Origin of the sequence: Acetobacter malorum (assembly GCF_002153605.1) — a bacterium.
GTDB classification, from domain to species: domain Bacteria; phylum Pseudomonadota; class Alphaproteobacteria; order Acetobacterales; family Acetobacteraceae; genus Acetobacter; species Acetobacter malorum_A.
In genome coordinates this window covers 54717-252721 of sequence record NZ_JOPG01000001.1, presented here as the reverse complement: position 1 = coordinate 252721, position 198005 = coordinate 54717, and the positions used below count along the sequence as shown (strand labels likewise).

At 58.7% G+C, this 198005-nt stretch carries 170 protein-coding genes, 1 tRNA gene and 2 riboswitches (1 of these 173 only partly in view); of the genes, 100 read left to right on the top strand and 71 right to left on the bottom strand.

Features of this window, described 5'->3' with window-relative positions; all coding sequences use genetic code 11:
- The 15 genes from HK23_RS14170 to HK23_RS01060 all read left to right on the top strand — a co-directional run.
- A partial coding sequence (locus HK23_RS14170) for a hypothetical protein (protein WP_218777683.1) occupies positions 1–1724 on the top strand: 1724 nt, incomplete at its 5' end.
- 151 nt (positions 1725–1875) lie between these two features.
- Positions 1876–3006 carry a DUF2213 domain-containing protein gene (locus HK23_RS01125; RefSeq protein WP_256940002.1) on the top strand — a complete coding sequence of 377 codons (1131 nt, stop codon included), beginning with the start codon at positions 1876–1878 and terminating at the stop codon, positions 3004–3006.
- Positions 3007–3009: 3 nt separating this feature from the next.
- A complete protein-coding gene (locus HK23_RS01120; RefSeq protein WP_086652552.1) occupies positions 3010–3513 on the top strand; it encodes a structural cement protein Gp24 in 504 nt (167 codons plus the stop codon).
- Positions 3510–4547, top strand: coding sequence for a major capsid family protein (locus HK23_RS01115; RefSeq protein WP_086652551.1), 1038 nt, complete (start codon positions 3510–3512; stop codon positions 4545–4547). Before HK23_RS01120 ends, HK23_RS01115 begins: the two co-directional genes overlap by 4 nt.
- A gap of 43 nt (positions 4548–4590) precedes the next feature.
- Positions 4591–4911: a hypothetical protein gene (locus tag HK23_RS01110; protein WP_086652550.1), complete on the top strand. Its 321-nt coding sequence runs from the start codon at positions 4591–4593 to the stop codon at positions 4909–4911.
- A gap of 70 nt (positions 4912–4981) precedes the next feature.
- On the top strand, positions 4982–5416 hold the full coding sequence (locus HK23_RS01105) for a DUF4054 domain-containing protein (RefSeq protein ID WP_086652549.1): 435 nt from the start codon (positions 4982–4984) through the stop codon (positions 5414–5416).
- Positions 5417–5459: 43 nt separating this feature from the next.
- On the top strand, positions 5460–5972 hold the full coding sequence (locus HK23_RS01100) for a hypothetical protein (protein ID WP_086652548.1): 513 nt from the start codon (positions 5460–5462) through the stop codon (positions 5970–5972).
- Entirely contained in the window at positions 5969–6358 is a 390-nt protein-coding gene (locus HK23_RS01095) for a hypothetical protein (protein WP_086652547.1), read from the top strand. Before HK23_RS01100 ends, HK23_RS01095 begins: the two co-directional genes overlap by 4 nt.
- Complete coding sequence (locus HK23_RS01090; RefSeq protein WP_143217458.1) at positions 6307–6894, top strand: phage neck terminator protein; 588 nt, start codon at positions 6307–6309, stop codon at positions 6892–6894. Before HK23_RS01095 ends, HK23_RS01090 begins: the two co-directional genes overlap by 52 nt.
- Positions 6891–8051, top strand: a complete 1161-nt coding sequence (locus HK23_RS01085) for a DUF3383 family protein (protein ID WP_086652545.1) — start codon at positions 6891–6893, stop codon at positions 8049–8051. The genes HK23_RS01090 and HK23_RS01085 overlap by 4 nt, the downstream gene beginning before the upstream one ends.
- Positions 8052–8077: 26 nt before the next feature.
- On the top strand, positions 8078–8515 hold the full coding sequence (locus tag HK23_RS01080) for a phage tail fiber protein (RefSeq protein ID WP_063907811.1): 438 nt from the start codon (positions 8078–8080) through the stop codon (positions 8513–8515).
- Positions 8516–8535: 20 nt separating this feature from the next.
- A complete protein-coding gene (locus tag HK23_RS01075; RefSeq protein ID WP_086652544.1) occupies positions 8536–9003 on the top strand; it encodes a hypothetical protein in 468 nt (155 codons plus the stop codon).
- Positions 9004–9135: 132 nt separating this feature from the next.
- Positions 9136–10599 carry a hypothetical protein gene (locus tag HK23_RS01070; protein WP_143217457.1) on the top strand — a complete coding sequence of 488 codons (1464 nt, stop codon included), beginning with the start codon at positions 9136–9138 and terminating at the stop codon, positions 10597–10599.
- Between the two features lie 41 nt (positions 10600–10640).
- The gene (locus tag HK23_RS01065) at positions 10641–11417 is read left to right on the top strand and encodes a phage baseplate protein (protein WP_086652542.1); all 777 of its coding nucleotides are present in this window, start codon (positions 10641–10643) and stop codon (positions 11415–11417) included.
- A 199-nt stretch (positions 11418–11616) separates the two neighbouring features.
- Positions 11617–11997, top strand: coding sequence for a hypothetical protein (locus HK23_RS01060; RefSeq protein ID WP_256940001.1), 381 nt, complete (start codon positions 11617–11619; stop codon positions 11995–11997).
- A gap of 86 nt (positions 11998–12083) precedes the next feature.
- Here HK23_RS01060 and HK23_RS01055 read toward each other — a convergent pair whose 3' ends face one another.
- Positions 12084–12575 carry a hypothetical protein gene (locus HK23_RS01055; protein WP_086652541.1) on the bottom strand — a complete coding sequence of 164 codons (492 nt, stop codon included), beginning with the start codon at positions 12573–12575 and terminating at the stop codon, positions 12084–12086.
- 430 nt (positions 12576–13005) lie between these two features.
- On the opposite strand from HK23_RS01055, the gene HK23_RS01050 reads away from it, so the two are divergent.
- The 4 genes from HK23_RS01050 to HK23_RS01035 all read left to right on the top strand — a co-directional run bounded on the left by HK23_RS01050 (position 13006) and on the right by HK23_RS01035 (position 15908).
- Positions 13006–13551 (top strand): DUF4142 domain-containing protein, encoded by a 546-nt coding sequence (locus HK23_RS01050; RefSeq protein ID WP_086652540.1) that lies wholly within the window; start codon positions 13006–13008, stop codon positions 13549–13551.
- 361 nt (positions 13552–13912) lie between these two features.
- On the top strand, positions 13913–14263 hold the full coding sequence (locus tag HK23_RS01045; protein WP_086652539.1) for a phage baseplate plug family protein: 351 nt from the start codon (positions 13913–13915) through the stop codon (positions 14261–14263).
- Between the two features lie 59 nt (positions 14264–14322).
- Positions 14323–15225: a baseplate hub protein gene (locus tag HK23_RS01040; RefSeq protein ID WP_086652538.1), complete on the top strand. Its 903-nt coding sequence runs from the start codon at positions 14323–14325 to the stop codon at positions 15223–15225.
- The gene (locus tag HK23_RS01035) at positions 15222–15908 is read left to right on the top strand and encodes a Gp138 family membrane-puncturing spike protein (protein ID WP_086652537.1); all 687 of its coding nucleotides are present in this window, start codon (positions 15222–15224) and stop codon (positions 15906–15908) included. The genes HK23_RS01040 and HK23_RS01035 overlap by 4 nt, the downstream gene beginning before the upstream one ends.
- A gap of 113 nt (positions 15909–16021) precedes the next feature.
- Here HK23_RS01035 and HK23_RS01030 read toward each other — a convergent pair whose 3' ends face one another.
- Positions 16022–18145 carry a catalase gene (locus HK23_RS01030; RefSeq protein ID WP_086652536.1) on the bottom strand — a complete coding sequence of 708 codons (2124 nt, stop codon included), beginning with the start codon at positions 18143–18145 and terminating at the stop codon, positions 16022–16024.
- 335 nt (positions 18146–18480) lie between these two features.
- On the opposite strand from HK23_RS01030, the gene HK23_RS01025 reads away from it, so the two are divergent.
- From HK23_RS01025 to HK23_RS00940, 18 genes are all read left to right on the top strand, one after another.
- Entirely contained in the window at positions 18481–18834 is a 354-nt protein-coding gene (locus HK23_RS01025) for a hypothetical protein (protein ID WP_086652535.1), read from the top strand.
- A complete protein-coding gene (locus HK23_RS01020) occupies positions 18806–20050 on the top strand; it encodes a baseplate J/gp47 family protein (protein ID WP_086652534.1) in 1245 nt (414 codons plus the stop codon). The genes HK23_RS01025 and HK23_RS01020 overlap by 29 nt, the downstream gene beginning before the upstream one ends.
- On the top strand, positions 20050–20625 hold the full coding sequence (locus HK23_RS01015; protein ID WP_086652533.1) for a DUF2612 domain-containing protein: 576 nt from the start codon (positions 20050–20052) through the stop codon (positions 20623–20625). Before HK23_RS01020 ends, HK23_RS01015 begins: the two co-directional genes overlap by 1 nt.
- Positions 20622–21665: a hypothetical protein gene (locus HK23_RS01010; protein WP_086652532.1), complete on the top strand. Its 1044-nt coding sequence runs from the start codon at positions 20622–20624 to the stop codon at positions 21663–21665. The genes HK23_RS01015 and HK23_RS01010 overlap by 4 nt, the downstream gene beginning before the upstream one ends.
- Positions 21665–22093, top strand: coding sequence for a hypothetical protein (locus HK23_RS01005; RefSeq protein ID WP_256939998.1), 429 nt, complete (start codon positions 21665–21667; stop codon positions 22091–22093). Before HK23_RS01010 ends, HK23_RS01005 begins: the two co-directional genes overlap by 1 nt.
- On the top strand, positions 22090–22617 hold the full coding sequence (locus HK23_RS01000) for a phage fiber-tail adaptor protein (RefSeq protein WP_086652531.1): 528 nt from the start codon (positions 22090–22092) through the stop codon (positions 22615–22617). The genes HK23_RS01005 and HK23_RS01000 overlap by 4 nt, the downstream gene beginning before the upstream one ends.
- Positions 22618–22628: 11 nt before the next feature.
- The gene (locus HK23_RS00995) at positions 22629–23195 is read left to right on the top strand and encodes a hypothetical protein (RefSeq protein WP_063907822.1); all 567 of its coding nucleotides are present in this window, start codon (positions 22629–22631) and stop codon (positions 23193–23195) included.
- Positions 23192–25654 carry a hypothetical protein gene (locus tag HK23_RS00990; RefSeq protein WP_086652530.1) on the top strand — a complete coding sequence of 821 codons (2463 nt, stop codon included), beginning with the start codon at positions 23192–23194 and terminating at the stop codon, positions 25652–25654. The genes HK23_RS00995 and HK23_RS00990 overlap by 4 nt, the downstream gene beginning before the upstream one ends.
- Positions 25655–25753: 99 nt before the next feature.
- Positions 25754–26176 (top strand): hypothetical protein, encoded by a 423-nt coding sequence (locus HK23_RS00985; protein ID WP_086652529.1) that lies wholly within the window; start codon positions 25754–25756, stop codon positions 26174–26176.
- Positions 26177–26381: 205 nt separating this feature from the next.
- Complete coding sequence (locus HK23_RS00980) at positions 26382–26822, top strand: hypothetical protein (RefSeq protein WP_086652575.1); 441 nt, start codon at positions 26382–26384, stop codon at positions 26820–26822.
- Between the two features lie 30 nt (positions 26823–26852).
- Positions 26853–28115: a cation:proton antiporter gene (locus HK23_RS00975; protein WP_063909058.1), complete on the top strand. Its 1263-nt coding sequence runs from the start codon at positions 26853–26855 to the stop codon at positions 28113–28115.
- Between the two features lie 5 nt (positions 28116–28120).
- On the top strand, positions 28121–30619 hold the full coding sequence (locus HK23_RS00970) for a TonB-dependent receptor (RefSeq protein WP_086652528.1): 2499 nt from the start codon (positions 28121–28123) through the stop codon (positions 30617–30619).
- 2 nt (positions 30620–30621) lie between these two features.
- Positions 30622–31836 carry a phosphotransferase enzyme family protein gene (locus HK23_RS00965; protein WP_086652527.1) on the top strand — a complete coding sequence of 405 codons (1215 nt, stop codon included), beginning with the start codon at positions 30622–30624 and terminating at the stop codon, positions 31834–31836.
- Positions 31833–32417 (top strand): nicotinamide riboside transporter PnuC, encoded by a 585-nt coding sequence (pnuC, locus tag HK23_RS00960; protein ID WP_086652526.1) that lies wholly within the window; start codon positions 31833–31835, stop codon positions 32415–32417. The genes HK23_RS00965 and pnuC overlap by 4 nt, the downstream gene beginning before the upstream one ends.
- Positions 32418–32538: 121 nt before the next feature.
- Positions 32539–34785 carry a TonB-dependent siderophore receptor gene (locus tag HK23_RS00955; protein WP_231888409.1) on the top strand — a complete coding sequence of 749 codons (2247 nt, stop codon included), beginning with the start codon at positions 32539–32541 and terminating at the stop codon, positions 34783–34785.
- Entirely contained in the window at positions 34782–35075 is a 294-nt protein-coding gene (locus HK23_RS00950; protein ID WP_086652525.1) for a hypothetical protein, read from the top strand. The genes HK23_RS00955 and HK23_RS00950 overlap by 4 nt, the downstream gene beginning before the upstream one ends.
- Positions 35072–35374, top strand: a complete 303-nt coding sequence (locus HK23_RS00945) for a hypothetical protein (protein WP_086652524.1) — start codon at positions 35072–35074, stop codon at positions 35372–35374. Before HK23_RS00950 ends, HK23_RS00945 begins: the two co-directional genes overlap by 4 nt.
- Positions 35371–36993: a PepSY-associated TM helix domain-containing protein gene (locus tag HK23_RS00940; protein WP_086652523.1), complete on the top strand. Its 1623-nt coding sequence runs from the start codon at positions 35371–35373 to the stop codon at positions 36991–36993. Before HK23_RS00945 ends, HK23_RS00940 begins: the two co-directional genes overlap by 4 nt.
- A gap of 86 nt (positions 36994–37079) precedes the next feature.
- On the opposite strand, the gene HK23_RS00935 is transcribed toward HK23_RS00940, so the two are convergent.
- The 4 genes from HK23_RS00935 to hmpA all read right to left on the bottom strand — a co-directional run bounded on the left by HK23_RS00935 (position 37080) and on the right by hmpA (position 40568).
- On the bottom strand, positions 37080–37658 hold the full coding sequence (locus tag HK23_RS00935; protein WP_086652522.1) for a CPBP family glutamic-type intramembrane protease: 579 nt from the start codon (positions 37656–37658) through the stop codon (positions 37080–37082).
- Between the two features lie 17 nt (positions 37659–37675).
- Complete coding sequence (gene purU / locus HK23_RS00930; protein ID WP_086652521.1) at positions 37676–38515, bottom strand: formyltetrahydrofolate deformylase; 840 nt, start codon at positions 38513–38515, stop codon at positions 37676–37678.
- A 356-nt stretch (positions 38516–38871) separates the two neighbouring features.
- The gene (locus HK23_RS00925; protein ID WP_086652520.1) at positions 38872–39300 is read right to left on the bottom strand and encodes a DUF488 domain-containing protein; all 429 of its coding nucleotides are present in this window, start codon (positions 39298–39300) and stop codon (positions 38872–38874) included.
- A gap of 20 nt (positions 39301–39320) precedes the next feature.
- The gene (gene hmpA, locus HK23_RS00920; RefSeq protein WP_086652519.1) at positions 39321–40568 is read right to left on the bottom strand and encodes an NO-inducible flavohemoprotein; all 1248 of its coding nucleotides are present in this window, start codon (positions 40566–40568) and stop codon (positions 39321–39323) included.
- A gap of 90 nt (positions 40569–40658) precedes the next feature.
- Between hmpA and HK23_RS00915 the strand changes: the two genes are divergently transcribed.
- The 3 genes from HK23_RS00915 (at position 40659) to HK23_RS00905 (ending at position 43518) form a co-directional block, all read left to right on the top strand.
- Positions 40659–41168 (top strand): RrF2 family transcriptional regulator, encoded by a 510-nt coding sequence (locus HK23_RS00915; RefSeq protein WP_086652518.1) that lies wholly within the window; start codon positions 40659–40661, stop codon positions 41166–41168.
- 129 nt (positions 41169–41297) lie between these two features.
- On the top strand, positions 41298–42689 hold the full coding sequence (locus HK23_RS00910) for an inorganic phosphate transporter (RefSeq protein ID WP_086652517.1): 1392 nt from the start codon (positions 41298–41300) through the stop codon (positions 42687–42689).
- A gap of 61 nt (positions 42690–42750) precedes the next feature.
- Positions 42751–43518, top strand: coding sequence for an SDR family NAD(P)-dependent oxidoreductase (locus HK23_RS00905; RefSeq protein WP_086652516.1), 768 nt, complete (start codon positions 42751–42753; stop codon positions 43516–43518).
- Between the two features lie 95 nt (positions 43519–43613).
- Here HK23_RS00905 and HK23_RS00900 read toward each other — a convergent pair whose 3' ends face one another.
- The gene (locus HK23_RS00900; protein ID WP_179193752.1) at positions 43614–44627 is read right to left on the bottom strand and encodes a DMT family transporter; all 1014 of its coding nucleotides are present in this window, start codon (positions 44625–44627) and stop codon (positions 43614–43616) included.
- A 264-nt stretch (positions 44628–44891) separates the two neighbouring features.
- Positions 44892–44957: riboswitch (Fluoride riboswitch) on the top strand.
- Between the two features lie 82 nt (positions 44958–45039).
- On the opposite strand from HK23_RS00900, the gene crcB reads away from it, so the two are divergent.
- The 3 genes from crcB to HK23_RS00885 all read left to right on the top strand — a co-directional run bounded on the left by crcB (position 45040) and on the right by HK23_RS00885 (position 46639).
- Positions 45040–45492, top strand: coding sequence for a fluoride efflux transporter CrcB (crcB, locus tag HK23_RS00895; RefSeq protein ID WP_086652515.1), 453 nt, complete (start codon positions 45040–45042; stop codon positions 45490–45492).
- A gap of 70 nt (positions 45493–45562) precedes the next feature.
- Complete coding sequence (locus tag HK23_RS00890) at positions 45563–46255, top strand: M23 family metallopeptidase (protein ID WP_086652573.1); 693 nt, start codon at positions 45563–45565, stop codon at positions 46253–46255.
- A 177-nt stretch (positions 46256–46432) separates the two neighbouring features.
- On the top strand, positions 46433–46639 hold the full coding sequence (locus HK23_RS00885; RefSeq protein WP_043551757.1) for a cold-shock protein: 207 nt from the start codon (positions 46433–46435) through the stop codon (positions 46637–46639).
- Between the two features lie 61 nt (positions 46640–46700).
- Here the strand turns inward: HK23_RS00885 and HK23_RS00880 are convergent, their stop codons facing one another.
- The 3 genes from HK23_RS00880 to HK23_RS00870 form a co-directional block, all read right to left on the bottom strand.
- A complete protein-coding gene (locus HK23_RS00880; RefSeq protein WP_086652514.1) occupies positions 46701–47642 on the bottom strand; it encodes a metallophosphoesterase family protein in 942 nt (313 codons plus the stop codon).
- 214 nt (positions 47643–47856) lie between these two features.
- Positions 47857–48243, bottom strand: coding sequence for a VOC family protein (locus HK23_RS00875; RefSeq protein WP_086652513.1), 387 nt, complete (start codon positions 48241–48243; stop codon positions 47857–47859).
- An 80-nt stretch (positions 48244–48323) separates the two neighbouring features.
- Positions 48324–49349, bottom strand: a complete 1026-nt coding sequence (locus HK23_RS00870) for an SDR family oxidoreductase (protein WP_063908327.1) — start codon at positions 49347–49349, stop codon at positions 48324–48326.
- A gap of 289 nt (positions 49350–49638) precedes the next feature.
- Between HK23_RS00870 and HK23_RS00865 the strand changes: the two genes are divergently transcribed.
- Positions 49639–50169, top strand: coding sequence for a GNAT family N-acetyltransferase (locus HK23_RS00865; RefSeq protein WP_086652512.1), 531 nt, complete (start codon positions 49639–49641; stop codon positions 50167–50169).
- Here HK23_RS00865 and HK23_RS00860 read toward each other — a convergent pair.
- The 4 genes from HK23_RS00860 to HK23_RS00845 form a co-directional block, all read right to left on the bottom strand.
- The gene (locus HK23_RS00860; protein ID WP_086652511.1) at positions 50159–51337 is read right to left on the bottom strand and encodes an acyltransferase family protein; all 1179 of its coding nucleotides are present in this window, start codon (positions 51335–51337) and stop codon (positions 50159–50161) included. The two genes, HK23_RS00865 and HK23_RS00860, sit on opposite strands and share 11 nt — an antisense overlap.
- 97 nt (positions 51338–51434) lie before the next feature.
- Positions 51435–52259 carry a ferritin-like domain-containing protein gene (locus HK23_RS00855; RefSeq protein WP_063907841.1) on the bottom strand — a complete coding sequence of 275 codons (825 nt, stop codon included), beginning with the start codon at positions 52257–52259 and terminating at the stop codon, positions 51435–51437.
- Between the two features lie 164 nt (positions 52260–52423).
- Positions 52424–52855 (bottom strand): acyl-CoA thioesterase, encoded by a 432-nt coding sequence (locus HK23_RS00850; protein ID WP_063907842.1) that lies wholly within the window; start codon positions 52853–52855, stop codon positions 52424–52426.
- A gap of 48 nt (positions 52856–52903) precedes the next feature.
- A complete protein-coding gene (locus tag HK23_RS00845) occupies positions 52904–54364 on the bottom strand; it encodes an AMP nucleosidase (protein WP_231888411.1) in 1461 nt (486 codons plus the stop codon).
- Between the two features lie 73 nt (positions 54365–54437).
- On the opposite strand from HK23_RS00845, the gene HK23_RS00840 reads away from it, so the two are divergent.
- The 3 genes from HK23_RS00840 to HK23_RS00830 all read left to right on the top strand — a co-directional run bounded on the left by HK23_RS00840 (position 54438) and on the right by HK23_RS00830 (position 57558).
- Positions 54438–56057: a UvrD-helicase domain-containing protein gene (locus HK23_RS00840; protein ID WP_086652510.1), complete on the top strand. Its 1620-nt coding sequence runs from the start codon at positions 54438–54440 to the stop codon at positions 56055–56057.
- Positions 56058–56176: 119 nt separating this feature from the next.
- Entirely contained in the window at positions 56177–57172 is a 996-nt protein-coding gene (locus HK23_RS00835) for a hypothetical protein (protein WP_086652509.1), read from the top strand.
- A gap of 113 nt (positions 57173–57285) precedes the next feature.
- On the top strand, positions 57286–57558 hold the full coding sequence (locus HK23_RS00830) for a hypothetical protein (protein ID WP_086652508.1): 273 nt from the start codon (positions 57286–57288) through the stop codon (positions 57556–57558).
- Positions 57559–57811: 253 nt separating this feature from the next.
- Here HK23_RS00830 and HK23_RS00825 read toward each other — a convergent pair whose 3' ends face one another.
- From HK23_RS00825 to HK23_RS00795, 7 genes are all read right to left on the bottom strand, one after another.
- Positions 57812–59257: a toll/interleukin-1 receptor domain-containing protein gene (locus tag HK23_RS00825; protein WP_086652507.1), complete on the bottom strand. Its 1446-nt coding sequence runs from the start codon at positions 59255–59257 to the stop codon at positions 57812–57814.
- A 359-nt stretch (positions 59258–59616) separates the two neighbouring features.
- Positions 59617–60771 (bottom strand): energy transducer TonB, encoded by a 1155-nt coding sequence (locus tag HK23_RS00820; RefSeq protein ID WP_063907847.1) that lies wholly within the window; start codon positions 60769–60771, stop codon positions 59617–59619.
- A gap of 97 nt (positions 60772–60868) precedes the next feature.
- Positions 60869–62341, bottom strand: coding sequence for a c-type cytochrome (locus HK23_RS00815; protein ID WP_086652506.1), 1473 nt, complete (start codon positions 62339–62341; stop codon positions 60869–60871).
- Positions 62338–64119, bottom strand: a complete 1782-nt coding sequence (locus tag HK23_RS00810) for a GMC family oxidoreductase (protein WP_086652505.1) — start codon at positions 64117–64119, stop codon at positions 62338–62340. Before HK23_RS00810 ends, HK23_RS00815 begins: the two co-directional genes overlap by 4 nt.
- Complete coding sequence (locus HK23_RS00805) at positions 64112–64960, bottom strand: gluconate 2-dehydrogenase subunit 3 family protein (protein WP_179193751.1); 849 nt, start codon at positions 64958–64960, stop codon at positions 64112–64114. The genes HK23_RS00810 and HK23_RS00805 overlap by 8 nt, the downstream gene beginning before the upstream one ends.
- 223 nt (positions 64961–65183) lie before the next feature.
- Entirely contained in the window at positions 65184–67286 is a 2103-nt protein-coding gene (locus HK23_RS00800; RefSeq protein ID WP_086652504.1) for a M13 family metallopeptidase, read from the bottom strand.
- Between the two features lie 546 nt (positions 67287–67832).
- Positions 67833–68771: a transporter gene (locus tag HK23_RS00795; RefSeq protein ID WP_086652503.1), complete on the bottom strand. Its 939-nt coding sequence runs from the start codon at positions 68769–68771 to the stop codon at positions 67833–67835.
- A 296-nt stretch (positions 68772–69067) separates the two neighbouring features.
- On the opposite strand from HK23_RS00795, the gene HK23_RS00790 reads away from it, so the two are divergent.
- Positions 69068–71515, top strand: coding sequence for a membrane-bound PQQ-dependent dehydrogenase, glucose/quinate/shikimate family (locus HK23_RS00790; RefSeq protein ID WP_086652502.1), 2448 nt, complete (start codon positions 69068–69070; stop codon positions 71513–71515).
- Between the two features lie 76 nt (positions 71516–71591).
- On the opposite strand, the gene HK23_RS00785 is transcribed toward HK23_RS00790, so the two are convergent.
- Together HK23_RS00785 and HK23_RS00780 are read right to left on the bottom strand one after the other, a co-directional pair.
- Complete coding sequence (locus HK23_RS00785; RefSeq protein WP_086652501.1) at positions 71592–72302, bottom strand: GntR family transcriptional regulator; 711 nt, start codon at positions 72300–72302, stop codon at positions 71592–71594.
- A gap of 82 nt (positions 72303–72384) precedes the next feature.
- On the bottom strand, positions 72385–73680 hold the full coding sequence (locus HK23_RS00780) for an NAD(P)/FAD-dependent oxidoreductase (protein ID WP_086652500.1): 1296 nt from the start codon (positions 73678–73680) through the stop codon (positions 72385–72387).
- A gap of 675 nt (positions 73681–74355) precedes the next feature.
- On the opposite strand from HK23_RS00780, the gene HK23_RS00775 reads away from it, so the two are divergent.
- The 4 genes from HK23_RS00775 to HK23_RS00760 all read left to right on the top strand — a co-directional run bounded on the left by HK23_RS00775 (position 74356) and on the right by HK23_RS00760 (position 81571).
- Positions 74356–76782, top strand: a complete 2427-nt coding sequence (locus tag HK23_RS00775) for a TonB-dependent receptor (RefSeq protein ID WP_256939997.1) — start codon at positions 74356–74358, stop codon at positions 76780–76782.
- Positions 76783–78075, top strand: a complete 1293-nt coding sequence (locus HK23_RS00770) for an MFS transporter (RefSeq protein WP_086652498.1) — start codon at positions 76783–76785, stop codon at positions 78073–78075.
- Positions 78076–78077: 2 nt separating this feature from the next.
- Positions 78078–79022: a 2-hydroxyacid dehydrogenase gene (locus HK23_RS00765; RefSeq protein ID WP_086652497.1), complete on the top strand. Its 945-nt coding sequence runs from the start codon at positions 78078–78080 to the stop codon at positions 79020–79022.
- A 260-nt stretch (positions 79023–79282) separates the two neighbouring features.
- Positions 79283–81571, top strand: coding sequence for a TonB-dependent receptor (locus tag HK23_RS00760; RefSeq protein WP_179193750.1), 2289 nt, complete (start codon positions 79283–79285; stop codon positions 81569–81571).
- 305 nt (positions 81572–81876) lie between these two features.
- Here HK23_RS00760 and HK23_RS00755 read toward each other — a convergent pair whose 3' ends face one another.
- Positions 81877–85179 (bottom strand): TonB-dependent receptor domain-containing protein, encoded by a 3303-nt coding sequence (locus HK23_RS00755; RefSeq protein ID WP_086652496.1) that lies wholly within the window; start codon positions 85177–85179, stop codon positions 81877–81879.
- A gap of 199 nt (positions 85180–85378) precedes the next feature.
- Here HK23_RS00755 and proP point away from each other — a divergent pair, with 199 nt between their 5' ends.
- Both proP and HK23_RS00745 read left to right on the top strand, forming a co-directional pair.
- Positions 85379–86854, top strand: a complete 1476-nt coding sequence (gene proP, locus HK23_RS00750; protein ID WP_086652495.1) for a glycine betaine/L-proline transporter ProP — start codon at positions 85379–85381, stop codon at positions 86852–86854.
- Positions 86855–86889: 35 nt separating this feature from the next.
- Positions 86890–88257, top strand: coding sequence for an L-serine ammonia-lyase (locus HK23_RS00745; protein ID WP_086652494.1), 1368 nt, complete (start codon positions 86890–86892; stop codon positions 88255–88257).
- On the opposite strand, the gene HK23_RS00740 is transcribed toward HK23_RS00745, so the two are convergent.
- Entirely contained in the window at positions 88219–89115 is an 897-nt protein-coding gene (locus tag HK23_RS00740) for a TIGR03915 family putative DNA repair protein (protein WP_086652571.1), read from the bottom strand. The two genes, HK23_RS00745 and HK23_RS00740, sit on opposite strands and share 39 nt — an antisense overlap.
- Before the next feature lie 16 nt (positions 89116–89131).
- Positions 89132–90361 (bottom strand): putative DNA modification/repair radical SAM protein, encoded by a 1230-nt coding sequence (locus HK23_RS00735; RefSeq protein WP_086652493.1) that lies wholly within the window; start codon positions 90359–90361, stop codon positions 89132–89134.
- Positions 90362–90793: 432 nt separating this feature from the next.
- On the opposite strand from HK23_RS00735, the gene HK23_RS00730 reads away from it, so the two are divergent.
- The 3 genes from HK23_RS00730 to HK23_RS00720 all read left to right on the top strand — a co-directional run bounded on the left by HK23_RS00730 (position 90794) and on the right by HK23_RS00720 (position 94043).
- Entirely contained in the window at positions 90794–91759 is a 966-nt protein-coding gene (locus HK23_RS00730) for a thiamine pyrophosphate-dependent dehydrogenase E1 component subunit alpha (RefSeq protein ID WP_063907859.1), read from the top strand.
- Positions 91760–91871: 112 nt separating this feature from the next.
- A complete protein-coding gene (locus HK23_RS00725) occupies positions 91872–92900 on the top strand; it encodes an alpha-ketoacid dehydrogenase subunit beta (protein WP_086652492.1) in 1029 nt (342 codons plus the stop codon).
- 3 nt (positions 92901–92903) lie between these two features.
- Positions 92904–94043, top strand: coding sequence for an acetoin dehydrogenase dihydrolipoyllysine-residue acetyltransferase subunit (locus HK23_RS00720; protein WP_086652491.1), 1140 nt, complete (start codon positions 92904–92906; stop codon positions 94041–94043).
- Here HK23_RS00720 and HK23_RS00715 read toward each other — a convergent pair.
- Both HK23_RS00715 and zigA read right to left on the bottom strand, forming a co-directional pair.
- A complete protein-coding gene (locus tag HK23_RS00715) occupies positions 94028–94375 on the bottom strand; it encodes a DUF6525 family protein (RefSeq protein ID WP_063907861.1) in 348 nt (115 codons plus the stop codon). The two genes, HK23_RS00720 and HK23_RS00715, sit on opposite strands and share 16 nt — an antisense overlap.
- Complete coding sequence (gene zigA / locus HK23_RS00710) at positions 94368–95597, bottom strand: zinc metallochaperone GTPase ZigA (protein ID WP_086652490.1); 1230 nt, start codon at positions 95595–95597, stop codon at positions 94368–94370. The genes HK23_RS00715 and zigA overlap by 8 nt, the downstream gene beginning before the upstream one ends.
- Before the next feature lie 79 nt (positions 95598–95676).
- Between zigA and HK23_RS00705 the strand changes: the two genes are divergently transcribed.
- Both HK23_RS00705 and HK23_RS00700 read left to right on the top strand, forming a co-directional pair.
- The gene (locus HK23_RS00705; RefSeq protein ID WP_086652489.1) at positions 95677–96321 is read left to right on the top strand and encodes a DUF1826 domain-containing protein; all 645 of its coding nucleotides are present in this window, start codon (positions 95677–95679) and stop codon (positions 96319–96321) included.
- A 78-nt stretch (positions 96322–96399) separates the two neighbouring features.
- On the top strand, positions 96400–97134 hold the full coding sequence (locus tag HK23_RS00700) for a M15 family metallopeptidase (protein WP_256939996.1): 735 nt from the start codon (positions 96400–96402) through the stop codon (positions 97132–97134).
- A gap of 18 nt (positions 97135–97152) precedes the next feature.
- On the opposite strand, the gene HK23_RS00695 is transcribed toward HK23_RS00700, so the two are convergent.
- From HK23_RS00695 to HK23_RS00685, 3 genes are all read right to left on the bottom strand, one after another.
- A complete protein-coding gene (locus HK23_RS00695) occupies positions 97153–99078 on the bottom strand; it encodes a CocE/NonD family hydrolase (RefSeq protein ID WP_086652488.1) in 1926 nt (641 codons plus the stop codon).
- A gap of 62 nt (positions 99079–99140) precedes the next feature.
- A complete protein-coding gene (locus HK23_RS00690) occupies positions 99141–101669 on the bottom strand; it encodes a TonB-dependent receptor domain-containing protein (RefSeq protein ID WP_179193749.1) in 2529 nt (842 codons plus the stop codon).
- Positions 101670–101848: 179 nt separating this feature from the next.
- On the bottom strand, positions 101849–102646 hold the full coding sequence (locus tag HK23_RS00685; protein WP_086652487.1) for a hypothetical protein: 798 nt from the start codon (positions 102644–102646) through the stop codon (positions 101849–101851).
- Positions 102647–102777: 131 nt separating this feature from the next.
- Here HK23_RS00685 and HK23_RS14875 point away from each other — a divergent pair, with 131 nt between their 5' ends.
- The 3 genes from HK23_RS14875 to HK23_RS14465 all read left to right on the top strand — a co-directional run bounded on the left by HK23_RS14875 (position 102778) and on the right by HK23_RS14465 (position 103904).
- On the top strand, positions 102778–102963 hold the full coding sequence (locus HK23_RS14875; RefSeq protein WP_086652486.1) for a cysteine-rich CWC family protein: 186 nt from the start codon (positions 102778–102780) through the stop codon (positions 102961–102963).
- Positions 102964–103205: 242 nt separating this feature from the next.
- Positions 103206–103688 (top strand): Hsp20/alpha crystallin family protein, encoded by a 483-nt coding sequence (locus HK23_RS00675; RefSeq protein WP_063908897.1) that lies wholly within the window; start codon positions 103206–103208, stop codon positions 103686–103688.
- 39 nt (positions 103689–103727) lie between these two features.
- Positions 103728–103904, top strand: coding sequence for a hypothetical protein (locus HK23_RS14465; RefSeq protein WP_167347350.1), 177 nt, complete (start codon positions 103728–103730; stop codon positions 103902–103904).
- Positions 103905–104191: 287 nt separating this feature from the next.
- Here the strand turns inward: HK23_RS14465 and HK23_RS00670 are convergent, their stop codons facing one another.
- The 3 genes from HK23_RS00670 to HK23_RS00660 form a co-directional block, all read right to left on the bottom strand.
- Positions 104192–105478, bottom strand: coding sequence for an NAD(P)/FAD-dependent oxidoreductase (locus HK23_RS00670; RefSeq protein WP_086652485.1), 1287 nt, complete (start codon positions 105476–105478; stop codon positions 104192–104194).
- A 108-nt stretch (positions 105479–105586) separates the two neighbouring features.
- Entirely contained in the window at positions 105587–106639 is a 1053-nt protein-coding gene (locus HK23_RS00665; RefSeq protein WP_063907867.1) for a WD40 repeat domain-containing protein, read from the bottom strand.
- Positions 106636–107628 (bottom strand): CobW family GTP-binding protein, encoded by a 993-nt coding sequence (locus HK23_RS00660; protein ID WP_086652484.1) that lies wholly within the window; start codon positions 107626–107628, stop codon positions 106636–106638. The genes HK23_RS00665 and HK23_RS00660 overlap by 4 nt, the downstream gene beginning before the upstream one ends.
- A gap of 495 nt (positions 107629–108123) precedes the next feature.
- On the opposite strand from HK23_RS00660, the gene HK23_RS00655 reads away from it, so the two are divergent.
- From HK23_RS00655 to HK23_RS14460, 3 genes are all read left to right on the top strand, one after another.
- Positions 108124–110043 carry a Hint domain-containing protein gene (locus HK23_RS00655; protein WP_086652483.1) on the top strand — a complete coding sequence of 640 codons (1920 nt, stop codon included), beginning with the start codon at positions 108124–108126 and terminating at the stop codon, positions 110041–110043.
- Positions 110044–110199: 156 nt separating this feature from the next.
- Positions 110200–112050, top strand: a complete 1851-nt coding sequence (locus tag HK23_RS00650) for a Hint domain-containing protein (RefSeq protein WP_086652482.1) — start codon at positions 110200–110202, stop codon at positions 112048–112050.
- Positions 112051–112131: 81 nt separating this feature from the next.
- Positions 112132–112272 (top strand): hypothetical protein, encoded by a 141-nt coding sequence (locus HK23_RS14460; protein WP_179193748.1) that lies wholly within the window; start codon positions 112132–112134, stop codon positions 112270–112272.
- 25 nt (positions 112273–112297) lie between these two features.
- On the opposite strand, the gene HK23_RS00645 is transcribed toward HK23_RS14460, so the two are convergent.
- The 3 genes from HK23_RS00645 to HK23_RS00635 all read right to left on the bottom strand — a co-directional run bounded on the left by HK23_RS00645 (position 112298) and on the right by HK23_RS00635 (position 115972).
- Complete coding sequence (locus HK23_RS00645) at positions 112298–113677, bottom strand: chloride channel protein (RefSeq protein ID WP_086652481.1); 1380 nt, start codon at positions 113675–113677, stop codon at positions 112298–112300.
- 185 nt (positions 113678–113862) lie between these two features.
- Positions 113863–114807 (bottom strand): cation diffusion facilitator family transporter, encoded by a 945-nt coding sequence (locus HK23_RS00640; RefSeq protein ID WP_086652480.1) that lies wholly within the window; start codon positions 114805–114807, stop codon positions 113863–113865.
- A 40-nt stretch (positions 114808–114847) separates the two neighbouring features.
- Positions 114848–115972 carry a cation diffusion facilitator family transporter gene (locus HK23_RS00635; RefSeq protein WP_086652479.1) on the bottom strand — a complete coding sequence of 375 codons (1125 nt, stop codon included), beginning with the start codon at positions 115970–115972 and terminating at the stop codon, positions 114848–114850.
- 103 nt (positions 115973–116075) lie between these two features.
- Here HK23_RS00635 and HK23_RS00630 point away from each other — a divergent pair, with 103 nt between their 5' ends.
- The 5 genes from HK23_RS00630 to HK23_RS00610 all read left to right on the top strand — a co-directional run bounded on the left by HK23_RS00630 (position 116076) and on the right by HK23_RS00610 (position 122517).
- Positions 116076–117734: an NAD(P)/FAD-dependent oxidoreductase gene (locus tag HK23_RS00630; RefSeq protein ID WP_086652478.1), complete on the top strand. Its 1659-nt coding sequence runs from the start codon at positions 116076–116078 to the stop codon at positions 117732–117734.
- A 146-nt stretch (positions 117735–117880) separates the two neighbouring features.
- On the top strand, positions 117881–120082 hold the full coding sequence (locus HK23_RS00625) for a TonB-dependent siderophore receptor (protein ID WP_256939995.1): 2202 nt from the start codon (positions 117881–117883) through the stop codon (positions 120080–120082).
- Positions 120079–121695, top strand: coding sequence for a PepSY-associated TM helix domain-containing protein (locus HK23_RS00620; protein WP_256939994.1), 1617 nt, complete (start codon positions 120079–120081; stop codon positions 121693–121695). The genes HK23_RS00625 and HK23_RS00620 overlap by 4 nt, the downstream gene beginning before the upstream one ends.
- Before the next feature lie 37 nt (positions 121696–121732).
- A complete protein-coding gene (locus tag HK23_RS00615) occupies positions 121733–121939 on the top strand; it encodes a hypothetical protein (protein ID WP_143217456.1) in 207 nt (68 codons plus the stop codon).
- A gap of 179 nt (positions 121940–122118) precedes the next feature.
- A complete protein-coding gene (locus HK23_RS00610) occupies positions 122119–122517 on the top strand; it encodes a lysozyme inhibitor LprI family protein (RefSeq protein ID WP_086652475.1) in 399 nt (132 codons plus the stop codon).
- A gap of 162 nt (positions 122518–122679) precedes the next feature.
- On the opposite strand, the gene HK23_RS00605 is transcribed toward HK23_RS00610, so the two are convergent.
- A complete protein-coding gene (locus HK23_RS00605; RefSeq protein ID WP_086652474.1) occupies positions 122680–123465 on the bottom strand; it encodes an alpha/beta fold hydrolase in 786 nt (261 codons plus the stop codon).
- 260 nt (positions 123466–123725) lie between these two features.
- On the opposite strand from HK23_RS00605, the gene HK23_RS00600 reads away from it, so the two are divergent.
- The 3 genes from HK23_RS00600 (at position 123726) to HK23_RS00590 (ending at position 129606) form a co-directional block, all read left to right on the top strand.
- On the top strand, positions 123726–124541 hold the full coding sequence (locus HK23_RS00600) for a universal stress protein (RefSeq protein WP_086652473.1): 816 nt from the start codon (positions 123726–123728) through the stop codon (positions 124539–124541).
- Positions 124542–124591: 50 nt separating this feature from the next.
- Positions 124592–126937, top strand: a complete 2346-nt coding sequence (locus HK23_RS00595; RefSeq protein WP_086652472.1) for a glycosyltransferase family protein — start codon at positions 124592–124594, stop codon at positions 126935–126937.
- A 269-nt stretch (positions 126938–127206) separates the two neighbouring features.
- Positions 127207–129606 (top strand): TonB-dependent receptor, encoded by a 2400-nt coding sequence (locus HK23_RS00590; protein ID WP_143217455.1) that lies wholly within the window; start codon positions 127207–127209, stop codon positions 129604–129606.
- 21 nt (positions 129607–129627) lie between these two features.
- Here HK23_RS00590 and HK23_RS00585 read toward each other — a convergent pair whose 3' ends face one another.
- The 5 genes from HK23_RS00585 to HK23_RS00565 all read right to left on the bottom strand — a co-directional run bounded on the left by HK23_RS00585 (position 129628) and on the right by HK23_RS00565 (position 135694).
- Positions 129628–131085 (bottom strand): hypothetical protein, encoded by a 1458-nt coding sequence (locus HK23_RS00585; protein WP_143217454.1) that lies wholly within the window; start codon positions 131083–131085, stop codon positions 129628–129630.
- Positions 131086–131120: 35 nt separating this feature from the next.
- Positions 131121–132110, bottom strand: coding sequence for a glycosyltransferase family 2 protein (locus HK23_RS00580; protein WP_086652469.1), 990 nt, complete (start codon positions 132108–132110; stop codon positions 131121–131123).
- A gap of 171 nt (positions 132111–132281) precedes the next feature.
- Entirely contained in the window at positions 132282–134282 is a 2001-nt protein-coding gene (locus tag HK23_RS00575; protein ID WP_086652468.1) for an OPT family oligopeptide transporter, read from the bottom strand.
- Positions 134283–134417: 135 nt separating this feature from the next.
- Positions 134418–135173: an anti-sigma factor family protein gene (locus HK23_RS00570; RefSeq protein ID WP_086652467.1), complete on the bottom strand. Its 756-nt coding sequence runs from the start codon at positions 135171–135173 to the stop codon at positions 134418–134420.
- A complete protein-coding gene (locus HK23_RS00565; RefSeq protein WP_179193747.1) occupies positions 135170–135694 on the bottom strand; it encodes an RNA polymerase sigma factor in 525 nt (174 codons plus the stop codon). The genes HK23_RS00570 and HK23_RS00565 overlap by 4 nt, the downstream gene beginning before the upstream one ends.
- Positions 135695–135850: 156 nt before the next feature.
- On the opposite strand from HK23_RS00565, the gene HK23_RS00560 reads away from it, so the two are divergent.
- A complete protein-coding gene (locus tag HK23_RS00560) occupies positions 135851–136945 on the top strand; it encodes a catalase family peroxidase (RefSeq protein ID WP_086652466.1) in 1095 nt (364 codons plus the stop codon).
- On the top strand, positions 136942–137487 hold the full coding sequence (locus HK23_RS00555; protein WP_086652465.1) for a cytochrome b: 546 nt from the start codon (positions 136942–136944) through the stop codon (positions 137485–137487). Before HK23_RS00560 ends, HK23_RS00555 begins: the two co-directional genes overlap by 4 nt.
- Positions 137488–137603: 116 nt before the next feature.
- Here HK23_RS00555 and HK23_RS00550 read toward each other — a convergent pair whose 3' ends face one another.
- Both HK23_RS00550 and HK23_RS00545 read right to left on the bottom strand, forming a co-directional pair.
- Entirely contained in the window at positions 137604–139481 is a 1878-nt protein-coding gene (locus tag HK23_RS00550) for an alginate export family protein (RefSeq protein ID WP_256939993.1), read from the bottom strand.
- Between the two features lie 389 nt (positions 139482–139870).
- On the bottom strand, positions 139871–140596 hold the full coding sequence (locus tag HK23_RS00545; protein WP_143217453.1) for a hypothetical protein: 726 nt from the start codon (positions 140594–140596) through the stop codon (positions 139871–139873).
- Positions 140597–140816: 220 nt separating this feature from the next.
- On the opposite strand from HK23_RS00545, the gene HK23_RS00540 reads away from it, so the two are divergent.
- Positions 140817–141050 carry a DUF3126 family protein gene (locus HK23_RS00540; RefSeq protein ID WP_062142587.1) on the top strand — a complete coding sequence of 78 codons (234 nt, stop codon included), beginning with the start codon at positions 140817–140819 and terminating at the stop codon, positions 141048–141050.
- A 66-nt stretch (positions 141051–141116) separates the two neighbouring features.
- Here the strand turns inward: HK23_RS00540 and HK23_RS00535 are convergent, their stop codons facing one another.
- The gene (locus HK23_RS00535; RefSeq protein WP_086652463.1) at positions 141117–141728 is read right to left on the bottom strand and encodes a DUF2939 domain-containing protein; all 612 of its coding nucleotides are present in this window, start codon (positions 141726–141728) and stop codon (positions 141117–141119) included.
- A gap of 216 nt (positions 141729–141944) precedes the next feature.
- Here HK23_RS00535 and HK23_RS00530 point away from each other — a divergent pair, with 216 nt between their 5' ends.
- From HK23_RS00530 to HK23_RS00510, 5 genes are all read left to right on the top strand, one after another.
- Positions 141945–142727, top strand: a complete 783-nt coding sequence (locus HK23_RS00530; RefSeq protein WP_086652462.1) for a HesA/MoeB/ThiF family protein — start codon at positions 141945–141947, stop codon at positions 142725–142727.
- Positions 142720–143211 (top strand): DsrE family protein, encoded by a 492-nt coding sequence (locus HK23_RS00525; protein WP_086652461.1) that lies wholly within the window; start codon positions 142720–142722, stop codon positions 143209–143211. Before HK23_RS00530 ends, HK23_RS00525 begins: the two co-directional genes overlap by 8 nt.
- Positions 143212–143254: 43 nt before the next feature.
- On the top strand, positions 143255–144229 hold the full coding sequence (locus tag HK23_RS00520; RefSeq protein ID WP_086652460.1) for an SH3 domain-containing protein: 975 nt from the start codon (positions 143255–143257) through the stop codon (positions 144227–144229).
- 36 nt (positions 144230–144265) lie between these two features.
- Complete coding sequence (gene pyk, locus HK23_RS00515; protein ID WP_063907884.1) at positions 144266–145699, top strand: pyruvate kinase; 1434 nt, start codon at positions 144266–144268, stop codon at positions 145697–145699.
- Positions 145700–145817: 118 nt separating this feature from the next.
- Positions 145818–147047, top strand: coding sequence for an SMP-30/gluconolactonase/LRE family protein (locus HK23_RS00510; RefSeq protein ID WP_063907885.1), 1230 nt, complete (start codon positions 145818–145820; stop codon positions 147045–147047).
- A 12-nt stretch (positions 147048–147059) separates the two neighbouring features.
- On the opposite strand, the gene HK23_RS00505 is transcribed toward HK23_RS00510, so the two are convergent.
- Positions 147060–148232, bottom strand: coding sequence for an MFS transporter (locus HK23_RS00505; protein WP_256939992.1), 1173 nt, complete (start codon positions 148230–148232; stop codon positions 147060–147062).
- A gap of 244 nt (positions 148233–148476) precedes the next feature.
- Between HK23_RS00505 and HK23_RS00500 the strand changes: the two genes are divergently transcribed.
- Complete coding sequence (locus tag HK23_RS00500) at positions 148477–150861, top strand: TonB-dependent receptor (RefSeq protein ID WP_256939991.1); 2385 nt, start codon at positions 148477–148479, stop codon at positions 150859–150861.
- A 112-nt stretch (positions 150862–150973) separates the two neighbouring features.
- Here the strand turns inward: HK23_RS00500 and HK23_RS00495 are convergent, their stop codons facing one another.
- The 3 genes from HK23_RS00495 to HK23_RS00485 are packed head-to-tail and all read right to left on the bottom strand — an operon-like array spanning position 150974 to position 153381.
- Positions 150974–151213, bottom strand: coding sequence for a DUF6587 family protein (locus HK23_RS00495; protein WP_086652459.1), 240 nt, complete (start codon positions 151211–151213; stop codon positions 150974–150976).
- Positions 151214–151243: 30 nt separating this feature from the next.
- Positions 151244–153082 carry a ferrous iron transport protein B gene (gene feoB / locus HK23_RS00490; RefSeq protein WP_063907887.1) on the bottom strand — a complete coding sequence of 613 codons (1839 nt, stop codon included), beginning with the start codon at positions 153080–153082 and terminating at the stop codon, positions 151244–151246.
- Positions 153079–153381: a FeoA family protein gene (locus HK23_RS00485; protein WP_086652458.1), complete on the bottom strand. Its 303-nt coding sequence runs from the start codon at positions 153379–153381 to the stop codon at positions 153079–153081. The genes feoB and HK23_RS00485 overlap by 4 nt, the downstream gene beginning before the upstream one ends.
- 295 nt (positions 153382–153676) lie before the next feature.
- On the opposite strand from HK23_RS00485, the gene typA reads away from it, so the two are divergent.
- From typA to HK23_RS00465, 4 genes are all read left to right on the top strand, one after another.
- Positions 153677–155500: a translational GTPase TypA gene (gene typA / locus HK23_RS00480; RefSeq protein ID WP_063907889.1), complete on the top strand. Its 1824-nt coding sequence runs from the start codon at positions 153677–153679 to the stop codon at positions 155498–155500.
- Between the two features lie 370 nt (positions 155501–155870).
- Positions 155871–156176, top strand: coding sequence for a hypothetical protein (locus HK23_RS00475; protein WP_086652563.1), 306 nt, complete (start codon positions 155871–155873; stop codon positions 156174–156176).
- A gap of 254 nt (positions 156177–156430) precedes the next feature.
- On the top strand, positions 156431–157438 hold the full coding sequence (locus HK23_RS00470) for an aldo/keto reductase (protein WP_086652457.1): 1008 nt from the start codon (positions 156431–156433) through the stop codon (positions 157436–157438).
- 515 nt (positions 157439–157953) lie between these two features.
- Positions 157954–158343 (top strand): tautomerase family protein, encoded by a 390-nt coding sequence (locus HK23_RS00465; protein ID WP_061470243.1) that lies wholly within the window; start codon positions 157954–157956, stop codon positions 158341–158343.
- A 90-nt stretch (positions 158344–158433) separates the two neighbouring features.
- Here the strand turns inward: HK23_RS00465 and HK23_RS00460 are convergent, their stop codons facing one another.
- Complete coding sequence (locus HK23_RS00460; RefSeq protein WP_179193745.1) at positions 158434–158808, bottom strand: aminoglycoside phosphotransferase family protein; 375 nt, start codon at positions 158806–158808, stop codon at positions 158434–158436.
- 378 nt (positions 158809–159186) lie between these two features.
- On the opposite strand from HK23_RS00460, the gene HK23_RS00455 reads away from it, so the two are divergent.
- A complete protein-coding gene (locus tag HK23_RS00455; protein WP_086652455.1) occupies positions 159187–159918 on the top strand; it encodes a hypothetical protein in 732 nt (243 codons plus the stop codon).
- Between the two features lie 454 nt (positions 159919–160372).
- On the opposite strand, the gene HK23_RS00450 is transcribed toward HK23_RS00455, so the two are convergent.
- The 6 genes from HK23_RS00450 to HK23_RS00425 form a co-directional block, all read right to left on the bottom strand.
- Positions 160373–161587 (bottom strand): S41 family peptidase, encoded by a 1215-nt coding sequence (locus HK23_RS00450; RefSeq protein WP_218777682.1) that lies wholly within the window; start codon positions 161585–161587, stop codon positions 160373–160375.
- A 171-nt stretch (positions 161588–161758) separates the two neighbouring features.
- Positions 161759–162499 (bottom strand): MlrC C-terminal domain-containing protein, encoded by a 741-nt coding sequence (locus HK23_RS00445; protein ID WP_086652453.1) that lies wholly within the window; start codon positions 162497–162499, stop codon positions 161759–161761.
- Positions 162493–163311 carry a M81 family metallopeptidase gene (locus HK23_RS00440; RefSeq protein WP_218777681.1) on the bottom strand — a complete coding sequence of 273 codons (819 nt, stop codon included), beginning with the start codon at positions 163309–163311 and terminating at the stop codon, positions 162493–162495. Before HK23_RS00440 ends, HK23_RS00445 begins: the two co-directional genes overlap by 7 nt.
- Positions 163312–163419: 108 nt before the next feature.
- The gene (locus HK23_RS00435) at positions 163420–164673 is read right to left on the bottom strand and encodes a D-amino acid dehydrogenase (protein ID WP_086652451.1); all 1254 of its coding nucleotides are present in this window, start codon (positions 164671–164673) and stop codon (positions 163420–163422) included.
- Between the two features lie 4 nt (positions 164674–164677).
- On the bottom strand, positions 164678–165808 hold the full coding sequence (gene alr, locus HK23_RS00430) for an alanine racemase (RefSeq protein ID WP_086652450.1): 1131 nt from the start codon (positions 165806–165808) through the stop codon (positions 164678–164680).
- 89 nt (positions 165809–165897) lie between these two features.
- On the bottom strand, positions 165898–166338 hold the full coding sequence (locus HK23_RS00425; RefSeq protein WP_086652449.1) for a hypothetical protein: 441 nt from the start codon (positions 166336–166338) through the stop codon (positions 165898–165900).
- 205 nt (positions 166339–166543) lie between these two features.
- Here HK23_RS00425 and HK23_RS00420 point away from each other — a divergent pair, with 205 nt between their 5' ends.
- On the top strand, positions 166544–167257 hold the full coding sequence (locus HK23_RS00420) for a hypothetical protein (RefSeq protein ID WP_086652448.1): 714 nt from the start codon (positions 166544–166546) through the stop codon (positions 167255–167257).
- 83 nt (positions 167258–167340) lie between these two features.
- On the opposite strand, the gene ppk2 is transcribed toward HK23_RS00420, so the two are convergent.
- From ppk2 to HK23_RS00395, 5 genes are all read right to left on the bottom strand, one after another.
- The gene (gene ppk2 / locus HK23_RS00415) at positions 167341–168255 is read right to left on the bottom strand and encodes a polyphosphate kinase 2 (protein ID WP_086652447.1); all 915 of its coding nucleotides are present in this window, start codon (positions 168253–168255) and stop codon (positions 167341–167343) included.
- Positions 168256–168353: 98 nt separating this feature from the next.
- A complete protein-coding gene (locus tag HK23_RS00410) occupies positions 168354–169805 on the bottom strand; it encodes a carbohydrate porin (RefSeq protein ID WP_086652446.1) in 1452 nt (483 codons plus the stop codon).
- Positions 169806–170012: 207 nt separating this feature from the next.
- Positions 170013–171074, bottom strand: a complete 1062-nt coding sequence (locus HK23_RS00405; protein ID WP_086652445.1) for a DUF5700 domain-containing putative Zn-dependent protease — start codon at positions 171072–171074, stop codon at positions 170013–170015.
- 84 nt (positions 171075–171158) lie between these two features.
- Positions 171159–172178 (bottom strand): NAD(P)/FAD-dependent oxidoreductase, encoded by a 1020-nt coding sequence (locus HK23_RS00400; RefSeq protein WP_063908339.1) that lies wholly within the window; start codon positions 172176–172178, stop codon positions 171159–171161.
- A 154-nt stretch (positions 172179–172332) separates the two neighbouring features.
- On the bottom strand, positions 172333–173550 hold the full coding sequence (locus HK23_RS00395) for an NADP-dependent isocitrate dehydrogenase (protein WP_086652562.1): 1218 nt from the start codon (positions 173548–173550) through the stop codon (positions 172333–172335).
- Positions 173551–173797: 247 nt separating this feature from the next.
- Here HK23_RS00395 and HK23_RS00390 point away from each other — a divergent pair, with 247 nt between their 5' ends.
- Positions 173798–175294 carry a peptide MFS transporter gene (locus HK23_RS00390; RefSeq protein WP_086652444.1) on the top strand — a complete coding sequence of 499 codons (1497 nt, stop codon included), beginning with the start codon at positions 173798–173800 and terminating at the stop codon, positions 175292–175294.
- Positions 175295–175547: 253 nt separating this feature from the next.
- On the opposite strand, the gene HK23_RS00385 is transcribed toward HK23_RS00390, so the two are convergent.
- The 3 genes from HK23_RS00385 to HK23_RS00375 form a co-directional block, all read right to left on the bottom strand.
- The gene (locus HK23_RS00385) at positions 175548–176354 is read right to left on the bottom strand and encodes an SDR family NAD(P)-dependent oxidoreductase (protein ID WP_086652443.1); all 807 of its coding nucleotides are present in this window, start codon (positions 176352–176354) and stop codon (positions 175548–175550) included.
- A 31-nt stretch (positions 176355–176385) separates the two neighbouring features.
- Positions 176386–177021, bottom strand: coding sequence for a glutaredoxin 2 (gene grxB, locus HK23_RS00380; RefSeq protein WP_086652442.1), 636 nt, complete (start codon positions 177019–177021; stop codon positions 176386–176388).
- Positions 177022–177227: 206 nt separating this feature from the next.
- Positions 177228–179621 carry a TonB-dependent siderophore receptor gene (locus HK23_RS00375; protein ID WP_086652441.1) on the bottom strand — a complete coding sequence of 798 codons (2394 nt, stop codon included), beginning with the start codon at positions 179619–179621 and terminating at the stop codon, positions 177228–177230.
- A gap of 275 nt (positions 179622–179896) precedes the next feature.
- On the opposite strand from HK23_RS00375, the gene HK23_RS14165 reads away from it, so the two are divergent.
- On the top strand, positions 179897–180196 hold the full coding sequence (locus tag HK23_RS14165) for a hypothetical protein (RefSeq protein WP_143217451.1): 300 nt from the start codon (positions 179897–179899) through the stop codon (positions 180194–180196).
- Between the two features lie 81 nt (positions 180197–180277).
- Here the strand turns inward: HK23_RS14165 and HK23_RS00370 are convergent.
- Both HK23_RS00370 and HK23_RS00365 read right to left on the bottom strand, forming a co-directional pair.
- Positions 180278–180353: transfer RNA gene (locus HK23_RS00370), tRNA-His, on the bottom strand.
- Positions 180354–180457: 104 nt separating this feature from the next.
- The gene (locus tag HK23_RS00365; protein WP_086652440.1) at positions 180458–181633 is read right to left on the bottom strand and encodes an aminotransferase; all 1176 of its coding nucleotides are present in this window, start codon (positions 181631–181633) and stop codon (positions 180458–180460) included.
- A gap of 263 nt (positions 181634–181896) precedes the next feature.
- Here HK23_RS00365 and HK23_RS00360 point away from each other — a divergent pair, with 263 nt between their 5' ends.
- The 4 genes from HK23_RS00360 (at position 181897) to HK23_RS00345 (ending at position 187909) form a co-directional block, all read left to right on the top strand.
- Positions 181897–182235 (top strand): P-II family nitrogen regulator, encoded by a 339-nt coding sequence (locus tag HK23_RS00360; protein ID WP_043551886.1) that lies wholly within the window; start codon positions 181897–181899, stop codon positions 182233–182235.
- A 98-nt stretch (positions 182236–182333) separates the two neighbouring features.
- Positions 182334–183779 carry a type I glutamate--ammonia ligase gene (glnA, locus tag HK23_RS00355; protein ID WP_043551888.1) on the top strand — a complete coding sequence of 482 codons (1446 nt, stop codon included), beginning with the start codon at positions 182334–182336 and terminating at the stop codon, positions 183777–183779.
- 151 nt (positions 183780–183930) lie between these two features.
- Positions 183931–184153, top strand: a riboswitch (cobalamin riboswitch).
- Between the two features lie 435 nt (positions 184154–184588).
- On the top strand, positions 184589–186595 hold the full coding sequence (locus tag HK23_RS00350) for a TonB-dependent receptor plug domain-containing protein (RefSeq protein WP_086652561.1): 2007 nt from the start codon (positions 184589–184591) through the stop codon (positions 186593–186595).
- 207 nt (positions 186596–186802) lie between these two features.
- Entirely contained in the window at positions 186803–187909 is a 1107-nt protein-coding gene (locus HK23_RS00345) for an L-dopachrome tautomerase-related protein (RefSeq protein WP_086652560.1), read from the top strand.
- A 104-nt stretch (positions 187910–188013) separates the two neighbouring features.
- Here HK23_RS00345 and HK23_RS00340 read toward each other — a convergent pair whose 3' ends face one another.
- Positions 188014–188874 (bottom strand): hypothetical protein, encoded by an 861-nt coding sequence (locus HK23_RS00340; RefSeq protein WP_086652439.1) that lies wholly within the window; start codon positions 188872–188874, stop codon positions 188014–188016.
- 77 nt (positions 188875–188951) lie between these two features.
- On the bottom strand, positions 188952–189776 hold the full coding sequence (locus HK23_RS00335) for a hypothetical protein (RefSeq protein ID WP_143217450.1): 825 nt from the start codon (positions 189774–189776) through the stop codon (positions 188952–188954).
- 177 nt (positions 189777–189953) lie between these two features.
- On the opposite strand from HK23_RS00335, the gene HK23_RS00330 reads away from it, so the two are divergent.
- Positions 189954–190976: an adenosine deaminase gene (locus tag HK23_RS00330; protein WP_063907900.1), complete on the top strand. Its 1023-nt coding sequence runs from the start codon at positions 189954–189956 to the stop codon at positions 190974–190976.
- A gap of 20 nt (positions 190977–190996) precedes the next feature.
- Here the strand turns inward: HK23_RS00330 and HK23_RS00325 are convergent, their stop codons facing one another.
- Positions 190997–192205 carry an aldose epimerase family protein gene (locus tag HK23_RS00325; protein WP_086652437.1) on the bottom strand — a complete coding sequence of 403 codons (1209 nt, stop codon included), beginning with the start codon at positions 192203–192205 and terminating at the stop codon, positions 190997–190999.
- Positions 192206–192623: 418 nt separating this feature from the next.
- Here HK23_RS00325 and HK23_RS00320 point away from each other — a divergent pair, with 418 nt between their 5' ends.
- From HK23_RS00320 to HK23_RS00300, 5 genes are all read left to right on the top strand, one after another.
- Complete coding sequence (locus tag HK23_RS00320; protein WP_086652436.1) at positions 192624–195029, top strand: glucose/quinate/shikimate family membrane-bound PQQ-dependent dehydrogenase; 2406 nt, start codon at positions 192624–192626, stop codon at positions 195027–195029.
- 228 nt (positions 195030–195257) lie between these two features.
- On the top strand, positions 195258–196115 hold the full coding sequence (locus HK23_RS00315; protein WP_086652435.1) for an NmrA family NAD(P)-binding protein: 858 nt from the start codon (positions 195258–195260) through the stop codon (positions 196113–196115).
- 97 nt (positions 196116–196212) lie between these two features.
- Positions 196213–196872, top strand: a complete 660-nt coding sequence (locus HK23_RS00310; protein ID WP_086652434.1) for a GIY-YIG nuclease family protein — start codon at positions 196213–196215, stop codon at positions 196870–196872.
- A gap of 71 nt (positions 196873–196943) precedes the next feature.
- Positions 196944–197192, top strand: a complete 249-nt coding sequence (locus HK23_RS00305) for a hypothetical protein (protein ID WP_086652559.1) — start codon at positions 196944–196946, stop codon at positions 197190–197192.
- Positions 197189–197860 (top strand): helix-turn-helix transcriptional regulator, encoded by a 672-nt coding sequence (locus HK23_RS00300; RefSeq protein ID WP_086652433.1) that lies wholly within the window; start codon positions 197189–197191, stop codon positions 197858–197860. The genes HK23_RS00305 and HK23_RS00300 overlap by 4 nt, the downstream gene beginning before the upstream one ends.
- A 90-nt stretch (positions 197861–197950) precedes the next feature.
- Here the strand turns inward: HK23_RS00300 and HK23_RS00295 are convergent, their stop codons facing one another.
- Positions 197951–198005 carry the end of a Hint domain-containing protein gene (locus HK23_RS00295; protein WP_086652432.1) on the bottom strand. It continues 1397 nt past the right edge of the window, so only the last 55 of its 1452 coding nucleotides appear in the window; its start codon lies off the right edge, out of view; the stop codon is at positions 197951–197953.

Sequence of the window (198005 nt, the reverse complement as noted above, 5' to 3'; positions counted from 1 at the left end):
ATCCACATCGCCATGGGATGCCTCATGCTACGCCGAAACGCTCATCCGTGAATTTCCAAAAGGGCTCTCAGAAGGAGGGGGGGAGAAATGGTACCGCCGGAAACCAGAACTCTCTCATTTCCAGAATGTTTACGACATCTAAATCTCAGGGCACTATAGGAAATTTTAATGCAGAATTTTATTCAGGCGGCCTGAATTATTATGGCGGAATGGATGTAAATAAGTGGTCACATACAGTTTCTGATGGGACAAACTGGATTTGGGATAACATACAAGAATTATATGAAGGTCACCCGTATTATTGTAATCCTCAGGAATCAAATGTTTGTTCTGTAAAATACATGAACGAAGAAGATATATATGGCGTGGGGCCCGGTAATCCTCAGGCACAATATGATCCTACTTCTGGTAATAGAATGATGTTTTGGTTGACTACCAACCATAACATTAATTATAATTCTTCAGAGTTTTTAAGATGGTCTCCAAATGAAACCGTTTTCAGATATAGAATTATGACAAAAAAGGATGCATCTGGAAAAGAATGGATGTTCTATGGGCTAAACCAAAATTATAAGCCAAACGTAGGAACAGTTTCCGTAACGGGAAATATCTCTGGATCAACGCTGACGGTTACGCATACGACAGGCGTAATATCAGGCGATATGCGTATATGGAATGCTGATCTTCAGAAAGAAGTGGAAATTGTATCTCAAAAGACCGGTGAATCAGGAGGCGTTGGCACGTATGAGATTTCGGATCTCTCTTCAGAAACAACTAACATAAATATAAAATTATCTGATTTTATTATCGGTTATTCACCAGTTTTTGGAACTACAGGAAAAACTGAGCCTACGTATGTTTTTCAAAACGGTAAAACATTTACAGATGGAACAGTTCTTTGGACGTGTATTGGTACATGGCAATATGATCTGGAAAGTGTAATCAAAGTCGGTGGAAGTAATGATCCAGAGAACGGTTATGTTGAAAGGATCGGTACTCTCATGACAGAAGAAACAGACTATATTTATAATGCAATATTTGATTTTTCTAAAGCAGCATTTGATCCAGGAGTGACTCATGTATTCGCTAGAATGCAGAAAGACATGTACATTGATCTTACGGCAGATGGAACACAGGAGGGACAAAATAATCATCTTCTTGGCTATAATTCGAAAAATTCCTCTTTAGAATATGATGTCGGAAAAGAACCGATTTTTACACTTAGTGATGCAAATGGTATTAATACTCATGCATTGAGCCTTGATAGTAACGTTAATTTCTCTAGGAAAAAATATACAGATTTTAATAGCAAGCCATCTCTATGGATTATGGGCACAACAGATGAGCCTTCCACGGATGGTTCGAATACTGCAGGAGACTTTTTTATAAATAGATATGGAGATTCATCTACTTTGTCTGGAGTGGACTATTTGGATCAGCCGTTTTCTATAACGCGAGTGGACGGTAAAGTGCATATTAATAACGGCCTTTCTATATCGAACGGCACAGATGTGGTCGGAGGTATTAAAACCGATGCACTCTCTGTTTCTGGGTCATTTTACCTTGGTGTGATGACGAAGGATAATATTCTTGCATTGAATTCTCCTATTGAAGGGCAAAAAGTTTTTGATATTACTGATCATGAGGAGCTAACCTTCCGCTGTCCGGCTGGGACAACGTGTGGATGGTTTCCTGTTGTCTATGGGGAGCCGATCCGTCAGTAAATAGTCCTTGTTTGGGAAGTAATTACTCTCAAACGCGCTCAGAGTGTTCAAAAAATTGTCTCTCTATTACTCTACATCATCTTGCCAAATTTTCCCGGTTCAAGCTCTCACCCAGGGCCGGGACGCCGTCGTTCTGGCGCTTGACCGCTCCGTGCGCCGCACTGATGTTGATGGTCACCTGCACATCGCCCGCTGCATCCTCTCCGCCGCTACGGTCTGCCCCTATTACGGGCATGAAATTCCGGGTGCCAAAGCTCTGGGGCTAGACCCGAACACCCTCTATCAGGTCTATCGGGACCCACAGGCTCTGGCCCGCGCCGCCGCCAGTATGGCGGGCAAGCCCATCCTCATGCAGCACCAGCCCGTTTCGGCGCAGGACCACCCGAAGGAGATCACCGTCGGGGCCGTCGGCAGCGATGTCCGGTTTGACGCCCCCAACCTCATCGGCAGCCTGACAGTGTGGGACCAGTCCGCCATCGCCGCGATCGAAAGCGGCCAGCAGCGCGCCGTCTCCGCAGGCTACCGCTACCGCGCCATCCCGCAGGGCGGTGTGCAGGACGGCATGCCTTACAGCCTGACCATGACGGACATCACCTTCAACCACCTCGCCCTTGTCACCCAGCCGCGTGTGAAAACCGCCATCATTGGCGATGCCGCACCCGCGCCCCACAGGGATCATGCCTCTATGACGCACCCCACGCCTCCGCACCCCGGCCAGCCCCAGCCGGTCACTCCGCACACCACCTCCCACCCCGGCGCACCCAGTACGCCCCTGGCCAACACCACTCCAGCCCGCTCCAGCACCCAGCCCACCACACCCGGCACGGCCACTCTTGCCGGCACACCGGTCCCGGCCTCTGTGCCGACCGCGTCCGCAGGTACCGCCACGCCGCAGCCCACTCCCCCGGCTGGCGTGCCCTCCACAAGCGCCACCACACCCACCAGCGGCACACCGCCCACCACCATGGACGCCGCTCTGACACAGGCCGTGCAGCAGGCAGAAGCGGAGGTCATCCGCCGGATGGAAGCCCTCCACGCCGCGCGGGATGCAGTGCGCCCGTTTGTGGGGGATGTGGCTATGGATAGCGCCACGGCCGTCTACGGCTTCGCGCTGCGGGAGCAGGGCGTAGACCTCACAGACCTGCCGGAAGCCGCTTACAAACCGCTGTTCCAGCAGGTCGCGCGCCTGAAAACACAAACCAGCCCTCTCGGAATGGATGCAGAACAGACCGTCTCTTTTCGGGACACGTTCGGTCTTGGTCGCATTACGGTGAAAGCATAATCCATGGCATTTCAGACACAGGTTAACACCCAGCCCGTCCCCGGCCTGCCGGGTGATTTCGCCTCCCTCAATCCCACGGCCACTTTTCCGGCAGGGGAGGGCGCACTGGTCGCCGCAGCCGGAGGGTGCATCCTTGGTGCCTTCGGCTGGGTGCAGACCGATGGCCGCAGCGTCGCCAACGCGCCCGCCAGCGGCACCACCACCGCGCCGGACGGCTTCGTGCACCGGGATCTCACCGGCCAGATCGCCAGCCTGTTTGATGAAAGCAGCCTGACAATCCCGCAGGGTTTCCCGGTCAGCCTGTTCACAGCGGGGGATTTCTGGGCCACCAGCACCACCGCCGCCACACCCGGTCAGGCCGTGTTTGCGTCCACTACAAACGGCAGCATCGCCACCGCAGCAGCCGGGGCCACCGTGGCCGGCGCCGTGCAAACCCGCTTTTACGCCGCCTCAGCCTGCGCTGCGGGTGAACTTATTAAAATCTCAAGCTGGAGCCACGCTGTATGAGCGATTTCACAACACAACTGGCTGAACTGAACCGCCTCGGCTTCATCATGCCGGAAGCCCGCGGCATGATCGCCAACAGCCTGCTGGCCTCGGATGCTCTGGCGCAGGACGCCCAGCCCACGCTCTCCACCACGGCCAGCGGCGGCATCCCGGCCTTCATGAGCGCATGGGTGGACCCGGCGCTTATCAAGGTCGCCTTCGCCCCCATGCGCGCGGCCGAACTGCTGGGTGAAGTCCGCAAGGGCGACTGGGTAACCCGCACCGCCATTTTCCCGATGATTGAGACCACAGGCGAAGTGTCCAGCTATGGTGACTGGAACAGCAACGGCCAGGTCAGCCTGAACCCCACCTACCCGGACCGCCAGTCCTACCATTATCAGGTGTTCGTCTCGTGGGGGGAAATGGAGCTGGCCCTCGCCGGTCAGGGCCGCCTCCAGTGGGCCGCCAGCCTGCGGGAAGCCGCTGCGCTGAAACTGAACAAATTCCAGAACCAGACCTACTTTTTCGGCATCAACGGCCTGCGTCTGTATGGGTATCTGAACGACCCGCGCCTGCCTGCCGCCATTACCCCCGCCGTCAAAGCCGCAGGTGGCACGGGCTGGGCCGCCGCCACGCCGGAAGAACGGCAGGATGACGTCATCGCCCTCATCAACCAGCTCCGCAGCCAGACGGCCGGGCTGGTGGATACGGAAACCCCGATGGTCCTCGGCCTGTCTCCCACGCGCATGGGCCTGCTCACCCGCCGTAACAGCTTCGGCCTGTCTGCCGCCTCCCTGCTGAAAGACACATACCCTAACCTGCGTTTTGTGCAGGCCGTCGAGTATGGGGACGCCGCAGGCAGCACGGTCCAGACCATGCAGATCATGGCGGAGCATGTCGGCGCGCAGAAAACGGCGGAAACAGCCTTCACGGAAAAACTCCGCACCCACGCCGTGGTGACCGACGCTTCCGCATGGAAGCAGAAGCTCTCTCAGGGCACATGGGGCGCCATCATTTACGTCCCCGCAGGCATTGCCACCATGGCGGGCCTGTAAAACAGCGTTCTCCTCACAGTCTAGTTTTAAGGGATGCCCCGGCATGGCCACACCTTCCACCGTCACCATCGGCTGCAAACTGCCCAACGGCCTCGTTCTCTCGCTGGGGGATGCCCGGCATGAGCTGGCCGGCACCCGCGCCTCAGCCGTTATCGGCGGCTATGGCCTCACCCCCGTTCCGGCAGATTTCTGGGCTGCATGGTCCCGCAAATATGCGGAATTCCCGCCGCTGAAAAACCGCCTGATCTTCGCGCAGAGCACGCTGGATAAAGCCACCGGGCAGGCGCGGGAGCAGGCCGCCCTGCGCACCGGCGTGGAGCCTCTCAACCCCGCAACGCCAGCCCCCGGCATCACCCCGGTCTGATCCGCCAGCGGCGTTTTGGTCCCTCACGCAGTGGGCATGGTTTGCCCGCCTGTTCCTCAAGGAGCGTCCCATGCCCTCTGTGCCGTTTGATGCGCAGGCCTGGCAAACCCGCTACCCCGCGCTGTTCGCCACGGTCGGGGCAGAGGGCGCACAGGCCTGTTTCGATCAGGCCACCCTGTTCCTCGCCAACGATGATACGTCGCCCGTCAAAAACCTCCCCCGCCGCGCTGCCCTGCTGGGGCTGATTGCCGCCCATCTGGCGCAACTGGGCCTCGGCGGAGCAGCAACCCAAACCCCCGGCGCAGACCAGCCCGCACTGGTGGGTCGCATCACGTCCGCCCGCATGGGCAGCGTGGCGCTTGAGGCCGATCTGGGGCCGGTCAGCGCCGCACAGGCATGGTGGGCGCAAACCCCCTATGGCGCAGCCTACTGGGCCGCCACAGCCTTCCTGCGCACCGCCCGCTACGTGCCCGGTTTCCCGCAAACCCCTCTCTCGTGGCCCTGAGCGTACCCCGCATCATCCCGCTCCAGAATAAGGCATCGCCCTCATGCCTCGTCCTTCCGCCCCCGCCAGCCCGAACACCAGCCCGCCGTCCGCCGGAAATGCAAGTGTTAAAGCCGGATTTTTCAAAACGGCGACGGAAGCAGACGGCACACCCATCGCCGCCATAGCCGCCGTGCAGGAATTTGGTGCGGTGGTGCGGGGCAGGGAGGGGCATACCACCGTCATCCCACCCCGGCCGTTCCTGCGCCAGACCGTTGCATATCACCGCACCGCATGGGTCCGCCTGCTGGCAAACGCGCTAAAGGCCAGCCTGCGCACACCCGGCAGGGCAGGGGACACGCAACACGCTCAGCAAACCCTCGTCCAACGCCTCAGCACGCCCACACAGGCGCTCACCACAGTCGGGAAGGCCATGCAAACCGACATCACGCAAACCATCCACCAGACCCACACCCCGCCCAATGCCCCGGCTACCATCCGGCATAAAGGGTTTGATAAACCTCTGGTGGAAACAGGAACCCTGCAAAACAGTGTCAGCTTTCAGGTGGATGTATGAGCAGCCTGTTCCGCCTCGTCGCCGCACAGGTCAGCAGGTTAACGCCGCCCATCCTCGCCACCCTGCGTGCGCAGGAGGGCACCACCACACAGCCCGATGGCACGGTCATCCCGCATTATGTGGATATCCTGCTGCGCATCATGGTGCAGGCCGCGTCCAGCGCGGACCTCACACAGGTCGCGGGGCTTAACCAAAGCACAGATACCCGCGTGGTCTATCTGCCAGCAGACCTCAAAGGCATTGACCGCGCCCACCAGTTTGGCGGGGATGTTCTGGTGTTTGAAGGCTCGGAATGGCTGGTCACAGGCCAGCCCGAAACATGGGGAGGCGGCCAATGGTCGAAACTTCTGGTTACCCGACAGCGTCCGTCAGCCTGCCCCCCGTAACGGCAGCAACCACCACGGCGCTCCGGGCTTTTTTACAAACCATCCTGCCGCCAGACCTGCCCGTGCTTCTGGCCAGACAAAACCGTATGGCCGCCCCCAACGGGCCTTTTGCCCTCATGGCGCTGCTCCTGCACCAGCAGATTGCCACCAGCGCTACCCGCTACACCGCCAACACCCGGATCATCCTGCAACAGCAGGACATTGCAGTGCAGGTCAGCCTGTTCGGGGTTGGGGCTGCGGATAACGTCCAGCGCATTAGCACCGTCTTTCAAAACGGATGGGCTGCCGAATTTTTCATGGCTTTTCACCAGAACACACTGGGGCAAACGCCCCCGCCGCCGCGCATCGCCCCCCTCTACGCCGGGCCAGCCCGCCAGATCCCCTTCGTCAACGGTGAGCGGCAATATGAAGAGCACTGGCAGATCGACCTGCATCTTCAGGCCAGCTTCGCCCTCTCATTCCCGCAACCAATGGCCTCTGCCGCCCGGCTTGCGCTGGCAGATGTCACCAGTCCACAGGGTTCCCCTTCCGCATGACGCTCCCCATCAGTTCCCTTGTTACCGTCACACCGGGCGTTCTCTCTCCGGGTGGCACCGTCAGCCTGCTGAACGGCATGGTCTTTTCCACAAACACATCGCTTGCATCAGGTGTTTCCACATTCACCTCAGCGGAGGATGTTGCCACAACCTGTGGTGCTACATCCGTGGAAGCCAGCATCGCCAGCATTTATTTCTCGGCATACACCAACGCGCAGGATACGCCGGAAAAGCTCTATATTTTCCAGCTTCCCGCCACCCCGACAACGGCAGATTACGGCACCTACCTCTCCACTGCGGCCGATCAGGCAACAGACTGGGCGCCCTTCCTGTTCGCGCAGGAGCCGGAGCCCGCCGCCAAAACCCAGATCGCCACATGGCTGGCCGCTCACCCCAACCGCTACTGGGGCCTTGTGCAGGATAGTGATGCCTCCATCCTGAGCACCAATGCTGCCACCAGCTTTGGGGCGACGGTCAAAGCGGCGAATACGTCCGGCCTCACCTGCCTGTGCAATACGGATAATAATGGCGGCACACTGGCCGCAGCCCTGTGCCTTGGCTGGGCCGCGAGCGTGAATCCCAACCGCGCCAGTGGCCGCACCACCCTGATGTTCCGCAACAATGGCGGCGTCCCCCCGGCCAGCCTCACCGCCTCACAGGCACAGGCTCTGCTGGGGAACGGCTACAGCTTTTACGGGTCTTACAAAAGCACGGATTCCACATTCAGTTTTCTGAATAATGGTGCGGTCTCCGGCCCGTTTTCCTGGGCGGATAGCTACATCAACCAGATCTGGATGAACGCCAGCTTCCAGAATGACCTCATCACCCTGTTCTCCAATGCCGGGCAAATTCCCTATAACGCGGTAGGGGATTCCCTGATCGCCACATCCGTGCAGGGCACGATTGATACCGCCCTGTCCTTCGGGGCCATTCAGCCCAACGTCACCCTGTCGGACGCACAGAAGCAGGCCGTCAATGCGGATGCCGGGCGCAGTATTGATACCGTCCTCTCCACCCGCGGCTGGTATCTGCAGCCCGGTGCGTCCACCGCGTCTGCTGCCGTCCGGGCTGCACGCGGCACGGTGCAGGGGCGGTTTTTCTATATGGATGGTCAGTCCGTCCAGTCCATCGCCCTGGCCTCTGTCGAAGCCCAGTAAGAAACCCCGCAAGGAGGCCAGACCCCATGTCCGATTATGACATTACAGCCGCAAATTCCGTCTACACCATCACCGTGCCCGGGCTGTATAACGCCCCCATCACGCTGGAAAACTATGCTGCCGACCGTGCGTTTGAAACCGAAGCGCGTGAACTGGCCGAAACCGCCATGAGCATTGACGGCTACCTGAACGCCGGCTGGATCCCCAACCCCGTCACCCAGACCATCGCACTGGCCGCGAGTAGTGAAAGTGCGTTGATTTTTGAGGCCATTGTCATGGCGCAGGACGCCCGGCGCGGCCTGTATCGCATGGGTGCGGAAATTCAGATCCCGGCCATCGGGCGCAAATATACCATGGTGCGTGGCCTGCTGCGCTCCATTGTCGGCGTGCCGACTGCGGGCCGGGTGCTGGAAGCCCGTCATTTTGAAATCACGTGGGAGCGGGTCCTCCCCGCCGCCATCTGACCCGCTTCAGGACGCCTCGCATGAAAACTCTTGACTATACGCACAGCAAAGCTGGAGCCGATCACGGCAAACGGTTTGTCTTAACGCGCATGGATGCCTTTTCGGCTGATAAATGGGCGCGGCACATCCTTCAGGCCGCCATTCGGGGCGGGGCGCGGATCGGGGCGGATCTGGCAGAAGCCGGTGTTGCGGGGCTGGCCGGTCTGGGCATCGAAATCTTCGGTTTTATGGAAGAAAGCGAGCTGGACCGTGCGCTGGACCGCCTGATGCAGTGCGTCGCCCTGCGGCCAGACCCGGCCCACCCGGATACAACACGCGCCGTCATCGCCACAGACTTTGAGGAACCGGACACCCTCGGCCTCGTCCGTGCAGAAGCCTTCCGTCTGCATGTGGGTTTTTTGCTGGCCGCCGTACACCAGCTTTTCCCCGTGGTGGCGGCCTTGCTGGGAGACGCCGCGCAGGAGAGACCCAGCCAGCCCGCTGCGTAAATGTCTCGCCGGCTCTGGCGGCGGTCATCACCGCAGGTCTCGCCACCCTGCACGAGCTAAAAACGCTTTATGACAGTGAAGATCTTTACGATCTTCTGGAAATCCTGTCCGTCAGAAACTGGAACGCCGCGCATGTCGGAAATGCTGATTGATGAACTGGTCGTCCGGCTGGGGCTGGACACCACCTCTCTGCAAAACGAGGCAAAGCAGACCACCCAGCTTCTGGACAAACTCCGCCAGAGCGCGGAGCAGACAGCCGCCAGCACCCGGCAGGCCAGCACGCAGGCCACGTCCGCTCTCGCACGGATGCGCGGGGAGGCGGTGAGCCTGCTGGCTATCCTCAGCGGTGGCCGCGGCCTCAACCGCCTGCTGGCAGACCTTTCTACCTCCGCCGGACAAACCGCGCCCCGTCCGGTCCGCAAAGCCTTAGCCTCAGCCCCGCCATCCTCCAATCAGGCCACCCAAGCAACCCGTGTCCTCCCTGCGGACAGAAACCCCCTTGCACAGACAACTGTTTCTCCAATCTTGAAGCAGAGCGCCTCCACGCATGCCTCCCGCTTCAGTCAATTCGTGACATCCACCAGCAGGCCCACCAACGCATCCTTTGGCCCGTCCAGCTTCTCTGGTCTGGACGCCCTGCGCACGGATGTCTCTTCAGGGTTCAGCGCTTCATCTCGCGCACAGGCTGCGGCCTTCCCGCCATCATCAACCAATCTGCGCACCACAAAGATTTTTTCCAACACACCCTTTTTGTTGCGCAGGGAACCAGCGCAGGACAGGCTCTCTCACCGCACTCGCCTGAGCACCTCGACCGCCACCCAACGCGCGCCGTACGCCCCCGTCCAGCCCGCGTCAACGCTCCGCAATAGTGCCCCGGAAAACCCACTCCTGCGACCGTTCTCCCGTTCATCTACAGAACAGAAGACCCGCGCAAAACCACGCCATACACAGTCCTTTTCTGCACCAGAAACAAACAACGTATCGCCCGTCGGCTCATCGCCTTCCGGCTCCCGCACACAGACAGAACACACAGTCTCCACAGCCCTAACCCGGCTCATCACCCAAACCGCCCACCGTGTTGCAAAAAGCCCGACGCCCCATCGGACCCCGTTGCGCGACAGCCGTCACGCGCTCCCTCCACCCGCAGGTCCACGCGCTTCCCGCAGCAGTCTCAAATCGCCTCAGACCGGACCCACCGTCGGATATCCTCCCACGAGCAGCCTCAACCGCCGCACATCCGGGCTTGCATCCAACTCCGTCCCCACAGGGCACGCCCCGTTCCGGGCCTCTCACACGGACGCACTCACGGTCCAGACCCGCACGCTCTCCCGCGCCCTCGCCACGCTGCATGCTCATGCAGGCCGGGCACTGGCGGTGCAGCCCTATCTGCCCGGCTCTCCGTTGTTGCATGCCGCAGGGGGGCAGAGCGCACCACATCTGGCGAGTGCATCCCGTCCCACAACCACCACCCATATCGGCCCGGTTACCATCACCGTCCCGTCCGGAAATCCGCAGGCCATCGCGCAGGCTTTGCAGGGGCTGGGGGGAGGGGACAGTCATACCCTCACCAGCCTCGCCACCATCGGCACGGTCTGAAAACACCCTGAAAACAGAACAGTTTTAAAAGGAGCGTTCCCATGCCCATGGTGCCCGTCACCCTGCCTTCGGTGTGGGATATTCCCGTTGCCGCCGGCGTGCCTGCTCTGTTGGGCCAGTCTGTTTCAGCCGGTGTGCGGGCCGCAGCGTCCGTCAGTCTCGGCACAGTGCTGGATGATCTGATGATCAGTCAGGCCGCAGGTCAGTGGGGCATTTTCACCTCCACCGGCACCTGCGTGCTGTCCGCTGCCCGTGTCATGTCAGTCTCTGCAGAAAGTAGCAGCCCGATTGCCACCGCCCCATTGGAAGACGGCGCGTTTCTCTCCTACAGCAAAGTGCAGACACCCCGGCAGCATCGCGTGCTGATGGTGTGCGATGGCTCGGAAACCGGCCTGTCCGGCACGGAAGCGACCCTCTTTTCCGGTCTGGACCTCACACGCCTTGCAGGTATAGAAGCCCTTTATGTGCGCAAGACATTTTTCAATACGCTTGCCGCGCTGGAAGCAGATCTGTCTCTGTACGCCGTCATCACGCCGGAACGTAAATACAGCAATGTCAGCATTACCGGCCACCGCTGGGTGCGAGACGCCCGCCACGGCATCACCATGCCTGTGGTGGAAATCACCTTGCAGGAAGTGCGGCTGACCGGCACGCAAAGTTTCACTCAGACGCAGGCCCCGCAGGGCAGCCGAACAGTCTGCACCGGGCTGGTCTCCGCTCAGTCCCTGCAAACATCCGCCTCCTCCCTCACCCCAGCATCGGGCACAAGCCAGACCAGCACACTGGATGCTACCAGCCTCCTCAGCAACGCCCTTTAAACGCCTGCTCACCACGCAGCAGCCTGCGCGGGCAGGGACACCGACGGGTCAGGTTCTCTCTGGTCTTTCGGAGCTATCCTCTTTATCTCTTAAGGTTCCGTATTCCTTTTTTGATTTACCCATCCAGATCATGAAACATTTTCCAAAAACCACCCGGCCAGCGCATCCTAAAAAAACCACGCACATAAAAGGCCTGCGTGTGCCACTCTGGACACAGTGTCTGGCCGCCGTCTCTGTCTGCCTTCTGGCATCAGGATGTGTGGATGATCATGGCAGAGGGGACATGCACGCCGCTGTTTCCGAGTGTTTTTTTAAATACCCCTTTGCAAAAGGGACAGCCTATCAGCGGTTCAACTGCATCTATCAGGCCCATGCCCATTATGGGCCGGAGGCCATGGGCGCGCAGTACAGCCTGCGTTTGCAAGTCGACCTGGCGTCACTGAAGGTTGGGCAGGACGTGGATTCCGGCACGTTAACGCCGGAAGAGGGCAAGACAACCCTGCGGTGGGTGACGGATAAAGCCTATGCGCAGGCCTCCCAGTTGCAGGCATGGCTTGCGGCACACCCACAAAGAAACTGATAACCCCTATAAAGAAAAAGAGGGAATGTCGCCTGAGCAACAGTCCCCCTCCCACGGCATAAGCCAGAAATTTTTAAATCTGTGTTTTACTGGGCCCGCGGCACAATGGCGGGCTGTGCGGAGTTTTTGTCTGTATTCAGCACAGCATTCCCGGACTGTTTGGAGTAGGTCGCAGATGTAGACTGCTGCGGCGTACGGGGCGGATGGAAAGCGGAAACCCCAAGAATACCACCGGCAGAACGCTGCATCGTGCCTTCCGGCTGGCGCGCACATCCACGGGTAATAATGGAACAGACGCCGTCCGTGCCAATCATTTCATCATCATTGCCGGTATAATGCACGTCGGACACGCGGTCATTATCCAGACGGATCACAGCAGTACAGCCCGTGCCGCCACCCCCGCCCAGCACGTTGATGAGGGTGGAAATATCTCCAACCGGAATAAGGGTAGACCCGCCATAGCTTGGCGCGGGCTGCGTGCCGGAATAGACGAAGATCTGCGTCGTATCATTAATCTGTTTGGTGGAGGCGGGGAGGCCAGCACAGGCCTGCAGATCGTAGGAGGTCATCCCGATCATCGTGACTTGTGCTTTATGAGCAGCGCGTGAATCAAAATAACCACAACCGCTTAAGCTGACAGAGAGTGAGGCGACCGCAAACAAACCCAAAAGACGACACTTCATTTTTTCGACTATCCTCACACCACGTCCAAAATACTTATACCAAACCGTAGAGAGCTATTACTATACTGTGTTCTTTCTCTGCAATGCAAGAGATCTGAAAATTCGTAAAATATTTCTTTTCTGACAAATATCTTTCTATCGCCTTAATATCCTGATTGCATTGTCAATTCTATATCATTTCGATTATGATGAAAAGTGTTTCTCTCTAGTCTTGCCTTTTCCTCCCCATCATACGCTATTATCATGGGGTTGTTTAATTGTACTGTCTGAGACCCTCGGTCATCCTGCAAAACGGTCCCTGCGGTCAAAGGAGAATTTGCTGATCATGTTGCTTCCGTCCCGTCATCAGGTGCTGGCCTGCTCCTCTCTCGTCGTCTCGCTTTTCGCGCTGAGCGCCTGCATGAACCCCGGTCAGCCGCCCGCACCGCCGTTGCCTGCGCTGGCAAAACCCACTCCCTTTACGGCGGCGGATACAAGCTTTGCCACAAAGCTCAATGATGTAGAGCTGACCCACATTGCGCTGGCAAACCTTGCCAAAACCCATGCGGCCCGCAGCGATATCGCGCAGCTCAGCCCGACAATCGTCAAAGACCTGACAGACAACCATGATAAGCTGACAGCGCTGGCCACCACCGGCACGGCAACGCTGGCTGCAAAACCTTCTGCACAGAGCCAGAAGATTATTGATCAGATGCAGCGCCTGCACGGTGCAGCGTTTGACAGAAGCTACGCACGCTATCTGGCAAGCAACACAAAAACGACCAGCCTGTTTATTGATGCCAGCAACGCCACTTCTACAAACGCGGATCTGGTAAAGCTCGCAACCGACCTCAAAACCAAACTCCTCGGTTACGAAGCTCAGGTTAAATAAAGCCGCTTTAAAAGACCGTCTCCCCCAACCCGGATGAGATGTCTTTTCTGACCCTGTGGCTCCCGGCCGACCACGCCCGGAGCCACAGACCGTCTGCACACCCCCTAAATTCTCCCCTCATTGCGCATAATCTCTCCTCTGTTGTTTCAACAGGGGTGCCTGTGGAGATGATTGCAAAAGAGTAGAAAAGAGCAGCTTTCTTTCAGAAGTTGGAAGCTCTCAGCTCGCGCCTGTGCGTCATCATACACATCCGCTCTAACTCTCCCTGAAATCACCAGAAGTCAGATATCGGCTTACAAAAATCTGATTTTCCAAAAACAAAAATCTCCCTCCACGCCCGCACAACCGGAGTGGCTTCCTTATGTCCACAGCCCTACTGCAATCGTCGCTTTCCCCCACCACCACAGCCTCTCTGCTCACGGTGCCGCTAACCGCCGTCCCGGCGCAGACGCTGAAAGTCTCGTTGTCCGGAACCCTGATCCAGATCACCCTGCGCCAGCGCAGCACTGGCCTGTATGCGGATTTTGACGCCAACAGCACGCGTTTTCTTTCCGGCGTGCTGTGTCAGGACCGCACATGGCTGGTGCGGGATGCCGCCATCGGCCTGCCCGGAGACTTTCTGTTTGCTGATACACAAGGTCAGCAAAACCCGGACACCACCGCCCTTGGCTCCCGCTTCCTCCTCCTCTACCGCCCCGGCTGGCCTTCCTGACGAGGCCCATCCCCCAGCCCTGATCCTCCGCTGTCCTTCATTCCGGAAACTCCCGCACCATGTCGCAAACAACGCTCCAGAACCGCGCCGTGGATGTGACATTCCGGCTGCTCTCACAGGCGTTCGGCCCTAATGGGGAGGACACAGTCACGCTTTCCGGCCTGCGCGTGCATGCCGAGGTGACACAGGCCCGCTTCCCCACGGCAGAAAGTGCGACGGTGCGGATTGAAGGCATGACCCCGGATGTCATGAACCGCCTGAGCATGGCCGCCCCGGACCCCACACGCCAGAGTGCGAGTGAACTCATCCTCACAACGCAGGACGGGGCAGGGGGCAGCGCCCTTATTTTTCAGGGCGGTGTGACGCTGGCCTATGTGGATTATACCAACGCTCCCAATGTCGCCTTTGTAGCACAAGCATTTTCTACAGTTTTGCCAAACGCCATGACGGCCACCCCCACCGGCTACCGCGGCGCAGTCTCCACCGGGCAGGTGCTCGCCACCATTGCCAGCAAGGCCGGGCTGACCCTGCATAATCAGGGCGTCACTACCTTGCTGCATGACCCGTACTTCCACGGCAGCCCCGGCCAGCAACTCAGCCAGTGTCTGGAAACCGTGCCCCTGTGCGCCGGTCTGGGGCGCGGCCAGCTTTCGGTCTGGCCAGCGACGGTTTCCGCCACACAAGCCCTGTCGGTCTCCGCAGAAACCGGGCTGATCGGCTACCCGGCCTGGTCCGCTGGTGGGCTGGCTTTGCGGATGCTGTTCAATCCCCTTGTCAGCTTTAACAGCCTGATCGCCCTGCACAGCCGCTACCAGCCCGCCGGATGGGGGCAGCAGAACGGCCCGGTGCCTGTCGGGTTGTGGGGCGCCTCTCAGGTGCGCCACACCCTGCAAACAGAAACACCCCACGGCGCATGGTTTACGGACATCGTGGCGCAGGCCTATCGGGAACCCACAGCATGACCCAGCCCAACACCGACGCACAAAGCGCACCGCAGGCTCCCGCCAGCGGCTACCCCATTTTCAACCGGGCCGATGCCGCAGCATCAGACTTCAATGCTCTGAGCACTGTCATCGCCCGTCTGCTGTCCGGCCGCCGCACCATTGTGCCTGTGCAGGTCAAGGCTGTTTCCGGGGCCGGGCTCAACCCGGTTGGCACGGTGGATGTGCAGCCTATGGTGCATCAGCAGGACGCCTCTGGTAGCGTCATGCCGCACGGCGTGTTGTATAATGTGCCGTATTTCAGGCTACAGGGCGGAAGCCGCGCCGTTATTCTGGACCCAATGGAAGGGGATATCGGCCTCGCCCTTATAGCGGACCGCGATATCTTCAACGTCAAAACCGCCCGCGCCAGCGCTGCCCCCGGCTCGTTCAGGCAGCAGAACATGGCGGACGCCCTCTATATCGGCGGCTTCCTCAACGGCACGCCACAGGAGTATCTCTGGTTCAGTGAAAACGGCATTACGCTGAAAACGTCTGGCACCTTCAGTATTGACGCCCAGACGACCCACATTACCGGCCCCGTCTCCATAGAGGGCAGCCTCACCGTTTCGCAGGACGCCACCGCCAATGGCATCTCTCTTACCCAACACACCCACCCCGGCGTGCAACCTGGTGCCGGGACCACCGGCACCCCGCAGGGTTAACCGCAGCACGCACCGCATAAAAAAACGCGACCACAGGCAAAACCATGGTCGCGTTTCTTATCGTGTTTACTGCGCAGTCTCAGTGTTCAGACGTCACTGCCGCGTGTGGCACCTTACACCGCATGCACAGAGGCTTCACGCGGCCAGAAGCGCAGGTCGCGGCAGGTTTTGATGAACCCTTCCGCATCCTTACCGGCTTTTAGCGCAATCACGCCATCATCGACGGCGTCATCCACCACACCGGCGCGCTTTAGCAGCGGCAGGGCTGCGGGAGCGTAGCCAATAAACTTGGCGTGGGCATAAGCATCCGTCACAAAATCCCGTGCATCGGAATCCTGCGCAAGCTGCTTCGCGCCCTCTTCGGACGGCAGCAGAACCACCGCATCAAACAGCACGGACGGACCACCCGGCACGCGCTGGGCCGCAGGCACATGCTTGCCGTCAGAGGTTGTAATCCCGCCAATCTGCGGGGCGACAATCTCGACCTCAGCCCTTTCGGCCTTGGCTGCTTTCTGCAGAGCTTCCAGCACGGCTCCGTCGGCACCATTGGTGGCCAGCACGCCAATCTTGCGACCCGCAAAGCTCTTGGGCCCATTTTTCAGAATGCTCAGAGCCGGTGAGGGCGGCAGATCCACCACAGCCCGTGCAGGCGGTGCGGCATCCGGCAGTTTTTCCAGACCCAGACCTTCCGCCACAGCTTTGGCCAGACCCGTATCAATGTTCAGCAAGTGCGAGACAACGCGGCTGCGAATAGCCGGGGTTTCCACCTTGCTGAGTTCAAAGGTGATGGCCATCTGGATATGCGTCTGCTCGACTTCGGTCTGGCTTTTGTAAAACTGACGCGCCTGACTGTAATGGTCCGCAAACTTCTCCGAACGCACCCGTTCCTTCAGGCCGCTGACCTCAGAGGGGAATGTCTTAAACCCCGTCTGCGGGTTTTCACGCGGGCCACCGGCTTCACCACCCCAGGAGTTCGGCTCGTAATTTGCACGCCCCTTCGGGTTGTGCATGGCCATGTGCCCATCCTGCTGGAGGGTATGGAAGGGGCATTTGGGCGCATTGATGGGGATATGCGTAAAGTTCGGCCCACCCAGACGCTTCAGCTGCGTGTCCAGATAGGAGAAGTTACGGCCCTGTAGCAGCGGATCATTAGTAAAATCAATGCCCGGCACAATATTCTGGGTGCAGAACGCCACCTGCTCGGTTTCCGCAAAGAAGTTGTCCACCATGCGGTCCAGCACCAGACGTCCCACCGGCTGCACCGGTAGCAGTTCTTCGGGGATCAGCTTGGTCGCGTCGAGAATGTCAAAGTCGAACTTGTCGGCAAATTCATCGTCAAACAGCTGAACACCCAGCTCCCATTCCGGGAAATCCCCGGCCTGAATGGCGTTCCACAAATCCCGACGATGAAAATCCGGGTCCGCCCCGCTGATTTTCAGCGCCTCGTTCCACACGACGGACTGCACGCCCATTTTCGGCTTCCAGTGGAATTTGGCGTAGGTGGACTGGCCCGCTTTATTCACAAAGCGGAAAGTATGCACACCAAACCCTTCCATAAAGCGGAAGGAGCGGGGGATGCCACGGTCGGACATCACCCACATGATCATGTTCATGCTTTCCGGGGTGAGGGAGATAAAGTCCCAGAAGTTATCGTGCGCGGACTGCGCCTGCGGAAAGGCCCGGTCCGGCTCTTCCTTCACCGCATGCACCATGTCCGGAAACTTGATGGCATCCTGAATGAAGAACACCGGGATATTATTGCCCACAATGTCCCAGTTGCCTTCCTTGGTGTAAAGCTTGACGGCAAAGCCGCGCGCATCACGCGCAAGGTCGGTAGAGCCCTTGCTGCCCGCCACGGTGGAGAACCGCACAAAAGCCGGAACCCGCTCACCCTCACGCTGCAACACGTCGGCGCTGGTGATGTTGGAAAGGGAATGTGTCAGTTCAAAAAAACCATGTGCCCCGTAGCCACGGGCATGGACTACGCGCTCGGGGATGCGCTCATGGTCGAAGTGGAAAATCTTTTCGCGGAAGTGGAAATCTTCCATCAGGCTCGGGCCGCGCGCACCTGCTTTTAATGTGTTCTGGTCGTCAGAGACCGGAACGCCCTGCTGGGTTGTCAGGGTGGGAACATCACCGCCTGCGGTCTGGTGGGTTTCCCCGCCTGTGCCGCGCTGTACGGTTTCTTCCCCCAGTTTTACGGTGGTCTTGTCTGTATGGGCTGATTTGGCGCTCATGATGGTGTGCCTTTGCCTGCTGAAATAAAAAACGATGGCGCGATTAAGAAAGTCTTAAGAAAAACTGATCACTGACCTTGTCTGCATACCCTTGCAGACATGCAGGATTCAGGCCCGTGCAGACCTCCTCCAAAAACCGATCCATCGCGTATCTGCCATAACAACGCTGTGCCGACGGTAAAGTTGCCAGACCATCCCAGCCGCCTTGCGGATAAAACCTATTCACTTTTGTAAGAAACCCGTCCGATTGCGCCCCCGCGTGGTCACTTCTAGCGTCCGCGCATACTGGGTCCGCCCCCATATCCACACATCCAAACATGCAGAGAATACGCCAGATGCAAACCCTGCTTCTCGACCGATCAACCTGGGATCTGGTGGTCGATGCCAGTGGCAGTCTTGCCGTGGCGTCCGCACCCTATGCCGTTGCGCAGAACGTCGCCTGTGCGGTGCGCGTGTTTCTGGGGGAGTGCTGGTACAACACGGCTCTCGGCCTGCCGTATCTCACCAACATTCTCGGCCGCACCCAGTCCGCTGCCCTGTTCCGGGCCGATGTGGAGCAAACCGCCCTGAGTGTGGATGGCGTTGCACAGGCCGTGTGCGTACTCACCGGCCTCAGCCCGGCCCGCCGCCTGTCCGGCATCATCCAGTTAACCCTTACTGATGGGAGCCAGACCGTTGTCAGCCTCTAACACCGCCACAGGCACCACATCCGTCCCGGCTCCGGTGCTGGACGCCACGGGCTTCATGATGCCGGAAGAATCCGACATACTGGCCAGCGTTCTTGCCGATATTAACGCGGCTTTTGGCAATACCCTCAATACCGATCTCTCCACCCCGCAAGGGCAACTGGCGATGTCGCTCACGGCTATTCTGGGCGATGCGTATGACCAGTTTCTCGCCCTCGCCAACGGCGTAGACCCGGCCCGGGCTGAAGGCCGTATGCAGGATGCCATCGGGCGCATTTACTTCATGTCCCGCCTGCCGGCCACGCCCACAACCGTCACCTGTGTCTGCACCGGCGCGGCGGGCACGGTTATCCCGCAAGGCGCGCTCATCAAGGATCAGTCCGGCAACAGCTATACGGCAGATAATGCCCTCACGCTGGATGCCACGGGCACCGCGCAAGGCAGTTTTACCTGCACCAGTGCGGGGGAGGTGGTCTGTCCGGCAGGGAGTGTCACCATCAGCCAGTCCGTGGCGGGATGGAGTGCGGTCAGTAATCCCGCTGCCGGTGTCACAGGCCGCGCTGTGGAAAGTCGCGCCGCCTTTGAGGCCCGGCGCAAAACGTCAGTCGCGGTCAACGCCATTGGTCCGCTGGACGCTATTTCTGCCGCCGTGCAGGCCGTCTCCGGTGTGACAGATGCTTATGTGACGGATAACAGCACGGCTGAAAATGTCACCGTCAACGGCGTGACGCTTGCGCCGCACAGCCTGTATGTTTGCGCTCATGGCGGGGCAGATGCGGATATTGCTCTGGCCATTCTGCGCAAAAAGCCACCGGGCTGCGCCTATAACGGCAATACCACCGTCACTGTGGCGGACCCATCCAGCACCTACGCAACACTGCCCAGCTATACAGTCAGTTTTCAAAGGCCAGCGCCCACGCCGGTTTATGTTACGGTGCGTCTCGCGTCTTCCGCTGCCGTACCCGCTACAGTGACCACAGAGGCTCAGGCCGCCGTGCAATCCGCCTTTCTGGGGGATGACGGGGGCACCCGCGCCCGCATTGGCTGCACTCTTTATGCCAGCCGGTTTTATGCAGCGGTGGCGGGCCTTGGCTCATGGGTGCAGATTACGGAAATCACGGTTGGCACCAGCCCAAACCCCACCGGCTTTACCGTGCAGATGCAGGCCGACCAGATCCCGACGCTGGATGCCAGCACCATCAGTGTGGAACTGGTGTAATGCAGGACGTGCAGAAAACGGTCCTGTCACAATATGCCTGCGCCCCCAGCCTGAACGCCCTTATCACCGCCTGGAATCAGGCGTTTGACCCCGCAACGCTCATTGACCAGTGGTATGACCAGATCTGGAACATCGCCACGGCACAGGGCTACGGGCTGGATGTGTGGGGGCGGATTGTGGGCGTGCAACGCGTCCTCACTATTTCCTCTGAAAATTTCGTAGGCTTTGCAGAAGCGTCGGATCTGACCGAACAAGGCTTTAACATAGCCCCCTGGTATAAAGGCACCGCCACCAGCAGCAATGTCAGCCTGTCGGATGAGGGCTTTCGTCAGCTCATTTACGCCAAAGCGATGGCGAACATCACGGATGGGTCCGTCCTGAGCCTGAACCGTCTTCTCATGGCGCTGTTTGCCGGGCAGGGCGATGCGTGGGTGGAAGACCACGGTGACATGAGCATGACCTACGTTTTCAATTTTATCCCGACAGATGTGCAGGTTTCCATCATTCAAAGTAGCGGCGTCCTGCCGCGCCCGGCCGGAGTGGCCGTCTCTTACGCCATCAGGGGGCATGCATGAAGCAGTCTGATTTCCCCACACGCCTTGCAACACCCATTGCAGACAGCGCTGCGGCCAGTGATATTGCAACCATTCCCACAACACAGGCGCACTCGGGGGATGGCACGGCCTCGCTGGCGCTGGGTTTCCCACCAGAAACCTTCATTGCCCGCTCCGCAGGGGGGGTGCCCCCGCGCGGGCAGGACATGAACGGCCTGCTCAACCTGATTTCCAAAATCCTGCGTGCCTATCAGGCCGGATGCTGGGGAACGTTTGACGCAGGGTTTGCGCAGGCCATTGGTGGCTATCCGGCCGGTGCGGTTGTGTCCGGCACAACACCCGGTACATTCTGGGTTTCCACTGCGGATGATAACGTTACCATGCCCGGTGCGCAGGGTGCCGCATGGCAGAACCTGTTTACCGGCTATCTGCCGTTATCCGGGGGCACGGTCTCCTGGCTGAGCGTCAACGGTCCGGTGGTGGTGGAAGGGTTTGGCGGCCTGACCGCGCAGGCCATCCCCACCAACCCGCAGGTGGGGGATTATATCAACTATCCCAGCTTTGCCTCCAAAGCAGAAGGGCGGGGTGGCCAGTTTCTTGTCGGCTTGCAGGAAGAAGTGGGCACGACTTTCCGGGCCCTTCTGTCCCTGCAATTTACAGATGGTTCATGGCGTTATGTCCAGTGGGGCCAGAACCGGCGGATCAATGACAGCCAGTACGGAGACATTGCTTACACGTCAGACCTGAACTCATACGTTTCCGCTGGTCTTTATAACAGTGATTTCGGCACAGCAGATGGCCGGGTGATCAATCTGGCCTATGGCCACCGCATACAAGCGTTTCAGGCGAGTGTCGGGAACGGCACAACGGCTGGAACATGGGTAACATTCCCCGTCGCCTTTTCAGGAACCCCCGTTTTCTATCAGGCCAATTCCTGCGGCAATAGCGATGATGTGACGGACACCGATTACTGGTGTTACGGCGCAACAGCGACCGGCCTGTTTGTCCGCCCCCGCAACCATCAGGGGCCAGCCAATATCATCGTGATAGGGCCAAAATAATGACAGATGTGAAAACAGAGTATCCAGACCGTTATTATGCGGCCTATGACACTACGGCCCCGCAGCCCACACCGGTTACGGGTTGGTATGATACAGGGAGCATGAGCAGCCTTGCCGCTGTGCCGCCTGCTGCCAGTCTGATCCCCATCAGTGTGGAAGACTGGGCCAACACCACCAGCTTCCGCCTGCCCGGCGGACGCGGGGTGCTGAATGGAAAAGTTATTGATTATACGGCTCCCGTTCAGCCGGTGCCGCTTGTAACACAGGCTCAGAACGCACTTGTGGCCGCCCGCCAGACCATGTGGGCGGAGTATGGGGTAATGAATGAGCCGACCCCGGACGTATGGGTCACTTACCTCAAAGCACTGCGCGCCATTGCGGAGGGGCAGGATACTGCCAGCACAACACTCCCGCAGGCCCCGGCATGACGGCCCCTCTGCCATCCCCCAACTGGCGGCCCGCCCCGGCGCGTATGCTGCCGCTCATCCTTCCGCCGGGTCTGCGCCTGCGTGGTCTGGTCGCGCAGGAAGTCTGTCTGGCATGGGCGCCCAAAGCCAGTGGTGATAATCTGGATTTCACCCTCAACCCCAAAAACTGGCTGCACGGAACAGGGGATTACCTGGCCTCCGTCACCGCCAGTGTTCTGACAGCCACCGGTGCATCAACGGACCTGACTGTTCTCTGGGCTACCGTGCTGCACGGCATGGCCTGCATTTTTCTGGGGGGTGGGCCACCAGGCACGGTGCAGCAGGTTCAGGTGTCCGTCACCACGCAGCAGGGGCGTAGCCTTGTGCAGCCGGTGGCCGTAGCCATTCTGGCAGATACACCCGCCACAGCGCCTCAGCCTGTCCCGTGTCTGGCAGATGGCACCCCGGTTCCGCCTAACGCTATGGCGCTGCCGGGGGGCGGAATCCTCACCGGCCCGTCCGGAACCCCTTATCTTATCGCATAGCGGGAGAACCCATGTCCGGGTCAAGCAGTTTCACGGCATCCACACCCAGTGGCATGCCGCTTTCGGCGTTGCCGGTGCAACCTCAGCCCGCACCGGCTGATCTTGTTTTTGGCATCTTTAACGGGCAGGGGCAGTTTGTGCCTCAGTCTGCCATCTGGACCGGCGCTGTCTCTAAAACGGGTGACACCCTCACAGGATTGCTGAGCTGCGCCCTTGCCCCGACAGATGCCGCGCATCTGGTCAACAAGGCCTATGTGGATGCACAGAGCGGGCAGGTGAGCGGCACCGTTTCCACCCTCGTCACACAGGCGCAGGACGCCGCAACACAGGCGCAAACAGCCGTCGCCCACGCATCGGACGCCGCAGCAACCGTGGTGGCTGATCAGAAGGGTATTCCCAATGGTCTCGCCACGCTCTCATCCAATGGCAATCTGGTGCTGGGCGGGCTGGACTGTCTGGGCGTGCAGGATGGGCATGTGCTGATGGCTATGGACCTCCCCACCACGGACCCCGGCCTGCGCGGCGTCTGGTGGAATAACGGCGGCTATCTTTGTATTTCTCAAGGCACGTCTTCATGAGCCCTCTTCTCAAAACACGTTTTCTTCTCAGCCTGTGTTCCGGGGCAGCCGTTCTGGCGGGAGCAGAGGGTGCAGCATCTGCCCGGCCCAACCACCTGCTGCCGCAATATCAGGCGGCATGGCAGGCCACGGCGTCTGCGTCCGCCAGTCAGCTTTCCACGCTCTCTGCAACTGCGGCGGAGATCGCTACCCCGTCCACACCGTCCGGTTCCGGCACGGTAGCATCTGCGCAAACACCCACGCTCCTGCGCAGCGCGCTTATGGCCAAATCTCTGGCAAGCAGCGTAGCTTCTTACGTGCCTACGCGGCCACCGGGCGGGCTGGATGCCGCAACAGGTGTGCCCGCTTTGTGGCAGAACGCCACCATCGGGCAGATTGGCGCTATGGCCGATGGCAGCGTGCAGCAGTCCGATAAAGGCGCGCCCAACGGTGTGGCGGCGCTGGACGCCAATGGTGCGATGACGGCCCCTGTCTCGGGTGACCTCTCCACCGCGACGGCAAAAATTGGCGCAAACGGAGCCGTGGGCAGGCCGCTGGCGGAACGGTTTGCGGACCAGTTAAACGCAAAGGATTTCGGTCTGGCGCTGGACGGCAGAACGGATGACACCGCTGCCCTTCAGGCCGCCAAAAACGCCGCAGCCGCCGGGGCGGTCATTCAGCTTCCCGCAGGTAAGCTGACGCTCACGGCTCTGCCCACCGGCAGCACGCCCAACCTGTGGCAGGCTAACGGCACCTTGCAGGCTGATGGCGGTCCGCTGACCACTCTGGGCACGGACGTTCTGGAAAGCACGCTGGAAGGCGGTAAATATTTTGCCCGTGGCCAGACCTCAGCGGACATGGCCCCCGTGCTGCGGAAGGATCTGGATATCACCCATTCCGGCGGCACAACCGGATTTGTGATGAATCTGGAAAAGGGCAACTGCACCATCCCCTCCGTGGGGGCCGCACTGAATGACTATGTCTGGTGCCATTCCACGGTGCTGAACAGCGCAGCCTTTGGGGGCGGGCAGCATGTGGCGCAGGCCAGTCTGGCGCAGCGGCCCGCCAATGCGCTGGCGGATGGCAAAGGGTCACGCTCCCAGATCTGGGCCGGGTATGATGAAACCCGTGATGACACCGGCCAGCCGTCCAATATTGCCGGCAGTCTGGTGGGGCGGGAAATTGATGTCTATGCCAACGCGGATGACCCCAATAACTGGCGCATCGGCCTCCAGCTTCAGATTGCCGGAGCCGACAGCAGCGGAACGCCGGGCCGGGTGGGAAAGGGCATTGCGCTGGGGAATAATGACAGCACCAGCGCCTATGGCATCATGATTGACGCCGCAGGCCGGTTTGATACGGCGGGCATTGATCTCTCCCGCAGCACACCGGTCAATAACGCCCCGGTTCTGAATATCGGCGCAAACCGCAACCTTGCGTTTAGTGATGACCACAAGCCGCATTTTCAGTTTGATTCCGCCGCCTATACCCTGCGCTACTGGTATGACACCACGCCACTTTTTTCCGTTGGGATGAACGGGGATGTGACGACCGCCATTGCCAACCCCGGGAGCGGTATTGCGTGGACACTGGGTGGTCAGGCGCTCATTGGCCTCAATCTGACGAGCCTGAGCACGCCGGAAGCCGTGCGGCTGGGCACAGGGCAGGCGTTCTCCTGGGAACCGACGGCTATTGTGCAAACACGTTTTGCAGACGGTAAACTCACTGATCAGGTTGCCGCAGGGGTTGCCCGCACGCTGGATACACAGGGCAATGAGACCATTACCGGTGCGGCCCATAACAGCCAGACAGTCGTCAGCCTCAGCCAGCCCACCGCCGCCGCATTTGTGGCGGAGGGGACAGCCGCTATCGGGGTAGACACGACCGGTCTTGCCGCATCTGATGCGTTACGCATGGCGGAAGGGCAGCATGTATCATGGGAGCAGACAGCAACCGTGCAAACCCGTTTCACCAGCGGGCAGTTGCAGGATACGTGGGGCGGAACACCGCTGCGCTCACTGGACCAGAGCGGGAATGAAACGCTGACCGGCAGCAGCCTGAACAGCGGCATGACCACCACCATGAACAATGCCTCAGCCAGCGCCGTTACGTTGAACGGCACGGCAGGTATCGGCATCAATCTGTCCGGGCTGACCACGCCGCAGGCGGTGCGATTTGGCAGCGGGCAGGCTGTGGCGTGGGAGCCAACGGGGGTGATCACCACGGGCTACACCACAACGGGCCTGCGGGATGCCAACGGCAGCACCACCCTGCGCCTGCTGGACACGGCAGGGAATGAAACTCTGAGCGGCGCGCTAACCCCCGCTGGCGGCATCCGTCTGCCTACTTTCTCCCGCGCGGCCATCAAAGGCATGAGCAACCTGCCCATTGGCACCACGCTTTATGATGCGGATGATGACGCCCCGGCCATTTACACCTCCGCGGGCTGGAAACTGGCGGCGTTGAACGCCATGCCGTGACGGTTTTATGGCATGCCCGGTTCTTCTTGATGCGCCCGCACGCTCTCCTGTAATCTGGTGCCGACCTTTGCGCACAAGACATGAAGGCAGAGAGGCAGCATGAGAAGAAAAACAAGATTTGCCCTGCTTGCAGGAGGCATCCTTCTGGGGAGCGCTGCTCTGCAGGCACCGACGCCCGTTTTGGCCCGATCCGTGCATCTGGCCCCCAATGTGCCCAGCACAGTCGTGTCCGGCACGCTGGAAGGCGCTGGCACTGTTCCGTTTCATGTGCCCGTCAAGGAAGGGCAGAAGCTGAATATCCAGTGCCATTCCCGCAAAAGCGGCATTTACTTTTTTGTAAAAGACCCGTCTGGCAGCGTGGTTTATGATAGTGCGGGGAGCCCGCAGCCCGACAGGTGGACCGGTGAGGCCTCTTCTGCGGGCCTTTACACGGTCGGGGTTTATCAGAAGCGCTCTCCCATTCACCCCCATAAAGGGCAGACGGCATTTTTCCGCCTGCATGTAGCCGTTAATAACGACTGAGGTTTCAGCCGTGCGCCTTTGCCCGTAACGCCGCCCCTGCCGCAACGGTGGCAGGGGTAAGCGTGCGGGCAGGGCTTCCTGCGGGAACCCGTCCGGACCACCCTGCGGACTTTTGGAAAACAGTGTGGTACACCCCACCCCCTGCCTGCACAGGCAGAGCGGCCTGAAACTCTGGCCGGATGAGACAAAAGGGCAGGGGGCAGAGATGTCAGTGGAAAAAAGTTTCAAGGCCGTTCTGGACCGGGCGAATGAGAGCATCGCCGTCAAGATGACCATGCTGTTTGGCAGCATCTGGTGCGTTTACGTGTTTTTTGTGTTCTCGCTCATCCCGGTGCTGATGCCGCAATGGCAGAATACCCTGCTTTATATTAGCAACTGTATCCAGCTTGTGGCGTTACCGGCGCTGATGGTGGGCAATGCGGTGCTCAGCCGCGGGGCGGACAGGCGGGCGTCGGAAGACCATCAGGCTCTTCTGGAAATCCTCTCCGACGTGCGGGAAGAACTGGCGGACCTGAAGGACCGCACGGCAGGCCTCGCCCAAAGTGCCTCGGAAGCCCTGCAACGGCCAGAGCTGGAAAATGTGTCCATTTCCGACCAGACCTTTGTGGATGTGGAAGGTCAGAACGGCAAGCCGTCCGGCGGATAGCGCGCCTTAAGATAAGAAGGAGGCTGTCTCATGACACCACTTGCCCTGTTTGCTCTGGTGATGACGCTGGCTGCCGTCTTCGCCCTGCTGAATGACAGGCTACTCCGCCTGCCCATGAGCATTGGTATTCTGATCATCTCCCTGCTGGCCTCCGGCGGCCTGATGCTGGCGGAAGCCATGATGCCCGGGGCCGGGCTTGAGCGGGCGCGGGCCGTGCTGGCACAGATTGATCTGCCCCACACCCTGCTGGATGGCCTGCTGGTATTCCTGTTGTTTGCCGGGGCACAGGCCGTCGATACGCGGGATTTGTGGGGGCGGCGCTTTTCCGTTCTGGCACTCGCTGTGCTGGGCACGCTGCTGGCGGTCGTGCTTTTTGCCGTTGCCATGTGGGGTGTTTTTGGCCTGCTGGGCCTGCCGGTCTCCTTTGCATGGTGTCTGGTGCTGGGGGCTATTCTGGCCCCAACGGACCCGGTCTCCGTAGTGGGGATGTTGCGGCGGCTCGGGTTGCCCGGCCCGCTTCAGGCCCTGTTTGCGGGGGAAAGCCTGTTTAATGATGGCGTGGGTGTGGTGATTTTTACCGTCGCCCTCGGCATTGCAACACAGGGCGGCTCCGTCCATCTGGCCGGCCTTGCTGAGCCGTTTGGCTGGGAAGTGGGTGGCGGGCTGCTGCTGGGTCTGGTGGGCGGCGGCGTGTCTCTGCTGGGCCTGCGGGCCGCGCGGGACCACCATGTAGAATTGCTGATTTCTCTCGCTCTGGCCACGAGTGTTTATAGTCTGGCCGCAGCCTTTGGCATGTCCGGCCCCATTGCCGCCGTCACCGCAGGGCTGGCTATGGGCACGCCTACCGCACAGGCCGCCCTCACGCCGGAGGGCCGCTCCGAAATTCCGGCCTTCTGGGGGCTGGTGGATGAAGTGCTGAATGCGCTGCTGTTTGTGGTCATTGGCTTTCAGGTGCTCGCGCTGTCTTTCCACTGGCCGTTTGTGTGGGCTGCGGCGGTGGCCATCCCGCTCTCCGTTCTGGTGCGCGGGGCGAGCGTGCTGCTGGCTACCCTGCCGCTGTATCTGGTGGGGCGGGAAGCTCTGGGTGTGCTGGCCGTGCTGACATGGGGCGGCCTGCGTGGCGGCATTTCTCTTGCGCTGGTCCTCAGCTTGCCAGCCGGCCCTGAGCATGACCTGCTGCTGTGCGTCTGTTATACTGTAATAACATTTACCATTCTTGTTCAGGGGCTGAGCATGCAGCCTCTGGTGCGGGCATTTTATCCAGTCAGCCAGACCGGATCAAAGGAAGGATAACCCCCATGCGGGTGCGCGCTCATGCACGGCCAATCTTGCTGGCCACTGTTGTTTTTTCCGGTGCGCTGCCCGGTACAGTTCTGGCGCAGACCGCAACGGATGCCGTGGGGGCAGCCGGGAGCGTGCGGGCGGAAGAACCGGAGGCTACCAAACAGCGCGTTCCGCAGGCCCGAGGCAAAAGTGCCTCTGCTGGCAAGGTCACCCGTTCCGCCCATGCGCAGGGTGCGTCTGGGGCGAAGGCATTCGGCCCGGTGCAGGCGCAGGGGGCGGAGCAGATTGACGTGCATGCGGACCCGGTGGCGCTGCATGCGGGCGGCGGATTGCTGCGGCCGCAGGATGCGCCAAAGGCCATGAGTGTTGTGGGGGCGGACTTTATTGCCCGGCAGGCCCCCTCCGCCACGGCGTTTGATCTGGTGGCCCTGCTGCCGGGGGCCAATGTCGCGTCCTCCGACCCGCTGGGCTTTTCCCCACAGACCAATATTTCCGTGCGCGGCCTGAACGGGGATGCCATTGGCTACGTGCTGGAAGGCGCACCGCTAAACGATATTGCCTATTACACCGGCTACCCCAGCCAGTTTGCCGATAGCGAGAACTATGACAGCATTGCCCTCCAGCAAGGTGCGGCGGATCTGGACAGCCCGGTTCTGAACGCAGCGGGTGGGCTGATGAGCCTGCGCTTCCGCACCCCGGCGGAAAAAGCCGGAGGGATGGTGAACATCTCCTATGGCTCCTATGACACCAATCGGGAATTTATCCGGCTGGATAGCGGTGAGATCGGCAAGACCGGCCTGCGCGGCTTTGTGTCCTATTCTCATGGGGCCACCGATAACTGGCGCGGGCCGGGGCGGGATGTGCGCCAGCATGTGGACTTCAAGCTGCAAAAGGACTGGGGGCGCGGCAATACGGCGTCTCTGCTCGGCTCATGGAATCAGGCGATCGACAGCTATTATCCGCAGGTTTCCAAAGAGAGCTGGGCGCAGGACGGCATCCACGGCGCAAACAATCTGGCCAGACAGTATGATGTGAATAATGAAGCCGCAGGCACGGATTACTGGCGGCTTTATCGCCAGCCCGAGCGCACTTTGTATCTGGCCGCCCCGGTGGAACTGCACCTTACACGCGGGCTGACGCTCAAGGCCACGCCCTACGCGCAGGGTGCGTACGGGAACGCCCCCGGTGGCACGCAAATTCCGACTTCCGGCCTGTATAACGGCACGCAACCTCTGGCGGATGAACTCACGCTCCCCAGCACGCAGGAGGGCTGGGCCACCGTGCGGGCGGATTACACGCAGCGCAGCTATCGCTCCGGCTTTACCACCGCAATGGAGTGGAAGCGCGGCGTGAATGATCTCGTTCTGGGCTACTGGTACGACTATTCCGACGATAACGAGAAGCAGCAATTCACCGCTATTTCGGACGGAGGCTATGCGTCCAACATCTGGGGTAATGGCGGGGGGAGCGGGATTCACCTCTCCGATGGGTCTTTGCTGCTCGGCACCAATAACCACACCATCACGCAGACTAACGCGCTGTTTCTGGGGGATCGACTTTCCCTGCTGCATGACCGGCTTTTGCTGACGGCAGGCTTTAAGGAAGTGATGATGACCCGCACCGGCACCAACGCCATGCCGGGGGCGGCCTACCACGCCAATACCAACAGTGCGGTGCCGCTGCCGCGTCTGGCTGCGCGTTTCCAGATTACGCCGCATCATCAGGTCTTTTTCAGCGCGACCACCAATTTCCGCACTCCGGCGGAAACCGCGCTGTATGATGTGTTTGACCCCACCTCCGGCCAGACGGAAAACAAGGGCACCACGAACGTCAAGAACGAATATTCCATCTCGGAAGAGCTGGGCTATCGGTATGCGGATGATCGGTTTGTCGGCAGCGTGACGCTGTTTAACTACAATTTTACAAACCGGCAGGTGGAAACGCTGACGTCACAAAACGGCTCCTTCGTGCAGTCCACCATGAACGCAGGTGGCCAGACCAGCCGGGGCGTGGATGTGGAATTTGGCCTGCGGCCCTGGCATCACCTCAGCCCGTATGTCTCGGGTGAGTATCTGCACGCCACCATTGATAATGACATTGCCGCCAACGGTGACCTCCTGCCCACACGCGGCAAGACCGCCGTGCGCAGCCCCACGCTTCAGGCCGCTGCGGGGCTGACCTATGATGACGGGCACTTCTTCGGCACCGCGACCGTCAAATATACGGGCCACCAATATGCCACGTTCATGAATGATGAACGGATGTCCGACCACGTGACGGGCAATCTGGCCGTGGGCTACCGGCTTTCTGATGTGGCCATGCTGCACAAACCGGAGTTCCGCATGAACTTTATCAATATCAGCAACCAGCATTACCTGTCCGGCGTGGCAGACCCGACGCTGAACGCGAAGGACACCACGGGCCGCTACGGCACCACCATTGCAGGCAGCGCGCCGGATTACTACGTGGGCGGCGGGTTTGCAGCCCTGTTTACCGCCTCCACCGGCTTCTGAGGATGACGGGTATTCTCTCCCGCCTTTTTTCCGGGCAGCCCCCCAGACAGCCTCCGGCCACCACGCCGGGCCAGTTTGGTGTGCATGGCGTGCAGGACAAGCGCGACTGGCCACCGCTGACGGAGGCGGAAGTGGCGGCTGTTCTGGCGCAGTATGCCTCTTTGCCGTCCGTGACGGCCATTCTCTGGCACAGCATGCGGCCTTTTTCCGCTGCGGGTATTGTGTTGCTGAAAGGCGACGGCCCGAAAACGGTTGTGGTCAAACGGCATCATGCGCAGTTGCGCAGCGTGGCGGCGCTGGAGGTGGAACATGCCTTCATGCAGCATCTGCGGGAGCGGGGGATTCCGGTCAGCACCGTGCTGAGCACGGCGGAGGGCGCCACAGCAGTCACGCAGGATATCTGGACTTACGAGGTCTTTCTGCCCGCGCAGGGGGAAGACCTGTATCGGGACACCATGTCCTGGCTGCCCTACCAGTCCACCGACCATGCGCGTATCGCGGGGGCAGAACTGGCGCGGCTGCATAAGGCGTCGAAGGGGTTTGATGCCCCCGCCCGCGGCGAGACCTGTCCGCTGGTGTCCGGCATGGTGGCGGTGGGGCAGGCGGAGCTTCTGCCTGCACTACGGGCATGGATCACCCGGCAACCGGGGCTGGCCCAGCAACTGGCAGGCCGCCCGTGGGAGCAGGATGTGCAAACGGTGCTGGAACCGTTCCATGCAAAACTTCGCCCGCTACTGGCCGATGTTACGCCCTGCTGGGGGCATGGGGACTGGCACGGGTCCAACCTGCTCTGGGCAACGGGGCCGGAGGCTGGCGTGACCAGTGTTCTGGATTTTGGCATGGCGGACCGCACCTGCGCGGTGTTTGATCTGGCCGTAGCGCTGGAACGCAGCGGCGTGAAGTGGCTCGATCTGCCATCACCCGGCGTTGTGGTGTATCCGCAGATGCAGGCTTTGCTGCAAGGCTACCAGAGCGTGCGCCCGCTGAGCGAGGCAGAGCGCGCCTTGCTGGTGGCCTTCATGCCGCTGGTGCATGTGGAATTTGCGTTCTCGGAAGTGGCGTATTTCGGCACGTTGCTGAAGGACGCGGCATCGGCCGAGGTGGCTTATACAGAGTATCTGCTGGACCACGCCCGCTGGTTTGCCTCCAGAGAAGGGCGCGCTCTGCTGGGCTGGCTGCCGACTGAACTGGCGCGCGTCCCGGCTGCCCGACGGTGAGCCTGCTGGAACTCCTTGCCGTGCTGTTCAGCGCGGCGGGTGTGTGGCTCACGGGCCGGAGAACGGTTCTGTGCTGGCCGGTCATGCTGGTGGCTTCCGTGCTGTATGGCGCGGTGTTCTGGCGGGCGCATCTTTATGCGGATACGGCGTTGCAGGGCGTGTTTGCCGCCCTCTCGCTTTACGGCTGGTGGGGCTGGTTGCGCGGCGTGCAGGATGACGGCGCGGTGCAGGTGGTCCAGCCCCCGCGTGGCATCATGGTGCGCGGCGTGGTGCTGAGTGTGGCCGCCGGTGTGCTGCTGGGTGGCGTGCTGCAAACCTGGACGGATGACCCCAACCCCCTGATGGATGCGCTGCTCAGCACCTTCAGTATTTTAGGGCAGGTGTGGATGGCCCGGCGCTATCTGGCCTGCTGGCTGATCTGGCTTGGCGTGGACGTGCTCTATACCGGCCTGTTTGTGGTGCGGGAGCTGTATCTGACAGCGGGACTCTATGCCGCCTTTGTCGGGCTGGCCGTTGCAGGCTGGGTCCAGTGGCGGGCTGTTTGCGTTATAACAGAACCCGGAAAACCGCCATTTGAGTAAGTGGACTCTTCTCCACTTGACAATAATTCTCATTATCACGTAAGCGCCGCATATCGGTAACATATGTGTGGGTGACAAGGTAGCTATGAGAATTTCGCGCTCTGTGAAGGGTGTGCTCCCGGTGCTTCTACTGGCGGGCGCGGCCACATCGTCGGGCGCAGTGGCGGAAACGCTGCCTGTGCCGGAGAGCCAGTCCGACACGGAAAAATCGGCAGAGAAGAGCAAGACGCGCAAGGCCAGCGCAAACGCAGAGGTGGTGATTGTGACCGCCACAGGCCGCTCCAGCGCCTCTGCCTCTACCAAAACCCGCACACCCATTATTGAATCCCCTCAGACAATTTCCATTGTCAGCCGGGAAGAAATCGAATTGCGGGCGTCCCCCACCGTGGCCGATGCACTGTCCTATACCGCTGGCGTGCAGGCGGAACCCTCCGGCATTGATAGCCGCGTGGATGAAGTCTCGGTGCGTGGCTTTGGCGCAGGCGGGTTCTCCTCCAACAACAACTTTGTGGATGGCCTGCGCCTGCCGTCTGGCGGGCAGTGGACCCGGACCTCGTTCGATCCGTTCGCGCTGGAACAGATTGAAGTGCTCAAAGGCCCATCCGGCGCGCTATATGGACAGACGGCACCGGGCGGGGTGGTCAACCTTGTTACCAAACGCCCCACGGCCAAAAGTGAGGGCGAGTTCTTCCTGCAAGGCTCCGGCTTTACCAACCTCAATAACGGGCAGGGGCAGGCCTCGGGCGATCTGTCCGGCAAACTGAACAGGAGCGGCACCGTTACGGGCCGGGTTGTTGCACTGGCGCGGTATGGTGGCACGCAGGTCAACAGCGTGAACAATGGCCGCTACTACATTTCCCCCAGCCTGACATGGCAGCCCACGGTCAACACCAAATGGACGTTGCTGGCGCAGTATCAGCGTGATCAGGGTGGCTCCACCTTCCAGTTTCTGCCCGCCACGGGCACGCTGTATCCGTCTCATGGCCGGTATATCAAGAACGATGCCAATATCGGTGAGCCAAAGTGGGATACGTTTGACCGTAATCAGGCGCTGATCGGCTCCTTTCTGGAACACAAATTCAGCAAGTATCTGACGGTGCGTAACAACACGCGTTACACGTATCTGGACACACTCTATCGCGCTACCGTGCTCTCTGGTGACACGCTGAGCAAATGCCCCACCACCGTAGCGGGCTGCGTTGCAGGTGAGACCGTTAACCGCCGTGCCGTGGAAGGGCGCGGACGCTCGCAGGGTGTGGCGACGGATACGCAGATTGAAGGCCATGTGATGACCGGCCCGGTGCGGCATCTGCTTCTTGCTGGCACGGACTACTTCTATACCGACTGGAACCATGACCGGGATCTGGTTCAGTCCTCGCTGGTCCTGCCGGTGCTGAATATTTTTGATCCGCAGTCTCGTGGTTCTGCCGGGTATGGTGCAGCTCTTTCTCCGCAGGTTTATACCTCCACGGAAAGCCGCCAGAATGGCATCTATTTTCAGGATCAGCTCAAGTTTGACCGCCTGCGCGTCACCATCGGCGGGCGGCAGGACTGGGCGCGGGATGATACGCTGAACATCCTGACCCACAAACGCTACATCACAAAGTCCAATGCGTTCACCTGGCGGGCCGGGGCGGTGTATCTGTTTGATAACGGGCTGGCCCCGTATTTCAGCTACGCGCAGTCCTTCCAGCCGCAGGTGTCGGACCCGTCCACCTCGCGCGATGGTACGCCGTTTAAACCCACCAAGGGTGACCAGTATGAGGCCGGGCTGCGCTACCAGTACGGCAAGAGCATCTACATCACCTTTGGTGGTTACCAGATTACCCAGACCAACATGACCACGCCGGACCCGGACGGCACCATGTGCGGCACTTCCACCTGCCTTGTGCAGACAGGCAAGGGCCGCGTGCGCGGGCTGGAGCTGGAAGGGCGGGCAAACCTTGTGTGGGATACATCCGTTATCTTCACCGGCACGCGGAGTGATGCCAAAATCACCCGTTCCAACTATGGCGCACAGGTAGGCAATTATCTGCCGCAGGCTCCCAAATGGATGGCCTCCCTGTTTGTGGACAAACGCTTTCGCACCGGCATGTTGCAGGGGGTAGGGGCTGGCGGCGGTGTGCGCTATACCGGGCATAGCTATGGCGATACGGCCAATACCCTTTCCATCCCCGGCTATACGGTGTTTGACATGTTCCTGCGGTATGATTTCGGGGCGGCGCGGCCCCAGTGGAAGGGTCTGACCTTCTCCGTCAATATGCGCAACATTGCCAATAAACGGTTTGTGGCGACCTGCACCGCCATTTCCGCCTGCTATTACGGGCAGGGGCGCAGTGTGATTGGCCGTCTGGAATATCGTTGGTGAGTTCTGTGCTTTTCGGGTCTGCTGTGTGCGCTCTGGCTGTGGTGTGCAGTATGGCGGCGGGGGTGAGTGCCTATCTGGCCGCCCCGCGCCAGTTGCTGTTGCGTAAGGCGTTGCCGGTTGGGGCCGCGCTGGGTTTTGCGTCTGCTCTGGCCGGGGTGGCGCTGGGGCTGTTCTGCCAGGTGGTGGGGGTGTTTACCGCCGTGTTTGCACTGGGCGTGGTGCTGATGAGCGTGTGGTCCATCCTGCCGCTCTGTGTGGCGCTGGCGCGCCGGGGGCAGGATGTGTCATGAGCCGGACGGCGCAGAAATTGAGCAGCAAGAACTGGTTTTTCAAAGTGCTGGCGGCAGTGTTTGCGGGCGGCGTGCTGGTGTGCGGGCTGATGGGGCTTGTAGGCGTGCTGTGCCATACGGACGGTAGCCCGCGCTCAGCCTCCGGCCAGTATCTGATGTGGATGGCCGCCCTTTTGTGGAGCGCACTGCTCAGCGTGTGTTTCCTGTTCCGTTCCGGGCTTCAGGCATGGGGCGTGCTGATTGTGGCCAATGGTGTGGTCTGGGGCCTGTTTGTTGTGCTGCGGAGTGTCCTTTTATGAAACTGCGTGCGGACCTCGTGCAGCTTTACCGTGATGTTCATAGCTGGGTGGGCATTGTCGCCGGGCTTTTCCTGTTTGTGGCGTTTTACGCCGGGGCTGTCACCATGTTTGAGGAACCGCTGCAAAGCTGGGCCTCAGCCCCCATAGCTCTGCCGCCGCCGGTCAGCCTTGAGCAGACGCCCGCACTTTTGGAAAAGGCACTGGCCGCCTACCCGGAAGCACGGGATGATTACACCATTGCCGTGACCCCGGAAGATGCACAACGCGGCCGCCTGACATGGGATGGCAGCGGCGGGCAGGTGCATCATGGCCCCACGCAAAGCATGGCGGCGGGGCTGGATGCACAGGGTAACCTTGTTGTGGTGCCCAAAACACCCTCCGAGGCCGCGCATTTTGTGGATGTACTGCATCAGCAGGTTGGTCTGCCGTTGCCGCATACGCCAGCCATGGTGCTGATGGGCGCTGTGGCATTGCTCTATGCTGTCGCGCTTGTTTCTGGGGTGATTGCGTATCTGCCCGCGCTGGTCAAAACGCTGTTTGCGGTGCGTCTGGGCCAGAGTGTGCGTAAACGCTGGCTGGATGTGCATAATCTGCTGGGGCTGTTCTCACTGCCGTTCCATCTGGTCATGGCGATTTCCTCCGTGGTGTTTGCTTTCCACGGGCAGATTTTTGCTGTGGAACACATGCTGTTTCCCGGTTCTGCTGCTGGTCAGCATGGTGGCATGCATGGCGGAGGGCGCGGCGGTGAGCATGGCGGGCATGGGGGCGGTCCGGGGCACGGGCATGGGCCGGCTCAGGCGGCCAGCGGTGCGGCAGACACGGCCCCTGCACCAGCTCCGGCCCCCCAGCGCGTGCTGGCCCCCACCGAAATTCTTGCGCTCATGGCGCGGCAGGCTCCGGGGTTTGTGCCGGAAGTGCTGAACTACATGCAGCTTGGCCACGGCAAGGATGTGGTGCGGGTGTTTGGGCATGATGCGCGCTACCCCACACGCGGCCCGACGGGTGGCTTTGTGGTGCTGAACTCCCACACGGGCGCGGTGCAGTCCGGCGAGTATATGCCGGGGCATCAGCCTGCAAAATTTGCAGTTTTAACGACGTTTTTTGCTCTGCATTTTGGCAGCTTTGGCGGAACACCCGTGCGCTGGGGGTATGTGGTGTTGGGGCTGGGCGGGGCGTTTTTGTTCTATACGGGCAATCAGCTCTGGATTGTCAGCCGCAGGCGGCGTGAGCGGGAAAGCGGTCTGGTGGTGGAAACACGCGGCACAAAGCTGCTGGCGGCTCTCACATCCGGCTGCACGACGGGCTGTGTGGCGGGGATTTCCGCCGTGTTCTGCGCGGTGCCTCTGTTACCCTATGGCGGAAGCTATGGTGCAGTTTCTGCTGTTTATTACAGCGTGTTTTGTGTGTTTGTGGCGGCGGCATTCTGCCTGCCCGGCCAGCGTGGCATCCGGCTGCTGCTGGCGGCTGCGGGTGTGGTGACAGCGTGTGTCCCGCTCATGCTCTGCCTGCACGGGGCGCATCTGCTGCGCACACCGGAAGGGCTGGGTGTTGCGGTTATGGCCGCTTTGCTGAGTGTGTTTCTGTTTGCCAGTGCGGCGAAGCATACGCGGGAGATTTAAGAGAACTCTTTTTTATCTCAACAACCGCCTGAACGACCCTTGAGAGTGATGTTCTTAAATCGCAGTGTGCGTAACATCTTCTCGGTTTAGTGCGTGCCGGTCAGCGCCATCTGTGCAGCCACCACAGCGGTGACGCCGGTATTATACAGCGCGTGGCAGGCAGCAGTGGTCCAGAACGGGCTGCCGCGGCGGGATCGGGTCGTCAGATAAAAACAGGCAAAGAAGCAGGCAGACCCGCTCAGCCCGACATCCAGCGCCATGGGCCAGTTGCGGTGCGGGGTGATGGGACTGCCGCTGCTATGGTGGTCCAGCGTGAAGAGCAGGGTGGTGGTTACAAAAGATAAACCCCACAGCCAGCCTTGATTTTTGATGAACCGCCGGAAAAATGCGTATGGCAGATAGAAAAAAATAAAGGTTTCAAACACGGGCGCAGCCAGCATGGCTGTGAAGGCAAACAGCGGGAGAGAGGCCGGATTGGACGCCTTGTCCACACTCCCGCAGAGCGACAAAATCATCAGCCCCAGCGGACACAGAATGGCCTGAGCCAGCAGGCACCGCAGGCAATAGCGCCAGTTGATAGCAAAGCGGTTTTCAGCCTGCTCAGCGTTGCCAGTCTTGTCAGCCTCAGGCGTGGGGGCCTCTGTCGTCTGGTCTGGGAAGGGCATGGGTGCAGGCTTTGCTGTCAGGAAAAGATGATGGTGCGGTGGCCGTTGAGCATCACGCGCTGTTCCACATGCAGTTTAACAGCACGGGCCAGCACCTGAGATTCAATGGAGCGGCCAGCCGCCACGTAATCCTCGGCGGACAGGCTGTGGGTGACGCGCGCGGTCTCCTGCTCGATAATCGGGCCTTCATCCAGATCCGGCGTGACGTAATGGGCGGTTGCGCCAATCAGCTTCACGCCCCGCGCAAAGGCCTGATGATACGGCCGCGCCCCCTTGAAGGACGGCAGGAAGGAGTGATGGATGTTGATAATGCGTCCGCTCATTTCCGTGGAGAACGCATCGGACAGCACCTGCATATAGCGGGCCAGCACAATCAGGTCGGCTTTTGTTTCCGCCACAAGGGCACGCAGGCGGTCTTCCTGCTCGGCTTTGTTGTCCTTGTTAACTGGCCAGTAATAGTAGGGAATGCCTGCCTGTGCGGCGGTGGCGGCGCTGTCCTGATGGTTGGAGACAATGGCCACAATCTCAGCCCGCAGCCAGTTGACGCGCACCTGATACAGCAGGTTGAGCAGCGCGTGGTCAAACTTTGAGACCATGATAATCAGGCGCGGCAGCACCGCAGCGTCATGCAGGCGCATGGTCATGCCGAACTCGGTTTTAACCGGGTCCAGACAGGCGCGGATGTCCTCCATGGGAACGGGGGAGGTAAAGGCCAGCCGCATGAACAGGCGGCGGGCAGTCTGGTCACTAAACTGGTGGGTTTCCCGAATGTCCGCGCCCTTGTCTGCCAGAGCGGTGGAAACAGCAGCAACAATGCCCGGTTTGTCCGGGCAGGAAAACGTCAGGGTAAAGTGCATGGCGCGTCAGCGGTCCTTGTATCGGCCAGCCCTGCCGGAAGGACGCAGGGCCTGAGAGGGCGTGGAGTGTGCCAAGGGCCGGGCCATACGGCAACCAGCCGCAGGACTCGCCAGAGAGCGCGGGTGTACAGCCGATGATGTGGATGACTCGCCTCTTTATCGAATCGTTAACACTGTCCATCAGGCAGATGAGTCAATCACAAAAATATCACAAAAGCTCTGAGACGCAGAAAACAGCCATTTATACCAGCTATGCTCCTATAGAAGAGCCTTTGTTTATCCACAGAAGGCGGGGAAAGACTGTGGGAAAAGTCTGTGGATAGTTTTGTGTATGGCTGACAGGCTGAGTATTTTTTTCACGTTTCCCGGTTTGTTCTGTTCTGCTGGGCTGAACGCTCCCGCAGGTAAGCGGCCAGAACCACCGCCTCGTTCTGCTCCGTATTTCTGGCACCAAACAGCAGGGTGAGGGGGCCTTTGCGCGCCAGTGTTTCAAGCTGTTCCACACAGGCGGGGTTGGCGTCCAGCTCGGCCCGGTAGCGCTGGCAGAAGCCGGTCCAGCGGGCCGGGTCATGCCCGAACCACTGGCGCAACTCGGTAGAGGGCGCAATGTCCTTCAGCCACAGGTCCAGCGCTGCGCGTTCCTTGCTCACGCCACGCGGCCACAGGCGGTCCACCAGAACGCGGGTGCCGTCTGTAGGCTGAGGGGCTTCATAAATACGGCGGGTCTGAAGGCCCGCACAGTGCGCGGCAGACGGAGAATGATGAGTGTCTGACTGTGCGGGCATAAGAAAAAGTCCTTCTAAAATCAGGCAGCGTTCAGCGCATCATCCAGCGTTGTGGCGGGGCCGAAGACTTCACGCCGCAGGCGGTCTTCCGGCACGCCCGCAGCGCACAGGCCGGTCATCATTTCCTGCATGAAGCACTCCGGGCCGCACAGGTAATAAATGGCGTCTGCGGGCGTGTTGGCCCTGACCCATTCCAGCGTGATGCGTCCGGCATGCGGTGTGGTGCCGGACGCGGCCTGAGCGGCCAGTGTGTCTGCCGGGCTGTGCGTGTAGAAAACATCCGCCGTGATTGCCTCTTTGGCAGACAGGTCCCGCACCAGCGCGCCAAAGGCTTCCGTCTGCGGGGTGTCCGTGCCGTGAATGTAGTGCAGCGGCGCGTGGGCGCTGGCCGGGCACCCGTGTGCAGCGGCAGCAGCGCGGGCTTCCAGCATGGCGATGAACGGGGTCAGCCCGACGCCGGCACTCAGCAGTACAATCGGGGCGGACTGCGGCGTGGGCAGCGTGAAGGACCCGGCAGGGGCTGAGACCTGCACTTCTGTCCCGACCTGTGCGCTGTCATGCAGCCAGCGTGACACCAGCCCTTTCTCGGCCCGGCGCACACTGATGCGATAGCTGCGGCCATTGGGCGCGGAGGAAATGCTGTAATTGCGCCGCTGGTTGCCGTGGCCGGGCACGGTGATGGAGAAGCTGAGATACTGGCCGGGCTTGTGGGCCATAACGGGTTTGCCGTCCGTTGGCTCCAGCTCGAAGGAGGTGACCAGTGCGCTCTCCGGCGTGCGGTGCCGGATGGTAAAGGGCCGCCAGCCTGCCCAGCCCCCGGGGGCGGCTTCGTGCGCCTTGTAAATCTGGCTCTCCCGGCTGATCAGCACATCCGCCAGAAAACCATAGGCTTTGGCCCATGCGTCCATGATCTCCGGCGTGGCGGCATCCCCCAGCACCTGCGCAATGGCGCCCAGCAGGGCACGGCCAACATGCGGGTAATGTTCGGGCAGGATGTTCAGCCCCACATGTTTTTCTGCAATCCGTTCCACCATGCCGCCAAGCTGATCAAGGCTGTTGATGTTGCGGGCATACGCCAGCACGGCCAGTGCGAGGGCGGTGGGCTGGCTGCCATTCTGCTGGTGGGCGGTATTGAACAGGGCGCTGATGGCGGGGTCTGCCAGCAGGCGTTTGTACATCTCCGTCGTGATGGCCACGCCGTGCGCTTCCAGTGCCGGAACGCAGGCGGTGACGATGGCGCGGGTCTTGTCGTCGAGAGGCGTGACCATGGGAGCGGTCTCCTGTTCTTTAAGGTGTATATTCCATACATCTTATAGAACGCTGGCAAAAACCCTGTCAACCGGACTACAACTGGGGCCATGCGCCTGACCCTTTACACAGACTACGCCTTGCGAACGCTCCTCTATCTGGGCGTGCACGCAGACCGTCGCGTTTCCATTCGCGAGGTGGCGCAGGCCTATGGGATTTCAGAAAATCATCTGGTGAAGGTCATCCACCATCTGGGTAAGGGTGGTTTTATAGACACACTGCGCGGTCGTAATGGTGGCCTGATGCTCTCCCGCTCGCCCGAGCAGATCAACCTGGGCGACGTGGTACGCCACACCGAGGATGACATGGCGCTGGTCGGCTGCATGGCCCCGCCCGGCAAGGACAGTACCCGAGCCGGTGAGGGCTGTGTTCTGGCCTCCGGCTGCACGTTGCGGGGGCTGCTGGGGGAGGCGCTGGGGGCGTTCATGACCGTGCTGGATGGTCGCACACTGGCGGACCTGTTGCGCCCGTATGAGATCAGGACGCTGCGTGAAGCCACGCCCGGTATAGAAAAAAAGACGGCAAATCCCACGCCAAAGGCCGCTGAAACAGCAGAATAATTGGCCTTTCCCGCTCTCAATTGTCCCCCGGAATGCAACTTGGTCTTTTAAAATCGATTTAACGGATTAAAAACCGGAGCGCCTTCCTCTATCAACGGGCGGCACAAAAGAAGGGCTGTCCGTTTTCTCATGTTGCATTTCACGCCAGACTCACCGTCTTCCATTATCGCGCTGCTGGTGTGCGGCCTTCTGGTTTGCGTGTTTGAGTTTGTGAACGGGTTTCATGACACCGCCAACGCTGTGGCGACGGTCATCTACACGCGCTCGCTCCGGGCGGGGACGGCGGTGGTGCTTTCGGGCATCATGAATTTTCTGGGTGTGCTGACCGGCGGGCTGAGTGTGGCCTACGCCATGGTGGAACTGCTGCCGCCGGATGTGCTTTCCCCACCGGATGGCACGCCTGCGGTGCCCATGCTGCTCTCCCTGTTTGGCACGGCGCTGGTGTGGAACCTGCTTACATGGCGGGCGGGCATCCCCAACTCCAGCTCACACTGCGTGATTGGCGCGATTGTGGGCGTGGCCATTGGTGATGCGCTGGTGCATACGCGCAGCCTGAGCGAGGGGGTGGACTGGCATCAGGTCACCAAGGTGCTGGAAGCGCTGGCCGTCTCCCCCCTGCTGGGGCTGGTCGGGGCCGCGCTGTTCTATCTGGCAATGCGCGCCGTGGTGAAGGACCCGGTGCTGTATCAGCCCCCCCAGGGGCATGAGCCGCCGCGTGGCTGGGTGCGCTGGCTGCTGGTGGCCAGTTGCAGTGGGGTGAGCTTTTCTCATGGCAATAATGACGGGCAGAAGAGTATCGGCCTGATCATGCTGGCGGTGGTTGGGCTGATGCCCGCCCTGTATGCGCTCAACCCGCTTGAAGCCCACCGCCTGCCGTTGCCTGTTGTGCAGGCCACGCAGATTGAAACCCTGCTGACCCAGTATGATCATAACGGCCTGCGCGCGGAGGCTCTGGCTGCTGCGGCGCGCCTGAAAGCGGAGGGTGAGGCCGCAGCATCTCTCGCCGGGGCTGCTCCGCAGGCTGGCCCTCGTGCGGTTGTGGCGCAGCGGGCCGATGTGTTTGAAGTGCTGGCCGGGCTGAAGCAGGTTGAGCATGTCTCCACCGTGCCGGGGGCCGAGCGTGCGCAGGCTAAAAAGCTGCGGCAGGGGTTACAACCTGTGGTGGAATTTGCGCCCTGGTGGGTGCGGCTGCTGAGTGCCGTCTGCCTCAGCCTTGGCACCATGATTGGCTATAAGCGCATTGTGCGCACGCTGGGTGAAAAGATTGGCCGCACGCATTTAACCCCGGCACAAGGGGCGTCTGCCGAACTGGTCGGGGCGGGCCTGATTTTGACAGCCGGCTATACCGGCCTGCCTGTCAGCACCACGCACATCATCACCGCCGGGATTGCAGGCAGCATGCTGGGTGCAGGCAGCGGTGTGCAGGGCGGCATGGTGGGGCGCATTGCACTGGCATGGATTGCGACGCTGCCGGTAACGATCGTGATGGCGGCGGGATTGTTTTACCTGCTGAGTCCGTGACAGTCCCCGCTCTTTTGACGCATGATGGGGCAGGAGTTCCCCCTTTATGGAGAAGAGAGCAATGACACAGCCCCTCAAGACAGTTCTGGTGACCGGTGCCACGGCAGGGTTTGGCCATGCCATTGCGTTGCGGCTGGTGAAGGATGGCTATCGCGTTATCGCGACAGGCCGCAGGCAGGAGCGGCTGGACGCTTTGGCGAAGGAGGCTGGCCCCGCGCTGCTGCCGTTTCAGCTTGATGTGACGGACACCGCCGCTGTGCAGGCCCTCCCGGCCTCACTGCCGGAAGGCTGGCAGGAGGTGGATGTGCTGGTGAACAATGCCGGTCTGGCCCTCGGGCTGGAAAAGGCGTGGGAAACCAAACCGTCGGACTGGGAGCGCATGATTGCCACCAACGTCACCGGGCTTGTGGAAATTACCCGTGCGCTGCTGCCGGGCATGGTGGCGCGCAATAACGGGCACGTTATCTCACTGGGCAGCACGGCGGGCACGTATCCGTATCCGGGGGCCAATGTTTACGGGGCCAGCAAGGCCTTTGTGGAGCAGTTCATGCGCAACCTGCGGAGTGATCTGCTGGGCAAGCAGGTACGGGCCACAACCCTTGCGCCGGGCCTGTGTGGCGGCAGTGAGTTTAGTGAAGTCCGGCTGGGTGACAAAAAGCAGGCGGATGCCGTGTATAACGGAACAAAGCCGCTGCTGCCGGACGATATTGCGGAAACGGTGGCGTGGGTTCTCGCACTCCCCGCGCATGTGAACATCAACACCGTGGAAATGATGCCCACCTGTCAGGCCTCTGCCGGTCTGGCGGTTGATAGGACAATGGCGCAGTAACAGCCCTCCCTGCGTTTCATATAAAAATGCCGTGCCCCCTTTGGAAAAGGGCACGGCATTTTTTGTGTCAGGTAATCTGTCTTGCGAGGCCCGGCTTATTTGGTCGGCGCGATTTTGCTCGCAATGGCCTGCTGGCGGTCCCGCAGGGCTTTTTCCTTGGCCTGTTTGGCGGCAATTTTTTCCGCAGCCTTGGCGGCCTTTCTGGCCTGCATGCGTTCCAGACGCTCCTTCATGGCCATGCGTTCATACCGGATGCGCTGGCGGATCCAGTTGAGCAGGCCGGAGAAGGTGACAACCACAATCCCCACAAAGGTCCAGCCATCCAGCGGCTGATGGAACACCAGATAACTAAGCGCCACGCCCCACACCATCTGGCTGTATTGCGGCAGAGCAACGCGGTTGGCGGGGGCGCGGGCCGTGGCCATCATCATCAGCAACTGGCCGAGTGCTGCCAGAAAGCCATAGCCAAACAGATAGACCCATGTGCTGACGCCGTGCGGCCATGTGGCGTGTGCCCACATCAGCACGCCATTGCCCACCAGCGGGCCAACCAGACTGGAGCCAAACAAGGAAAGCCGCGCGCTGTCCTGCCCGGCCAGACGGTAAGCAATCACGCTCACGGCGTTGGCGACGGCGGCAATCAAAGCGCACAGATGCCCAAAGTGGAGCGCGCGCACGCCGGGGCGCAGCACAATCAGCACACCAATAAAGCCCAGCACCACGGCCAGCCAGGCCCAGGCCGTCACTTTCTCCTTAAGCAGCACCACGGAGAGAATGGTGACAAACAGCGGCATGAGGAACATCAGCGAGAGCGCTTCCGGCATAGGCAGCAGCATGAAGGCTTCCACGCTGGCTGCTGTGGCCACAAACGTACATACGGCCCGCAGCACCCACATGGCGGGCTCCTGCGTGCGGAAGACATCGCTGTAGGACTCTTCCGGCTTGCGGATAAACGGCAGAAGAAGCAGGCCGAACACCCCGCCGGAGAAGGCGACCTCAAACGGGTCGAGCCGTCCCCCAAGCAGCTTGGAGAAGGCATCACTGATAGCGAAGGAGGCAAACGCCCCCAGAGCCAGCGTAATGCCGGAGAAGAGAATTTTGGGGTCCATATACTGCCTGTACTGTTCTGAAGGTCGAGCCGCGGGGTGAGAGAATTGTGTTCTTGCACACCGGCATGTTCCGGCTTCTTCCCGCGCAATAAGCAAAAACGGCGCAGGTTGGAAGTACATTTGCGCAGGTTTTGGCCAGGGCAAGGGTGCCTTGCACGTTTTACTGGCCTGAAGGGCGGAGAAGACTGCGGAGCGTTGTGGAATGACAAAACAATGACGCGCAGCTAGAGAGACGATTGAGCCAGCGGGACGGAGCTTCTATAAACGGCTCAAGGGGATGGGGTTCCCCCTTTAACCGCCCTTGCAAGGGCTGATGACTCCTGCCGTAACCAACTGGCGGGAGACGTGTGTCTTGTTCCCGCCATAGCACGGCGGGCGTTCTGGAAAGCCCGCCAGAATGAAAGGCCCGAGAATGTCTTTTACGTCCTGTCTTCTGGTCATGCTTGGCGGTGCGCTGGGCACGCTGGCGCGTTATATGATGACGATGCTGACCGCCCCCTTCAGCCGCATGATGCCGTGGGGCACCATTGTGGGCATCAATGTAGTGGGGTCGTTCATCATCGGCTTTTTCAGCACGCTCACGCTGGCGGACGGGCGCTACCCGGTTTCTGACAATACGCGCCTGTTTGTCATGATGGGCCTGTGCGGCGGCTACACCACGTTTTCTTCCTTTAGTCTGCAAACGCTGGACCTGCTGCGCAGTGAAGCATGGGGGCGGGCGCTGGCGAACGTCACGCTGTCTGTCCTGCTGTGCATCAGTGCCGTCTCGCTCGGCCACCTGCTGGCCACGCATCTGAACGGCCAGCCCATGCAGCTGACGCAGGCGGAGGAACAGAGTGACATGGAAGGGGAAATGGAGGGGTAAAACCGGCCCTGCTCTTGTGTTGCAGGATTGTGCAGGGCAATCTCATTTCCAATTCGGAATGAGAGGCGTGATGAAGCAGGTTTTGTCCGGGGCCATGATGCTGGCCGTGATAATGGGGAGCCTGAGTGCGCCCGCTCTGGCAACGCCCACCGCTGAGCAGCGGCACAGGCTGGACCAGAAGCTTCAGGCCATGGGGATGCCGCCGGGGCTGGAAAGCTGGGTGGATGATCCGGCAGAAATTCATCAGGTCACGCTGGCTCCGCTGTTTGAGAAGCCCTATGCCTGCTCGGAGCATCCGCTCGGCCAGTTGCACGGTGCGGGGGATGCGCTGGGCACGGACTGCATGGTGGTGGGCGGTTTTGAGAGCGACCACGGCTTTGCCAAGATGTATCGGGGTGACGGCACGAAAAATACCGACTGGTATGGCTGGCACACGCCTGTGCATGCGCCGATTGATGGCGTGGTGAAATATATCCACCTCAATACTGAGACCAATACCCCCGGGAACATGGGCAAACCACCGGCGAGCTTCATGGTGTTTGAACGTGCTGACGGCGTGACTGTTGTCTACGCGCATCTGACCGAGCCGGTTGTGAAGGTGGGGGACCACGTGACAGCCGGTCAGGTTGTGGCGATTGATGGCAATAACGGCGTGGCGCGGAATCCGCATATTCATGTGGGAGCGTATCGCGGGGGTGAACCCCTGCAAATCCGCTGGGATCTGCGGGCTCTGGGCAAAATTGCGGGTATGACCGACAACTGATTTCGCTCGGCATGCGGAATTCCCTTGCATTCTACCCCGGATAGGCGCACCACAGTGGCCAGCGGGTGCTTTTATCCGGGTTTTCGGCGCGTGTTGCGTTCGGTATATCTCCTTAAAAGTTATGATTTCGTGTGTGTTTTGTGCACGACCGCGTTTGTTTGTGAAGGAGCCTTTGTTATGGCAACAGGCACCGTAAAATGGTTTAACCCCACCAAGGGTTTTGGTTTCATTCAGCCGGAAGATGGTGGTCAGGATGCGTTCGTTCACATCTCTGAACTTGAGCGCGCTGGCATGCACACTCTGAATGAAGGCCAGAAAGTCTCTTACGAGCTCGAAGCTGGTCGTAACGGCAAGACATCTGCAGTGAGCATTAAAGCACTCTAAGTGCTTTAAGCCGCAGATTTGCTGTGTGGAAAAGCCGCCCTTTGGGGCGGCTTTTTCTGTTTCAGGTGTTTTTCGGCTCAATGCTCTGAAAACCGTAGGTTTCATAGCGGGTTTTCAAAATGCCATCTTCCACATCCACCACCATAAAGCCCTCTGGCGTGCCGAGGCGGGTGCCGTGCCACCAGTTGCCGCACACCGCACCCCCGGTAATGTAGGGCACACCATGCCATTCCACGCGTTCCACAATATGGGTATGGCCCTGTAGCACGCCGATCACGTTATACGTGTCGAACAGTGGCAGCACCTCATGCGCATTCACCACACTGATGCCGTGATGTTTTTCCGGCTTTGTAGAGCGGACGTCATAATCTTCAATTGCTGTGACCAGCGGGATGTGGGTGACGATAATAATCGGCGTCCCTTTGGGCTGGGCGGCAAGATCCCGGCTCAGCCAGCCAATCTGCTGTGCATCAATCCGGCCTTCATACATCCGGTCATCCGTAATGCCGATGGAATCCAGCACCACAAAATGCACGCCTTTATGGTCGAAGGAATAATAGAGCTGGCCGAACTGGTCTTCGAAATATTTCTTGCCATAAAGCGGGTCCGTCGGTTGTGCGCCGCTTTTGGTATACACGCCAAAACAGTCATGATTGCCAATGGTGTGATGCACCGGCAGCGTGAGGTCATCTGCCGTGCGCTTGTATAAATCCATCAGCATGTTGGCGCGGCCCGCGTTTACGCCCAGAGCGTCATACACATGGTCACCACCCTGAATGGCAAAATCGGCCGGAACAGCGCGGGCTTTCAGGAAGGCGCTGTGGCAACCGGCGTTGGCGTTCAGTTCCGGCTGGAGATGCGTGTCGGTAATGAACAGGAAGGTAAAGGGATCATGCTTGCGCAGCGGTGGCCGGTTGGGCACGGCAGCGAGCGAGCGTGTAAGCGGGGTAAAGGCAAGGCCCGCTGTTAGCGAAAGAAACGTGCGGCGGTTGAACTGGACCATGAGCGGCGGTTCCATCTGTGGGGCAAGGGAGTGAACAGGCCCCCACTGTGCGCAAAATGGCGCGCGCTGCCAGATCTGTCATAAATGTTTCATACTCTGCGCGAGTGCGGGTGAATGGTATGCCGCGGTGAAGATACAAAAAACCCGTTTCCTGATCAGATAAGTCAGAAAACGGGCTTTAAGGCTTTAAGCAGTCCGCTGCCGGAAGGCAGGGTTATTTGGCAGGCATGACGTAGAGGGCGCAGAGCTTGTTGCCGTCCGGGTCCCGCAGGTAGGCCAGATAGAGGTCGCCATTGGGGGTGTGGCGCACGCCCGGCGGATCTTCAATTGCTTCTCCACCATTGGCAACACCGGCTTTGTGCCAGGCATCGGCTTCTTCCGGGCTGGCCATGGCAAGGCCAATGGTGCTGCCATTGCCTGCGGTGGCGGGCTGGCCGTTCAGCGGTTTGGTAATAACCAGTCGGCCTCCGCGATGCGTGTAGGACAGGCGGCCCTTGGCGTTGGGTTCCGCAGGGGCGCAGCCCATGGCGCCCAACGTGGCATCATAAAACCGTTTGGAGCGGGCAATATCGTTACTGCCAAGCATGATGTGGCTGAACATGAAGCGTTTTTCTCCTTACCCGGTATGGGAGGGCGCAGAGTAGCGCGATACCGGGCGTCGTCAAATTCTGTGCGGATGGCTTATGGCAGGCCAACGCCGCCATTGGCACCGATGATCTGGCCTGTCATATAGCTGGCATCATTTGAGGCCAGCAGCACATAGGCCGGGGCCAGTTCCACAGGCTGGCCGGGGCGCTTGATGGGTACGGATTCCCCAAATTTTTCGACATTATCCATCGTCTGCCCACCGCTGACCTGCAGGGCCGTCCAGAACGGGCCGGGGGCAATGGCGTTGACGCGGATACCCTTACTGATAAGCTGCTTGGCCAGACCTTTTGCAAAATTGGCAATGCCTGCCTTGGTGATTGAGTAGTCCAGAATGTTGGTTGAGGGATCATAGGCGTTGGTGGAGGAGGTGAAGATCATTGCGGAGCCGGGCTGCATGTGCGGAATAGCCGCTTTGGTCAGCCAGAACAGCGCATAAAGGTTGGTCTTCATGGTCCAGTCGAACGCTTCTGTCGTGACATCCAGAAGGTCATCATGCGTTTGCTGGCGGCCTGCGCAGTTGACGAAGATATCCAGACCATCAAGTTCTGCAAACGCTTTTTCAACAAGCTGTTTGCAGAAGGCTTCATCCCGCAGGTCACCCGGCAGGGCGACAAACTTGCGGCCTTCCTTGCGGACCAGATCACCCACCTCGGCAGCGTCAGCTTCTTCCTGCGGCAGATAGTTAATGGCAACATCCGCTCCTTCCCGCGCATAGGCAATGGCGGTGGCACGGCCAAGGCCGGAATCCCCGCCGGTAATCAGCGCCTTGCGGCCCTTGAGTTTGCCGCTGCCAACATAGCTTTTCTCCCCGTGGTCGGGCCGTGGGTCCATTTTAGAGGCAAGGCCGGGCCAGGGCTGGGGCTGGGCTTTAAACGGGGCGTGCGGATACAGGGTGCGGGGGTCTTTCAGCGGGGAGGAAGACATGGCGTTCTCTTTCACAGTCTGGGCCGCAGCAAGGTTGACGAACACGGGCGTGCCAGCTGCTGCGGCCACGCCGGCCATTTTCAGAACGGTGCGGCGATAGGTGCTGTGTTTGTGGGCCGGTGTTTCGTCAGTCATGCGGAGGTCCTTTCGCATCAGGCCGCAGAACAGCGCATCAGGCTGTAGATCTGGCCTGAAAGTATCTGTCGGGCCAGCGGCTTTGGGGTTCACTGAAACAGACGTTCCGGCCACGGAGGGGTTCCCGGTCAGGGGTTGCGGGTGGTGCATGGCTGTCGGCAAAGAAACAGGCTGCACAAAAGGGTGATTGCAGGAAGGGGACTATTCGTTAAATTATAAAAACGAATAAAGCCGGGCAGAGAACGCCTGTCTCTGCTGTGCGGGAAGGCTGAAGGAAAAGGGTTTAGGCATGTCCGAAGGGCCGTCTCTGGAAACGGATCGTCTTGTATTTCATGTGCCGCGGCGGGAGGATTTTGAGGAGTTCGCCGCCATGCGGGCGGACCCGATTGTGGCGCGCTACACATCAGGCAAACCGGAAACCGCTAATGCCACATGGGGCAGGCTGCTGCATTACAGAGGGCTATGGGGCATTATGGGCTTTGGCTTCTGGGTGGTGCGGGAGAAGCAGACGGGCCGCTTTGTGGGCACCATTGGGTTTAATGAGGCGCATCGCGGACTGACGCCCTCCATGGATGGCATCCCGGAAGCAGGCTGGGTTCTGGCCTCCTGGTGCCACGGCAAAGGCTTTGCCACAGAAGGTGTGAAAGCCGCCTGCGCGTGGCTGGACACACAGACGCCTTACAGACGCTCTGTGTGCATTATTTCTCCAGCCAACCAGCCATCAATCCGCATTGCAGAGAAGAACGGATTTTCGTTGTTTGCAACAACGCAGTATATGAATGAAGAAACACTGATGTTTGAGCGGAAAGTTACGGCCTGAAAACCTTCTTCTGCACGCCGCCTAAACGCAGCCTCAACGCACGGTTGAGCGGTTCAGAAAACGAGCGGCTGATCAGACTGGCCAGCAGGCCGGAGCCGATGAGGAAGACGGGCAGGAGAGCCAGCCTTTCAAACCCGGTGTCGGGCAGGGTTCCGCGAGGCAGCACGGTGCGGAGCAGGCCCAGAATAATCAGGTGGAACAGGTAGAGTTCGTAACTCAGGCGGCCCGTCCACTCCACGCCGCGCAGCAGGCGGGAGCGCGTGGCGAGGGGGCCGTCTGCATGATGCGCGGACGCAATCAGCAACACCGCAGTGCCGAGCGCCATGGCGGAAACGCCCCAGATATTGGTGGCGCCAATGGACTTCCACAGATAGAGCGCGACCATGCCCGCAATCACGACAGGCTGAAGCAGCCGCGCTGCCAGTCCGTCCAGCCGCCAGTGTGTAGCGACAACAGCGGCCATGCAGCCAATGGCAATGCCGTCGAATGACGCCAGATAGGCAAAAAGAAATCCGGATTCATCATTCTGATGCGCCATCCGGTAAAACGGACCAACTATCGCCACCAGAGCCCAGAACAGCATGATAAGCGGCTGGCGACGCAGCACGAGCGCGACCAGCGGGAAGGTGAGATAAAACACTTCCTCCACAGACAGGGACCACAGCACGCCCAGCGCGTAATTGGCCCAGTCATAGTGCGCAATAAACACATTCATGCTGAAGGTGAGGGCGGCCAGATTGGCGCGCATCATGGCGGCAAGCGGGGAGAGGCCGGGAATGTGCGTGGCAAAAATGGGCACGCCCGCCAGAGCAAGTCCGTTGACCAGCGCCAGCAGCAACAGCAGGCACGGTACAATGCGGGCAATGCGAAAAGCGTAGAACGTGCGGGCCCTGATGGCGGCCAGACTGCCATAGCGGGCCAGCGTATTGCTGGTTATCAGGAAGCCGGAAATCACAAAAAACAGGGTGACGCCGTAATTGCCGTTTCGTGCCACAGCGCGCACGCCCTCTGGCGTGAGCAGCGCGGCGAGTGCGGAATGGTTCAGCGGATAGGCAATGCAAAAATGGTGGAACAGCACCAGAAGAATGGCAACGCCGCGGAGCAGATCAATCCGTCGGTTGCGGTGGTCGGGGGTAACCGGCGGCGGTTCGGGCGGCTGGAGGGGCATGAGGAACCTGTCTGGCGGGAGGGCAATCCAGACGGTTCTTGCAGCGGTTCGTGTTTAAAATACGGTTTTGTAATGAAATAACGCCGCAGGCGTGGGGTCAGGAGACCCCGGCCATGCGGGCAAATTTGCGCTGGCGGCTGAAGAACAGCTTTTCCGTGATGAAGAACGCCAGATCCTGAATTTTGCTGTGCGGCGTCAGGCCAATGGTCTTGAACACCATGCTCGTCACGCGGCGCAGGTGGCGCGGCTGATAGTTCTTCATGGCGCGGGACATGTAGGCCGCAATGCAGCGGTTGTGGTCGTAGGGCAGGGAGGGCGGCTCGTTGGTGGTGTAGTAAGCGGAGGCGAGTTCATCATCCTCGCTTTCCGTTACCCGGCCCAGTGCAATGCGGGCGCGCTGGAGCGTGCTGATGCGCTCGCGCTTCAGGTAGCGGTGCATGTGGTCATAAAACAGTTTGAAGTGCCGGAACTCATCGGCAGCAATCTGCTTGCACAGGGCTTTCAGCACCGGTTCATCCGTTGCGTCGGCCAGTGCGGAGTAGAAGGAGGACGTGCCGGTTTCCACCATGCAGCGGGCAATCAGTTCCCCGGTGCGGGAGCCACGGACGGATTCCTCAACTTCCAGTGGGATATGGTAAAAGTCCCGGTAGCGCTGGAAGGCGGCCTGATAGTCCCATTCCGGGTCAGCCAGCATGGCCCAGCGGCCCAGTGCATCGCCGTGCTGGATTTCTTCCACAGCCCAGTGGTCCGCCGCCTGTTTAAAGTCAGGGTCATCATGAAACACGTTGTTCAGATAAATGGCGTAATCCACGCTGTTGCGCTCCACCACGGCTGCGGCCTTGATGGCGGGCACAAGCTGCGGGTCCACGCGGGAGGGATCAAATTTGTCCCAGGGTAGCTGGTCAATCTGCCAATGTTTCATGTGCGCCGCCTCTCCCGTCCTGCTGCTCTTGTAAGCTGTAGCCGTCAGGCCGTCTGCACGGTGTGCTTCATCGCGAGATGGCCCAGACTGTTGCTCTAGACCATTCCCCGCTGAGACGGAATGCCATGACAAAAAAAAGACAGGGAGAGGCGGCCCGCAGGCCGTCAGACCGTGGGGGCGCTGTTGGGCGAGTTGCCGGGCGTTGCGGGGGGCAGCGGGCGGGGGCGGCGGTTTTCATCCAGCGCCACGAAGGTGAAGTCCCCTTCCGTCACCTTGGAGGTCAGATGCGTATGGCGGGCCCGCCGCCATGTCTGCACATGGATGGTCAGGGAGGTGCGGCCCTCACGGGTGATCTGGGTGTAAATGCTCACCTCATCTCCCACTACCACGGGTTCCAGAAAGACAACGCCGTTAATGGCGACGGTAGCGGCACGGCCGTTAGCCCGGAAGGCTGCGGTGGTGCCGGCGGCAAGATCCATCTGGGAGATGATCCACCCGCCGAACACGTCCCCTGCGGGGTTGGTGTCGGTCGGCATGGCGATAACGCGGATGGTGGGCACACCTTCCGGCAGTTGTGAGGCAGAAGCAGCAGGCATGAGGTTAAAGCCCTTTATCAGAAAGAAAGGCGAGGATGACGCAGGCGGTTACCGGAAGGGGGGCTCATCAAACCCACGCAGTTTGCGGGAGTGCAACCGGGTGACGCCCTGCTGCCTGAGCAAACGCATAGTCTCGATCCCCACCATCAGATGCTGGCTTACGCGCTCACGATAGAACGCATTGGCCATGCCGCGCAGCTTCAGTTCTCCGTGAAGTGGTTTATCCGACACACAGAGCAGCGTGCCGTAGGGCACCCGGAAGCGGAAGCCATTGGCCGCAATCGTGGCGGATTCCATATCCACCGCAATGGCGCGGCTCATGTTGATCTGGGTGAACAGATGCGCCAGACGCAGCTCCCAGTCCCGGTTATCGGTGGTCATCACCGTGCCGGTGCGCAGGCGCGTCTTGATGGCGGACTCGGGCAGGCCGGTCACGAGTGAGGTCGCTTCCTGCATGGCCACCTGCACCTCGGCAATGGGGGGAACGGGCACCCATGTGGGCAGGTCGGCGTCCAGAACGTGGTCATCCCGCACATAGCCGTGGGCCAGAACGTAATCCCCCAGCACCTGAGAGCGACGCAGGCCCGCGCAATGGCCGACCATCAGCCAGCAATGCGGACGCAGCACGGCCAGATGGTCCGTCATGGTTTTGGCGTTGGCGGGGCCGACGCCGATATTGATGAGCGTAATGCCATCCCCGTCCGGGCGGCACAGATGGTAGGCCGGCATCTGCGGCAGGCTGCCTGCGGGGGCGTCCGTAGGGGCGGTGCCGGGCCCGGTATAAATCTGCTCTCCGGGTTCAATAAACGCGTTGTAGTCACCCCCGGCGTCCACCTGCGCACGGGCGTAATCGCGGAAGGTATCCACATAACGCTGATAATTGGTGAGCAGGATAAACCGCTGGAAGGAGCGGGGCGTGGTGCCTGTATAGTGGTGCAGGCGGGCGAGGGAGTAATCCGTGCGCTCTGCCGTAAACAGCGCCAGCGGGCGCGGGGTGGTGGCGTCGGGCAGCAGCTCGCAGTTGGCGATGCTGTCATCTGTGGCATGCAGGTTGGGCAGGGCGAACTGCTCCTGCAACAAGCGCAGGTCGGCTTCCGTCAGACCGGTAACGGCATCTTCCATGACATACGGCAGCGGGATGGGGTGGTGGGAGCGGCCCACCAGCACCGGCTGGCCGTAATGGTGCAGCAGCGGCTCAATCTGTTCCCGCAGATAATCCCGGAACAAGGCCGGGCGGGTGATGGTGGTGCTGTAAAAGCCGGGGTCGAGAATCACGTCAAACGGCGGGCGGCCCTGTATGGGGGTGCCGGGGGGCAGCTCCAGCGCCAGACAGGGGTAGGTGGCATCCTGCGGCGGGCAGCCCTGCCGGGCGCGGAAGGCGGCGTGGAGCCGCGCTGCACTTTCATCATACAGGGCGCACAGGCGGTCTATGGCGGCATCTGCTGTGGTGAAGGCTTCAAAATCCGTCCCGGCGGCGGTACGGAGGGCAAGCATATCAGGCTGTGTCATGGGTCTCCTATGGTGACGGGGTGGCTCAATTCATCCTGCTACCTTAGCGCGACAACGGGGCGGATGTGCAACCGTGCCAGCGGGGCAGGGCTGGTCCGGGAACGGTTTTCTGCGTCGCGCGGCATATCTGCGCACGGAAAAGTGCGCTATACGCGCGCCACCGCTGACAGATGAGGGCCAGAAAAGCGCGATGATTGCCATCACTCCGGAACAGACCGCCATTCTGGACACGCCCCCCACCTCCAGCTTTCGCGTGATTGCCGGGGCAGGCTGCGGCAAGACCTCCACGCTGGAGTGGTTCAGCAAGACATGGACGCGCCACCGGGGGCTGTATCTGGCCTTTAATACCGCCATTGCCAAAGAGGCCCGCGCCCGCTTTTCCAACCAGATTGAAGCGCGCACTGCCAATAGTTACGCATACCGCAGCCTGAATATCGGGCAACTGAACCGCAAGGTGCAGGGGCGGTATCTGGCGCGGGATATCTGGCGGCTGGAAAAGGTGCTGGGCACCAAATCCGGCGGGGCTGCGGATGTGGTGCTGAAAACGCTGAGCAATTTTCTGATCAGCGAAGGCTCCAAAATTACCGCCACCCATTGCCCGGAGCCGGACAGCGGGCGCAACCGGGAGATCCGCCTGTTTGTGGCGCAGGCCTATAAATATCTGGCAGCGCTTGAGAAACATGATTTTCCTATCACGCATGATCTCTATTTAAAGAAGTTTGAGCGTGAGCAGAAAATTACCGGCTACGACTATATTATGGTGGATGAGGCGCAGGACCTGAACCCGGTTCTGATTTCCATCCTTAAAAAATCCGGCCTGCCGATTGTGGCGGTGGGGGACCCGAACCAGTCTATCTATGCCTTTCGCGGTGCGGTGGATGCCATTAGCGATCTGGAAGGCCCATGCCTGCCGCTGACGCGCAGCTGGCGGTTTGGCGAGCCATTGGCGCGGATGGCCAATGCCATTCTCGGCCACCATTCCCGCAAACCGGCGCACAGCCTGCACGGGAACCCGGCGGTGAAAAGCCGGGTGATGCTGCATAAAAAGGGCCTTAAGCCGGAGCACAACACGCTGGTTCTGGCCCGCACCAATGCGCGGCTGTTTGAAGGGCTGGCGGACAGCACACGGCCCTTCCATGTGCTGGGCGGGGTGAATGACATGGTGCAGGAAATTCTGGCCGCTTATAGCCTGTATCAGCGCCAGTTTGAACCCTCTTTAAAACCGGAGGGCGCGGCGTTGGAATACGGCACATGGCGCGAGCTGGAAAATGCTGCCGAAGGCCGGGATGGTGACCCGGTTGCCAAAAGATTGTTTGGTATTGTGGATAAACATAAAGAGACGCTGGATAAAAAGATAAAGACTATTCAGACGCTTTACCGTGACGACCCGGATGAAGTCAGTCTGGTCTGTTCCACCGCGCATAAGGCCAAGGGACGGGAGTTTGATGCGGTCATTATGCTGGATGACTTCCTCTCCCCTGAAGAATGGAGCCGGCGGCGCACGCAGTTTCAGGACCGTGCCAGAAAAACGGAGCAGGAGCACGGCCCGCTCTCCCCGCGCCTGAAAGCCCGGCTGAAGCGCGATCTGGACAACTGTGATCAGGAAATCAATCTGCTTTACGTGGCTTGTACCCGTGCGCGGCTGACGCTCTCTCTGCCCGAGGCGTTGTTTGAATTCTGGAAGACCGTCTGACCCGCGCGACGGGCAGGGGTTGCCTTTGGGGTAACATTGCGTATCTTTAACAAACTGGGTTCTGCTGGCGGTTTAGCGCCGTCTTCAGGCTCAGTCTGGAGCGTCATAAGAGATGTGCAATGGCGAAATGGAAGACGGGTGTCTCTGGTGCTGTTTTAGGTCTGGTCTGCCTGTGCTGGCCGCCTGAGGCTGAGGCCCGGCAGTCCTGCATTGTGGCCTCCATCAGTGAGAATTTATTAGGCGGCCAGAGCGATACGCCACTGATGCCGGTTAAAATCAATAACCAGCCAGCCGCGCTGTTTTTAAGTTATGATTATGAAAGTATTTACGTAAAAAACTCTGCGTCCGTGAATTTTGATAAGTTGATTGATGAGAGTGCCTGGGGAACGGAATACGTTCTCAATATATTTGGAAAGCGCGAAAAAGCGCATGTTATCAGGGTCAATACATTCTCTTTTGGTGGCTTTGATGTGCCCGATGCCAAACTGGTGCTTCTGAAAGGGGAGAGCAGACAGTCCGTGCAGGGGCTTCCGGTTATTGGCATTATAGGGAATGTTTTCCTCAATAATTTTTCTGTTCTGTTTGACGTAAAAAATAAGAAAATTACTTTTTTTGAGGTTAAAGATGGCTGCGAGAATAAAGAAGAAATAACGGAAATCATGGGTGGTGATTTTCATGTGGTCAACATCCACAATAATGCAAACAGGCTGGAAGTGGCGGTGAAAATCTCTGGCCGCAAAGTGCATTTTTTCATCAATCCAGATCTGGATATGACAGAAATGCCCGTGGGCTGGCTTGCCGGGTATCACATCCCGCTGGTGAAGAAAGACGAAAAAACCGCAGTAAGATTTAACCTGAATGAAGGCTATATTTCTAACATTGCGACAGTTGAGAGCCTGACCATAGGCGACGATACGGAAAAGAACCGTACGATAAAGGTTGCCGATAAAATCTATGACGGGTCTTTAGGACTGGATTTTTTTGCTGATCATATTGTGCTGATAGATGCCATTAATTCCAAAATGTATTTTAGAAAAAGTGATGGCACCAGCACAGGCGCTGGCCATAACCTGCATTTTGAAGCGTCCAGAAATGCCAGCATTGATGTGAAATGACGCAACAGGACTGCCGTACCTTTTTGCGGTCTGCACAAAATTAAGTGGAACCCGTGCGGCTCTGCCGGGTTGAGGAGGGTGACATGCTTGTGATGAACAAAAGGAGACGCCTCATGAAACGTTCTGTTCTGACTGTTACAGCCCTGCTGGCAACCTGCGCTCTGGCTGCGTGTGAACCGCCGCCGCCCGGCGGCATGGGTGGCCCCGGTGGACGAGGCGGGCACCATGGGGGCTCCGGCGGGAATGACATGGGCGGCTCGCAGAATGGTAATGGTGGCGGCGGCTGGCGCAACGGCAACAGCTCCGGCAACATGCAGGGCGGCGGCCCCGGCATGGGCGGCCCGGCCATGCAGAACGGCGGCATGGGAGGCGGGAACGGTTACTGACCGTTCTGCCCAGATGGTTTGGAAAAGGCGGCCTTTTGGGCCGTCTTTTTTTGTGGTGATGGGACTATTTTGTGATGATTAGTGGAGAACATTAATCAAGGCAGAGGAGCACGCTTGAAGCGTAAATGGATGGGGCCTCGATTAACGGGTTCGGTTGGCTGAAGTATACGTCCGATTCAAAGTATAGAGCCGTTATAAACCCTATGTGACAGCCGACCTTCATGGCCAGATGCATAATAGAGATATTACGGAATTATGATAAAGTTCCCCACTTTTCTGGTTTTAAGAAGCTCAATGACCTCTGCGTTTCACTATACCGCTCTACAGCTCGACGCATTGTTTGCGGGTCTGTTCCTCCGCTAGCAGCCAATCTCTCTACAAACTCCAGTGATTGGCAACGAGTAAATAAATCAACTGAAGGTAATGTAATATATTCTCCTGGTATAATAATACAATACCATGGAAATCTCCGAATAGCTTCATTGGGAGATAAATCTATTAATTTTGTTTGCGCTATAATTAATAAAAATAAATCTGCACTAAGAAAATCTTGATATGTTAAGTTTACTGAAGAACCCCTTTGTAATATCATATCTGCTATTCTTGTATATTTTTTTTCACTTGAGCCACAGATGGCAGAGATATTTTCATTTTCTGGACAAAACCATGCAAAAGAATATAATCGCTCGCCTCTATATGCATTTCGTTGTTCTAATATGTAATCCTGTTTCAAAAGTGCTTTTAAAAAATCAAAAGCTTCATATTTTACACAAAATGCAATTGTTGACAAAAATAATTCATAACAATATAGATCAAAATTGGCAAAATGGAATCTATACCAACGTCTATTATTGCTTGGTGATCGAGTCTTCCACGAATATATATTTTGGAAAAAACTTCGGATCCGATCGTAAGACCGAGTTGATACTGTTTCACTCAAACATATATATTTTATGACATTCAAAAATTCATCTTTATATGGAATAAATTCATTGAATTTTTCAAGAATATCATTCTTTAATTCTTGAGGATCCTCTTCAAGGCTCTCAAACTGCGCTAATCCTTCTTCTAATTTATCCAGATAGCTATTGAGTGCAGAAAACGCATTAGGTTTTCCGTGCTCAAAAGCAATGCGTGCATTAATAGATAACCCACGAGTATGTAGGCTCACTCCTCCCTTCTCATTGTCAAGGAAGGAAGGGCGGCTACCCAATTCTGGCTTCTTTAAAGCGGGCTTGTTGTATACCCACCTAACTAATTGTTCAGAATTAGTATAGCGTCCTTCTCCAATCATATTGATGGCAAGATGAGCTTTTAGATAAGTTGGAAGACAGTAATTTCCATCATTATCCACATCGACTACAACGCCACATATCTTTTTACCACCAGAAGGAGATTCAATTTGAGACGCCACTTCCTGACTAATAATACCTGCCTCAAAACCAGCACCGCCTTTTCGCTGATTTGCCTTTTCAACATAATTTTTATCACAAATAACAATAATACGATCAATAGTTTTATCCGCAATAGATTTTTCCATGAAATGATTCATATCATCACCTTCATGGAGATCATACTGATCAAGAACAATATCGATTCCATTTTCTATAAGTTCATCAGCTAGATTTTTTACCCATTCTTTATGCTCTTGAGATGACCAGGTGTAAGATATAAATACTTTTGGAGTTTTTTCGTTCATTTAATCCTCACAAATGACACATGATACATTCTGAATATCAGTATAATAATGCATCAAACAAAGGTAACAGAAAAATCTTAGACAATTCTTATGACGCGCTTTGACTACAAGAGATAGTAAATGAGAGCGTCATGTAAAGAGTTCACAGAGAATGATGGTCTCCGCGTTTCTGTTTAACATAATAGATGAAGACTTTTTTCGATCTAAGAGAAAAATCCTCTGTTATTCAATTAATCCTTAAACTGAGCCTTTCGTTTCCCATTTAGACTGGCGTGCTTATAAGAGTAGGGTGGCGAGAAATCAGCGTATCTATTTTGGAAAAAGTTATCGCCAGAAAAACAGATTTCTTAGTCTACTCTTCAATGCCTAATCAAAATATAATTAATCGTCAGATCAATATCAAAGTGGTTGCCCTTCATGTCCGGGGGGACGGGCGGGAGCTGGGAGCCGCGGAACATGCCGGAGGTCGCGGCGTCCAGATAGTAGGAGCCGGCTGAGCCTGTCTGATAGACGGATTTCACGCGGCCCGTGCGGTCCAGAACCACATGCACGGAGGAGCTGCCTTCTTCCCCGTTTCGGGCGGCTTCTTCCGGGTAGTACATGTGGCGCTGAATCCACTCGTTAATCTGCTCACCATAATCATCGCTCACACCGCGCACAGAGGCGCGGGAGGTATAGTGCGCGTTAATCTGGCCGTTCTCCACCACAGGGCCAACGGAAAGGTCAATCGGGCCGCCAGAGCCGCCCGGTCTGCCGTGGCGGGAGCGGCGCGGGGCCGGGGCCTCATTGAAGGAGAGGTCCATCGGGTTATCAAACGGGGAGGCCGCATGGCGGCTGGGCGTTTGTGAGGGCCGAGCATGCTGCGTGGGGCGCGGCACCGCATGAGCCTGCGGCTTGTGGCCGGAGGGCGGGTGCGCGGCTTTCACCGGCTTGGGCGGCTGCGGCACGGATTTGCTCAGCCCGTCATCCGCTTCCGGCAGCGGCGGGGTGGCCGGTGTTTCTTCCGATGGCACGGTGGGGGATGGCGGCCCTTCCGCCGGGGTCGGTTCAGCCTGTCCGGCCTTGCTGGGGGCCTTGCCGGAGTTGCCGCCACCGGCCTCATCAGAATGCGGGCCGACCATGCCGCTGGTCGATTCCGGCTGCGCAAAGACCATTTCCACCGGGGAGGGCTGCTGGCCATCCGGCGTGCCATGCGGCTGATGGTGCGCGGCCTGCCACAGCAGGGCACCCAGCAGCAGGAAGTGCGCAAGGGCAGAGGCTGTCAGCACCGGGCCGATGGTCGGCTCAGCGTAGACTTCTCTGCGGATAATTGGCGTGGAGGTGCCCTTTACGCGGCGATAGCCGGTGGTCGGGCGGGCGACGGGCGTGGGGGAGGCGGTCAGCCGGTCCCGTTCACCATCCTGCGGGGCAGGTGGCGGTGTGGCAGCGCGTGCGGTGCCGGGTGCGGAAGGGGGAACCAGTCGCGGTTCCTGCCCGTCCCGCCTGCGCGAAGAAGGGCTGAGCTTCGCCGTCATGAAATGCCGGATCTCTCCTCCGCAAAAACCGCGCCAGGGGCAGACCGGTTGAAGCGGCTATTTTGCCACTGCTTCTGCATTGTTGCCACCCTGAATCCTAATGTGCCTTCATAGCAGGCTGTGCGGCGCTGTGTAATGCGTCTTCTGATGTGTCCTGCGTGACATCCTGCTCCGGGGCTTTGGGGGCCGCGCCGGGCTGAGCCGGGGCCGGGTCTACCGGGGTGGGCGGGGCGCTCTGCATGGTGGAGGGGGTCAGCCGTTTGCGCAGATGGGCCACGTCCACATCACTCACCGCAGAGGCATCATTCCCCCACGCGTGGCGGATAAAGGTGACCACGGCCGCCACCTGCGCATCACTCAGCCGTTTGCCAAAGCCCGGCATGGTGAAGGAGGACGGCGCGTTCTGCATGCCATGCAGGGTGGCCCCTGTCAGAACAATATGGATGAGGGAATCAGGGGCCGCATTCATCACCACCGGGTTGCCCGCCAGCGGGGGAAAGGCCGGGGCGTAGCCTGCGCCGGTGCTGCGGTGGCAGGCTGCGCAGTTGTCCAGATAGAGCCGCTGCCCTGCTGTCAGCGTGCCACCGGCGCGGAGGGCGCGTGTGGCGGCGGGGTCTTTCTGCCAGCTCTGCTCTGTGCTGTTGGCAGCGGGCAGGGCCTTCAGGTAGCGGGCCATGGCTGTCAGATCATCATCCGTCAGATATTGCGTGCCGTGATGCACCGCCGTGTCCATGTTGCCAAAGGCGCTGCTCCGCATGTTCCGGCCCGTGCGCAGGAAGGTGGTCAGATCCGCCACACTCCACGCACCCAGCCCCGTGCGAGGCTCACCCCGCAGAGAAGGCGGCGTCCAGCCATCTACTGCCGCACCGCCTGCCAGATAGTGCGGGCCATCCTGCGCCGTCAGCGCGGTTTCCTGCATGGCAAGGCCGCGTTTGGTGTGGCACGCGCCGCAATGGCCGGGGCCTTCCACCAGATATGCGCCCCGTGCCAGTTCCGGGGTGGGGAAGCTGCGCTCGGCTGATTTCCGGGCAGCTTCCGGTGAGGGCGCAAACATCCACCGCCACAGAGTGAGCGGAAAGCGCATGGAGAGCGGCCAGGGAATACCATTGGGCCGCACGGCCTGCGCCACCGGCTGCACGCCGTGCATGAAGTAGGCATAAAGCGCGTGCAGATCCTCGTCCGTCATGCGGGCGTAGGAGGGGAAGGGCATGGCCGGGTAAAGCGCTGCGCCATCGGGGCGCACACCTTCCCGAAGAGCGCGGACAAACTGTGCTTCCGTCCAGTTTCCAATGCCGTTGGTTTTGTCCGGCGTGATGTTGGAGGAATACAGCGTGCCGATCGGCAACTGGAACGCATAGCCCCCGGCAAATGCGGCTGAGCCGGGCACGGTATGGCAGGCTGCGCAGTCCGCTGCGGCGGCCACGTAGCGGCCTTTGGCAATCAGATCCTGCGAGGCAGCATCCGGGGTTGCCGCAGCGAAAGCCGGAGCGGCGAGGGGGAGCACCAGAGCGAAGCCGCACAAAAACGCTGCGGAAAAGCCTTGTTTTTTTCGCTGGTTTTTCCGGGTCATAGCGCCACCAGTGGGCCGCCATTGCCCTTTAGCCATTGGGTGCGGATATGGTGGGCGGACCAGTAGGCGAGTGCGGCCACCAGCCCGGTGGGGTTGTAGCCCATGCCCTGCGGGAAGGCGTTGGCCCCCACCACAAACACGTTAGGCACGTCCCAGCTTTGCAAATAGCGGTTGAGGGCGGAGGTTTTCGGGTCATCCCCCATCACGGCACCGCCGCACAGATGGGTTGTCTGATAGTCCCGCACGTCAAACGGTTTGCCCGGCTCCCGCATGCCGTAATGGGCATCCTGCGCGCCAAGGGCTTTGACCACGTTGGCCAGCTGGCTGATGACGTAGCGGTTCATGCGGATGTCGTTATCTTTCCAGTCAAACGTCATGCGCAGCATGGGCTGGCCGTAGCTGGTGCGCCATGTGGGGTCGAGGTCCAGATACACATCGCGGTAGGCCATGTTGGAGCCTTGCGCGTTGATGGTGAAGGAGTGGCGATAGGTGTCAATCGCCGCCTTTTTCCACGCACTGCCCCAGCGCGGTGCGCCCGGTGTGGCGGCCTTGGCCCCGGCAATGGGTTTGACGCCTGCCTGATTAACCCACAAGGGCGAACCACCAATAAAGCCGAGCGGCCCGTGGTCAAAATTGTCGCTGTTGAAATCATCTATCGCAACACCACCAGCAGAGCCGATAAACTGGTCCGTGTTGCGGGTGGGCGGCATCCAGACCGTGCTGTTGGTAATGTTCTGATAGGTAAAGTTGCGCCCCACCGTGCCCGTGTTGCTGGCAGGATCATACGCTTTGCCAATACCGGAGAGCAGCATGAGGTGGACGTTATGGAACTGGAAGGCCGCCAGAATAACCAGACCGGCGGGCTGGGTGATGTGGTTGCCCTCGGCATCCTGATAGACAACACCAGTGGCTTTCTTGCCCGTGCTGTCCAGCAGCACCTTCAGCACATGCGCGTTGCTGCGGAGCGTGAAGGTCTCATGCCGCCGCAGGGCGGGCATGATGTTCACGTTCGGCGAGGCCTTGGCATACATGTAACAGGCATAATCGCTGCAATAGCCGCAAAAGTTGCACGGCCCCATCTGCGCGCCATACGGGTTTGTATAAGGCTGGGACGCATTGGCGGCAGGCATGGCGTAAGGGTGATACCCGGCCTCCGTCGCGGCATGGCGGAACAGGTGCGCGGTATAAACGTCTTTCAGCGGCGGAAGCGGAAAATCATCTGAGCGGTCGGGGGCAAAGACGTTGCCCTTGCCCGTGGGTTTGCCATTCACCGTATAGGCTTCACCCGATGTGCCAAAGACCTTTTCCGCTTTGTCAAAAAACGGCTCCAGCTCCGTATAGGTCACGCCGTAATCCTGAAGGTTCATACCTTCGGGGATAAATTTGCGGCCATAGCGTTCAATAATATGGCTACGCAGGCGGAGGTCCTGCGGCGGCGCGCGGAAATGCACACCCGTCCAGTGCAGGCCCGCACCACCCACGCCCGCACCTGGCAGGAACGCCGCCAGCCGCCGATAAGGCACAGCTTCCTGATCCGACCGGTTGCGCACTGTCACTGTGGTCTGCGCCGGGTTCTGGAACAGCTTGTAACGGACCGCGCCTTCCAGCTCATCCAGTGAGGACGGATAGGCTCCATCCCGCGCAGTGGAACGACGCTTGCCGCGTTCCAGCATGACGACGGAAAGGCCAGCCTCGCACATCTCCTTGGCCATGATGCTGCCAGCCCAGCCGCTGCCAACGACCACCACATCAACAGGGGGAAGAGTTTTTTCAGCCATGGTCCGCAGTCTCCCCGGCAATGGAAACAGGGCCGTAGGGATAGGGCGTGTCATACCGGTCCACCCAGTCCATGTAGTCGCCCCGCGCACCGGGGAAGCCCATCATTAGCCAGCCCGCCATGTGGCGGTTGCCGCCGTGGAGAGGGTCGGCAAATGCGCCCTCGATCGTGTCGGACCGGAGCTGTTCAAAAAAGGTCGCTGCGGGCAGGGCGTCAAACTGCGTGGCGTTCTGTTCCAGCGCGGTCAGAATACTGTCCTGCACCTCTGGCGCGAGGGTTTCAAACGCGGCCTGATGGGTCTGCTGTACCCATGCGATCACGCCTGCCAGTCCCACTTTATAAATCTGCTGCGGGCTGTAGGGGAGCTGATAACCCAGATTGGCCGGGGCATCCGGGCGGTGCGGACCTTGCATGTACCACAGCTCGCCACGGCCCCATGGGGTGTCCATCTGCCCGTCGATAAAATGCGGCACGCCAAGGGCGATGGCCCCCGGCCCCTGCGCATCTGCGGGGAAAATCCGCTCACAGGCCGCGCTCAGCAGGGCGAATTCTGCCGGGCTGAAAAAGCGGGGGGTGTCGGTCTGGGTGGGGGAGGCTGGATGAGCGGGCGGGTTTGTTGCCGCCTGCGCGGCGGGTGCTGTGGCGACGCTGCCCAGTGCCAGCGCAGCGGCCCCGGTGCCCAGACCCTGCACGACATGGCGGCGGGTGGCGGTGTGTGTCGCGGCGGGAGCGTGGCCTGCTTCAGCAGGGTGAGGGGCAGCAGGCGTGAGCGGAGCGGCGAGGCTGTGCGGCTGCTCGGTGAGCGGCGCAGCGGGATGAGGGCGGTGCGGTGTATCAGGCATCGGCGGCTCTTTTCCGTGGACGGGGGATGACCTCAGTCGGTCCCCGGCCCCGCTCCAGCAGCTCTGTTGCGCGACCGTTCTTTCTCTTGGTTAGCGGACCGGGGGCGCGGAAACAAGGTTGCGGCGCGGGCTGGCGGGTGCCCCCGGCGGCCGAGGGGCCAAAAAAAGGGCGGCTCCCCGTAAGGTGCCGCCCCCTTTCTACCCGTGCTTAAAAGCTGGTTTATTACCAGATTTTCACGCGCTGCTTCGGTGTCAGATACAGAGCATCACCCGGTTTGACATCCCATGCCTTATACCAGGCATCGATGTTGTGCATCGGGATGTTCACACGGGCCTGCGGCGGGGAGTGCGGGTCGGTCACGATCAGATTCTTAACCGTGTCATCCCGCAGCTTCTCACGCCAGACCTGTGCCCAGCCGAGGAACACGCGCTGGTCACCCGTCAGGCCATCAATAACCGGAGCAGGCTGACCGCCCAGAGACGCGTGATACGCATCCAGAGCCAGAGTCAGGCCGCCAAGGTCAGCAATGTTTTCACCCATTGTCAGCTTGCCGTTAACGTGCACGCCCGGCAGCACTTCAAACGCATCGTACTGTGCGCCAAGGCGATCAGCCAGCTTCTGGAAGCGGGCGGCGTCGGCCTTGGTCCACCAGTCACGCAGGCGGCCATGTTCGTCAAACTGACGGCCTTCATCATCGAAGGAGTGGGTCATTTCATGACCAATCACCCCGCCAATGGCCCCGTAGTTGACGGCGGCGTCGGCCTGCGGGTTGAAGAACGGCGGCTGGAGGATGGCGGCGGGGAACACAACCTGATCAAACAGCGGGTTGTTGTAGGCGTTCACCGTCTGGGGCGTCATGTCCCATTCGTTCCGGTCCACCGGCTTGTCCAGACGGGCCAGCCAGTAATCCCACTCAAACGCAATGCCGTTTTTGGCGTTGCCGTACACGTCACCCTTGGTGACGTTCAGGCTGGAATAGTCGCGCCATTCGTTCGGATAGCCGACCTGAACTTCAAAGTTTTCTAGCTTGCGCAGAGCGGCTTCCCGCGTTTCCTTGCTCATCCATGTGTTGTGCTGGAGGCGGATGCGGAAGGCGTCCTTCAGGTCCCCCGTCAGCTTCTGCATGGCGGTGCGGTTTCCTGCGGGGAAGTAGCGCTCCACATAGACCTTGCCCAGAGCCATGCCCATGGCGGCACTGGTGGCCTGCACGCCACGTTTCCAGCGCACGGGCAGAGCCGGCTGGCCGGACAGAGCTTTATTGAACGTAAAGCGTGCCTGCACGAAGGCATCCGGCAGGTAGGTGGAGGCGTTTTCTACCGTATGGAACGCCTGCCATGCCTGAAGCAGACCGATATCTGCCGTCGCCAGAATGGCGGCTTCACCCGTAATGGCGGTGGGTTCGCCCACAATCACGGTACGGTTTTCAAGCCCTTCTGTCGGCAGGCCGGCGGCGGTCAGCCAGGCAACCCAGTCAAAGCCCGGAGCGGCTTTGGCCAGCGCGGCCACCGTCATCGGGTTGTAGGTTTTCTGCGGGTCGCGCAGGTCTGTGCGGGCCCAGTGGACTTCGGCCAGCTTGGTTTCAAACGCCACAATGGCGGCGGCGGCGTTTGCCGGTTCCGGCCATTTGATCAGCGTGAGCGCCTGCGTGATGTAGGTCTGATAGGCGGCGCGCTTGGCAGCGAATTCCGGCTTCAGATAATAATCACGGTCCGGCAGGCCGAGGCCAGCCTGATCCACGTCCAGCGCGTAGCGGGTCGGGTCCTTGGCGTCCGGGTTGATGCCCAGAGAGAACGGGGACGTCATGAAGTTGGTGGACGCTGCGCCAGAGAGCGTTGCGAACGCCTTGGCGTCCCGCATCTTCAGGATGCTGTCCAGATCACCCTTCATGGGCTTGGTGCCCTGCTTCTCAATGGATTTTTCATCCATGAAGGAAGCGTAGAAGGTGCCCAGCTTTTCCTCAACGCTCTTGGGGTGCTTGACCGGGTGAGCGGAGAGGTCGTTCAGGATGCTCTGCACCCGCGTGCGGGAGAGTTCAGCCAGCGCGTTGAACGGGCCATAGCTGGTCATGTCTGACGGAATGGTCAGGTGGTCCAGATAGGTGCCGTTGGCGTATTTGAAGAAGTTGTTGCCCGGCTTTTCTGCGGTGTCACGCCCGGCAAGATCCACACCCCATGTGCCAAAGGAGGCCTGGGGCACAGCCGTGGGGGCTGCGGCCTGCGGGGTGGTATCTGCACGGGCAACGCCTGCAACGCTGCTCAGGCCGAGGCCGGCAGACAGAAGCAGAGCCACACGACGTGACAATTTGGCATGACGGCGAACAGTCATGAAGTCTTCCTATATTCTGGTCGGGGGCGGGAGCCGAAGCGCCTCCCCCGCGTTTTGTGGAACAAACTGTTCCGGTGTGAGGATAAAAGCATGCCGTGCCGGAAATGCCTACCCTGTAGAAGTCATTGACTTTCTGAGGTCTGAGCTGGCCCGGAGAGCAGGCGCGGAGGTGCCCTGAAGGCGATGGGCGACGGACGGAGGACGACGGGCCGGTCGCCATGCCGTGTTCAGGATCGGGCAGGAGCTGGCGTGGCTGTGGGAGGACCCAAGCAAGGAAGGGGAGGGGGGCGTTCACTCACGTCCGATGGACGTAAGGAACGTGGACGCGGAACCCGGTATGAAGCAAGGCGCAGCGCAGGAGAGCGCGGAGTCTGATCCTTGAGGGCGTCCTGTTTCATGAAAAATAAACAGACGCATTCAGGATTTCAAATTCAACAATGTTGAACTTTTTCTTAGGGTGGAAAAGCGCTGTGCGTGAATTTTGTTTGAAAACAGCGTCTTGCTGTGGGTCTTCCTGCGGGAACTCCAAGTGAATCACTCGGATTTTCACCAGAGATAAACAAATTTCATGTAGTAGGCGTTGGTTTCCGGTGTGTTTCGGCCTTCCACGCTGTGGGAATAACGGGTTGTCAGGCTGATATTTTTGGTCAGCGTGAACATCGCACCTACCCCCATGGCGACCTCCCGGCTGCTGGAATTATCAATCCAGTTCTGCACGGTGCGGTCCCGCGTGCCGGCGGTATTCTGCCAGTCAAACGCCAGAAAGGGCTCAACCACGCGGTGGGCTTTCCAGCTGAAGCGCAGATTGCTGTGGAATGTTGTGCCGGGTGTGTAACTATGTTGTCCATCAACATGTTTTGTCATGTTGACGATGGCCCCCAGATCGCCATCAAAGCTGAAATGTTTCCATTCATAGTCAAAAATGAAGCTGGAGAGGTTGGACCAGTAATGCGTGGCCAGTGAATCCCGCGTGCCGCTGGGGGTTTGTAAAAAGGTCTGAATCCCGAAGGTACTGTGTTTATTGGGCTTAAACCACACGGCCGGGCCGCTGATGGTGCCGCCCAGACCGCCATAATTGGTGCCGTTGGCCAGCGTGTAGGATTCGGTCTGGATGACCTCAAACGCAAAACCGACATGGGGAATTGCGTCAAAACTCCTGAAATGCACGTATTTTGTCATACCAGCCCAGGTATGGCTGCCGCCCTGCGCCTTGCGCGCGCCTAAACTGTTGTAGGTGGAACCGGCAGCATTGCCGTCCCCATACTGGACCAGAACATTAAAAGGCTTGAAATCGACGGGAAGATCGTATTCATGCGGCCCGATAATAGCCAGCGGAATATCTGCGGCCTCTGCGCTGGAGACGCCCGTCAGGCCAGCCAGAACCGTAAAAAATGCGGCGTTACGAATAGAAAAAATATCCGCGGAGCACAGGATTTTGCGCGGGGAAAGAGGAATGAAGTGGGCGAAAAATACGGAGCGGGGCATAACAGACAGATACTTTTTTATTGGCAACGGTTTCAAACACATCATACACAGCGCGGCCTGCGCTTCTGGCCAGCGTAGTGGAACGTCACATCCACTAATGAAGATGTTTAGGAAGGACAGCGTATCACGAACAGGTGATCATTTTATAAATCACACAAATGTTATTTAAAGCTTGTCTGAATGAATGATCAGTAGCAAGGGACAGTGAGACGCTGATAGAGAAGGAAAAGGAACAGGGTATCATAAAGATTTTGGTAAAATTCTGTCGTTAATTCATAAAAAATTGTGAGGTTAAAATGAAGCCGACCTTAACGAGGTCATTAGGGCTTATAACCGGTGTAGCGCTGGCGTTGGTGGGGCTATACCTCGTCATCGCTGGTGGGCAGCTGGCGTTCCTTGGTGGTTCGCTGTTCTACCTGTTTGCCGGTCTTGTCCTGATTGTAACGGGCGTTCTTGGCCTTGTGCGGCCAAAGGTGGCCCCGCTTGTGTATGCCGCCCTTATGCTGGTGACACTGGTCTGGGCGCTGGCCGAAACCGGTCTGGACATCTGGGGGCTTGAAGTCCGTCTTGTCACTTTCCTGGTGTTTGGCGTGTGGCTGCTGGTTCCGGCTGTGTGGGCCACGGGCCGCGGCTGGATGGCGGATAAAGCCGCTCTGCTGGGCGGCGTTGCCGTTACCGGTGTGGTGCTGCTGGCAAGCTGCTTTACGTCCTATTCCATCAACGGCACCCTTTCGCCCGAACGGATGGCGGCGAGTGACCCGGCTGCTGAGACCGATAATAATATTGCCAACGCAGACTGGCATTATTACGGCCGCACGGCACATGGGGACCGCTATTCTCCGCTGGGGCAGATTACCCCGCAGAACGTGTCCCACCTGAAGCTGGCCTGGCAGACGCAGACGGGTGACACCGCCCGCGCGGGTGAAGCCGCAGTGGCTGGCCCGGATCAGGGTCATGAGTTCAACCTTGAGGTCACCCCCATCAAGGTGGACGATACACTTTATATGTGTACGCCTCACAGCTGGATTGTGGCCATGGACGCCGCAACCGGTAAGATCAAATGGACGTATGACCCGCATCCCGACAAAAAGGATGTTGCGGCCAACGTGTATCTGGCCTGCCGTGGCGTGTCCTATTATCAGGCGCCCGAAGGCGCTCAGACTTCCTGCCCCAAGCGGATTTTCTCCCCTACGGCAGACGTGCGTCTGGTGGCTGTGAACGCAGAAACCGGCAAGCCGTGTGATGACTTTGGTGATCACGGGTCCATTTCCCTGCGCACCTATCTGGGCAATGTGCCGCTTGGCTTCCACTTCGTCACTTCTCCCCCGCTGGTTGTGAAAGACCGCGTGGTGCTGGGTGGCTGGGTGATGGATAACCAGGCCAACTTTGAACCCTCTGGCGCTGTCCGTGCGTTTGACCCGATGACGGGTGAGCTGGCATGGGCCTGGGATGCTGGCCACACGCCGGAAAACTGGAAGCCCGGCCCGAATGACGAGCTGACGCGCGACACCCCGAACGCATGGGGCGTGTATACGGCGGATCCGGAACTCGGCCTGCTCTACATCCCGACGGGTAACTCCCCGCCGGATAACTGGGGTGGCTCACGTCGTCCGTTTGACGAAGCAACCTCCAGCGCGACCATTGCTCTGGACATTGAAACCGGCGAACGTAAATGGACCTTCCAGACCGTGCATCACGATCTGTGGGACATGGACATCCCGGCTGGTCCGTCTCTGGTTGATCTGCCCGGCCCGAATGGCGAAAACATTCCCGCACTGGTGCAGAGCACCAAGCGTGGCGAATTCTTCGTGCTCGACCGCCGCACCGGCCAGCCTGTTCCGGGCTACCCGGTTGAAGAAAAACCGGTTCCGACCGCTGGTATTGCACCGGATGACCATGTGTCACCCACCCAGCCGTACCCGGTTGCCATGCCCTCTCTCACCCCGCCGAATCTGAAAGAAACGGACATGTGGGGGGCAACGCTTCTGGATCAGCTCATCTGCCGTATCCAGTACAAATCTTCCGCGTATGAAGGGCAGTTTACGCCCCCGCACGTCGGCAAGACCACCATTGTTTATCCGGCCTTCTACGGCGTAGTGGACTGGCAGGGTGCAACGGTTGACCCGGTTCGTAAGGTTCTGCTTGCCAACGCCAGCTACCTGCCGTTCCGCATCAAGCTGGACCACCGCACCGGACTGGAACAGAGCGGCGCTCTGCCCAAATGGAATGGTGAAGGCAATGAACCCACACCCAAGGGGAACGCTCTGGCGATCTCGCCCGATTACGGCACCCCGTATGTGGCCTACACCAACCCGTGGCTGAACCCGCTGCAGATCCCCTGTAAGGGACCTGTCTGGGGCACCATGACGGCGATTGACCTGGTGTCTAAAAAGATCATCTGGCAGCACCCGATTGGCACCACGCGTGACACCGGGCCTTTCCGCACCCACAACAACCTGCCGCTGCCCACGGGCATGTATAATATTGGCGGGAGCGTTGTGACCAAGGGCGGTATGGTCTTTATGGGCGCAACTGCGGATGACTATCTGCGCGGGATTGACCTTGCCACGGGTAAGGTGATCTGGCGTGACCGTCTGCCCGCTGGTGGTCAGGCAACGCCGATGTCCTACTCCGTCAACGGCAAACAGTATGTGCTGATTGCTGCTGGCGGCCACGGTGGCCTTGGCACCCGCTCTGGCGACTACATCCGCGCGTATGCGCTGGATGACGCTGCCGCAAAATAACGCGGTGGGTCTGGCGGCCTCTTAATAAGGGGCTGCCAGTCTCCCCCGGCGGTTTGAAAAAGCCGGTTCCGACCTTTTACGAGGTTGGGGCCGGCTTTTTTTTACGGGGTGTGCGCGTTGTGCCGGAGGTGCGGGTTTGCGGGCGGGACCGGGCACTCAGCAGAATGGCGCTGCGCAGATGGGTATACATTTCCGCACGCGCGACGCCTGCGTCTCTGCGGCGAATGGCGTCCAGAATGCGCTGGTGGCCGGCAAGGGTTTCCTCTACCGAATAGTCGGGCAGGGATACCAGATTACCCACGCGGGAAAACCAGATCTGGTCGTAACTGATTTCAAGCTGGCGGCGGAGAAGCTCGTTTTGCGCGCCTTGCGCAATCAGGACATGGAACTGCGTGTCCAGCCGCTCAAACTCATAAAACTGTTTGGCGCGTCCGGCTTCAGCCTGTTCATTCAGGCAGGCCTGAATGGTTTCAATCAGGGCTTCATCCGCACGTTCACAGCAGAGGGCGACGGAGGCGGTCTCAATCGCTTCACGAAACTCGTAAATCTGCCGGATGCTGTCATGAGACGGGGAGGCGACAACATAGAACCGCCCCTTCCGGCCAATCAGCTTATCCTGATGCAGGCGTTGCAGGGCTTCCCGCACGGGGGTGCGGCTTACGCCATAGCGGCGGCCAATTTCTTCTTCCTGCAGGACGGTGCCGCCCTGCACGCGGCTGTCAATCATATCGCGGCGCAGGGCGGTATACAGCTCTTCACCAGTCAGGGAGGGGCGACTGTCAGTCATTGGTCCATCATAGCCGGTTCCGGGGGGGACGAGTATGAGGACTTCTTATCTGAAAGTCATGCTGTGGTGAAATAACATGGGGTCAGCGGGTGCCGGAGGCTTCTCCGTTGCAGCCAAAACGCTCCAGAGTGAAATGTTCCCGACCAAGCGTATCCTGCTCCCCGGTAATCAGGTTGGCCATCAGTTTGCCGGAGGCCGGACCTACCCCAAACCCATGCGCAGAAAAGCCTGTTGCGACAAACAGGCCGGGATAGCGGGCGACGGGCGAGAGAATGGGCAGGGCGTCGGGTACCACATCAATCACGCCCGCCCACATGGCGGCAACACGGGTTTTTTCAAACACCGGCATGTCTTCCCGCAGGCGTTGCATGGTGCGGGCCAGTGTTTTGCGGTCCGGGGCCGGGTCACACGCGCGGTACTGCTCAAACGGGTTGAGGCGGCCTTTTCCGAACTGCCGTTCCTGTTTGAGTTCTTGCACAAAGGAGGAGCCGACGCGCACGCTCAGCAGTTTTTTCTGTTTCAGAAAATTGGGCATGAACTCCCGCATAAAGCGGAAGGAATCTGGCGTGACGTATGTGATGGAAGAATTGCGTTGCGCAACCGTATAGCCGCCGTCCATTCGCTTCCGCACGGAAAAGCGGGAGGAGGCGATAATCGGGTCTGGCCCACCCTCCATAGGCTCCGTGCGGAGAACGGAGGCAATGACTTTGAGCTGTGGCAGGACAATATCAACCGTTTTGCACAACCAGCGGGACCAGATACCTGCCGCAACCACAACAGCGGAAGCGCTGATGCGCCCGGTTTCAGTCTCAAACCCGCAGGCGCGGCCGCCCTGAATGTCAATGCTTTTGACAGCCGTATCCGGCAGGATGGTCACGCCCGCAGCTTCCGCTTTGCGCACCAGAAAACGCATGGCGAGATCGGGCTCGGCCCGACCATCCCCCGGGCTGTAAAGCGCGCCAGCCCATTGCCCGCGGCTTTGCGGTAGCAAAGTATGGATTTCTGGTTGCCCCAGTTCGCGCGCATCAAATCCGTGGGTGCGGGCTGCGGCCAGCCAGCGTTCCAGCGTTTCCCACTCTTCCTTATCCTGCGCGAGGGAGAGCAGGCCGCAGCGCGTATAGCCAAAATCGCCTTCTTTTGCCCAGTGTTGCCAAAGCGGACGGCTGGCAACCGCCAGAGGCAGTTCCTCCATGGCCTGACTGATGGTGCGCACCCAGCCCCAGTTGCGGCTGGACTGTTCATAACCGGGGCGGCCTTTGTCCAGCACCGCAACGGAGAGACCTTTTTCACGTAGGAATAGCGCGGTGCACAGGCCGATAATGCCACCGCCAGCCAGAACAACATCATAATGGAGCGGTGCAGACGACGGCTTTGTCATGATGACCAGAATCTCCGTTGCAAAGCGTTTAAAAGAGGAATTTTTTCAGCATACTGAAAATAGGGATAAACGCAGGAGAGAAACTTGGGAAGAAGTTTTTGTATGCTGAAGGGAATGAAACTGGCTGATGGAGTCTATGATTTCATACTGCTGAAACGGATTTCAATTTTCAGAAAAATGAAGATATAAAAAGAATTAAAGTATGATTTTAAGATCAACAAACAGACTGTTTTAGCGCATAAAAAATGCAGGAAAGAAAGATTTTCAAGGGCGCCTTGTCATTCTGAAAGAAGGGGCGGGGAGAATCAGATGTGACGCCTGATCTCCGAAGAGGCTGCATGGGATAGGCAGGGAGGGAAGGCTTTTGGGAAAAGCTGAGAATCCCGCCTGAAAATATTATATTATTCCTAGAGTGAAGAACAAAATCCTTTTCTGATAAGGGGATATGTGGATTTTCAGCGCGACGTTTCCGGAAATTAATGGTTCCGTATTCAAAACATGATTGACAGTCGTGCATCCGGTGAGACTAATCTCGGTATACCGAAATTTGGGATGAAGAATTGCCAGTGCGATGGTGCCGGTTCCCCGTATACCGAAGAGCCTGTGGGGGTTCCGGGCCGTGGCACACTCTCAGACCAGACAAACAACGCCTTGGCCTGTGACAGGAGACGTAACGTGCGCCGTCTTTCAGCAAATTCTGTAAGTCTTTTTTGTGTTGCGGTTCTGGCCGCAGGCAATACGGCCTCCGCACAGGCGGAAACAGGCAAGGATACTGTGCGGAAGCGCGCGCCCGTCAGGGCGACAGGCCGCGTGCCTGCCAGTCCTGCTGCCGCCCGGCCCGCCCGTAAGGCTGGCCCCCTGATGGCGGGAAAAGCGGAAGAAATTACGGTGAGTTCCGGCCTGACGCCGAATGGTGTTTCAGGCCGTTCCGCTGGCGGCGGCATGATGCCAAAGCAAACAGACCCCTTTGCAAAAAGCGGTGTGACACGCGACTATATTGCCGCACAGGCTCCCGCCACCAATGCGCTGACCCTGTTGCGGAATGTGCCGGGTGTTGTCGTGGCCTCGGCGGACCCGACGGGTGCGACGGACCGCATGAGCGTCTCCATTCGCGGGATGAACCAGAACGAACTGGGCTATGAGCTGGAAGGCATGAACCCGTCGGACGTTCTGTATTACTCCCCGACGTCCTCCGGCTGGGCAGACACGGAAAATGTCGGGTCTGTAACGGTGACACCCGGCGCGCCGGACCTGATGGCCCCGACATTCAGCGCCGTGGGCGGCCTGATTAGCGAGAAACTACGCGACCCGTCCCACAAATTTGGCGGGTTGCTGGACCTCACCTATGGCGGCAACAACATGCGGCGTGAGTTCCTCCGGCTGGATAGTGGGGAGTGGGGCCATACCGGTATTCACAGCTTTGCGTCCTTTTCTGATACGCAGGCTTCCAACTGGCGCGGGCCGGGTGGGTTGCACCGCTGGCACATAGACTTCAAGGCGAAGAAGGCGTGGGGGGACGGCAACAGCATTTCCGCCTTCATGTCCTACAATGATGTGCAGGAAAATCTGTATACCTACCCCACCATGGCGCAGTGGAACGCCTATGGCATAAACTATAATTACAGCAAGAATTTTACCGGTAGTAATACGAATTATTACAAATTCCATCAGTATGAATGGAAACATGCCCGCGCCAGCGTGCAGATGAAGTTCAAGCTGGCGGAAGGACTGAACCTGTCTGTTACGCCCTATATTTTTGATGTGGACGGCACAGTGCAGGGGGGCAGCACGCTCAACCAGAACAAGGCGTTTCTGGGGGCAGACTCTGCCAGCCCGCTCCAGTTCCCGGATGGGTCTGCGTCCTCTCAGGTGGCGCAGTCCAATGATACGTTCCATGAATCCACTTTTGGGATCAACAGTGTTCTGGACTGGAAAAAAGGCCATAATGACCTCCAGTTTGGCTACTGGTATTCCTACATCAATTACGCGGAAGACCCGACATATTCTCTGCCGGATGCCGCAGGGAACGCCAGCCGGTGGGGGCAGGACCCTGTTCTGACGGCGTCTGGTGCCGCACTGAAACAGTGGGATGCACACGTTATTCAGCAGACTAACACGCTGAGCCTGATGGATACCTATTCCCTGTTGCATGATCGTTTGAAAATTTCAGCAGGTTTCAAGGAAGCCATGATTACCCGCACGGCAACCAACCTGATGCCCGGTGCGACCTACGCAACCGGCTTTAGCGATGCGCAGCCTCTGCCGCGCGTGGCGATCAGCTATCAGATTACGCCGCGGGATCAGGTCTATATCAACGGGACCACGGCCTTCCGGGAAGCCGCAGCCATTACGCCCTCTGTGGACATGTTCAGTTCTTCCACCGGTCAGATGACGTCCCGGCACGTTACAGGCGGGATGAAGCCGGAATATTCCATTGCGGAAGAGCTGGGGTATCGGCACTACGGGAAGTATTTTAACCTGTCTCTCTCTTTCTTTAACTACAACTTTACCAATCGGCAGATTACCAGCAGCTCTCTGGTGGAAGGCACAACCATCACCACGTCGCTTAACGGGGGTGGGCAGACCACACGTGGGATCAGCGGAGAAATCAGCCTGCCGCGCTGGCATCATTTCACACCGTATTTTTCCGGGCAGTATCTGCATGCCACAACGGATAACAACCTTGCCTCCAATGGCACCTATCTGCCCACAGCCGGGAAAGTGGCTGTGCTCAGCCCGAAGTTCAGTGGCTCCATCGGCTTGTCGTATGATGACGGGCATGTGTTTGGGAATTTTGCTTTCAATTACGTTGGGTCTGAATATTCGACCTTCATGAATGATGAGAAAATTCCCTCTTATGAAACGGCTAATCTCGGCATTGGCTACCGGTTTAACGATGTGTTCTTCCTCAAACGCCCGCAGTTGCAGCTGAACCTGACCAATCTGGGCAATAACCACTATCTGTCCGGCGCATGGGGGCTGACAACCAATGCCCATAATACGCTGGCCACGGACGGACATACTGTTATCAAGGGAAGTGCACCGACCTACATCACCGGTGGCAATTTTACCGGCCTTGTCAGCTTCACCTCGGGGTTCTGAATGACATACACGCCGCACGCACCCTCCAATGCCCGTCTCTGGCTTTCTGTGCTGGCCACAACTCTGGGGGGCGTGCTGGAATGGTATGACCTTATTCTTTACGGCCTTTTTGCCGTAACCCTGTCTCACCTGTTTTTCCCGGCAACAACGGCCGGGTTTTCCCTTCTGCTGAGCCTTGGCAGCTTTGGGGTGGCGTTTGTGGCACGCCCCATTGGCGCGGCATGGCTTGGCTCCTATGCGGACCGAAAAGGGCGCAGGCAGGGGCTCGTGCTCTCGTCTTTGCTGATGACGGTCGGGACCGGCCTTCTGGCCGTTGTGCCGAGCTATGGCACAATCGGGCTGGCTGCCCCCTTAATCGTGGTGTTTTCCCGCCTCTTACAGGGGTTTGCCGCTGGTGGGGAATTTGGAGGGGCCGCCACCATGCTGGCGGAGCGCAGCCCAAAATATCGCGGGGTGTATTCCAGCTTGCAGTGGTCGGCTGGCGGGGTGGCTGTCACGCTGGCTTCCGCTGTGGCCTGGCTGGTGCATCAGGCGTTTACCGAGGCACAAATTCTGGCATGGGCCTGGCGGCTGCCTTTTGCGCTTGGCATGGTGCTGGGGCCGCTGACGGCCTGGCTGCGGTTGATCAGTGATGAATCCCCGGAATTTAAACGGCAGGACAATCATCAGCCCGTGCGGGAGGTTATCCGGCATGAGCCTTTGCGCCTGTTGCTGGGCATGGGGCTGGTGAGCGCGGGGGCAACGGGGAGTTATCTGAATATCTACATGCCCACTCTGGCAAAAACCCAGCTCCATCTGGGGGATGCTGTCTCTTTTATGGGTACAATGGTTTCAGGTGTTCTGACCATTATTCTTCCGCCTCTGTTTGCCTTGCTGGGGGATAAAGTCGGGCGCCGCGGCATGATGGCCGTTATGGCGGCAGCAGGTGGCTTTATGGCGTGGCCGTTATTCCATTTTCTGGTTGCCTCCCCGTCCGGCCTGCATCTTGTTCTGGTGCAGGCTTTTCTGGTGACAACTGTTTATTGCGGGTATTATGCGTCCGTCCCGGCTCTGTTTGCCGAGATTTTTCTGCCGCGCAACAGGACAACCGCCATTGCGTTAAGCTATGCACTGGGGCAGTTGGTTTTTGGTGGGTTTACCCCCATGATTCTTTCTGTTCTGGTCACCTATTTTCAGGATAAAGCCATTCCAGGTCTTTATCTTCTGGGAACAGTGGTGCTGAGTCTGGTGTGTCTGGCCTGCACGCGGCAGTATGCTGGCCGGGGACAATCGTTAAAGAGTGGGGAGCGGTAATCATGGTGTGTCTGGTCATCAAGCAGGGAGGCCCCGCAGCGCTTCCTGAATGGAAAGCCCTGTTTGCCCGCCTCATGCCCCGGCTTGCGGTGCGGGACTGGGATGACCCGACGGTGGACCCGGCCCATGTGGATTACGCGCTGGTGTGGAAGCCCGAGCCGGGGCGGCTGGCAAAAATGGTCAACCTGAAAGCCATTCTGAGTGCCGCCGTCGGCGTGGACCACATTACCAGTGACCCAACCTGGCCGAAAAACGTGCCGTTGATCCGCATGGGCGGGGAAGAACCTGTCCTGCAGATGGAAGATTACGTGCTGTGGGCGGTGTTCTCCATTTTGCGGGATGCCGCCACCTGGCGCGTGGGCCAGCAGGACAAGGTCTGGACGCGGCAGACGGCACCCGCCCGGACCTCTGCGGAGATGAAGGTGGGGGTGATGGGCCTTGGCAGCCTTGGCGCCCCGGTGGCCATGCGTCTGGCGCGTGCGGGCTTTAACGTGTCCGGCTGGGCGCGGCATGCCAAAACGCTGGAGGGTGTGACCTGTTACGCGGGCACCAAGGGGCTGAGCGGTTTTCTGCATGCGTGTGACACACTGGTCTGCCTGCTGCCGGAAACCCCTGAGACGACTGGCATGGTGACGTATGATGTGCTGGCCCAGCTCCGTAAACCTGCCGGGCTCGTCAATGTCGGGCGCGGGCCGCTGGTAGTGGAGGCTGATCTGTTGCGCGCGTTGAATGACGGCACACTGCATACTGCCGTGCTGGATGTGTTTGATAAGGAACCGCTGCCGGCGTCTTCGCCGCTCTGGACGCATCCGCGGGTGATCATCAGCCCGCACGCTGCGGCAGATTCCTCACGCCCTGCACGGGCGGCGTATGTGGCGTCTGTGATTGAGGCGCTGGAGCAGGGGAAGGATGTGCCCCTGCGGTATGATCCGGCAAAAGGCTATTAAGGCACCCCTCCCTGATGTGACGCGTTTATGTGACGGTTCCACGAAAAAGGGAGCATGAAAGCCATTCCGAGCTTGCAAGAGCAGGGGAGCTGCCTTCATAGGGAGGCAGTTTTTCAGGGTGGCTGAGGCTGGCTCCTTCCATTCTGTGCGCGTCAGAGTCCTCAGGGAGTGGTCTTATTTTCTACCGTGGTCAAAAAGCTGCCTCCCGCCGTAAAGCGGGTGCAACCAGACGGATCAGCAGGCTCAGCACGGCGCTGACCATGGTGGGGATGATGCCTGTCTGGTGTGCTGCGGCACAGGCACAGGCACAGGCAGAGGGTGAGGTTCCGGCGTCTCATCGCGCGGCGCATCGTGCAGGCCCGGTGCGGCACACCAGCAAGGCCAGGCCCGGCCCGGTCATGGCGCGGCAGACAACGGCGGTGGATGTCAGCGCGCGGCGGCACGATTTTGCGTATCAGGAAGCCCAGCATATCCCGGATGCCACCACGCGCATTACGGCGGAGCGGCTGACCGAGCGCGGTGTGGTGACACTGCGCGGGCTGGAGCGCGTGGCCCCGAACCTGACCATTCAAAGCATTAACGGCACGGCCTCCACCAATTTCTATCTGCGCGGGGTGGGGTTTAATGACTTCACGCAGAACAACATGGCCCCGGTGCTGACTTACGTGGATGATGTGGCCTTCCCGTATTCTTCCATGACCAGCGGAATGATGTTTGACCTTGCCGGTGCCAGTGTGACCCCCGGTCCGGTGGGCACGGAACACGGACAGTCTGACACGGGCGGGGAAGTGCATCTGCACACCAATGACCCAACGGACGTCTGGCATTTTGGCGCAACGGAAGACATTGCGTCTTATGCCCGTAGCCGCAGCGAGGCCTATGTGTCCGGCCCTCTGGCACGGGGGCTGAGCTTCCGTCTGGCCGGGCAGACCCAGCATGGCGGCGGCTGGCAGACCAACCCGCTGAATGGGGATCATCTGGGCGATGCGGACCTGTGGGCCTTGCGCGGTAAACTCCGCTGGAAGCCCGACGCGCACACCACCATTCTGCTGGGCGGCCATTTTACGCAGGATAACAGCGAGGTTGTGACGGCGGTGCCGGTGCATCGGCTGATCGGCACGCAGCCTTTGCCGGACATGGCGTCCTGGCAGCAGGCGGAATGGTCATCGCGCCCGGAATTTGCAAAACTGATTGGCCGTAAGGCCGGGATCAAGCCGAGTGAACATAACCAGTTCTGGGGCGCGGACCTGCATATCGACCATGATTTCGGGCCGCTGACCGTCAGTGCCATCAGCGCGTTTGAGACGGAGCGGCAGGGCGAATATACCGATCAGGACGGCACCGCGCTCTCACAGGCCGATACATACCGCACGATTGACGCCAATACGTTCACGCAGGAACTCCGGCTGCATTCCTCCAACACGCAGGACAAACTGCAATGGGTGGTGGGCGCGCATTACCAGCGCACGCGGATGAACCAGCGGTTCTTCTTTGACTATACGGATTACAAGCCCGCGCGTGGCTATATGATGGCGACCAACTTTGGTCTGAATCAGGAAAGCCTCTCGGAATTCGGGCATCTGAGCTATCGGTTGCCGCATGGCGTGATGATCTGGGGCGGCCTGCTGCATGAGCGGGATGAACGCTCCATCACGGGGCTGAAGTCTCAGATTTTTGGTGGCGCAACCACGAATTTTCACGGTGAGAGCACCACCTCCGACCAATTTGCCGGGCAGGTGGGCGTATCCTGGCAGATGCTCCAGCATGCGCTGGTTTATTATAAAATGAGCAAGGGCTTTAAGCCCGGTGGCTTTACCGCCAACAATACCCAGATTCAGGCGCAGCTTGACCCGTTTAAGCCGGAAACGGTGCTGACGTATGAAGTGGGCTTCAAATCCGACCCTATTCCGGACAAGCTGCGCATCAATGGTGCTGCGTTTTACAACGATTTTCATAATCAGCAGATTCTGGGCACGGTGCTGATTCCTAATTACGGACCGCTGAGCGAAATTACGAACGCGCCCAAATCTGAAAGCTGGGGGTTTGAAGGCACCATTGAGGCGCATCCGTTCAGCCATTTGCACCTGACGCAAAATCTTGGCTGGCAGCGTGGGAATTTTCAGGATTTCCCGACCGTAAACCGCGCCAAGACAAACGCCTATTACGCACAGCATGGTGTGTGGAAAGCCATTAACGATAATTTCGGCGGGGTGGATAACGGCCAGCCCAAGCTGACGCTGAATGGCTCGGCAGAATGGCGGCAGCCGCTGGCACGGGCCTATACGCTGGAATTCGGGCCGGACTGGCAGTATCGCGGCAGTCAGGCCATTACACCGGGCGGGACCGGGTTTTATCGCCTGCCGCCGTATTTCCTGCTGGGGGCGCATGTGTCCTTCCGCTCCGCCTCCGGGCGGTGGGAAGCCACGGTATATGCCCGCAATATCCTCAACCGCCGGTTTGCGGAAAGCGGCGGGCAGGCGACCACAACCTACTTCTACATCCCCGGAGAACCGCGCTTTATTGGGGGCCGGATTTCCTGCGCTTACTAAAAGCTGCATCAGTGAGCGCTGGGTGGCATGAGGCTTTTACGTCCCTCTGATTTGTGATGGTTTCTCTCTGTTTTCAGGGGAGGGAGGAAAGCCGTCCTACGCCAGAGCGATAGTGAGGGGGAGCGGATCAGGCTGACGGTTAGTCTCGCGGCGAACGGACCACGCTACCCCACGCTGTTTTCGAGCCTATGAGAAAGACCATAACGCATTGGGTCGTTACAGGATTTACCCGTAACGACCCAATGGTTCGGCCCAGTGGCCATAGCGCATAGATTACTGGGAAGTAGAATTTATACTTTTTTCAATCAGAAGTGCACGCCGATCGAGGCCTGGAAAGAACGGCCAAGAATAACATCGTAATAGCGTGTCAGGCCCACTGTTCCCACGCCTTTGGGCAGCGCATTGAAAACGTTGTTCATCATGAAGTTGAAGTTAAGATTTTTCGTGATCTTATAGCCAATGGTCGTGTTGAAGTAGAAGAAGTCCGGTCGGCTGTTAAATGTTTCCGCATATTCGCTCGCAGTCACGTTGAATTTGGAGGGGCCGTAATAGATGGTCTGCCACTGCACGAAAAGCGGGCCACGGATATAGTCCAGATTAGCCGTAAAGGAATCCTTGGGCGAGCTGGTGCTGCCAACCTGCGGGTAGGTTGCGCCCAGGAATGTCTGCGTATTCTTGATGTAGTGGTTATAGTTTACGCCCAGATTAAACGCACCCCAGTTGACAAACCGCTCACCAAAGCGGGACAGCGGGATGTAGTAGTTCAGCTTGGCTTCAAGCGCCTGCATATGCTGGTTGGCAATGTTGACGAAGCCTTCCCGATAATCCGTAACCTGATGGGTATCCGGGTCACGGGAGAACATGCTGCAATATTTGTTGGGGAACGAGGCAGAGTCATAGCATGCGCTCATGATGTCGCTGATGCCCAGATCCTCAATTTCATTGCTGATGGTGACATCAACAAAAGAGGCGTCCAGCTGCAAACCCTGAATGAAATGCGGCATGAAATGCAGCGTCCCCGTATAGCTGTGGGAAACCTCGTTCTGCAAATGCGCGTTGCCGCCGTCAGTTCCGTAAATACCGTAGTTCACGATATTCGAGACAAAGCCTTTGGGAATGCCCTGTTTGGCGCAGTTGGCGGCACGCACAGCAGGGTTGGGGCCGTTGGCGATATCTTCCTGAGCGCAGGGGTCACTGGCCATGCTGTTGACGCGGCTGGTGGGGGAGAACAGTTCCGTGACGGACGGATTACGCACGGACTGAGCATAGTTCCCGCTAAAGCCGAAATCTCTGGTTGGCCACCAGCTGCCACCAAACATGTAGGTCCAGTAGCTGCCGGTCATGCTGTTGTTAATGTAGCGTCCGTTTGCCGTGGCTGAAATATGATAAGCCCCCGGCACATGCATGTCCGGTGAGACGATCGGCACATCCAGTTCCCCAAAGACTTCATGCGTGCCGTAAGCCCCGCTGGTGTTGGGGGTGGGAATTTCATCACCATACTGGCGGCGGCTGCCGTCAGACAGCAGCTCACCATTCAGGATGCTGCCTGCGTTGAAGTCATAAGATTCCCAGCGATGTTCGTAACCCAGATCCCAGCGCACATCGCCTGCGGGCAGCTTTAAAATTGTGCTGTGAATTTCAGCCTGAACGTCAAGCTGCTTGTTGGTGTTGCTGGGGTTCACCCAGGACGTAATGTATTTGAGAGCCGCATCACTTTCCTGACCACGCCCAAAGACATTCAGGGGAGCACAGGTCTCGCTCCGCGTTCTGGCTGTGGAGTTGGTATAACCCGGCGCGCAGCCAATGGAGCCATCAGGAAGTGTTACGGCGTCCAGCGCGTTAATCAGGTTGTTGGTGTCCACCATTAAGGTTTTGGTGTTGCTGAGATACTCACTGTATTCGCTTTTAACACTCCAGTCGAAATGGCGGCCAATGGCGTCGAAATCACCATTCAGACCGCCCTGAAAGCGATACATCTGGTTTGTGGTGGTGAAGGCGCCTTCCCCAAAATCCTGGTTGGCGCGAGACAGGTAGAATGTATCTGTCGGCTGGCCAGCAGCCTTCAGGCCATTGATGATGGTGGCGCGCTCTGCGGATGTCAGATACGGGTTGGCCGTGCTTAAAACCAGATTGCCGTTAACATAACTTTGTGGGTCAGCGTTAAAATCGGCGTGCGTTAGCGGACTGCCTTCAAACGTGGCGGAATAATACAGGCCCTGATTGACAGAACTTTTTGCCTGTCCGCGCTGATACCAACCTTGCCATGTAGCATGCAGGTGAGGGGTGAAGTCGTAATGTCCCAGCGTTGTCAGGTTCAGAGAACTCTGCGGTGTATAAAGCTGGTCATAATCTTCAAAGGAAAGGCCATTCCCGCCCGCGGTGTAATAATTACTGCGGGTGACCGTGCCTGTCAGGGGAACAAGAGACTGCCCGTTCGGGCTGAATTGCAAAACACCGCCGCCGGGAGCCGCAAGACCCCCAGACGCTTTTCCGAAAGATGAGGGATTCAGGTTGCCATTAACAAGCGGAATACCGGTGGCGCTGAGCTGGCTGAAACGCTCATTGCGGGTCAGGACATAATAATAGGGTGAATTGCTTGTCAGCGCAGGCCACAGATAGGTCTCTGCTTCACTGCCGATGCTTTTGGCGCGATCATTGTAAACAAGGCCGTCCGCGTTCCGATATTCCACGTCAAAGACCATGCCGCCTTTGTCATGGTCAAAGCTGGTGCCGTATTTCAGGTAAACCTTTTCCTGCCCGCCATCCAGTTTCTGGGTCCAGTTCCCCTGTGCGTTGAAATCAAGGCCTTTGAAATGATCGTCGAGCTGATAGTTGACGACACCGGCCACAGCGTCAGCACCATAGGCCGCACCGGCACCGCCGTAACGGGTATCAATCTTTTTCACCAGTGATGTCGGAATGGTGCCCACATCCACCTGTGACCCGCTGCCCGCGCCATAAAGCGAGGCCGTCGCGCCGCCGACCATGCGCATGCCATCAATCAGCGTAAGGGTGCGCTGGTCCCCCAAAGCGAGCAGCCCACTAAAGGTCTGCCCGGCTCCCCACGCGCCCTGACTGCCAACGGGGCTGTTCGACGGGACGGAAAATGCCGGGTTTTCACGCAGAAGCGCGAGGCCAAGGTTGGTGTATCCGCGGGCGGCAAGCTGTTTGGCGTCCAGCGTGCTGCCGGCCATGACGTTGCTCAGGCGCGTCTGGGAAAGACGGGTGCCTGTAACCGTCACATCTTCGCTTTTGCTACTCTTTGTGCTCGCTGAAGTCTTCTGGATTGTATTGGTGTTTTCGCTTACGGCACTTGCCTGTTGCGTGCCTGCGGTTCCGGCCGTTGCTGCCGGGGCGGTCGCTGGTGTTGTGGTGGAAGATGCTGTGGCAGGGGCGGTTTTCCTGACGGCAGTTTTCTTCTTTTTGCCTTTGGTCGGGGCAACAGAACTCTGCGCGGCTGTTGTGGTGGCGGCTTTTGCGCCATCGCTGTTCCAGCTGGCAATTGTGACTGCGGCACTAATAAGCAGAATTTTTCGCAGGCCTGGCCTGGACGGAAATTGTTTACAGTTCTTCTGATCAGACCGAACAGATAGAAGAAGAGTGGTCATTCAACAAAACTCCGTATAGCGCCCCGGGTGGCCGCAGATGATTTTCACCGCGACACAAGCAACTTCACCGCATGTTCGTTACGATTCCATTCCGAGTGATGTTTTGTCGATTTCCAAATCGTTCTGATGTATTAACCTTTGGTTCAGGGTGTAGCTCTTTTTTTCGACATGCCGCGCATGGCTGTGTATTCATGGGGGCATGACACAGGAAGATAGTGACAAAATCCCCCAACACGACTCTCATGCCCATTTTGGGTGGTTTAAACGCCGAAAACACCTGACAACCGACGATATTACGGTTGTTGATACCGATATGCTCAAGCGGGCCGTGGGAGCGGCTGCGCTGGGCAATGCGATGGAATGGTTCGATTTTGGCGTGTACGGCTATATTGCCGTGACATTAGGGAAGGTGTTCTTCCCGTCCTCCGACCCCACGCTACAGCTGATTGCCACCTTCGCCACGTTTACGGTGGCCTTTCTGGTCCGCCCCATTGGCGGGGCCGTGTTCGGCCCGCTGGGGGATCGTTACGGGCGGCAGAAGCTGCTGGCGATCACCATGATCATGATGGCGCTCGGCACGTTCTGCATCGGGCTTATTCCGTCTTATGGGCAGATTGGTGTGTGGTCGCCCATCCTGCTTTTGCTTGCGCGTCTGGTGCAGGGCTTTTCCACCGGCGGAGAATATGGCGGGGCGGCGACGTTTATTGCCGAATACTCCACGGACCGAAATCGCGGCCTGATGGGTAGCTGGCTCGAGTTCGGTACGCTGGCGGGTTACATCGCCGGGGCCGGAGCCGTCATGGCGCTCCAGTTCTCGCTGAATGATGCCGATATGGTGCGCTGGGGCTGGCGCATCCCGTTCCTGATTGCCGGACCGCTGGGCCTGATTGGCCTCTATATGCGCACCCGGCTGGAAGAAACCCCGGCGTTTCAGGCCTATGCGGAGGAAGCCGAAAAGCGCGAGCATGAAAAGCCCGGCTGGCGGGATCTGCTGACGGTCCACTGGCGGCAGTTGCTTAAATGTATCGGGCTGGTGCTGGTTTTTAACGTGACCGACTATATGCTGCTGACCTACATCCCCAGCTACATGACGGTCACGCTGAACTACCCGGAAAGCAAGGGGCTGCTGCTCATCATTCTGGTGATGGTGCTGATGATGCCGCTGAATGTTCTGGGCGGATACTTCAGTGACCGGCTGGGCCGCCGCCCGATGGTCATCGGTGCCTGTGTGGCACTGGTGGTGCTGGCTATTCCGAGCCTGCATCTTATCCGCAGCGGTAATGATCTCGAGATTTTTGGTGGTCTGATGCTGATGGGTCTGGCGCTGGTCTGTTTTACCAGTTCCATGCCGTCCACATTGCCCGCCTTGTTTTACACGCCGGTGCGGTACACAGCGCTTTCTGTGGCGTTTAACGTCTCTGTTTCCCTGTTTGGTGGCACCACGCCGCTGGTGACGGCCTGGCTGGTGAAGCGGACTGGCATGCTGGATATGCCTGCATGGTACCTGATGGGGGCCGCGCTGATTGGCGCGCTCACTATGCTGACAGTGCGGGAGACGGCCCGCCTGCCGCTGCGCGGGTCACCCCCGGCTGTGGGCAGTGATGACGAGGCCGAGCGGCTGATGAACAGCAAGCAACGGCTGACAGTAGACCCCACGCCGCCCTCTGTGCCCTGAGGCGGCGTCTGGCAAAAGAAAGAGCAGAGCGCGGTATGATCAGTCTTTTTGATATTTTCAAAGTTGGTATCGGGCCGTCCTCATCCCACACGGTGGGGCCCATGCGGGCCGCGCTGCGCTTTCTGGACGCCTGTACCGGGCTGGACGCTGATGTGGCGCACATCCGGGTCACGCTTTATGGCTCTCTGGCCTGGACCGCGACAGGCCATGCCACGGACAAGGCTGTTATTCTGGGGCTGTGTGGTGAACACCCGGAAACGGTCCGGCCCGACCAGACTGACGCCATGGTTGCGCATGTCCGGGCCGAGGGTGTCCTTCCTGCACGAGGCGGGGCCGCACCAATCCGTTTTCAGCCTGAGACGGACATTGTCCTCGATAAAGACACCCAGCCGCCTAAACACCCCAATACGCTCCAGTTTGAAGCATTTGACGCAAACGGAGAGCTCTTGCTCAAGGCGCGGTTCTGCTCGGTAGGGGGCGGCTTTATTACCTCGGAAGAGGCGGCGGAGAGCAGTTCCTACGCTCTGCCGGACGTGCCGCATGACTTCCGCTCCGGCGCGGATCTTCTGGCCCTGACGCAGAAGACCGGCCTGAGCATTGCGCAAGTGGTTTTTGAGAATGAAAGCGCTCTGCGCCCCGCTGCTGAGGTCCGGGCGCATCTGGACCATATTGCCAATGTCATGATGCAGTGCATTGAGCGCGGTGTAGCGCAGGCTGGCATTCTGCCCGGCAAGTTGCAGGTGCAGCGGCGGGCGCACGCGTTGTATGAGCGGCTGAAAGACAAGGACCGGTGCAACAGCAGCCTGCCGCATGAAATTATGGACTGGGTCAGCCTGTTCGCCATTGCCGTGAATGAGGAAAACGCTGCCGGAGGGCGCGTGGTGACGGCCCCCACTAACGGCGCGGCGGGCGTGGTGCCTGCGGTGCTGCGCTACTATCGGGATTATTGCCCGCAGGCTTCGGCGGAGGGGATGCGGGACTTTTTGCTGACAGCCTCGGCTATGGGCAGCCTGTTCAAGCTGAATGCCTCCATTTCCGGTGCGGAAGTGGGCTGCCAGGGGGAGGTGGGCGTTGCGTCCTCCATGGCGGCGGCAGGGCTGGCCGCTGTGCTGGGGGCCTCGCCGGCTCAGGTGGAAAATGCGGCGGAAATCGCCATGGAACACCATCTGGGCATGACGTGTGACCCTGTGGCCGGTCTGGTGCAGATCCCCTGCATTGAGCGCAACGCCTTTGGCGCGATCAAGGCGATTAACGCGGCCTCACTCGCCCTGTGCGGTGACGGAGAACACCGCGTCTCGCTTGATCAGGTTGTGCAGACCATGGCTGAAACCGGCCGGGATATGAACCACCGCTACAAGGAAACCTCACTTGGGGGACTGGCGATGAACTTCCCTGAGTGCTGAGTCTGTCCCTTTCTGGTTTTCCACGTCCGCCCGGCGCTGCTGCAAGCGATGGTGGAAGGCCGGGGCCGGGCGGGGCTGTTGGGCTGCCATGGCAGCAACACGCGCTGGGGCATCGGCCAGCATTTGCGGGATAAGCTGCGTTTCCGGCAGATTTTTCCAGTATTTGCGTGGCATTTCAGACAGCATGGCCTTGGTTTTGATGCGGGCCGGGTTGAAGGTGGAGACGTAATAGGTCTTCCAGAGCTGGTCGATATCATCTGACAATTTAGGTTTGGCACAGGGCGTGGGGCTGAAGGCGCAGGTCTCGCCATTCCATGCCAGAGAGCCTTTGGGGGTGAGGATCACCCAGTCCATATCCACAAACCGCTTTGAGAAAAACGGGGCCACGCTGGGCAATACGTAATGGTCCGGCTCAAACCATGCGTAAAAGGAGCGGCGGCCATTTTGAGCCTCGCCATGTTCCCGGAAGCGGACATAGGCCGTCATTTTATGCGTATCTTCCCGCACCTGTTTGTGCATGTGCAGCGCGCGGGCAATGTCCGGGTCTGTGGCGATGCTGGCCAGCGCCGGTTCCGTCTGCGCGCGCCAGAGGATGCGGTAGGCGAGGGCAAAGCGCGTCTGGTCTGCATGGCGCAGAATGGAGCGCAGCAGAGCGAGGCACTTGCTCCGCAAAACAGGCGGCTGTGCCCCGTTTTTGGGCGTGGGAGCGACCAGCGGCGTATCAAACAGCGTGGTTTCTGCCGAGGCACAGCGCCATTCAATTTCTTCCGGCGCGCGGTCGGCCAGAAAGCACTGGCGCGCCAGTGGCCGCCATGCGGAAAAAGAGGTGTGGTCGTCGAGAATAAAACCGTAGGCCATGATCAGAAAACGCGTTTCAGAAAAGAGCAAGTTGCTGAGGCTGCGGCACAAAAAGCTGCCGGAGGTTCTGCCGTTCTGCCAGCCTGCCGGGGGACCAGCCGGTGGTGTAGAGAAAGGGTTTGACCTTGCGAATGGAGACTTTCAGCCTGGCAAGGTCTTCCAGCCGCAATTGCCGGTGGCGGCGCGCCGCTACAATGGCCTGCACGGAACGCACGCCCAGCCCCGGCACACGCAGCAGCATTTCCTTCGGCGCGCGGTTGAGATCGATGGGGAACATGGCGCGGTTAGCCAGCGCCCAGGCCAGTTTGGGGTCCAGCTCAAGGTCCAGCATACCATCTGGGCGGCCTGCCGTGATTTCAGAAAACTGGAAGCCGTAAAAGCGGAAAAGCCAGTCGGCCTGATACAGCCGATGCTCACGCAGCAGCGGTGGCGGCTTGATGGGCAGAATGGCCGAGGCATCCGGAATGGGGCTGAAGGCCGAGTAATAGACGCGCCGCAATTTGTAGCCCGTGTAAAGCGAGGAACTGCTGGAGAGAATATCGCGGTCCGTCGCCTGATCAGCCCCCACAATCATCTGCGTGCTCTGGCCGCCGGGGGCAAAGCGCGGGGCTTTGCGGCCCGTGAGGGTGCGGTCTTTTGCGGCGTCGATATGCGTGCGCATCTCGCCCATGGAGTGGCGGATTTCCCCGGCATGTTTTTGCGGGGCGTAGTCGGCCAGCCCGCGTTCCGTCGGCATTTCCACATTGATGGAAAGCCTGTCCGCATACAGTCCGGCTTCCGCGAGCAAGGCGGGGGAGGCATTGGGAATGGTCTTGAGATGGATATAGCCGCGGAACTTGTGCGTCTGCCGTAACTCCCGCGCCACGCGCACCATCTGGCTCATGGTGTCATCTGACGAGCGGATAATGCCGGAGGAGAGGAATAGCCCCTCAATATAGTTCCGGCGGTAGAATTCCAGTGTCAGCCAGATGACCTCATCCGGCGTAAACCGCGCGCGCGGCACGTTGGAGGAGGACCGGTTGATGCAGTAGGCGCAGTCATAAATACAGAAATTGGTCAGCAGGATTTTCAGCAGGGAAATGCAGCGGCCATCCGGGGTGAAGGCATGACAAATGCCGTTGCTGACGGACCCCAGCCCTTTGGTTGCCGCAGAATCCCGTTTGCCCGCGCCGCTGGAGGAGCAGGAGGCATCATATTTGGCGGCATCGGAGAGCAGGGCCAGACGGTCAGACAAGCTTTGCTTCATATGTTCATGTTATGTTCTTGTGTGGAGCATTGCAAGAGAGATCGCACGGGGCAGCCTGAGGGGAAAACGCGCGTTGAGTTTTGTGCTGAAAAAGACAAAGGAAAACGAAAAACCTGACGATGCGATGAAGCGAGTGGAGGGGCTGCCATCCTGAGATGGAGGTGCGGGACTCCGGGGGAGAGCACGGAAAGGGAACGCAACGTAGGAGCTTTCGCGCCTGTCCGTGGAACGGGGGAAAGTGGCACCGTCAGGGGCGAGCAGGGCTGTCAGGCAAAAGGGCAGAAGACTGCGGTTTGTTACCAAAACAGAAATTCACATATGCGTGCGGCGCATTATTTTGCCGAGCCAGCCGGCAACGGGTCATGGCACGCAAGCGTTTGGGGAGGAGCTTTCCTCGGTCAGCCACACAAGAAAGAAAAAAGGACGTGGTCTATGCAGATTTCCAGAGAGACCCTGCTTCGGTCCTATCGTGCCATGCGGACCATCCGGGCGTTTGAAGAGCGCCTGCACCGTGAATTTGCGACCGGGGAAATCCCGGGCTTTGTGCATCTCTATTGCGGGGAGGAAGCCTCCGCTGTTGGGGTCTGCGCCAATCTGACAGAGCAGGACACCATTGCCAGCACCCATCGTGGCCATGGCCATTGCATTGCCAAGGGCGTGGATGTGGGCGGCATGATGGCTGAAATTTATGGCCGCAAAACCGGCGTCTGCCGGGGCAAGGGTGGCTCCATGCATATTGCCGATCTCTCCAAAGGCATGCTGGGGGCCAATGGGATTGTGGGCGGTGGACCGCCGCTGATCTGCGGCGCGGCGCTGTCCCATAAGGTTCTGAAAGATAACGGCGTGGCCGTGGCTTTTTATGGTGATGGTGCTTCAAATGAAGGCACCACGCTGGAAAGCCTCAATCTGGCCTCTGTCTGGCATCTGCCAGCCGTGTTTGTGGTGGAAGATAACGGCTATGGCGAGGCCACCGGGTCGTCTTACGCCTGTGCTGGCACCCAGAAGGACCGCGCCGCCGGATTTGGCATGCCGTATATGGAGTGTGACGGCTCGGACTTCTTTGCCGTGCATGACGCTGCGCGTGATGCCATTGACCACGCGCGTTCCGGCAAAGGCCCGGTGATGCTGCATGTGCATCTGGAGCGCTGGTATGGGCATTTTGAAGGGGATTCCATGAGCTATCGCGCCCCTAATGAAGTGGCCGATGCCAAGAAAAACCATGACTGCCTTGAGAGTTTCCGTGAGCGGGCCGGGCAGGACAAGCTGCTGGAACTGAGTGCGCTGGATGAGATTGATGCCGCCGTAGCGGATGAGATTGAAAGCGCTGTTGAAGCCGCCAAGCAGGCCCCCTGGCCAGAAGAGGCTGACCTGATGGCGGATGTGTACGTCAAAATCTGACGGGATTTTGGGTGAGGGCACGCCGCCTGTCGCCCTCAACGTATTTTGAAAAGAACGTGCCTCTCACGACAGGCCTTGCAGGATGCGCGACAGGCCCGGAAGGGAAAGACTTATGAGCAAGAAGAGCTTTCGTCAGGCGATTAATGAAGCCCTGCGTCAGGAAATGCGGCGTGACCCGACGGTTGTGCTGATGGGTGAAGATGTGGCCGGGGGGCAGGGCGGCTCCTCCGGCGTGAAGGATGCCTGGGGCGGCGTGCTGGGTGTCACCAAAGGTCTGCTGACCGAATTTGGGGAAAACCGTGTGCTGGACACCCCGATTTCCGAAGCCTCCTATATCGGAGCTGCGGCGGGGGCTGCGGCTACGGGTCTGCGCCCGGTGGCGGAACTGATGTTTGTCGATTTTGTCGGCTGTTGTCTGGATCAGATCATGAATCAGGCCGCCAAGTTCCGCTATATGTTTGGCGGCAAGGCGCGCACGCCGCTGGTGATCCGCGCCATGTACGGGGCCGGGTTTAATGCGGCGGCGCAGCATAGTCAGGCGCTGTATCCGCTCTTTACCCATATTCCGGGCCTGAAGGTTGTGGTGCCGTCTTCTCCGTATGAAGCCAAGGGCCTGCTGATTGAGGCGATCCGCGATGATGATCCGGTGATCTTCCTTGAAAACAAGGTCATGTATGATGATGTCGAGGACGTTCCGGACGAGGCCTATACCATCCCGTTTGGTGAAGCCAACCTGACGCGGGAAGGCGATGATGTTACCATTGTCGCCATTGGCCGCATGGTGGGTATGGCGAACGAGGCGGCGGACCGTCTGGCCAAACAGGGCATTTCCTGCACCGTGCTGGACCCGCGCACCACTTTCCCGCTGGATGAGCAGACCATTCTGGAATGTGTGGAAGATACGGGCCGTCTGGTGATTGTGGATGAATCCAGCCCGCGCTGTAACATGGCATGCGATATTTCCGCCCTTGTGGCCGAGCAGGCTTTTGGCGCACTGAAAGCCCCCATCCGTCGCGTTGTGCCGCCGCATACGCCGGTGCCGTTCTCTACGCCGCTGGAAAACCTCTACATGCCCAATGCGGATAAAATTGAAGCGGCGGTCAAAGCCGTCATGATGCAGAAAACGCGTGAGGTTGCCTGAACGATGACAAAGAACCTGACAGCCCTGACGATGCCCAAATTCGGTCTGGCCATGACAGAGGGCAAGCTTGCCTCCTGGACCGTTTCCCCCGGAGATACCGTGCGGGAAGGGGATGAAGTGGCGGATATTGAAACCAGCAAAATCACCAGCGGGTATGAAAGCCCGGCCTCTGGTATTTTGCGCAAACAGGTGGCGCAGGCGGGCGAGACACTGCCGGTTGGCGCTCTGCTGGGCGTGGTGGCAGATGCGGACGCCTCAGATGAAGAAATTGAGGCGTTTATTGCCAGCTTTAAAGCCGACACTGAGGAAGAGGGCGGGGAAGAGGCTGAGGCCACCAATGCAGAACCGCGTGTGATAACGGTTGGTGAGCATAGCCTGAATGTGCGTGATGTCGGGCGGGGTGAAGGTGTGCCGCTGCTGCTGATCCACGGGTTTGGCGGGGATCTGAGCAACTGGATGCTCAATCAGGATGTTCTGGCCCGGCATCAGCGTGTGATTGCGTTTGACCTGCCGGGGCATGGGGCCTCGTCCAAGGATGTGGGAGATGGGTCAGTCACGGTTCTGGCTGAGGCTGCGTATGAACTGCTGAAGGCGCTGGATATTCCGAAGGCGCACATTCTGGGCCACTCACTGGGCGGGGCGATTGCACTGGCTCTGCTGCGGGATTATCCGCAGGCCGTGCAGACGCTCACACTGGTTGCCCCCGCCGGAATGGGCCGGGAGGTTAATGCAGAAAGCCTGCGGGAGATGGTGGAAGCTGACCGCACGCGGGATATGCAAAAAGCCTTGCAGGCACTGGTGCATGATAAATCACTGGTTGGCCGTAAAATGGCGGATAATGTGTTGCGCGTCCGTCGTCTGGATGGCGCGCGGGAGGCCCTGCGCACCATTGAGGCCGCCTGCTTTGCCAACGGGCAGCAGTCCATTGACATGCACCCGGTGCTGGAGGCTGCGCGTATCCCCGTGACCCTCTTCTGGGGTGAAGAGGATGAAATCCTGCCTGTGGCCGGAGCAAAAAATGTTCCGGCTCATGTGGCAAAGCATCTTCTGCCGCAGATAGGCCACATGCCACAGCTTGAAAAAACTGTTGAATTCAACAGGCTGGTTGAGGCGTTTTTGGAGAAGTCTCAGGTAACGGCCTGACCTCTCAGAATACTGACATGGGCGGCATCGTGCGGGAGCAGGGTGCCGTACTGGTCTGCGTAGTGAGTGGCAAAAGCTTCCCGCTCCAGCCGTTCGCAATAGTCCAGATAGCGGATTAACGCGCGCTGGCCGCGCAGCGTGTTGCCATAAATGCGTTTGTAGTGCTTCCACAAAATCAGCACATTGACGGACCACGCATCATACGCGTGTTCCGCCACGCGTTGGCGGACTAAAGAGGGGAGCTGGTCAAACGCCTGCCAGTCATCCCCGCTATAGCGTCGCCAGATCTCATGCCGCAGCGTGCGCTCATTGGAGGTCTCGGCCTTAGGCATCGGCGTCTTCCTCCTCCGGCTGGCGGTGCCGCCATGCGGGGAAGGGGTCTGGCAGGTCGGCGTAAAGCTCCGGCTGGAAGCGCCCGGTCTCCTGCGGGGCAAGGCAGGCATCCAGCGCGGCGCGGAGGGCGGGTTCATCCATCTCTGGCGTGCCGATAAAAACAATTTCCTGCCTACGGTCCCCGTAAACCGGGTCCCATTTCCCCACGAGCATGGCTTTCCAGTCGTCATCCTCCGGCCAGTGCTGGGTAGGGATCACGCACCACCACAGGCCCATGGCCTGCGTGCGCACCAGCGCGCCGGCCTGCCCGAGTTCCCCCACCCATTCCGGCCGCGTTGCCAGCCAGAAATGCCCTTTGGCACGCACCACACCGGGCCATGAGGTATCAATAAAGGCCTTGAATTTTTCAGGAATAAACGGACGGCGTGCGCGATAGACAAAGCTGCTGATGCCGTATTCTTCCGTCTCCGGCACATGCTCGGCAGCACCGTAAAGCTCTTTATACCAGAGCGGGTGCTGCTCGGCTTTGTCATGGTCAAACCGATGGGTGTTCAGCACGCGGTCCAGCGGCACGATGCCCATATCGGTTTCAATCAGGTCAGCATCCGGGTTGAGAGCGCGGATAATCTGTTTTGCAGCTTCCCGCTGCTCCGGCGTGGCGGTGGAGACCTTGTTGAGAATGACAACATCCGCAAACTCAATCTGCTCCACCAGCAGGTCCACCAGTGCGCGGTCATCCGCATTGCCTGCGGTTTCACCTCGGTCTTTTAAGAAATCTGTTGAGGCGTAATCCTTGAGGAGATTAACGGCATCGACCACGGTGACCATCGTATCCAGCCGGGCACTGTCCAGCAGGCTTTGGCCGTCTTCACCCCGGAAGGAGAACGTGGCGGCCACGGGCAGGGGCTCCGCAATGCCGGTGGATTCAATCAGCAGATAGTCAAACCGGCCTTCCTCTGTCAGCCGACGCACTTCTGTCAGCAGGTCATCGCGCAGGGTGCAGCAGATGCAGCCGTTGCTCATTTCCACCAGCTTTTCATCCGTGCGGGAGAGGTCCGAGCCTTCCCGCACCAGATCGGCGTCAATGTTCACGTCGCTCATGTCATTCACAATCACGGCCACGCGGCGGCCTTCCCGATTGTTCAGAATATGGTTGAGGACCGTGGTTTTTCCGGCACCGAGAAAGCCGGACAGGACGGTAACGGGGAGCCGGTTTGGCATGGTGTGCTTTCCTTCGGATTGCGGTTCCGATGTGCTATATGATACGTTATATCATAACATACAGATAAAGCGAAACCCCATGCCGCATACGCCGCTCTCCTTCCATCACCCCACACCAGACGCCGCGTTTCAGGCCATTGAGCAGCCCGCGTGCCATATTGCGGTAGTAGACCGCATTCTGGGGCAAAGTCTGGAAAACGCCGCGCAGAATTATCTGGAAGACGGCCCGGCTCTGATCCTGACAGCTGGCACGCCGGAGGAACTGGCGCACGAGCTTGCGCCGGTTTTTACACCGGCCACACGTGCCTTGCTGGAGGATGCACTGGCGCTGGCGGACCGCTATTGCGCCGCCACGCGGATGGACGCTGTGCGGTTCCGGCTGGAACAGATTACGCATGACAGTTGCCGCCGCTTCCATGTGGATCATGTCGTGCTGCGTCTGCTGTGCACCTATGTGGGGCCGGGGGTGCAGTGGCGTCAGGCGGATCTGGGCGAGGAGGCCGCGGTGTATCAGGCGGAAGCGGGAGCTGTGGCGTTGCTCAAGGGCGGCTGTTACCCCGGCTGGCAGCCGGAGGGGGCGGTGCAGCATCGTTCACCACCGCTTTCCACGCTGGCAAAACCCATCACGCGCCTGTTGCTGACGCTGGATGCCCCGCAGGCCTGCGGGATGTCAGACAATCAGCGGCAGATTGTGCAGAAAGAGGCGATGCGTGCTGAGGCCTGATGGGGTGAGAGCGCTTCCGTTCCGTGGCATGAAACGATAGAATTCGCTTTTTCACCCTGAACCCTTGAAGAAACGCTCATGCAGACATCAAAGCTCTTCTTTCTTGCGGTTCTGGTCATGCATCCTGCAATCGCGTGGGGTGCGGAGAAGGATAAGGCTGCGATGGTCTTTCGGATTACGCCGGTTAAACCCCTTGAGGTTTTAATGCGGGAGGCCCTTGCGGCCTCACCCCCGGTGCAGGATGCGGGGTTGCGTGCGCCGGATCTGGTGCATCTTTCAACACTTACGCCGGATTTCAAATTTGATATCCGTTATGCCACGACAGAGAATTTCCTCAGCACACCGGTTTATGCGTCATCGCATGCCTTTTTGGAAAAGCCTGCGGCGGAAGCGCTTTACAGAGCCTCGGAGTATTTGAAAACAAAAGGCTATGGGCTTTTGATTTTTGATGCCTATCGCCCGTGGTTTATTACCAGGCTGTTCTGGGACGCAACGCCTGCGGACAAACACCAGTTTGTCGCCAACCCCGCGCATGGTTCCAGACATAACCGGGGCTGTGCGGTGGACCTGACCCTGTATGACCTGAAAACCGGGCAGCAGGTGACCATGCCCAGCGGGTTTGATGAAATGACGCCCCGCGCGTATTCCAACTACCCGGATGCGCCGGAAGAGCAGAAAAAGGCGCGGGATCTGCTGCGGGATGCCATGCAGCAGGAAGGCTTTATACAGCTCCCTGCTGAATGGTGGCATTTTGATTACAGGGACTGGAAGAAATACCCTGTGCAGAACATCCGCTTTGAGGACATCAAATAACGACCTGTGAGCCGTGCCTTACGGTGTGGCGGCGTCTGCCGTATGCACCGTAAGCCAGCTTTTTGCCGTATCAATGGTGATGGTTGCGGGCTTATAGGCTTCCGGCGGTGCGGTGAAGATGGAGCTGACATAGGTTTGCGGGTTGCGGTCATACAGCGGGAACCAGCTTGACTGCACCTGCACCATAATGCGGTGGCCGGGCAGGAACGTGTGGTTCATGATCGGCAGCCGGAACTGGTAAAGCTGGGCCTGATTGGCCGGAATAGCTTCGGGGTGTTCAAAGCTTTTGCGATACCGCCCACGCAGAATGTCACTGCTGACCATTAACTGATACCCGCCCAGTTCCCGCTGTTCGGGCACTTCATCCGGGTAGACGTCAATCAGTTTGACAACAAAATCGCCATCCGTGCCGGTTGTTGTGGCCGTCAGATGCACAAACGGCTGGCCATCCAGTGCGACCGGCTGTGTCAGGACGGGGGAGGTAAAGGTCGCCACATCCGGGCGGGACGCCGCATTGCGCTGGTCAGTTGAAAGCCAGTTATCCCATGCAGAGTTTGCGGCCCCTCGGGTAATAACGGGACGCTCCACATACGGCACAGGATGGGCTGGGTCAGACACATAGCTGACAGAGCCTGCGGTTTCGGCAGCACCGTTGAGGGCAAGCTGATTTTTGGCTGTAAGGTGCAGGGTGGCGCAGTGCGTTGTGCAGTCACGGGCCGGGAGTGCGTCAGCGGTTTCCCAGTCATCAGACCCGGAGCGGTAGGCAGATACGCGCTGCGGCAGGGCCACAGCATCATCTTTCAGATAATGGGCCAGAAAGGGTTCAAGAATTTTTTTGCGGAAATACAGGCCGGTGTCAGAATGGAGCTTGATGGGGCCAAGCGTGCTGGCTTCCTTGATCTCGCCACCATGATTCCACGGCCCCATAGCCAGCCAGAGGTTGGGCTGGTCGGCCTGCTTTTGTTTGAGCGCATAGTAAAGGGCAATGGCCCCGTAATTATCTTCCTGATCCCACAGGCTATGGACAAGGAGCGTTGGCACTTTTAGCGGCAGGCCAGCAAGCACATGGTCCATAGCCTGCTGCTGCCACCAGCTATCATATGCCGGATGCGCCAGAAGCTGCCGGAAAAAGCCGATCTGCTCCATGCCGCGCTCTTTCCCCAGTGCGCCGGCAGAAACGGAATTCAGGAAAAGATCGTAATTGTCATACTGCTTGCCCCACCAGATGGCTGTTTTCTTGGCTGTGGCATCCTGATTGTAGATGTAGGACAGCATTTCCTCACGGAAGGCGCCGTTATGGAACCAGTCATCGCCCATCCAGCCATCCACCATCGGGTTCATGGGCACGGACACTTTCAGGGCCGGATGCGGGTTAATCAGGGCCGTCAGGGATGTATAGCCGTCGTAAGAAACGCCGATAATGCCAACTTTGCCGTTGCTCTGCGGGAGGTTATGGACCAGCCATTCAATGGTGTCCCAGGTGTCGGTGCTATGGTCGACTTTGGTGTGGTTGAGCGCCCCACGGAGCGGGCGGTTCATGACATACTGCCCCTCGGAGCCGTATTTGCCGCGTACATCCTGCACCACGCGGATATAGCCCCCATCCGCAATAACATCCGGCATATTATCATAACCCTGCAACACAGAGCGCATGGTGCCGCTTTCTGCCAGAGAGGTCATGTGCTGGGCGTTATACGGCGTGCGCGTCAGCAGAATAGGGGCATTGTGAGCGGATTTGGGGATGAGAATGACGGTATGCAGTTTGGCACCATCACGCATGGGGATCATCACATCCCGGCGGATAAAGTCAAACTTGTCTGTATTGACCGTAAATTTTGCAGGCATATCAGGGGCAATGTCAGCATTCTGCGCGATAGGTGCCTGCGCGAAGGCAGGCGTTGAAAGTGCCGTCATGCAGAGCAGAAGAAGAAAATTCTTGAACATGGAACCCCTGATTATAAACAACTGTATGCGTCTGTTAGACAGCTTTTACCAAAAAATGACTATTAGAACTCAGCCGAGACTGTGCCAAAGAACTGGCGTGGGGATGCAACAAACAGGTTTGCGTTATCATCCCCGGTGACGGAAGCGGAGCCGTAAACGCCGCCGATATAATTCTTGTCAAACAGGTTGGTGATCCCGAAAGTCGCTTTCATGTTCTGTGTGAAGCCAATTTTCCCAAAATTATAGGCAAGGTTCAGGTTGGCGAGCCAGTAAGCTGGAATGCTCTCATCATTCATATACGTCATCGGGCGGGAGCCGATATAGTTGACGTTGAAGTTAAACATGGCCCGTTTGTAGGTGTAGTTCAGGTTGGCTTTATACATGAACTTTGGATAGTAGACCTGATGCTTGCCTTTGATGTTGTAATTTTCTCCGCTGTAATTGATAGAGCGGCTTTGGTATTCGGCATTGTTCCAGCTAAAGCTGTTGGTAATTTCAAGCCCCGCAATCGGGCGGATGGTGGCCAGCACGTCGGCACCGTTCATGGTTTCCCGGCCTACGTTCAGGTAGGCATTGTTCGCATTATTGGCGCTGCCCTCAGTGATTGAGGCGAGGCGGTTGTAATAGTCCGTATGGTAGAAATCCGCAGAGGCTGAGAAATAGCGGCTGTCATAGCGATAGCCCACAACATAGTTCCATGTGCGCTCCGGGCGCAGAACCTTCTTGCTTTCATCAAACACAACCTGCGCGGGGCGGCTGGCATTGCCCAGACCACCCCACGGGTTGTCACCCCCTGTTTGCGCAAAGTAGTCATAGGCCCGCATGTTTTCTGCAATATCCCAGTAGAATTCATGGTGGCTGAGGAAATGATAATCGAAATTGAAATGCGGCAGGAAGGCCGCAGAGGCCGTGAGTGACCCGCTAACAGGGTGCCGGTAATACGTATTCCAGCCTTCAGCCGCCAGTTGATCGGTATAATCGGCTTTTGTGCCGCCATGGGTGGTCTGGGTCAGAGATTTAAAGCCGGCAAGGAAGGTCATGCCACGGGTAATGGTCCAGCGGTCCTGCAGGAAGAACTGGAAGGTGTTGGTATTAAACGTATCTTCAAACCACGTATGGCCTGTGCCCTGTTTGAAGTCAGAAAGCCAGTTATGGGCGGAGTTCAGGCCATCTTCGTACAGTCTCGAATTGTAAATCCACTGGTTATTTTCATACCAGATGCCGGTTTCAATTTTGTTATTGTGGGGTGCTTGAATAGTGAATTTTTGTGTAAAGCCCAGACGGCGCATGGCCGCGTGGGACATACCAAGCGCCATGGGAACACCAGAGACGCTGCCATCCGGGTTCAGGCTGGGCGTGCCGTAGCTTGGTGAGGTGACAAAGTTGTTTGTGCCGCCATATATGGCACTGTTGACGTTGCCGTAAGCGACCGTATCAGACTGCACATTTTTAAACAGGTCGTAATGCATGTTGACAGAGGAGAGATAGGTTCTCTGCAACTGAGCGGCATCCCATGCGTAGTCGCCAATTTCATCGTTGGAGAGTACACCTGCGTAACCCGGGGGCACGTCAGACGTATATTGGGCATAATAGGCCCACTGTTTTGCTTTTTCGTAATCGGGTTTGAGATAGGTTGAATCACGCCCCATCTTTTCCCACATGTTTTTGGTCATGGACAGGTAATTGCCCTGTGTAAAATTGCCATAACCAAAAAAGGCGGTAATTTTGCCGCGGTCACCCAGGGGCTGCACCAGTTTTGCATTGGCCTGCAATTCGCTCTGGTAACCCTGACCTTTCCACAGATCAGATTTGGTCCGCGCAAAGGACGCATAGAATTTTGTGCCGGTGGAATTCAGCACGCCACTATCAACGCGGCCATAGGTGCGGAAGGCGTTAAAGCTGCCGAATGTCTGGCTGACTTTTCCGCCAGCCTTATCCTTTGGGTCAGACGAGGTATACGACATGGCCCCGCCAAGGTTCTGGGCGGAAAAGGAATCAAGCGCGCCAGCCCCCTGAGACATGGACATGCCGCCAATGTCATCCTGAATCATGGCCTGCGTAATGGAGACACCGTTTGTGTTGATGAAACCCTGTGTGCCCAGCGGCATCCCATCAAGGGTCGCGCCAATCTGCATCTGGGTGAAGCCGCGCAGGTAGAACGTGTTTGCGTACGTATCAAGACCAAAGGCATCTGTGGAGGTGAAGTTGGCGCCCGGCGTGGTCTGAGCAAGGATCTGCATCGGGTTGGTGCCCTCAACAAACCGGTCCATGACCTTACGGCTTACGGTGACTTCCGCACCATGACTGGCCACGCGGCGCGTGCTGACGTTGACTTCTTCACTATCTTTGCTGACCAGCGGGCCGGTGCTGCGCTTTTTACGAGCAGGCGTATGGTCTTTTCGCGTGGCAACAGAAGCTGGCTGTGTGTGTGCAGAAACGGGGTGGGACGTGCGTTTTTTGATGCCTGAGCCCGCGGTGGAGGGCGCAGCGGCACCCACACTGGTATCAAAAATCAGACCTGCCAGCGCCGTGCCAAAGAGTAAAAGTGACTGACTATAACGTTCTTTTACAGCTTTGTTGCGCGCGCCCATTCTGAACCCCTGCTCCGTGGTGTGTCCCTGTCTGGATCTGTGTGCATAAGGCAGCTGTTTTCTGGAGCACCATTTGGGCACACGATCCTGTAACAACATGTTGTTGAATCGCAACTAATATTGTCAATATCGATAATGGACGGGGATGATAACCCTGGGTTAAGGGGGCGAGGCTTGGGTTATTTTGCGGGCGCCGGGCAGGCACTGCTGTTGATAGCGGTAGCCCCATGCGCATCAAACCAGACGGTGCCATTGGCAATCATGGCCTGACTGTTATGCACAAACATCTCATGCGGAATGGCGTGCCGGAGAGTGGCAAGGACGCAGGGTGTAAAAACCCGCGACCATGAGGCCGACAGCGCTGCCGGGCTTTTGAGGGTGGAGGAATGTTCGGCATTCACTCTCAAAGGCCAGGAGATCAGTTTTGCCGTATCGGCTTTATTGCCCGTCAACACGCTGTGCAGAAAGCGCTGCACCATGGCCTCGTAAACAGTGGGGGAAGCGTTTGTCACATCCGCGTAAAGGGTGTTGGGAGCGAGGTTATCAGCAGCTTCAAGAGTCAGGGTGACGGGATAGGTTTTTGTGCCGTCAGCCCATGTTCCGGCCAGACCCGTTGAAGTCTGGAAGGTGAGCGGGGTCGGGGCTTTTTTATCGTTCGTTTCAAAATGCAGGGTGAAGCGACCGCCACCGGGTTCGCTCAACGTAATCTGCTCTCCTGAAACCTGACCGGACAGGGGAATATCGACCAGATTTTTCACATAGAAATAATGCGCGTTTGCCACTGTCTGATCCGCCCGAACGGAAACTGTCACCCCGATGGGATACGGGCCCAGAGTGCCGGAGAAGCGGTAATTGTCCGGCATGGGCTGTGGGGTTTGCGCAGCAGAGGCGGCAGGCGCAGGCGTTGCGGCTTCTGCCGTTACGGCTGGCAGGGTGAGTAGGCTGAGGGCCAGCAATCGTGTGGTAATCCGCTTCATCCCTTTGGTCCTTCTGGCGCGACACAATCTTGACGGGCAGCATAGCGGCAAAAGAGCGGCTGTGCAGCGTGCGGCGGCGCGTTATGGTGTTTTGCACAGAGGATAACGCGGGGCGGGGGTAAAAGCTGAGCATGAAATGCGAAGAATGCGGAACCGAATTCCCCTGCACGGCAGATGCCCGGTGCTGGTGTATGCAAAAGCCTCATGATGTGCCTCTGCCTGCGGACGCCGGGACGGGATGCCTGTGCCCAGCCTGTCTTGAAAAACGGTTCCGGCAGCAGCAGGGTGCCCGCCCGGTCTCGGCCAATTGGTCCTGAGGGATGAGTGAGGGCTTCTATTGAAAAAATGAAAAAGCGAATTTCAATAGAGTTTGGAATTATAAAAGGTTTTCAGGAGGCGCAGAGCTGCTCCGCATGAGGTGAGCGCATTGCCGTTGCGCGACATCAGGGGGCAGGAATTTGATTTAGATCAAGGGCCGCATCCGCAAAGCTGGAGAAACTGACTCCCGAAAGCGCAGAGGGATCTGAATGGTCGCTGCGCAAAAAAGGAGGATGTTCGGATGACCATTTATACAACAAACGGTCGTGCCCCTGTTGTGCGTGTTCCGGTTGGCAATGTTCGTGTAGCGGACCCGCTGACAGCTCTGGAACGGCAGATGAGCCGCCTTTTTGAAGATTATAAAGTGCCGGAAAACGGTGCGGCTGCCCATCGTCTGGGGGCCACGGATATTACGGAAAATGCTTCGGGCTATGTTGTGGCGACGGAAGTGCCAGGCTGTGCCGAGAGCGACATTAAACTGAGTACGGCCAATGGCGTGCTGAGCATTCGTGGTGAGAAGAAGAAGCCGGAAGTCGAAGGGCCGGTCAAACAGCATCTGGCGGGCCGTCAGTTTGCGGCGTTTGAGGAAGCCTTTACGCTGCCGGATGATGTGGATGTGGACAAGATCAGCGCCTCTCTCAAAAACGGTGTGCTGAGCGTGACACTGCCGAAAAAGGCCGAAAGTAAACCTGCAGAACGGCATATTGCCATCAACGCAGGCTAAGAATTTTTTGAAAATTTAGCTTTCCAGAAAGGAAAAACCATGACTGCTAAAACAAATAAAAGCGTTGAAATTGCCGGCACCCGTTATGAAATGCTGGGCACGATGAATGATGGTGACTGCAAGGTGCGCCTGAAAAATACCAAAGGGGAGGTCGTGGAAATGACTTGTGACTCCTTTATTGACCAGCTGAATAACGGCACGGCCCGTTATCTGTAAGAGTTCCGGTTTGCCTGCTCAGCTGGTCTGAGCGGGCGTTTTCAGACCCCTTCAGGCGCAGCAGGCCGGAGGGCAGGGGAGACCGGGTTTTGGGTGCTGCGCAACGCAGGCCCGGCCTTGTCGGCCCATAGCTAAGGCGGCCCGGAAGCGGGAGCCGGAACAGGATCATCTGGTTAGAAACCGCCTGCCAACGGGGTTTGTGCCAGAGAGGCCTGAAAACACAAACGCCCCCTGTGGTAATGGACCACAGGGGGCGTTTGTATGAGCGGACCTTGGTCCGGTTGGCTTCAGTCCATCCGCACAGACGGGCGCACAAAGCGGTCCAGCCAGTCGGTCAGGCAGGCAATGGCCCCGCGGGGCACGCCATAGAGTTCAAACTGATGCTGGCGATACAGGGCGGTGTGGCCCAGTCGGGCGCTCAGCCCGTGCAGAGCGCCGCCGCCAAACGTCTTGCCATCCGCAAACGCGCCCCAGCCATTGTAATTGCCAAGGGCAACAATCGCGCCCTTGTTGTTGAACTTGAAGGGCGGAACCGGCGTCTGGTTCAAAATCCATTGCGGCAGATATTTTGCCAGATGGTGGGCTTCCTGCCGGGCCACCTGAGCCGTGGGGGGTAGGGGGCTTTCTGCAATAAAGGAACAGTCACCCACTGCAAAAATCCGGTCATCCACCGTTGTTTGCAGGTTGGGTTTAACCACCAGCTGTCCGCCACGGGCACAGTCCAGACCGTCCATCTCCCGCGTGACATCCGGGGCTTTCACGCCTGCCGCCCAGACGCGGAACTGCGCATTCACGCGGGAGCCGTCCTTGAGGATAAACCCTTTCTCATCCACGCCGCTGACCATAGCGCCGGTGCGGACGGAAATCTTGAGGGCCTCAAGCTGCTGGCGGGCTTCCTCTGACACTTTTTCCGGGAAGGAGGGCAGAATACGCGGCCCGGCTTCCAGCAGGGTGATGCGCATTTCCGGTGTGGTGGGCGTAAAGTTGTACAGGGAGCCGATATCCAGCGCCTTGTGCAGTTCTGCCGCCAGCTGCACACCCGTCGCCCCACCGCCGACAATGGCGATATCCAGCGGCGTGCCACGCCCATAGGCCTGCAGGACGGCATGGCGGAAGCGTTCATTGAAGTTGTTGGCTTCCACCACATTATCCAGAAAAATGCAGTGGTCCTTTACGCCCGGCGTGCCAAAATCGTTGGCGCGGCTGCCAATGGCAAAAATCAGGGCGTCATAATCCACATGCCGTTCTTCCAGAATGACTTCCTCATCATCCTGCTCTGTCAGCGGGGCGAGGGTCAGCCTGCGGGCGGCGCGGTCCAGGTGGGAAATTTCCCCATAGCAGAAGCGGAAGCCATGCCCGGCCGCGTGGGAGACAAAGGTAATGCGGTCATTCTCATTGCGCGCGGTGCCGGCGGCAAAGCAGTGGAGCATCGGCTTCCAGACATGGCTGAACCCTTTATCCACCAGGGTGATATCCAGCTTGCCGGAGCGGCCCATGCTGTTTCCCAACCGTGTGGCGAGTGCCAGGCCGGCAATGCCGCCCCCTACAATAACCAACCGAAACCGATCACTCATAACGTCACTATCCTTTCGTGTTCCGCAAGTATCGGCGGCGGAACAGAACTGCGCAACACACTGCCTCTTGAGGTCACGCAATTGTCTCTCATGCAGGCAGGTGCCTGCTTAGCCTGCGGAAAGGTCCACAAGGCCAATCAGCCCGTCTTCCGTACCAAACCCCAGCAGGCATCCGTCTGAACTATAGGACAGCGCGCTGATAGCACTCCCCCCGTTCAGGCAGACGGGTAAAACCCGTTGCGATTCCGGTTCGATCATAAGAACAGAACCGTCCGCAAATCCAGCCGCCAGAATTTCCTGCTCCGGGTTGTAGGCCACGCGGGTGCAGAGCGCACCGCCCATTCCGGGCAGTTCCACAGGCGGTTTGCCCATCGGGCCGCCACCAAAGAATGGCCACAGCACCACAACATCCGCACCGCTGGTGGCCAGCCATTTTCCCGTGCGGGAGAAGGACATGGACTTCACTTTAGTGGGGTAGCCGCTCATGCGGATATTGTGCCCGTCGGACAGCCGCCAGCCGTGCAGGTCATTATCCTGCATGGAGGTAATCAGCGCTTCGCCAGCCGGATGGATTGCAATGCCGGTATGGCTGCCTTTCCACTCAAGCAGGCGTACGCTCTCACTTTTGGGCTGTGTGAACCAGACAGAGGCCCCGTTGTAATGGGATGCCGCAATGCGCTTGCCCTTGGTGTCAAACACAATGCCGGTCACGGAGGAGGGGTGCTCCAGCGTTTTCAGCACGGTCTCACCCCGGCCATCGCGCAGTTCCACCTGCTTGCCGGACGCGCTGGCAATATAGGCGGTCTTGGCGTCCACATGGGAGGCAACATGCTCAACCCAGCGACGGGTCTTGCCCAGTTCCTCAATTTCCCCGTGCATGTCCAGACGGCACAGGCGGCCATCATCGCCGCCGGTCAGAAAGCCGCCGGGGTCTGTGTCCGGTGCCAGAGCAAGAGCTGCGCCATCATGCACCGCATAGGTGGCCCAGCTGGCAGGTTCTGCCAGATCGGCCCGGTGGGCGACAATCACGTCGCCTTCCGCCGTGGTGAAGGCGAAGCGCATGTTATCGCGTGAGGCAGCGCAGGCGGTGATATGGCCTTCAACCGTGCGGGACGCCCCGCGCTTTTCAATCAGGCCGCGGAGTTCGGTAGGGATGCTCATGCGACAGCGCAGCTTTCAAACCCGCGCCGAAGCTGGGGCCGGTTGAGGTTGCGACCAATAAAGACGAGACGAGATTCCCGTTCTTCGCCCTCTTTCCACGGGCCGATGTCATTTCCATCCGCCATCATGTGGACAGCCTGAAACGCAAAGCGGTCGGACTGGCCTTCAAAATTCAGGATGCCTTTGGTGCGGAGGATGTCGGCCCCTTTTTCCTGCAACAGAGCGCCGATCCACATCTGGAAGCGGCCTGCATCCAGCGGCGTCTTGAGAGAGAGGGAGATGCTGTTCACGTCTTCCTCATGGTGATGGTGCGTGTTTTCCAGAAAATCCGGCATGGTGGAAAGGGTGCGCTGGAGGTCAAACCCGCCAACATCCATCACATCCGTCAGCTTCACATTGCCCTTCTGGGCTTTGTGAATGGGTGCGAAGGCGTTGATCTTGCGGATGGCGTCTTCCACCGCCTTAAGCTGGGCGTCATCCACCAGATCGGTTTTGTTGAGGATGATGACATCCGCAAAGGCGATCTGCTGGTGGGCTTCCGGGCTTTCTTTCAGCGTTTGCAGAAAGTTCAGCGCGTCCACCACCGTCACCACGGCATCCAGCCGGGTTTTGGCCCGGACATCCTCATCCGCAAAGAAGGTCTGCGCGACCGGGGCAGGGTCAGCCAGACCGGTAGTTTCAATAATAATGCCGTCGAACTTGTTCCGGCGCTTCATCAGGCTACCGAGAATACGGATCAGATCTCCGCGCACGGTGCAGCAGATGCAGCCGTTGTTCATTTCGAACACTTCTTCATCTGCATCGACAACAAGGTCGTTATCCACGCCCAGTTCACCGAATTCGTTAATCACCACAGCATATTTGCGGCCATGTTCTGCCGTCAGGATGTGGTTGAGCAGCGTGGTTTTTCCGGCACCCAGAAAGCCCGTCAGCACCGTAACAGGTACCAGCGTATCCGCAGGCTCGGAAGTAAGGGACGCATCAGACATGAAGACAGGCCTCCGTTAAGATTGCATTCGTGCCTCTTCATATAGGGGGCGAGAGCGCAGAGGGCCAGAGAGGGGGTGAGGAGGGGCGTCAAAAGACGGGCGAGAAGCGTATATTAAGAAGCCGTATGAAATGCTTTTTTCTTACCATCTTTTAAGCGGAAAAAAGATCGAATCTTATGATCGAGATCATTTAGAATCGGGATTGTTTCAGTCCGAATCGATTTTTAGATTTTGAATTTATGCTTATTCCATAAGTAAATATCAGATATAAAACCTATATCTTGTTGATATATAACAAAAAATTATACTCTCACGAACGCGTGAAAAATATGAATGAAAATTCATAAGGTTAATTGAGCTTTAGTAGTGTTTTGTAAAACGTATCAAAACAGTCCTGATGGGATCAGGGATTTTGAAAGATAAACGCATGGCCTTATTCGACCATTAAATAAGGCTTTTTTCTGTTGTGTTTGAACCAGCATCCGGAGGTCAACTATGGCTAATTATAGTGGGACGACAGCGTCTGGCCTCACCTATTCTGCGACATCTACCAATGTCGGGGTCCCGCCTCTTCTGGGGACAGTCGTGTATGACGTCACCATTACAGGAAGTGACGGCTCGACGGTCGAAACCCTTAATGGTCTGACTGCTGGGATCGAAGTTTTAGGTCTTTCCGTTGCGCCCACTGGCAATGTTGTCACGGATAGCACTGGTATCAGTACGTTGCTGAATGTCCTGGGTGCCACTTACGTCACCATGCCGGGCAGTACGGGCGGTATTACCATTGTGGCAAATGCTGCCAGCGGGAATACCTATTATATTGGTGGCGATACCAATATTAATATTCTGGTTAATGCTCTTGCCGGTAATACAATCAATATTTATGGCGGCACAGCACAGTTCTCCGGTAATCTCGTTGCAGGACTTTTGACTGGCTCAACCATTAACATTGGGTATGGCGGTACCTATGCCGGTTCTGTCGGGCTGATCAATATCCTTAGCGGTTCCACTGTGAATTTTCAGGATGGTGGCGGCACGCTGGTTCTGAACGCTGATAATCAGGTGCTCAGCCTGCTGGCCAGTAATGGCGTGCAGGGGGTAACATTCAATAACTACAATCCAGCAAACGATACGATTGAACTTCAGAATACTGTTGATACAATCACTAGCTATAACATTAGCACAAGTGGATCACAAAAAGTGGTGACCCTGTATGGGGGGACGGATAATAATACAGTTGTTGCAGAATATGCGGTGACTCCAGCCTCGGGTGCTTCATTGCCGGATGGCACGTATACCAGCATTGATAGCCAGGACGCCTCGCTCAACCCGCTGCAAATTACCTACAGTAATGGCAATACCTACATCGGTGCCTGTTTCCTTGCGGGTTCCATGATCCGCACCCCCGACGGGGACCGCGCTGTGGAAGAGCTGAGCGTTGGTGAGACTGTGCTTGTTTTTGAAAATGGTCAGTTTGTTGAGCGCCAGATTGTATGGGCCGGAAAAACAACTGCGCACGTCCGTATCGGGCTGCCGGATGATGAAGCCGGTTATCCTGTCCGCCTTCTGAAAGATGCGATCAGTGCTGGTGTACCGGACCGGGATCTGCTGGTGACGCCGGAACATTGCCTGTATTTTGAAGGCGGTTTTATTCCGGCGCGTATGCTGGTGAATGGTCACTCCATTCTGTTTGACCGCAGCGTGACCACTTATGACTACTATCATATCGAAACGGCGCAGCATTCTGTGATCATGGCCAATAACGTGCTGACGGAAAGCTATCTGGACACAGGCAACCGCAGCAGCTTCCGGCCGCATGGAACGGTGTCGCGGATCAGTGCTGGGCAGGCGCGGAGCTGGGCAGAGGATGCCGCAGCGCCGCTGGTGGTGGCGCGGGAGCGTGTTGAGCCGATTTTCCGTCAGATTCTGGCGCGCGCAGACGCTATGGGTGTGCCGGCTGTAACGGCCAGTCCGGCGCTGACGGAAGACCCAGACCTTTATCTTGTGACGGACGAAGGACGCACACTGCGGTGCATGCGGACGGTGCGCGGGAAGGCGCTGTTCATGGTGCCGGGGCAGGTTCAGGCAGTAAGGCTTGTCTCCCGCACCAGTCGCCCATGTGATGTGCAGGGGCCTTTTGTGGATGACCGCCGGACCCTTGGTGTGTGTGTTGGAGAGGTGGAGTTGCAGGTTGCAGGAGCAGGCTTGCTTGTTACGGCGCACCAGAGCCAGATGGACCTTTCTGGCTGGGCGGAAACGGAAGGCGGCTCTGGCCGCTGGACGCTGGGCGATGCATATCTGCCCTTGCCACAACGTCAAACGGACAGTTTCGGGATTCTGAGAGTCCAGATTCTGGCGGCTGGTCCTTATCGTGTGCAGGAGAAAACAGAGGCTGCCAGCGTTTTGAGTCTCTGAACGCATTTTCCTGTTACGCGCAGGCGCAGAAAAGGCCCGGTGGCAACACCGGGCCTTTTTTATGTTCGGGGTCAAAGAGATTAACCAGTATTTAATGGTTTTTAATTAAATAACAGAGCTGGCTTTGAGGATTTTTTATTAAGGAAGTATTAATATATGACCAACTATACGAATAGCGCCGGCGTCACGTACTCTATCGTCTCCAATGGGGAGTTATTGTTTCCAACTGATGCCGTTAAGATTACTGACCCCGACGGTACAGTAACCGATCTCGGGAATGTCTCAGCTAGTCAGGTTCTGACAAAAAATGGTGGGACGCTTTCCATTGTTTCCATTCTGGGGATTGGCGGGGGTGCGTATGTCATTCCACCGGGGATGACGGGGACGGTCACTACGCTCATTTCTGCGCTGAGTGGTGCGACAATTTATGTTGGCGGCACGGCAACCATTACCACAGCAGTTTCCGCTCTGAGCGGTATGACTGTGAATGTGGATGGCGGCAAGGCGACTATGGGTAATAATCTCATCGCCGGAGCGCTGTCTGGTTCTACAATTAATCTGACTAATGGGGGCACGTTCAGCAACGGCAGTGGTCTGGTCGCGCTTTTGAACGGCTCCACCATCAATTTTGGCAAGGGCGGCGGCAACTTCATTGCGAATGCCGGTGGGACGCTGCTGGATCTTTCCGCCACGACCATCAACGGGTTTGATGCAGCAAAAGACTTTATCTCATTTGAAAATCTTTCTGCTACGCCAGCAACTTATTCCATTGCAAACTCCTTCGGCTCGCAGCAGTCTATCACCGTTTATGACGCAAATGGGCAGACAATTGCCGATGTGAACGTCTCCGGGCAGAATTTTACGGTTGGTAACTATTCTGCCACCGGTGCTGGCCCGCTGACCGTGTCCAGCGACGGGACGTCCCTGAGCATTGAAGCCGTGGGCTCGGTCTGCTTCCTGTCCGGAACCCTGCTGAGCACCCCTACGGGTGAAGTCGCGGTGGAAGACGTGCAGGTTGGCGATACCCTGCTGACGTTTGAAAATGGCAAGCCTGTTGCGCAGCCGGTGGTATGGGTTGGGTCCCGTCAGGCCGAGGTGCGGGCCGGTCTGCCGCTGGATGAAGCTGGCTGGCCGGTGCGCGTGCGCCAGAATGCTCTGGCAGATGGTGTGCCGGGCAAGGATCTGCTGATCACCCCGGAACATTGCCTGTATCTGGATGGGCAGTTTGTGCCTGTGCGTATGCTGGTGAACGGTGAGACGATTGCTTACGACCAGACCATCCGCGCTTATACTTACTACCACGTGGAAACCGCGCAGCATGCGGTGATTATGGCAGATGGTGCGCTGACGGAAAGCTATCTGGATACGGGCAATCGTCGGGCGTTCCGGCAGGCGGGTACTGTGGTGCGCATTCCCGGTCTGGCCCGTTGCTGGGCAGAGGATGCAGCGGCTCCGCTGATGACGGCGCGTGATGCTGTAGAACCGCTGCACCAGCGTCTGGCCCAGCGCGCGGAAATGCTGCGGGGCGCAGAAGTTGAGGACACGCAGTCTCTGGAGACTGCAACTCTGACGACTGAGTCCGACCTGCATCTGGTGACGGAAAGCGGTGCCAGGATCAACAAGGTGCGGACCCATAACGGACGCACTATTTTTATCGTGCCCCCGCACGTTAAGGCTGTGCATCTGGTTTCCCGTGCCAGCCGTCCGGTGGATACGATCGGCCCGTTTGTGGATGACCGGCGTACGCTGGGCGTTCTGGTCGGGCGCATGATGTTGCAGGACAGCACGTCAGCACCCCGTAATCTGGAACCAGCCGCAGGTACGCCGATGGCTTCCGGCTGGCACGCGGCGGAAGCCGGGCAGACGGCACGCTGGACCAATGGTGAAGCTGCTGTGTCTCTGGGGGAACGGAAGCCCGGAACCTTTGGGATGCTGATGGTTGAGGTGCTGGCCGGTGGGCCGTATCGCCTTGAGCAGGCTGCTGCACAGGTTCGCGCAGTGTCCTGAAACGCGTCTTCTCTCAGTGGTCCGGTGCCAATGTGCCGGACCACTGATGACTGATGGGGTTGTCCCGGAGGGCGCACGTGTGTGCCCTCTTATTGCGTTGTAGCAATGCTGTTTGAGAGCATGCTTTTGTCTTGTGAAGACGGGCGCTGCATGCCGCAGGAAATGCTGGTGGGGCTGATTGCCACCTCCGTGGTGGCCGGGCGCGTCCTGCTGGTTCTGTAAGCCGGTTTTGCGACCTGCTGTTGCTTTACTTCCGCCCCATCGTATCCGTTGCCGGGGTGGGGGAGGTGGAAGAGTTGGGGCGGGGGTCAGCCGTGCGCAGGAAGCGTACGGCCAGTGCCCCATAAAGAGCGTGGCTGCACAGGGCGCGAGACACACCAAATGCCAGAAAGGCGCTGGCCAGCAGGGCAAGAGTGATCTGCTGGTTGTCACACATTTCCATGACAATGACGGTCGCGGTCAGCGGGGCCTGCGTGACGGCGGCAAAATACGCCACCGTGCCCAGCAGTACGACGGCACCGGGGGAGGTGTGCGGCAGATATTGTGCCACCCAGCCACCCATGCCGGCCCCGACTGACAGGGACGGGGCAAACAGCCCGCCCGGAATGCCGGAACAGTAGGACACGATGGTCGCCAGAAATTTCAGCACGAAGAAGGAAGCCGGATAGTCCCCGGACCCCATGATGATGTCCCGTGCCTGCACATAACCCGTGCCGTAGGTCATGCCGCCGGACAGCAGGCCGATAATGGCCAGAACCAGCCCGCAGAGTGCAGCGAACGAAATCGGCCGCCGGGCGATGAAGAGGCCCATCCGGCCCGGAATGCCGCGGGAGATACGAACAAGCAGCGCAGAAAAGGAACCCCCGCTCAGACCACCCAGCACACCGCAGGCCAGCACCGCCAGCCAGCTGACGCCCACCGGCACAACCGAGCTGGTATGGCCGAAATAGGTGTAGTTCCCAACCATGGCGATGGCTGTCACACCGGCAATGACCACACAGGTGAGCATGGTGCCGCTGGTGCGTTGCTCGTAGGAGTGGGCCAGTTCTTCAATACCGAACACAATACCCGCAAGAGGCGTGTTGAACGCGGCAGCAACCCCTGCTGCCCCACCGGCCTTGATCAGCGCGCGCTGCTTGATGGGGTCATGCACGCCCATAAAGCGCCCGACCGTGTGCATGATGGATGCGCCAACCTGCACCGTAGGGCCTTCTCGCCCGATGGACGCGCCCGAGAACAGTCCGAGGCAGGTGAGAAGGATCTTGGCCATCGCTATTTTTAGCGCCAGCACGCGATCGACAATGCGGACGTCATTCAGATGCATGCAGGCTATGGCCTGCGGAATGCCGCTGCCCTGCGCGCCGCGGAACCATGTGCGTGTCAGCCAGGTAGAAAGCGCCAGCCCGCCAGGGGTGACAACCAGCATCAGCCAGGGGCTGAAGGCCACAATCTGGCTGCGCAGATTAGCCGCGCGGTCTGCCAGAAAGGCGAAGGTGACCGCCACCACGCCGACCATGATTGCACCGGACCAGTAGATCAGCTTGCGCCGCCAGTTGACCGTGCCGGCACGGGCCTGATCCCGTAAATGGCGAAGCTGAGCGGACGTGACGGGCACGCTGGCAGACATGAACAATCCTGATTGGCTGAGAAGACGAAACGTCTTCTAACATGCCTTCACAACGAGGGAAGCATTGTCTGGTTTTATACACGCTCTGTATTAATAAAATGCATGCCAGCCCCGAGTAATATGCGCAAAGCGGGACGCTAAACGCGAAGGAGGCTGCCAAAAACTATCGTAAAACTGAAAACGCGTTACGTGGGTTTGCCCGGCGTGGCGGACTCGGTTGCAGGACGCGGCCAGAACACAATGCCTTCATGCTTGGCCATGTTGTCCGGCTCCACATGGATATGCACCAGTGTATCCCCCATTTTGGTGCGCAGGCCGGCTTCAATCCGGTCACAGATCTGGTGCGCTTCCTCCACCGTCATGCTGCCGGGCACGACCAGATGGAATTCCAGAAAAGTGATGGCACCGACAATGCGGGTGCGGATGTCATGGGCTTCAATCGCGCCGCGCCCGTTGGTGGCGATAATATCACGGATATCATCCAGCGTTTCCGGGGCCGGTGCCTCGTCCATCAGGCCTGCGATGGACTCCCGCATCATCTCCCAGCCCACGCGCAGCACGTTCAGGGCAATCAACCCGGCCAGCACAGCATCCAGCCAGACCCAGCCCGTCAGCGGGATGAGGAGCATGCCGACCACCAGCCCGGCACCGGTCCAGACATCGGAGAGTACATGCTGCCCCCCTGCCTGAAGGGCGGGAGAGCGACGGTTGCGCCCGGCATGTACAAGCGTCAGCCCCCAAATCAGATTGACCACGGTCGCGGCCGCGTTGAGCAGAATCCCGACATAAGGGGCATTGGTCGGGTGGGGGTGCAGGAAGCCTTCCACGGCCTCGCGCCCGATGACAAAGGCGGTGACCAGCACCAGCGTGCCTTCCGCCACGGCGGAGAGATATTCTGCCTTATAATGCCCGTAGGTGTGGTTGTGGTCTGCCGGGCGTTCCGCAACGCTCAGCGCCCAGAGCCCTCCCAGTGCCGAGACCACGTTGATGATGGTTTCCACCGCATCGGAATACAGCGCCACGCTGCCGCTGGTGGCATAGGCGGCGTATTTCAGCCCCAGCGCGACCAGACTGATGGCCAGACTGCACAGGGCGATGCTCTTGTTACTTTCGGGGAGGGGAAGCTGCATGGGCAGACCGATACCAGACCTTGAGTGAAAACGCAGCCGCTTAAACCGTGTGCGGGTCCACCAAATGGCAGGGCGGGTGATAGTCCGCACTTTCAATCTGTACCGTGGGATGCACGATCCCAAAGCGGGTGCGCAGGGCTTCCACAGTGCTTTGAAGCAGCAGGGTTTCCGTCTGCCCGGCAGGCAGGCTGGCCGCGCGGACCAGATGCACGGTGAGGGCGGTTTCCGTCGTGCTCATGGGCCAGATGTGCAGATCATGCAGGTCCGCCACACCGGGCTGTGTGCGCAGGAAGGTCTCCACACTGTCCCGGTCCACGGAGCGCGGCACTCCATCGAGCGCCATATCCAGAGAATCCCGCAGCAGGGACCATGTGGCCAGCACCACCAGCAGGGAAATGCCGAGGCTGATGGCGGGGTCGATCCATGTCAGGCCGGTCAGCAGTACCAGCCCGCCAGCAATCACCACGGCCAGTGAGGTTACGGCGTCTGACGCCATGTGCAGGAAGGCCCCGCGAATATTGATGTCGTTCTTCTGGCCGGAGGCAAACAGCAGCGCTGTGCCGCCATTCACCAGAATGCCGATGCCCGCCACAATCATCATGGTCTTGCCAGCCACCGGGCCGGGATGGAACAGCCGCTCAATGGACTCCCACGCGACCCCTCCTGTCACCAGCATGAGAATAACGGCATTGGCCAGTGCTGCCAGAATGGAGGAGCGCCGCAGCCCATAGGTAAAGCGGGCGGAGGGGGATTTTGCGGACAGATGCTGTGCCAGCCATGCCGCTGCCAGCGCCAGAACATCGGACAGATTGTGCCCGGCATCAGCCAGCAGGGAGAGCGAGTTGGACAGAATGCCCCACAAGGCCTCTGCTCCCAGATAGACAACGTTCAGCACAATCCCGATGGCAAAGGACCAGCCGAACGAGGCCGGGGTATGAACATGCGCGTGCCCGAACCCGTGGTGGTGATGGTCGTGCCCGTCATGATCGTGGTCATGGTCATCATGCGGATGGTCTGCGTCATGATCGTCATGGCTGTGCGTGTCTGCCTGAGCGTTTTGGCCTGCGTTACCGTGTGCGGCATCATGCGCGTGATCGTGGTCATGCGTCGTGCAGGCGGAATGGTCCGTGTGCGGGCCGGAGGAGGCGGACGGCGGCTGAGACATGTCGGGTCCTTGCGGGTTGGCGGAGGCGTGCCCGTTGCGTCAGAACGCTGTCCGGCATAGGGAAGCCCCTTAACTGTCTATCACATGTGATAAAGGTCGCGCCATGCTCAGACTGACCGAACTGCGGCTTCCGCTGGACCATCCCCCCGAAGCGCTGGAGGAGGCCATCCGAGTGCGCCTTGCTATCGCGCCGGAGGCGCTGGAGCGTTTTACCGTGTTCCGGCGGGGGCATGATGCCCGGCGGCGCAGTGCGATCATGCTGGTCTATACGGTGGATTGCGCCGTAAAGGATGAGGCCGCCGTGCTGGCGCGTTATCGGGCCGCGCACCCCAAAGACCCGCATGTGAACATCGCGCCCGAGATGGCCTGGCGTCCGCCGGTGACGGATGGTGCAGCACTGGCCAGCAAGCCGGGCTATCTGCGCCCCATCGTAATCGGGGCCGGGCCGTGCGGCTTTATGGCAGCCCTCACGCTGGCGCAGATGGGCCTGCGTCCGTTGATTCTGGAGCGCGGTAAAGTGGTGCGGGAACGCACGGTGGATACGTTCGCCCTGTGGCGGAAGGGGGTGCTGACACCAGAGAGCAACGTGCAGTTTGGCGAGGGCGGGGCCGGGACGTTCTCGGACGGCAAGCTCTATAGTCAGGTGCGGGACCCGCGCTTTCTGGGCCGCCGGGTGCTGGAAGAATTTGTAAAGGCCGGTGCCCCGGAAGAAATCCTGTATCTGGCGCATCCGCATATCGGCACGTTCCGGCTGGTTTCCATGGTGGAGCATATCCGCGCGGAAATTGAGGCGGCTGGCGGGGAATATCGCTTTGGCACCCGCGTAGACGGACTGGTGCAGGACGAGGCCACAGGCCGCATCAAAGGTGTGCGTACGGCGGAGGGGGAGGTGATTGCCGCCGACCATGTGGTGATGGCTGTGGGGCATAGCGCGCGTGACACCTTTACCATGTTGCAGCAGGCGGGCGTGCAGATGCAGGCCAAGCCGTTTTCCATTGGTGTGCGGATTGAACACCCGCAATCCGTGATTGATACGGCGCAGTTTGGCACCAGCGCGGGCAACCCGTTGCTGGGCGCTGCGGAATATCGGCTGGTGCATCACGCCAGCAACGGGCGCGGCGTGTATTCCTTCTGCATGTGCCCCGGTGGCACCGTGGTGGCTGCGACATCCGAAGAAGGGCAGGTGGTTACCAACGGCATGAGCCAGTATTCCCGCGCGGAACGGAACGCCAATTCCGGCATGGTGGTGGATCTGCGCCCCGGCGAGGATTACCCGGATGACCCGCTGGCGGGCATGGCGTTCCAGCGCCATTGGGAACGCAAGGCGTTTGAAGCCGGTGGTCGCTCTTACAAAGCCCCGGCCCAGCGTGTGGGGGATTTTCTGGCGGGCCGTCCGTCTACCACACTGGGCGCAGTGGTGCCGTCCTACAAGCCGGGCGTGACGCCTGCTGACCTGTCCACCTGTTTGCCAGATTTTGCTGTGGCCGCCCTGCGGGAAGCCTTGCCGCTGTTTGACCGCAAGCTGAAAGGCTTTGCGATGGAAGATGCGGTGATGACCGGTGTTGAAACCCGCACGTCCTCCCCACTGCGTATCCCGCGCGGGGCGGATGGTCAGTCCCTCAGCACCCCCGGCCTGTATCCGGCGGGTGAGGGCGCTGGTTATGCCGGTGGCATTCTTTCAGCCGGAATTGATGGCATCCGTATTGCGGAAGCTGTGGCGCTGGATATTGCCGGAAAAACAGTAGACGGGCTGGGGCTTTAAAGCCTGACAGAGTTCGGGGGGCGCAGCTTTTCAGCGCCCCCATTCAGCGATGCAGAGCTGGCCTGCCATATTATTGCCAAATGGTATATTGCAAATAATTCGCATCTTCATGTAAGCGGCTCCTACTTTGTGGGAGAAAAAGCGCCGTGTCTCGTACTGCCTGTCTTTTCGTCGTGTTGGGGGTGACCTGTGCCAGCCAGCCTCTTCTGGCCGCTGAGCCTGAGAAAAAGGATGCGGCAGGAAAATCATCCTCCGTCAAAACCTCATCCCAAAAACCAGCGGCTAAGTCCGCAGCGCATGCTGCGGCGGTCGAGGCTATCAGCGTGCAGGGGCGGCGGCTTTCCACGTCTGCATCCTCCGCTACCAAAAGCGATACACCGCTGATTGAAACGGCCCAGTCTGTTTCCGTCATCACCCGAAATGAGATGAACGTGCGCGGCGTGCTGAGTCTCAATCAGGCGGTGCGCTATACGGCTGGCATCACGCCGGATCTGCGTGGCGGAATTGGCACGCGGTATGACCAGTTCCTTCTCCGTGGTTTTAGTGTTCCCACGTTCCTGGACGGGCTGAAAATGCAGGACAGCCCAACGGGTTATGCCGTTGGGCAGACGGATACGTTCCGGCTTGACCGGGTGGAAATGCTGAAAGGCCCGGCCTCTGCGCTCTATGGCCAGTCCAGCCCCGGTGGTCTTGCAGCGCTATCCAGCAAACTGCCAACCGCGCAGCGCTCTTATGGCGATGTGACGACAACGGGCGGTATGTTTGATCTGTATCGTGTGGATGCGGATGTCGGCGGTTTTGCTTCCGATAATGGGTCGGTGCGGTACCGTCTGTATGGAACGGTGAATGGCCAGCACACGCAGTTGTCCAAAACGGGGAGCCGTCGTTTTTCCATCAGCCCGTCTTTCAGCTTTGGAGGCGATGGCCCGACCACGCTGACAATTCTGGGCAATTACCAGTATGACCCGGAAAGCGGGACCTATGGCGGTGTGCCGCTGGAAGGCTCCCTCAGGCGGGCCTCCTTCGGCTATCTGCCGCGTAATTTCTATGATGGAGACGTAGGGGTTGAGAAATTCAACCGCAAACACGGCTCCTTTACCTATATCTTCTCGCATCGCTTCAATAACGACTGGAGCTTCAATTCCCGCGGCCGTTATGATGACATCAAGGTGGACCAGAGGAGCACCTATGATGCGGGCTATTACAGCAGCCCGGACACGGTGCCGCGTTATGCCTACGGCACCAACGAGCACGTGCACAATCTGGCATTTGACAGCCAGTTTAAAGGGCATGTGAACACCGGCCCCCTGCGGCATACCTTGATGTTTGGCTACGACTACATGTGGCAGCAGGCAGGGGAACTCTACAGCCAGGGGGACGCACCGGACCTGAATGTTCTGCACCCCAACTACCACATGACGTTTCCCGACATGGTTGCGGCAGCCCGGTATAAGGCAGATTCACACCAGATTGGTGCCTACGGGCAGGACGAAATCCACTGGGGTGGGCTGGTGCTGAACGGAAGCCTGCGGAATGACTGGTATCGGTCTCATCAGATCGAGCGTTTTAGCGGGTCCGATACGCGGCAGCGCTCCAGCCAGATTACATGGCGTGCGTCTGGCCTGTATCACTTTGACTTCGGGCTTGCGCCGTACATCAGCTATTCAACATCTTTCCAGCCGCAGTCCGGCCTTGTGTCTGATAATGGCGGCAAGACAATGCGGCAGGCTGATCCTTCAATCGGTAAACAGCTTGAAGGTGGTTTGAAATATCAGATTCCGGGAACGCCGGTTCTGCTGACGGCTGCTGGTTTCCATATTGAGCAGACCAATGTTCTGGTTTCTGTCGGCAGCTTGCCGTACAGCGTGCAGAGCGGGAAAGTGCATTCTGATGGCTTTGAGTTTGAGGCCCATGCAGATGTTTACAAGGGGCTGATGGTTACTGCGGCCGTCAGTGTTCAGAAAGTGCATGATGATTCAACCGGAAAGCCGCTGATCCAGTCCGGTAAAGGGAATGCCTCACTGTTTGCTTTCTACACCATGCCGTCCGGCCCCATGAAAGGGTTCGGGTTTGGTGGTGGCATGCGCTACACGGCCAAAGCCTATGGGGGCGAGGGCGACAATGGCAGCGTGTGGGTTCCGAACTATGCGCTGTTTGATGGCTCCATCCGGTATGACCTCTCCAACCTCTCCCCCTCGCTGCGTGGGTGGACGGCCTCGGCCAGCGTGCGTAACCTGTTTGACAAGCACTTCGTTTCCAACTGTATGGCCTATGCGTCCTACGGTCAGGCCTTCTGCTATTACGGGGAACGACGTAATGCACAGGGTAGTATAGGCTTTTCCTGGTGAAATCTGCCGCGGTCATCTTTCTTGCCTACGCCGGTGCGGCGTTTCTGGGTTTTTTGACCGCGTATTGCCTGCCGTTATCGCCGGTCAACGCTGTGTTGGCCGGCATTTTCGTAGCGCTTGTGGGCTGGCCGGTGCTGGCTATGGCCGGCTTTTCCCGTGTGCGCACGGGCTTTCGGGCCGCCATGACGCAAGTGCACGATATGGCGGGCATTTTTACCGGATGGCTGATTTACATCATCACGCTGTCCGGCACGCTCAGCGTATTTCGGCCTGAAATCAGCCTCTGGGCGCGCCCGGAACTGAGAGCGGGTGCGGTGGACCCCGTCAAAGCGACGGAGGCCGCCATTGGCTGGCTCAGCCGCCATGCCCCGCAGTCTTCCGCGTGGTACATCACGCCGGCAAGAGAGCGTGCGCCGTTCAGCTGGGCGGCATGGGATCAGAATGGCGCATTTCTGCAACGCGCACTGGACCCTGTGACCGGCTCCCCCGACACCATTCGCGATACGCTGGGGGGAGATTTTTTCTATCGGTTCCATTTTGAACTTCAGTTGCCCTACCCGTGGGGGCGTCTGCTTGCCGCGATTGCCGCCCTTGCGCTGGTGTTTGTGCTGCTGACCGGGATTGTCGCGCACAGGCGGATTTTTCTGGATTTCTTCACCTTCAGGCCCAAAAAAGGGCAGCGGAGCTGGCTGGATGCGCATAATCTGGCAGGGGTTGCGGCGCTGCCGTTCCACCTCACCATTGCGCTGACTGGTGCGGTCACGCTCGGCACGCTGCTGATGCCCTGGGCAGGGCTTGCGCATTACCGGGATGCCTCTGCGTTTGAGGCCGCTCTGGCTCCCTCTCTGTCCGCGCCCGCACCGACCGGGAGAGCAAGCACGCTGGCCCCCATCGGCCCTGTTCTTGCTGAAGCCGCCGAGCGTCTGAAAACGGAGGGGCTCAATCAGGTCTATGTTTACAACCCGTCCGACGCCGCTGCGACGATTGTCATCATGGGGGATAATAATGACCGGATTGCCTTTGGCACCCATGTCCTCCGCTTTGATGGAAAAACAGGGAAACTGCTGGCCGACACGCATGAGGAGCGCCCGGTTGTGACGGCCTTTGCCGTGCTTTACGGGCTGCACGTCGCGCATTTTGCCCCGCTCGCCACCCGCTGGCTGTATTTTGGGTCCGGCATTTTGCTTCTTATTGTCACAGGAAGTGGGCTGAGATTATGGATCAGACGCCGCCTGCGCCGGGGCGATAGCGTCCGTCTTGTCCTGCTTGACCGCATCAATGCCGGGATGGTGGCGGGCACGCCTGTTGCTTTCGCAGCGTTTTTCCTCGCCAACCGCCTGCTACCCGTTGCCTTGGCGGAGCGGGCCACGCGGGAAATACAGATCGTATTTGCTGTCTGGTTTCTGCTTTTGTTGCTGGCTGTCGTGCTGCCCGCCCGGACAAGCTGGCGGCTTCTTGTGGGATTGGGTGTGGGGGTGTCTGGCGGTATTGTGCTGCTAAGCGCGCCCTGGGCGGATAGTGTGGAGCGTGCCGTGTCTCTCGTCGCGCTCTGTCTGGCAGGCTGTTGTGTTGCAGCGCTCGGCTCCATGAAGGCCGATCATGACGGGATGTGAGTTGTTTTATACAGTCCTGCAATTTTGCGGGGTTTTTATGATCTCTCTGCGCCCTGTAGCTGTAAAATGCACTGGTGTGCTGCTGCTGTGTGCCAGCCTCTGTCTGGACATCCTGCACGTAGACAATGCGGCTTTTGCCGCTGTTTTCTGGATACTCGATCTCGGCTTTGCCGTGATTGTAGCGGCTCTGGTGCAGACGGGGAGAAGGATGGTGGGGCAGTGGGGAAAGGGAGCGTGGTTTTAACGTTCCTGTCTTTTGGTCCGGAGAGCGGAAAGCGGTGATTCTTTCTGCTTCGTAGATTGCCACGCGCCGCGACAAGAGGCATCCAAGAGCAACAAACCGTTATGCTTTGAATTTGTCGTACTCTGTCTGGCACTATGGGAGCATAGTGCAAGGTATCAATAAATTCTGGAGCGACGAAAATGGTAACAAAAGCCTTCGCTTTGACATTCGTCGCCACGCTTTTGACGCTGCCAGCTTATGCCTATGCCCAACACATGAATGATCCCAATGCCCCGTGCAGGGGAGTGGGGCCAGAATCAAAATTAACGCATTGTTTGTATAATGCCGCGCAAAACGCGGACACGCACTTGCAGCAAACATTTCAGAGTATCCAAGGAAAGATACACGGCTCCGATCTTGAAAAATTGCAGCAGATGGAAAAAATTTGGGTGCTTTATAAAAATAGTTTTTGTGATGCTGAATATGCTCTCTACGATGGTGGTTCAGGTGGTCCTCCTGCCCATTTTGCCTGTCTGGAAGCCTTAACCCGACACCATGAAGATGAATTAAAAACCGCCTATGGTCGTTATTTGGATTAAGCTCTAACAGGCTCTACTTGGAGGAAGTGGTTTTTCCTCTGATATAGAGCTTTGTGTTTCTGTAGAAAAATTGCGGCTTATACAGAACAATTTCCAACAGATTGACACACCTCTCCGTTCACATCGTTTACTGCATTAGTAAAGGGCGGGGGCGTTTCCCAGTCATCGCTCCGCAAACTTCTCCACCAGTTCCGCAAAGCGTTTTGGTGCGTCAACATGCACCCAGTGGCCCGCGCCGCTAATGGTCTCCAGCGTGTAGTGCGGGAACAGGCGGCGCATGGCGGGGTAGTTTTTGGGCTGGATGTAGGGGGAAATCTCACCCCGGATAAACAGGGTCGGTCCGTCATACTCTGTGCCGGGCGGCAGCTCCGGCCAGCTCATGATGGTCGGCAGGGCGGACATGATATCCGCAAGACCAATGCTCCAGCCGGGATTATCGCCCAGCCGCATGTTCTGCACCATCATCTGGCGGATCGCTTCACTGGGGATCAGCGGGCGCAGCAGGGCGTCGGCCCCGGCGCGGTCCAGATGCGGGGGGAAATCCAGCGTTTCCAGCTCGGCCGGAACGTCCATACGGGTAAAGCCGCCCTCGCCGGGGGCAATGTCCACCACCAGCAGGCTGTGCACACATTCCGGGTGGCGCAGGGCCAGCATCATGGCGGTTTTGCCGCCCATGGAATGGCCCAGCAGCATGGCGGAGGAGATGTTGTGATGTTCCAGCGTCTCCCGCACATCATCCGCCATAATCTGGAAGCTCATGGGGCCGTGGGGGCTGTCCCCGTGGTTGCGCAAATCCAGCGCCAGTGTGCGGCGGGTGGCGGCCAGCCGGCGCTGCACAAAGCCCAGATTGCGGGCCCGGCCAAACAGTCCATGCAGCAGAACAACAGGGGGAAGGGTCTTTGCCTCGGAGGACACTTCGGGGCCCCGTTCAATCACGTTCAGCAGCACGGCGTGTTTTATCCTTTCAAAAACAAGGCTCTGGAGAGCTGGTCCGGCGGAACTCTCGCTTATCTTTTCCCTAAAGGCGAGGGGGGCGGGACAGTTTTTTCTTCACCTTCCTGCGAGACTTGCGATGGTGAACAGGCTGGCATGCGCTGGCCGGGAACTTTCGAGCCGATGGAGGTTTGAACCGGAACCGTCTCCATGCGGCAGAACCGTTCTGCCCATGTCTGTGCGCCAGGGACGGAACAGAATAAGGACGGTTTTTTATGCAACGCTGCCTCGTTATCCTTAACCAGCCCGATCAGGCCGTTGTCCTGCTCTCTCTGGCGGCTTCACTGATCAAGCAGGTGGGGGGAGACCGGATTGATGTTCTGGCGGCCCGCGAGCCCCCCAATGAGGGCAAGGGGCCGATGAGCCTGACGGATGAGAGCGCTTTTGTCATGCGGCAGGACCAGCGGGAGTGGGCCGCCAGCCTGCATGCTACGTTCCATCACTGGCTGGAGCAGGAATATGGCTCCCCGGCGGACCGGCTTTCTGCTGTGGAGGTCAACTGGCTGGACCCGGAAATTGCCGTGGAGCGGATTATCAACGGTTATGCGCGAGATGCCGGGCTGATCCTGCTGGGCTTCCCCGACCGCAGGGACAGCGAGCAGAAGCATCGGGCGCTGCGCTCTGCCATTTTTGAGACCAATCGTCCGCTGCTGCTGGTGCCCCCGTTCTGGGACCGCCCGTGCGGGCGTACCGTGCTGATGGCCTGGCGGGATTCCCCCTGTTGCCGCAGGGCCTTTACGGCCTCCCGCATGCTGCTGGCCCACGCGGAAACTGTGACGGTTCTCTCCCCGGAAGGGGAAGATATGCCAGCGGATCTGCTGCCCGGCATTGCGTATGAGACGGCGCATCTGCAGCATCGGCACGGGGCGGAAGCCGTGGCACAGCAACTGCTGGAAATTGCGCATGATGAAAAAGCCGATCTGCTGGTAATGGGCGGCTACCAGCATGGCATGCTCTATAACCGGATTATGGGGAGCGTGACGGAATATATGCTGCATCACCCCGATATTCCGGTCTTTCTACATCATTAAAGGCGGGTGGCTGTGTAGGAGACTGGCCCGCTTCTTGCTAAAGTGGGCCTATGGATATCGCTTTTTCCCGCCCGGCGTCGCGTCGCTGGCCGCTCTGGCACGTCGCGCTGCTGGTGCTGCTGCCTGTTCTTGTTCACCTCCCGGAACTGATCGGCCCGGCATTGTTCGGGCAGATGACGTCAGACCCGCTTTCTGTGCTTTCTGTGGCCACCACCATCCGGCGGGACTGGCTGGACGGTGGTCTGCTGCCCGGTTTGCCCGGCTGGATTGACGGCTGCGCGGGTGTGATTGTGCAGGCGCTGGGGCATCTGGTGGCGTCTGACTGGCGGCAGGGTATCCTGCCCTGGTGGAACCCTTATAGCGGCGTCGGCATGCCGTTGGCGGGGGAGTATCAGCCTGCCGCGTTCTTCCTGCCATTTGTGCTGCTGCTGGGCTTTCCTGGTGGTTTGCTGCTGATGAAGATCGCTTTGCAAATTGTCGCCGGGCTGGCGATGTACGCCTTTTTGCGGGCCTTGCGTCTGGATAAGCGCGCGGTGCTGCTGGGCGCATTGCTTTATGCGTTTAACGGCACGTATGCATGGGCTTCGGACGGCCCAAGTCAGCCTCTGGCTTTTTTGCCACTGGTGCTGTTTGGCATTGAGCGCGCCAGAACGCATGTTGGCATAGGCGGCTGGGGCTGGCTGGCTGTGGGGCTGGGCTATCTGCTGCTTTCGGGCTTTCCGGAAACGGCGTTTCTGGTGGGCACGCTGGGCTTGTGCTGGGCGGTGTTGCGGCTGGTGCAGCAACCGGCTGCCACGCGTCTGCCCTATGCTTTGCGTATTATGGCCGGAGGGGGCGCAGCACTTTTGCTGGCAGCGCCGCAGCTTGTGGCGTTTGCGGACTTCCTGCGGGAAGCATGGGTTGGCGCGCATGCCGGCGTGCTGGATGCTGCCTTGCCGCAGGCCAGTTGGGCCATGGCGCTTTTCCCGTACATCAACGGCCTGTTTTTTTACGGTGGTGCAGAACAGTTTGGCGCATGGTGGGCGATGGGTGGTTATACCGGGCTGGTGGTGCCATGGCTGGCGCTGGTGGCTCTGTTTGGCAAACGCGAGCGCCCGGCGCGGCTGATGCTGGCAGGCTATGTTCTGGTGTGCATGGGCAAGCAGGCTAATCTGCCAGTTATTACCGGGCTGGTGGATCTACTGCCCGGTGTGGGGCGCACCGTTTTCTATCGCTTGTGCTTCCCGGCGGAACAGGCAGCGCTCATTCTGCTGGCTGCTTTTGGGCTGGATGATCTGTTCAGTCTGCCTGCCTCGTTGACGTCTGCGCAGATCCGGGCCGTTTTCAAAAAACCTGTGGTGTGGGCCAGTGTGCTCCTTGGGGCTGCGGCGTTTGGCGCATGGCGACTGAACGGCCCGACGCGTGATGCCCTGCGCGGCTATAGTCATGGCCCTGTGTCCTCATGGGGGTATGAGGCCGGGTCCGTTCTGCTCGGGTGCGGCGTGGTTGTGCTGTGTGCCACGGGTTTTCTGGGGTGGGGGCGCTGGCGGTCCGCGCGGGCACGCGTGGCGCTGGTGAGCGCGGGGGTGCTGGGTGAGGCGCTCCTGCTGTTCTGCATCCCGCTGCTCTGTGTGCGTGCGCCTTTACCGCGCAACACGCTCTTGCTGAACACTGTGCAGCGGGAGCTGGGCTTACAGCGGTTTGTGACCATGGGGGTGATTGCACCCAACTACGGAGCGTATTTCCGCCTACCGTCGCTCAACCATAACGGTGTGCCCATGCCCAGCGCATGGATTGAGCGCATGAAGCATGATTTTGGCCCGGATGTGGACCCGGTGACGTTTGATGGCATTACGCCTAATCGCCCGGGCGGTCAGTTCTTTCTGGCAGAAACACTGTCTAAAAGGCCGGAGGTTTTTGAAAAGCTGGGCGTTGCGCTGGCGCTGGTGCCGCATGGCTTCGCATTGTCCGGCAGTGAGGCGCTGGCCCCAGAAAACCGTATGCAGTTGATCTATGCCGACCCGACAGCCGATGTGTATCGCCTGCCTCATGCGGCTCCATATTTTGAGGCTGGCCCCGGATGCAGCGTGCAGGCGCACACCCAGACAGAGGTGCAAACGCAGTGCGCCGCGCCGTCTTTCCTCATCCGGCGAGAACTGATGATGGCGGGCTGGACAGCCCGCGTAAATGGCCAGACCGTGGTGCCAACGGTTGAGGATGGCCTGTTTGAACGCATCCCCCTGCCTGCGGGGCAGGCGAATATTCGGTTCAGTTTTACGCCGCCTTTCATGGCGTGGGGCTGGACTGGCTTTCTGGCAGGACTGGCTTTGCTGGCGCTGGGTTTTGCCGGTGGCAGGCAGATGCGCGGGGATGTTGTGGCTCTGCATGCAGCGGGTGCGGTTGCAAGAAGAGGGTAAGTGTTGTTGCGAGCCGGGGAGGTCTTGGGAAGTATAAAATAGTTTTTAATCGTTTCCTGCCGTGCTGGTTGTTGCATGCGGCAGGGGGCGGTTTTCCGGGGGAAAACAGGCTTATGCCGCCTCCCAGCCGGCTTCGTTCCGGCGCAGTGATGGCTCGCAAAAAGATGTAAGCGGAACTGCTATGCATAAGCTGAATTTGCGAATCATTATCATCCGCTGTTATTGCGAAGCATCTTCACGCTCTTAATTTGCAACAGGCTGCTTCATCCATGAGTAAACATACTATTCGGCGTTGCCTTCACCCGGCGCCACTGGCCTTTGGTCTGGCTTTGGGATGTGGTTCGGCTTTTCCGGCCATGGCTGCGGATGACGCCGCGGGAAAAGAGCCTGTTCTGCCCCCGCGCACGCCTGCGGATGCTGCCAAAGATGCGACGAAAAAAGCCGCGCAGCCACAGGCCGTTCTGACCAACCCGAAAGGGAAGGGGCCTGAACTGGTCAAGGAAGATGACGGCACAGAGTCCGAACACTGGGTTGTAACGGCGTCGCCCATGAACACGCTGCGCACCCCCATTGGCATCAGCCGTATGCCGCAGGATGTGCTGCATACGCCGCAGACCATTGATGTTGTGCCGCAGTTGCTCATGCAGCAGCAGAACGTCAAATCACTGGATGAAGCGCTCAAAAACGTGCCGGGCATCACCGCCTCCGTGGGTGAGGGTGAAGGCGGGATGGCGGGCGATCAGTTCCTCATTCGTGGCTTTGCAGCCCAGAATGATATTTATGAAAACGGCTTACGTGACTTTGGTGTTTATACACGCGACTCCTTTGATTATGACCATGTGACGGTTATCAAAGGGCCGTCTTCTCAGGTGTTTGGGAACGGCACCACGGGGGGCGCGATTAACATCACCACCAAAACCCCCAATGACCAGAACCATATCGGGGCCAGTTTCTCCGGTGGGAGCGGGGCGTATTACCGCGGCACGCTCGATTTCAGCCATAAGATTACCGATACCATTGCCGTGCGCGTAACCGGCATGGGGAATGAAAATGATATGGTCGGGCGGGATGCAGTCTATTCCCACCGCTGGGGGATTGCGCCGTCCATTATTTTCGGGCTTGGAAAAAAAGTTAACTATACCATAGAATATTTCCATCAGACAGATAACCGTATTCCCGATTATGGTGTGCCTGTGGTGACAAAGCCGGGGACATCTTACGGCAAACCAGTGACGGAATATGGCGTGCGGCGCACCACCTGGTATGGCACGACCTTTGACCAGGATGATTCCAACGTTGATATGCTGACAGGCCGCCTGAAGTGGGAGGTCAATCCGCACATTACCGTCTACAATGATACCCGTGGCGGGCTGTATAGCCGGTATTTCTCGGCATCTCAGGAAAGCTGTAACGCGGCCTGCACAAGTGCTCTGTTCTCATCACACCCGCAAACCGCGCTTGTTTCCCGTATTGGCGGGGTGGGTGGCCCTAACCCGTACCAGCAGGATGACTGGTCCGTGCAGAACGTGTCTTCTGCGGTGGCCAACTTCAATACCGGCAGCATCAAACACCAGATGATTGCCGGTGTGGATATTGAGCATATTTATGATCGCCGCCGGAACTATGCCTATAACAATCCTTCAGCCCGCCAGTGGGCCAGCCTGCTGAACCCGACAGCTTATGTTCCGGGGCTGGATGTTGGTGTTGGCTCTCTGAACCCGAACAATCTGGTGAACATTCCCAACGGCGTTGGTAAAAAAGAATGGAAGACCAGTGCTGCGACGGATGTCGGGGCGTTCTTCTCCGAGCAGGCCTGGCTGACGCCGTGGTTCTCGGTCAAGGCCGGTTTCCGGTGGGATCACTGGAGCAGCAACTATAGTGCCACAGGCGGCGTCGCCACGACGCCGGACACGCATCTTGGCCAGAAGCAGGATACGTTCAACCCGAATGTCAGCCTGATGTACACGCCGAACGATCATGCGATGGTGTATTTCAACTGGGCTGAATCCACCACGCCGATGGGTCTTTACGTCACCAACAGTTCTGAGCCGCTGTCTCCCAAGAATTCCAAATTCCAGCCGGAGCGCAGCAGATTGTATGAACTGGGGGCCAAATATTCCGCATTCCATGACCGGATTGGCTTTACGGCGTCTGTCTTCCGTCTGGAAAAAGGCAATTCCATGCTGACAGACCCCAGCACCGGGACGGTGACGGACTCTGGCGATACCCAGCGCAACCAGGGCGTAGAACTGAGCGTGTCCGGCCAGATCCTGAAAAACTGGAACATGATTGCCACCTACGCCAAGTATGACAGCAAGACGACGGGCGGCACCGCAGCGGATATTGGCAAGCAGGTGCAGTATGTGCCCCGCAATCAGGCAACTGTGTGGACCACGTATGAAATTGCGCCCAAAAAGCCCTATAACCTGACAATGGGTGGTGGCGTGACCTGGCGTGAAGGCGTGTTCCTGGACCCGGCCAATACCGCCCGCGTTCCGGCAAACGTCGAGTTTGACGCGGTGGTGTCCCACCAGTTTGGTCCGAACTGGAAAATTGCCATGAACGGTTACAACCTTGCCAACCGCCTGAACTACGGCAACCTGTTCAGCAACCGCGTAACACCCTCGGTTGGCCGGTCTTTCCTGTTTAACCTGTCTATGACGTATTAAAGACGACGCATTAAGCCCCCTTTACCACGCAAGATCGTAAAGGGGGCAGAGGACATGCGGAGGTTCGGGAGTGGGGTTGGTTGGATCTTTATCCACCGGGCAGATTTGTCCGTCATCTCTCTCGAACGTTACCTCAGCCGGATTGAAAGGCTTTTTGGCTTTTTCGTTCATGTAAGGCGTGATGGCGTAGGGGGCCCAAAAGATGGTCCCTCCGAGTTCATAAATATTGAAATGCCAGTTCTGAATGCGGGCTGGATCAATTTGTACAATAAGAGGCCGGTCAGTTCTGAGTTCAATCTGATTGAGAATAGACTGTGCTACCTCGGCATCCAGCCTGTCCTGTAACCAGCGGTGATGCAGGATGGAAAAAGCGTTTCCACACATCAGGATAAGAATACCGCAAAGCCCATATCTGATGGTCGCGTTAAGAGGAAATTTTTGCAGAAGGGCGAGCAGGCCCAGTGGAAACAGCATATTGATATAAAAGCTGATTCTGGGGGATGGCCAATAGGTGCCTTCTGGTTCCAGCAGAACAATCGGGGTTGGAATTGCGATAACCAGAAAGAGGGCACACGCAACCAGCTTTACGTCAAATTTGAGAAACGCCGTGATAGTAAGACCCGCGACGATACAGAACAGCAGTAAAGACAGCGGTTTGTACAAGAGGTTATGGTATGCACCATGAGAGAGAAATATATCTGCTTCAGTATGAAGTTTTCGTAAAAAATTAAATGGAATGGACTGAAAGGACAGCGTTCTTTGAAGGTTTCCGGGGCCTGAGAAAACTTCCCACAGGCGTTTTAGAATTTCATTATAGACAACATAAAAAAACAGGCTGCTGACAAGAAGTATCATCAGTGATGAGGGAGCGGTTAATTTTGGCGGAACATCTTTGAAAAATGCACACAGAGCCAGCACAACAAAAGGAAGCAGGATGAAAGGCTGGTAAGCGCAGGTGGCAACAGCGATTAACGATCCGCACACCAGAAATTTAACCGGACCATCCAGGCGGGGCATGCAAGAAAAAACAGCCGCAATGCATAAAAATCCTACTGAATAAATCAGGTAGGCAGATGTCCATTGGTATAAATCAAACATAAACGGAAATAAAATACATGAAGCTGTAAAAAATAAGCTTTTAAAGAGATTGTCATCGATTTTTGTTATAGAAATAATTGAATGAATTAAATATATAAATGAAAAGATAAAAGTGGCGCTACAGAAAATCTGGTATGCAGGGTATGTAAATCCAAGATGGAATAAGCCAGTATTCAGGAAACTGATAATATGTCTGCCATCTTTTGGCGTATATCTCATGAAAGCATCAAGCCAGCTCCCATAATTTTTTATTAAGAAATCATCCGGGTTCTCAAGTTGAAAATTAATGAGAACTAAAGGGAGTAAAAGTACAAATGAAAAAGCAGAGACCAGAAAATGGCACTGCTTTCTGCTTGTGTTTGGAAAGCTTCTCAATATCACGAAATCGTCCTTATTATTTTTATGACGTTATGATGTTATAGCTGAGATAAGTTTTTTACCGGGTTCTGGAGAAAACTTTCCACATGAAAGCGCGGGCGTTGTTTGGCTTCCAGATAAATCTTGCCAACATATTCCCCAATAATGCCCAGAGAGAGCATCTGCACGCCGCCCATGAAGAAGATGGACAGGATAATGGAGGGCCAGCCCTCGACGGTATTGCCGGTGAATTTCATAACCAGCACATAAAACGTCGCAGCCAGAGAGACGGCGCAGATAGAAAAGCCCAGTGCGGCAATCAGCCGCAAAGGGGTGACGGTCATGGACGTAATGCCCTCCATGGCCAGAGCGAGCATTTTGCGCAGCGGGTATTTGGATTCACCCGCTGTGCGCAGGCCGCGGGCATAGTGCACTTCTGTGGAGGGAAAGCCCACCAGCGGCACAAGGCCACGGATATAGGCATTGCGTTCTGTATAGCGCAGCAGGCCATTGACCGCGCGCTGGCTGAGCAGGCGGAAGTCGGCATGGTTGGACACCTGCCTGACCCCCATGGCCGCCATCAGCCGGTAAAAGCCTTCTGCTGAGGTCCGCTTGAACCACGTATCTGTCTGGCGGCATTCCCGCACGCCATACACAACGTCATACCCGGCATGGTAGCCTTCCACCATGCGGCGGATGGCCTGAATGTCATCCTGAAGGTCGGCGTCAATGCTGACAATGGCATCGGCTTGCGGGGCTGCCGCAGCCAGCCCGGCCAGCAGAGCAGACTGGTGGCCCTCATTACGGGAAAGTTTTAAGCCCTGCACATGGCTTTCGTCAGTACAGGCGGCTTTGATCTGCTCCCATGTGGTGTCCCGGCTGCCATCATCCACAAACAGCAAAAAGCTGTCCGGCTGCACCATCTCGTCCTGCACCATGGTGTAGAGCAGGGCGCTCAGTTCCTGCTGGCAATAGGCAAAAACCTCTTCCTCATTGTAGCAGGGTACGACAATGGCCAGTCGTGGGGCTGGGCGCGGCGTGGCAGGCATGAAGAGTGTGCTTCCAGTTCAGTAACAATAAAGAGCTGAGTGAAAGTCACACTATCATTTTCAAATCTGGGTTGCGACAACCTGCCTGTAAAACTGTTGGACAGTTGCAAAGTGGACACATGCTGAGAAAGTTCGGTTTTTCAAGGTATAATGCTTACAAAACCGTTGCTTTTATTTTTGCAGGACTTTCCGGGCAAACCAGACGCATGCGACGCAGAAAGCAGCCAGCCCCAGCACGGCAGGGGCTCCGGCGGGCAGCCATGGCGCCAGAGAAAGCGCATCATCCCGCCCCAGCGCGCCGGACAGCACGGCCAGCGCCACGCCAATCAGGCTTTCTCCCACAATAAAGCCGGAGGCGATCATGGTGCCAATGCTGGCGTCATGTTCTGTCACGGCTTCCGGCAGGCGGTCAGCCTCACCGTAACCGCCGGTTGTGCTGCGACGTTCCTTCAGCTTACGGTTTAGCACCCAGCCCAGAACTGCGCCCACGGCCAGCGTGACGCTGACGGAGGCCGGCAGGTAGATGCCCACGGCCACGCCCAGCGGCGGCAGGGCCAGATGGCGGCGGCGCAGGAGCAGGTCCAGCCCGATCAGCACAGCCCCCAGCCCAAAACCGATGGAAAGCATGCTCCAGTCCAGTGACTGCGTGAAAATGCCCTTCGCAATCATGGCGATCAGCGCAGGCTGCGGGGCGGCGAGCGCGTGGGCCGGGTCCATACCGGGGCGCGGCATGGGGGCACCGGCAAAGCCGTATGCCTGATAGAGCAGGTTAAGCACCGGCGGGATGACAGCCGCGCCCACCACACAGCCTGCAATCAGCGCCACTTCCTGCTTCCACGGGGAGGCCCCGACAAGCTGGCCGGTCTTGAGGTCCTGAAGGTTATCGTTGGAAATGGCGACGGTCGCGGTAATGGCGGACAGCAGCAGGATGGTGAAGCCGGTGGCCAGCGTCTGGCCGTCTGCCATCATTTCCGCAGGCATCAGACCGAGAGATTCCAGCCCCAGAATCATCAGCGCGCACAGCACGGCGGCAATAATGATAATGCCGGAAATGGGGGAGGAGGAGGAGCCGACAATGCCCGCCATGTAGCCGCAGGCGGCGGCCATCACAAAGCCGAACACCACGCAGAACAGCACCGCCGCGCAGACTGCGGGCCAGATGCCATGCGCCATGGGGGCCAGAAAGGCTGCAAACAGGCCGCCCAGTATCAGAACAGTAACCCCAAGGAGGGCGATCATGACGCGGGGAGACAGGTCACGGTCCGCATCCGGCACCACGGCACCTTTGCGGCCCCGGAACACGCTGCTCAGCCCGCGCAGGACGGGGCCCATCAGTTCGATCAGGGTCCACAGGGAAGAAATGGCAATGGCCCCGGCCCCGATAAACCGGACCTTATGCAGCCAGATCGCGTTCGCGAAGGCGGCGGCGTCCAGATGCTCCGGGTTGGGCATGTGGGCGGTCAGCCAGGGCACGCCAACGCCCCATGCCAGCACGCAGCCCAGCAGCATGGCCAGCCCACCGGCCAGCCCCACCAGATAGCCAGCCCCCAGCAGCGCGAGAGACAGGCCACCCGAAAACCGGAATACGGCAGCCCCGGCAGCCCCGGTGACGCTGACGGTATCGGCCAGAAGTTGCAGGCCGCTACAGGCAAAGGAGAACAGACCCGCCACAACGCTGCCGCCGATCAGGGCGGACAGGCTCTTGCTGTTCCCATTCTCACCCCCGGCGCGCAGGATCTCTGCTGCGGCGACGCCTTCCGGGTAGGGGAGAGCGCTTTCCGTCACCAGTGCGCGGCGCAGAGGAATGGTAAACAGCACGCCCGCAATGCCCCCGGCCAGCGAGAGGCCCGCTGTCTGCCAGAAGGGGAAGCTATGCCAGAAGCCCGTCATAATCAGGCCGGGGAAGGTGGCGAACACGCAGGACAACGTGCCTGCCGCCGAGGCCTGACTTTGCACCATATTGTTTTCCAGCAGGGTGCTGCGCCCCAGTGCGCGCAGCACGGCCATGGAAATGACAGCCGCCGGAATGGAGGAGGCAAAGGTCAGCCCGATCCGCAGCCCAAGATAGACGTTGGAGGCGGTGAAGACGACGGTAATCAGCGCCCCCAGAATCAGCCCGCGCACGGTGAGTTCACGCACGGAGGGGGTTTGCAGGGGGGATGGAGCGGTCATACCCGGAGCCTCGCAGCAGCATCAGACATCATGAAGGGCTTCGATACGCTGCCTGATGCCGCTTGTCTCCCCTGAATGAACCGGAGAGGCAATGAGATAAGAAAAGATGGTGGGAAAGCCACAGGGCGGCGGCGCTCAGCTCGGTTCTCCCATCAGATCACGGGCATGGCTGGCCAGCCCGTGCAGGCCGGGCACGGGCGCATCCGAGACCAGACTGACCCCCAGTCCGTCCTGCGCCCAGAGGTAGCCCGGAACATGCCGCATGGGCCGCATGGGGGCCGTGACATCCACCCGATACATGGGCCGCACAAACAGGGAGAGCCGCCCACCTCCGTCTTTAGCGTAGAAGAACAGGCAGGCGGGGCCATGATCGGTCGTGACAAGCTGGCCCCCGGAGAGCTGATACCCCGCGCTGGAGAGATCCGGCGGCTGGACCGGCCTGCCCAGAACGCTCTCTCCCCACGCTGCCAGTTGCGTGGCATTGCCTTTTGCAATGGCGCTGCCTTTGCCCGCCTCCTGCACCATAGCGGCTTCCTGCTCGACGGATGCCAGCCCGACGGGCACCTGCCGGTCCCGCAGAAACCACCCGCCACCAAGCCCGAGGGAAAGTGCGAACGCAATGGAGGCCGCCATCTGCGGCAGACTGAAGCGCCGCACCCTGCGCTCTCTCAGACGGGCCAGATCAAAGCGAGCAGGGATCGGCTCGCGGAGGTCTGTGTCCAGTGCCGCCCGCAAACCGTCACGCTCCTGCCGGCATGCCCTGACACGCTGCTGCGCTTCCGGGTGGTTTTCCAGCCAGATATCCACGTCTCGGCGACGGTCGGGGGGGAGAAAGTCATCGACCCACGCCTGAAGGTCATCCTCGGTCACAGGGGTATCGGGGCGCGTCATTTCACCCTCCTCAGGATGGGACGTTTCTCATGGCCTGCCAGATCATGCAGGGCAGACCGGGCGCGGGAAAGGCGGGACATCACGGTGCCAACCGGCACGCTGAGGATCTCCGCAACGGCTTTGTAGTCCAGCCCTTCAACCCCCACGAGCAGCAGCACCTGCCGATGGTCATCAGACAGACGCCCGAAGGCCTGTGTCATGTCCTGCCATTCAAGATGCGGAATTTGCCCGGCGTCCTGCAGCGGTTCCGGGAATGAGGTTTCTGCCATAGGCACCAGACGCCGGAAACGCCGCCATCGGCTGATGTTCAGGCGGTAGGCGATGGTGAAGAGCCAGGGGCGTAGATCTGACTGATCCCGCACCTGATCCATCCGGGACAGGGCACGTTCCAGACAATCCTGCACCAGATCATCGGCCTGATGCGGGTCACGGGTCAGCACCCGCGCGTAGCGCCTCAAGGCCGGAATGACGCTCTGTAGTCTGCCGTCGTCTTCATCACTCACCGCGTCCCGGCCCCTCATGTGCGTCATCTCCTGAGGACAGAGACGCTCAGCGCGCCAGTTTATTCCCAATGCCGCAGAGCAAAAGAAGAATAATCCTCCATCGCACGATTACCGGGGAATAGATCCCGCGGTTCCTGCGTCTTCCCTCCGGATGACATCAAAGGAGCGCCCACAATGGTGGCAAAATCGACAGGGCCTTCGCGCTCAGCCCTCCGCTGGCTGGGTGTTGCAGCCGCACCGGCGGCGCTGGCGTTCGGCTTTTTCTGGGCGGGCGGCTGGTTCTCCCCCAACCGCGTGACGCAGAACCGCCTGATGGCGGAACTGCATGATGCAGGGAGCTACGGGCATGGGTTCCGGCGCGCTCATGCCAAGGGCGTGTGCGTCACAGGGCGGTTTGATGCCAGCGGAGCTGCGGCTTCTGTCTCGAAAGCCGCCATTTTTCGTGAACAGTCTGTGCCCGTAGTCGGGCGATTTGCGCTGGGGGCAGGGCAACCGTATGTGGCCGACAACCCGGCAACCGTGCGCAGCATGGCGCTACGCTTCATGCCCAAAGATGCGCCGGAATGGCGTGCCGCCATGAACGACCCGCCCGTGCTCCCGTTGCGGGACGCGCAGGATGTTTCAGACTTCTTTTCTTCCCAGCGTCTTGACCCCGCAACTGGAAAACCCGACCCGGCGCGCATCCGGGCTTTTGGGGCAACGCATCCCTGGCTTAAGGCCGCAGCGGAGAAGAACGCCCATCGCGTTGTCTCTTCAGGGTTTGCCGATGACACCTATCATAGCCTCGACAGCTTCCTGCTTGTTGCGGAAAACGGCACGAAAACGGCTGTCCGCTGGGCCATGGTGCCTATGCAGCCTGTAGCCCCTGCCGATGCTGCAACCGCGGGGCGGGATCATCTGTTTCAAAGGCTGATTGCAGACCTTCACGACCACCCTCTGCAATGGCGCATGGTGCTGACGGTGGCTGGTCCTCATGATGCGGTGAATGACCCTAGCCAGAGCTGGGCGCAGGATGACCGGACGATTGAGGCCGGAACCCTGACCCTCGACACCGTTGAGAGTGAGGACGGTGGCCCCTGCACAGGCTTCACTTTTGATCCTCTCATTCTGCCACCCGGCATCATCCCGTCCGATGACCCCATTCTTCAGCTTCGGTCAGGGGCTTATATGCGGTCCTTTGCTTTGCGTTCGGGTGAAAAACGCGGCCCCAGCGCCATCACGCCAGCCATGACGCAGGCCCCAGCGGCAGAAAGTGAGAAAAAATCATGACGCCCGCACCCTCCTTTTCCCCTGTGGCGCGTGTGTTGCACTGGCTTATGGCGGTGATGATTCTCAGCATGCTGTTTATCGGTCTGTTCATGGCGTCATCCGTTGGCCCCGGTTACCATCGGCTGGTTTCGCTGCATCGCCCTTTAGGGATTGCCATTCTGGTGCTCGCCCTCCTTCGGCTGACCTATCGCCTGCGCCACGCCCCGCCACCTTTGCCCGATGACCTTCCTGCTGTTCTGAAACTGGCGGCCAAAGGCTCCCATATCCTGCTTTATGCCCTGATGATTGCGCTGCCGCTTGTGGGGTGGGGCATGCTCTCGGCGGGAGGTTATCCTATTCCATTATGGGGGAACGGGGTGCTCTTGCCGCCCATCCTGCCGCACAACCCGGCTGTCTGGTCCTGGCTGCGTTCTGCTCACACCGTTCTGGCCTTTACCCTGTTTGGTCTGGTGCTGGTCCATATCGGCGCGGCTCTGTTTCATGGCCTGATCCGGCGGGATGCCGTGCTTGAGAGCATGACGCACAGGAAGAGATCGGAGTGAGGGGCGCGTTCAGAGCCATAACAAGATGAGAGGAGTGCTGACGAAGGACCGGTCTGAAAACCTGCCTGTCAGCACTCCACAATCTTTGTTTGCCTGAAATGAGTAACCTTTGGATTTTAGAACGTCAGTTCCAGATTGCTCTGCACATACGCTCCGGAGGACGCTCCGGCTTTAATCATGGCGCGGGAGGCGAAGATGTATTCGCCATCAAGGCTGAAGGTAATGTGCCGGGTGGCGCGCCAGGTAAAGCTGGCCTGCGGCATGGTGGCCGTATAGCCCCCTTGCGGGCGGAAGCTGTAGGCCGCCGTGGGGTTGGCATAAATGGCGTCATGCGTGCTGTTGCGCCAGATGACCGGCACTTTGAGCAGCAGGCTGGTATTGCGGCTGGTGGCAATGGTGGCCAGCGGGCCGACGTCAATCAGGTTCGAGTTGCCGATATAGGTGCTCATATCCAGATAGTAGGCGCTGGGCACGAAGGGGGAGAGAAAGTTGCCCCAGCTGCTGGTCTGGCTTTTGCGCGTGTCCCCGCCGGAAATGGCGTCGGCCTGAATCCCGATAGCCGGACGCCCCCACCATTTGGCAAAGCGCCATGAGACGGTGCCGTTAAAGGAATAGGCGGACACCGGGCGCTGCGGACCGTTTTTGGCAGCGTGGAAGTTGCCGCCCTGCCACATGCCGCCCAGAGAGAATTCGATGGGGCCGGCATTGCCCCAGATGCGCGTTCCGGGTGTGTCACGATGCGTGGAGCCCGCAATGGTGCCGGTGGTGCTGGCAATGGGGTTACTGGACAGGGTGTAGCCCAGATAAAACGTATCCACGAAGATCTGGCTCTTTTTATCCAGAAATTTGAATTCCGGGATGGCGTAGGACGTGTAAGCGCCAAACAGGCGGGTTCTCCACCCCACCTGATCATGAAAGGCGGTTGTGGGCGCGTTGTTGGTCAGGGTGAGGTCAAACAGATCCACGCGGAAGCGTTTCCAGAAGGCGTAGCCCCGCAGGCCGTTCCAAGAATAGGGCAGGGTAGGGTAAACGCTGCCTGCCGTTACATACGGCGGGGCATCCAGAAAGGACATACGGCCGACCATAGCGCCCATAGTAGCCCCCAGCAGGTGGCCTTTGACTTCCACAAATGCCTGCTGTGCGTCCAGCTTGCTGCGCCACCGGCCCCCGGTATAGCCGTAATAATTGATGCCCCCGGCCTGCCCGCTCATCAGCTCCCCATACAGGCGCACATGCTCGCCCAGATGCAGGTCCGCGCCCGCGTTCCAGCGCAGGGTGGAGCGGTAGGCCGGGTCTTTCTTGATGGTGCCAAAGCCCGCCCGCTGGTCATAAAACCCATGATGGCGGAAGTTGCCGCTCAGCGTCAGGTAGATGGAGCCGCTGTTATTGAGCGGGATGTATTTCAGCGGGTCTGCCCAGTCGATACGGTTCCTCTTGTCTCGCAGGCTTGACCAGTCTTCCGCCCAGCGGGAGACGGCGTAATACGCCACCGTGCCAAACCCGGCAGCGGCCCCGGTATTGGCGTTGAACACGCCCCACGGCCCCTGATGCATGAGGGAAGACGGCAGCGGCTTGAGTTCCAGAGACTGCGGCTGGCCGTAGGCTTCCGGTCGGCTGGTGAGGGGCGGCAGCAGCATATTATCCCAGAAGCCGCCGCGCGGCGGGGGCTGGGGGACGGTGGCATCTGCTCCGGTAGGCGTTGTCTGGGCTTTGGATGGCTTGCGCACCACGTCTGAGAGTCGTGCGGGCATGGTGTCATGCGAGACGTTGATCTCATGCGCGTGCGGGGTGGTCTGGCGCGCAACGGACGGCACGGCTTCTCCAGTGCTTTGCGCGTGGGCTGCCACAGGCAGCACCAGGACTGCGAGGAACGCCCCGGCAGGAGCCAGCCAGAGGCATCCTGTAGACAGGCCACTGGAAAAACAAAACCGGGTGCGGGCAGAACGCAGGCGTGCAACGGGCGCGCCTGCGCTGCGGGCAAACAGATGGTTCATGACAGAACACTCTGAAAAAAAGGGAATCGGAGGTCAGCAATAAGGCGGTGCGGCGGGAACGCCGGGGGCCTTATGCGTGGGCGCGGAAGGAGCGGGAGAGCGTAAGTCGCTCTCGGACCGCCCTAAGGTGCGCGGGGGTTGGCAACGGTGCCCGATGGCACAGGTGCCCCCCGTTCTGCGTGGGGCGCAAAACGGGGAGAGGCAGAGGGAAGGATGAGCCCGAACCGGGAAAGCAGAGCATCAGCATGCGGCACGACCTTATGACGTCATAGCTTAACCAGAAGGCTTGCTATGCATTTTTTATTATTCTGACGTGCGTTATAGGTATGCCTAAACGCGAGGCCTGTCATCTCGCGTTTGCGTGTAACACGAAATCTTTAAGTGCAGGATCAGCCGGATTGCGGCAGGCCGCCCAGCCGGGTGAGGCAGTCCCGCGCGCGGGTGATGAGGTGGATTTCATGCACGTTGGCCACCGCCTTGCGCGCATTGCTCTGCCAGCTGCGCGGCATGCCCTGCGGGGAGCAGACGGCACGGGCTCCAAAGAGCGGGCCGTCTGTCTGGTCCATGGCGGCCAGAACGGCTGCCGGATGCGTAGGCAGGGCGCGGCGCATGGCCGTGCGGAGGGAGAGTGCCGTGGCGGGGTCTGCCTCGGGCATCAGCGCGGCCAGAACGGAGGCGGCCTCCGGCTGACCGGTGCTGACAGCCAGCCGCACGTCTGACCATTTGCGGCTTTTGGTCAGGGTGCGGGCCGTCTGCTCCGGCCCCTCACTCTCCAGCATATGCAGAATATGCGTGGAAGACTGGTTGGCCGTCGTCTGCGCTGCATTCTGGATCGGGGACTGCGCTACCGCGTTCGGGCTGGTGCGGGCAGACGTGCCCACAGTTTCCGTTGCCTGCTGCGGGGCCGCAAAGGCCCGTGCCAGCGAGGCACTGACCGGCGCCGTGCTGGCCGTGGTCGTCTGTGCTGGTTTGGCGGTGCCGGTGGCTGGCGGGGCGGACAAAGCGGCCCGGCGCATATCCGCCACCAGAGGGCGGGGCGGCGTGTGCGAAAAGGTGGACAGGCTCAGCGCGCCGGCAACCAGAGCGGAAAGGATTACAAAGCGGGGCATACGCATAAAAAATGTCTCCTTTCCTGAAGAGGCGACCAGACCAGAAGGGGCGGGCCGCAGATAAGACTGACTGAAGGCCATTGAGGCAGGCAGAAAATGGCGCGGTGAAGGCAGGACCACGGAAAGGTTGCGGCGGAGGCGGCGTGTGTCCTATAGCGGGCCGGATTGGTCAGAGCTTTAAGGCGTCTGTCTGTGTAACCCTTCCCCCAGAGGATCAGATTTTTCTATGAGCAGCACGTCTCCTTCTCCCTCCGAAATTACCCGTCTGCAGACCGCTCTGCGCCGCCTGCTTGGTGCCAAGGGTCTGTCCGTCAACCCGCCGCCGCGTGCCGGTATGTCCGTTGAGCTGGCTGTGGACGGTGAAGTTATTGGCACCATTCATCGTGATGATGATGAGGGCGAAGTGTCCTACGCCATCAACATCATTCTGCTGGAAGAAGATCTGCCGGCTGAAAAATAAGCCGCAGTCTTTCAGGCCTTAACCAGAGTGGGAGAGACCCGGAAGGGTCTGCTCCCGTTCGGGCCTTCAGGCGTTGGAGGGGGCGACGGAAGCCTGCATGATGGGGACCCGTGCGGTGGGAAATTCCACCTTGGTCACTTTCCAGCGCCAGTTCTGAATCCGCATCTCAATTTTCAGCGGCGTGTCATGCTCGTGGCCGGGCAGGGGCACATCCACTTCAAACTGGTCAATCCGGGTGAAGCGGACTGAAGCCTTTTCCACCAGTGATGCAAAAGACGGCGTGGGCTGGTTGGCCGGAATGGCGGCAGGGACTGCCTGATCGACCAGTGTGCCGAGATTGGCCTGCGTCACGGTGAAATCCACCGCGTTGGAGACAGCCGTGGTGGCAAAGGATGAGCCGAAGTCCGGCAGATCATCCGATGCCTGTTCCAGATGCAGGCCGGAGAGGGTCTGGTGCTTGATGGACGCATCCAGCTCGGACCAGTTGATAACCTGCCCAAGAGCCTTCATGTCATGCGTCTGGATGGCGGAGCCGATGCTCCACAGCGTGACGAACGGGGAGGCCAGATAAAGGCCAAGTGCTGCCGCTGAGGCGCCGACACACACTCTGCGTGCGGCCTGCAACTTGTTCAGACTGGCACGCCGGACAAAAGGTCCGGCAGAGGTGAGGGCGGTCATTGGTTGCACTCCTCGTATGCTAAAATTGCAGTTCACGTATAGCAGACGCATGGCACCCATGCATAGTTTCATTAATATGAATTCATATTATCACGAAAAAGTGAACAGGGCATAAAAAAGCCCGGCATGGCATAGAAGGGCCGCACTGCTGGTCCGCCCAGGTCAGACAGACCCTAATCCGCAGAGATACTCTGCCCGCAGCAAAAGGGCGCTCAGATGGCGTTTGATTTCACGGAAGCCGAAATTCAGCGATATTCCCGCCACATTCTTTTGCCGGAGGTCGGCGGCACGGGGCAGGCCGCTCTTAAAGAGGCCTCAGTGCTGGTGGTCGGGGCCGGGGGGCTTGGCTCACCCGCAGCCCTCTATCTGGCCGCCGCCGGGGTGGGGCGTATCGGGCTGGTGGATGATGACACGGTGGAACTCTCCAACCTGCAACGCCAGATCCTGCACACCACGCAGGCGGTCGGCGCGCCAAAGGTGGACTCCGCCCGCGCCCGGCTGGAAGCCCTGAACCCCGAGATTACCGTTGAAACATGGCCGCTGCGGCTGACGGCGGACACTGTTGATGATCTGGTGAGCCGGTATGATCTGGTGTGTGACGGGTGCGATAACTTTACCACCCGCTATCTGGTGAATGCTGCCTGCGTGCGGACAGGACGACCGCTGGTGTCTGCCGCTGTGCAGCGGTTTGAAGGCCAGCTTTCCACATTTCATCCCGCGCGCGGCGGCCCGTGCTATCATTGCCTTTACCCGCAGACCGATGGCGTGGCGCAGGGGCTGAGCTGTGGTGAGGCCGGGGTGTTTGGGGCCGTAACCGGTGTAATGGGCACTCTTCAGGCCACGGAAGCGCTCAAGGAACTTCTGGGGCTGGGCACCTCACTGGCCGGACGGCTGCTGATGTGGGATGCTTTGAGCACACGCTTTACAACCATCACCCTGCAACGGGACCCGACATGCCCGGTGTGCGGGACTCTGAAACGGGAGACATCTGATGGCTGAACTTTCTGGTGAACCTGGCAACGGCGTGTTTGCTGGTTCTTCTGCCCCTGCCGCTGCCCCTTCTGGCCGGACCGGCTTTTCTGCCGCTGTCGGTGCGTCCGCTTTCCCGCCGTGTGATCTGGCGCTGGTGATTGTGGAAGCCCGGTATGAGCGCGTGCATGCCGCCCTGATGCTGGCCGCTACCGCCTGTGCGCTGGGCCAGACGGTCGTGCTGTTTGGCATGGGGGCCGGGGTGGCGGCCTTCTGCGCCAACTGGGACGGGCTGGAAGATGAGCAGCGGGAAGACTGGCGGAAAGCCGCCGGGGTGGCGGGGCTGAATGATCTGCGCACCGCCCTGCGGGACATGGACGCTACCCTGATGGTCTGCGACTCCGGGTTGAAGACCATGGGCCTGACGGACGAAGCCCTTGAGGAAGGGGTGGCGGTTGTGGGCCTGCCTACGTTTCTGGACAGGGCGGGTGCGGCGCGCGTAGCGGTTTTCTAAAAACCGCTTGCCCCCGCGTTTCTCTCTTGGCAGGGATGCAGGCATGATGTTCACATTGCCTCTGACTTTCCGGTTCCGACTGCTGTCCTGTCTGGCAGGGTGTGCGGTCGCTCTGTCTGGCGCGGTTGCTGCTGATAAGAAGCCCGCCGCGCACAAGCACCATGCACACCATGCCGAAGCGGACCACGCTGCTGCCAAAAAGAAGACAGCAGACAAACCCGCTGCGAAAAAGGCCGCTCCGACGGACGGCAAGAGTGCGCATCGCAGCCACCATGAGGCCGCTAAAGCCCGCCACGCTGCGGGGCAGGCTGCCCACGCTCCCGTAAAACATAAAGCTGCAACGGCTGCCGCAGGGGCTGCTGCCGGAGCCGCCGCTGGCGCTGCCGGTGCTGCCGCGTCCGACCAGCCCGCACCGCCGCCTGCCGATGCAACGCCGCCCGAACCGCCCAAGGGCACGGTGACGGGTCTGCCGCTGCCGCGCTACGCCGCCCTGCGGTCTGATGAAGTGAATATGCGGGCCGGTCCGGGCCGTCGTTTCCCCATTCTCTGGGTCTATCACCGCCGCGGTATGCCAATGCGGATTGAGCGTGAGTTTGATGTCTGGCGTCTGGTGGAAGATGAGACGGGCCAGAAAGGCTGGATTCAGCAGGCAACGCTGTCTGGCGGCCGGGACTTCCTTGTGCCGGGTGAACCGCCGGGGGATGAAGCCCCGCTGGAAGTCAAGCTGGACAAGAACGGCAATAAGGAACAGCCGTCCGGCCATATGGACACCCGCGTGGTGGCCACGCTGCCCACACCTGCGGATGCAAAGAGCGTGACGGGTGCGGTTGTCATGCACAGTACGGCCAGCAACGATGCGCCTGCGGTCGCTGTTCTGAAACCCGGCTCTGTGGGATCTGTTAAGGAATGTGCAGCCGGGTCTGAGTGGTGCAAGGTCTCGGTCAAGAACTACACCGGCTGGGTCCCCCGCCGGGCGATCTGGGGCGTGGATGCGGAGGAAGCCATCACTCCCTCCTGAACCCCGGACTGGTTAAGTTAAGGAGAAGGAGAGATCATGCCCACCTCAAACGCGCTTATCTGCCGGACCAAGATTGTTGCAACCCTTGGCCCGGCGTCCAGCGACTACGAGACAATCCGGGATCTGGCCGTGGCCGGGGCGGATGTCTTCCGCTTCAACTTCTCCCACGGCACGCATGAGGACCACGCCGCCCGCCACGCCATTGTGCGGCGGGTGGAAGCCGAGCTGGGTGAACCCATTGGCATTCTGGCCGATATGCAGGGGCCAAAACTGCGCGTTGGTGTGTTTGCCGATGGCAAGGTCACGCTGAAACCCGGTGCCTCTTTCCGGTTCGATCTGTCCACCGCGCCGGGGGATGAAACCCGCGTCTGCCTGCCGCACCCTGAAATTATTGCCGTTGCCCAACCCGGCAGCCGCCTGCTGATGGATGATGGCAAGCTGGCTGTGGTGGTGAAGGACGTCGGGCCGGACTGGCTGGACACCACGGTGGATGTGGGGGGCGTGCTCTCCAACCATAAGGGCGTGAACGTGCCGGATGTGGCGCTGCCCATCCCCGCCCTGACGGAAAAAGACCGGCGGGATCTGGCCTTTGCGCTGGATCTGGGCGTCGATTATGTCGCTCTGTCCTTCGTGCAGCGGCCTGAAGATGTGAGCGAGGCTCGCACGCTGGTGGGGGAACGCGCCAACCTGCTGGTCAAGCTGGAAAAACCGCAGGCTATCGACAATCTGGAAGCTATTCTGGACCTGACGGACGCCGTGATGGTCGCCCGTGGGGATCTGGGCGTGGAACTGCCGCCCGAGAATGTGCCGCTGGTGCAAAAGCGCATCATCCGTCTGGCCCGCCGTCTGGGCAAGCCGGTTGTGGTGGCAACGCAGATGCTGGAAAGCATGATCTCGTCCCCCACGCCGACCCGTGCGGAAGCGTCCGATGTGGCAACGGCGGTGTTTGATGGCGCGGATGCCGTCATGCTCTCCGCTGAATCCGCCGCCGGGCAGTATCCGCGTGAGGCCGTGCGCATCATGAACCGGATTATCTGGCGCATTGAGCAGGATGCGGAGTGGCAGAGCATGATGGCGCGGGCGCGTCTGGCTCCAGAAGATTACGTAGCTGACGCCATTGCCGGGGCAGCCCAGCAGGTGGCGGATACGCTCAAGGCCCCCGCCATTGTGGCCTATACGCACCGCGGGGCCACGGCCTTCCGCATTGCGCGGGAGCGGCCATCCTGCCCCATTCTGGGCATTACCCCCACGCATGAAGCCGGGCGGCGCATGGCGTTGGTCTGGGGCGTGCGGGCCTTTGTGAATGAAGGCAAACAGGTGATGAACGTGGAAGACATGGTGGACTCTGCGCTGGATGTGGTGAACCGCGCCAGAATTGGCAGCTCCGGCAATTCCATCGTGATTGCCGCAGGCGTGCCGTTTGGGGTGAGTGGTTCCACCAACACGCTGCGGGTTGCCAAAATTCCCTGAGGATTTGGGCATTGCGTCCGCTCTCCGGGTGGACACAGCGCCCGAGGGATGACAGTGGGAAGGGAAAATAAAGGCGTACCCGCCGATGGTGTGCCTGATGAGGCAGGAGTCAGACACAATGGCTAAGGCGACACGCCGCAGCATTATGCAGCGCCGGACGGTTTTACAGGGGCTTGCCTGCGTTCCGACAGGGCTTGCGGTTTCCTCGCTCGCGCAGGCGGCAGACCATGTTGTGACCCCGTCGCAGCCGGAAACAACCCGCCCGGCGGACGTCACCACCACGCCGCCGCGCCAGTGGGGGCCGGGCGCGCCGCCAGCCTACACGCCGGACCCGGATGTGATTGTGATTGATCGCTCCTTCCGCGACCTGCTGTTTGGGGCTGCCACCCTGCACCGGGTGTGGGATAAGGGCACATGGCTGGAAGGTCCGGCCTGGTCTGCCGAGGGGCGGTATCTGCTGCTGAGCGACACCGTAACCAGCCGCCAGTACCGCTACTTGTGGGAGACGGGCGAGGTCACGGTCTTCCGCCCGGAATCCTACCATTCCAACGGCAACACGTTTGATTATCAGGGCCGCCAGATTTCCTGCGAGCACTTCCTGCGCCGGGTGATCCGCTGGGAGCACGATGGGTCCGTGCGCGTGCTGGCCGACCGGTATGAAGGCCACGCCCTGAACTCCCCTAATGATGTGATTGCCCACCCGGATGGCAGCATCTGGTTTACGGACCCCGGCTATGGCGATGGCTTTACCGAAGGCCACGCGGATGAGCCGGGCGGTGAGGCCAACCCGGAAGGCCATATTCGCTGGCGGATAGGCGAAGAACTGATCGGTGAGCTTGGCGGCGTGAAGCGGCAGGCAGACCATACCTTCCGGATTGATCCTTCAGGCCGGATTGAATGTGTGCTGACGCAGGAGCAACTGCCCAACCCCAACGGCCTGTGCTTCTCGCCCGATCATTCCCGTCTGTATGTCATTTCCTCCGGCAAGCAGCCGGGTGGGTATGGGCATGATGGGGATCAGGCCGTGCATGTGTATGACGTGCACAAGGACAACACCCTCTCCAACCCGCGCCTGTTTACCAACATGCATTTTCAGGGTGTACAGATGGGGCCGGACGGGATGAAGGCCGATATCTTCGGCAATCTCTGGTGTGGGGCCAGCGGGCCGCTGGGGCTGTGCGGGGTGTTTGTGTTTAACCCGGAAGGCCAGCTGATTGGCCGGATCCGCCTGCCGCATGGGGTGTCCAACCTCACCTTTGGTGGCCCGAAGCGGAACTGGCTGTTTATGTGCGCAGGGGAATCGCTCTATCGCCTTCAGGTCAACACGCAGGGCGCGGGCGCAGCGTAATGCGCGGGCCGATCAGGCCCGGTTTTTCAGGAAGACTGGCAGCAGCGTAAACAGCCCGCAAGCGCTGGCGACAAACAAGGGGAGGCCGCTGGCGGGAGAAAACGCCATGGCGGAGCCTGCCATGCCCGGCCCCATAAAGGAGCCAAGCCCCCACGCAACTGACGTAGCGGCATAAACAGACACAAGGTCTCCCCCGGAAAACCGGCTGCCGACCACGGACATCGCGACCGTATACAAGGCAGCAAACAGTCCATCCCACACAAACAGCAGCGGGTAGGCCAGCGCTGGCGTGCCAATGGCGAGGGGCCAGAGCAGCGCCCCGAACGTGGAGGCCGTGCCGAGGGTGATAAGCAGTGCGCGCGGGTTTTTTAGCCGGTCCGCCAGCCGACCGAGCGGGGCTTGCAGCACAATAGCGCCCAGCAGCATGGAAGAGAGCAGCAGCGTGGCCTGACGTTCCGACCAGCCCGTATGCAGGGCGTAAAGCGGCAGGAAAGCGGAGCTTGCGGCTTCCAGCATGGCCATGAGCAGCGTGACGCAAATGGCGATAGGGGCCATCCCGATATAGCGCCACAGGCCGCTATGAGCCGGACGTTCCGGTTTGGGCGCGCGCATCCACGGCATGCTCACCATGGCAAAGGCTGCCAGCACAAAGACACTGGTGATGGCGAACGGGGCTATGCCATGCCGCCCGACCAGCGTGAGCAGTACCGGGCCAATGGCAAAGCCGGAGGAGAGCATGGCGCTGTAATAGCCCATGGTGCGGGTGCGGTTGCTGTCATCCGTGCTCTGGTTCAGCCAGCTTTCTGACATGATGAGCATGCTCTCGGTCGCCACCCCCAGCACAAGGCGGAGCGGGAACCAGAACCAGACAGACGGCACGATGGGAAACAGGAGAAGTGTGACGGCGGTGCAGCCCAGTGCAGCCAGCAGCACTTTACGCGGCCCCGCCCATCCGGCCAGACGGGGCAGGAACGGGGCAATGCCCAGCACCCCTACGCCGTGCATCATGGCCAGCGCGGCAATGGTGTGCGGGCCATAGCCGTGGTCCAGCAGAGAAAACGTGAGGAGCGGCGTGCTGAGCCCGTAGGTCAGGCCGAAAATCATCCCGACAGACACGAGGGAGAGAACGGGCAGGCGGGAATGTGTGGGAGACGAAGCAGAAGGGAGCAAGAGCAGGCCAGACACGGTTGGAAAAAAGGCCAGTGCATGAGGCACGCACCAGCAGGGTTTTTGAATATCAGAATTCTAAAGTCATGCGGCTTTTTATGTTCTTTTCCGCTCGGCGGATATGACGGATGTTTTTGTGAGGAGCTGCTAAAAATCACAACCCTGTTATGTGCGAGAAGAAATTGGTGAGAAATTAATTGAGAATAATTCTCACTTGCTCTTTATGTGTGTCAAGTTTGACATACTTCCAAAGGGCAGGTGAATGACAAGGGTCTATAAGGCGTATCTCACCCCGGTATCTGTTGCAGGTGTTCTCTTTTTCTCAGCCCATGCGTGGGCGTCATCCTCTGATACGCTGCATGAGGAAAACAAGGAGTCACCTAAGCGCGAGAACAAACGCCATAAAACAGGAGCCGAGGCGGGACTGCCGGCCACACGCGTTGGCAGTGTGGATGCGACGGATGAAGAACGCCTGATCGTAACGGGGCATGGCTTTAACACCATGCATGATTCTGTCGGCCTTTCCCGTATGCCGCAGGACGTGATGCATACGCCCCAAAATATCAATGTTGTGCCGCAGGCCCTCATGCGGCAGCAAAATGTGAAGTCTCTGGATGAAGCGTTGCGGAACGTGCCCGGGGTGACCTCCTCCATCGGCGAGGGCGCAGGCGGCATGAACGGGGACCAGTTCCTGATCCGCGGTTTTCAGGCGCAGAATGATATCTACGAGGACGGGTTAAGGGACTTTGGCGTTTATTCCCGAGATTCCTTTAATTTTGACTCTGTGTCCGTCATCAAAGGGCCGTCCTCGGAAGTGTTCGGGAATGGCACCACAGGGGGCGCCATTAACATGGTGACCAAGACCCCCGGTTTGCAAAACCGTTATTCCTCTGAATTTACAGGTGGGTCCGGCAGCTATTACCGGGGCACGCTGGATATTAACCAGAAGCTGGACAGTTCCACCGCCTTCCGCCTGACTGGCATGGGTGATGAGCATAATGTTGTCGGGCGGGACTTCATTTATTCGCATCGCTGGGGTGTTGCCCCCTCCATTGCCTTTGGTCTGGGCAAACGCGCTACGCTGGTGTTGCAATACATGCACCAGCAGGAAAATTCCGTGCCTGATTTTGGGGTGCCGGTTGTTACAAAACCCGGTGCATCCTACGGCATGCCCATTACGGAATATGGTGTGAAGCGCACCAACTGGTATGGCACCAATAATGACCAGAACGCCACGAACGATAATATGGAAACAGCCCGCTTCACCTATAAGGTGAACGACCATATTACCGTTTATGATGATCTGCGCGGCGGTCAGTATTACCGCACTTTTGCGGCCTCCAAAGCTACGTGTGACACAACCTGCGTGAACAACTATTTCAACGGTGACCCGGCAGCGGCACTTGTTGCGCGCTCGGGCCCGGTGGGGGCTGGGAATGGCACTGGTCCCGGCACCTATATGGCTCCGCTGCCGTATGAGCAGAAAAGCTGGTCCGTGCAGAATGTTGCGTCCATGGTGGCCAACTTCAACACAGGTTTTCTGCGGCACCAGCTTGTGGCCGGGTTTGATATTGAACGCGTGAATGACGTGCGCTCACAATCCACCTATCTGAACCCCAAACCCTATGCCAGCCTCATCAACCCCAACCCATACGTAGGGAATCTTGACCTTGTGCCCGGGGATAGCAATCCGGCTGGTCTGGTGTCTCTGGGCTCACTGCATGCCAAATCTCACAGCAGTGGCTACGGGTTTGATACCGGCCTGTTCCTGTTTGACCAGATCTGGCTGACAAAGTGGCTTTCCGTCAAAGGCGGGTTCCGGTGGGACCGCTGGCAGACAAGTTACAACATGACAGGCGGGGATGTTGCCAAAAACCCTGACAGCCACTTCCATGATGTCAGCGGTGTGTTCAACCCCAATGTCAGCCTTGTGGCGACACCGGATGAACACCAGACCTATTACTTCACATGGGCAAGCTCCACCACGCCGATGGGCATGTATGTCACCAACGGGTCTGTGCCGATCCGCCCGGGCACAAACTCCTTCGCCAGCCCGGAAAAATCCCAGCTTTATGAACTCGGGGCCAAATACAGCCTGTTCCATGACCGGATTGGCGCAACGGCCTCGCTCTTCCGGCTGGATAAAGGCAACACCATGAATGCTGACCCGGTAACAGGGGAAGTGCAGGGGTCATCTGACCGGCAGCGCAATCAGGGGCTGGAATTGTCCGTGGGCGGCATCATTCTGCCGGGCTGGAATATTACGGCCACCTACGCCCTGTATGACAGTGACACGACCTATTCCGCCACCAAAGCCAACCGTGGCAAGAATGTTCAGTATGTGCCGCATAATCAGGCCACGCTGTGGTCGGTTTATAACGCGTTTGCCCACACGCCTTATAATATCTCATTTGGTGGTGGTGTGACGTGGCGTCAGCATGTGTGGCTCAATACGGCCAACACCCTGCGGGCTCCGGCTAATCTGGACTTCAGTGCGGTGATTTCCCATCGCTTTGACAAGCACTGGAAAGTGTCCATGAACGGTTACAACCTTGCCAACCGTCTGAACTACCAGAGCCTGTTCTCCAACCGCGCAACGCCGTCTGCGGGGAGAATGTTCCTGGGGGAAGTCAGCTTTACTTACTGAGATTTTTTACGGAGTGAGTTTGCCGGGCGGTGGTCCGGCAGGCCCATGCGGCGGGAGGAATGCCGCCATAAAAAAGGAAGTGCCTTATCCGGGCATTTCCTTTTTTGCGTTCTTAGTGACAGCCGCCCCCCTTGCTGCTGTCACAGTTCTTGCAACTGCCGCAGCCGGTGCGCAGGCCGCCGGGGGTTGCCAGTCGCTCAGCACGGGCGCGCAGGCTGGTCAGGTGCTGTGTGTTACGCAGCAGGCCTGCAAGTGTGCGCCAGAAAGGCACAAGCGTGGCCGGAGCCAGCTTTTGCAGCCAGTAGGCCGCGCAGAAAACGACGATCAGAGCAACGAGGATAATCTGTGTCACAGGTGTCCTCCTGTTATCAGCCGTAGGGCGTTAACCGGTGAAGAAGCGGGTGATGTGGTAGGTCAGGAAAGAGGCCAGATAAGCCAGCCCGAACAGGTAGGCCACAGAGACCCAGACCAGACGCCAGGACCCGGTTTCTCGCCGGATGACCGCAAGAGTTGAGAAGCACTGCGGTGCATACACATACCATGCCAGCAAAGAGAACGCCGTTGCAAGGCTCCAGTGGGCCGAGAGCAGGGGGGCGAGCTGGGTTGCAGCATCGCCTTCAGACGCACCAACGGAATAGACCGTCGCCAGACCGCTCACAGCCACCTCACGCGCGGCCAGACCGGGGATGAGGGCCACGCAGATCTGCCAGTTGAAGCCAATAAAGGCGAAGAGCGGCAGCATGAGATGACCGATCCGGCCAGCCAGACTCCAGTCAATAGCCGGACCAACCGCACCGGCAGGCGGGGCGGGGAAGCTGGAGAGCGCCCACATGATGACGCTGAGCGTGACGATGATGGTGCCCACGCGGGAGAGGAAAATGCGGGCCCGCTGCCACAGTTCAATGCACAGACTTTGCAGGCCGGGCACGCGGTAGCTGGGCAGTTCCATCAGCAGCGGATGTTCTGCCGTGTCCCGTTTTTTCAGCACACGGGCCACCACCAGCGCGCTCAGCACACCGGCGGCATAGAGCGCGAACAGCACCAGCCCGTGCAGGTTGAACAGTCCCAGCACCGTGCGGGAAGGCACAAACGCGGCAATCAGCAGCGCATAGACGGGCAGGCGAGCCGAACACGTCATCAGCGGGGCGATGAGGATGGTCACCATCCGGTCCCGCGGGTTCTGAATGGTGCGGGTGGACATGATGCCCGGCACCGCACAGGCAAAGCTCGACAGCAGCGGGATGAAGGAGCGACCGCTTAACCCGGCAGAGGCCATCAGCTTATCCAGCATGAAGGCCGCGCGGGGCAGGTAGCCGGATTCTTCCAGTGCGAGAATCCACAGGAACAGGATGAGGATCTGCGGCAGGAAGACAATCACCGTGCCCGCCCCGGCAATAATGCCTTCCACAATCAGGCTGCGCAGAATGCCCTCAGGCAGCAGGGTGCCGACAAACTCGCCCAGTTGATCCATGCCGCTTTGCAGCAGGTCCATGAAGGGCTGCGCCCATGAGAACACCGCCTGAAACATAATGAACAGCAGCACCAGCAGGATAAGCATGCCCCAGACGGGGTGGAGCACCCAGCGGTCCAGCCGGGCATCAAACTGAGGGTGGCGGGTGGAGGTGCGGCGCACGCATAGAGCAAGCAGGCGGCGGATTTCTGCGTGCAGGTCCGTACCCTCGGGCAGCGGGGCCGGAGGAGGGGGCACGGGTTCGTCCAGTGCCTGCACAATGTTGGCGGCCCCACCACGTTTGACGCCAATGGCGGTGACGACGGGCACACCCAGTTCCGCCTGCAGGCGCGGGACATCAATTTCCAGCCCCTGTTTCCGTACTGCGTCAATCATGTTGAGCACGATAATCATCGGGCGGCCAAGCTGGCGCAGTTCCAGCGCAAAGCGCAGATGCAGGCGCAGATTGGTGGCCGCCAGAACGCTGATCAGCAGGTCCGGCGCGGGCTCACCTTTATAGACGCCCCGGCAGACATCACGGGTGACGGCTTCATCGGGGCTGGTGGCGTTCAGGCTGTAGGTGCCCGGCAGGTCCAGAATTTGCACGGTGCGGCCCGTGGGCGTGGTCAGGCGGCCCGCCTTGCGTTCCACCGTGACGCCCGCATAGTTCGCCACCTTCTGGCGGCTGCCGGTCAGCTGATTGAAAAGGGCGGTCTTGCCGCAGTTGGGGTTGCCAACCAGCGCGACGCGCAGGGGCAGGGTGCTGGTCATGCCTCCTCCGTCTGGCCGGGGGAGGCCGTGTGCAGGGTTGGGTCCAGCTTACTGAGTGCCTCTGCGGAGTCCTGCATCACCACCCGCGCGGCCTCTGACCGGCGGAGGGCGAAGCGGGTAAAGCCGATTTCCACCGCCATCGGGTCTCCTCCAAAGGGACCAAAGGCCACAACCTTCACCGGTTCACCAGGAACAAAGCCAAATTCCTCCAGCCGCCGGGCAATGGGGTCTGCCGGGGTTGTGGGCGCGACATGGTCGATAATGCCCTGACACTCAAGGGGAAGCTCGTTCAGGCGCACGGTTGCGTTGTCCTGCTGTGGCGGGTGGAACGTGTGGTGTTGAGAGTGATCCTTAATTCCATTTGTGCCCGCTGTCCAATGTCACACCCCTGTGATGAAGGGGCTGAAAACGCTCTGGCAGAAGGGTGCGGAGGGCATGCCGCACGGAAGAGTTGCGGACCTTGTGAGGATTTTACGTGCAATATTCCGCGCTGGAGATTATCAACGGGCCAGCGAAATTATAGACCGCGCTCAACCGCCCCGACAAAGAGACCGTCGGCGGCGGCACAGCGCGTAGGGAAAATCAGGCCTTTTCATGGATATCCGCAATATCGCCATCATTGCTCACGTCGATCATGGCAAGACGACTCTCGTTGATGAACTGCTGAAACAGTCTGGCTCGTTCCATGAGCATCAGCACGTTGCTGAACGCGCCATGGACAGCAATGATCTGGAACGTGAGCGTGGTATTACCATTCTTGCCAAGTGCACGTCCGTTGTCTGGAAAGACACGCGCATCAACATCATCGACACCCCCGGACACGCCGACTTCGGCGGGGAAGTGGAACGTATTCTGAGCATGGTGGACGGCGCTGTGGTGCTGGTTGACTCTGCTGAGGGCGCGCTGCCGCAGACCAAGTTTGTGGTGGGCAAGGCTCTGGCCCGTGGCCTGAAGCCGATTGTTGTGGTCAACAAAATTGACCGTGGCGATGCCCGTCCGGACGAAGTGCACAACGAAATTTTCGATCTGTTCGCAGCCCTCGGTGCGAATGATGAACAGCTCGACTTCCCGATGCTGTATGCTTCTGGCCGTCAGGGCTGGGCCGATGTTGAGCTGGAAGGTCCGCGTAAAGACCTCAGCCCGATGTTCGACCTGATCCTCAAGCACGTTCCGGCTCCGGCTCTGGACAAGGAAAAGCCGTTCGCTATGACGGCCACCATCCTTGAGAACGACAACTTCCTGGGCCGCGTGCTCACGGGTCGTGTTGAGCAGGGCCGTGCGCGCGTCAACATGCCGGTTAAGGTGCTGCGCGCTGATGGCTCCGTGGTGGAAACGGGCCGTCTGACCAAGCTGCTGTCCTTCCGTGGTCTGGACCGCGTGGGCGTTGAGGAAGTGGAAGCCGGTGACATTGTTGCCGTTGCTGGCCTGTCCGAAGCCACCATTCCTGACACGATTGCCTCCCCGGAAGTGGCTGAACCGCTGCACGCAATTCCGGTTGATCCGCCGACGCTGTCCATGACGTTCCGCCTGAACGATGGCCCGCTGGGTGGCCGTGAAGGCAAGAAGGTGACGTCTCGCCAGATTCGTGACCGTCTGTTCAAGGAAACGGAAAGCAACATCGCCATCCGCGTGACCGACAGCCCGGAAAGCGAAGCGTTTGAAGTAGCTGGTCGTGGCGAACTTCAGCTGGGCGTTCTGATTGAAACCATGCGCCGTGAAGGCTTTGAGCTGACCATCGGTCGTCCCCGCGTGCTGTATCGCACCAACGAGGAAACCGGTGAGCGCGAAGAGCCGTTTGAAGAAGTCACCATTGACGTGGACGAGCCCTATTCCGGCGTGGTCGTGGAGAAGATGTCTCTGCGTAAAGGCCAGATGCAGGACATGCGTCCCTCCGGTGGCGACAAGGTGCGTCTGACCTTCATCATCCCGTCTCGCGGGCTGATCGGCTACCATGGTGAATTCCTGACCGACACGCGCGGCACGGGCATCATGAACCGTCTGTTCCACGGCTATCAGCCCTATGCCGGCACCATTGAAGGTCGCCGTAACGGGTCCCTGATTTCCGCAGAAGACGGCAACACCACGACGTATTCCCTGTTCTCTCTGCAGGACCGTGGCACGCTGTTCGTGGATGCTGGCGAAAAAGTCTATGTCGGCATGATCATCGGTGAGCATTCTCGTGAAAACGATCTGGAAGTGAACGGTGTTCGCGAAAAGAAGCTGACCAACATGCGTGCGTCCGGTAAGGACGACGCCCTGTTCCTGACGCCGCCGCGCCGGATGTCTCTGGAACAGGCAATTGCCTACATTGAAGATGACGAGCTGGTGGAAGTCACCCCCTCTGCCATCCGTCTGCGTAAGCGTTACCTTGACCCCAACGAACGTAAGAAGCGCGAACGCTCAGGCAACAAAGACTGATCCTTCCGCGTTTTACGCATGATGTGCATCCCTGCCATGCCGGTCTGCCCATAAGGGTGTGCGGGCAGGGATCCACCCCCTTTCGGTTCCGCCTGGAAGGGGTGGACGCATCGGGGCAGACCCACTGCCGGGCAGGCGTTTTTCCGCCGCTTATGGCCTCTTCCCCACCCCTTAAAACCAATATGGCAAGATGAAGGTTTCCGGGTGTCACACCCACGGCAACCCTCTGGTCTATCTGAATTTTAATCCGAGACGTGAAGAAGCTGTCATGCTATCCAAGCTGCCAGCCAGACGGATGCAGCTCGTCATACGGACTTCTGGCGTACTGGTCGGGACCCCTGACGTCTCAGATATTTTTGGAGACATGATTATGATTTCTCGTCGCCTTCTCGCAGCTCTGTCCACCGTCGCTCTGATGGGGGCCGCTGCTCCGTCCTTCGCTCAGGAAGCTGCTGCTCCTGCCGCCCCTGCTGTTTCTGCTCCGGCTGCTCCCGCCGCTGAAGCACCTGCCGCTCCTTCTGCTGAATCCGCTGCTCCTGCTGCACCGGAAGCCGCTAAGGAAGAAGGCACCAAGAAAAAGGGCAAGAAGAAGCACCACCACGGTAAGCACCATGGCAAGAAGAGCAAGAAAGCTGCTTCTTCTGACGCATCTTCTTCCGACACGTCTGCTCAGTAATTCAGAGCGGAAAACGGATAAGGGACACGGGGCCTTCGGGCCTTGTGGCCTGCAAAAGGGCCGGGGGATTAGTCCTCCGGCCCTTTTTGTTTTTCCAATATCTGGCATGCGACGACCATTGCCTGTTCGCTTGTTCCATCACATGAAAAATTCGTTCCGTTCCAGAGGACGGAAAAGCTGCACGGGCGAGAGGTTATCGAAAGATAGTCTGTGTGGTAGGGGTCTGTTCTAAGAAACGGGGATTTTTCTTAAATATGAAACTGCGGCAACTTGGTCAGAGCGGCCCTCAGGTATCCGAAATCGGTCTTGGGTGTATGAGCATGTCCGGCATGTATGGTCCGGCTGATCGGAAAGAAAGCATCGCGACCATCCATGCTGCGCTGGACGCCGGGATCACACTTCTCGACACCGGCGATTTCTACGGCATGGGCCATAACGAGATGCTGATCGGTGAGGCGATCAGGGATATTCCTCGCGACAAATTCCTCGTCAGCGTCAAGTTTGGTGCGATGCGCGACCCCGGTGGCAACTGGGGGTCCTACGACGCACGGCCTGCGGCCATGAAGAACTTTCTGGCCTATACTCTGCAACGGCTCGGGCTGGATCATGTCGATATCTACCGGCCTGCACGGCTGGACCCGGCAGTGCCTGTTGAAGAGACGATTGGCGCCATGGCCGAAATGGTTCAGGCCGGTTATGTCCGGCATATCGGCCTTTCGGAAGTGGGCCCGGAAACCATTCGGCGTGCGGCTTCCGTCCATCCGATCAGCGACCTTCAGATTGAATATTCGCTGATTTCGCGTGGTATTGAGGACAAAATTCTTCCTGTCTGTCGTGAACTCGGCATCGGCATCACGGCCTATGGCGTGCTCGCGCGTGGTCTGATCAGCGGGCACTGGCAGGGGGCGAAGGGACCGGGGGATTTTCGGGTTCGTAGTCCCCGGTTTCAGGAAGGCAATGTCGAGCGCAATCTGGCCCTTGTGGAGACATTGCGGGAAATTGCAGCCTCCAAGGGTGCAAGCGTGGCCCAGTTGGCAATTGCCTGGGTGGCCGCACAGGGCGACGACATCGTGCCACTTGTAGGTGCTCGCCGGCGTGACAGGCTCTCCGAGGCGCTGGGTGCGCCTGATCTTGCCCTGACGCCCGATGACCTGGCTGCTATCGAGCAGGCTGTTCCCAAAGGGGCTGCGGCCGGGGAACGCTACGATGCGAAACAGATGGCGGTACTCGACAGCGAGAAACCGGGGGTTGGCGAAGCTTAGGAGTAAGAGAGAGCTGGTGCGGGTATCAGTGCTCCCCGGCTCTCATCTTTACCACCTTAACAGGCGTCGCTCTTCAGCCTTTTTCAGATTGGCAGAGACAGACACTTACATCCGCTTTTCAGAAGTGAGCATGATACTTACTGTGCGCGCCATGTAGGCGGAAGCTGCCAGTCTGTTTCATGTTCGCTAAACAGACAGGCATGGATGGGGGGAAGCAGCACGTCCGCTTTGGGGGAATCCGACCGTCGGCTTCCTAGGCTCAGGAGGCGCCGAGTAGTGTGGTAAGCCAGACATTCTGGCATGCCTTCATCAGCCAGTGCCTTGCGCCATGCTGCGAATGCTGCAAAACTCGTTACGATGACTTGTCTCGGTTCCTTCGTCACAGCTTCTTGGTGGCGCTCCTTCTAGGAGCGGCCGGGTCATCACGTTCAATTAGCCCCCGATGCCGCCGTGACCCAGGTGGCTCGGTGTTTATCACGTCATCCTGACCGGCGGTCTCCTACAAGGATACAGCTATGGCTCAGGTTAAAGTCTTTGGTCTTCGATCCACCCTCGATCCTGTGCGCGCCGTGCTTTCCGACGCCATCCACCGTGCGGTTATGGAAGCCTTGGCCTACCCGCCGGAGAAACGCTTTCACCGGTTCTTCGGCTTCAACGACGGCGACTTCTTCTACCCGTCTGATCGATCCGACCGCTACGTCATCATTGAGATCAGCATGTTCGAGGGACGGTCGCCGGCGGCCAAGAAAGCGCTGATCCGCGCGCTCTACCAACACATCCCCGACACGACGGGCATCACGCCTCAAGATATCGAGATAACCCTGTTCGAGACACCCCGCGGCGCATGGGGCATTCGTGGCCTGCCAGGCGATGAGATCGGGCTGAACTACAAAGTGGAGGTATAGCCGGCTAAGGAATGCCAGCCGCTATCCTGGCCAGGGTTGGCACCAACCCCATCGTAAGACCCCTAAAGGGTCGGGAGCACGTATAGCTCGCTAGCCTCGCGCCCCGAGATCCAGAACGTTGCCGTGATGGAGGTCTCCGTGCAAGGCGAGCTGCTCTTGTGGATCACATGACAAACTGTGGGCTTGGCCGGCGCAATCATTCAGCCATTCTGCGCTGTTTAAGGACAGTTCGAGTAACTCAGCGAACCAGCTTTTCAAAGAGCGCATTTCTTCTTGCTGTAATAGTGCTGCTGAATGCAGAAGTTCCGCTGTCTTACAGAGGTTTCGCGTCGGTTCATCGTCTAACCCAGCGTAGACGAGATCGGCAAGATTACGACCGTTCACCGCTCTTTCAAGAAAAGCATCTCGATCGTGTTCCAGAACTGCAGCAACACCCTGACCATTCCACGAGCTTACAGCTCTCATTAGGTGTCCGCTATTAGGAAATCCTTCAGTGACCCTCGATGACTGATATGAGGCTAAAGCAGACCCGTGCGTTGATAAAAACGCAGTCGCGTTTTGCCGCCTAATTATGGGTTTTTTTCGCATCAATAAAGGACTTTCGCATAATTAAGGGTATCAATAACGTGCTGAAATGTCAGAATATTGACTAACATAATTAAGGAATTTCGGCAGGTTTTTCGAAAACCAGAAGATAATGATAAAAATTCACTGATTGATGATAAATAGGCACAAGAGGCTACAATCCAAACGGTGCGGTGACGATCTGTCGCCCCCCATGTCCTTTTCTTACGATGCAGCCAGCGCACATGGGGTCTCTGACGTCATTAGAAGGGTTAATTCATGGGGTATGATGTCGAGATTACGCGCAACCCGCTTTTTTCAAGAAAGCCTGGTCCCAAGATCACGCTCGACGAGTGGTTCGACGTGATCAGACGCGATCCAGAACTCAAGTTCTTCATTTCGGCGGACGCCGCGGATTACGGCGTCGACACGGCGCTTTGGACCGCCCATCCCAATGGTGAGGAGAGCGCCTCCGCTCTCTGGTGCTTTGATGGACAGATCGTTGCAAAATATCCCGACGAACCTCTCATCCGAAAGATGGTGATGCTGGCGGCTCGTCTCGACGCGGATGTCGTCGGAGATAACGGAGAATATTACGAGTTGGACGAAGGAGGCGCGCTTGTCTCCGGCGAGATCGAGACCGTGCCTGCATTCAAGGAGCAACAGAATCTTATCCGGCTTGGATCAATCCTTTATGGAGGCGGCAGCGCGAAATGCGACGTTTTCCTAACTCGTATTCAGGAGGCGAGCTACGATTCAACGAACAAAATAGTACCGACCGCTTTTGCGATGAAACTTAACTACTATAGCTGGTATCTTGGGTTTATAACGGCGATAAACGAGAACAGGACTAAGGACGGGGCCTCGCTTATTCAATTTGGCAATGCTGCCGAAAGACGCGCCCGCGATATCGACTTTCTGATTGCATATAGCGAGAAGCACCCAGATCAGACATTTTATCACGCCGTGTGCGCCCTCGTGCGTCATTACAAGGATAATCCGGCCTCTTGAAGGTTGCTCATCTTCTTTCTCGTAAAGCCCTCGTGCCGAGTATTTCCGCCAAGACGATGGAACAAGGGTAGAAATCAGAATAGTTTCATTCTGAAAACGGACATACGTCGCCACCCTATCGCCGATATAAACGTTATAGAAATAAGATCTTAAATTTCACTTGCTGTTTTTATCATTAATTAGTGAATTTTTCTGGTCTAAATAAAACATTATCTATGTTGAATGGATTCATAACTCACTGGTAAATCAGTATTCTAATTATCATTATCTTCTAGTTTTCGACATTCACTCTATGTCCGCCTCGGGGGGGGGGAGCGGAAAGGCTGCTTTCGGGAACGCCCTATCGGTAAGCCGCCATTCCGCCACGGCCTGTTGCATCAGGCGAGCCGTTGATCTCACCGCAATACCTCGTGTGTTGCGAAAACGAACTATTTTGCGACGACCGTCCAATGTTTCAAATGCGGCTGATAGCTTTTTTGACCTCCGCTATGCCGGCAGCGAGAATGTCGCGACCGGCCGCGATTTCTACGTCCGGGACGAAGTGCCAACGCGGGTGATCCTTCGTGTCATAGACGGGTTCACCAGAATACTGCGCCTGTATGCCGGTACGATCCAGTCTGATCGGAAAGACCGCTGCTCCCAATCCCATCATTTTTGTGCCGACGACCGTCGCGCGGCCTATGTCGCGCATACCCATTGGGAAACCCTCGGCCATGCTTCCGCTCCAATGACTCGTCAACACGACGACAGGCTTGCTATACGTAAAGGGTCCTTTCGGATCGACATACTCGGTCCACGGCGCGCTCAATCCCGCCCCCGCTCGCCTACGCATGATGGCGTATGCTGTCCGCTCTCGAATGAATCGCCCCATGATCGGTCGGGCCACGGCCGTGTCGCCGCCCCCATTTTCGCGAACATCAATAATCAGACCCAGAGCATCCCGCAGGTTTGCCAACGCCTTGTCGAAAGCATCAGCCGTCGCGGTGTCGGAAAAGCTCCTGATAACGATATAGCCGATGCCATCTGGAAGCATCCTGCTTTCAACGTCAGGCAAATCCGGCCACTTCTTGATGGGAAGCAGGACAGTTCGGGAGGTGCCGCCTGTCGAACTCACCGACAACAGGCGGGCCTTCCCCCGATACCCTGCAACCGCGACGTTGATAGTGTAGGCATCGGCTGCCGGGTCGGGCTTTACGAGGCATTTCGGCATCAAATCGTGGATGATAGTTTCAATCGGTCGCCCGTCGATCGCGATAATTCGATCACCAATTTTTAATCCGGCATCAGCTGCCACTGAACCGCTTTCAATCGCAGCTATACGAACCATATCTCCAGCTCGCTCAGCCAGAAGGTCGAATAGCGGCCATCGTGGTGCCCCGTCAGGCGGATCAGAGAGATGCGTGTGAGCATCATACAATTCCGCGAGGACACGCTGGACGACATCCGTGAAAGCGGCATCGTCTTTAGCAGCCACTGCCATAGGCCGGTAGAACGAGCGCACCCGATCCCAGTCAGTCTGCTTGTCGGTTAAAAAACAATAACGCTCACCCAGAGTCCGCCACAATTCGTCGAAATCCTCGACGAACGTAACATCGTGCAATGGCTCGGCCGCCCACCCGGGAGTGGCAGCAAGGGCGATGCCGGCACTACAAAAGGCTCGGCGGGTCAAGAACGGTTGCTTCACGGTAATTGAGTAACATGCACCCCGGTCCATCGAACAGGGTAATTCTCGTTGCAAAAGGGCCCCCTTTCGCAACGTCGGCTATGTCCGCTTCCGGGGCAGCGAAAATAGCTGCGCACGACATGATCGTAGGCAAAAACTGCCCGTCTCCTTTATCTCTCACTTCCGCTCAAACCGGGCAGACACATAGGGTTTCGGCGTCCATGCCAGATCAGCCACCCACGGCCATGTTGGCTGGCGGCGGTGGTTGCCGATGTGCAGAATGTCCTGATTGATGGCTCCGGGGGAGAGCGCCATGAGGGCCGGGTTGGCCAGCACTTTCATGGTCGGGTGCAGGTAGCCGCATTTGAGGACGACAATTTTGAACTGTGCCGGGTCCACGCCTATGTCCCGGAACGATTCAGCTGAATGATACAGCCGTCGGCGTGCGGAAAGTGTTGCGGTAATCCCGTCGAATTCGACCACGGCCTCACCCTCTTCAGGGCGGGTTACCGGCGTCAGATGTTTTACCACCGCTTTCTTTATCTGCACCGGGCGGCACATGAGCGGATCAAGCGTCGCGCCGATTGAAAGGGGGAGCGTGGCGCCCACACCGGCGCGGTAACAGGCGTCCGTCGCGGGTCGGTCTGTCATACCGCCCAGCAGCACATCTTTCGTGCCAGCTTTCAGCAAAGCCTGAAGGAAAAAGGTCTGATCCGAGTTGCCGCCGCCACCCGGATTATCGCCGGAATCTGAAATCACAACCGGATGCGTGGCAGAGGCCATTGCGCGGGACAAGCACTCCTCAATCGTCCCCGTCGGGCTGTCAAAATGGAATTCATGGCGGGCGTTCCAGTATCGGTTCGCCAGTTCCGTCACAATCCGCGTCTGTTCTGTGATGTTTGTGCCGGTTGTCACCACCGAGGCCGCGGCCCGGGGCTCATCCGCCCCACATAGCCAACCAGTTGCGACACATCGAGAATACCCGGCAAGCGGTTATATTCGCTGAGGTCAGACCACAGCCGTCGCCCCGGTTCCCACTCCGTGCTGCTCTGTTCTCCCGGCAGCAGGGCCGGAATACTGGCCCACACAATGCCCGGACGCAGCCCGTAGCGCAGGCAATGCGTCAGCATGTCCGTGGCCCGCATCACATTTTCAATACGGTCCACATGGGGCGCTGTGCGATACGCCGTCATGGCGTCCAGCGTATCTACCGCGCGGCGGCTCAGATTGCCGTGCAGATCGTAATAGGCGGAAATCAGGCAGTCCGGCCCTACCACAGCGCGCGTGGCCTCGTACCAGTCGCCCTCGGCGTCATCCATGCCCTCAACGCTCAGAGCGCCATGCATCATCAGGTAAACACCGTCCAGCGGCAGGAGCTTTTTTAAACGCTCCAGATAGTCGGCTTTCAGGGTCTCATAGGTCTGCCGTTCCACCGGGCCGCCGGAAGGGGCCGAGGCTGTCAGGGTTGGCAGGAAAGGGGCTTCATAGCGCTGGAGCGGCAAAGAGAGCGGCGCTTTGAACACGTCCTGCCCGCGGAGCACCGTAAAGTCCTCCATCCGCGCCCGGATGCGGCTATATGTGCTGCATTCCGAGGCAATACCGCCCACCGCAATGCGGGGTGTGCCCCGAAAGGCCGGGACTAATCCCGCCGCTCGTGCCGCCCCTGTAAACGTGGGAAGTCCTGCCAGAACCCCGGCCGGGATCATCTTTAGAATCAGCCTGCGCCGCACGGGATTGCCTCCAGTTGGTATGACCGCTCAATCGTTCCTTATCTGTAACGATAAAAATGCGGCCAATCAAACTGAGAAATGGCGGCCTTGAAAAATCCCCTGTCCGGTTCAGCCGTAGCGGCTGATGGACAGGTCCAGTGCCGGGATTTCCGGCTTAATGCCGTGGATCATATCCGCCAGCAGACGGCCGGAGCCGCAGGCCATGGTCCAGCCCAGCGTGCCGTGGCCGGTATTGAGCCACAGATTGCTAAAGCGCGGCACCGGGCCAACCACCGGCGTGCCATCCGGCGTGCAGGGCCGCAGGCCGGTCCAGTAGGTGGCGGCGGACAAATCGCCCCCACCGAACAGCTCGGAGAAGGAGAGTTCCAGCGTCTCGCGCCGGTCGGGGCTCAGGCGCAGGTTGTAGCCGGTCAGTTCCGCCGTGCCACCCACGCGGATGCGGTTGCCAAGCCGGGTGATGGCGACCTTGTAGGTCTCGTCATTCACCGTGGAAAGCGGAGCGTGGCTTTCATCCGTCAGCGGCAGGGTGAGGGAGTAACCCTTGACCGGGTAAACCGGCAGATGCACGCCCAGCGGCTTGAGCAGAAGCGGGCTGTAACTGCCCATGGACACCACATAGGCATCTGCCCGCAAATGGCCCTTGCTGGTGCGGATGGACATGACCTCATCCGCAGCGGCGTCCATGCCCTTGATGGTCGTGTCATACAGGAAAGTCACGCCCTTTGCCGCCGCCATTTTGGCCAGACGCTGGGTGAAGATATGGGCATCGCCTGACTGATCCCCCGGCAGATACAGCCCGGCCTTCAGCAACCCGCGCGCGTGGGACAGGCCGGGTTCATGCTCCAGAATCTGGTTCACATTCAGCAGTTCATGCGGGATGTTGCTGTCGGCAAGCAGCTTCATGTCATGATGCGCTTTGTCGATCTGCTTTTCCGTGCGGAAAAGCTGGATCAGCCCGCGCTGCCGGTCATCATACGTCAGCCCGGTTTCTTCCCGCAGGGCGTCCAGACAGTCCCGGCTATATTCGGCCACGCGCAGCATCCGGCCTTTATTGATGTCATAGGCGTGGGTGTTGCAGTTTTTGAGAAGCTGCTCGATCCACCGGAACATGGCAAAGTCGATCCGCTTGCGGATCACCAGCGGGCTGTGCCGCTGCATCATCCAGCTCATGGCCTTGATCGGCAGACCGGGGGCCGCCCAAGGGGTGGAATAGCCCGGAGAAACCTGCCCGGCATTGGCAAAGGATGTTTCCAGACCCGGTTCCGGCTGGCGATCGACCACGGTGACTTCGTGACCCAGGCTGTTGAGATACCAGGCTGATGTCACGCCGATAACGCCGGCGCCGAGAATGATGACTTTCACACTTTCATCCTTTCCGGGGATCGTAATGGAGACGATGGTAGCGGGCCCCGAGGTCCGTCAGGAGTTCGTAACCAATGGTGTCTGCCAGATGCGCAACGTCATCAAGAGGCGCATGCGGGCCTATAAGGTCAAACACCGCACCGGGGGCAGGCAGGGCCACACCGGCAGCGACCAGAGGGGTGAGGTCCACGGCCAATGAGTCCATGGAGATACGCCCGATTATTGGTAATTTAATGTCAGGCCAGTCCGGACAGATCACAAATCCTTTCTGGCCCAGTCTGCGGGGAAAGCCGTCTCCGTAGCCAATGCCCAGCAGGGCGACCGGGGTTGGCTGCCGGGCGGTAAAGGCCGCGCCATAGCCCACACTGGCCCCGGTGGGCACCTGCCGGGTTTGAATAACGCGGGCCTGCAACCGGAGTGTTGCGTGCATAGGGTTTGGCTGCCCTGCAGTGGGTGCAATGCCGTAAAGAGCTGCACCAGGCCGCACGAGGTCAAAATGCCACTCCGGCCCCAGAAAAATACCGGAGGATGCGGCAAGGCTGGCAGGGGCAGCGGGCAGGCGCTGCTTCAGTTTGAGAAACGTGTTGAGTTGCTGGCGGTTGAGCGGATGGTCTGGTGTGTCCGCGCAGGCCAGATGGCTCATGACCAGCGCGACCGTAATGCCGGCCAGTGCCTGCGGCTGGGTGGCGAGATACTCCACCTCCGCCTCGGTCAGACCAAAGCGGGACATGCCGCTATCTACTTGAAGAGCAGCGGCAAGAGGGCAGCCCTGTGCGTGGGCCAGCGCCTGCCATTCCTGCACCTGTGGCAGGCTGTTCAGCACGGGCAGGAGGTTATGCGTCAGGCAGGCGTTAGCGGTGCCGGGCGGCGGCCCGTGCAGCACAAAAATGCGGCTGTCTTGCCCCACCAGCGGGCGCAGGGCAGCCCCTTCCGCCAGATGCGCGACAAAAAAGGTGCGGCATCCGGCCTCATACAAAGTCTGGCCAACTTCTTTCAGTCCCAGCCCGTACGCATTGGCCTTGACCGCAGCCCCACATTCCGCAGGACTGACCCGTGCGCTCAGCTGCGCATAATTTTCGGCAATGGCGGCAAGATTGATAAGCAGCCGTCCGCCTTCCCAGCCGTCCCTGTGCATGGCCTGTCTCCTGACCTCTTTACGCGCTCCTTTATCATTTTTTCGCAGAAGCTGGCAAAAGGGGGCAGGCCGTTTGCAGGGCGTAGCGCTTAAGAGGACGCCGTGCGTCTGGAAGGGGGTGTGAGATACCAGAACACCAGTCCCGCTACCGCACCGCTCAAACCGCTTGTCGCAAGGGCACGGGTCCAGTTGAGTGCTTGATGCCCGGAGGCGGACAGAGAAAAACTGCCGAAGGCCAGCAACAGGCCAAGCAGCCCCATGGTGCCGCAGCCCCACAGCACCCCAAAAAACACGCAGTACAAAAGGCTGCGGTGGTGCGTGGCGCGATACAGGGAAAGGCAGACCCACCCCATGGGCACGCCCAGAAAGGAAAACGCCAGAAAGAACAGCCCGCTTCTGGCAAGACAATAAAGAATGGCCGACGGCGGCGTGAGCGTGGGGCCATGCCCGGCTGCGTGCAGGCTGACCAGTGCAGAATTGATGAGGCTGAAGACAAAGACGGCTACAAAGTAGCGGACGCTCAGCCGCATTGCAGTGTTCCTCTCTGAAAGCCCATGCAGGACGAGATAGTTTTAAGACTCAGGAGCGTTTGAGACGTTCCCTCGGGAGAGAAATTTTAACAGGCCCGCTGCGCGATGTCTCTGTAGCGTATGGCCGGGCATGGTGGCATCGTTCTGGTCCGCCAGAGTTTTTCCGGCACCGATGTGCCTGTTTCCTTATGCGAGGGCTTTCTGAGTGCGTACTCTTGATTTCAGTTCATGGCACAATCTTCTGGTCACTCTGATCGGGTTGTCACTCATCACGCTGCTGGGTGTTGGCATCCGGCTGCTGACAATGGTGGTGATCCAGCAGCGGCGGGAGCGGATGAACCGGCAGATCAATGAACGGTTACGCACCCTGATTGCCGCGTATCGCACACTCGGTGGCTCCTTTACCGGAGATCTGGCGGTGGACCCTCGGCATAAACGGGATTTCCGGCTGACGGCGGAAGGCGCTGTATCTGCCGAAGGAGCAGATGGGGCAGTGGAAGCCAGCGGTGAAGTCGGGTCCGAGCGTGCCCGGCGTATTCGGGATGCGGTGGAGGCTGCGCTCTCCGACATTATCCTGCTGGGCACGGAAGAGCATGTGCGTCTGGCGGACCGGGCCGCGCGAGAACTGGTGGCCGGGCAGCCCGTCCATACGCATGATCTGGTAGTGTCCCTGCGCACCTTTATCCGCAAGGCGCTGGACCTTGAGCCTGTGCCTTCAGACCTCACGCTGCCCGCGCAGGGGCCAGCACGTGTGCAGGCCTCCGGTGGGGGCCGCGCTAAGGATGACGGCAAAAAAGACGGCGGGGGTAAAGGCGGCGGTGGAGGAGGAGGCGCAGAGGGTGGTGGCGGCCATGAAATGGGGATGATGGGCGGCGCAGGCACGGACCCTCATGATGGGGCGATCTCATCCGGGGTTTAAACCGGGAAAGAGGTTGTCCGGTCAGGAATTTTTGAGAGTCTGTCGGGCGCGTTCACAGATGGTTTAGTGAACGCGCCCGTTTTTTAGTAGAGTTCCGGCACAATCATGGAATCCGGCGTGGGTTGCCGCTCATAGTCCGGGTGATAGATGCGGGGTGGCAGAACCACTTCGGGGCGGGAGACCGGCTGATACGGCACCAGAGAGAGAAGGTGGCTGATGCAGTTCAGGCGGGCCTTCTTTTTATCAACACCCTGCACCACCCACCACGGGGCTTCCGGAATGCTGGAGCGTTCCAGCATGACTTCCTTGGCGAGTGTGTAGGCCTCCCACCGTTTGCGGCTTTCCAGATCCATGGGGGAGAGTTTCCACTGTTTCAGTGGATCATCCATGCGGGCGCGGAAGCGGGCTTCCTGCTCATCATCCGTGATGGAGAACCAGAATTTGATAATCTGGATGCCGCTGCTGACGAGCATGCGTTCAAACTCCGGCACGGAGCGGAAGAACTCTTCATACTCCTCATCCGTGCAGAAGCCCATCACGCGCTCCACACCTGCGCGGTTATACCAGCTCCGGTCAAACAGAACGATTTCCCCCGCTGCGGGCAGGTGCGCCACGTAACGCTGGAAATACCACTGGGTGCGTTCCCGATCATTAGGGGCGGGCAGTGCAGCAACCCGGCAGGTGCGGGGGTTGAGGCGCTGGGTAATGCGTTTGATAGCCCCGCCTTTGCCGGCGGCGTCTCGTCCTTCAAACAGCACAACCACGCGGTGCCCGGTGGCCTGCACCCAGTCCTGTAGCTTGATCAGCTCGCCCTGCAGGCGGACCAGTTCACGAAAATAGACACGACGAAAAGCACGGTCCGCAGCATCCAGTCCACCTACGCCAGCGGCATCGTCTTCCAGAGAAAGCTCAAATTCTTCGTCAAGATCATCAATAATCTCACGGCGCATCTGAACGCGTTCACGTTCTTCCGCTGACAGGCTCTCCAGATCGCTCATTCTTTTCCCTTTTGCGTCGCAGGTCATGGTCTGCGCCGCGGACTATAAAGACTGGGGGAATAAACCAGTTTGAAACTTTGATGACATTGCGGAGCGCATCAGAACGTGGTGGTGACGTTCAGGCCGGTGACAACGCCGTTGCGGATATGTTTGCCGGTATCCGGGTTAAGGGACGTGCCGCCCACGTGCCAGAAATACTGAAAATCCGGCTGCACAATCAGCCAGGGCGTGGCCGCCGCCTGATAGGTGAATTCCAGATGATGCTCCGGCGTGAGCGCGCCTGCGGTGTTGGTGCCGAGACGGAAACTGTCATGTGTGTTTTCCTTGGCGCGCAGACCATACAGGCTGGTGCCCCACGCTAAACCGAGTGTGTCATCCGGTCTGCCGGGCAGCAGTTCATCAAACGTAAACCCGCTTTGAATTTCGGAGGAAAACCGGCTGTTGGTGCCGTTGCTTATGGTGGCGCGGGCAAAAAAGTTGATGGTCTTGCCTGAGCCTTTTTCTTTCCGCCAGATCATCTGGTCGATTACGAAATAGGCCATCCAGTTGCCCTGATGGTAAAGCGGTGAGCCGTTACTGTCCGGGCTGGCCAGCAGGCCATGCTGCGTATCGTAACGCTGGTCCGGGAAGCGCCCGGTATCGTACAGGCCGCCCACTTTCCACACGCCCGGCAGGGCGACATCCTCTCCTGCGCCAAACTGCTTTGCCGCATCCAGCCAGAGCTGGGCCTCCCCAATAAACAGCGCGCCCCCTTTAGTGGAAAACAACGTGCCGGACGGGTCGCGCTGGGCTGCGCTGATATTGCTGTAAAACGGGCCGTGGGTGGGGTTGTCATTCGTAATGGCCCCCATCAGCACCAGCGGGGCTGCGGCCCGCCATTTTACGCGCCCACCAACAGCGGAATAGGGCCAGGACGGACCACCGGAATAAAGGTTGTTAGAGGTGGAAAGCGGCCAGCCGAAACTGGAGTTCAGGAAGAACGACGCGTTCTGACTGACAAGAAATTCCGTATCCAGATCCAGCGAGCCTACGCGCACGTCCAGAGTGCTGTTCAGAAAACTCTGGCCATACCAGAGTTCAAAGAGGCGGGTGGAGCGCCCGGCATCATAGCCGCTGACGGTATTCAGCGCGCCCAGTCGTTCCCCGGTAAAGGAGCGTCCGCGAATTTGCAGGGCGCTGACATTCAAAAGGCCGCCCTGTAAGCCAAAGGCCTTGCCGGTATCCAGCGAGAGGGCCACGGCCGTCATGCCATCATAGGTCGCCCCGCGCTGCATGCCACCGGAGGCCATCCCCCAGAGTTCTTCCACATCCTGCAGGGTGATCCTGACACCTTTCTTGCCCAGCCATGAGCGCGCCCCGCCCATGGTGCCGAGCATCTCCGTGCTGGCGTCTTCCTCTGGCGGAGAAAAGGTCGGCGAGGGCACGGGGAGCGGCACGCCGGAGGGCAGAATATCGGTTGCCAGCGGGATGTTTGCCGCGCGTGCCGCAGAAACGGAAAGCAGGCAGACAAGCCCCCCGCAAAGCTGTGCGAGCCGGGGAGGTTTTAGCATGTCAGAACCGGGGGAGCGGCGGCGGAGTGGGGCAGATAAGGGCAGGATGGTCGGGGATGTGGCACGCCTGCTCCTTCTTGCGCGGTGAAGTTGGGAATTTTGACGATCTCAGCGTCGATTTAAAATGACGTTATCATGACAGTGCCCCGCCTGTCTGACCCGTCTGCATTGCATGCTGACGGACCCGGGGCTGTGTGTGCGGGTGCCTTATAGCCGCCCTTCCGGCCCCAGTGCCCATTGGCGGAGGGTGTCTGGCAGGGGAGGCAGGCTTGCGTCATGCTGCGTGGCAGCGTCATAACGCAGGATAAAGCTGGCGGGGCCGTCTTGCACGCATTGACGCACGGCTTCCACACCAAACACCTTTTCAATCCCGGTAGCGAACAGGCCGCCCGAGATATCGGCATATTTGTCCCAGAAGGGCCCTTCATTGGCTTTTTGCAGCATATCCGGTGTGGCGGTGCCGTTCCTGAGCGCGCGGACCACGTTGCTCAGAGTGGCCATCGCGGCTTCCCCATGCGCGCGGGGAAAGCCGGTCTGTTTCCATGCCGGGTCGCCTAGATAATGCGCGATGCCTTCATCCTCTACATCCAGCAGAAGCTGTTTTTCCGGTGTGATGGTTTTGAGGAATTTCTGCCACCGGGTATCCGTTGCACGATACCATGCAAAATAGATGTGAAACATCTCATGATGCAGAACATCTTTCACACTTTCTACTGCACTTTCACGAGCATTTCCGTAAAGCGCCACCTGTCGGGCATCAATCAGCATGACGGGATCGCCGGAGGTTTCATTGAGCCTCGGTATGCCGTGGTCCCATGAAAAACGACGCACATACATATCACTGAAAAGTGGCGCGCCATTACCGACTACAAAAATACGCAGGATATGGCCGGAGCCTTTCAGGGGAGGCACATAAACAGCAACGCTTTGGGCAATATCCTGCAAGGACCACTGGTTCATACTGTCCACCAGTGTCTGCACCTTCTGGGCCGAGGGCAGGGTGATGGTACCGGACGGGAGGGCTCCGAATGTTGGTACGGAAAGGTCCGCCAGTTTGCCACCTTCTGTCGCTGCACTCAGGGCGTTGCAGTGCGAAACGTCGTGTTTGGCAGCACTCATGCACTGAGCCCAGACGGAGGCGCCTTTTGTATTCAGCACAATTTCAGGCGCGGAGACGGGAGAGTGCGTTTCTGAAGCAGAGGCAAGTGCGGGAAGAGCAAGGAGGCCAGCAGTGAGTAGGCTGAGCGCGAGGAAAGAACGTCGGAACATCAAAAAACCTGCGTAGGCGGAGGAGGTCGGGCAGGCAGCACTCTGAGCCCGGAGGAAAGGTGCCGCCTGCCAGAAGGGACGGCCTCAGGCCGCAGGGACGCCCTTGCTGGTGGAATATTCGAAGTGCAGGGCCTGATCGGGGTTGACGATCGGGTAGATGGAATGGGCGGCCATCGCCCCTTCACTAAAGCCTTGCAGGATCAGCTTGAGCTTGCCGGGGTAGGTGGCGACGTCGCCAATGGCGAACACGCCGGGCATGCTCGTCTCGCAGGTGGACGGGGTGACGGGGATGGTGGAGCGGACGGTGTCCATGCCCCAGCGGGCAATGGGGCCGAGGTCCGTCGCCAGCCCGAAGAACGGCAGCAGGGTATCGGCTTCCAGATGCCGGGTTGTGCCGTCCAGATCCGCCACTTCCACGCTTTCCAGCGCGCCGTTGGCCCCGTGCAGGGCGTGGAGTTGATAGGGCACAACCTTTTCAATCTGCCCGGCAGCCACGGCTTCATCCAGCAGGCGCAGGCTTTCCGGCGCGCCACGGAAGCGGTCCCGGCGATGCACCAGATACAGCTTTTCCGCTTTATCCTTGAGGGACAGCGCCCAGTCCAGCGCGGAATCCCCGCCACCGGCAATCACAATGCGCTTGTTTTCAAAATCAGCTTTGCGGCGCACGTAATATTGCACAGCGCCGCTTTCCTCAAACGCTTCCAGCCCATCCAGCGGCGGACGGTTGGGGCCGAACGCACCGGCACCGGCAGCAATAATCACGGCTTTAGCGGTAACGGTCGTGCCTTTGTCCGTGCCCAGAGTGAACGCACCACGGTGGCCGCTCAGGCTTTCAATTCGGTGCCTGAGCAGGCGCGGGATATCAAACGGCGCAATCTGCTGTTCCAGATTAGCAATCAGTTGTGCGCCTTCCACTGCGGGGCAGGCGGGAATGTCATAAATCGGCTTTTCAGGGTAGAGCGCCACACACTGGCCGCCCACTTCCGGCAGCACGTCAATCAGCACGCACCGCAGACGCAGCATGGCGCACTGGAAGGCAGCAAACAGCCCCGTGGGGCCAGCGCCGATAATGGCGACATCTGTCTCGATCGGCATATCCGTCATGGCGCGGTACATCTCCCCTTCTGGCCGTATGATCTGCCGTTGTTTTTGCGACAGCTCCGCAGTCCGCGCAATAGGGCGGGGAGCAAGGGGGACCTTACGTGGGGATAAACCCGGTTCCAGAGGGAGGAACCGGGCGTAGAGTCAGGTGGTGTTTTTAGGCCTTAAGCGCCTTTTTCAGCCCGGCATCCAGCACATCAAGGAAGTCCTGCGTGTTGAGCCATTTGGTGTCTTTGCCAACCAGCAGGGCGAGGTCCTTGGTCATCTGGCCGCCTTCGACCGTGTCGATACACACGCGTTCCAGCGTTTCGGCAAAGTGGACAACGTCTGGCGTGTTATCAAACCGGCCCCGGTAAGCCAGCCCACGTGTCCATGCAAAAATGGAGGCAATGGGGTTGGTGCTGGTGGGGCGGCCTTTCTGATGCTCGCGGAAGTGGCGGGTCACCGTGCCATGCGCGGCTTCGGCTTCCACCACGTCGCCTGTGGGGGCGAGCAGCACGGAGGTCATCAGCCCGAGGCTGCCAAAGCCCTGCGCCACAATGTCACTCTGCACGTCGCCATCGTAGTTTTTACAGGCCCAGACATACCCGCCCGGCCATTTGAGGGCGCAGGCCACCATGTCATCAATCAGGCGGTGTTCGTAGGTCAGACCGGCCTTTTCAAAGTCGGCTTTGAATTCCTTGTCATAAACCTCCTGGAACACGTCCTTAAAGAGGCCGTCATAGGCTTTCAGAATGGTGTTCTTGGTGGAGAGATAGACCGGCATGTTGCGGTCGCGCCCGTAGGAGAGGGAGGCGCGGGCAAAGCCTTCAATGGATGCACGGGTATTGTGCATGCCCAATGCTACGCCGGGGCCTTTAAAGTCATGCACGTCCAGCGTCACGGCCTCGCCGCCGCCTTCGGGCGTGTAGGTCAGTTTGACCGTGCCGGGGCCGGGCACGAGGGTTTCCACCGCGCGATAGATGTCACCATAGGCATGGCGGCCAATCACAATCGGTTTGGTCCAGTGTGGCACAAGGCGCGGCACGTTGGAGCAGATGATGGGTTCACGGAAGATGGTGCCATCCAGAATGTTACGGATGGTGCCGTTGGGGGAGCGATACATGCGCTTCAGCCCGAATTCCTTCACGCGGGCTTCATCCGGGGTGATGGTGGCGCATTTTACGGCCACGCCGTAGCGTTTGGTGGCTTCGGCAGCTTCTACGGTTACCCGGTCATCCGTGGCGTCGCGGTGTTCAATGCCTAGATCATAATATTTCAGGTCAATATCGAGATAGGGCAGAATCAGGCGCTCACGGATAAAGTGCCAGATGATGCGCGTCATCTCATCACCATCCATCTCAACGATGGGATTTTTAACTTTAATTTTTGTCATGGTGAATACTCCCTCGTCCCCGCACGGGACCATAAAAACCCGCATGAGGCGTATGGGCATCATGCGGCAGGCGGATGAACGGGATAAGAGGACCGGGGCGGTCTGTCGCTTCACATTCCGGTTAGGAAAATCCCTGTAAGAGGGGTGTTTTCCCCGGTTTTATGCCGCCGGAGGGCGGATTTGTGCGGGGTGTGTGCTTGCGGCGGAACTGGTGTAGGAGGGGGCATCACAATATGGTCAGGACTTCATGACAGCATCAGCGTCTTCTCTGCCGTCCCGAACCCAGTCTTTTTCTGTCGTGCTGGCGATTGAGCTGTGGGAACGGTTCGGCTTTTACGGCATGCAGGGCATCCTGCTGCTTTACATGATCCAGCGGCTTGGCTTTTCCGATACGCAGGCCAACCTGCTGTGGGGCACCTTTTCCGCCGTCTGTTACGCCGCCCCCGCCGTTGGTGGCTGGGTGGGGGACACCCTTCTGGGCGCCCGCCGCACCATGGTGATGGGCGCTGTGGTGCTGACGCTGGGTTATGTCCTGCTGGGCGTGGATCTGGGTGGCCAGATGGCGCTGTTTGCAGCCCTTGCGGTCATTGCGCTGGGGAATGGGCTGTTCAAATCCAACGCGGCCAATCTGGTCCGCCGGGTTTATGAAGGGGACGATGCCCGCATCGATGTCGCCTTCACCATTTACTATATGAGCATCAATGTCGGCTCCACGCTCTCTCTGCTGCTCACGCCGTGGTTGCAGGAGAACTATGGCTGGTCTCCGCCATTTCTGGTCTGTGCGGCCGGGCTGGCGCTTGGGGTGGCGTGCTATACGGTGTGCCGCAAGTGGCTGGCGCGTATTGGCTCCCTCCCGGATTTTGAGCCACTGGTGTTTTCCCGCTTTATGTCGGTGCTGGGCGGTATGGTGCTGGTTCTGGCGGTTATGGTCGGGCTGCTGCGGTATCCTGCGGCGGGCCGGGCCTGCGTTTGGGTGGCCGCACTCAGCGTGGCTGTGGTGTGGACGGTGCTTTATCGCCGCGCGTCTGCCGCCGTGCGCCCCGGCCTGCGTCTGGCCTATCTGCTGATTGTGCAGACCATGCTGTATTTTGTGTTCTATCAGCAGATGGTCACGTCCCTCACGCTGTTTGCGCTGCGGGATGTGGATTCCGCCTTTAAGATCGGTGGCGTGACGCTGTTCCACATGTCTGCCGGGCAGTTTCAAGCGCTTAACCCGGTCTGGATCATGCTGGCCAGTCCACTTCTGTCATGGGTTTATAAGACCATGGCGGACAAGGGCTGGAATTTCCCCATTGCCGAGAAATTCATTGTCGGCTTCTCGCTGGTTTCACTCTCCTTCCTCATCTGGTGGTGGAGTGCAGCGACCGGGGGCAACCACCTGGTTTCACCCTGGGTTATGTTCTGGGCCTATGGGGCGCTGTCTGTCGGGGAGTTGCTGATCAGCGCGCTCGGGCTGGCTGTGGTGGCGCGTTATGCGCCGGCCAATGTCGGCGGCTTTATGATGGGCAGCTACAACGTGTCCAACGGTGTGGCGATGTATCTGGGCAGCGCGCTGGCCAATCTGGCAGCGGTGGGGCCTGCCGTGGCGTCCGGTGATCCATCCCAGACCCTGCCGGTCTATGCGGGCCTGTTCCGTATGCTGTTCCTGCTGGGCATTGGCTGCACGCTGCTGTTTGTGGTGTGCCTGCCCTTTACCCGCCGGTGGGACGCCCAGCACCGCGCGGCACAGGGCGCGACGGAGTAAGCGACGGCGTTCCTGTCTGCATAAGTTCCGAACGGGGCGGAGGGAAATCCTCCGCCCCGTTTGCGTCTGGGCGGGCAAACAGGCTGCTCTTGGTCCAGAGTTCGTGTCTGCGCCGCGTTTGAAGGGCATCTGCGGGGCAGGGCGGCAGCGTTTTCACACCAGGTCTCCATAAATAAAGTTGGAGGCCAAACGCGGAAGGCTGAAAAAGGTTCTGGGTAAAAACGATATGCCGGACCTGCGCCCTGTGCGGGGTTTACAGAATGCCGCCGGCAATCGGCAGATTAACGCCCGTCATGTAGCTGGCAGCATCGCTCAGCAAAAACGCCACTACCCCCGGAATTTCCGAGATATTGCCGTAGCGGCGCATGGGCACGCTGCCAATCATCTGCTTCGCCACAGTCTCAGGATCGGTGGAGAAATACTGCGTGTTGGCTTTGGCCTGTTTTTCCACCTGCATATCCCACATCGGCCCCGGCCCCATAAAAGCAGGACTGATGGCGTTGACGCGGATATTATGCGGCGCAAGGTCTTTGGAAGCCGTTTGCGTCAGCCCCAAAATGGCAAATTTGGAAGCCCCGTAAGCTGCCATATTGGGCGGGCCCTGCACCCCGGCCATACTGGCCGTGTTCACAATGGCCCCGGATTTCTGTTCCACCATCTGTCGGGCAACAGCTTGCAGGACATGGAATGCGCCACAGACGTTGATCTGAATGACGCGGTTAAAATCTTCTTCCGGGTAATCCTGTATTGGCGCAAAAGCCCCCTGAAAACCGGCGTTGTTGAACAGAAGATCAATTTTCCCAAAATCGGAAACAACTTTCTCTGTTGTGCTGTTAACACGCCCGGCATCCGTCACGTCACATACATAAGGACGGACAATGGTGCCGTATTGCCGAACTTTGGTGGCGGCCTCGTCCAATTTATCCTGTTGCAGATCAAGCAGGGCGATATCCGCTCCCAGAGAGGCCAGATGTTCGGCCACAGCAAGGCCGATGGTGCCGGCGGCTCCGGTAATGACGGCGCTCTTGCCGGAAAACTGGCCAGATGTGTGCGTCTTCATAAGGGGTCTCCTGTTCGTCCAATATCAGCAGTTACTGCGCCTGATCCGTCAGCAGCGGCACACCGCTTTTCTGCGCCATGTCCTGCATGTAGCGGAGGGTGTTGGGGCCAAAGGTCAGGCCTTTGACGATGCTGAGGGAGCGCAATACCGGGTAGAGGTGGAAGTCAGCTTCTGTCAGCGGAGGCGGGCTGGCCAGCAGCGGCTCCAGCGTCCCAAGCTGCGCCTGCACGGGGGGCAGGAGCGTGTCTGTTTGCGCCATGAGGGCATCCAGATTGCCAAAATGCTTCTCTTCACGCGCAATAAAGGCCTGTCGGGCGGCGTCGGTCGCGACTTCTGCAAATTTCCCACGGGTAAAGCGCGGCACAATCAGCTTCAGGCCCAGAGACCACGTCTCTTTGCTCCACGTCAGAAGAGCTTCATTGGGGGGAGAGGTCAGCAGACGTGGGGGATAGGTGTCATCCAGATAATGCACAATATCCAGACTTTCCGGCATGCAGGTGCCATCGTCTTTCTGCAGGATGGGCAGACCCTTTTTCCCCGTGAGACGCAGAGGGCTTTCGCTATCCCCTTCCATCACAACGCACAGCTCGACCGGAATATTCTTCAGGCCCGCCATCATGCGGGCGCGGGAGCAGAACGGGCAGTGTTCGTAAATATAGAGCTTCAACGACAGACTTCCTCACTCCGACCGGGCAAAAGCAGGCCCGGTCCCTCTCTTGGTTTTGCGTAACCAGAACACGTCAGGAGAAGGATCGTTGCACCGCAGTGCAGGCAGGGCTGGTGTGCTTTGCCGTGCCGCACATAACAGAACAGGCCCGCCACGACGTGTGGCGGGCCTGTTTGCAGGCTTTCTCAGAACTTTGAAAAAGCGTCTTAGAATTCAGCAGACAGCGTGAAGTGATACACACGCGGCAGGCCGGCATACAGGCTGGAAGAAGCACCGGATGTGCCGCTGGGGGCACCCGTGAAGACGGAGGCCCAGTAGCGCTCGTTGGTGGCGTTGCTCACTCCAAAGCGCAGGACCATCGGCAGACGCTCGGTCGCGCGGAAGGTGTAGCGCGTGCCCAGATCCAGCGTGGTGTAGGAGCCGGTGTGCAGCGTGTTGGTCACGTTGGCAGCGCGGTTGCCCATGTAATGTACGTTGGCATTAAACGCCCAGCCGGAGGCGAAGGAGCCGAGCGAGGCGGGCAGGCGATAGTCCAGCAGCAGGTTGGCCTGCAACGGGGCCGCGCCCACAATTTCCTTGCGGTCCAGTGTGGGGGAGGCCGCATGCACCAGTTCCGCATCAAGCCAGGTCATGCCAGCCAGAACGGAAAGGTTGGGGAGCACTTCACCAGAAATCTGTGCTTCCACGCCATAGTTCCGCTGCGTGCCACCATACTGATAGGTCTGGCAGTTGGTCATGGCGGCGCAGCCGGTGTTCGGGTTGGCGGCGGCCACATACATGGCGTAGGGCGACGTCATGCGGAAACCGGCCACGTTAAACTGCATGGTGTTGTAACGCAGTTTGTAGCCCACTTCATATTCTTCAGAATGGGCGGCGGGCAGCGCGATGTTCGTGTTGGTGTAGCTGGCGCTGTTGGGCGTGACAGGCCCGGCTTCAACAGACCGACCGTAGGTGAAGTAAAAGGTCTGGTTGTCCGTCGGCTTATACATGATGCTGGCGGTCGGGCTGAACGCGGCGGAGGTCTCAAACGTGTCCCGCAGAGCGCTTTTGGAGTTCAGCGCGCCGCGCTGATGGATCCAGCCCCATGAGAGCGTGCCCATGATGGACCAGTGTTTGTTCAGTTGCAGGGTATCCCCCACAATGAAGGACTGGCTCATGATGCTGCTGGATTTATAGCGGCCATGATAATAAGGCTGCGTGCCACCATTCTGGCTCGCGCCATACATGTTGTGGATCCCCAGATTCTGCGCAGCGGTTGTGGCCGCAACCGGGTTGTAGTTGCCCATCATGTAGCCGTTGGTGCCAATCACCAGATCATGCCGGATGGGGCCGGTGTAAACGCGGCCGTTGATGTAGGCCATGTTACTGCCAACCCGGAAATCATTCGCGGTGGTGGTGGCGGTGGCTTTGGAGCTGTACCAGCCATCGCTGCCGCGCAGACCGCCGCAGGTCTTGCCACCGTCACACAGCGTATCGGCTACACCAAAAGCCTGACGTGCTGCATCCTGATACAAACCACCCAGTGTGAAGCTCCAGTTTTCGTTAAACTGATGCTTGATCTTGCCGAGGAATGTGTTGGTTTCCATGTGGTAGCCGCTCCACTCGGGAGCCAGACGCTTGCTCAGGTCAGGGGCTTCCGGGAGCTTGTCGCCACCAACGCCGGTGGCCAGAATGCCAAAGCCGGGCGCACCGCCGCGCTGGTCATAAGTGTAGTGGCTGGCATCAATTTCGATAACTGTCTTGTCATCCAGATGGAAATCGAAATCGCCACTGACCATTTCACGGCGCATGGAACTGCCCTGCGTGTAGGCCGTGCCATCGGCATGCAGCATGTTCAGGCGGTAGCCAAACCAGCCATTGCGGCCCAGCCGACCGGAAATATCGCCATTCACAGTCGGGGTGCCGATGGAATCCACACCAACGGAAAGCCGTTCCGTGCGGCGGTCGGTCGGGCGCTTGAGGGTGTATTCAAACACGCCAGCCGGGTTTTCCGGCCCATACATGGCCCCTGCCAGACCGTTAAGAACCTGAAGGTTGTCCACCCATTCTGCCGGATACGGCGTGGTGGAGACCACGTTCAGGCCATCCAGACGGGAGTTGGCGACAACATCGGATTCAAACCCGCGGGACTGCGGGCGGGACGTGTTGGGGTCCCCACGCACTTCCAGCTGCACGGAGGGCAGATACTGCGCCATGTCGTTAATGCTGCGGATCTGCTGGTTGACCACAACGTCATGCGTCACACCCATGACGGAGTAAGGCGTGTCCAGCGTATCGCGGTTGCCCAGCGGGCCAAGATACACAACCTTGTTCATGTATTTGGCGGCGGTGCCGTCGGCGGCGTGGTGGCCGTGGACATTGATCGTTTCGCCGTTGGAGCCATCGAGAATGCCGGCAATGGGCGTGGAGGTGCGCTTGGCGGGCACCACAGCCGCAGGGGTTTTAAGGGCAACCTTTTTAGCGGGTGCTGCTTTGACGGCAGCCTGTTTGTCCGCCGTGGCCTGCGGGGCCGGGGCGGGCGTTGACGCCAGAGCAGAACTCGTCAGCAGGAAAGCGCCGAATGTTCCTGTGGCGAAAAGGCGGGGAAAACGATCGTGCATGGCTCTGGCAGGTCCGGAATAGAAATGAACAAAAGGTGAGCCGGTTCTGCCGAGCCTGCCGGGCGTTGTCCATATATGGCCGTGCATAAACCTGTATATGAAGGAATATAATCATCGGACTGATGCAGGAATAATACAGTTCCGCAGCGGTTCCCCGGAAAATGGGGGCTACTACGCGATTTTGTGCATTATGGTGATGCGGGAAATGTATGGGGAAAACGGTGGCTAAGTGTGCATCTATAGTGCGTCTTATTTAAGAAGGGATCACCAAACTGATGCATGAAGATTTCAGCGAAAATGAGAGCGGTTTTCAGGAATGGCAACGTAATCACCCGGACGGCGTGTTCGTTAATTCTACGCCGGGGAAGCTCAATCCTAACTATCTCGTTGCCCATAAATCAAACTGCCGGACAGTTAGTCGGCATACCGGGCGCACCACAGTGTATTCAAAGCATTGTTTTGATAGCTTGGCGGATGCGCAGGCGTATTTAGCGGCAAATTGCGGGAAGCAGGCCTCCACAGGTTGCAACATTTGCCATGTAGGAAAATCCCGTCTTACTGCTGTGTCTGGATAGCTTACACCAAATCCGGACGCACGAAGACAGCATCAGAGATGCTTCTCTTACAGGCATTATCAATTTTCAGGAGAAAAATGCTGGGGCGAATGACGGGGCTCGAACCCGCGACAACCGGTACCACAAACCGGCGCTCTACCAGCTGAGCTACATCCGCCACACAGCAAGCGCTCATGTAGAGAAACGGAACTGGCCCGTCAAGACCGAGATGCGGCGAAGAGGCAAAAAATTCCGCAGGCCACTTTCGCCGCACAAGAAAGATTAGCCCCGCTTGCTGGCCCAGCGTTCTATGCGGGCCACGGCCTCCTGCAACACGCTTTCCTGCTTACAGAAGGCAAAGCGGACCAGATGCGTCGGCGGGGTGCCGTTGGAGGGGTCATAAAAGGCGGAGGCGGGGATGGTGGTCACCCCGGCTTCTTCCGTCAGCATCCGGGCGAAGGCGACGTCGTCCAGTCCGTTAGCGAGCGGAGTGATGTCGGCCATTACAAAGTAACTGCCATCACAGGGCAGCACCTCAAGCCCTACGCCGCGCAGGCCTGCGGAGAGGATGTCGCGCTTGCGGGCCATGTCCCCGGCCAGATCGCGGAAATACTGCTCGTCCTTGTTCAGGCCGAACGCCACGGCGCGTTGCAGGTTGGGGGCAGTGGCAAACACCAGATTCTGGTGCGCCTTGGCGACCACGGCCGCCAGCGGGGCCGCGGCGGTGACGTAGCCAACTTTCCAGCCGGTGAGTGAGAAGCTCTTGCCCGCGCTGCCAATGCGCAGGCACCGCTCCCGCATGGCGGGGCGGCTCATTAGCGAGACGTGTGGCGTGCCGAAGGTGAGATGTTCATACACCTCATCGCATACAGCATAGGCGTCGTGCTGAATCAGCAAACCGGCAATGAAGTCCAGCTCCTCCGTGGTGAACACCTTGCCGGTGGGGTTCATGGGGGTGTTGAGCAGAATGGCCTTGGTGCGGGCAGAAAAAGCGGCAGCCAGAGCCTCACGCGGGAGCGTCCAGCCCGGTTCTTCCAGCCGCACCAGTTTTGGCACGCCGCCAAGCTGGCGGACCATGGGCAGGTAGGTGTCATAAAGCGGTTCAATCAGCACCACTTCATCACCGGGTTCGATCAGCGCCATGAGTGAGGCCGCGAGGGCTTCCGTCGCACCGGAGGTGATGACCACTTCCGACTCCGGATCAATCTCCAGCCCCTGAAAGCGGGCGTTGGAGTCTGCCACTGCGTGGCGCAGTTCCGGCAGGCCGGTCAGCGGTGCATACTGGTTGCGGCCATCCAGCAGGGCATCCGCCGCAGCCTGCACCATGTCCTGCGGGCCTTCCGTATCCGGGAAGCCCTGCCCCAGATTGATGGCGTCATGCACGCGGGCCAGCTCTGACATTACGGTGAAAATAGTGGTGGGCAGGGCGGCAATCTGCCGGTTGAGCGGTTTTGTCATGGCCGTTTGTCCTGGGGGCTGCCGGGGGAAAGACGCAGTGGAAAAAGCAAAAGTGGCGGGCAGACTGCCACGGGCTGGCAGGGGGAGAAAAGAGGGGAGATTGATGCCGGATCGTTATATTTCGCACAAGGCCGATTGCCCGCGCGGCCAACCCGTGCAAGTTTGGGGCTGTTCGGCCTGAGCCTTCATGCCCTATGGGCAGGTTACGCGCAGGGTGGACCCCCTCTTGTTCAGTGCAGCACCAGATATATTGATGACGTGACATGAGAAAGATCGAGGCCATAATCAAGCCGTTCAAGCTGGACGAGGTGAAGGAAGCCCTTCACGAACTCGGCCTGCAAGGCATTACCGTGATCGAAGCCAAGGGCTTTGGCCGGCAGAAAGGGCACACGGAACTCTATCGTGGCGCGGAATATATTGTCGATTTTCTGCCCAAGATGAAAATTGAGGTTGTTTGTCCCGCCAATCTGGTGGAACGCGCCGTGGAGGCTATCTCGGCCGCAGCGCGCACCGGACGAATCGGTGACGGCAAGATCTTTATTCTCCCGGTGGAAGATGTGGTGCGAATCCGCACGGGGGAACGAGGGGAAGATGCTATCTGAGGCAGCCCGGCCCGGAGCTGCCCGACAGCGGACGCGAGTTTTATAATCCTAGACGTGCCGCAAGAGTGTGGTGCGCAACAGGTTGTAGGTGAAGACATATGGTGAAGAAAACGACCACTGCGGGTGACAGCAAAGCCGCAGCGATTGCTAAGGTTTTTGACCTGATCCAGGAAAACTCGGTCGAGTTTGTCGATCTGCGTTTCACGGATCCGCGCGGCAAGTGGCACCACACCACGCAGTATGTCACCACGATTGAAGAAGACACCTTTACCGAGGGCTTCATGTTCGATGGTTCCTCCATTGCCGGATGGAAAGCCATTAACGAAAGTGACATGGTTCTGCTGCCGGACCCGGAAACAGCCGTGATGGACCCGTTTACGGCCCGTCCGCAGCTGATCCTGTTCTGTGACATCATTGAGCCGTCCACAGGTCAGCCCTATAACCGTGACCCGCGCTCCACCGCCAAGCTGGCGGAGCAGTATCTGAAGTCCTCCGGTCTGGGCGACACCGCCTTCTTCGGTCCGGAAGCTGAATTCTTCATTTTCGACAACGTGCGCTTTGGCACGGGCCCGAACTTCGGCAAATATCAGCTCGACAGCATCGAAGGACCCGGCGCGTCCCTGAAGGACTACCCGGAAGGCAACATGGGCCATCGTCCGGGTGTGAAGGGTGGCTACTTCCCCGTACCGCCGGTGGACAGCGAGAACGACCTGCGCGCCGAAATGCTCGCCACCATGGGTGAGATGGGTCTGCCGATTGAAAAGCAGCACCACGAAGTCGCACAGTCTCAGCACGAGCTGGGCACCAAGTTCGACACGCTGGTCCGCTCTGCCGACTTCATGCAGATCTACAAATACTGCGTGCACAACGTGGCCCATTCCTACGGCAAGACCGCCACGTTCATGCCCAAGCCGATCTACGGCGATAACGGCTCTGGCATGCATGTTCACCAGTCCATCTGGAAAGACGGCAAGCCGACGTTTGCAGGCAATGGCTATGCGGACCTGTCCGACACCGCCCTGTATTACATCGGTGGCATCATCAAGCATGCCAAGGCGCTGAACGCCTTCACCAACCCGTCCACCAACTCCTACAAGCGTCTGATCCCGGGCTTTGAAGCTCCGGTGCTGCTGGCTTACTCTGCGCGCAACCGCTCTGCGTCCTGCCGTATTCCGTATGCCACCAACCCGAAAGCCAAGCGCGTTGAAGTCCGCTTCCCGGACCCGACGGCCAACCCGTATCTGGCATTCTCCGCCATGCTGATGGCTGGTATCGACGGCATCAAGAACAAGATCCACCCGGGCGACGCCATGGACAAGGATCTGTATGACCTGCCGCCGGAAGAGCTGAAGCAGATCCCGACGGTTGCTGGCTCCCTGCGTGAAGCTCTGGAAGCTCTGGCTGCTGACCATGAGTTCCTGCTGGCTGGTGGCGTGTTCACCAAAGACCAGATCGAAAGCTACCTGACGGTGAAGTGGGAAGACGTGTATCGCTTTGAACACACCCCGCACCCGGTTGAGTTCGAAATGTACTACTCCGTCTGATCCCTCTCTTTCAGGGTTTCAGTCGATCAGGAACGCGGCCTTCTTCGGAGGGCCGCGTTTTTTTGTGCCTGCGCTGCATCGTTTCTGATGGGGGTGTTGCATGTGCGTCGCACTGTGTCTTTGGGGTGATTGACTCGGTGGGGTGAGGCGATAAGACAGCGCCTGTGATGGTTTCCCCCACACAAGGGAATGAAAAGGGAACCGGGTGCAGGCCTTTAGACCTTAGTCCCGGGCTGTCCCCGCAACTGTAAGCGGTATGGCTGAGCATTCCGGGCGCAAGGCGTCCGGCCCACTGGAGATTGTGTTTTTCCGGGAAGGGTTTGCTCAGGGGTGACGCCGCAAGCCAGGAGACCTGCCATCCAGCAAGTGGTTGCGACCAGGAAACGCCAGTCGGGGTGTGTTGGCGTGCGTGACTGAGTTCTGCCCCGGCTGCTGCCATAGGGGGCAGGCCGGAGGCGCTGTCCTGTGGCAACGGCTGACCACAGGATGCGAGTATTATGACCTTCTTTCGTTGCGTGCTGACAACCTCCACCATTCTGGCTGTGTCCGGGTTTGGTCTGGCAGGCGCACAGGCCGCTACCCTTTCTGATGCACAGACGGCATCAGGTAACTCTCAGGCCCAGAAAGCCGCCTCATCCGGCAAGCACCTGAAAGGCCGTGCTGGAGCGTCTCGTACGAGCGTGCGCGGTGTTTCTGCACGGCCGCAGAGTGCTGCGCAGGGAAGTGCTGTTGCGGCACAGAGCAGCGCAATTCCGTACGCAGCACAGGGTGATGTCGGGCAGGGTGGAGCCGGAAGTGGAGCCGCATCTATGGCGGCTCAGCCGCCGGCAGACACAGCACCGGCAGGGCAAACGCATGTCTCACTCAGCCCCTCGCAGGGGTTGCCTGAGGTGGTGACGGTCAGCGCGCTGCGCAGGCCTGTGCGGGCGGATGATGTCGGGTCCAGCGTGACTGTGGTGACCGATGAGCAGATTGCCACCCAGCAGCGGCGCACACTGCCGGATATTCTGGCACGTCAGCCGGGGCTGAATGTGGTGCGGTCTGGTGGCTTTGGCGGCACCACGTCCATTTTCATGCGCGGGGCAAACGCCAATGACGTGAAGGTGCGTATTGACGGCATGGACATCAATGATGGCAGCTCCGCCAGCAATGCGTTTGATGCCGGACAGTTTGTGACAGATGGCATTGGCTCCATTGAAATCCTGCGTGGCCCGCAGAGCGGCCTGTATGGCGCAGACGCCATGGCCGGGGTGATTGATATCAACACCAAACAGGGCGAGGGGCGGTTTAAACCCTTTGTGCGGATTGAGGGCGGCTCTTACGGCACGTTCAATCAGGCCTTTGGGGCATCAGGCAGCAGCGGGCGTTTCCATTACAATGTTGTTCTGTCCCATTATCGCACCGACGGTTTTCATGAAATTCCGCGCTATATTGAGCGGTATAACGAGGCCAATCGTGCCCAGCGCCGCGCGGGGGATCGGAACGATAACCGCAGCGCAAATGTCAAACTCGGTTATGACGTCACGCATAATTTTGACCTCGGCCTGACCGCCCGGCTGATACAGGCCAATTATCATACCTTCACATCGTATGATCAGATGTTCACGCCGTATAACGGTGACCAGCTGATCCGCGACCAGAACACGCAGAATGAGGCCGTTGTGCGCGGCACGGCGCATCTTTCCTCCTTCGGTGGGCGGTTTGACCAGATTCTGGGGCTTGGTTACATGACCAACCGCCGCCGCTACATGCAGGACGGGTCTTACGCGGATGGTGAACCCGCCATGACGGACCCGGATTATTACCGTTCCACCCGCCTGAAGGTGGACTGGCATGGCACGGTTGACCTGCGAAAATTCGGCACGGTTCTTGTGGGTGCCGAGCATTTTCACGATACCATCAATGTCTCGACTGATGACCCGACCCAGCCTGTTCACACCGCAGCCAGCATGGATACCACGGCAGGCTACGGGCAGTATGAGGGCAACTGGAACCGAATTCTCTACGGCGCGGCCAATGTGCGGTATGACGCCAACTCCCGTTACGGTAACCATGTGACCTGGCGGGTGGCTCCGGCCATTCATGTGCCAAACACGGGCACGATTATCAAAGCCAGTGCCGGGTCTGGTTTCCATGCGCCGTCGCTGTATCAGCTGTTTGTCAATCAGCGCGGGGCTGGCTGGGGTGAAGAAGGAAACCCCAACCTGAAAGCCGAAACCATGATTGGCTACGATGTGGGCGTGGAGCAGAAGCTGCTGCATGACAAACTGCATTTTGGCGCCACATGGTATGACAACAAGGTGCGGAATCTCATCCAGTCTTCCTCCTACGTGTTGCCATCGGCGGGGAGTGCTTGGGGCGATTACATCTACTCCTTTGGCAATGTCGGCCATGCGCGGATGTATGGTGTGGAAGCGTTCCTGGACTGGAAGGCGCTTGATACGCTTAGCTTTGCGCTGAACTACACCTGGACCCACGCGCGGGATACGGAAAACGATGCGCTGCTCCAGCGCCGTCCGCAGCATAAGTTCAATTTCAACACCACATGGTCACCGGTGAAGGACTTCACCCTGTCCGGCAATATTCTCTACACCAGCGGCTGGCGGGACTATCCTCTGGTGGGTGAAAACTATTGTGCCACATGTGCCAAAGGGCATGGGTACTTCACGATTGATCTGACCGCTAATTACAAAATCAACCGCTATATCTCGGTGTTTGCGCGGGCGGATAATCTGCTCAATCGTCAGTATGAAAATCCGGTTGGCTACCTTCAGCCGGGCCGTGCAGGGTACGGTGGCTTTACGCTGAATTACTGATCCCCCACGGGGTGCGGAGAAGAAGGCCATTGCGACAGGACGCTGTTCCTGTGGCAATGGCCTTTTTTACGCCATGCGTTAGAGTGACAAGACAGTTTGAGACGGATTTCAGAAAGGTTTTTCCGCATGGTCACGCAACGCCCCGAAACACAGTCCACACAGCGCCAGCCGGTGCGCCGCACCCTTCAGGCGCTGGTGCGGTCTGGCATGCTGATGGGGTTGCTCTGCGCATCCGTGTCCGGCACGGCGCTGGCGGAAGACAGCACGGTGCATAACTGGACGACCAGCGGGAATGTGACGGTGGCGGATCGCTTCCCGGATGTGCAGGCGTCCGGCATTGCGCGGCTGCAGGACGGGCGGATTGTGCTCTCTCTCCCCACCAGCGCCCAGCGGCACAAAGGCCCGGTTCTGGTGACATGGACGCCGGGGCAGTTGACGCCGTTCCCCAGCAAGGCGGCGCAAAGCAAGATCATTTCTCCGCTCGGCATGACGGTGGACGCCAATGGCCAGCTCTGGCTGCTGGATGAAGGCGTGCGGGCCGGCAGCAAGGCCAAAGCAAAACCGGCTCTGCTGCATATTGACCCGAAGACAAATAAGATTATCCGTCGTTACGCATTGAGCGCACCTGCCGTGCGGCCCGACAGCCATGTGAATGATGTGCGGGTTGACCTAACTCATGGGAGCGCAGGCACGGCGTTTGTCAGCGATACCTCACAGACTACGCATCCCGCTCTGCTGGTGGTGGATCTGGCCAGCGGCAAGGTGCGCCGTATTCTGGAAGAAACCGTGTCCGTCAGCCCGGTGCCGGGCTTTGTGATGGAAGCAGACGGTCGCCTTGGCCGTTATGCTGCCGAGCATCCCACTGTGCCGCAGGGCGGTGTGGATGGTGTGGCGCTAAGTGCGGATTCCACGCGCCTTTACTGGTCTCCGCTGTCTTCCCGTCGCCTCTACAGCGCCCCGACGGCTGTGCTGGCAGACCCTAATGCCACAGAGGAAACGCTGGAAGCTGCCGTGAAGGATGAAGGGGAGGTCGGGATTATGGATGGCATGATCACCGCCCCCGATGGCAGCCTGTATGTGACGGATATTGAGCGGCATGCCGTGGTGCGTCGCGCGCCGGATGGCAGCCTGTCCCTCGTTGCGCAGGATGCCCGCCTGATTGCGCCGGACAGCATGGCGTTTGACGGGAATACTCTCCTGCTGACAGTCGGCCAGTGGGCTCGTCTGCCGGATTTCCATAATGGGAAGGACATGCAGGAACGCCCGTATATTCTGGTGCGTATTGCACCGCCAGCGCTGCCTGCCCAGCCCTGAGGTTTTAAAAAACTGCTTCTCTGTGCTGTGTCTGTCGGGTTCTGACGAACACAGGGCAGGGAGTAGTTCCTTTTAATCTGACGGCTTCTGCCTGCCTGATCGGGTTAGATAAAATGGGGAATTTTAAGTGTTTTCCCTGAGCGCATAGTCATAAGAGCGCAGCAGGCCAGAACGAATTTGTTGCGGGGGAAGCTTTTGCAATATCCGTAAAGAAAGACAATATCCTCGTTTGTTACGGCTTCGTTGTCTTCTGGAAGAGGAATAAGCTTTTCAGGAGTGTCTTTGTTTGCATAATTCCAGCCGCTTACCAGACCCAGAAAGGCTTCATAATACACGACGACAAATTCACGATTGTTTGTTTCGTAGAATTTTGCAAATTCTGAACAGGAACATGAAACAGGGCCGTAGATCTGGACAGGACCGGCAGGGGGCATTGCTTTTTTCAGAAGTTTTTTTCTGACATCTTCTGAAAAAGACATAAAATTTTCAGCCAGATAATCTGGAAGTAAATTCAGATTTTTGAGTTTGCCGTTATTATGGACATCATAGTGTGTGCCCTTATCCCCGATGATGAAGAGATTGTCCCGGATTTCAAAATAGGCATCAAGTTTGCCATCCTTATTCAGGAAATAAGTCTGGTCATTGTCGTCTATCATGCAGGCATTGAGTTTGATGGCCAGCTCAAGCATTTTTTCCATCAGGTTTTCACTGGGGTTTTTTGCCGTAAACCCCCATGGGTCGAACCAGATCGCACTTTCGCCGTTTTCAATCTCTTCCGGGTTCGGGTTCCCGATAAAAATGACCGTCCCATATCTGGGGTCTTTTTTGCCCGGTTCAAATTCTAAAGTGGGATCAGCCTTAAGAACGGTATGTACAATTTCGGGCTGGAACTCCAAAAGGGGACGACCTGCGGTCTCGTCATCCCAGCAGCCTGCTTCGCGTGTGATTGTAATCTCATATCCCATTGTGTGGTTTTTCCTGCGTGTCTGGCTGAATGGCGCGAATGTTTAATGGGGAGGATGAAAAGAAGACTGACGGGTTTCTACGACTGCCGTTGCATGCGCATGTAATGCAGCGCCATACAAGCTGAAACGAACATTTCATCAGGGTTACGTGTGCAATAGGCATATAAAAATGCAATATCTTCGTGCATGCTCGTTTTTGTGTGGGGATAAGTGACGTTCTCTTCAGGACTGTCCTGATAGGCAAAATTCATGCCGCTGAGAAAGCCCAGGCCCCAGACATAGTAAGCATGAACGGAGAGCATGACGTTTTTCTGGTGCGCTTTGCTGAAAAGTGAGCACTTAAAGGTGCCTAGTCCTTTTAAAAGAGCGGGTGCTGGCGTCCTGCTTTTTCTCTGCGTGTTTTCAGGTTTGTCTGGCAAAAAAGAAAATTTATTCTCGGCCAGATAATCGGGCAGGCACGCAGGCTCAGCCAGAGCGCCATCGGGGGTAAGGGCGTAGCGTTTCCCCTTGTCCCCCACAAGATAACTTTTTGCGCTCTGATCTTCAGTAATATTCAGTAAACCGCTCGCATCTTTGAAATAGAGTGCACCATGATCACTCAGAACATGGGCTTTGAGTGTTTTGGCAAGATCAAGGAGCTTGAGAACAATCGGGGCTTCCGCACTGGCGCTGCGAATACCCTCTCTGGTGAAGGGAAATCTATGGACCTGCGGGCTCTCAGCCGGGTCCGGGTTTTTATACAAAATGGTTCCGTAGCCGGGGTCTGTGGCACTTTCTTCAAAATCAAGCGTAGGATCTGTTACCACCAGTGCATATACAGCATCCGGCATGATGCGCAGGACAGGGCGGCTCTCGCCCTGTATTGGGAAAGGTTCCCGCGTAATGAGAAGAGTACAATCCATAATAAAAGTCGCCTGAAATCTCTAAAAATACGGTTTCATTTTATAGAAGATACTGCCGTGAAGACAAGGCAGTAAGGGGACGTATACGAGGGATCATACGGCAAATTTGCGTTAGGGTGCTGTTCTGGCCTTAACTGATTTTATTTTCACCGGACAGTTTAACCAGAAGGAGCGGCAATGCACGGGCAGGATTTTATTACGGCTATTCCAAAGGCGGAACTGCATCTGCATATTGAAGGCAGTCTGGAACCGGAACTGATGTTTGCACTGGCACGGCGGAACCGGGTTTCCATCCCGTTTTCTTCTGTAGAGGATGTGCGCAAGGCGTATCAGTTTACAAAATTGCAGGATTTTCTGGATATCTATTACGCCGGGGCTGATGTGCTGCTGACGGCGGAGGATTTTCGGGATCTGGCCGTCGCCTATTTTGACCGCGCTGCGGCAGATGGCGTAACGCATGCCGAGATCTTTTTTGATCCTCAGACGCATACGCTGCGGGGTGTGCCATTTGATGTGGTGATGGAAGGGCTACTCGCGGGCGTGGAGGAGGCCCGACGCAGGCATGGTATGAGCGTTCTGCTGATCCTGTGCTTCTTGCGGCATCTGGATGAAGAGTCCGCGTTTGCAACGTTCCGCTCTGCTGAAAAATGGTTCGGGCAGATTAGCGGTGTCGGGCTGGATTCTTCAGAAGTCGGGCATCCGCCTTCAAAATTTGCAAAAGTCTTTGCCGCCGCAGCCGATGCCGGTTTGAAGCGTGTGGCGCACGCGGGGGAAGAAGGACCGCCTGCCTATGTGTATGAAGCCCTTGATATCCTGCGGGTGGACCGACTGGACCACGGCAACCGATCACTGGAAGATCCTTTTCTGACCAGCCGTCTGGCGCGGGACGCCATGACCCTGACCGTCTGCCCGCTCTCCAACCTCAAATTGTGCGTGGTGGAAGATCTGCGGGACCACCCCATTGATATCATGCTGGAAAAAGGACTACGGGCGACCCTGAACTCGGATGATCCGGCCTATTTTGGTGGCTACGTTGCGGAGAATTACCGCGCCCTTGTCGATGCCGGGAAACTGTCAAACCGGGATGTTGCGACGCTGGCGCGGAACAGTTTCCTCGGCTCTTTCCTGAATGATGACGCTCTGACGCACCAGCTTGAAAGGCTTGATGCGTTTTTGCTTCGTCATACTGCGGCGTTGTGACGGCAGGCCATCAGACCCTTTTACGGCTCAACCCCAAAGGCAAAGACTGTGGTGTGGTCAAACTCTTCACCCGGTCTGAGCACGGTTGAGGGAAAATTGGGGTGGTGTGGGGAATCCGGGAAGAACTGGGTTTCCAGCGCAATGCCGTCTGTCTGGCGGTAAGTCTGGCCAGACGGCCCTGCGTAACGGCCATCCAGACTGTTGCCGGTATAAACCTGAATGCCAGGTTGCGTGGTGAACACGGACAGAGTGCGGCCTGTGGCCGGGTCCGTTAGCGTGGCGGCCAGACGTGGGGCCGGGCCGGTTGGCGGGGTGAGAACCCAGTTATGGTCATAGCCGTGCGCGTGGCGCATCTGCCCGAAGGTGCTGCGCAGCCGCTCCCCAATCCGGTGCGGTGTGCGGAAATCCAGTGGTGTATTCTCAACTTTGGCAATGTCCCCTGTGGGAATGGAGGCATCATCTGTTGGGGTATAATGGTCCGCGTTCAGGGTGAGGAGGTGGTTTTCCACCGTGCCGGAGCCTTCCCCACCCAGATTGAAATAGCTGTGGTTTGTCAGGTTCAGAACAGTGGGGCGGTCCGTGCTGGCGCGGTAGCGGATGCTCAGGCGGTTACTGTCATCCAGAATGTAGGAGACCCGCACCGTCAGGGTGCCGGGAAAGCCTTCATCCCCGTCGGGGCTGATAAGAGTAAGTTCCGCGCCTGTGGCATTCGTCAGGTCGGAAAGTTTTTTGACAGACCATATCTTTTTATCAAAACCGTTCCGGCCACCATGGAGGGTGTTCGGCGGTTCAGTGGCCGGGAGGTGATAGGTCGTGCCGTCCAGATCAAACGATGCCTTGGCAATGCGGTTGGCATAACGGCCCACCAGCGCACCAAAAAACAGGCCACCCTCTGCACTATCCCGCGTGTAGCCCTCCAGCGTGGGAAAGCCGAGCACGATGTTGGCCTGCTTTCCGGTCTTATCCGGCGTGGAAATGGCTGTAATCACCCCGCCATAAGAAAGAAACTGCACACTCAGGCCTGCCTTGTTGCGCAGAGTGTAACGGGAGACTTTCTGCCCGTCTGCCAGTGCGCCAAACGGCTCGGCTTCAAACGCTCCGGGTGTGGCCGCGTGGGACAGGGACGGCAGCAGCGCTCCCAGCGCGGCCAGCCCCAGTGTTGCGTAGCGGGAGAGGCGGCTTATGAGGCCGTGTGGTCTGGCAGCAGGCGAAACTAAGCGTGAAGTCATGGTGTAAGACCGTTCATGTGTACTGGCCGGAACAAATGCCCGTACGCCGCGTTGGCGTATACTGCCCAATAACGTCATGAGGGCATGAAAGTTCATGTCCGGGGCCACGGGCCGGGCGGTGTATGTTTGCGGTTTTGTATGGTTTGATAGTCTTGTCTGGAATGTTTTTAGAATTGAGTCGATAAAAAAAGAAAATTTTCTCAGGACTTCTTGAAGAAATTTCTATTTCTTCAGGGTGGAGAGCCTGTGTTCTTTCTTAAAAAAAGATAAAAAGCATGCCGAGTGTGTGCGGGGAGCAATCAGTTGCTCTGTTTTCTATCGGGCGCGACGCAGTTCCAGAATTTTTCTGGAAAAAAATGAATTTATCTTATACGGTTGTCGTCCTTTCTTACATTTCTGACAACATTGGTTGACCTGAATGACGCCACCATCTTCGCGGCCTGGTATGCCGTTACTGATTACGACTGTCCTTGTGGCAGTGCTGGGCCTGTTCCTGACGGGAGGCGGCGCATGGCTCGCTTCTCTGGGCGGCTCTCTCTTTTATGTGCTCTGCGGGCTGGTCCTGCTGGTCACTGCCGGGCTGCTCTGGCGGCGTCGGCAGGAAGCTCTGTGGCTTTATGCCGCTCTGGTTTTTGCAACGCTCATCTGGTCCGTGGGAGAAGTCGGGTTTGACTTCTGGGCGCTGGCCCCGCGTGGGGACGTGCTGCTGCCGCTGGGCCTGTGGATGCTCCTGCCGTTTGTGACCAGAGACCTTTACCCGCACTCCCGCATGGGGCGTGCTCCGCTGGCTCTGGGCGTGCTGGCTGGTGTGGCAGTGTATGGCTTTGCGCTGACGCAGGACCCGCAGGACATTGCCGGAGTGCTCCCCTCCGCAGGACCGCAGGCCGCTGTTGTGCCGGGTGATGCGCAGGATGCGGCGGATGCCGACTGGCCCGCTTATGGTCGCACCCAGTTTGGTGACCGTTATTCTCCGCTCAAGCAGATTACCCCGGCCAATGTGTCCGGTCTGAAAGTGGCATGGGTGTTCCGCACGCATGACCTGAAGACCCCGAACGACCCCGGTGAATTCACGGATGAAGTCACGCCCATCAAGGTGCGCGACACACTGTATCTCTGCTCCCCGCATCAGATCCTGTTTGCGCTGGATGCAGCAACGGGCAAAGAGCGGTGGAAGTTCGACCCGAAGCTCCAGTACAACCCGACCTTCCAGCACATGACGTGCCGTGGCGTCTCCTATTCTGAGATGCACCCCGGTGATGTGACGAGCGATGGCTCGCCAGCTCCGACCGAGTGCAGCCACCGCGTCTTCCTGCCCACAAATGATGGCCGTCTGTTTGCGCTGGATGCGGAAACAGGGGAACGCTGCCACGGCTTTGGTCAGGATGGTGAACTGGACCTGAAGGGCGGCATGCCGATGCATGAGGCCGGGTTCTATGAGCCGACCTCTCCGCCGGTGGTGACGCAGAAGGTTGTGATTGTCTCCGGTGCGGTGACGGATAACTACTCCACGCATGAACCCTCTGGCGTGACGCGTGCGTATGACCTGTATACGGGCCGTCTGGTCTGGGCGTTCGATGCAGGGAACCCCAACCCGAACGAACTGCCGTCCGACACCCACAAATATGTGGCGAACTCTCCCAATTCCTGGATTACGGCGTCTTACGATGCCCGGCTGAACATGATCTACATCCCCACGGGTGTGGCCACGCCGGATATCTGGGGCGGTCATCGCTCAGCCGATCAGGAACGTTATGCGTCCGGTATCCTGGCGCTGAATGCTGATACGGGTGAGAAGGTCTGGTTCTATCAGACTGTGCATCATGATCTGTGGGATATGGATATTCCGTCCCAGCCGAGCCTTGTCGATATTCGTCAGGCAGATGGCACGGTGGTTCCTGCTCTGTATGCGCCGGCCAAGACGGGCAACATTTTTGTGCTGGACCGCCGTAACGGACACCTGATTGTCCCGGCCCCGGAAACGCCCGTCCCGCAGGGGGCAGCCCCCGGTGACCATGTGGCACCCACCCAGCCGTATTCCGAACTCACCTTCCGCCCGAAGAATAATCTGACGGATGCGGACATGTGGGGCGGCACGATGCTGGACCAGATGGTCTGCCGCATCATGTTCAAAAAGCTGCGGTATGAAGGCCCGTTCACGCCGCCGTCCCTGCAGGGCACGCTGGTGTTCCCCGGTAATCTGGGCATGTTTGAATGGGGTGGTCTGGCTGTGGACCCTGTGCGTCAGGTGGCTTTTGCTAACCCGATTGCCATTCCGTTTGTCTCCACCCTCATCCCGCGTGGGCCGCGTAACCCGGCTGAGCCGAACCCGAATGTCGGGCCGTCCGGTTCAGAAAGCGGTGTGCAGCCGCAATACGGCACGCCGTATGGTGTGGACCTGCATGCCTTCCTCTCTCCGCTGGGCATTCCTTGCAAACAGCCGGGCTGGGGCTATGTCGCCGGGATTGATCTGAAGACCAACAAGATCATGTGGATGCACCGCAACGGCACCGTGCGGGACAGCTCTCCGCTGCCGCTGCCCTTCAAGGTTGGTATCCCGTCTCTGGGCGGCCCGCTGACCACGGCTGGTGGTGTGGCGTTCCTGACCTCCACGGCGGACTACTACATCCGGGCGTATGACGTGACGACCGGCCGCCAGCTCTGGCAGGACCGTCTGCCCGCAGGTGGCCAGTCCACGCCGATGACGTATGAAGCCAATGGTCGCCAGTTTGTGGTGACAGCCGATGGCGGCCACGGCTCCTTCGGCACCAAGCTGGGCGACTATATTGTGGCCTATGCGCTGCCGGATGGTGCGGAAAAGCACTGATCTGACCAGACTGTTGCCGGACGGTGTTCCGGCATGACGTAAGGGAAGGGGCGAACCGGGAAACGGGTTCGTCCCTTTTTTATGGGCAGAATGAGGCTGTTCCCGTGGCGTGCAGGGGCTAGAGCGTCGCCTGTTTTTCTGACAGGAAGGGCTTTGTAAGCGCAGGTCTTGGAGCCGGCGTATTTCCAGAGACGGCCTGCCAGAATGTGGGTGAGGAAAGGGGCGCAAATGTACGTTGTCATGGGGGCCACTGGCCATGTCGGGGGCAGTGTGGCGCGGGCGTTGCTGGCGGCGGGAGAGGCTGTCACCGTCGTCACCCGCAGTGCGGCCAAGGCTGAAGTCTGGCGACATAAGGGGGCCGAGGCGGCGGTGGTGGATGTGCAGGACACCCCGGCTCTGACCGCGTTATTTCAGAAAGCCGAGCGTGCCTTTGTGCTGAACCCGCCCGCCAGTCCGGCCCTGAATACGGATGTGGAAGAACGCAGGACGGTGCAGGCTATTTTGAAAGCCTTGCAGGGAGCGGCGCTGGAAAAAATTGTCCTTCAGTCCACCTATGGCGCTCAGCCCGGCGCGCACTCCGGGGATCTGGGTGTTCTGTATGAATTTGAGGAAGGAGCGCGCCAGTTGCAAACCCCGCTCTGTGTTGTGCGGGCCGCGTATTATATGAGCAACTGGACGTTCGGTCTCGACGCCGTGCGGACGTCTGGTGTTCTGGAAACCTTTCTGCCTGCCTCGCAAAAAGTGCCGATGGTGGCTCCGCAGGATAGTGGGGCGGTTGCAGCGCAGTTGGTGCGTGCGCCAGTCTCTGAAACCGGTGTGTATGCGGTGGAAGGCCCGGAATGGTACAGCCCTGCTGATGTGGCGGACGTTCTGGGGGAGGTTTTGAATAAGTCGGTGCGGGTGGCGTCTCTTCCCAAAAACGAGTGGCTGGCGGCATATCGCCGCAATGGGTTTTCAGACGATGCGGCGCAGTCTTACGCGCATATGACAGAAATTTTTGTCACGCAGGCGTATGACGTGCCTCCTGCCCCTCTAAAGGGCCCGACTGATCTGAAAACCTATTTTCAGCAGGCTTTGACGGAGTAAAGCATCTGAGAAGGAAAAAGACATTTTTCTAAATGGACGATTGTGTGGGTTAATATTATGCTCACGTTTATAATGAAATCCGCTTGCAGGCAAAATTATGAATTTTAATGATGGCATTATTTATATTCTCACGAACCCCGTCATGCCTGGGTTGGTCAAGATTGGTAAAACTGATCAGATTATCTCCAAACGACTCAAACAACTTTATAGCAGTGGTGTCCCAGTACCGTTTGAATGTTTTTATGCAAAACGTGTTTCCGATTATCATCGCGTTGAAAAGCATCTTCACGGCGCGTTTGGCGATCATCGTATTAACGGGAACCGGGAATTCTTCCGGATTGAACCTGAGCGTGTGCAGCTCATTCTGGAACTGCTTGATGGTGAAGTGATTGCGGTAGACGAAGAACCTCTTCCGTCACAGGCAGATCAGTCTGACGGAGAAAATCCTATTACCCCTGATGACGTGGCGGCTTTTCAACGTGAGCAAAAGCGGCAACCAAACTTCAATTTTAGTATGATCGGGCTGACACAGGGTGCGGTACTTGAATGGATCAGTGACCCGGATATCAAATGCTCTGTGTGGGACGATAAGAAGGTTCTGCTGGAAGGTGAAATTGTGAGCCTTACAAAAGCAGCAGGTATGATTTTTACAAAACTTGGAAAAAATTTCGTTGCTTTGCGCGGGCCTGATTACTGGACATTTCAAGGGAAAACCCTCACGGCACTGCGCGAAGAAAGTTTTGATGAACCCTGCTAACGCGCGTGTTTGGGTGTCCTAAGCAGAGAAGCCGCTTGCATTCCCCGTAGTGATTGATGATCCTGCATTCCATGTGGAATGAACCGTATCTGGAAACCTGTTGCCGCTCCGCCCTGCACCGTTTGTGCCTTGCGGGAGCTGTGGGGCGTCCCGCCGGGCAGCGGGATGATCCGTGTCTGGTGCGGATGGAAGGCATGGGCTTTGTGCGGGATAACGGACAAGGCCGCTTTTTTGTCACTGATGAGGGCGAGGCGCGCCACGCGCGGGAAGTGCTGAAAGTCGCAGACGGGCTTAAGCCAGCGCCTGCACGGCATGGATGATTCGTCCCGATGATCTGTGGGAGGCGCTGGATGCCCTGGCGCTTGAACAGGGGCTGACCCCCTCTGGCCTTGCCCGTGCCGCGGGACTGGACCCGACCACATTCAATCCATCTCGCCGGATCAGTCCGCAGGGTGAAATGCGTTGGATGGCATTGCCCACTCTGCTGCGGGCGCTGGATGTTCTGAAAATCTCCCCTGCAAACTTTATCCGGCGGCTGGAAGGCGAGGGGCGCGGGCAGGGCGCTGCTCCGGTCCGGCGTCTTCGGGGGCTGCCGCTTTCCCGGCTGCGGGGCAATGGTCTGTTTGACAGTGCAGGCCACCCGACTGGCGTCTTGTGGGAGGAGGTCACACTCCCCTGTGCCGTAACCGGAGATGCCTACGTCGTGCGTGTGGATACGGATGCCCTGGAACCCGTGTTGCGGGATGGGAGTTCACTGGTCATCATGCCCGATATGCCGCCCCGGCGTTCTGATCGTGTGTTGCTCATGCAGTCTGATTTTGAACCGGTTCTTGGTATTCTGGTTGAAAACCCGGATCCATCAGCTCTTGAAGGGGGATCTCGCTGGGCGGTGTATTCCTTTGCCGCCCCGCCTGCAGACGAACTGGTGCCCGTCTCGGAGGGAAAGTCCGATGTATGGATGCACCGTATTATTATGGCGACGTTTTAAGGTCGCTGTTCATAAAGACAAAGAAAATACGGGCCTTATGCTTTCACACAAGGCCCGCATTTCTATGTTTTAAAAAAGAAAAATCGACAATCAGGCAGAGTGTCGGGTCATCTCGCTGGTTGTGGGAGCATCCAGCAGATAAGGA

What these genes read in the sequence shown, in the direction of transcription:
- HK23_RS01120 (WP_086652552.1), top strand. Translation starts at nt 3,010, where the DNA reads ATGGCATTTCAGACACAGGTTAACACCCAGCCCGTCCCCGGCCTGCCG.
- HK23_RS01115 (WP_086652551.1), top strand. Translation starts at nt 3,510, where the DNA reads ATGAGCGATTTCACAACACAACTGGCTGAACTGAACCGCCTCGGCTTC.
- HK23_RS01110 (WP_086652550.1), top strand. Translation starts at nt 4,591, where the DNA reads ATGGCCACACCTTCCACCGTCACCATCGGCTGCAAACTGCCCAACGGC.
- HK23_RS01105 (WP_086652549.1), top strand. Translation starts at nt 4,982, where the DNA reads ATGCCCTCTGTGCCGTTTGATGCGCAGGCCTGGCAAACCCGCTACCCC.
- HK23_RS01100 (WP_086652548.1), top strand. Translation starts at nt 5,460, where the DNA reads ATGCCTCGTCCTTCCGCCCCCGCCAGCCCGAACACCAGCCCGCCGTCC.
- HK23_RS01095 (WP_086652547.1), top strand. Translation starts at nt 5,969, where the DNA reads ATGAGCAGCCTGTTCCGCCTCGTCGCCGCACAGGTCAGCAGGTTAACG.
- HK23_RS01090 (WP_143217458.1), top strand. Translation starts at nt 6,307, where the DNA reads ATGGTCGAAACTTCTGGTTACCCGACAGCGTCCGTCAGCCTGCCCCCC.
- HK23_RS01085 (WP_086652545.1), top strand. Translation starts at nt 6,891, where the DNA reads ATGACGCTCCCCATCAGTTCCCTTGTTACCGTCACACCGGGCGTTCTC.
- HK23_RS01080 (WP_063907811.1), top strand. Translation starts at nt 8,078, where the DNA reads ATGTCCGATTATGACATTACAGCCGCAAATTCCGTCTACACCATCACC.
- HK23_RS01075 (WP_086652544.1), top strand. Translation starts at nt 8,536, where the DNA reads ATGAAAACTCTTGACTATACGCACAGCAAAGCTGGAGCCGATCACGGC.
- HK23_RS01070 (WP_143217457.1), top strand. Translation starts at nt 9,136, where the DNA reads ATGTCGGAAATGCTGATTGATGAACTGGTCGTCCGGCTGGGGCTGGAC.
- HK23_RS01065 (WP_086652542.1), top strand. Translation starts at nt 10,641, where the DNA reads ATGCCCATGGTGCCCGTCACCCTGCCTTCGGTGTGGGATATTCCCGTT.
- HK23_RS01055 (WP_086652541.1), bottom strand. Translation starts at nt 12,575, where the DNA reads ATGATCGGGATGACCTCCTACGATCTGCAGGCCTGTGCTGGCCTCCCC.
- HK23_RS01050 (WP_086652540.1), top strand. Translation starts at nt 13,006, where the DNA reads ATGTTGCTTCCGTCCCGTCATCAGGTGCTGGCCTGCTCCTCTCTCGTC.
- HK23_RS01045 (WP_086652539.1), top strand. Translation starts at nt 13,913, where the DNA reads ATGTCCACAGCCCTACTGCAATCGTCGCTTTCCCCCACCACCACAGCC.
- HK23_RS01040 (WP_086652538.1), top strand. Translation starts at nt 14,323, where the DNA reads ATGTCGCAAACAACGCTCCAGAACCGCGCCGTGGATGTGACATTCCGG.
- HK23_RS01035 (WP_086652537.1), top strand. Translation starts at nt 15,222, where the DNA reads ATGACCCAGCCCAACACCGACGCACAAAGCGCACCGCAGGCTCCCGCC.
- HK23_RS01030 (WP_086652536.1), bottom strand. Translation starts at nt 18,145, where the DNA reads ATGAGCGCCAAATCAGCCCATACAGACAAGACCACCGTAAAACTGGGG.
- HK23_RS01025 (WP_086652535.1), top strand. Translation starts at nt 18,481, where the DNA reads ATGCAAACCCTGCTTCTCGACCGATCAACCTGGGATCTGGTGGTCGAT.
- HK23_RS01020 (WP_086652534.1), top strand. Translation starts at nt 18,806, where the DNA reads ATGGGAGCCAGACCGTTGTCAGCCTCTAACACCGCCACAGGCACCACA.
- HK23_RS01015 (WP_086652533.1), top strand. Translation starts at nt 20,050, where the DNA reads ATGCAGGACGTGCAGAAAACGGTCCTGTCACAATATGCCTGCGCCCCC.
- HK23_RS01010 (WP_086652532.1), top strand. Translation starts at nt 20,622, where the DNA reads ATGAAGCAGTCTGATTTCCCCACACGCCTTGCAACACCCATTGCAGAC.
- HK23_RS01005 (WP_256939998.1), top strand. Translation starts at nt 21,665, where the DNA reads ATGACAGATGTGAAAACAGAGTATCCAGACCGTTATTATGCGGCCTAT.
- HK23_RS01000 (WP_086652531.1), top strand. Translation starts at nt 22,090, where the DNA reads ATGACGGCCCCTCTGCCATCCCCCAACTGGCGGCCCGCCCCGGCGCGT.
- HK23_RS00995 (WP_063907822.1), top strand. Translation starts at nt 22,629, where the DNA reads ATGTCCGGGTCAAGCAGTTTCACGGCATCCACACCCAGTGGCATGCCG.
- HK23_RS00990 (WP_086652530.1), top strand. Translation starts at nt 23,192, where the DNA reads ATGAGCCCTCTTCTCAAAACACGTTTTCTTCTCAGCCTGTGTTCCGGG.
- HK23_RS00985 (WP_086652529.1), top strand. Translation starts at nt 25,754, where the DNA reads ATGAGAAGAAAAACAAGATTTGCCCTGCTTGCAGGAGGCATCCTTCTG.
- HK23_RS00980 (WP_086652575.1), top strand. Translation starts at nt 26,382, where the DNA reads ATGTCAGTGGAAAAAAGTTTCAAGGCCGTTCTGGACCGGGCGAATGAG.
- HK23_RS00975 (WP_063909058.1), top strand. Translation starts at nt 26,853, where the DNA reads ATGACACCACTTGCCCTGTTTGCTCTGGTGATGACGCTGGCTGCCGTC.
- HK23_RS00970 (WP_086652528.1), top strand. Translation starts at nt 28,121, where the DNA reads ATGCGGGTGCGCGCTCATGCACGGCCAATCTTGCTGGCCACTGTTGTT.
- HK23_RS00965 (WP_086652527.1), top strand. Translation starts at nt 30,622, where the DNA reads ATGACGGGTATTCTCTCCCGCCTTTTTTCCGGGCAGCCCCCCAGACAG.
- HK23_RS00945 (WP_086652524.1), top strand. Translation starts at nt 35,072, where the DNA reads ATGAGCCGGACGGCGCAGAAATTGAGCAGCAAGAACTGGTTTTTCAAA.
- HK23_RS00940 (WP_086652523.1), top strand. Translation starts at nt 35,371, where the DNA reads ATGAAACTGCGTGCGGACCTCGTGCAGCTTTACCGTGATGTTCATAGC.
- HK23_RS00935 (WP_086652522.1), bottom strand. Translation starts at nt 37,658, where the DNA reads ATGCCCTTCCCAGACCAGACGACAGAGGCCCCCACGCCTGAGGCTGAC.
- purU (WP_086652521.1), bottom strand. Translation starts at nt 38,515, where the DNA reads ATGCACTTTACCCTGACGTTTTCCTGCCCGGACAAACCGGGCATTGTT.
- HK23_RS00925 (WP_086652520.1), bottom strand. Translation starts at nt 39,300, where the DNA reads ATGCCCGCACAGTCAGACACTCATCATTCTCCGTCTGCCGCGCACTGT.
- hmpA (WP_086652519.1), bottom strand. Translation starts at nt 40,568, where the DNA reads ATGGTCACGCCTCTCGACGACAAGACCCGCGCCATCGTCACCGCCTGC.
- HK23_RS00915 (WP_086652518.1), top strand. Translation starts at nt 40,659, where the DNA reads ATGCGCCTGACCCTTTACACAGACTACGCCTTGCGAACGCTCCTCTAT.
- HK23_RS00910 (WP_086652517.1), top strand. Translation starts at nt 41,298, where the DNA reads ATGTTGCATTTCACGCCAGACTCACCGTCTTCCATTATCGCGCTGCTG.
- HK23_RS00905 (WP_086652516.1), top strand. Translation starts at nt 42,751, where the DNA reads ATGACACAGCCCCTCAAGACAGTTCTGGTGACCGGTGCCACGGCAGGG.
- HK23_RS00900 (WP_179193752.1), bottom strand. Translation starts at nt 44,627, where the DNA reads ATGGACCCCAAAATTCTCTTCTCCGGCATTACGCTGGCTCTGGGGGCG.
- crcB (WP_086652515.1), top strand. Translation starts at nt 45,040, where the DNA reads ATGTCTTTTACGTCCTGTCTTCTGGTCATGCTTGGCGGTGCGCTGGGC.
- HK23_RS00890 (WP_086652573.1), top strand. Translation starts at nt 45,563, where the DNA reads ATGAAGCAGGTTTTGTCCGGGGCCATGATGCTGGCCGTGATAATGGGG.
- HK23_RS00885 (WP_043551757.1), top strand. Translation starts at nt 46,433, where the DNA reads ATGGCAACAGGCACCGTAAAATGGTTTAACCCCACCAAGGGTTTTGGT.
- HK23_RS00880 (WP_086652514.1), bottom strand. Translation starts at nt 47,642, where the DNA reads ATGGTCCAGTTCAACCGCCGCACGTTTCTTTCGCTAACAGCGGGCCTT.
- HK23_RS00875 (WP_086652513.1), bottom strand. Translation starts at nt 48,243, where the DNA reads ATGTTCAGCCACATCATGCTTGGCAGTAACGATATTGCCCGCTCCAAA.
- HK23_RS00870 (WP_063908327.1), bottom strand. Translation starts at nt 49,349, where the DNA reads ATGACTGACGAAACACCGGCCCACAAACACAGCACCTATCGCCGCACC.
- HK23_RS00865 (WP_086652512.1), top strand. Translation starts at nt 49,639, where the DNA reads ATGTCCGAAGGGCCGTCTCTGGAAACGGATCGTCTTGTATTTCATGTG.
- HK23_RS00860 (WP_086652511.1), bottom strand. Translation starts at nt 51,337, where the DNA reads ATGCCCCTCCAGCCGCCCGAACCGCCGCCGGTTACCCCCGACCACCGC.
- HK23_RS00855 (WP_063907841.1), bottom strand. Translation starts at nt 52,259, where the DNA reads ATGAAACATTGGCAGATTGACCAGCTACCCTGGGACAAATTTGATCCC.
- HK23_RS00850 (WP_063907842.1), bottom strand. Translation starts at nt 52,855, where the DNA reads ATGCCTGCTGCTTCTGCCTCACAACTGCCGGAAGGTGTGCCCACCATC.
- HK23_RS00845 (WP_231888411.1), bottom strand. Translation starts at nt 54,364, where the DNA reads ATGACACAGCCTGATATGCTTGCCCTCCGTACCGCCGCCGGGACGGAT.
- HK23_RS00835 (WP_086652509.1), top strand. Translation starts at nt 56,177, where the DNA reads ATGGCGAAATGGAAGACGGGTGTCTCTGGTGCTGTTTTAGGTCTGGTC.
- HK23_RS00830 (WP_086652508.1), top strand. Translation starts at nt 57,286, where the DNA reads ATGAAACGTTCTGTTCTGACTGTTACAGCCCTGCTGGCAACCTGCGCT.
- HK23_RS00825 (WP_086652507.1), bottom strand. Translation starts at nt 59,257, where the DNA reads ATGAACGAAAAAACTCCAAAAGTATTTATATCTTACACCTGGTCATCT.
- HK23_RS00820 (WP_063907847.1), bottom strand. Translation starts at nt 60,771, where the DNA reads ATGACGGCGAAGCTCAGCCCTTCTTCGCGCAGGCGGGACGGGCAGGAA.
- HK23_RS00815 (WP_086652506.1), bottom strand. Translation starts at nt 62,341, where the DNA reads ATGACCCGGAAAAACCAGCGAAAAAAACAAGGCTTTTCCGCAGCGTTT.
- HK23_RS00810 (WP_086652505.1), bottom strand. Translation starts at nt 64,119, where the DNA reads ATGGCTGAAAAAACTCTTCCCCCTGTTGATGTGGTGGTCGTTGGCAGC.
- HK23_RS00805 (WP_179193751.1), bottom strand. Translation starts at nt 64,960, where the DNA reads ATGCCTGATACACCGCACCGCCCTCATCCCGCTGCGCCGCTCACCGAG.
- HK23_RS00800 (WP_086652504.1), bottom strand. Translation starts at nt 67,286, where the DNA reads ATGACTGTTCGCCGTCATGCCAAATTGTCACGTCGTGTGGCTCTGCTT.
- HK23_RS00795 (WP_086652503.1), bottom strand. Translation starts at nt 68,771, where the DNA reads ATGCCCCGCTCCGTATTTTTCGCCCACTTCATTCCTCTTTCCCCGCGC.
- HK23_RS00790 (WP_086652502.1), top strand. Translation starts at nt 69,068, where the DNA reads ATGAAGCCGACCTTAACGAGGTCATTAGGGCTTATAACCGGTGTAGCG.
- HK23_RS00785 (WP_086652501.1), bottom strand. Translation starts at nt 72,302, where the DNA reads ATGACTGACAGTCGCCCCTCCCTGACTGGTGAAGAGCTGTATACCGCC.
- HK23_RS00780 (WP_086652500.1), bottom strand. Translation starts at nt 73,680, where the DNA reads ATGACAAAGCCGTCGTCTGCACCGCTCCATTATGATGTTGTTCTGGCT.
- HK23_RS00770 (WP_086652498.1), top strand. Translation starts at nt 76,783, where the DNA reads ATGACATACACGCCGCACGCACCCTCCAATGCCCGTCTCTGGCTTTCT.
- HK23_RS00765 (WP_086652497.1), top strand. Translation starts at nt 78,078, where the DNA reads ATGGTGTGTCTGGTCATCAAGCAGGGAGGCCCCGCAGCGCTTCCTGAA.
- HK23_RS00760 (WP_179193750.1), top strand. Translation starts at nt 79,283, where the DNA reads ATGGTGGGGATGATGCCTGTCTGGTGTGCTGCGGCACAGGCACAGGCA.
- HK23_RS00755 (WP_086652496.1), bottom strand. Translation starts at nt 85,179, where the DNA reads ATGACCACTCTTCTTCTATCTGTTCGGTCTGATCAGAAGAACTGTAAA.
- proP (WP_086652495.1), top strand. Translation starts at nt 85,379, where the DNA reads ATGACACAGGAAGATAGTGACAAAATCCCCCAACACGACTCTCATGCC.
- HK23_RS00745 (WP_086652494.1), top strand. Translation starts at nt 86,890, where the DNA reads ATGATCAGTCTTTTTGATATTTTCAAAGTTGGTATCGGGCCGTCCTCA.
- HK23_RS00740 (WP_086652571.1), bottom strand. Translation starts at nt 89,115, where the DNA reads ATGGCCTACGGTTTTATTCTCGACGACCACACCTCTTTTTCCGCATGG.
- HK23_RS00735 (WP_086652493.1), bottom strand. Translation starts at nt 90,361, where the DNA reads ATGAAGCAAAGCTTGTCTGACCGTCTGGCCCTGCTCTCCGATGCCGCC.
- HK23_RS00730 (WP_063907859.1), top strand. Translation starts at nt 90,794, where the DNA reads ATGCAGATTTCCAGAGAGACCCTGCTTCGGTCCTATCGTGCCATGCGG.
- HK23_RS00725 (WP_086652492.1), top strand. Translation starts at nt 91,872, where the DNA reads ATGAGCAAGAAGAGCTTTCGTCAGGCGATTAATGAAGCCCTGCGTCAG.
- HK23_RS00720 (WP_086652491.1), top strand. Translation starts at nt 92,904, where the DNA reads ATGACAAAGAACCTGACAGCCCTGACGATGCCCAAATTCGGTCTGGCC.
- HK23_RS00715 (WP_063907861.1), bottom strand. Translation starts at nt 94,375, where the DNA reads ATGCCTAAGGCCGAGACCTCCAATGAGCGCACGCTGCGGCATGAGATC.
- zigA (WP_086652490.1), bottom strand. Translation starts at nt 95,597, where the DNA reads ATGCCAAACCGGCTCCCCGTTACCGTCCTGTCCGGCTTTCTCGGTGCC.
- HK23_RS00705 (WP_086652489.1), top strand. Translation starts at nt 95,677, where the DNA reads ATGCCGCATACGCCGCTCTCCTTCCATCACCCCACACCAGACGCCGCG.
- HK23_RS00700 (WP_256939996.1), top strand. Translation starts at nt 96,400, where the DNA reads ATGCAGACATCAAAGCTCTTCTTTCTTGCGGTTCTGGTCATGCATCCT.
- HK23_RS00695 (WP_086652488.1), bottom strand. Translation starts at nt 99,078, where the DNA reads ATGTTCAAGAATTTTCTTCTTCTGCTCTGCATGACGGCACTTTCAACG.
- HK23_RS00690 (WP_179193749.1), bottom strand. Translation starts at nt 101,669, where the DNA reads ATGGGCGCGCGCAACAAAGCTGTAAAAGAACGTTATAGTCAGTCACTT.
- HK23_RS00685 (WP_086652487.1), bottom strand. Translation starts at nt 102,646, where the DNA reads ATGAAGCGGATTACCACACGATTGCTGGCCCTCAGCCTACTCACCCTG.
- HK23_RS14875 (WP_086652486.1), top strand. Translation starts at nt 102,778, where the DNA reads ATGAAATGCGAAGAATGCGGAACCGAATTCCCCTGCACGGCAGATGCC.
- HK23_RS00675 (WP_063908897.1), top strand. Translation starts at nt 103,206, where the DNA reads ATGACCATTTATACAACAAACGGTCGTGCCCCTGTTGTGCGTGTTCCG.
- HK23_RS14465 (WP_167347350.1), top strand. Translation starts at nt 103,728, where the DNA reads ATGACTGCTAAAACAAATAAAAGCGTTGAAATTGCCGGCACCCGTTAT.
- HK23_RS00670 (WP_086652485.1), bottom strand. Translation starts at nt 105,478, where the DNA reads ATGAGTGATCGGTTTCGGTTGGTTATTGTAGGGGGCGGCATTGCCGGC.
- HK23_RS00665 (WP_063907867.1), bottom strand. Translation starts at nt 106,639, where the DNA reads ATGAGCATCCCTACCGAACTCCGCGGCCTGATTGAAAAGCGCGGGGCG.
- HK23_RS00660 (WP_086652484.1), bottom strand. Translation starts at nt 107,628, where the DNA reads ATGTCTGATGCGTCCCTTACTTCCGAGCCTGCGGATACGCTGGTACCT.
- HK23_RS00655 (WP_086652483.1), top strand. Translation starts at nt 108,124, where the DNA reads ATGGCTAATTATAGTGGGACGACAGCGTCTGGCCTCACCTATTCTGCG.
- HK23_RS00650 (WP_086652482.1), top strand. Translation starts at nt 110,200, where the DNA reads ATGACCAACTATACGAATAGCGCCGGCGTCACGTACTCTATCGTCTCC.
- HK23_RS00645 (WP_086652481.1), bottom strand. Translation starts at nt 113,677, where the DNA reads ATGTCTGCCAGCGTGCCCGTCACGTCCGCTCAGCTTCGCCATTTACGG.
- HK23_RS00640 (WP_086652480.1), bottom strand. Translation starts at nt 114,807, where the DNA reads ATGCAGCTTCCCCTCCCCGAAAGTAACAAGAGCATCGCCCTGTGCAGT.
- HK23_RS00635 (WP_086652479.1), bottom strand. Translation starts at nt 115,972, where the DNA reads ATGTCTCAGCCGCCGTCCGCCTCCTCCGGCCCGCACACGGACCATTCC.
- HK23_RS00630 (WP_086652478.1), top strand. Translation starts at nt 116,076, where the DNA reads ATGCTCAGACTGACCGAACTGCGGCTTCCGCTGGACCATCCCCCCGAA.
- HK23_RS00615 (WP_143217456.1), top strand. Translation starts at nt 121,733, where the DNA reads ATGATCTCTCTGCGCCCTGTAGCTGTAAAATGCACTGGTGTGCTGCTG.
- HK23_RS00610 (WP_086652475.1), top strand. Translation starts at nt 122,119, where the DNA reads ATGGTAACAAAAGCCTTCGCTTTGACATTCGTCGCCACGCTTTTGACG.
- HK23_RS00600 (WP_086652473.1), top strand. Translation starts at nt 123,726, where the DNA reads ATGCAACGCTGCCTCGTTATCCTTAACCAGCCCGATCAGGCCGTTGTC.
- HK23_RS00595 (WP_086652472.1), top strand. Translation starts at nt 124,592, where the DNA reads ATGGATATCGCTTTTTCCCGCCCGGCGTCGCGTCGCTGGCCGCTCTGG.
- HK23_RS00590 (WP_143217455.1), top strand. Translation starts at nt 127,207, where the DNA reads ATGAGTAAACATACTATTCGGCGTTGCCTTCACCCGGCGCCACTGGCC.
- HK23_RS00580 (WP_086652469.1), bottom strand. Translation starts at nt 132,110, where the DNA reads ATGCCTGCCACGCCGCGCCCAGCCCCACGACTGGCCATTGTCGTACCC.
- HK23_RS00575 (WP_086652468.1), bottom strand. Translation starts at nt 134,282, where the DNA reads ATGACCGCTCCATCCCCCCTGCAAACCCCCTCCGTGCGTGAACTCACC.
- HK23_RS00570 (WP_086652467.1), bottom strand. Translation starts at nt 135,173, where the DNA reads ATGACGCGCCCCGATACCCCTGTGACCGAGGATGACCTTCAGGCGTGG.
- HK23_RS00565 (WP_179193747.1), bottom strand. Translation starts at nt 135,694, where the DNA reads ATGAGGGGCCGGGACGCGGTGAGTGATGAAGACGACGGCAGACTACAG.
- HK23_RS00560 (WP_086652466.1), top strand. Translation starts at nt 135,851, where the DNA reads ATGGTGGCAAAATCGACAGGGCCTTCGCGCTCAGCCCTCCGCTGGCTG.
- HK23_RS00555 (WP_086652465.1), top strand. Translation starts at nt 136,942, where the DNA reads ATGACGCCCGCACCCTCCTTTTCCCCTGTGGCGCGTGTGTTGCACTGG.
- HK23_RS00550 (WP_256939993.1), bottom strand. Translation starts at nt 139,481, where the DNA reads ATGAACCATCTGTTTGCCCGCAGCGCAGGCGCGCCCGTTGCACGCCTG.
- HK23_RS00545 (WP_143217453.1), bottom strand. Translation starts at nt 140,596, where the DNA reads ATGCGTATGCCCCGCTTTGTAATCCTTTCCGCTCTGGTTGCCGGCGCG.
- HK23_RS00540 (WP_062142587.1), top strand. Translation starts at nt 140,817, where the DNA reads ATGAGCAGCACGTCTCCTTCTCCCTCCGAAATTACCCGTCTGCAGACC.
- HK23_RS00535 (WP_086652463.1), bottom strand. Translation starts at nt 141,728, where the DNA reads ATGACCGCCCTCACCTCTGCCGGACCTTTTGTCCGGCGTGCCAGTCTG.
- HK23_RS00530 (WP_086652462.1), top strand. Translation starts at nt 141,945, where the DNA reads ATGGCGTTTGATTTCACGGAAGCCGAAATTCAGCGATATTCCCGCCAC.
- HK23_RS00525 (WP_086652461.1), top strand. Translation starts at nt 142,720, where the DNA reads ATGGCTGAACTTTCTGGTGAACCTGGCAACGGCGTGTTTGCTGGTTCT.
- HK23_RS00520 (WP_086652460.1), top strand. Translation starts at nt 143,255, where the DNA reads ATGATGTTCACATTGCCTCTGACTTTCCGGTTCCGACTGCTGTCCTGT.
- pyk (WP_063907884.1), top strand. Translation starts at nt 144,266, where the DNA reads ATGCCCACCTCAAACGCGCTTATCTGCCGGACCAAGATTGTTGCAACC.
- HK23_RS00510 (WP_063907885.1), top strand. Translation starts at nt 145,818, where the DNA reads ATGGCTAAGGCGACACGCCGCAGCATTATGCAGCGCCGGACGGTTTTA.
- HK23_RS00500 (WP_256939991.1), top strand. Translation starts at nt 148,477, where the DNA reads ATGACAAGGGTCTATAAGGCGTATCTCACCCCGGTATCTGTTGCAGGT.
- feoB (WP_063907887.1), bottom strand. Translation starts at nt 153,082, where the DNA reads ATGACCAGCACCCTGCCCCTGCGCGTCGCGCTGGTTGGCAACCCCAAC.
- typA (WP_063907889.1), top strand. Translation starts at nt 153,677, where the DNA reads ATGGATATCCGCAATATCGCCATCATTGCTCACGTCGATCATGGCAAG.
- HK23_RS00475 (WP_086652563.1), top strand. Translation starts at nt 155,871, where the DNA reads ATGATTTCTCGTCGCCTTCTCGCAGCTCTGTCCACCGTCGCTCTGATG.
- HK23_RS00470 (WP_086652457.1), top strand. Translation starts at nt 156,431, where the DNA reads ATGAAACTGCGGCAACTTGGTCAGAGCGGCCCTCAGGTATCCGAAATC.
- HK23_RS00465 (WP_061470243.1), top strand. Translation starts at nt 157,954, where the DNA reads ATGGCTCAGGTTAAAGTCTTTGGTCTTCGATCCACCCTCGATCCTGTG.
- HK23_RS00460 (WP_179193745.1), bottom strand. Translation starts at nt 158,808, where the DNA reads ATGAGAGCTGTAAGCTCGTGGAATGGTCAGGGTGTTGCTGCAGTTCTG.
- HK23_RS00455 (WP_086652455.1), top strand. Translation starts at nt 159,187, where the DNA reads ATGGGGTATGATGTCGAGATTACGCGCAACCCGCTTTTTTCAAGAAAG.
- alr (WP_086652450.1), bottom strand. Translation starts at nt 165,808, where the DNA reads ATGCACAGGGACGGCTGGGAAGGCGGACGGCTGCTTATCAATCTTGCC.
- HK23_RS00425 (WP_086652449.1), bottom strand. Translation starts at nt 166,338, where the DNA reads ATGCGGCTGAGCGTCCGCTACTTTGTAGCCGTCTTTGTCTTCAGCCTC.
- ppk2 (WP_086652447.1), bottom strand. Translation starts at nt 168,255, where the DNA reads ATGAGCGATCTGGAGAGCCTGTCAGCGGAAGAACGTGAACGCGTTCAG.
- HK23_RS00410 (WP_086652446.1), bottom strand. Translation starts at nt 169,805, where the DNA reads ATGCTAAAACCTCCCCGGCTCGCACAGCTTTGCGGGGGGCTTGTCTGC.
- HK23_RS00405 (WP_086652445.1), bottom strand. Translation starts at nt 171,074, where the DNA reads ATGTTCCGACGTTCTTTCCTCGCGCTCAGCCTACTCACTGCTGGCCTC.
- HK23_RS00400 (WP_063908339.1), bottom strand. Translation starts at nt 172,178, where the DNA reads ATGACGGATATGCCGATCGAGACAGATGTCGCCATTATCGGCGCTGGC.
- HK23_RS00395 (WP_086652562.1), bottom strand. Translation starts at nt 173,550, where the DNA reads ATGACAAAAATTAAAGTTAAAAATCCCATCGTTGAGATGGATGGTGAT.
- HK23_RS00390 (WP_086652444.1), top strand. Translation starts at nt 173,798, where the DNA reads ATGACAGCATCAGCGTCTTCTCTGCCGTCCCGAACCCAGTCTTTTTCT.
- HK23_RS00385 (WP_086652443.1), bottom strand. Translation starts at nt 176,354, where the DNA reads ATGAAGACGCACACATCTGGCCAGTTTTCCGGCAAGAGCGCCGTCATT.
- HK23_RS00375 (WP_086652441.1), bottom strand. Translation starts at nt 179,621, where the DNA reads ATGCACGATCGTTTTCCCCGCCTTTTCGCCACAGGAACATTCGGCGCT.
- HK23_RS14165 (WP_143217451.1), top strand. Translation starts at nt 179,897, where the DNA reads ATGCATGAAGATTTCAGCGAAAATGAGAGCGGTTTTCAGGAATGGCAA.
- HK23_RS00365 (WP_086652440.1), bottom strand. Translation starts at nt 181,633, where the DNA reads ATGACAAAACCGCTCAACCGGCAGATTGCCGCCCTGCCCACCACTATT.
- HK23_RS00360 (WP_043551886.1), top strand. Translation starts at nt 181,897, where the DNA reads ATGAGAAAGATCGAGGCCATAATCAAGCCGTTCAAGCTGGACGAGGTG.
- glnA (WP_043551888.1), top strand. Translation starts at nt 182,334, where the DNA reads ATGGTGAAGAAAACGACCACTGCGGGTGACAGCAAAGCCGCAGCGATT.
- HK23_RS00350 (WP_086652561.1), top strand. Translation starts at nt 184,589, where the DNA reads ATGGCGGCTCAGCCGCCGGCAGACACAGCACCGGCAGGGCAAACGCAT.
- HK23_RS00345 (WP_086652560.1), top strand. Translation starts at nt 186,803, where the DNA reads ATGCTGATGGGGTTGCTCTGCGCATCCGTGTCCGGCACGGCGCTGGCG.
- HK23_RS00340 (WP_086652439.1), bottom strand. Translation starts at nt 188,874, where the DNA reads ATGGGATATGAGATTACAATCACACGCGAAGCAGGCTGCTGGGATGAC.
- HK23_RS00335 (WP_143217450.1), bottom strand. Translation starts at nt 189,776, where the DNA reads ATGGATTGTACTCTTCTCATTACGCGGGAACCTTTCCCAATACAGGGC.
- HK23_RS00330 (WP_063907900.1), top strand. Translation starts at nt 189,954, where the DNA reads ATGCACGGGCAGGATTTTATTACGGCTATTCCAAAGGCGGAACTGCAT.
- HK23_RS00325 (WP_086652437.1), bottom strand. Translation starts at nt 192,205, where the DNA reads ATGACTTCACGCTTAGTTTCGCCTGCTGCCAGACCACACGGCCTCATA.
- HK23_RS00320 (WP_086652436.1), top strand. Translation starts at nt 192,624, where the DNA reads ATGACGCCACCATCTTCGCGGCCTGGTATGCCGTTACTGATTACGACT.
- HK23_RS00315 (WP_086652435.1), top strand. Translation starts at nt 195,258, where the DNA reads ATGTACGTTGTCATGGGGGCCACTGGCCATGTCGGGGGCAGTGTGGCG.
- HK23_RS00310 (WP_086652434.1), top strand. Translation starts at nt 196,213, where the DNA reads ATGAATTTTAATGATGGCATTATTTATATTCTCACGAACCCCGTCATG.
- HK23_RS00305 (WP_086652559.1), top strand. Translation starts at nt 196,944, where the DNA reads ATGTGGAATGAACCGTATCTGGAAACCTGTTGCCGCTCCGCCCTGCAC.
- HK23_RS00300 (WP_086652433.1), top strand. Translation starts at nt 197,189, where the DNA reads ATGATTCGTCCCGATGATCTGTGGGAGGCGCTGGATGCCCTGGCGCTT.